195 protein-coding genes, 7 pseudogenes and 1 riboswitch (2 of these 203 cut by a window edge) are annotated in these 230,686 nt (G+C 62.3%); of the genes and pseudogenes, 96 read left to right on the forward strand and 106 right to left on the reverse strand.

The window, feature by feature from the left end; all coding sequences use genetic code 11:
- Positions 1-344, reverse strand: the 5' portion of a protein-coding gene (locus M1D88_RS17520) for a TetR/AcrR family transcriptional regulator (RefSeq protein WP_458112012.1). 325 nt of this gene lie to the left of the window's left edge; 344 of the gene's 669 nt are visible here — the first part of the coding sequence; its start codon is at positions 342-344; its stop codon lies beyond the left edge, outside the window.
- A gap of 46 nt (positions 345-390) precedes the next feature.
- On the opposite strand from M1D88_RS17520, the gene M1D88_RS17525 reads away from it, so the two are divergent.
- Positions 391-1,257, forward strand: coding sequence for an alpha/beta fold hydrolase (locus tag M1D88_RS17525; protein WP_458112013.1), 867 nt, complete (start codon positions 391-393; stop codon positions 1,255-1,257).
- 10 nt (positions 1,258-1,267) lie between these two features.
- On the opposite strand, the gene M1D88_RS17530 is transcribed toward M1D88_RS17525, so the two are convergent.
- Positions 1,268-2,149, reverse strand: a complete 882-nt coding sequence (locus M1D88_RS17530; protein WP_458112014.1) for a response regulator transcription factor — start codon at positions 2,147-2,149, stop codon at positions 1,268-1,270.
- Positions 2,150-2,707: 558 nt separating this feature from the next.
- Here M1D88_RS17530 and M1D88_RS17535 point away from each other — a divergent pair.
- A complete protein-coding gene (locus M1D88_RS17535; RefSeq protein WP_458112015.1) occupies positions 2,708-3,733 on the forward strand; it encodes a hypothetical protein in 1,026 nt (341 codons plus the stop codon).
- A gap of 13 nt (positions 3,734-3,746) precedes the next feature.
- On the opposite strand, the gene M1D88_RS17540 is transcribed toward M1D88_RS17535, so the two are convergent.
- Complete coding sequence (locus tag M1D88_RS17540; RefSeq protein ID WP_458112016.1) at positions 3,747-3,914, reverse strand: hypothetical protein; 168 nt, start codon at positions 3,912-3,914, stop codon at positions 3,747-3,749.
- Positions 3,915-3,922: 8 nt separating this feature from the next.
- Positions 3,923-4,963, reverse strand: coding sequence for a glycosyltransferase family 2 protein (locus M1D88_RS17545; RefSeq protein ID WP_458112017.1), 1,041 nt, complete (start codon positions 4,961-4,963; stop codon positions 3,923-3,925).
- 419 nt (positions 4,964-5,382) lie between these two features.
- Here M1D88_RS17545 and M1D88_RS17550 point away from each other — a divergent pair, with 419 nt between their 5' ends.
- From M1D88_RS17550 to M1D88_RS17565, 4 genes and pseudogenes are all read left to right on the forward strand, one after another.
- Positions 5,383-5,742, forward strand: coding sequence for a hypothetical protein (locus tag M1D88_RS17550; RefSeq protein WP_458112018.1), 360 nt, complete (start codon positions 5,383-5,385; stop codon positions 5,740-5,742).
- A 58-nt stretch (positions 5,743-5,800) separates the two neighbouring features.
- A pseudogene (locus M1D88_RS17555) lies at positions 5,801-7,280 on the forward strand (DUF222 domain-containing protein); the annotation flags it as partial.
- A gap of 236 nt (positions 7,281-7,516) precedes the next feature.
- The gene (locus M1D88_RS17560) at positions 7,517-7,750 is read left to right on the forward strand and encodes a hypothetical protein (protein WP_458112019.1); all 234 of its coding nucleotides are present in this window, start codon (positions 7,517-7,519) and stop codon (positions 7,748-7,750) included.
- A gap of 406 nt (positions 7,751-8,156) precedes the next feature.
- On the forward strand, positions 8,157-8,432 hold the full coding sequence (locus M1D88_RS17565; RefSeq protein ID WP_458112020.1) for a hypothetical protein: 276 nt from the start codon (positions 8,157-8,159) through the stop codon (positions 8,430-8,432).
- A 75-nt stretch (positions 8,433-8,507) separates the two neighbouring features.
- Here M1D88_RS17565 and M1D88_RS17570 read toward each other — a convergent pair whose 3' ends face one another.
- Positions 8,508-9,869, reverse strand: a complete 1,362-nt coding sequence (locus M1D88_RS17570; RefSeq protein ID WP_458112021.1) for an Nramp family divalent metal transporter — start codon at positions 9,867-9,869, stop codon at positions 8,508-8,510.
- A 198-nt stretch (positions 9,870-10,067) separates the two neighbouring features.
- On the opposite strand from M1D88_RS17570, the gene M1D88_RS17575 reads away from it, so the two are divergent.
- Genes M1D88_RS17575 through M1D88_RS17585 form a run of 3 tightly spaced genes read left to right on the forward strand, consistent with a single transcriptional unit; the run spans position 10,068 to position 13,214 of the window.
- Positions 10,068-10,736 carry a response regulator transcription factor gene (locus tag M1D88_RS17575; protein ID WP_458112022.1) on the forward strand — a complete coding sequence of 223 codons (669 nt, stop codon included), beginning with the start codon at positions 10,068-10,070 and terminating at the stop codon, positions 10,734-10,736.
- Entirely contained in the window at positions 10,733-12,160 is a 1,428-nt protein-coding gene (locus M1D88_RS17580; protein ID WP_458112023.1) for a HAMP domain-containing sensor histidine kinase, read from the forward strand. The genes M1D88_RS17575 and M1D88_RS17580 overlap by 4 nt, the downstream gene beginning before the upstream one ends.
- Positions 12,153-13,214 carry a TAXI family TRAP transporter solute-binding subunit gene (locus M1D88_RS17585; protein WP_458112024.1) on the forward strand — a complete coding sequence of 354 codons (1,062 nt, stop codon included), beginning with the start codon at positions 12,153-12,155 and terminating at the stop codon, positions 13,212-13,214. The genes M1D88_RS17580 and M1D88_RS17585 overlap by 8 nt, the downstream gene beginning before the upstream one ends.
- A 21-nt stretch (positions 13,215-13,235) precedes the next feature.
- Here M1D88_RS17585 and M1D88_RS17590 read toward each other — a convergent pair.
- Positions 13,236-13,573, reverse strand: a pseudogene (locus tag M1D88_RS17590) (SDR family NAD(P)-dependent oxidoreductase); the annotation flags it as partial.
- Between the two features lie 16 nt (positions 13,574-13,589).
- On the opposite strand from M1D88_RS17590, the gene M1D88_RS17595 reads away from it, so the two are divergent.
- From M1D88_RS17595 to M1D88_RS17605, 3 genes are all read left to right on the forward strand, one after another.
- On the forward strand, positions 13,590-13,748 hold the full coding sequence (locus tag M1D88_RS17595) for a hypothetical protein (protein WP_458114621.1): 159 nt from the start codon (positions 13,590-13,592) through the stop codon (positions 13,746-13,748).
- Between the two features lie 77 nt (positions 13,749-13,825).
- On the forward strand, positions 13,826-16,192 hold the full coding sequence (locus tag M1D88_RS17600) for a beta-galactosidase (protein WP_458112025.1): 2,367 nt from the start codon (positions 13,826-13,828) through the stop codon (positions 16,190-16,192).
- A gap of 136 nt (positions 16,193-16,328) precedes the next feature.
- Positions 16,329-16,868, forward strand: coding sequence for a DinB family protein (locus M1D88_RS17605; protein WP_458112026.1), 540 nt, complete (start codon positions 16,329-16,331; stop codon positions 16,866-16,868).
- Between the two features lie 21 nt (positions 16,869-16,889).
- Here M1D88_RS17605 and M1D88_RS17610 read toward each other — a convergent pair whose 3' ends face one another.
- The 7 genes from M1D88_RS17610 to M1D88_RS17640 all read right to left on the reverse strand — a co-directional run bounded on the left by M1D88_RS17610 (position 16,890) and on the right by M1D88_RS17640 (position 24,353).
- On the reverse strand, positions 16,890-18,365 hold the full coding sequence (locus M1D88_RS17610) for an aromatic amino acid lyase (RefSeq protein ID WP_458112027.1): 1,476 nt from the start codon (positions 18,363-18,365) through the stop codon (positions 16,890-16,892).
- Between the two features lie 94 nt (positions 18,366-18,459).
- Positions 18,460-20,163: a urocanate hydratase gene (gene hutU / locus M1D88_RS17615; protein WP_458112028.1), complete on the reverse strand. Its 1,704-nt coding sequence runs from the start codon at positions 20,161-20,163 to the stop codon at positions 18,460-18,462.
- Between the two features lie 26 nt (positions 20,164-20,189).
- The gene (locus M1D88_RS17620) at positions 20,190-21,104 is read right to left on the reverse strand and encodes an ABC transporter substrate-binding protein (protein WP_458112029.1); all 915 of its coding nucleotides are present in this window, start codon (positions 21,102-21,104) and stop codon (positions 20,190-20,192) included.
- A 93-nt stretch (positions 21,105-21,197) separates the two neighbouring features.
- Positions 21,198-21,920, reverse strand: a complete 723-nt coding sequence (locus M1D88_RS17625) for an ABC transporter permease (RefSeq protein ID WP_458112030.1) — start codon at positions 21,918-21,920, stop codon at positions 21,198-21,200.
- Positions 21,917-22,567 carry an ABC transporter permease gene (locus tag M1D88_RS17630; protein ID WP_458112031.1) on the reverse strand — a complete coding sequence of 217 codons (651 nt, stop codon included), beginning with the start codon at positions 22,565-22,567 and terminating at the stop codon, positions 21,917-21,919. The genes M1D88_RS17625 and M1D88_RS17630 overlap by 4 nt, the downstream gene beginning before the upstream one ends.
- Positions 22,564-23,670: an ABC transporter ATP-binding protein gene (locus M1D88_RS17635; protein WP_458112032.1), complete on the reverse strand. Its 1,107-nt coding sequence runs from the start codon at positions 23,668-23,670 to the stop codon at positions 22,564-22,566. The genes M1D88_RS17630 and M1D88_RS17635 overlap by 4 nt, the downstream gene beginning before the upstream one ends.
- Complete coding sequence (locus M1D88_RS17640) at positions 23,667-24,353, reverse strand: IclR family transcriptional regulator (RefSeq protein ID WP_458112033.1); 687 nt, start codon at positions 24,351-24,353, stop codon at positions 23,667-23,669. The genes M1D88_RS17635 and M1D88_RS17640 overlap by 4 nt, the downstream gene beginning before the upstream one ends.
- 272 nt (positions 24,354-24,625) lie before the next feature.
- On the opposite strand from M1D88_RS17640, the gene M1D88_RS17645 reads away from it, so the two are divergent.
- Both M1D88_RS17645 and M1D88_RS17650 read left to right on the forward strand, forming a co-directional pair.
- The gene (locus tag M1D88_RS17645) at positions 24,626-25,825 is read left to right on the forward strand and encodes an allantoate amidohydrolase (RefSeq protein ID WP_458112034.1); all 1,200 of its coding nucleotides are present in this window, start codon (positions 24,626-24,628) and stop codon (positions 25,823-25,825) included.
- Entirely contained in the window at positions 25,822-27,171 is a 1,350-nt protein-coding gene (locus M1D88_RS17650; protein ID WP_458112035.1) for a formimidoylglutamate deiminase, read from the forward strand. The genes M1D88_RS17645 and M1D88_RS17650 overlap by 4 nt, the downstream gene beginning before the upstream one ends.
- 270 nt (positions 27,172-27,441) lie before the next feature.
- Here M1D88_RS17650 and M1D88_RS17655 read toward each other — a convergent pair whose 3' ends face one another.
- The 4 genes from M1D88_RS17655 to mhpA form a co-directional block, all read right to left on the reverse strand.
- Positions 27,442-27,840: a cupin domain-containing protein gene (locus tag M1D88_RS17655; RefSeq protein WP_458112036.1), complete on the reverse strand. Its 399-nt coding sequence runs from the start codon at positions 27,838-27,840 to the stop codon at positions 27,442-27,444.
- Positions 27,841-28,244: 404 nt separating this feature from the next.
- On the reverse strand, positions 28,245-29,042 hold the full coding sequence (locus M1D88_RS17660) for an IclR family transcriptional regulator (protein WP_458112037.1): 798 nt from the start codon (positions 29,040-29,042) through the stop codon (positions 28,245-28,247).
- A gap of 152 nt (positions 29,043-29,194) precedes the next feature.
- The gene (locus tag M1D88_RS17665) at positions 29,195-30,541 is read right to left on the reverse strand and encodes an MFS transporter (protein ID WP_458112038.1); all 1,347 of its coding nucleotides are present in this window, start codon (positions 30,539-30,541) and stop codon (positions 29,195-29,197) included.
- A 3-nt stretch (positions 30,542-30,544) separates the two neighbouring features.
- Positions 30,545-32,086 (reverse strand): bifunctional 3-(3-hydroxy-phenyl)propionate/3-hydroxycinnamic acid hydroxylase MhpA, encoded by a 1,542-nt coding sequence (mhpA, locus tag M1D88_RS17670; protein WP_458112039.1) that lies wholly within the window; start codon positions 32,084-32,086, stop codon positions 30,545-30,547.
- A gap of 124 nt (positions 32,087-32,210) precedes the next feature.
- Here mhpA and M1D88_RS17675 point away from each other — a divergent pair, with 124 nt between their 5' ends.
- The 4 genes from M1D88_RS17675 to M1D88_RS17690 are packed head-to-tail and all read left to right on the forward strand — an operon-like array spanning position 32,211 to position 35,939.
- Complete coding sequence (locus M1D88_RS17675) at positions 32,211-33,233, forward strand: amidohydrolase family protein (RefSeq protein WP_458112040.1); 1,023 nt, start codon at positions 32,211-32,213, stop codon at positions 33,231-33,233.
- A complete protein-coding gene (locus M1D88_RS17680; RefSeq protein WP_458112041.1) occupies positions 33,233-34,330 on the forward strand; it encodes a maleylacetate reductase in 1,098 nt (365 codons plus the stop codon). The genes M1D88_RS17675 and M1D88_RS17680 overlap by 1 nt, the downstream gene beginning before the upstream one ends.
- Positions 34,323-35,249 carry a dioxygenase family protein gene (locus M1D88_RS17685; protein ID WP_458112042.1) on the forward strand — a complete coding sequence of 309 codons (927 nt, stop codon included), beginning with the start codon at positions 34,323-34,325 and terminating at the stop codon, positions 35,247-35,249. Before M1D88_RS17680 ends, M1D88_RS17685 begins: the two co-directional genes overlap by 8 nt.
- A 9-nt stretch (positions 35,250-35,258) precedes the next feature.
- On the forward strand, positions 35,259-35,939 hold the full coding sequence (locus M1D88_RS17690) for a substrate-binding domain-containing protein (RefSeq protein WP_458112043.1): 681 nt from the start codon (positions 35,259-35,261) through the stop codon (positions 35,937-35,939).
- Here the strand turns inward: M1D88_RS17690 and M1D88_RS17695 are convergent.
- The 3 genes from M1D88_RS17695 to M1D88_RS17705 all read right to left on the reverse strand — a co-directional run bounded on the left by M1D88_RS17695 (position 35,905) and on the right by M1D88_RS17705 (position 39,153).
- Positions 35,905-36,774: an alpha/beta hydrolase gene (locus tag M1D88_RS17695; RefSeq protein WP_458112044.1), complete on the reverse strand. Its 870-nt coding sequence runs from the start codon at positions 36,772-36,774 to the stop codon at positions 35,905-35,907. The genes M1D88_RS17690 and M1D88_RS17695 overlap by 35 nt on opposite strands.
- Before the next feature lie 166 nt (positions 36,775-36,940).
- A complete protein-coding gene (locus tag M1D88_RS17700) occupies positions 36,941-37,741 on the reverse strand; it encodes an alpha/beta fold hydrolase (RefSeq protein ID WP_458112045.1) in 801 nt (266 codons plus the stop codon).
- Between the two features lie 44 nt (positions 37,742-37,785).
- Positions 37,786-39,153, reverse strand: a complete 1,368-nt coding sequence (locus M1D88_RS17705; RefSeq protein WP_458112046.1) for an MFS transporter — start codon at positions 39,151-39,153, stop codon at positions 37,786-37,788.
- A 158-nt stretch (positions 39,154-39,311) separates the two neighbouring features.
- On the opposite strand from M1D88_RS17705, the gene M1D88_RS17710 reads away from it, so the two are divergent.
- The 21 genes from M1D88_RS17710 to M1D88_RS17810 all read left to right on the forward strand — a co-directional run bounded on the left by M1D88_RS17710 (position 39,312) and on the right by M1D88_RS17810 (position 67,913).
- Positions 39,312-40,145, forward strand: a complete 834-nt coding sequence (locus M1D88_RS17710; protein WP_458112047.1) for a PaaX family transcriptional regulator — start codon at positions 39,312-39,314, stop codon at positions 40,143-40,145.
- Between the two features lie 77 nt (positions 40,146-40,222).
- Positions 40,223-41,818, forward strand: coding sequence for an FAD-dependent monooxygenase (locus tag M1D88_RS17715; protein WP_458112048.1), 1,596 nt, complete (start codon positions 40,223-40,225; stop codon positions 41,816-41,818).
- The gene (locus M1D88_RS17720; RefSeq protein WP_458112049.1) at positions 41,811-43,898 is read left to right on the forward strand and encodes an acetate--CoA ligase family protein; all 2,088 of its coding nucleotides are present in this window, start codon (positions 41,811-41,813) and stop codon (positions 43,896-43,898) included. The genes M1D88_RS17715 and M1D88_RS17720 overlap by 8 nt, the downstream gene beginning before the upstream one ends.
- A complete protein-coding gene (locus M1D88_RS17725; RefSeq protein ID WP_458112050.1) occupies positions 43,895-45,571 on the forward strand; it encodes a (2,3-dihydroxybenzoyl)adenylate synthase in 1,677 nt (558 codons plus the stop codon). Before M1D88_RS17720 ends, M1D88_RS17725 begins: the two co-directional genes overlap by 4 nt.
- Positions 45,572-45,590: 19 nt before the next feature.
- Positions 45,591-46,688, forward strand: coding sequence for a cupin domain-containing protein (locus M1D88_RS17730; protein WP_458112051.1), 1,098 nt, complete (start codon positions 45,591-45,593; stop codon positions 46,686-46,688).
- Complete coding sequence (locus M1D88_RS17735; RefSeq protein ID WP_458112052.1) at positions 46,685-47,539, forward strand: fumarylacetoacetate hydrolase family protein; 855 nt, start codon at positions 46,685-46,687, stop codon at positions 47,537-47,539. The genes M1D88_RS17730 and M1D88_RS17735 overlap by 4 nt, the downstream gene beginning before the upstream one ends.
- Positions 47,540-47,549: 10 nt before the next feature.
- A complete protein-coding gene (locus tag M1D88_RS17740; protein WP_458112053.1) occupies positions 47,550-48,224 on the forward strand; it encodes a maleylpyruvate isomerase family mycothiol-dependent enzyme in 675 nt (224 codons plus the stop codon).
- Positions 48,225-48,446: 222 nt separating this feature from the next.
- Positions 48,447-50,606: an amylo-alpha-1,6-glucosidase gene (locus M1D88_RS17745; RefSeq protein WP_458112054.1), complete on the forward strand. Its 2,160-nt coding sequence runs from the start codon at positions 48,447-48,449 to the stop codon at positions 50,604-50,606.
- 264 nt (positions 50,607-50,870) lie between these two features.
- Entirely contained in the window at positions 50,871-54,350 is a 3,480-nt protein-coding gene (locus M1D88_RS17750) for a putative Ig domain-containing protein (protein ID WP_458112055.1), read from the forward strand.
- A gap of 253 nt (positions 54,351-54,603) precedes the next feature.
- Positions 54,604-55,950, forward strand: a complete 1,347-nt coding sequence (locus M1D88_RS17755) for a sugar ABC transporter substrate-binding protein (RefSeq protein ID WP_458112056.1) — start codon at positions 54,604-54,606, stop codon at positions 55,948-55,950.
- A complete protein-coding gene (locus tag M1D88_RS17760; protein ID WP_458112057.1) occupies positions 55,947-56,888 on the forward strand; it encodes a carbohydrate ABC transporter permease in 942 nt (313 codons plus the stop codon). Before M1D88_RS17755 ends, M1D88_RS17760 begins: the two co-directional genes overlap by 4 nt.
- Positions 56,885-57,751: a carbohydrate ABC transporter permease gene (locus tag M1D88_RS17765; protein WP_309108284.1), complete on the forward strand. Its 867-nt coding sequence runs from the start codon at positions 56,885-56,887 to the stop codon at positions 57,749-57,751. The genes M1D88_RS17760 and M1D88_RS17765 overlap by 4 nt, the downstream gene beginning before the upstream one ends.
- Before the next feature lie 36 nt (positions 57,752-57,787).
- On the forward strand, positions 57,788-59,059 hold the full coding sequence (locus tag M1D88_RS17770; RefSeq protein WP_458112058.1) for an enolase C-terminal domain-like protein: 1,272 nt from the start codon (positions 57,788-57,790) through the stop codon (positions 59,057-59,059).
- 29 nt (positions 59,060-59,088) lie between these two features.
- Positions 59,089-59,907, forward strand: a complete 819-nt coding sequence (locus M1D88_RS17775; RefSeq protein ID WP_458112059.1) for an NAD-dependent epimerase/dehydratase family protein — start codon at positions 59,089-59,091, stop codon at positions 59,905-59,907.
- A gap of 63 nt (positions 59,908-59,970) precedes the next feature.
- The gene (locus M1D88_RS17780) at positions 59,971-60,420 is read left to right on the forward strand and encodes a universal stress protein (protein ID WP_458112060.1); all 450 of its coding nucleotides are present in this window, start codon (positions 59,971-59,973) and stop codon (positions 60,418-60,420) included.
- A gap of 6 nt (positions 60,421-60,426) precedes the next feature.
- On the forward strand, positions 60,427-61,500 hold the full coding sequence (locus tag M1D88_RS17785) for a lactonase family protein (protein WP_458112061.1): 1,074 nt from the start codon (positions 60,427-60,429) through the stop codon (positions 61,498-61,500).
- Positions 61,501-61,518: 18 nt separating this feature from the next.
- On the forward strand, positions 61,519-62,394 hold the full coding sequence (locus M1D88_RS17790) for a LysR family transcriptional regulator (RefSeq protein ID WP_458112062.1): 876 nt from the start codon (positions 61,519-61,521) through the stop codon (positions 62,392-62,394).
- Between the two features lie 121 nt (positions 62,395-62,515).
- On the forward strand, positions 62,516-63,430 hold the full coding sequence (gene kdgD, locus M1D88_RS17795; protein ID WP_458112063.1) for a 5-dehydro-4-deoxyglucarate dehydratase: 915 nt from the start codon (positions 62,516-62,518) through the stop codon (positions 63,428-63,430).
- 45 nt (positions 63,431-63,475) lie between these two features.
- Complete coding sequence (locus M1D88_RS17800; RefSeq protein WP_458112064.1) at positions 63,476-65,077, forward strand: aldehyde dehydrogenase (NADP(+)); 1,602 nt, start codon at positions 63,476-63,478, stop codon at positions 65,075-65,077.
- Between the two features lie 156 nt (positions 65,078-65,233).
- Positions 65,234-67,333 carry a penicillin acylase family protein gene (locus M1D88_RS17805; RefSeq protein ID WP_458112065.1) on the forward strand — a complete coding sequence of 700 codons (2,100 nt, stop codon included), beginning with the start codon at positions 65,234-65,236 and terminating at the stop codon, positions 67,331-67,333.
- Positions 67,320-67,913, forward strand: a complete 594-nt coding sequence (locus M1D88_RS17810) for a GNAT family N-acetyltransferase (protein WP_458112066.1) — start codon at positions 67,320-67,322, stop codon at positions 67,911-67,913. Before M1D88_RS17805 ends, M1D88_RS17810 begins: the two co-directional genes overlap by 14 nt.
- A 134-nt stretch (positions 67,914-68,047) precedes the next feature.
- On the opposite strand, the gene M1D88_RS17815 is transcribed toward M1D88_RS17810, so the two are convergent.
- The 10 genes from M1D88_RS17815 to M1D88_RS17860 form a co-directional block, all read right to left on the reverse strand.
- Positions 68,048-68,737: a DNA alkylation repair protein gene (locus tag M1D88_RS17815; protein WP_458112067.1), complete on the reverse strand. Its 690-nt coding sequence runs from the start codon at positions 68,735-68,737 to the stop codon at positions 68,048-68,050.
- A 127-nt stretch (positions 68,738-68,864) separates the two neighbouring features.
- On the reverse strand, positions 68,865-69,362 hold the full coding sequence (locus M1D88_RS17820) for an SRPBCC family protein (protein WP_458112068.1): 498 nt from the start codon (positions 69,360-69,362) through the stop codon (positions 68,865-68,867).
- Positions 69,363-69,376: 14 nt separating this feature from the next.
- Positions 69,377-69,709 (reverse strand): ArsR/SmtB family transcription factor, encoded by a 333-nt coding sequence (locus tag M1D88_RS17825; protein ID WP_458112069.1) that lies wholly within the window; start codon positions 69,707-69,709, stop codon positions 69,377-69,379.
- 45 nt (positions 69,710-69,754) lie between these two features.
- Positions 69,755-69,970 (reverse strand): hypothetical protein, encoded by a 216-nt coding sequence (locus tag M1D88_RS17830; RefSeq protein ID WP_247040783.1) that lies wholly within the window; start codon positions 69,968-69,970, stop codon positions 69,755-69,757.
- A gap of 327 nt (positions 69,971-70,297) precedes the next feature.
- The gene (locus tag M1D88_RS17835) at positions 70,298-72,415 is read right to left on the reverse strand and encodes a glycoside hydrolase family 32 protein (protein ID WP_458112070.1); all 2,118 of its coding nucleotides are present in this window, start codon (positions 72,413-72,415) and stop codon (positions 70,298-70,300) included.
- A 48-nt stretch (positions 72,416-72,463) separates the two neighbouring features.
- A complete protein-coding gene (locus M1D88_RS17840) occupies positions 72,464-74,008 on the reverse strand; it encodes a glycoside hydrolase family 32 protein (protein ID WP_458112071.1) in 1,545 nt (514 codons plus the stop codon).
- A 6-nt stretch (positions 74,009-74,014) separates the two neighbouring features.
- The gene (locus M1D88_RS17845; RefSeq protein WP_458114565.1) at positions 74,015-74,857 is read right to left on the reverse strand and encodes a carbohydrate ABC transporter permease; all 843 of its coding nucleotides are present in this window, start codon (positions 74,855-74,857) and stop codon (positions 74,015-74,017) included.
- 76 nt (positions 74,858-74,933) lie between these two features.
- Positions 74,934-75,887, reverse strand: coding sequence for a carbohydrate ABC transporter permease (locus M1D88_RS17850; protein WP_458112072.1), 954 nt, complete (start codon positions 75,885-75,887; stop codon positions 74,934-74,936).
- Between the two features lie 97 nt (positions 75,888-75,984).
- Entirely contained in the window at positions 75,985-77,283 is a 1,299-nt protein-coding gene (locus M1D88_RS17855) for a sugar ABC transporter substrate-binding protein (RefSeq protein ID WP_458112073.1), read from the reverse strand.
- A gap of 151 nt (positions 77,284-77,434) precedes the next feature.
- Complete coding sequence (locus M1D88_RS17860; protein WP_458112074.1) at positions 77,435-78,457, reverse strand: LacI family DNA-binding transcriptional regulator; 1,023 nt, start codon at positions 78,455-78,457, stop codon at positions 77,435-77,437.
- Between the two features lie 527 nt (positions 78,458-78,984).
- Here M1D88_RS17860 and M1D88_RS17865 point away from each other — a divergent pair.
- The 5 genes from M1D88_RS17865 (at position 78,985) to M1D88_RS17885 (ending at position 85,600) form a co-directional block, all read left to right on the forward strand.
- Positions 78,985-80,580, forward strand: coding sequence for a glycoside hydrolase family 68 protein (locus M1D88_RS17865; protein WP_458112075.1), 1,596 nt, complete (start codon positions 78,985-78,987; stop codon positions 80,578-80,580).
- Between the two features lie 115 nt (positions 80,581-80,695).
- Positions 80,696-82,666, forward strand: coding sequence for a glycoside hydrolase family 32 protein (locus M1D88_RS17870; RefSeq protein ID WP_458112076.1), 1,971 nt, complete (start codon positions 80,696-80,698; stop codon positions 82,664-82,666).
- Between the two features lie 224 nt (positions 82,667-82,890).
- On the forward strand, positions 82,891-83,622 hold the full coding sequence (locus tag M1D88_RS17875; RefSeq protein WP_458112077.1) for a FadR/GntR family transcriptional regulator: 732 nt from the start codon (positions 82,891-82,893) through the stop codon (positions 83,620-83,622).
- A 95-nt stretch (positions 83,623-83,717) separates the two neighbouring features.
- Complete coding sequence (locus M1D88_RS17880; protein ID WP_458112078.1) at positions 83,718-85,133, forward strand: aspartate ammonia-lyase; 1,416 nt, start codon at positions 83,718-83,720, stop codon at positions 85,131-85,133.
- A gap of 185 nt (positions 85,134-85,318) precedes the next feature.
- The gene (locus M1D88_RS17885) at positions 85,319-85,600 is read left to right on the forward strand and encodes an ArsR family transcriptional regulator (protein ID WP_458112079.1); all 282 of its coding nucleotides are present in this window, start codon (positions 85,319-85,321) and stop codon (positions 85,598-85,600) included.
- 96 nt (positions 85,601-85,696) lie between these two features.
- Here the strand turns inward: M1D88_RS17885 and dmpG are convergent, their stop codons facing one another.
- The 7 genes from dmpG to M1D88_RS17920 form a co-directional block, all read right to left on the reverse strand.
- A complete protein-coding gene (dmpG, locus tag M1D88_RS17890) occupies positions 85,697-86,731 on the reverse strand; it encodes a 4-hydroxy-2-oxovalerate aldolase (RefSeq protein WP_458112080.1) in 1,035 nt (344 codons plus the stop codon).
- Positions 86,728-87,672 carry an acetaldehyde dehydrogenase (acetylating) gene (locus tag M1D88_RS17895; protein ID WP_458112081.1) on the reverse strand — a complete coding sequence of 315 codons (945 nt, stop codon included), beginning with the start codon at positions 87,670-87,672 and terminating at the stop codon, positions 86,728-86,730. The genes dmpG and M1D88_RS17895 overlap by 4 nt, the downstream gene beginning before the upstream one ends.
- 8 nt (positions 87,673-87,680) lie before the next feature.
- Positions 87,681-88,472 (reverse strand): 2-keto-4-pentenoate hydratase, encoded by a 792-nt coding sequence (locus tag M1D88_RS17900; RefSeq protein ID WP_458112082.1) that lies wholly within the window; start codon positions 88,470-88,472, stop codon positions 87,681-87,683.
- Positions 88,472-89,410 carry a 3-carboxyethylcatechol 2,3-dioxygenase gene (locus M1D88_RS17905; RefSeq protein ID WP_458112083.1) on the reverse strand — a complete coding sequence of 313 codons (939 nt, stop codon included), beginning with the start codon at positions 89,408-89,410 and terminating at the stop codon, positions 88,472-88,474. The genes M1D88_RS17900 and M1D88_RS17905 overlap by 1 nt, the downstream gene beginning before the upstream one ends.
- The gene (locus M1D88_RS17910) at positions 89,379-91,094 is read right to left on the reverse strand and encodes a bifunctional 3-(3-hydroxy-phenyl)propionate/3-hydroxycinnamic acid hydroxylase (protein ID WP_458112084.1); all 1,716 of its coding nucleotides are present in this window, start codon (positions 91,092-91,094) and stop codon (positions 89,379-89,381) included. The genes M1D88_RS17905 and M1D88_RS17910 overlap by 32 nt, the downstream gene beginning before the upstream one ends.
- A 39-nt stretch (positions 91,095-91,133) precedes the next feature.
- Positions 91,134-92,003 (reverse strand): alpha/beta fold hydrolase, encoded by an 870-nt coding sequence (locus tag M1D88_RS17915; protein WP_458112085.1) that lies wholly within the window; start codon positions 92,001-92,003, stop codon positions 91,134-91,136.
- A gap of 176 nt (positions 92,004-92,179) precedes the next feature.
- A complete protein-coding gene (locus M1D88_RS17920; RefSeq protein WP_458112086.1) occupies positions 92,180-92,878 on the reverse strand; it encodes an IclR family transcriptional regulator in 699 nt (232 codons plus the stop codon).
- 226 nt (positions 92,879-93,104) lie between these two features.
- On the opposite strand from M1D88_RS17920, the gene M1D88_RS17925 reads away from it, so the two are divergent.
- From M1D88_RS17925 to M1D88_RS17960, 8 genes are all read left to right on the forward strand, one after another.
- Entirely contained in the window at positions 93,105-94,559 is a 1,455-nt protein-coding gene (locus tag M1D88_RS17925; protein ID WP_458112087.1) for an MFS transporter, read from the forward strand.
- 27 nt (positions 94,560-94,586) lie between these two features.
- A complete protein-coding gene (locus M1D88_RS17930; protein WP_458112088.1) occupies positions 94,587-95,621 on the forward strand; it encodes an MBL fold metallo-hydrolase in 1,035 nt (344 codons plus the stop codon).
- A complete protein-coding gene (locus M1D88_RS17935) occupies positions 95,618-95,899 on the forward strand; it encodes a hypothetical protein (RefSeq protein WP_458112089.1) in 282 nt (93 codons plus the stop codon). The genes M1D88_RS17930 and M1D88_RS17935 overlap by 4 nt, the downstream gene beginning before the upstream one ends.
- Before the next feature lie 304 nt (positions 95,900-96,203).
- Positions 96,204-96,416, forward strand: a complete 213-nt coding sequence (locus tag M1D88_RS17940; protein ID WP_458112090.1) for a hypothetical protein — start codon at positions 96,204-96,206, stop codon at positions 96,414-96,416.
- Between the two features lie 342 nt (positions 96,417-96,758).
- A complete protein-coding gene (locus tag M1D88_RS17945) occupies positions 96,759-98,099 on the forward strand; it encodes a cytochrome P450 (RefSeq protein ID WP_458112091.1) in 1,341 nt (446 codons plus the stop codon).
- Positions 98,100-98,256: 157 nt separating this feature from the next.
- Positions 98,257-98,631 (forward strand): hypothetical protein, encoded by a 375-nt coding sequence (locus M1D88_RS17950; protein ID WP_458112092.1) that lies wholly within the window; start codon positions 98,257-98,259, stop codon positions 98,629-98,631.
- A 95-nt stretch (positions 98,632-98,726) separates the two neighbouring features.
- A complete protein-coding gene (locus M1D88_RS17955; protein ID WP_458112093.1) occupies positions 98,727-99,401 on the forward strand; it encodes a DUF6766 family protein in 675 nt (224 codons plus the stop codon).
- Between the two features lie 140 nt (positions 99,402-99,541).
- Positions 99,542-100,288 (forward strand): ANTAR domain-containing protein, encoded by a 747-nt coding sequence (locus M1D88_RS17960; protein ID WP_458112094.1) that lies wholly within the window; start codon positions 99,542-99,544, stop codon positions 100,286-100,288.
- Between the two features lie 72 nt (positions 100,289-100,360).
- Here the strand turns inward: M1D88_RS17960 and M1D88_RS17965 are convergent, their stop codons facing one another.
- Positions 100,361-101,401, reverse strand: coding sequence for an NAD(P)-dependent alcohol dehydrogenase (locus tag M1D88_RS17965; protein WP_458112095.1), 1,041 nt, complete (start codon positions 101,399-101,401; stop codon positions 100,361-100,363).
- A gap of 135 nt (positions 101,402-101,536) precedes the next feature.
- On the opposite strand from M1D88_RS17965, the gene M1D88_RS17970 reads away from it, so the two are divergent.
- From M1D88_RS17970 to M1D88_RS17980, 3 genes are all read left to right on the forward strand, one after another.
- Complete coding sequence (locus M1D88_RS17970; RefSeq protein ID WP_458112096.1) at positions 101,537-102,436, forward strand: helix-turn-helix domain-containing protein; 900 nt, start codon at positions 101,537-101,539, stop codon at positions 102,434-102,436.
- 121 nt (positions 102,437-102,557) lie between these two features.
- The gene (locus M1D88_RS17975) at positions 102,558-102,950 is read left to right on the forward strand and encodes a YciI family protein (protein ID WP_458112097.1); all 393 of its coding nucleotides are present in this window, start codon (positions 102,558-102,560) and stop codon (positions 102,948-102,950) included.
- Between the two features lie 126 nt (positions 102,951-103,076).
- A complete protein-coding gene (locus tag M1D88_RS17980; protein WP_458112098.1) occupies positions 103,077-104,111 on the forward strand; it encodes a TRAP transporter substrate-binding protein in 1,035 nt (344 codons plus the stop codon).
- A 67-nt stretch (positions 104,112-104,178) separates the two neighbouring features.
- Here the strand turns inward: M1D88_RS17980 and M1D88_RS17985 are convergent, their stop codons facing one another.
- Both M1D88_RS17985 and M1D88_RS17990 read right to left on the reverse strand, forming a co-directional pair.
- On the reverse strand, positions 104,179-105,282 hold the full coding sequence (locus M1D88_RS17985; protein ID WP_458112099.1) for a phenylacetaldoxime dehydratase family protein: 1,104 nt from the start codon (positions 105,280-105,282) through the stop codon (positions 104,179-104,181).
- A 32-nt stretch (positions 105,283-105,314) separates the two neighbouring features.
- The gene (locus M1D88_RS17990) at positions 105,315-106,433 is read right to left on the reverse strand and encodes a carbon-nitrogen hydrolase family protein (RefSeq protein WP_458112100.1); all 1,119 of its coding nucleotides are present in this window, start codon (positions 106,431-106,433) and stop codon (positions 105,315-105,317) included.
- Positions 106,434-106,620: 187 nt separating this feature from the next.
- On the opposite strand from M1D88_RS17990, the gene M1D88_RS17995 reads away from it, so the two are divergent.
- From M1D88_RS17995 to M1D88_RS18005, 3 genes and pseudogenes are all read left to right on the forward strand, one after another.
- Positions 106,621-107,556: an AraC-like ligand-binding domain-containing protein gene (locus M1D88_RS17995; protein ID WP_458112101.1), complete on the forward strand. Its 936-nt coding sequence runs from the start codon at positions 106,621-106,623 to the stop codon at positions 107,554-107,556.
- Between the two features lie 248 nt (positions 107,557-107,804).
- A complete protein-coding gene (locus M1D88_RS18000; protein ID WP_458112102.1) occupies positions 107,805-108,548 on the forward strand; it encodes an ANTAR domain-containing protein in 744 nt (247 codons plus the stop codon).
- A gap of 372 nt (positions 108,549-108,920) precedes the next feature.
- Positions 108,921-110,585: pseudogene (locus M1D88_RS18005) on the forward strand (DUF222 domain-containing protein); the annotation flags it as partial.
- Between the two features lie 329 nt (positions 110,586-110,914).
- Here the strand turns inward: M1D88_RS18005 and M1D88_RS18010 are convergent.
- On the reverse strand, positions 110,915-111,325 hold the full coding sequence (locus tag M1D88_RS18010; protein WP_458112103.1) for a VOC family protein: 411 nt from the start codon (positions 111,323-111,325) through the stop codon (positions 110,915-110,917).
- A gap of 175 nt (positions 111,326-111,500) precedes the next feature.
- Between M1D88_RS18010 and M1D88_RS18015 the strand changes: the two genes are divergently transcribed.
- The 4 genes from M1D88_RS18015 (at position 111,501) to M1D88_RS18030 (ending at position 117,388) form a co-directional block, all read left to right on the forward strand.
- The gene (locus M1D88_RS18015; protein ID WP_458112104.1) at positions 111,501-112,733 is read left to right on the forward strand and encodes an NYN domain-containing protein; all 1,233 of its coding nucleotides are present in this window, start codon (positions 111,501-111,503) and stop codon (positions 112,731-112,733) included.
- A 684-nt stretch (positions 112,734-113,417) separates the two neighbouring features.
- Positions 113,418-113,885 carry a matrixin family metalloprotease gene (locus tag M1D88_RS18020; RefSeq protein ID WP_458112105.1) on the forward strand — a complete coding sequence of 156 codons (468 nt, stop codon included), beginning with the start codon at positions 113,418-113,420 and terminating at the stop codon, positions 113,883-113,885.
- Positions 113,886-114,164: 279 nt separating this feature from the next.
- Positions 114,165-115,508 (forward strand): pectate lyase family protein, encoded by a 1,344-nt coding sequence (locus M1D88_RS18025; RefSeq protein WP_458112106.1) that lies wholly within the window; start codon positions 114,165-114,167, stop codon positions 115,506-115,508.
- Positions 115,508-117,388, forward strand: a complete 1,881-nt coding sequence (locus tag M1D88_RS18030; protein WP_458112107.1) for a pectinesterase family protein — start codon at positions 115,508-115,510, stop codon at positions 117,386-117,388. Before M1D88_RS18025 ends, M1D88_RS18030 begins: the two co-directional genes overlap by 1 nt.
- 112 nt (positions 117,389-117,500) lie before the next feature.
- On the opposite strand, the gene M1D88_RS18035 is transcribed toward M1D88_RS18030, so the two are convergent.
- The 5 genes from M1D88_RS18035 to M1D88_RS18055 all read right to left on the reverse strand — a co-directional run bounded on the left by M1D88_RS18035 (position 117,501) and on the right by M1D88_RS18055 (position 122,263).
- Positions 117,501-118,532 (reverse strand): hypothetical protein, encoded by a 1,032-nt coding sequence (locus M1D88_RS18035; RefSeq protein ID WP_458112108.1) that lies wholly within the window; start codon positions 118,530-118,532, stop codon positions 117,501-117,503.
- A gap of 30 nt (positions 118,533-118,562) precedes the next feature.
- Complete coding sequence (locus M1D88_RS18040; RefSeq protein WP_458112109.1) at positions 118,563-119,429, reverse strand: phosphatidylinositol-specific phospholipase C/glycerophosphodiester phosphodiesterase family protein; 867 nt, start codon at positions 119,427-119,429, stop codon at positions 118,563-118,565.
- 238 nt (positions 119,430-119,667) lie between these two features.
- A complete protein-coding gene (locus M1D88_RS18045; protein ID WP_458112110.1) occupies positions 119,668-120,501 on the reverse strand; it encodes a GPP34 family phosphoprotein in 834 nt (277 codons plus the stop codon).
- 53 nt (positions 120,502-120,554) lie between these two features.
- Positions 120,555-120,692: a methionine/alanine import family NSS transporter small subunit gene (locus tag M1D88_RS18050; RefSeq protein ID WP_258804356.1), complete on the reverse strand. Its 138-nt coding sequence runs from the start codon at positions 120,690-120,692 to the stop codon at positions 120,555-120,557.
- Positions 120,689-122,263: a sodium-dependent transporter gene (locus M1D88_RS18055; protein WP_458112111.1), complete on the reverse strand. Its 1,575-nt coding sequence runs from the start codon at positions 122,261-122,263 to the stop codon at positions 120,689-120,691. The genes M1D88_RS18050 and M1D88_RS18055 overlap by 4 nt, the downstream gene beginning before the upstream one ends.
- 194 nt (positions 122,264-122,457) lie before the next feature.
- On the opposite strand from M1D88_RS18055, the pseudogene M1D88_RS18060 reads away from it, so the two are divergent.
- Positions 122,458-122,565: pseudogene (locus tag M1D88_RS18060) on the forward strand (helix-turn-helix domain-containing protein); the annotation flags it as partial.
- Between the two features lie 172 nt (positions 122,566-122,737).
- On the opposite strand, the gene M1D88_RS18065 reads toward M1D88_RS18060, so the two are convergent.
- Complete coding sequence (locus M1D88_RS18065) at positions 122,738-123,211, reverse strand: SRPBCC family protein (RefSeq protein ID WP_458112112.1); 474 nt, start codon at positions 123,209-123,211, stop codon at positions 122,738-122,740.
- 232 nt (positions 123,212-123,443) lie between these two features.
- On the opposite strand from M1D88_RS18065, the gene M1D88_RS18070 reads away from it, so the two are divergent.
- The 5 genes from M1D88_RS18070 (at position 123,444) to M1D88_RS18090 (ending at position 131,585) form a co-directional block, all read left to right on the forward strand.
- Entirely contained in the window at positions 123,444-125,066 is a 1,623-nt protein-coding gene (locus tag M1D88_RS18070; RefSeq protein ID WP_458112113.1) for a phospholipase D family protein, read from the forward strand.
- A gap of 127 nt (positions 125,067-125,193) precedes the next feature.
- On the forward strand, positions 125,194-126,843 hold the full coding sequence (locus M1D88_RS18075) for a LuxR C-terminal-related transcriptional regulator (RefSeq protein WP_458112114.1): 1,650 nt from the start codon (positions 125,194-125,196) through the stop codon (positions 126,841-126,843).
- A 670-nt stretch (positions 126,844-127,513) separates the two neighbouring features.
- Positions 127,514-127,888, forward strand: coding sequence for a cupin domain-containing protein (locus tag M1D88_RS18080; protein ID WP_458112115.1), 375 nt, complete (start codon positions 127,514-127,516; stop codon positions 127,886-127,888).
- A gap of 152 nt (positions 127,889-128,040) precedes the next feature.
- Positions 128,041-128,595 carry a hypothetical protein gene (locus M1D88_RS18085; RefSeq protein ID WP_458112116.1) on the forward strand — a complete coding sequence of 185 codons (555 nt, stop codon included), beginning with the start codon at positions 128,041-128,043 and terminating at the stop codon, positions 128,593-128,595.
- On the forward strand, positions 128,592-131,585 hold the full coding sequence (locus tag M1D88_RS18090) for an ATP-binding cassette domain-containing protein (protein ID WP_458112117.1): 2,994 nt from the start codon (positions 128,592-128,594) through the stop codon (positions 131,583-131,585). The genes M1D88_RS18085 and M1D88_RS18090 overlap by 4 nt, the downstream gene beginning before the upstream one ends.
- A 90-nt stretch (positions 131,586-131,675) precedes the next feature.
- Here the strand turns inward: M1D88_RS18090 and M1D88_RS18095 are convergent, their stop codons facing one another.
- Entirely contained in the window at positions 131,676-132,431 is a 756-nt protein-coding gene (locus M1D88_RS18095; protein WP_458112118.1) for a class I SAM-dependent methyltransferase, read from the reverse strand.
- A gap of 213 nt (positions 132,432-132,644) precedes the next feature.
- Between M1D88_RS18095 and M1D88_RS18100 the strand changes: the two genes are divergently transcribed.
- Positions 132,645-133,325 (forward strand): hypothetical protein, encoded by a 681-nt coding sequence (locus M1D88_RS18100; protein WP_458112119.1) that lies wholly within the window; start codon positions 132,645-132,647, stop codon positions 133,323-133,325.
- A gap of 24 nt (positions 133,326-133,349) precedes the next feature.
- Here M1D88_RS18100 and M1D88_RS18105 read toward each other — a convergent pair whose 3' ends face one another.
- The 3 genes from M1D88_RS18105 to M1D88_RS18115 form a co-directional block, all read right to left on the reverse strand.
- Positions 133,350-133,781, reverse strand: coding sequence for a hypothetical protein (locus tag M1D88_RS18105; protein ID WP_458112120.1), 432 nt, complete (start codon positions 133,779-133,781; stop codon positions 133,350-133,352).
- Positions 133,782-133,969: 188 nt separating this feature from the next.
- Positions 133,970-137,620, reverse strand: coding sequence for a methionine synthase (gene metH / locus M1D88_RS18110; RefSeq protein ID WP_458112121.1), 3,651 nt, complete (start codon positions 137,618-137,620; stop codon positions 133,970-133,972).
- A gap of 278 nt (positions 137,621-137,898) precedes the next feature.
- A complete protein-coding gene (locus tag M1D88_RS18115; RefSeq protein ID WP_458112122.1) occupies positions 137,899-138,057 on the reverse strand; it encodes a hypothetical protein in 159 nt (52 codons plus the stop codon).
- A 331-nt stretch (positions 138,058-138,388) separates the two neighbouring features.
- On the opposite strand from M1D88_RS18115, the gene M1D88_RS18120 reads away from it, so the two are divergent.
- Positions 138,389-140,197, forward strand: a complete 1,809-nt coding sequence (locus tag M1D88_RS18120) for an ATP-dependent nuclease (protein ID WP_458112123.1) — start codon at positions 138,389-138,391, stop codon at positions 140,195-140,197.
- A 288-nt stretch (positions 140,198-140,485) separates the two neighbouring features.
- Positions 140,486-142,030 carry an ATP-dependent nuclease gene (locus M1D88_RS18125; RefSeq protein ID WP_458114566.1) on the forward strand — a complete coding sequence of 515 codons (1,545 nt, stop codon included), beginning with the start codon at positions 140,486-140,488 and terminating at the stop codon, positions 142,028-142,030.
- A 545-nt stretch (positions 142,031-142,575) separates the two neighbouring features.
- Here M1D88_RS18125 and M1D88_RS18130 read toward each other — a convergent pair.
- From M1D88_RS18130 to pdxS, 9 genes and pseudogenes are all read right to left on the reverse strand, one after another.
- Positions 142,576-143,130 (reverse strand): hypothetical protein, encoded by a 555-nt coding sequence (locus M1D88_RS18130; protein WP_458112124.1) that lies wholly within the window; start codon positions 143,128-143,130, stop codon positions 142,576-142,578.
- 98 nt (positions 143,131-143,228) lie between these two features.
- On the reverse strand, positions 143,229-144,347 hold the full coding sequence (locus M1D88_RS18135; protein WP_458112125.1) for a DUF4062 domain-containing protein: 1,119 nt from the start codon (positions 144,345-144,347) through the stop codon (positions 143,229-143,231).
- An 856-nt stretch (positions 144,348-145,203) separates the two neighbouring features.
- Positions 145,204-146,796, reverse strand: coding sequence for an RNA-directed DNA polymerase (locus M1D88_RS18140; protein ID WP_458112126.1), 1,593 nt, complete (start codon positions 146,794-146,796; stop codon positions 145,204-145,206).
- 206 nt (positions 146,797-147,002) lie between these two features.
- A pseudogene (locus M1D88_RS18145) lies at positions 147,003-147,583 on the reverse strand (ABC transporter ATP-binding protein); the annotation flags it as partial.
- A 374-nt stretch (positions 147,584-147,957) separates the two neighbouring features.
- Positions 147,958-149,430 (reverse strand): Re/Si-specific NAD(P)(+) transhydrogenase subunit beta, encoded by a 1,473-nt coding sequence (pntB, locus tag M1D88_RS18150; RefSeq protein WP_458112127.1) that lies wholly within the window; start codon positions 149,428-149,430, stop codon positions 147,958-147,960.
- A complete protein-coding gene (locus M1D88_RS18155; RefSeq protein WP_458112128.1) occupies positions 149,427-150,986 on the reverse strand; it encodes a Re/Si-specific NAD(P)(+) transhydrogenase subunit alpha in 1,560 nt (519 codons plus the stop codon). The genes pntB and M1D88_RS18155 overlap by 4 nt, the downstream gene beginning before the upstream one ends.
- Before the next feature lie 158 nt (positions 150,987-151,144).
- Complete coding sequence (locus M1D88_RS18160; protein WP_458114567.1) at positions 151,145-152,104, reverse strand: 2-hydroxyacid dehydrogenase; 960 nt, start codon at positions 152,102-152,104, stop codon at positions 151,145-151,147.
- A complete protein-coding gene (locus M1D88_RS18165) occupies positions 152,101-153,300 on the reverse strand; it encodes a pyridoxal phosphate-dependent aminotransferase (RefSeq protein WP_458112129.1) in 1,200 nt (399 codons plus the stop codon). Before M1D88_RS18165 ends, M1D88_RS18160 begins: the two co-directional genes overlap by 4 nt.
- A gap of 85 nt (positions 153,301-153,385) precedes the next feature.
- Positions 153,386-154,300, reverse strand: a complete 915-nt coding sequence (gene pdxS / locus M1D88_RS18170; RefSeq protein ID WP_458112130.1) for a pyridoxal 5'-phosphate synthase lyase subunit PdxS — start codon at positions 154,298-154,300, stop codon at positions 153,386-153,388.
- Positions 154,301-154,808: 508 nt separating this feature from the next.
- Between pdxS and katG the strand changes: the two genes are divergently transcribed.
- On the forward strand, positions 154,809-157,103 hold the full coding sequence (gene katG, locus M1D88_RS18175; RefSeq protein WP_458112131.1) for a catalase/peroxidase HPI: 2,295 nt from the start codon (positions 154,809-154,811) through the stop codon (positions 157,101-157,103).
- 55 nt (positions 157,104-157,158) lie between these two features.
- On the opposite strand, the gene M1D88_RS18180 is transcribed toward katG, so the two are convergent.
- Positions 157,159-159,147: an ABC transporter ATP-binding protein gene (locus tag M1D88_RS18180; protein ID WP_458112132.1), complete on the reverse strand. Its 1,989-nt coding sequence runs from the start codon at positions 159,145-159,147 to the stop codon at positions 157,159-157,161.
- Positions 159,144-160,892: an ABC transporter ATP-binding protein gene (locus tag M1D88_RS18185; protein WP_458112133.1), complete on the reverse strand. Its 1,749-nt coding sequence runs from the start codon at positions 160,890-160,892 to the stop codon at positions 159,144-159,146. Before M1D88_RS18185 ends, M1D88_RS18180 begins: the two co-directional genes overlap by 4 nt.
- Positions 160,893-161,301: 409 nt before the next feature.
- Between M1D88_RS18185 and M1D88_RS18190 the strand changes: the two are divergent.
- Positions 161,302-162,355 (forward strand): annotated as a pseudogene (locus M1D88_RS18190) (IS110 family RNA-guided transposase).
- A 134-nt stretch (positions 162,356-162,489) separates the two neighbouring features.
- On the opposite strand, the gene M1D88_RS18195 reads toward M1D88_RS18190, so the two are convergent.
- Together M1D88_RS18195 and M1D88_RS18200 are read right to left on the reverse strand one after the other, a co-directional pair.
- Positions 162,490-162,930 (reverse strand): hypothetical protein, encoded by a 441-nt coding sequence (locus M1D88_RS18195; RefSeq protein WP_458112134.1) that lies wholly within the window; start codon positions 162,928-162,930, stop codon positions 162,490-162,492.
- A gap of 103 nt (positions 162,931-163,033) precedes the next feature.
- Positions 163,034-167,500 (reverse strand): DUF7507 domain-containing protein, encoded by a 4,467-nt coding sequence (locus tag M1D88_RS18200; RefSeq protein WP_458112135.1) that lies wholly within the window; start codon positions 167,498-167,500, stop codon positions 163,034-163,036.
- Between the two features lie 605 nt (positions 167,501-168,105).
- Here M1D88_RS18200 and M1D88_RS18205 point away from each other — a divergent pair.
- Positions 168,106-168,396, forward strand: a complete 291-nt coding sequence (locus M1D88_RS18205) for a hypothetical protein (protein WP_458112136.1) — start codon at positions 168,106-168,108, stop codon at positions 168,394-168,396.
- Positions 168,397-168,467: 71 nt separating this feature from the next.
- Here the strand turns inward: M1D88_RS18205 and M1D88_RS18210 are convergent, their stop codons facing one another.
- Positions 168,468-168,812: a hypothetical protein gene (locus M1D88_RS18210; protein WP_458112137.1), complete on the reverse strand. Its 345-nt coding sequence runs from the start codon at positions 168,810-168,812 to the stop codon at positions 168,468-168,470.
- Between the two features lie 51 nt (positions 168,813-168,863).
- Positions 168,864-169,475, reverse strand: a complete 612-nt coding sequence (locus M1D88_RS18215; RefSeq protein WP_458112138.1) for a glyoxalase — start codon at positions 169,473-169,475, stop codon at positions 168,864-168,866.
- Between the two features lie 289 nt (positions 169,476-169,764).
- Between M1D88_RS18215 and M1D88_RS18220 the strand changes: the two genes are divergently transcribed.
- From M1D88_RS18220 to M1D88_RS18230, 3 genes are all read left to right on the forward strand, one after another.
- Positions 169,765-170,364 carry a hypothetical protein gene (locus M1D88_RS18220; protein ID WP_458112139.1) on the forward strand — a complete coding sequence of 200 codons (600 nt, stop codon included), beginning with the start codon at positions 169,765-169,767 and terminating at the stop codon, positions 170,362-170,364.
- A 2-nt stretch (positions 170,365-170,366) separates the two neighbouring features.
- The gene (locus M1D88_RS18225; RefSeq protein ID WP_458112140.1) at positions 170,367-170,885 is read left to right on the forward strand and encodes a hypothetical protein; all 519 of its coding nucleotides are present in this window, start codon (positions 170,367-170,369) and stop codon (positions 170,883-170,885) included.
- Between the two features lie 162 nt (positions 170,886-171,047).
- Entirely contained in the window at positions 171,048-175,193 is a 4,146-nt protein-coding gene (locus M1D88_RS18230; RefSeq protein WP_458112141.1) for a beta-L-arabinofuranosidase domain-containing protein, read from the forward strand.
- 77 nt (positions 175,194-175,270) lie between these two features.
- Here the strand turns inward: M1D88_RS18230 and M1D88_RS18235 are convergent, their stop codons facing one another.
- From M1D88_RS18235 to M1D88_RS18245, 3 genes are all read right to left on the reverse strand, one after another.
- Complete coding sequence (locus M1D88_RS18235) at positions 175,271-175,963, reverse strand: haloacid dehalogenase type II (protein ID WP_458112142.1); 693 nt, start codon at positions 175,961-175,963, stop codon at positions 175,271-175,273.
- Positions 175,964-176,165: 202 nt separating this feature from the next.
- Entirely contained in the window at positions 176,166-177,086 is a 921-nt protein-coding gene (locus M1D88_RS18240) for a 2-hydroxyacid dehydrogenase (RefSeq protein ID WP_458112143.1), read from the reverse strand.
- 82 nt (positions 177,087-177,168) lie between these two features.
- Complete coding sequence (locus M1D88_RS18245) at positions 177,169-177,903, reverse strand: alpha/beta fold hydrolase (protein WP_458112144.1); 735 nt, start codon at positions 177,901-177,903, stop codon at positions 177,169-177,171.
- A gap of 255 nt (positions 177,904-178,158) precedes the next feature.
- On the opposite strand from M1D88_RS18245, the gene M1D88_RS18250 reads away from it, so the two are divergent.
- The gene (locus M1D88_RS18250; protein WP_458112145.1) at positions 178,159-179,607 is read left to right on the forward strand and encodes a rhodanese-like domain-containing protein; all 1,449 of its coding nucleotides are present in this window, start codon (positions 178,159-178,161) and stop codon (positions 179,605-179,607) included.
- A 4-nt stretch (positions 179,608-179,611) separates the two neighbouring features.
- Here M1D88_RS18250 and M1D88_RS18255 read toward each other — a convergent pair whose 3' ends face one another.
- From M1D88_RS18255 to M1D88_RS18300, 10 genes are all read right to left on the reverse strand, one after another.
- Positions 179,612-179,932 (reverse strand): GYD domain-containing protein, encoded by a 321-nt coding sequence (locus M1D88_RS18255; protein WP_458112146.1) that lies wholly within the window; start codon positions 179,930-179,932, stop codon positions 179,612-179,614.
- A 184-nt stretch (positions 179,933-180,116) separates the two neighbouring features.
- Positions 180,117-180,281 carry a hypothetical protein gene (locus M1D88_RS18260; protein ID WP_458112147.1) on the reverse strand — a complete coding sequence of 55 codons (165 nt, stop codon included), beginning with the start codon at positions 180,279-180,281 and terminating at the stop codon, positions 180,117-180,119.
- Between the two features lie 45 nt (positions 180,282-180,326).
- Positions 180,327-181,991: a PA domain-containing protein gene (locus M1D88_RS18265; protein ID WP_458112148.1), complete on the reverse strand. Its 1,665-nt coding sequence runs from the start codon at positions 181,989-181,991 to the stop codon at positions 180,327-180,329.
- A gap of 173 nt (positions 181,992-182,164) precedes the next feature.
- On the reverse strand, positions 182,165-182,680 hold the full coding sequence (locus tag M1D88_RS18270; protein WP_458112149.1) for an OsmC family protein: 516 nt from the start codon (positions 182,678-182,680) through the stop codon (positions 182,165-182,167).
- 78 nt (positions 182,681-182,758) lie between these two features.
- Complete coding sequence (locus M1D88_RS18275; protein WP_458112150.1) at positions 182,759-183,694, reverse strand: sugar kinase; 936 nt, start codon at positions 183,692-183,694, stop codon at positions 182,759-182,761.
- Between the two features lie 2 nt (positions 183,695-183,696).
- Positions 183,697-184,335 (reverse strand): bifunctional 4-hydroxy-2-oxoglutarate aldolase/2-dehydro-3-deoxy-phosphogluconate aldolase, encoded by a 639-nt coding sequence (locus tag M1D88_RS18280; RefSeq protein WP_458112151.1) that lies wholly within the window; start codon positions 184,333-184,335, stop codon positions 183,697-183,699.
- Positions 184,336-184,366: 31 nt separating this feature from the next.
- Positions 184,367-185,422, reverse strand: a complete 1,056-nt coding sequence (locus tag M1D88_RS18285; RefSeq protein ID WP_458112152.1) for a Gfo/Idh/MocA family protein — start codon at positions 185,420-185,422, stop codon at positions 184,367-184,369.
- Entirely contained in the window at positions 185,406-186,497 is a 1,092-nt protein-coding gene (locus tag M1D88_RS18290) for a Gfo/Idh/MocA family protein (RefSeq protein WP_458112153.1), read from the reverse strand. The genes M1D88_RS18285 and M1D88_RS18290 overlap by 17 nt, the downstream gene beginning before the upstream one ends.
- Positions 186,494-186,895, reverse strand: coding sequence for a hypothetical protein (locus M1D88_RS18295; protein WP_458112154.1), 402 nt, complete (start codon positions 186,893-186,895; stop codon positions 186,494-186,496). The genes M1D88_RS18290 and M1D88_RS18295 overlap by 4 nt, the downstream gene beginning before the upstream one ends.
- Entirely contained in the window at positions 186,892-187,791 is a 900-nt protein-coding gene (locus M1D88_RS18300) for an SMP-30/gluconolactonase/LRE family protein (protein ID WP_458112155.1), read from the reverse strand. Before M1D88_RS18300 ends, M1D88_RS18295 begins: the two co-directional genes overlap by 4 nt.
- 70 nt (positions 187,792-187,861) lie before the next feature.
- Between M1D88_RS18300 and M1D88_RS18305 the strand changes: the two genes are divergently transcribed.
- Positions 187,862-188,602 (forward strand): GntR family transcriptional regulator, encoded by a 741-nt coding sequence (locus M1D88_RS18305; RefSeq protein ID WP_458114568.1) that lies wholly within the window; start codon positions 187,862-187,864, stop codon positions 188,600-188,602.
- A gap of 67 nt (positions 188,603-188,669) precedes the next feature.
- Here M1D88_RS18305 and M1D88_RS18310 read toward each other — a convergent pair whose 3' ends face one another.
- The 5 genes from M1D88_RS18310 to M1D88_RS18330 all read right to left on the reverse strand — a co-directional run bounded on the left by M1D88_RS18310 (position 188,670) and on the right by M1D88_RS18330 (position 192,935).
- Positions 188,670-189,587: an MBL fold metallo-hydrolase gene (locus M1D88_RS18310; protein WP_458112156.1), complete on the reverse strand. Its 918-nt coding sequence runs from the start codon at positions 189,585-189,587 to the stop codon at positions 188,670-188,672.
- A complete protein-coding gene (locus M1D88_RS18315) occupies positions 189,584-190,432 on the reverse strand; it encodes an ABC transporter permease (protein ID WP_458112157.1) in 849 nt (282 codons plus the stop codon). Before M1D88_RS18315 ends, M1D88_RS18310 begins: the two co-directional genes overlap by 4 nt.
- Before the next feature lie 26 nt (positions 190,433-190,458).
- On the reverse strand, positions 190,459-191,274 hold the full coding sequence (locus M1D88_RS18320; protein ID WP_458112158.1) for an ABC transporter ATP-binding protein: 816 nt from the start codon (positions 191,272-191,274) through the stop codon (positions 190,459-190,461).
- A 5-nt stretch (positions 191,275-191,279) separates the two neighbouring features.
- Positions 191,280-192,290 carry an ABC transporter substrate-binding protein gene (locus tag M1D88_RS18325; RefSeq protein ID WP_458112159.1) on the reverse strand — a complete coding sequence of 337 codons (1,011 nt, stop codon included), beginning with the start codon at positions 192,288-192,290 and terminating at the stop codon, positions 191,280-191,282.
- A gap of 237 nt (positions 192,291-192,527) precedes the next feature.
- Positions 192,528-192,935: a winged helix-turn-helix transcriptional regulator gene (locus tag M1D88_RS18330; protein WP_458112160.1), complete on the reverse strand. Its 408-nt coding sequence runs from the start codon at positions 192,933-192,935 to the stop codon at positions 192,528-192,530.
- Between the two features lie 201 nt (positions 192,936-193,136).
- On the opposite strand from M1D88_RS18330, the gene M1D88_RS18335 reads away from it, so the two are divergent.
- Complete coding sequence (locus M1D88_RS18335; RefSeq protein WP_458112161.1) at positions 193,137-193,814, forward strand: FMN-dependent NADH-azoreductase; 678 nt, start codon at positions 193,137-193,139, stop codon at positions 193,812-193,814.
- An 89-nt stretch (positions 193,815-193,903) separates the two neighbouring features.
- On the opposite strand, the gene M1D88_RS18340 is transcribed toward M1D88_RS18335, so the two are convergent.
- Positions 193,904-194,119 carry a hypothetical protein gene (locus M1D88_RS18340; RefSeq protein WP_458112162.1) on the reverse strand — a complete coding sequence of 72 codons (216 nt, stop codon included), beginning with the start codon at positions 194,117-194,119 and terminating at the stop codon, positions 193,904-193,906.
- Between the two features lie 413 nt (positions 194,120-194,532).
- Here M1D88_RS18340 and M1D88_RS18345 point away from each other — a divergent pair, with 413 nt between their 5' ends.
- Positions 194,533-195,747, forward strand: a complete 1,215-nt coding sequence (locus M1D88_RS18345) for an aminotransferase class I/II-fold pyridoxal phosphate-dependent enzyme (RefSeq protein WP_458112163.1) — start codon at positions 194,533-194,535, stop codon at positions 195,745-195,747.
- Between the two features lie 79 nt (positions 195,748-195,826).
- On the opposite strand, the gene M1D88_RS18350 is transcribed toward M1D88_RS18345, so the two are convergent.
- Positions 195,827-196,786 (reverse strand): arsenic resistance protein, encoded by a 960-nt coding sequence (locus M1D88_RS18350; protein ID WP_458114569.1) that lies wholly within the window; start codon positions 196,784-196,786, stop codon positions 195,827-195,829.
- Positions 196,787-197,037: 251 nt separating this feature from the next.
- Positions 197,038-197,209: riboswitch (cyclic di-AMP (ydaO/yuaA leader) on the forward strand.
- A gap of 4 nt (positions 197,210-197,213) precedes the next feature.
- Here M1D88_RS18350 and M1D88_RS18355 point away from each other — a divergent pair.
- Positions 197,214-198,002, forward strand: a complete 789-nt coding sequence (locus M1D88_RS18355) for a M23 family metallopeptidase (protein ID WP_458112164.1) — start codon at positions 197,214-197,216, stop codon at positions 198,000-198,002.
- A gap of 31 nt (positions 198,003-198,033) precedes the next feature.
- Here M1D88_RS18355 and M1D88_RS18360 read toward each other — a convergent pair.
- The 3 genes and pseudogenes from M1D88_RS18360 to M1D88_RS18370 form a co-directional block, all read right to left on the reverse strand.
- Positions 198,034-198,186: pseudogene (locus tag M1D88_RS18360) on the reverse strand (four-helix bundle copper-binding protein); the annotation flags it as partial.
- Between the two features lie 31 nt (positions 198,187-198,217).
- The gene (locus M1D88_RS18365; protein ID WP_458112165.1) at positions 198,218-199,102 is read right to left on the reverse strand and encodes a F510_1955 family glycosylhydrolase; all 885 of its coding nucleotides are present in this window, start codon (positions 199,100-199,102) and stop codon (positions 198,218-198,220) included.
- 64 nt (positions 199,103-199,166) lie between these two features.
- Positions 199,167-199,514, reverse strand: a complete 348-nt coding sequence (locus M1D88_RS18370) for a heavy-metal-associated domain-containing protein (protein WP_458112166.1) — start codon at positions 199,512-199,514, stop codon at positions 199,167-199,169.
- A 273-nt stretch (positions 199,515-199,787) separates the two neighbouring features.
- Here M1D88_RS18370 and M1D88_RS18375 point away from each other — a divergent pair, with 273 nt between their 5' ends.
- The gene (locus tag M1D88_RS18375) at positions 199,788-199,973 is read left to right on the forward strand and encodes a hypothetical protein (RefSeq protein WP_458112167.1); all 186 of its coding nucleotides are present in this window, start codon (positions 199,788-199,790) and stop codon (positions 199,971-199,973) included.
- A gap of 10 nt (positions 199,974-199,983) precedes the next feature.
- Here M1D88_RS18375 and M1D88_RS18380 read toward each other — a convergent pair whose 3' ends face one another.
- The 3 genes from M1D88_RS18380 to M1D88_RS18390 form a co-directional block, all read right to left on the reverse strand.
- Complete coding sequence (locus M1D88_RS18380) at positions 199,984-200,478, reverse strand: universal stress protein (protein ID WP_458112168.1); 495 nt, start codon at positions 200,476-200,478, stop codon at positions 199,984-199,986.
- 150 nt (positions 200,479-200,628) lie between these two features.
- Entirely contained in the window at positions 200,629-201,087 is a 459-nt protein-coding gene (locus M1D88_RS18385; protein WP_458112169.1) for an arsenate-mycothiol transferase ArsC, read from the reverse strand.
- Between the two features lie 77 nt (positions 201,088-201,164).
- A complete protein-coding gene (locus M1D88_RS18390; protein ID WP_458112170.1) occupies positions 201,165-202,538 on the reverse strand; it encodes an FAD-dependent oxidoreductase in 1,374 nt (457 codons plus the stop codon).
- Between the two features lie 120 nt (positions 202,539-202,658).
- Between M1D88_RS18390 and M1D88_RS18395 the strand changes: the two genes are divergently transcribed.
- The gene (locus M1D88_RS18395) at positions 202,659-203,009 is read left to right on the forward strand and encodes an ArsR/SmtB family transcription factor (RefSeq protein WP_458112171.1); all 351 of its coding nucleotides are present in this window, start codon (positions 202,659-202,661) and stop codon (positions 203,007-203,009) included.
- 46 nt (positions 203,010-203,055) lie between these two features.
- Here the strand turns inward: M1D88_RS18395 and M1D88_RS18400 are convergent, their stop codons facing one another.
- Positions 203,056-203,907 (reverse strand): LysR family transcriptional regulator, encoded by an 852-nt coding sequence (locus tag M1D88_RS18400; protein WP_458112172.1) that lies wholly within the window; start codon positions 203,905-203,907, stop codon positions 203,056-203,058.
- A gap of 83 nt (positions 203,908-203,990) precedes the next feature.
- Here M1D88_RS18400 and M1D88_RS18405 point away from each other — a divergent pair, with 83 nt between their 5' ends.
- Positions 203,991-204,854 carry an EamA family transporter gene (locus M1D88_RS18405; RefSeq protein ID WP_458112173.1) on the forward strand — a complete coding sequence of 288 codons (864 nt, stop codon included), beginning with the start codon at positions 203,991-203,993 and terminating at the stop codon, positions 204,852-204,854.
- A 4-nt stretch (positions 204,855-204,858) separates the two neighbouring features.
- Here the strand turns inward: M1D88_RS18405 and M1D88_RS18410 are convergent, their stop codons facing one another.
- Together M1D88_RS18410 and M1D88_RS18415 are read right to left on the reverse strand one after the other, a co-directional pair.
- Positions 204,859-205,959, reverse strand: a complete 1,101-nt coding sequence (locus tag M1D88_RS18410) for a winged helix DNA-binding domain-containing protein (protein WP_458112174.1) — start codon at positions 205,957-205,959, stop codon at positions 204,859-204,861.
- Positions 205,960-206,088: 129 nt separating this feature from the next.
- A complete protein-coding gene (locus M1D88_RS18415; protein ID WP_458112175.1) occupies positions 206,089-207,525 on the reverse strand; it encodes a cation:dicarboxylate symporter family transporter in 1,437 nt (478 codons plus the stop codon).
- A 199-nt stretch (positions 207,526-207,724) separates the two neighbouring features.
- On the opposite strand from M1D88_RS18415, the gene allB reads away from it, so the two are divergent.
- The 3 genes from allB (at position 207,725) to M1D88_RS18430 (ending at position 213,118) form a co-directional block, all read left to right on the forward strand.
- Positions 207,725-209,068, forward strand: a complete 1,344-nt coding sequence (gene allB / locus M1D88_RS18420) for an allantoinase AllB (protein ID WP_458112176.1) — start codon at positions 207,725-207,727, stop codon at positions 209,066-209,068.
- Between the two features lie 128 nt (positions 209,069-209,196).
- Positions 209,197-209,676 (forward strand): thioredoxin-dependent thiol peroxidase, encoded by a 480-nt coding sequence (gene bcp / locus M1D88_RS18425; RefSeq protein WP_458112177.1) that lies wholly within the window; start codon positions 209,197-209,199, stop codon positions 209,674-209,676.
- Positions 209,677-210,364: 688 nt separating this feature from the next.
- Positions 210,365-213,118 (forward strand): hypothetical protein, encoded by a 2,754-nt coding sequence (locus M1D88_RS18430; RefSeq protein ID WP_458112178.1) that lies wholly within the window; start codon positions 210,365-210,367, stop codon positions 213,116-213,118.
- Positions 213,119-213,146: 28 nt separating this feature from the next.
- Here M1D88_RS18430 and M1D88_RS18435 read toward each other — a convergent pair whose 3' ends face one another.
- From M1D88_RS18435 to M1D88_RS18475, 9 genes are all read right to left on the reverse strand, one after another.
- On the reverse strand, positions 213,147-213,503 hold the full coding sequence (locus M1D88_RS18435) for a sugar-binding domain-containing protein (RefSeq protein ID WP_458112179.1): 357 nt from the start codon (positions 213,501-213,503) through the stop codon (positions 213,147-213,149).
- A 239-nt stretch (positions 213,504-213,742) separates the two neighbouring features.
- Positions 213,743-214,270: a gluconokinase gene (locus M1D88_RS18440; RefSeq protein WP_458112180.1), complete on the reverse strand. Its 528-nt coding sequence runs from the start codon at positions 214,268-214,270 to the stop codon at positions 213,743-213,745.
- On the reverse strand, positions 214,267-215,388 hold the full coding sequence (locus M1D88_RS18445) for an L-idonate 5-dehydrogenase (protein WP_458112181.1): 1,122 nt from the start codon (positions 215,386-215,388) through the stop codon (positions 214,267-214,269). Before M1D88_RS18445 ends, M1D88_RS18440 begins: the two co-directional genes overlap by 4 nt.
- Positions 215,388-216,158 carry an SDR family oxidoreductase gene (locus M1D88_RS18450; RefSeq protein WP_458112182.1) on the reverse strand — a complete coding sequence of 257 codons (771 nt, stop codon included), beginning with the start codon at positions 216,156-216,158 and terminating at the stop codon, positions 215,388-215,390. The genes M1D88_RS18445 and M1D88_RS18450 overlap by 1 nt, the downstream gene beginning before the upstream one ends.
- Positions 216,155-217,129 carry an NAD(P)-dependent oxidoreductase gene (locus M1D88_RS18455; RefSeq protein ID WP_458114570.1) on the reverse strand — a complete coding sequence of 325 codons (975 nt, stop codon included), beginning with the start codon at positions 217,127-217,129 and terminating at the stop codon, positions 216,155-216,157. Before M1D88_RS18455 ends, M1D88_RS18450 begins: the two co-directional genes overlap by 4 nt.
- 175 nt (positions 217,130-217,304) lie before the next feature.
- Positions 217,305-218,453 carry a substrate-binding domain-containing protein gene (locus tag M1D88_RS18460; RefSeq protein ID WP_458112183.1) on the reverse strand — a complete coding sequence of 383 codons (1,149 nt, stop codon included), beginning with the start codon at positions 218,451-218,453 and terminating at the stop codon, positions 217,305-217,307.
- A 56-nt stretch (positions 218,454-218,509) separates the two neighbouring features.
- Positions 218,510-219,640, reverse strand: coding sequence for an ABC transporter permease (locus tag M1D88_RS18465; RefSeq protein ID WP_458112184.1), 1,131 nt, complete (start codon positions 219,638-219,640; stop codon positions 218,510-218,512).
- A gap of 7 nt (positions 219,641-219,647) precedes the next feature.
- The gene (locus tag M1D88_RS18470; protein WP_458112185.1) at positions 219,648-221,153 is read right to left on the reverse strand and encodes a sugar ABC transporter ATP-binding protein; all 1,506 of its coding nucleotides are present in this window, start codon (positions 221,151-221,153) and stop codon (positions 219,648-219,650) included.
- Positions 221,154-221,389: 236 nt separating this feature from the next.
- Complete coding sequence (locus tag M1D88_RS18475) at positions 221,390-222,178, reverse strand: IclR family transcriptional regulator (protein WP_458112186.1); 789 nt, start codon at positions 222,176-222,178, stop codon at positions 221,390-221,392.
- 240 nt (positions 222,179-222,418) lie between these two features.
- On the opposite strand from M1D88_RS18475, the gene M1D88_RS18480 reads away from it, so the two are divergent.
- The 5 genes from M1D88_RS18480 to M1D88_RS18500 all read left to right on the forward strand — a co-directional run bounded on the left by M1D88_RS18480 (position 222,419) and on the right by M1D88_RS18500 (position 227,220).
- A complete protein-coding gene (locus M1D88_RS18480; protein WP_458112187.1) occupies positions 222,419-223,324 on the forward strand; it encodes a cyclase family protein in 906 nt (301 codons plus the stop codon).
- Positions 223,324-224,346 carry an NAD(P)-dependent oxidoreductase gene (locus M1D88_RS18485; protein WP_458112188.1) on the forward strand — a complete coding sequence of 341 codons (1,023 nt, stop codon included), beginning with the start codon at positions 223,324-223,326 and terminating at the stop codon, positions 224,344-224,346. Before M1D88_RS18480 ends, M1D88_RS18485 begins: the two co-directional genes overlap by 1 nt.
- 19 nt (positions 224,347-224,365) lie before the next feature.
- Positions 224,366-224,602 (forward strand): hypothetical protein, encoded by a 237-nt coding sequence (locus M1D88_RS18490; RefSeq protein ID WP_458112189.1) that lies wholly within the window; start codon positions 224,366-224,368, stop codon positions 224,600-224,602.
- A gap of 42 nt (positions 224,603-224,644) precedes the next feature.
- Positions 224,645-225,382 carry a fumarylacetoacetate hydrolase family protein gene (locus M1D88_RS18495; RefSeq protein ID WP_458112190.1) on the forward strand — a complete coding sequence of 246 codons (738 nt, stop codon included), beginning with the start codon at positions 224,645-224,647 and terminating at the stop codon, positions 225,380-225,382.
- A 125-nt stretch (positions 225,383-225,507) separates the two neighbouring features.
- On the forward strand, positions 225,508-227,220 hold the full coding sequence (locus M1D88_RS18500) for an AbfB domain-containing protein (protein ID WP_458112191.1): 1,713 nt from the start codon (positions 225,508-225,510) through the stop codon (positions 227,218-227,220).
- A gap of 63 nt (positions 227,221-227,283) precedes the next feature.
- On the opposite strand, the gene M1D88_RS18505 is transcribed toward M1D88_RS18500, so the two are convergent.
- A complete protein-coding gene (locus M1D88_RS18505) occupies positions 227,284-227,457 on the reverse strand; it encodes a hypothetical protein (protein ID WP_458112192.1) in 174 nt (57 codons plus the stop codon).
- Here M1D88_RS18505 and M1D88_RS18510 point away from each other — a divergent pair.
- The gene (locus M1D88_RS18510) at positions 227,457-227,585 is read left to right on the forward strand and encodes a hypothetical protein (protein ID WP_458112193.1); all 129 of its coding nucleotides are present in this window, start codon (positions 227,457-227,459) and stop codon (positions 227,583-227,585) included. The two genes, M1D88_RS18505 and M1D88_RS18510, sit on opposite strands and share 1 nt — an antisense overlap.
- Here M1D88_RS18510 and M1D88_RS18515 read toward each other — a convergent pair.
- Complete coding sequence (locus M1D88_RS18515; RefSeq protein WP_458112194.1) at positions 227,582-228,007, reverse strand: Hsp20/alpha crystallin family protein; 426 nt, start codon at positions 228,005-228,007, stop codon at positions 227,582-227,584. The genes M1D88_RS18510 and M1D88_RS18515 overlap by 4 nt on opposite strands.
- Before the next feature lie 579 nt (positions 228,008-228,586).
- Between M1D88_RS18515 and M1D88_RS18520 the strand changes: the two genes are divergently transcribed.
- Positions 228,587-229,531 (forward strand): ATP-binding cassette domain-containing protein, encoded by a 945-nt coding sequence (locus tag M1D88_RS18520; RefSeq protein ID WP_458112195.1) that lies wholly within the window; start codon positions 228,587-228,589, stop codon positions 229,529-229,531.
- Positions 229,531-230,686 carry the 5' portion of an ABC transporter permease gene (locus tag M1D88_RS18525; RefSeq protein ID WP_458112196.1) on the forward strand. The gene runs 464 nt beyond the window's last position, so the window shows 1,156 of its 1,620 coding nt (coding positions 1-1,156); its start codon is at positions 229,531-229,533; its stop codon lies beyond the right edge, outside the window. Before M1D88_RS18520 ends, M1D88_RS18525 begins: the two co-directional genes overlap by 1 nt.

Here is a 230,686-nt window from a genome sequence, read left to right on the forward strand (position 1 = left end):
AAACATCCACCCGCGAAAACGCGGCCCTCTGAGTAGTCCAGCCACAGCTCAACAAGGCCGATGAGCCTCCGGAGTCCGCGTGGACGGGCGAGCGCCGGAGAGATGACCTTCTCGATGAATACCCCGCGCGCGGCTTCAATCGTCGCGAGCTGCAGATCCAGCTTCGATCCAAACAGCGTTGCCACGTTGCTTTTGCTGACGCCAAGCTCGCTTGCCAGTCCGCCGATTGTGAGCCCATCAAGTCCGCTCAACGATGCCTGGTCGACGGCTAGCCGCAGAATGGCGCGCCGGGACTCATCGCCGCGCTGACGGCGGCCATCGGGTGCTACGGCTGTGTTTGACATTCGATCCTCTAGACAGTACGAACGGTCGTGTGTATATATTAGCACTATGACGACGCAGACGCCCTCTCTTCCGCCAGTGATGCATGCACTTCGCCTGCTCGAGTCTGTCGCCCCGCCGCTCGCGGCTGAAACTGCCTACAGCCTTTGGGTACGGCCAGGAAAGCGTAAGCCCGTGCATGAAACGGAGCGATACGTTATGGAGCACGCCAGAAGATCCACCATCCGTATGCGGGGCCGGCGCGTGGCTGTCTATCGCTGGGGAACCGGGTCCCGAGCAGTGCTGCTGGTCCACGGCTGGCAAAGCCGTGCCGCTGCCTTTGCTCCCCTCGTGCGGGAGCTACGCGCGGCGGGACGGACGATCGTGGCCTTTGATGCCCCTGCGCACGGCGAATCCAGCGGCCTGCGAACCGATGTCCGCGACTACGCGGGCATCATTGCCGAGCTTGGCCGCCAGCACGACGGGTTCGAGGCGATCGTTGCGCACTCGTTCGGGACGCCGAGCGCCGCCCTCGCCATTCGGGGAGGTGTGCGCGTAGGACGGCTCGTAACGGTGAACGGTGCGGCCGACTTCGAGTATCTTTTGCAGAGCTTCGCACACAAGCTCGGGCTTAGCCGCTCAAGTGTGCTCGCGGTTCGACGCCGTACGGAACGCCGGCTGTTCCCTGGCAGTACCGATATTTGGACGAGTCTCTCGGCCACGGCGCCGCTCCCCGTCGAAGTTCCGTGGCTCGTGCTCCATGACGACGCCGATACGATGATCGGGCTGGACCAGGCGCACGCCCTGCTCGCTGCCCACGCATTCACAACCCTGGTGGTCACACATGGGCTGGGGCACAACGGGCCGCTGCGGGATGACGCCGTGCTGGACCGGATCAGCACTTTCCTTTCACCGGCCCTGCACGCCCAGCGCTAGGTGTACTCACCTAGGGAGCCAGCCGGTAACCCACTCCGCGGACTGTTTCCACCCATTTGGGCGCCTTGGGGTCATCACCGAGGCGATTCCGCAGATTCCCCATGTGCACCTCGACGACGCGCTCCTCGGCGGTGCTGACGTAGGAACCCGAGCCGTAGGGATCGTTGCGGAGCCTCCGGACCAGTTCCTCTTTGCTCTGGACACGGCGCCCGTTTTCCATAAGCACCAGGAGCAGATTGAACTGAGTGCGAGTCAGGTCCACCTTCTTGCCATCAATCGTTGCCGTCCGCGTGCCCTCGTTAACAGTCAGCCCGCGGTGCTCCAGGTCGCGGAACTCATCCGCCTCCCCCGTCCCAAAGGAATGTCCGACGGCGGGGAGCCTCACTTCGGACTGCATGACGGCGGGCAGTGCCCCTGCGTGTTGCAACACCGGTTGCAACAGGGCAGGTTCGGGCATCGCAGGTTCCGTTGATTGGCGCTCCATCGAAGCGGGTTCCATGACGGCCGGTTCCATGATTGACCACCGTGGCCGCCGGAGCATCGCCGCAATCCGTGCCCGAAGCTCGCGGGGACGGAATGGCTTGGTGAGGTAGTCGTCAGCGCCGGCGCCAAACCCCATCAGTGCATCGGCTTCGTCCACTCTTCCCGTCACCATAATGAGGTAGGCGTAGCTGAATGTCCGGATGCGCCGTGACGCCTCGATCCCGTCGAAGTCGGGAAGGCTCAGGTCCATGGTGACCAGAACCGGGTTGTGCTTCCGGACCGCTTCCACGCCTTCCGTTCCCGATGAAGTTGTATGGACGGTAAATCCGGATTGCCGGAGGATGTCCCTCAGCGACTCCCGAATGTCGTCGTCGTCCTCTACAACCACAGCAACGCCGCGATTCACCACTTTGCTCCCAGCCTTTGATCCAACAATCCCTAATAATGTCTGGTCTCAGAGTCCAGGGCGCATGAATGAACGCACGAGAATGTGACCCAGATAAATAAGCCTGTGTGCTGCACCGTGCTGCGCCGTCGGGCGCTTCATCCTTTGTCGCTGCAAAGATCGCTACGGGATTGGCATTCCATTATCGGGATCGCTGGGGTGCAGAAATGAGCCTACACACGATAATTGATTTCTTGTCCGTTCTAGTTTAATCTTGAGTAGTTCTTGAGTTAAGGCTGAATCTTGTGCAAACTTTTGAGCGAAATTACCGGTCTCAACTTATCCATCTGCTATTGCGTTTAGCGACTGCGTTGATTGATGATCATCTTGTGCTCGCTGGGGGCACGAGGCTGCTCGAGGGGAGCGCCAACGCAATAGGGGGCGTGCATGTCGTCTTTTTTTAGGTCCCGTTTGTCCGGTCTCAGGTCTTCGCGGGTGGTCAGACCCTTGGCAGTGGTTCTGGTTTCCGGCCTCACTATGCTTACCGTTGTGAGTTCTTCCCAAGCGGCAGATACAACTCCGATGTCATCAGATCCTGGGCCGGCAGGAAGCTTCGCCTGGAAGGGCTTCAACTGGGAGAAGAGATTCTGGGGTGGCGCCCCGCAGTACAACAAGCTGTTCAGTGCAAATAATGTCAGCAATCCCGACGCTAACGGCCACATCACCATGAGCCTGACGAATCCCACTGGTGGGGACCCCGTAGGCGCAGAATTCCAGTCCACACGCCAGGGCTTCGGCTACGGAACGTACAGCACCACCGTGGAAAAGAACGTGAGCCTTCTCCAAAAGGAAGTCGTGTGGGGGTGCCTGTTTACTTACGATCCTCTTGCTGCGCCGGGCTACAACGAGATTGACCTTTGTGAGGCTTCTGCCTGGGGAGGCGGAGCAAGCTATGGCGAATCCTGGCCCGTAACCCAAGCCCATGGCTACTGGTTCGACGCGAGCAAGCCCCCCGGTCAGGGGAACAACACCGTAGTTTTTAATACCACCAGCGATCCCATCCTCACCCACAAAATGGTTTGGGAGCCTGGCAAGCTGACCTTCGAGACCTATGCCGGTCAAGGGTATACAGGGCCGTTGTTGAAACGGACCATTCTGCAGGGAACCACGGTTCCCAAGCCCGCCAAGGAACAAATCCACTTCAACCTGTGGGTAACTGGCGGCGGCGGAGGCGATCCTGCCCGCATCAAACCGGAGTCGGTGATCATTCGGGACTTCTCGTTCACACCTGCAGCGGTGGCACCTGCTCCGGTCTCGGCCATCAAGCTGAGTGCAGTCAACGCAAAGGTCAAAGGCGTCAACAACACCACCGTCCGTTGGACAGGGGCCGCAGGAACCACCGTCACGCTGCTCGTGAACGGAGTCCGGAATAGCGTGCCCAACACCGGCAGCTACGTCAACAAGTTCAAGGGAAGCGCCACTATCAGTTATCAGCTTTGCGATTCGGCCGGATGCTCAAATACCGTGAGCATCCGAACGCATGAGGAATTGGTATACAAGCAACTGCCCGGGGCTAAGCGCTTTGGGGCCACCCCGGGCAGTTCCTGAGGTACTTTGCTGATTAGACCTCAGACTTGGCTTTCACAGGAACAATCCGCTTGATTGCCGCACCCAGGGCGACCAAGGCAAAGGCTGCCAAACCAAGCCAGAGGATATCCCCGGCGCCAGTCAATGCCAGTGTTCCGGCCCCTACTCCTGCTGCCGCGGGGGCCGCTACGTTGTTATACATAGATCTCTCTACCAAGCTTTCTTGTTGTTCAGGGCTGCATCTAAATAGGCCTTCGAGTGGACCACCTGCAAAAACAGGTCGATCACCAGTTCGTACATCGTTGCGGCCGCAAGCATGTATTTCCATCCCCTGAGCCGCACTGTTACTACACGTTCGATCACGAAGACACCGGTCACGGCGAGCCAGAAGGGGTGCAGGTGCAACCCGGATCCCGTGCCCAGTGCAAACGCGATCGTGCCAAAGTAAATAAGGGTCACCAGGACACCGGTCATTGCTAAGAGCTGCCGTCCCCAATACGGCCGCGTGACTCTGGTCCAGCCGTACTGGACACAGTTCTCCACAGCTCCACGCTTCCACCGAAGCCGTTGTCCCCACAGTTGCCGCCAGGAAGGCATGATCTCCGTGACCAGGGTGCAGTCCGCCGGTGACTTGATCCTGTAACCAAGTGTCAGCAACGCGAAGGAGAGCTCATTGTCCTCGGTCAGCACGGTGGTGTCGTACACCCCACCCCAGCCATTCCCCGGAGGGAGGGTTCCTTCCAGCCGCGCCTCCACAACGTGTTCAAGGGTCAGCACCCGGAACAGCGCCGCTGTGCCGGTGACAACGAGGCATTTCCCATTGAGCCGCTTAACATCCCTCGCATACCTGGCGTACTCGTTGCGCTGCAGGTGACCTACAAACCCACCGCCGGTTGCTCCGCTGAACACCCCACCCACAGCGCCGAGAAACGGGTCGGCGAACAGGTGGCCGACGGCCCTTTCAATGAAGTCAGGGGAGAGCTGTGAGTCCGCGTCCTGCACCAGGATAAGATCATCCGATGCCAAGCCAGGAAGGACGCCTGCAAGCGCGAAGTTTAGGGCACCGGCTTTCTTGTCTGTGTTGCCCACAGTCCTGATCACTTCTGCTCCATGAGCCAAGGCAATCGCCTCTGTGTCGTCAGTGCAGTTGTCTGCTATAACAATTACCCGGTGAGGGACGCAGGTCTGGCCTGTTAGGGATTTAATGGTCTCCCCGATTCCCGCGGCCTCGTTGTGCGCCGGAACCAGCACGGTAATAATCGAATTACCGGCTGGCCGATAGCGCCCGCCCCTAAGCATCAAATGCAGGGATCGCGGCCTTCACGCATAATTCAACATGACAATTTGCCCCAGCACGCATGAATCCATCCCTATAGGTCTTTTTGGCCACACATTTCGCCTGATTCTTACAGCGAAAACTCAAATCTTATGAAGCAAATTGGCAAAATGAGATCATCTTCTACCAAACTAATTGAGCTAAATTTACGCAATTTATACGCAAGATATTGACCTCGGAAAGTTCCGACGTCGTCCGCTTGGGTTTGTTGGACAGGAGCCCATGCGCCCGGAGGCAAAAGCGCTTCTCGGGCGGGGATGCGGTGGCACGACTTTCGGGGCTACGGTGTGCTTGGGGATGAGTTCCGTTTGGTAGCTAGACCAAAGGATGAGCAATGGGTGATGTGTGGCTCCGCACCATCAGCAATGGCTTGGTTCGGGCAGATAAGGTCACTGAAATTGGTTGTTCCCGTGGGTCCCTCCACGAGGAAATCGGATATTCAGTGAAAGTAGTCGCGGGTGGCAAGGCCCACCCCCTCATCGATGACAGCGACCTTGAGGGAACCATGGCCGAGAGAATGGAGCACGCACGCCAGATGCTCGACGCCTTACTCAAGGCCATGGACGCAGCAGGCAACGGCGGCTACTCCACGGTCATCAGCCACGAACCTGCCAGCGGTCGTTGGAGGCTTACGCCGTCGTCCGAGCTTGCCCCGGGGGTTGAAGTGCCCGGCGTCGAGGTGCCTGGAACGTAGGCGTTGACGCCCCGGCTAAATTGTCGGTGGTCGCTGAAAGACTCTTTTCATGGGGGATATGCAGGGGTCGACGGCGGTACTCGCTTTGGCGGGCAGCGGCACGTCCACGGGGGACGTGCCTGTGGGCGATGTGTCTGTGGGCGTCGCGTCTGTGGGTGCTGTGAAAGTGGGCGCCGTGCTGTTGGCCCTGGCACGGGTGCGTCCCTGCGGTAACAGCGTGGGCATGATTGAACAGTTGCGGGAGCTGGAGGACCTGAAATCCGCCGCAGCCGCACTGCAGGCCCGCATCGCCGTGGCGTTCGACGCCGACCAGCGCCGCACCCAGCGGGAGGCCGGGGTGCCTGCTGCCGAACTGGGCAATGGCGTGGCCGCGCAGATCGCCCTGGCCCGGCGCGAGTCCCCCGCCCGCGGCGGCCGGCTCCTCGGCCTGGCCAAAGCCCTCGCCACCGAAATGCCCCACACCCTCACCGCCCTGCAGACCGGACAGCTCAACGAATGGCGCGCCAACCTCCTGGCCAGGGAAACAGCCTGCCTCACCGCCCAGGACAGGTGCGCGGTCGATGAAGAACTCGCCGCAGACACCGGAGCGCTCTCCGGGCTCGGGGACCGGGCCCTCATCGCCGCGGCCCGCACCGCCGCCTACCGGATCGATCCCCGCTCCCTGGTCACCCGCGCCGCGAACGCCCACACCGACCGGCACGTCAGCCTCCGCCCGGCCCCGGACACCATGACCTACCTCACCGCCCTGCTCCCCGTCACCGCAGGCGTCGCCGTCCACGCCGCCCTCACCCGCCACGCCGACACCCTCACCACCACCAACACCTGCACCGGCGGGGAGACCGGCTCGGATACCCGGTCCCGCGGGCAGATCATGGCCGACACCCTCGTCGAACGGATCACCGGAACCCCCGGCGGGATCACCGGCATCGAAATCCAACTCGTCATGACCGACCGCACCCTCCTCCAAAGCCACAGCGAACCCGCACGCCTGCCCGGCTACGGCATCGTCCCCGCCCACTGGGCCCGCACCACCATCCACCCCACACACCTGCAGCCCACGGACCCCGGGCACACGGGGCCCAGCCAAAACGCTCTCAACTCCACGAACAAAACGCTCAACCCCACGGACCCCGGGCAAGCTCTCGAGGCCACTCCCGACACCGTCCCCAACACAAACAAGCCCCTGAACGTCTGGCTCCGCCGGCTCTACACCGCCCCCGGCACCGGCGACCTGATCGCCATGGACTCCCGCGCCCGGCTCTTCCCACCCAGGCTCCGCCGCTTCATCCAGGCCCGCGACCACACCTGCCGCACCCCCTACTGCAGACGCACCCATCCGCCACGTAGACCACATCATCCCCTGGCACCAAAACGGCACCACCACCACAACCAACGGCCAAGGCCTCTGCGAAGCCTGCAACCACACCAAAGAAACCACCGGCTGGACCACCCACACCCACCCCGGCCCACGACACACCACCGAACTCCACACCCCCACCGGCCACACCTACCACTCCACCGCCCCACCCCTCCCCGGCACACCACTCCCCGGCACAGCGTTACCCAGTGCTCCCCAACACGCTGCTCCCCAACGCGCGGCCCACCGGCAACGACGCGATCTCCTCCACCGCGCCAAGACGCGGAAGCGTGCCCGCAAAAAAAGAGCCGGAGGCAGCTTAGGCGGTGTGAAATCCTTATCCCGAGTGCCATTGATGAGACTGGACGCAATCAGACCGGGCGGGATAACGCAGGACGGATCGAACAGGGAGGACTCATGGCTGATCGTCCAGAAGGGGAGCGCGTAAAAAACTGGTCAGGAACAGCCGCTCCGTATTCGAGGAGCTTCGCACGTCCGTGCGCCGGAACCGTCACGCCACTGCTCGATGCGGTAGGGGAAGCCATCGGCGGTCTCGGCGGCAGGGGCTTGCTGGATGTGGGCTGCGGTACGGGAACCCTTGCGGCCCGCGCTTCCGTCCTGGGCGCACGAGTCACTGCCATCGAACCCTGACCCGGGTTTCGTGGTGAACCATGTAGAGGATCCACGCTCAGCTGTCGCTGATCTCACGCGGGTCTGCGCTTCTGGCGGGGCAGTGGGGGTTACGATCTGGCCCTCAGGTTCGTCCCCTATGCACGCCCTCTGGGCTGAGGTCATCAGTGCCAGCGGGGCGCTTACACCGCCCCCGGAACATCTGCCGGCTGACAAGGACTTCGAGCGGACAGGAGACGGACTCACTCCTACCCGCCGAGGCCTTGACGGCTGTTGGCATCCGCGAGGCATTTACAGGACAACGGGAGCGGAGCTACATTAATGCTCCGGCCGCAGGCCAGAGTCGAGTCTGCCCTGCGGTGATCGGGACCTGCAAGAAACCAGCTACTAGGCTGTGCGGCTGGGGTGCAGCCGGTAAGGAACAACCATGAGCCCCACTCCAAAACAGCCTGTGACCGATGACAGCATCAAGGTGCGCCAGGTCAGCCATTACCAGTTCACGTGGATAGCCGGAGACGCCGGAAAACGTGGCACGTGGACGCTCCAGCTGGTGCTGGACGCCGGGGCCTGGGAGGAATTCCTGACGATCGAAGCCGACGACGCCGACAACCTTCAGGATCTCCTGTCCACTGCCCATACTGTTTTCTACGACGTCAGCCGCCAGACCCTCATGTTTGGCACCACGAAAGTGGGCCATCACTAGCCTTTGAAACGCAAAGAGTACGACGGCGGGCGCTTCTGCCGTCGTACTCTGCGTTTAATATGGGCAGCTACCCCGCTAACCGCCGAAGATCGGCGAAAGGGAGGTCCAAAGCTGGCGGATCCCCAGGATGACGAACAGCAGGGCACAGATCCCCAGCGCGATATTCGTGTGCAGCTTGTTGGCCCAAACCTTTGGGATCCTCTTGCCATTGAGTAGGCCCAGCAGGGTCAGCGCGAGGAACGGCATGAACAGTGCACCCAGTGCGCCGTACGCAAGGATCAGGCCGATGGGCTGGCCCAGCGCGAAGAGAATCATGGGTGGGAACGTCAGCCACAGGATATAGAACTTGAAGTACTTTCCACCCACCCGGGTATCCGGATGGCCTGATTCCTTACCCCGCATGTTGCCCCAGAAGTCAGCAAACATCAGGGAGACACCGTTCCAGACGCCAATGATTGAGGAGAAGGAAGCCGCCCAGAAACCGATCAGGAACCCTGCCCCCACGGTATCGCCGTATTCTGCCTTCAGAACATCGTAGAGGTCCAGCAGGCCTTCGTCGCTCGCGCTGAGCGAAACACCAGCAGAGCGGACAACCTCGGCACCCACAATGAGCATCGCAATCACGAAGATACCGGTCATGACGTAGGCCATCGAGTTGTCGATTCGCATGACTTTCATCCACTTGGGGGTGTACCAGCCCTTCTCCCGCAGCCAGTATCCGTACGCGGCAAGGGTGATAGTGCCGCCGACGCCACCGGCCAACGCCAGCGTGTAGAAAACGGCATCCTTTGCCTCCGGGATCATGGGAATCAGGCCGGTGAGCATCTCGGGAATGTTCGGCGCCGCAATGATGGCCAGGCCCACGACACTGATGAACATGAGGCCCACCAAAGCGGCGGTGATCTTCTCGAAGGTGGCGTACTTACCCCACCACACCATGGCAAAACCGGCCAGGCCCATCAGGATGGCCCACGCCCATAGCGGCAGGATGGGGAACACTGCTGCCAGAGGCAGGGCAGCGGAGGACATGGCTGTTGCTCCGTATACGAAGCCCCAGATCATGATGTAGGGACCGAAGTACCATGTAGTCCATTTGCCGAGGGAGCGCCATCCCTCGAAAATCGTTTTTCCGGTTGCCAGAGTGTAGCGGCCTGCTCCTTCTACAAGGATGATTTTCAGGACCACGCCAACGATGACTGCCCAGAATAGCCCGTATCCGAAGCGGGAACCGGCCACGAGAGTGGCCACCATGTCAGCCGCACCCACGCCGGTGGCGGCCACAACCAGCCCAGGGCCGATGATGCGCCATTTGGCAGGGCGTCCGCCGTCGTCATCAATGCGGTCCGCGTGGCTGACAAGGCCGGACGGGCGCTGCTGGTCAGCAGTAATCAGCGGCTTTCCCGATGGGTTGGTGCTGTCCATGGCATCGTTGCTCATGGTTCCTCCTCGACGTTGAATGTCCCCGGAAAGATGAGGACACCAGCCAAGCTATGCGTGACGGGGAGCACTTCCAAGGTAAATTCCACTTTCCTAACACTTCCTTAGGTAATGCCGGCTCCGGACTTAGGTAATGGGGGCAGGTTCCACCTACGATGTGGTCTGCAGGTGCTCACCCAGCTGAAAGAGACCCAGGCAATGGAACTGCTCATCGTCGAGGACGACGACGCCATGGCGTCTGCGCTCGAAGCAGCCGTGGTCTCAGCCGGGCACAAGGCAACCAGGGTTTCCCGTGGAACAGATGCTCTGCTGGCCCACCGGAACTTCGACGTCATCCTCTTGGACCTGGGACTGCCGGACCTTGACGGACTCGACGTCCTTCGGAAGCTCCGCCAGGTGACCCGGTGCCCCATTCTGATCCTTACCGCCCGGGACGATGAGCGGAGCGTGGTTTTGGGCCTTCGGCTCGGCGCCGATGACTACCTGGTCAAACCGGTGAAGCTCGTGGAGCTGCTGGCCAGAATCGAAGCTGTCACCAGACGGGCGGCGTGGACGAAAGACACGCCGAGCCGCACTCTTGTGGTAGGAGAGCTCGACGTCGACCTCGACCGCCGCGTCGCCGCCGTCGGACCTCGTGTACTGGCCTTGACCGCAACCGAGTTCGACCTCCTGGCACTGCTGGTCCAGCATGCGGGATCGGTAGTCACCCGGGAGCAGATCCTTGACGTCCTTTGGGGCGATGCTTTTATGGCGTCCTCCCGTAGCCTTGACGTCCATCTGACGGGCTTGCGGGCGAAGCTGGACCTGCCCGGTTTCATCATCAATGTTCGCGGTGTGGGGTACCGGATCGAAGCGGAACGGGCATGAGGTTGCGGGTGCTCAGTGTCCTGAGCCTACTGTCCTTGGTTATGGTGATCGTCGTGTCCTACGCCCTGGTGACGTCTGCCAGCAGGGAGCTGACGCAAGAACTCCAGATCAACAGGGTATCGTCGCTCAACCGCTTCGCCCAGCTTGCCTCCGATACAGCCCTGGACGGCGACTTCACTAAGCTCCAGAGGGAGATGGACCGGTATTCCGAGCTCTACGATGAGGGCATCATCATCCGGCTCCAGGACAAGACGCTGCGGTCCGGAGACTTGGATGAGGACCGCCTGGATGTCCGCAACGCGATATCCCGCGCAAGCCTGAACCTGACCGACACAACCCTGCCACCCCTGCTTCCCCTTGAAAGCGGCTCCGAGGTGATCTCAAGATCGTTCGGCAGCGCGAACCAGGTCCTCGGTGAAGCTGTCCTCGAAGTGAATCAGGACGCCGCAAGGCAGAAGCTGCGCGAGCGCTGGCTTGGCATCGGACTCGGAGCAGCAGGCTTGGAGGCTATCCTTCTCCTCCTGGCCAGCAGGGTAACCGGCTGGGTACTGCGCCCGATTCATCGCCTGAACACCGCGGTGGGAGAACTTGCGGCCACGGGGAGGACCAGCCAGCTCCCGGAAGACGGCCCCCCGGAGCTGCGGGAACTGAGCCACTCCTTCACCACTATGGCGGAGACGGTCACGGAAAGCATCGAGTCCCAGCGCAAGCTCATTGCCGACACCTCGCATCAGTTGCGCAACCCGGTGGGAGCCCTGAGGCTGCGGATCGATCTGCTCGAGCTCGAATTGCGGAACAGCACCGAAAAGTCAGCGGTGACGGGAGTCGTCGACGAGCTGGAACGCGTGGAAGAAATCCTCGACGGCGTCCTGAAGCTCGCAGCAGCCGAACACCGGGCTTCCGTGGGGGTAGCCAGGAGCACCATCGGGCAGGCCGTCCCCCAGCCCGAAACTGTCATTGATCCGTGGGTGGTGCTGCAGGAGGAAGTCGAACGGGCAGGCCCTGCGGCTCGGCGGGCCGGATGCCCGTTAATTCTCGAGACTCCGGAGAGATCGGTTGAGCTTACGTGCAACGCCACGGAATTGGCGGAAATGGTGGGCGAGCTTCTGAACAACGCGATCAAGTATGCCCCCGGCGCAAAGATCATGGCAGGCATCCGCCTGCTCCCCCGGAAGCTGGTCATCGAGATCGCCGACGACGGCCCAGGCCTTTCGCAAGATGAAAGGACCGCTTCGCTCGGCCGGTTCTGGCGCTCCCCCCAACACCGGCATTTGCGCGGTAACGGACTGGGCATGGCTATCGTGTCCCGGCTTGCCGGCGCCAACGGCGGGAGCCTGAGACTGACGCAAGGGGATCCACGTGGTTTGGTCGCCCGCCTGGAATTTCCCCACACGACTCCAACGGACGGGTCAGCCCATGCGTAACCTCGCGGGCAGCCACCTCCGGCAGGCCAATGTGCAACTACCGCGGCGTAAAGTGCTCCGGACCGCGGTGGCCTTCGGGCTTGCCGGGCTGATCCTTCCGGCTCTGGGCGCCTGCAGTCCTGAGGAGATACCGGAAAATCTGACGGTGGCGGGCGGTGAGCCCGGCGGCTTCTACCTTGAATTTTCCACCTTGCTTGCCGAATCGCTGCAGCGCCACGGTGTTGCCCATAATGCCATCCCTATGACCACTGGAGGCAGTCTCGAAAACATCGCCCGGCTGATTGCCGGAGAGGCGCACTTTGCCGTCGCGCTAGCCGATGCGGCAGTAGAGCAAGCGTCCTCAGAAGCAGGGAACACGAACACAGGTAACGGGAATCCAGGGCGGATAGTGGCCCTCGGAAAGGTCTACGAGAACTACGTCCACTGCGTGGTGCGGCGGGACAGCGGCATCCTCAGCCTGATGGATCTCGCAGGCAAGACGGCAGCCATCGGTGCGAGGGGATCCGGAACGTCCTTCACCGCCCACCGGATTATCCAGGCAGCGGGGCTGGGCGGACCGTCCGGTGGCTCTTCCTCAAACAACCCTCGACCCCACGAGCCCGTAAAGGAGCTGACCTTGGGCCTCAACGCAGGACTGGCCGCCCTCCGGGACGGTTCGGTCGACGCCATGCTGTGGTCAGGTGGAGTACCCACTGCAGCCATTACCGCGGCAAACGGAGAACTCGGCCTCCGGTTCCTTGACCTCTCAGACCTCATCCCGGCCATGCGCGCCGAATTCGGTGCCTTTTACGACCGGGTCCTCATCCCGGAAGGCAGTTATGAAGGGACTCCTGCGGTAGGGACCCTCGGCGTGGCGAACCTGCTCCTCTGCAGGCGTGATCTGGATGACCAGACGGTGACGAAGACTGTGGAGCTGCTGGTTGGTCATGCTCAGGAACTGATTCCCAGATCCAGTCTTGGTGTGCAGTTCCTCAGCACGGAAACACTGATCAATACTGCAGGGGTGCCACTTCATCCTGCTGCCGCTGCGAGCTACCGGCGGCTGCACGGCTGAGTCCGGTTCCCTTCCCGGCAAAGCCAGCTGGGACCCGAAGGACGCCTGGATGTTGGTGATGGTCGGTCCGGGCGCAACAGCATTGAAGCGCAGGCCCTTGGGCCCTACATCACGGCGGAGTTCTTGGTGAGGCAAACCACGGCGTGCTTTGAGGCCGTGTAGGTCGCCCCGGCCGCGGAGCCCCTGAGTCCGGCCTCGGAGGCAACGTTAACCACTGAACCTGTTCCCGCTTCAAGCATCAGCGGCACGACGGCGCGGGTCAGGCGCAGGACGGACGTTACGTTGATGTTGAAGACTCTTTCCCGCATCGCGTCGTCCACCTCGTGGATGGGGGCGAAGTTATCCATGATTCCGGCAAGCGTGAATACTGGTGGGATGAACGACGACGACCTCCTGACCGCTGCTCCCCGCACTACCGGACGGCCAGTGACCATCGATCCCGACGCCGTCGCATGGATTGCCCTGCAGCTGTTCTCGCCGGGCTGCGGAACGCGATCATTGCTGCGGCGGCTGTCCTCCCGGACCTCTCGGTGACGCCGGGGGCGTCTCCGCCTGATCGCCGAACACCCCGAGTTGGCAAGCCGGGGATGAACCTCAAAGGAGATTGATCTATGGCCGCTTTGATGTCGCCAAGTGCAGACAGGTCCCTTCATGTCTCGCACAAACCTTGGGATTCGCCGCTCATGTCACCGGCAATGAGCAACACGGTGGACCAGCATGAACGGTACCGGCTGACCAACCGCTTCATTGAAGTCCTGCAACGGCCCTGCATCCCCGTCTCGGGGGAAATCCACTTCAGCCGGCTCCCCCGGTCGCGCTGGGAGGAGCGTCTCAGGCTAATGAAGGCCGGCGGCGTCACCGTCGTCGCCTGTTACGTCTTTTGGATCCACCACGAACAGCACGAGGGCGAGGTGGGTTTCGAGGGAAACCTGGATGTCACCGCCTTCGTGCGACTGTGTAAATTGATCGGGCTGGACGTCGTCCTGCGCATCGGCCCCTGGTGCCACGGCGAAGTCCGGAACGGCGGGTTCCCGGACTGGCTGCAGGCCGCCAAGGTCAGGCATCGCACCAATGATCCTGCCTACCTTCAGCTCGTGGCACGCTGGTTCAGCCAGCTCGGCACCCACCTCAATGGCGTCATGGGACCGTCGGGCAACGTCATCGGCATCCAGATTGAGAACGAACTGTATACCGAACCGCAACACATCACCGAGCTCAAGAAGCTGGCCCGGATGGCAGGCCTGAACGCGCCGATCTGGACAGCGACAGCGTGGGGCGGGGCCGACCTCCCCCATGACGAGGTCCTGCCGCTGTTCGGCGGATACGGCGACGGCTTCTGGGTGGAGGCGGACTCCCCCTGGGACCCCACGTTCCGGGAACACTTCTTCTTCAGCCATGTCTGGGACGATCCCGGGATCGGGGCCGACCTGCGTGTACACCTTGGCTCAAGTGATACAGGTGCGGACCCTGCCAAGCCCCGGATCCCCTCTCCCTTGTACCCGGCCGCCACCTGCGAGCTTGCCGGGGGGATGGCCACGGCCTACCAACGCAGACCATGGCCACAGGCACTGGACGTTGCCGCCGTTGCCCACAACAAGATCGGCAACGGCTCGGCCTGGCAGGGCTACTACATGTTTGCCGGCGGGGCCAACCCGGCCGACAACCTCCAGGAGTCCCATGCCACCGGCTATCCCAACGATCTGCCGCGCTTCGACTACGATTTCCACGCCCCGATCGGCGCCTCCGGCAGGCTCAGCGCAAGCTTTGCCGAACTCAGGAAGCAGCACGCCTTTCTCTCAGCCTTCGGGGACCGCCTTGCCCGGATGCCTTCCACCTTGCCGGATACGCTGCCGGAGGGGATCGACGATACTTCCACATTGCGCTGGGCCCTGCGCAGCGACGGCCACTCCGGTTTCGTGTTCATTACCTGGCATCAGCCCCACATCCCGCTGACTCCCCATGCCGGCGCGCGCTTCGAGGTCGCCTTGGATGCCGGCTCAGTGACTTTCCCGAGCCGGCCTGTCACCGTTCCTCCCGGCACGATTGCGCACTGGCCCCTGAACCTGGAAGTCGGCGGGGTGACCCTCGAATGGGCCACGGCCTCGCCGCTTACAATCCTCGGCCCGGACACCTCGCCGACCCTGGTACTCGCTGCCGAAGCAGGAATTCCAGTGGAACTTCGTCTGCCGGAGGGTACGTCGCTCGGCGGCCCTGTCGATGGCTCGGCCAGCAATACGTCTGTTATCGACGGCAACGTCCTTGCCAGCGGATCGGTTGTGCTCGAGGCCAGCTCGGCGGACGCTGCGCTCAACATCCTGGTCCTGTCCCCTGAATCCGCCAATCAGGCTTGGATTGTGGATACCGCTGCTGGAAGGGAACTTCTCCTCTCGGAAGAACCTGTGTGGGTCGCGGCCAGCGGACAGCTTGCCGGCCGGTCCGCCGGTGTTCCTGACGTCCGGCGCTACAACCCGGCGTCGGCCTCCTTTGAAGCCGTCCCGGTGGAAGGTGCTTTGTCCGCTCCCCCGGTACTGCGTCCCGCCGTCGAACTCCTCCGTCCTTCCCAACCGGTACCGGACACGTTCGGCTCTTCGGCCGGGCGTGCCTCTGCCCCGTCCCAGGAAACCATCGATGCCCTCTCTATGTCCTACAAGGTTGGAGTGCCTGCTGAGATCTTTTCGGGTGGGGAGCATGCCGAGCTGGAGATCGCCTGGGCCGGAGACATCGCGCAGTTGCGCGTTGACGGCGTCCCGGTCGCGGACAGGTACTGGGATGGCTCGCCCTGGGTCCTGGAAATTCACGACGCCGGGATCACGCCCGCGTCCGACGTCACCCTCCAGATCCTTCCGCTCTCGAAGGCGGCGAGGGTGGGGCTGCCCCGGGAAGCAGAACGACGACGGGATTCTGTCCCGGGAGATCTCGCCGCGCTGGATTCCGTGCAGTTGATCCCCTGGAGCAGTTGGGATGAGAAAGTCAGCTAGGGCGCGGTCGTGACCTTCTTTCAAGCTGAACTGGCCCCTGGAGCGGAGACTCGCCGTGTCGTGACCATGTTTTGAGGCAAACAAGGTCACGACGGCGGGTCGGCTTCCACCCTCATTGCCGATAGGCTCACCAACCATGACTGACATTGACGAACAAGGCCGCCCCGAACCTCCTCTTGCAGGCGACGAGGCCGGTACCCTCCTGGGGTTCCTCGACTTCCAGCGCGCCACCCTGGCTTGGAAGTGCTCCGGGCTGGACTCCGCCGGCCTTAGCGCTACTGTGGCGCCATCCTCACTGACACTCGGCGGTCTTTTGAAGCACCTGGCCTATGTCGAGGACAGCTGGTTCTCCGAATCGCTGTTCGGGCGGGACCCGCAGCCGCCCTGGGACACTGTGGACTGGAAGGCGGACCGGGACTGGGAATGGCATTCGGCCGGCGCGGACTCTCCCGAGCATCTCCGCATTCTGTGGCAGGACGCCGTCGACCGCTCCCGCTCCCTGACTACCGAGGCGCTGGCCGACGGCGGGCTGAACCGGTTGGCCAGCCGCGCCAGGCGGGACGGCACAAGACCGAGCTTGCGGTGGATCCTGGTTCACATGATCGAGGAGTACTCCCGGCACAACGGCCACGCCGATTTCCTCCGCGAATCAATAGACGGGCTGACCGGGGAATAGCCTGGCGGCACTACGCTGTCCTTACGCGCCGAGATCACGGAGGACGATATTGGTGGCCGCATCGAGGTCTTTCCGGAGATCCCGATCGACAATGTTGCTATCCAAATCCAGACCTGCGGCCATCATCTCTTTGAGTCGCGGGCTACTGAAATTGTCTATCCGATGCCCTTGGAGCCGGATCGCTCGAATGGCGCAGAGGAGCTCAATCCCTAGGACTGTCGGAAGGGCCTGCACAGTAGATTCCAGCTGTTCAACGGCCACGCTAGCGAAGCTGGCATCCTCCTCGGCACCAAGGGAAAGAACCACAGTCTGCAGACTTGCCGGATGCGAATTGGCTCGAATGCGGCCAACCGCTGCCGCAGCAACATACTCGAGGGCCATGACGCCTGATTGTCCTGCGTCGTCCGCAGCCAAAAACCGGTTCAGGTCCGTGTGGGCGGGATCGCAGAGAAGGTTGATCCGGCGCAGGTTGGTGGCGCAGGCGGATCCCACCGCAATCTGAAGAGTATCGATCCGCCGGGCCAAATTGGTCATTTGAAACAGGCCATGGTGGGACACGTTACTGGCTCCATCGGTCTGCCATCCGTGGACCATGGGATTTTCATGTCCGGCCACGACCAGACGGGCGAGAAGCTCTCTGAGCGACGAGAGCTCTTCCAATTGCGACCCGAACACCTGGGGCAGGGTTCTAAGACAGTAAGGATCCTGAATCCGTGCAGGAGCACCGCGCCCCTCAACGAGTAATCGCAGGGTGTTGGCGGCGACTGCGACTGCTTTGGTGTCTGCCGCTGCCGCGACGGCTGGGCTGAAAGCCTCGGCGTTTCCGGATAGCGCAATAAAGGACAACGCGCTGATGGTGACAGCGTTGTGCAGCAGACGCTCCAGCCTCTGATGCGACAAGGCAGCGCGCGCAATAGTGAGTGCGTTGGAACTGATGAAGGGAAGCGCGTCACCCGAATCCCAAACGTCCAGCCTGGTGCGGAGCCGGCCGTCTCCCATTGGGGGTCGCTCCCCCAACAAAGTCAAGGCCGTTCCGGCCAGGGCGGGCAGGTCCGCCGTGCCGATGCCGCCGAACTCGCGAACCTCTGGGAGCGTGTCGTCATTCAGGAGTCGCACGAGAGCCTGGGCTATCGCCGGATCGATTCCCGAGGCCCCCGCGGCCAGCTGTGACAACCTGACCACCAGCATGGCCCGGACAATCTCCGGACCCAAGGCTTCACCTGCGTCCGCGGCGTGGCTTCGCAGTAGGTTGATCCCGTGCCGAGTCTGCTGCCCTCCCGCCAGGTTCTCCGGTTCCAAAGCTATTGAACGGTTCGCACCTACGCCCGTCGACCTCCCATACACTGGCCGTCTGGCCGCAGTTTCCCTGGCCGCCCGCCGAGAAAATTCCATCCGCTGTATTGCATCTGGGGTCAGATGGACTTCCACTCCCCCCGCAGCGACTGAGGCTATATCAGCCAGGGCAAGAGTGGCACCGTCGATTTCCAGGAGGGACATGATTCCTTCTTTTTGGGATCGATTGCTGCGTAGGTGCCTTTTGGTGGGTCTAAACGGCGGTTACGGAGCAATCGATATGGGGTGTGGGCCCTGGTTAGCGGGTTTCTGGGGCCTCTGCCATTGGGAGGCGGACGCCGCGTTCTTTGGCGACGTCGAGGGCGCGATCGTAGCCGGCGTCGGCGTGGCGGATGACGCCCATGCCGGGGTCGTTGGTGAGGAGCCGTTCGAGCTTTTGGGCTGCGAGGTCGGTGCCGTCCGCCACGGAGACCTGCCCGGCGTGGATGGACCGGCCGATCCCCACACCGCCGCCGTGGTGCAGCGAGACCCAGGTGGCCCCGGAGGCGGTGTTGAGCAGCGCGTTGAGCATGGGCCAGTCCGCGATCGCGTCCGAACCGTCAGCCATTGCCTCGGTCTCCCGGTACGGGGAAGCCACCGAGCCGGAATCCAGGTGGTCACGGCCGATCACGATGGGGGCCTTGACCTTGCCGTCCCTGACGAGCTGGTTGAACAGCAGGCCTGCCTTGGCCCGGTCCCCGTAACCGAGCCAGCAGATCCGCGCCGGGAGGCCTTCGAACTCGACCCGTTCCTGCGCGGCGTCGATCCAGCGGTGCAGGTGCTTGTTCTCCGGAAAGAGTTCCTTGATGGCCTCATCGGTGACCCGGATGTCCTCGGGATCGCCGGAAAGCGCCACCCAGCGGAACGGGCCCAGGCCCTCGCAGAACAACGGCCGGATATACGCCGGAACGAAGCCGGGGAACTCGAACGCCCTGGCGTAGCCGCCCTTGCGGGCCTCATCCCGGATCGAGTTGCCGTAATCAAAGACCTCCGCCCCCGCGTCCTGGAACTCCACCATAGCCTGCACATGCCTGGCCATCGAGGCCTGGGCCTTCTTCGTGAACCCCTCCGGATCCGCCCCGGCCTCACGGTGCCACTCCGCCACGGAGATGCCCTCCGGGAGGTAGGACAGCGGATCATGCGCGGAAGTCTGGTCCGTGACAATGTCCACCGTCAGTTCGCCCGCATTGTGCCGGCGCAGGATCTCCGGGAACACCTCCGCGGCGTTCCCCACATACCCCACCGACCAGCCCCGCCGCTCCTCCTTGGCCGCCAGGACTTTGGCAATCGCGGCGTCCAGGTCCGTTTCCACCTCGTCCAGGTACCGCTTGCCCGCACGGCGGCGCAACCGGGTCTCGTCGACGTCCACTATCAGGCACGCGCCCTCATTCAGCGTCACCGCCAGAGGCTGGGCCCCGCCCATTCCGCCGCACCCCCCGGTCAACGTCAACGTGCCCGCGAGCGTGCCGTCCTCGTCCCCGGTCAGCTTCCGGGCGATCGCAGCGAACGTCTCAAACGTGCCCTGCAGAATGCCCTGCGTGCCAATATAAATCCACGAACCCGCCGTCATCTGCCCGTACATCATCAGACCCTCGGCCTCAAGCCGGCGGAACTCGGGCCAGTTCGCCCAATCCCCCACCAGGTTCGAATTCGCCAGCAGCACCCGCGGCGCCCACTCATTCGTACGGAACACACCAACAGGCTTACCCGACTGGACCAGCAGCGTCTCATCCGCCTCCATGGTCTCCAACGTGCGGGTGATCGCGTCGAATGCTGCCCAGGACCGGACGGCCCGGCCCGTACCGCCATAAACCACCAGATCATCAGGACGCTCAGCCACCTCGGGATCCAGATTGTTCATCAGCATCCGCAACGGAGCTTCAGTCTGCCAGGACTTAGCAGTCAACACGGTGCCGCGGGCAGCTTTGACCGGGCGGGCACCGGTAGTGAAATCGGCGGTCATAGATGTCTCCTTCAGTAACTTCTTGCCTAGACCAGGTTCTTCGATTTCAGCCACTCCTTGGCGATCTCACCCATGTCCTCGAACTTTGCCACCCGCCCGTTCATCTCAATGAGGTCTTCGGTGGTGAGGGCGGCGGAGACCTTGTTCAGCACGTCCTTAACGGTGTCCGTGGTCTTCTTTTCGTTGATAATCGGAACGATGTTCTCCGAAAGGAAGAGGTTCTTATCGTCTTCCAGGGCTACAAGGTTGTTGGCTGTCAGGGCGGGATCGGTGCTGAAGAGGTCGGCAACCTGGATCTGGCCTGAAATCAGGGCGTTGAGCGTCAGTGGACCACCGGCGTCGAGCGCTGAAAATTCCTTGAATTCCAGGCCGTAGACGGACTTCAGGCCGGCAACACCGTTAATTCGCGTCTTCCATTCCGGCGGACCGCCGAGCACGAGCTCCTTGGCAACCGGCTGGAGATCCCCAATGGTCTTGAGCGAGTACTTGTCAGCAGTTTCCTTCTTCACCGACAAGACGTCCTTGTCCTCCGCCTCGGAGGCCTCAAGCATTATCAATCCGGCGGGGACCTTGGTGACGAGTTCCTTGGCGACGTCCTCAGAGGAGGATGCCTTGGTTTCTGCATCGAGGTACTGCAGCAGTGCCCCACCGTATTCCGGCATCAGGTCGATCGAACCGTCCTTCAGAGCGGGGATGGTGACTTCACGGCTGCCGATGCTGGACTTTTCCTGGACCTGGACGTTCTGCGCCTTCAGGGCTTCGGCATAGATCTTGGCGATCAGCTGGCTCTCGGGGAAGTCAGCGGACCCGACGATGATGCTGGATCCGGCATCTGCCGGAGCCTGGTTGGTGGAGCTGCTGAGTGGGTCGCCGCCCCCGCAGGCGCTCAGAGTGAGGGCTGCTGCGGCAGCCAATGTCAATCCGGTCAGGTACTTTTTCATGGAAATCTCCTAATTTAGGGCAGGCTGTGGCCAGGAAAATACGTCAGCGAAACGAGGAAGAGGAAGAGAGAGGCCCCTTGAAGGCCGGACTTGTCAGGCGGCGGCCGGGATCACCGGGGCGTCGGACACGCTGGTTACAGTCTTGAGAGTGCGGCGGGTCAGTCCGGGTGAGACAACGCGCCGCGTGATGAAAGCAAGCAGTTGGTCGAAGAACAGGGCAAGCAAGGCCACCAGAACGGCACCGGCCACCATTTGGCTGAAGTCGTTCTGGGCTTTGCCGTCGATCAGCAGCCGTCCAAGTCCTCCGAGCGAAATGTAGGCGGCGATGGTGGCGGTGGAAATGATCTGGAGCAGCGCGCTGCGCACCCCGGACAACATCAGCGGAAGGGAACAGGGAAGCTGGACATCGGTCAGGATTTTCATCCTGCGGAACCCCATGCCCCTGGCAGCGTCAACGGCGGCGGAGTCAACAGCCCGCACACCGGCGTAAGTGTTGGTCAGGATGGGAGGGACAGCCAGCAGGACCAGCACGATCAGGCTGGGCACAACGTAGCCCATCTTGGACGGAAAGGCCGGCGAGATCAGCAGAACCAACAGAATCAGCAGGCCCACGCTGGGAAGCGCACGCAGTGCATTCGCGAGGCCGGCGATCATGAAGACGCCTTTGCCAGTGACTCCGATGTAGATGCCGAGGGGAATGGCCAGCGCGGCGGCAATGGCCAGCGCGATGAGGGAGTAAAGGAGGTGTTCGCCGATCAGGGTTGGAATTCCGTCGGCGCCGGTCCAGTGTGCAGGGTCAAACAGGTAGTTCATCATGATGCCGCCACCTTGGGAGTCCACGGTGTCAGCCACCGGTTGAGCAGGATAATGAGCCCGTCAAGAATCATTGCGAGGACGACGCACAGAACGATGCCGGCAATGATAGGAGTGAAAAACCGCAGCTGGAATCCCTGGGTGAAGAGGGATCCGAGCTGCGGAATCCCCAGCAGCGCAGCAACGGACACGAGGCTGACGTTGGAGACAGCCGCCACTCGAAGGCCCGCGCAGATGACAGGAACGCTGACCGGAAGCTCCACTTTCAGGAAGCTCTGGTAACCGCGATAGCCCATGGCTTTCGCCGCTTGGACCGTGTCTTCCGGGACGGAGTCGAGGGCATCGGCCACTACACGGACCAGGAGTGCCACGGTGTAGATGGTCAGCGCAGCAATGATGTTGATGGGATCCAGGATCTTGCTTCCCAGGACGAGCGGCAGCAGGACGAACAATGCCAGCGACGGCACGGTATACAGGAGCCCGGCCAGTCCCACCAGGAACGGATAGACCGAACGCTGGCGGCGTGCCCACCATCCAAGCGGGAGCGCTATGAGCAGTCCCAGAATCAGCGGCGTTACTGCCAGCAGGACGTGCCAGCCGAAAAGGAACACAATGTTGTCCGATTGGCGGCCAAGCCATTCAAAGTTCATCGCGCCGTCTCCAGATGCGGTTCCGCCTCGATCGCCTTGATGACGTCAGTGGCCGTCACGGTTCCCAGCAGTTCGCCGGCAGGGCCGACGACGACGCCGCGACGGCTGGGCGAGGACAGCGCCGCATCCAGCAACTGACGCATATTCCCTGACGAAGAGGCTGACGTCCCGCTCAGGTTGAGGTGCTCGTGCCGTACTTCAGCGGTGATCCGTTCGACCTGTGCCCACCCAAGTGGTTTCCGGCCGTCGTCGACGACCAGGACCCAGGCCCCGGAGGCTTTGATTCGTGCCTCCTCGACGGGGGCACCGAGCTGGACGACAGGCTCATCGCGAATGTCCACGGCGCCCGCAGAATCGGTGAATCCCAGGGAGCGATAACCCCGGTCGCGGCCAACAAAGTCGGCAACAAAGTCATCCGCTGGCGCCGTCAGCAGTTCAGCGGGCGCGGCCATCTGGGCCAGGTGCCCACCGACACGCATCACCGCCACCTGGTCGCCGAGCTTGAGGGCTTCGTCGATGTCGTGGGTGACCATAATGATCGTCTTGCCGATCTCCCGTTGCAGCCTCAGGAATTCGTCCTGCAGCTGCGCCCGGACTACAGGGTCCACGGCGCTGAAGGGTTCATCCATCAACATGAACGCAGGATCCGCAGCCAGGGCACGGGCAACGCCGACCCTCTGCTGCTGCCCGCCGGACAGCTGCCAAGGATAACGCTTTGCAAAACTGGCTGGCAAGCCGACCCGCTCCATAAGCTCAAGCGCGCGGATCTTGGCCTTCTTCGGGCTCTCCCCAAGCAGCAGCGGCATGGTGGCGACGTTATCCACAATGGTGCGGTGCGGGAACAAGCCCGCGTGCTGGATAACGTAGCCGATCCTTCGGCGGAGCAGGGCCGGGTCCATGCCGGAGGTGGGCTGGTCATCGAGATAGATGGTGCCGCTGGTCGGCTCAATAAGGCGATTAATCATCCGCAGGGAAGTGGTCTTGCCACAGCCTGAGGGACCAACCAGAATGGTCAGCTTGCCTGTAGGGGCTTCGAGATTCAACCCGTCGACGGCGAGCGTACCGTCCGGATACGCCTTGGTGACATTTTCAAATTTGATCATTTTGCTTCCATGCTTTCCTGGGGCATTTCATGGTCTCCGGAGGGCGGTGTGAGGATGTTGCTCGCGACCTCCACCAGTTCCTCTCCGATGTGCAAAGCCTTCTTTTCGTTCAGCCGGTAACTGGGCACCACGATGCTCATCGCGGCCACCGTCCGACCACCCATTACGACGGGTGCGGCCACGGCCGTTACATCGTCCTCAACGCCGCTTCGAACAACTGCGAAGCCCCGGTCAGGCTGGCGCCCCGTGAGGATCTGCCCCGCAGCCGAGCCTTCAAGCGGGATGCTTCTTCCGACCCAGCTGGCGTGTCGGACGGAGTGCGTGCCTTCGACGATGGCTATGTAGATGCCGGTATCGCCAGGTCCGGGAATGCTGAGGTAACAGGATTCGCCGGTCTTGGCTACAAGCCCTTTCATCGCGGGGGTACACAGTGACACCAGGGATTCGTGGCCCAGGGCCAAAGCCCCGAGCTGGATCACGCTGGCGCCAGGGCGGAAGTTTCCGCTTTCGTCCCTGGATACGAACCCACTGGCTTCGAGGGTGCGCAGAAGGCGAAGTGCCGTGCTGGCTGACAGGTCTGCGACGCGCGCTGCGTCACTCAGGCTGAGGGCACCGTCTGTGCATACTGCGCTTAGCAGGGCAAGTGCCCTTTCAACCGTCCGGGTGGAGGAATCTGCTCCCACTGCATGCCTGCTCTCAAGTGGCCTGAATCACCTTGTCTGCCATTTAGTAAAAACCAACTTTCACTCAATGGCAATAGGAAGTTCTTAAGTTACGGCGTTTTCCTTCAATCCCGAACGAAAGCCCCACTCAGGAAAACAGCATGTTTCCGAGCTGTAAAAACTTCCAGAAACTCTCACCAACCCTTGCTACCTAATGGAATCTGGTTTTTACTTGGTGGCAAGTACTGTGCTCGGGACTCCTCTCCTGATCGCTTTCAAGCCGGAGGTTCAATGTGAAAACAGTCAGTCAGCTTCTTGAGTCCATAGGGGACGTGGGCCGAGACCCCGTCCGGGGAGGCTACTCCCGTCCTGTTTACTCGACCGCTGAGCTCGACTTACGGTCCTGGTTTATCGAACAGGCACAAGAGCGGGGCCTGGACGTTGAAACGGATCGCAACGGAATCATCTGGGCGTGGTGGGGAGAACCGCAAAAGGGTGCCCTGGTGACAGGCAGCCATCTTGATTCCGTCCCTGGCGGCGGAGCGTTCGACGGTCCGCTCGGAGTCGCCTCCGCCCTGGCTGCCGTCGATATTCTCAAGTCGCGGGGAACACCTCTCCGCCGTTCGCTTGCCGTTACGGTCTTTCCCGAAGAGGAAGGATCCCGATTCGGCGTGGCATGCCTTGGATCGCGGCTCCTCACCGGGGCCATCGATGTGAATAAAGCCCTGAACCTGCGCGACGGCGACGGCAATACGTTTGCCGACATTACGCGGGCAAACGGCTTGGATCCCCGCCACCTGGGCTCTGATCCGAAAGCCTTGGAACAGATAGGAGATTTCGTCGAACTCCACGTGGAACAGGGCATCGGGCTGGGATCAACGGGTCCGGCGATGGCAATCGGCAGTTCAGTGCTTGGCCACGGCCGCTGGAGGCTGACCGTCAGCGGCCAGGGGAACCACGCCGGGACCACTCTGATGGCCGACCGGGCTGATCCGATGATTGCTGCAGCGCAGATCATCCTCTCCGTCCGGAAGATTGCCGCATCGCGACCCGATGCGCGTGCCACAGTGGGCCGTCTCATACCCCTCCCCGGCGGCACAAATGTGATCGCCTCCAGGGTCGAGATGTGGCTGGACGCCAGGCATCCCGACGATGCCGTAACCGCAGGTCTGATCGAAGCCATCTACGGCTCGGCTCGGGAGATGGCAGCAGGCGAGGGCTGTTCAGTGACTCTAACCGAGGAGTCATACAGCAACACCGTGCATTTCGACGCCGGCCTGACGGAACGGATAAGCCGCATCCTTCCGGCGGCTCCAGTATTGGCGACGGGAGCAGGGCACGACGCCGGAGTGTTGGCAGGCCATGTGCCCTCAGCAATGTTGTTCGTGCGCAACCCGAGCGGAATATCGCATTCGCCTGAGGAGCACGTTTCGGACGAGGACGCCAATGATGGCGCGACAGCCCTTGCTGACGTTCTGGAGGGGCTGCTGTGAGCGGCTACTGGTGCGAGTCAGCCCTCGTGGCTGGCAGGGACGGTTCCCCGTCAATCAGAGAAAGCGTGCGGTTGGAGATACAGGGCGGTGTCATTTCAAGGATGGCGTCCGGCACCAGTCCCAAGGAGGGCGACCGCGTTCTCAGCGGAGTAGTTTTCCCTGCCGCCGCCAATGCCCACTCCCACGCCTTTCACAGGATCCTTCGTGGCCGCACCCATGATGGGCGCGGGGATTTTTGGGTGTGGCGCGAGCACATGTACAAGAGCGCCGGTGAGCTCACGCCTCAGTCCTACGAACAACTGGCCACCGCAGTTTTTACGGAAATGGTGGTGGCCGGTTTTAGCAGTGTTGCTGAATTCCACTACGTGCACCACCAGCCCGACGGAAGACCCTATCAGCAGGCCCACGCCATGGAACTGGCATTGGCCAGGGCAGCCGGCGCAGCGGGGATCCGGCTGACGTTGTTGGACACTCTGTACTTGGCGGGAGGAATCAACACACCCCTTAGCTCAGACCAGGCCAGGTTCGGGGATGCCAATGCCCAGGCCTGGCTGGACAGACTCGCCTCACTTAGGACGGCAATTGCGCGGGAATTTGACCCCAGGATGGTGGCGGTAGGGGCTGCCTTGCATTCGGTCCGCGGGGTTCCCGAGGACGCCCTCAAGACCGTGGCCGAACAACTGCCTGCCGATCTCCCACTGCATATTCACCTCAGTGAACAGGAGGCCGAAAACCGGGCTTGCCTACAGGAGTACGGTGTGACCCCTACCGGGCTGCTGGCACGCCATGGGTTGCTCTCGCGGCGGCTCTCGGTTGTCCATGCCACCCATCTGACACAGGAAGACGTTGGACTGCTCGGTGCGGCCCATGCGACGGTCGTGATGTGTCCGAGTACTGAAGCCGACCTGGCCGACGGAATCGGCCCGGCCCGCGCCTTGTCCGACGCCGGGGCCGTCGTAGCGCTGGGTACCGACCAGCATGCCGTCATCGACCCTTGGGTCGAGATGCGCCTGTTGGAAAGCGGGGAACGCCTGGACTCCGGCGAGCGCGGACGTTTCTCGCCTGACGAACTCCGGTATGCCGCCACGCAAGGGGCAGCAGCTTCGATGGCTACGCCGATAGCTCCGGCTGCCCTGACCGTCGGAGCCGTTTGCGATTTGATGGCCGTTGATCCGGATTCCGTACGCACCGCCGGATCCATGCCGCTGCAATTGGCGTTCAGCGCCACTGCAAGTGACGTGACGGACGTCGTTATTAACGGGGAACTGGTGGCCTCCCGGGGAATCCACCAGAACCTGGGCGATCCTGGACAACTTCTTACAGCGGCTTTAAAGGAGTTCAGCTGAGCTGAAGCCGGTCTCTTCAGCCCTATGCCGTCAGGTCGCTTCTGCCGCGCTCCGCACTCGGTGCTGCAGCACTTTCCCGATCACCAAGGCGGGGCGGACTCGGTGACCATCGCGCCGGTCGTTGTCGGCGCAGCGACAACGGTTTCCACGGGGTGATAAGAAAGTCATGCCGGGCTTAGGTCGTTAGCAGGCAGTGTATTTCAGGCAGTATGCAGGGGCGCTCCGCCGGGTTTCCGGTCGAGCGCCTGGTGCGTTCCGTGCTTTGCCGTATCAGATCCTGGCGTGAACCCCATGGCTGGTCGGCCGGCCGAACGATGCTGCCCCCAGGAATTCGACGGCGACAAACGGCTCTGAGCCCACCACCCACTCATCATGTCCCGGCGGCAAAGTGTAGGTGTCGTTAGCACGTATCGTGGACCGAACGCCGTCCGCCGTTTCAACCTCCAATACTCCGGACACGCAGAAGCCCAGATGATTGTGCTGGCAGAAGTCGGTCTCTTCCAAGGGTTTCATGCTCTCAGACCAGCGCCAGCCTGGCTCGAGAATCAGCCGAACCACCGAGAAGTCATCCACCGTGACCAGATCAAACTCCGCCTTATCGGGACACCGTTTCTTGTCCGGGGCATCGAAGGATTTAACTGCGAGGGCTGTAACAACAGTCACGGACATCGGAGACCACCTGGAGACGAAGGTTATGGGCGCTTAGGGGCGGCACCAAGCTGATGGGATACCGGCCGACGCCCCCATTTTCGAGGGTCAAAACGGCCGGGTAATGTGTGGCGCTGTCCCCCGCAGCGCACCTGCGCTCAACAGATCCTTGCTGACGTATTTCAAAGGTAGACCTCCGCCGCCGGAAGTCAATGGGCGCTGGAAATCCGAGGCGTGCTGACGCCGTTTGAAGCCCTACTGGGAATCCGGTCTCCTGCCACCGAATACGGCCAAATCGCGGGAAACCTACGTAGTCGCCGGAAGCTTCCGGCTACTCCGGCACGTCTCCGGCGACTCCGACCGCGGGGGCAGACGGCGGGCGCTGGCGGCGGGGGCGCCAGCTAGACCGTCAGCGGGCGCACGCGTCAGGAGGCCTTGTCGGAGGAGACGCCCAGCTCGTTGGAGACGGTCCGCGTGGTTTCCAGCAGCGCTGCCGTCACCTTTTCCAATTCAGCTTTGTCCACGTCTTCGGCCGGGAAGACCACGGTGATGGCCAAAGGCAAGGAGTCGACTGAAGAAAAGACGGGAGCGGCTACCGAGGAAACACCCGGGATAATCCCGCCCGAGGTCACCGCGTAGCCTGCCTGGAGAACATCCTGGCGCTTCCGGTTGATGTCTGCTTCCGAGTACGCCTCGGCGCTCAGACGAGCCCGGTCGCCGGCCAACACAGCGGCGGACATGGATTCCGGCAAGTAGGCGAGGAAGATCAGTCCGCCCGAGGAGGTCAACATCGGAAGCTTGGCGCCCACCCGAACGTTGAAGGGCAGTGCGTGCGATCCGTAGTCCCAGCGGACCACGACCGGTCCGTCTTCGCCCCAGACTGAAAGGTTGACGGAGTGCCCGCAGGCGTCGCGAAGCCTCATGGCGTAGTCCGAGGCCACGGAGACTTCATTGGTCCGGCGCAGCGACTCGGCGCCTAACCGCCGCATGGCAGGGCCGAAGTCATACCTGCCTGTCTTCGGTGATTGGGAGGCAAGTCCGGAGCGAACCAGGCTGACCAGGTAGCGGTGGGCCTTGTTGGGCTGGAAGCCGCTGCGCTCGGCAATTTCGGAGAGCGGCATCGGTCCCCCGCCGTCCTCGAGGGCGAGCAGTATGCGCATCGCCAACTCAACGGATTGGATACCTTGGCGCTCCGCGGCCGATTCCTGCTCCGACTCGCTCAAATCAGCTCACTCCCCTGTCTTTCCCAAAACTGTTTGTTCCCAAAAACTGTTGGTTCCCGGAACAGCCAAAAACACCCGCCGCACCCCGGCCTGCTTGCGGCAGGTTCGGGGTGCGGCCAGTGTACTTGGTCTCTGCGGGCTCTGTTCCCTGCCTAAACCTCGGCGGCTGGTATTTTGAGTGACACCGGTGCGGGCTCAGGAACGGAAATCGCCTTCACTTTGACCTTCGGCACCAGGATCGATGCAAAGGCTCCGACCACTGCCGGGATGGCGAAGGCGTAGAAGTTCCATTCCACGGAGAGTCCGGAAGTCATGACCCAGGCGCCCAATGATGGTCCCACGATGGCACCAACGCGGCCGAAGGACAGTGCCCAGGCCAATCCGCTGCCCCGGATGTCGTCCGGGTAGCGGGTCAGGATGAATCCGTTTACCAGAATCTGCGAGCCGATGAAGCCCACACCACTGAGGAACATAAAGATAAACAGCACGACGACGTTGGGGTTCACGCTCATGACGAGCAGGCTGACAGCTCCGGTCAGGAAGGCGACGACCACCACCGGCTTGGCGCCGATGCGGTCGGCAATCCGGCCGCCGATGATGACTCCTACAGCGACGCCTATCCACATGGCGGCGGTCTGCAGCAGTGCCGAACCCAGGGAATAGCCGTTGGCCTGCATCATGGTCGGAAGCCAAGCCGTGATGCCGAAGACCAGCAGCAAGCCACAGAACGTCATCACCCAGAAGAGCAGCGTGGCACCAGCGATCCCCGGAGCAAACAGCGGGCCGATTCCGGCAAGGTGCCGTCTTCCTGCCACTGTGAGTACCGGTGTTGGCAGGCCCATGGACTTGCTGAGATGGTGTGCCTCGGCAACCTTGCCGGTCCGGAGCAGGTGGACCGGAGGAACCGGCAGCAGTTTCCACGCGAACGGCAGGATAACCAGGGCCGGAATAACACCGATGATGTACAGCCAACGGAATGAGGTGGCAGGGAGCAGTGCCGCGCCAAGCAGGGGAGCGGCCAGACCGCCGGCTGCATAGCCGGCCATAACGATTCCGGTGTTGCGGTTACGGTGTTCCGGGACGGAAAGGTCTGCCACATAAGCCAACAGCGTGGGGAGGACGATGCCAAGCCCGAGGCCAACGAACGCCCGGCCGATGCCGAAAAGTGCCACATTCTGAGCCGCGGCCGAGATCACCATGCCTGCAGAGAAAACAACGCAGCTTGTCAGGATCAGCCGAAGGGCTCCGATCCTGCGCATCAAGGCACCCGCGAGGGCGGCGCCGATCAGCATTCCGGCTCCCACGACTGAGCCCAGAACACCGGCTGATCCCTTATCGATCGCCAGCGACTTGTCCGCGAGCAGGGCGGGAACGGAGACGCCATAAACGGCGAGGTCGTAGCCCTCGAGCATGGCGATAACAAAGGCGACGGCCAGCAGGACGCGCTCGGTAATGGTGCGGACGTCCCCGGGCCCGGCATTCTTATGGATTGTGGACATGGCTTACACTCCTACTGATGCTGCCGTGCTGCTCACCGTTGAGCAGGCTTTTTGGTATTCGTGGATGAGGGATTCGTACTCGCTGGCTGTGCGTGCGGCGCCAAACACATAAAAATCAGGACGGACCAGGACAGCGCCGCAATCGTTGTCCCTGAACCAGCTCAGGTAGGTGCCGTTGACGTCGGCAAAGGAACCACTGACGTCGCCGCTGGCAGGATCAATAACGACGACGTCCCCGGACGGGGTTGCCGTGGACAGGGCTGCCTCCGCATACCAGTTTGCGTCGCACAGGAGACGGAATCCGTAGCCGAAGACTTCGTCGAACAGGGCGGAGGCGCTGTCAGTCCGGACCTCGTCCTGCATGAAAAGCCGTCCGTTGGCGGGATGGTCGGTGGTTGCAATGAACCCCGGCCCCAGCCCCGGAAATCTCAGTTTCTCCGGCTTCATATTGTTCCGGCGGTTTTCCAGGAGCTGGTTGTCACGCTGCCGGGCCTTTTCAGGATCACGCATGGTCTGGACCTTGCCGAGCTCGATACCCTTGTGGACAACTGCCGCAACATGGGGCTCGCGCTCGGTCTGGTAGCTGTCAAGAACAGTGTCCTCGGCCCTGCCCGTAAGTACAAGATCGAGTTTAAACGCGAGGTTCTGGGCGTCCCGGATTCCGGAGCACATCCCTTGTCCGAGGAACGGCGGCATCTGGTGGGCAGCATCTCCTGCCAGGAGAATCCGCCCCTGCCGCCACGACCCGGCAATGAGGGACCGGAAGGTGTAGGTGGCCACGCGGATGAGTTCTGCCTGATCCGGTGACAGGTAGTTCGCCACCCGGTCCCACACCTTCTCCGGATCCCGCTCCACCAGGAAGGCCTCTTCAGAATCGAGCATGAAGCTGAAGCGGTGGTGGGAGGGGCCCAGCGAAATGACGGACTGGGGCTGCCGCGGGTCGCAGACCTGGCGTGCGTGCGGCAGCTCCACCTCACCGGTGAGCCGGAAATCGCACACCAGCCACGGTTCGGAAAAGCCGAAGTCTTCCAGCTCTGAACCGAGCCATCCGCGCGTGAAGCCGTTCCCGCCGTCGCACGCCACCACATAGCTGGCGGCAACAACGCCGTCCGGGCAGTTCACCTCCACACCGTCTGCGGTTTCGACGTAGCCGTCAACCGGTGAGTTGAACCGCACCGTGACGTTGGGCAGTGACTGGCAAAGACGGTCCAGGGCGTCCTCGAGCTCAGGCTGGTACATCATGTACCACTCCGCCCACCCGGAGGCCCCCTTGAGTGCGAACTCGTGTTCAATGAGCAGTTCCCCGGAGGCATTGCGCCACTCATAGTTGCGCTGGGCGTTGACCTTGGGGAGCAGTTCCTGCGCGATTCCCAAGCGGGCGAAGGTCCGCATGGTTTCGTCATCGAATATTGCGGCACGGGGCAGGTTGTAGAGCCCTGAGTATCTTTCCAGCACCACCACCTTGTGTCCGGCCTGGCCCAGCAGCGCTGCCGTGGCCATTCCAACCGGGCCGTACCCCACGACGGCAACATCAAATTTTTCCATCGTCATCCTCAAATTCCCTGGAGCGGACCACTCCTGTGATCCTTGACACAGTGCCAGAGTAGGATTCATTATTAGTGAAGTCAATGCATATTAGTGAATTGATTTGCGGCCAAAGGAGATCGTTATGAAGAAGATTGCCCTCGAAGAACACTTCGTCACTCCGGACCTTGTCGGGTACGGAACCAGCACCAGTTCCATTGCCCAGCCCCAGGCGTGGGCCGATGCCTCGAGGCGCCTTCTCGACTTCACGGAAGAGCGCCTTCCTGAAATGGACCTCCACGGAATCGACATGGAAGTCCTTTCCCTGAACTCCCCCGGCATCCAGGCGGAGAAGGACCCCGCAACCGCTGTTGCCAAGACGAAAACGGTCAACGACTTCCTCGCCGGGGTGATGGCGGAGCGGCCCACGCGCTTCTCGGGCTTCGCCGCTCTTCCCCTGCAGGACCCCCAGGCAGCAGCCAGGGAACTCGAGCGTGCTGTCACTGAACTTGGCATGAAAGGCGCGCTGGTCAACGCCCACACCAACGGCATGTACCTCGATGACTCCAAGCTCCGTGTCGTGTGGGAAATGGCCGAAGGACTTGATGTGCCGCTGTATCTGCACCCGGCCAACGGCGTGGACACCGCCGACGTGCTGAGCGGGCATCCGGAACTGGTTGGTCCCATGTGGAGCTGGGGGATAGACACTTCAACCCACGCCCTCAGGCTGATTTTCGGCGGGGTATTTGACGACTTCCCCAACGCCAAGCTGCTGCTGGGACACATGGGCGAAGGCCTGCCGTATGTCCTGTGGCGGCTGGACTCCAGGTGGGACTTCCACAACCACCACGGCATCGAGCTCGCCAAGGGCAAGCCCTCCGAATATCTTCGGGACAACCTCTACATCACCACCAGCGGCGTGTGTTCTCCCGCTCCACTGCTGTGCGCAATGCTTGCTGTGGGCGCGGACCACATTCTCTTCGGAACCGACTACCCCTTCGAGACCATCGAGGACGCGGCGAAGTTCCTGGACAACGCACCCATCAGTGAATCGGATCGCGAGAAGATCAGTTTCCGGAATGCCGAGAAGCTTTTGCGGCTGGGCAACAGTGCTGATACGGCAGCTGCCCTGGTTTCAGCCGGAGCCGTGACTCTGGGAACCAGGTAATGACACTGACTTTTGAGCATGTGACCCTGGGACAGCGCGTCCGCTTCGGCACGGGGAAGGCTGCGCAAAACCTCAGCGCCGAAGTGGATCGACTCGGGGCAACCCGTGTCATGGTGATTGCCAGCGAATTCGAAGCCCCCATCGCGGAGAGAGTGAGCGCAGGCGTCGACGTCGCCCTTTATTACAGCGATGTAGCACCGCATGTGCCCATCGATAAGGCAGAGAAGGCCCGCGCCGCCGCACTCGAGCACGGAATCGATCTGCTCGTGTGTGTTGGCGGCGGTTCCACCACCGGGCTGGCCAAGGCGGTCGCCATGACCACGAAGCTTCCGATCATCGCTGTGCCGACGACGTACGCCGGCTCGGAAGCGACCAACGTCTGGGGTCTGACGGAAGCGTCCCGGAAGGCGACGGGGGTGGACAACAATGTCCTTCCCGGAACGGTGATTTACGACGCCGAACTGACCTTTTCGCTGCCGCCCCGGCTCTCGGTCGCCTCTGGTCTGAACGCCGTGGCGCACTGCATCGATTCCATGTGGGCTCCCCGGGCCGATCCTATTAATCAGGCGCTAGGGGCTGAAGGCATTCGTGCGCTTGCCAGCGGGCTGCCCCGGATCAAGGACAATCCCCAGGACCTTCCCGGCCGGGAGCAGGCACTTTATGGCGCCTATCTGTCAGCGGTGGCCTTCGCCTCGGCCGGTTCGGGAATGCACCATAAGATCTGCCACGTCCTCGGAGGGGCCTACAACATGCCGCATGCGGAGACCCACGCCACGGTCCTGCCGTATGTCCTCGCGTTCAACGCACCATCTGCGCCAGATGCGGAGCGCCGGATTGCCGCGGCGTTGGGAGCTGACGACGCCGTCACCGGACTCAACGCTCTCCGTTCCACTCTGGACGCGCCCACTGCGCTGAAGGAACATGGCCTCCTGGAGGCGAACATCCCTCAAGCCGTAGAGCTGATCCTGCCCGCGATCCCTGCCGGAAACCCTCGCCCTGTTACCGCAGCTAACCTCGAGGAACTCCTCCGCGCCGCCTACTTTGGAACCACCCCGGCCTCTGATCCAATCAGAAACAAGGAAGCCAGCCATGTCTGAGACAACTCAAAGCAGCCAGTATCTTCGTCCGCAGGAAGTCACTGCGGAGCAGGCCGACGTCGAGCAATCCCTCGTGGACACCGTCGTCGCATCTTTCGACAAGACCCAAGACCCACGCCTCAAGCAGCTCATGCAGTCCCTGACCCGGCATCTGCATGCCTTCATCCGTGACGTGCGCCTGACTGAGGAGGAATGGAACGCCGGCATTGCTTTCCTGACAGCCGCTGGCCACATCACGGACGATAACCGGCAGGAATTCATCCTGCTTTCGGATGTCCTCGGCGCCTCCATGCAGACCATCGCCATCAACAACCAGACCCACAAGAGCGCCACCGAGGCCACGGTTTTCGGACCTTTTTTCGTCACTGATGCCCCTGAAATCCCCATCGGCGGGGACATCGCCGGAGAAGCGGCGGGGCAGCCCTGCTGGGTTGAAGGAACAGTCACCGACACCGAGGGGCGCGCCGTACCTGGAGCACGGATCGAGGTCTGGGAAGCGGACGAAGACGGTTTTTACGACGTCCAGTACAGCGACCACCGGGTTGCCGGACGCGCCCACCTGTATTCGGACGATGAGGGCAAGTACGCGTTCTGGGGCCTCACTCCGACTCCTTATCCGATTCCCCATGATGGACCCGTCGGCAAGATGCTTGAAGCAACCGGCCGTTCCCCTGTCCGCGCCTCCCATCTGCATTTCATGGTCACAGCAAAGGGGCTGCGGACCCTGGTGACGCACATCTTTGTGGAGGGAGATCCGCAGATCGACATCGGCGACAGCGTCTTCGGCGTCAAGGAATCCCTGATCAAGAGGTTCGAGCTCCAGGCACCGGGCACCCCCACTCCCGACAGCAGGGACCTGCCTGGCCGCGACTGGGCCCGCACACGGTTCGACATCGTCCTGGCCCCGGCTGAGGTCTGAGCAAGTGCCATGCAGCTAAGCCGCGGATTGTCCCTGTTCTGCGCCATCGCCTTGCGAAAAGCCGTTGAAGAGCGCCTCCTTGAATTCAGGCAAGTGTCAGGGCAGTCGGTGGAAGCCCACTATGCTCCGACGAACGTCCTCCTGCAGGAAATCGACGACGGCGCCCGCCCGGATGTCATCATCGGCGTCACCTCAGCCGTGGAGCGGTTGGGAGCAACGGGGCTCCTGGATGCCACGACGCTGGCGCCGTTCGCAAAGTCGGGCATCGGAGTCGCGGTTCCTCCCGGGACCGATCCTCCGGACGTTTCCACCGTGAAGTCGCTCACCGCTGCCCTGATGGCGGCGCGTTCCGTAGCCTACTCACGGTACGGGCCCAGCGGCGTCTACTTTGCCCGGTTATTGAGGGAGCTGGGCATCTCGGAACGGGTGAACCAAACGGCGGCCGTAGTGGATCAGGGGTTTACCGCCTTGGCGCTGCTTGACGGGCGATCGGACCTGGCCGTGCAGCAATTGAGCGAGCTTCAGGCCGTTCCGGGAGTCAGGATTGCCGGACCGCTTCCGGACCCGGTTCAACACCACACCCATTTCTCCATCGCCATGGACGCTAGCGCGTTGGGCCCTGCATCAGCAGAGGGTGGCCCCGCCGCCGAGCTTTTTACCTTCCTGACGGCAGGGGCAGCTGCGATTTAGCAACCGGAACAGTCGCTGCCAGACTCGCGGTAAAGAAGGATCCTGCGGTGCGCATGAACCTGTCCTCCATGTCCCGGCGGACGAAGTGGGATGCGCCCTCGAAGACCTTGACGCTGGCGCCGGCTGCCTGCGCAATCCGCTGGTGTTCGTCGGTGATCCCGGTTCGAACTGTTCCCGTGACGATCAGAACCGGGACGCCGGAGTCGGTCAGGGCAGCGACCAGGTCCGGCCATGGCGTTGTGGGAATGACGTTGCCGTTAAGGACGAGGCGGGGATCGCAATCCTCCTGCGCCTGGGAACTCCGGAGAATCTCAGCCGCGCTCCAATTTGGCCATTCGCGCTTCCTGATGCCCCTGCGCTCGGTAGCGGTTCTTGACTGGACGTCAACGAGGTGGGCGTGAGCGCTTTCGGCCACACTACGCTCCTGGAAGGGCGTGACGGGAAGCCGCCAGAAGGGATCCTCAAGCAGCACGCTCGCCGGAACAAATGTGCCTTGCTGTAGAGCGGCCGCTGCGACAGCTGCTGCCACAGCCCCTCCGGCGGAATGCCCATAATACAGTGTGGGGAGGCTCTCCAGCAGTTGAAGCTCCGGGGTGCTGAAGGTTTCGAGCACGTCCTGCACCATGACGTCTCCCGGATGCCTCTGCAGATGGTCATCTGACCAGCGGGGGGAGCTTCCGTGTCCGCGGAGGTCGAAGGCAAGGACCGCCCAACCAGAGGAAACCCAGTCCGGAAAGGAGGCCTCCAGGCACGCCGCCGACTCCACTAAGCCATGGATGGCAACGACGACGGCCGTGGGCGCCGCCTCCGGCAAGGTCAAGCGATACGACAACACTTTTTATCCTCCCTGAAACTCTCCCCTTGAGCTCTGCCTCAAAGTCTTCACCAGGGAAAACGCTATCCGCCTTTGCCAGTTCCGTCGACAGGGTATTAACTCGACAGGGTATTAAAAGGAACACGCGGACGACGGCGGGATCTCCCGCCGTCGTCCGCGTGCAGTATTACTTACGCAGGAAGACTGCGATCGCTTCAGCAGTTCCCGCCGGATCCATCACGTGGACAAAGTGGTTCTGCCCGGGAAATACGGTCTCCGTTACGTTCGGCAGCTTTTGCCCGAGGTGCCGTGAAGCGCCCACCAGGTGGGACGGGCTCACCTCGCCAACGAGCAGCAGCGTCTGGACGCTGAGCGCGCCGTACTGCTCGATGAGAGCCGCAGTCAGATCGATCTCGCTCAGTTCGCGTGTCCAGGTGGGGCTGAGCTCGACCATGCCCGCCCATAGTGCGGATGCCGCCAGGCCTTCGGTTTCTTCGGATGAGATCCTCAGGAAGTGCTCGGCAGCGATGCGCATCGCCTTGTCCCCGTCTCCGGATTCCACCGCAGCTGCATAGTCGGGCAAAGCAGCGCCGGCCGTCGGGGCATCGATGGGCAGCGGCGGCTCGTAGAGCACCAGCGAGGAGACTGCCGCTCCCGTCCGAACCGCCTCCAGGGTGCAGATCGCCCCGTAGGAATGCCCCAGCAGTGCGGCACCCTCACCGGCGACGCCGAGCATGGCATTGATGTCATCTGATTCAGTGGTCAGTGAGTAGTCCTCGGCGTCGGCGCTGAGCCCTCGGCCACGGCGGTCCATGATGTAGACCGTGTGCGCCTGGGCCAGATGCTCGGCCACACCCAGCCATTGCTCGCCGGTGGAGATGCTGCCGTGGACCAGAACGATGGGGCTTCCCGATCCGAGCTTCCGGTACCCGATTGAGGTGCCGTCTGCGGACTCTACGGTGTGGGTGGAGATGAGCTGGGCTTGCAAGGTGGCTCCTTAGCTTGTCTGCTGATGAGTTTGACGGACCGGGGTCAGTGGATGAAGAGGTCGTTGGAAGTCGCAGTGGCCGCCGTCGTCGTGCCGGTCCCCTCTGTGGAACTTGTGGCTTCGGGCGCGAGCCGGGGTACGGACAAAACTGCGACAACGCCAATGGCTGCTGCGATAGCCCAGACGGAGAAGTTGATGAAGTTGCCCAGGGAAGCCGCCACCAGGACGCCGCCGCCCGAAATGGCCAGCACGGCGCCGATCCGCCCAATGCCCAGCGTGATTCCAAGGGCAGTGGCGCGGGTTGCTCCTGAGAAGTAGGTTGCCACGAAGCCGTTGACCAGGATCTGGGCGCCCACTGAACCGAAGCCCACCACGGCAACCAGAAGGTACATGGCAGGAAGCGGCATGATCCCGGTTCCCATGAGCACCAGGGCAATTCCGGAGCTGGCGAACGACGTCGCCGTGACAGGCCGGGGGCCGAAGCGGTCCGCGAGCCGGGAGGACACCAACACGCCAACCACGGCGCCGATGTTGACCGTCAGAAGGAAGGTAAGGGACGAGGCAAGCGAATACTTGGCAATAACCATGAGCTGCGGCAGCCAGGTATTCAGCCCGTAGACCAGCGTTTGGCCGCAGATCCCGGCGAGGCAGAAGAGGACCATGGCACCGAGCAGGCGCCCGGACAGAAGGGTGCGGAACCTGCCGGTTTCAGGGGCATCAGATTTCACCCGGACTGGCGGAAGCGGCTCCAGCCCGTAGTCGGCCACGAGTTGTTCAGCGCGCACGCGCTCTCCCTTGGCCGCGAGGTACGCGGGAGACTCCGGGAGGAATTTGAAGAGCAAGGGAACGACGGTGATGAGCGGAATGCCGCCGAGCGCCAGCATGCCTTGGAATCCCAGCGTGGGAAGGAAGGCGAGGGAGAGCAGCGCGGCGAGGATGCCGCCCACTGCATACCCGGAGAACATCAGCGCGTTGTTGAAGTTGCGGCGGTTCAGCTTGGAGAACTCGACGGTCAACGCGATGGCCGTGGGAATAACACCGCCCAGGCCGAGGCCTGCCAGGAAGCGGAACAGGCCGAACAGCTCGGGGGTTGGTGCCCATGCCGTCAGAAGCATCAGCAGTGAGAAGGATGCAATGGACACCATCATGATCTTTCGGCGGCCGATCACATCCGTCAGGTATCCAATGAGGATCGCGCCGATGAACATCCCGGCGAGGGCGTAGCTGCCGATTGCGCCGGTCTGTACGGGCGTGAGGCCCCACGGCTCGTAGGCCAGGAGCTTGGGAACGATTGCCCCGTAGACCACGAGGTCATAGCCGTCGAAGACGATGGCGAGGAAGCAGAGGAAGATGACGAGGGCGGCCGATTTACGTGGACGGACCGAGGGGGATGCCGGCGAAGGGAAAGCCATGGGGACTCCAGGTGATATACACGACGTTGTGGGTGTTCCAGAGATAGGGGCGGTCTACTTGTGACCTGACCCACAACTGAATGTAACATAAAGATGTTGTTCGTCAACAGAGTTGTTACACATCCTTCACCCGGACAGCACACAATTTGAGGAGTCTTATGCAGTGGAAGCCCAGAGCCCTGATCCTGGATCTCTTCGGTGACTACCTCCGCTATGCGGGGAGCGAGGTGCGGCTTGCTGACATAACGGAGCTCCTGGCGGTATTCGACGTCGAGCCCCCAACGGTTCGCGTCAACCTTTCCCGCCTCCGCAAGGAGGGCTGGTTCACCACCCGGCGGGTCGGCAGGGAGACGGTTTACTCCCTCACCCCGCACATGCTGGAGATCCTCAATGAAGGCCGGGAAAGAATCTTCCGCCACCGCGAGGAGAGCTGGCAGGGCCGTTGGACCATGGTGATTTACCAGGTCCCCGAGTCCGAGCGCGCCGTCCGTGAGCAACTCCGGAAGCGGCTGGCCTGGCACGGATTCGGGCAATTGTCTCCGTCCACCTGGCTGGCACCACATGACTTGTTCGATGACGTCCGCGGGCTCGCCGCGGAGTATCCCCTGGCAAAGATCGATGTGCTGTGGTGCGGAACCGGCGACCTTGAGCAGGACAGGGATATTGCAGGGCGATGCTGGGATCTGGAACACCTTGGTTCGGATTACCGCGAGTTCATCCGCAGTTACAACCATCTCGACAACGAGTCAGTGAATGCGCAGAAGGACGGGCAGACAGCTCTCATTGAGCGCATGCAGGTAATCGGCGACTTCCGGAGGTTTCCCTTCCGCGACCCAGTCCTTCCCCGCGAGCTGCAGCCGGCCGATTGGCCGAGCGGTGAGGCTTATGCCCTCTTCGGCGCCATTCACCGGCAGCTTGGACCGGCGGCCACTGACTTTGTTTCAGGGGTCATCGGACAGCCGGTTGAGCAAGGTCGGGAGATCCTCATGTAACAACACGTTGACGTTGCCCAGATTTTCGTTACATAATGATCAGGACAGCTCTTTTTCAATACCTTGAGGTGAAATCAATGGCGATTCGCGTGGCTTGCATCGGCGGTGGTCCCGGCGGCCTGTTCTTTACGGCGTTGCTGAAGCAGAGAATGCCTGAGGCCGAAGTTGTTCTTTTTGAGCGCAACCAGGCTTCAGATGCCTTCGGCTTCGGCGTCGTTTTCTCGGACGCCACCCTTCGTCGGATCAATGAGGCGGACTCCGTGCTCAGGGACGGCCTGAAGAACTTCGGCAAGCACTGGGACAGCATCGAGGTGTGGCTCAAAGGCGAGCGGACCTCCTTTGGCGGCAACGGGATGGCGGCCATCCATCGCAAGACCATTTTGAGGCTCCTTCAGGAGCGGGCCGCCCAGGTGGGCGTGGACATGCGTTTCGGACAGGTGGCACCCCGCCTCGAGGACCTTGGTGATTTTGATCTGATAGTCGGCGCAGACGGTGCAAACTCCCAGACCCGCGAACAGCTGGGGGAAGCCCTGGGCCACACTGCCGAGACGGCAACGGCAAAGTTCATCTGGTTCGGAACCACCAATCTGTTCAACGGATTGACGTTCATCCACCGTCGCAGCGAGCATGGCAACTTTGCCGCGCACGCCTACCCGATAAGCGACGAGCTCAGCACCTTCATCGTCGAAACGGACCAGGAAACGTGGCGGAAGGCCGGTCTGGACGAGTTCGACGTCAGCCAGCCTCCCGGGCCATCCGACGAAAAAACACAACGCTACCTGGAGAAGCTCTTCGCCGAAGACATCCAAGGGCAGCCGCTGGTGTCCAACAACTCCCGCTGGGCCAACTTCCGCACCCGGCAAACGAAGACATGGCATAAGGGCAACGTCGTCCTCCTCGGCGACGCGGTACACACAGCCCATTTTTCTGTCGGTTCCGGAACCAAGATGGCCATGGAGGATGCGGTGGTCCTGGCCCGCGAAGTGGCCGCCCACGCCGACAACATCGAGCTTGCCCTGACGAACTACGAGGCAGAACGCCAGCCCGACGTCGCCAAGATCCAGAATTCCGCACGGCCCAGCCTGAGCTGGTGGGAACACTTTGGGCGCTACCACCAGGCCTTCGAACCCCTGCAGTTCACCTTCCACTTCTTCTCGCGAAGCATCGACATCGACAAGATCCGGCAGCGTGACCCGGAGCTGGTAAACGCCACAGAGAAGGAATGGCGCGGCATTCACCGCGCCGATCCGCTGGACACGCCCTTGCAGGCAGGCCCGGTAGCGTTCGAGGGCCGCCTGCTGCGCCTGACGAAGAACGGTGACGAAGTCCGCCTCCACTCCGGCGCACAGGAGCTCCCCCTGACGGAGGTGCCCGAAGAAGCAACGGGATCAACAGGTCTGCTCCTTACGGCTCCTGACACCGAAGACGGGCTCAACGAAGCGTTCGAAAAATTGGCGTCCAAACCCTCCTACGTCGTCATCGCCGGAGGCAGCCCCCTTACGCGCGCCCTGCTTTCAGAGGAGGCAAGGCTCGCCCGGGGCATTCCAAGCATCGTGGTGAACAATCAGGCCGACCTCGCAGCCGCCACCACGCTGGTTCTCTCAGGCCGCGCCGACGCCGTAGCCATCAACGAAGCTTCCACCATCAATGAAGAGAAGGCTTCCCATGCATAATCTTTCTGCGCTCTTCGAACCCGCCGGAATCGTCGTCGTCGGCGCCTCCGCAAGCCCCGGAAAACTGGGGGCAGCAATGGCACAGTCCTTGGCCTCCTTTTCCTCGCCCGTCGAGCTGGTCAACAGCCGCAACCCCGATGGCACCATGCACTCCTCAGTTGAAGCGGCCGTTGCCGCATCACTGGCCCCCTTGGACCTGGCCGTCCTGTGTGTTCCCGCTTCGGTGACCGGTCAGGCCCTCCGGGACTGTGCCGCCAGCGGAGTGAAGGCAGCGCTGGTCTGCGCCGGCGGATTCTCCGAAGCAGGGGAATCCGGCGCCGTCTTTGAGCGTCAGGTGGTCGAGGCAGTCATGGACACAGGCATTCGGCTGCTGGGCCCCAACACGTCCGGTTTTTTCGTACCGCACCGTTCCCTCCGGGCCAGCTTTGTCCCCGGTGTGGCCGAACTCAGCCAGGGCTCCGTGGCGGTGGTTGCCGCCAGCGGCGGAGTGAACCACGTCCTGGCCTTCCAGCTGGAAAAGGCGGGGGTAGGCGTGAGCCTTGGCATTGGGATCGGGGCCGGCATCGACATCAGCGCCCCCGAAGTACTTGATTATCTGGTGACCCACGAACAAACCAAGGTAGTGGCCCTGCACCTCGAAAATGTTGCGGATGGCCCTGCCCTGCTGGACGCCGTCCGAAAACTGACCGCGTCCAAACCATTGGTCGCCTTGGTGGTGGGCCGCAACGATGTTTCGGAGTTTGCACAGTCCCACACCGGTGCCCTGGCAACCTCCTGGCGGACCACCAGGTCCGCGCTGAAGCAGGCCGGCGCGGTCCTGGTAGATGATGAAGTACAACTGGTTGAGGCTGTCGCAGCATTGACCGGCCAGAGGCTCAAACCCTCTGCCAATCCGGGCGTTGGCCTGATCACCGGACAGGCAGGACCCGGCCTCCTGATCGCCGACGCCCTTCACAGTGCCGGCGTTTCCGTGCCACGGCTGTCGGCCTCGAGCCAGGAAACCATTGCGGGGTTGCTTCCTCCGCTGACGTTCCAGGCGAACCCCGTGGATACGGGCAGGCCGGGCCCCAGCTATGACAGGATTGTTGCCGCCGTGGCCTCGGATCCGTCAGTGGATCTGCTGGCCGTCTACGGACTGACCGAACCTATCGCCGACCTTCCGGCGTCGATCGCGGAATCAGGGGCGGCCGGTTCGCTGCCCATCCTCGTCGGCGTGGACGGACCGGACAGTGATGTGGAGCGGTCACGAAAGTCCGCCCAGGATCTGGGGCTGCCGCTGCTTTCGGGTCCGACGTCGTTGGCTCGCGGTCTTGTAGCGCTGGTGGACGACGCCCGGGCCCAGTTCGAGAGGACGGCCCAATTCGAGCGGGACCAGCCTGCCGCTCACACTGGGACCCGCAACGCCGGCGTCGAGGGACTGGATGCGCAGGGACTGGACATCGCCGGTCCTTGGGATGAAATCCGCTCGAAGGAGCTTCTTGACGCCCTGGGGATCAGCACCCCGCCGAGAAAGCGCTGCCCTGACAGGACAGCCGCCCATGAGGCACTGGCCGGCCTTGGCTCACCGGTGGCAGTCAAGCTGGTGGACGCCGAGATCCTGCATAAAACGGATATGGGCGGTGTCCACCTGGGCATCACTTCGCCGGCTTCCCTCGACGCTGCACTCGACTCGCTCCAGTTCGTGGGCGCCAAGGAATTCCTTGTTGAAACCATGGCCTCCCCGGGCGTAGACCTTGTACTAGGTGCCCGCCGCGACCCTGTGTTCGGTCCCATCATGGTCCTGGGTCTGGGGGGAACTGCTGCAGAGGTGCTGGCCGACGTCGCCATCCGGACAGTGCCGCTAAATGAACGAACCGCCGCTGCAATGGCTGATGAACTCCAGGCCCGGGAACTGCTGAATGGCTTCCGAAACGGCCCGGTGCTCGATCGGTCAGAGCTGGCAGGCATTGTGGTCAGGCTCGGCAATGCGCTGCTGGCCAACGACGCCATCGCCGAAATTGAAATCAATCCCCTGCGCCTGACCGCTGATGGTCTCGTTGCCCTTGACGCCGTCGTCATTACTGAGGAGAAAGCAAAATGACCAGCCATACCCGTGAAGGAGCGGTCCCCTGGCCCCCGGAAGACGCAGCCATGTATCGCGCGAGAGGTTACTGGGAAGACAGGCCCCTCGGCGCTTACGTTCTGGACACCGCTGACAGCTTCCCGGATCAAGTTGCCTTGGTCGATGGAGATGTCCGCATGACCTACCGGGAACTCGTCGACCGGATGGACGCTGCTGCAGGGCGGCTGCTGGACCTTGGCCTGCGCAAGGACGACCGGATCCTTGTCCAGCTTCCCAACTGCTGGCAGTTCACCGTACTGACGCTGGCCTGCTTCAGGAGCGGAATTGTGCCGGTAATGGCGCTCCCGGCGCACAGGCAGTTTGAGCTCAGCTACCTTGCTGAGCTGTCCGAGTCCCGTGCCATCGCCGTGCGCGACTCCATCAAGGACTTCAGCCATCAGGACCTTGCCAACCACATCGCCCACGTGACACCCAGCCTGACGCAGGTACTGGTCTCAGGACAGGTCAACGCAGGGAACGTCGATCTTGACGCGCTGCTCGCCCCTGCCACGGACCCAGCCGCAGCTCGGATCCAGCTGGACTCCATTGCCCCGGCAGGCGAGGACCCGGCCTGCTTCCTGCTCTCCGGCGGGACCACCGGCCTGCCCAAGCTGATTACGCGCACTCACAATGACTACGCCTACAACATCAAAGCCACCTCCCTTGTCTCCAATGTGACGTCCGAAACTGTTTATCTGGGCACCCTGCCGGTCAGCCACAACTTCCCGCTGGCTTGCCCGGGCATCCTCGGCGTCCTGTTCGCAGGCGGCCGGCTCGTGATGCTCCCGAGCCCCGAACCGGGCAAGGCATTCGCCACGATCAAAAAAGAAGGCGTGACACTGTCCGCCGCCGTGCCTGCAGTGGCTCAGCGGTGGATTGAATACCAGCAGGAGCACGACGGCGACCAGCTGGAAACGCTGGAAGTCCTGCAGGTTGGCGGTTCACGGCTGGCAGACGAGATCGCCCGAAAGGTCAAGCCGGTGCTTGGCGCCACCTTGCAGCAGGTGTTCGGCATGGCCGAAGGGCTGATCAACATGACGCGGCTGGACGATCCCGACGACGTGATCTGCATGACGCAGGGCCGCCCGGTCTCGGAGGCGGACGAAATCCGAATTGTTGACGAGGCAGGAAATGACCTGCCGGATGGCGTCCCCGGGGCCATCCTCACCCGCGGTCCCTACACTCCCCGCGGTTACTACAAGGCAGCAGAGCACAACCTCCGGGCCTTCACCCCCGACGGCTGGTACGGCAGCGGCGACATCGTGGAACGCCGCCCGGACGGCAACCTTATTGTCCAGGGCAGGGACAAGGACATGATCAACCGCGGCGGGGAAAAGATCTCCGCCGAAGAAATTGAAAGCCTCGTGTACAGGCTCGACGCCGTTACGCTCGCCGCAGCTGTCAGCATGCCTGATCCCCTGCTGGGCGAAAAACTCTGCCTCTTCGTCACGCTCAAACCGGGCGCTGAACTCACGCTGGCCGACGTCCAGGACAGCCTGCGGCGCACGGGCGTTGCCGCCTTCAAGATTCCCGAGAAGCTGGTGGTGGTGGACGAAATCCCCACCACCAAGGTCGGCAAAATCAACAAAAAGCAGCTGCGCGAGGACGTTGCCCACCTGCTGCAGGCATCCACTTCCACAACGCATCCCTGATTGATAAGGAGAGGCCACTATGAGCGAGAACCAGATGATTGCGCCGGCACCCACCGCTGAGGAGCAGGAGCAACTGGATCAGCTGTACAAGGATTTCAACCGGGAGAACCTCATCCCGCTGTGGACCGAGATCGGCGACCTCATGCCGATGACCCCCAAACCGCAGGCCGTGCCGCATGTCTGGAGATGGAATTCCCTCCTGCCGCTGGCGGAACGCTCGGGAGATCTCGTGCCGGTAGGACGAGGCGGCGAGCGGCGGGCCATCGCGCTGGCCAACCCAGGCCTGGGCGGACGTCCCTACGCCACGCCCACCCTCTGGGCCGCTATCCAGTATCTGGGCGGCCACGAGACTGCTCCTGAGCACCGGCATTCCCAGAATGCGTTCCGCTTTGTGGTGGAAGGCGAAGGAGTATGGACGGTGGTCAACGGCGACCCCGTCCGGATGTCCCGCGGAGATTTCCTGCTGACACCGGGCTGGAACTTCCACGGCCACCACAACGAGACTGACAAGCCTATGGCGTGGATTGACGGGCTGGATATCCCGTTCGTCCACTACACGGACAGTGCGTTCTTCGAGTTTGGCAGCGAGCGCGTCACTGATGAGTCCACGCCCAACGTCTCACGCTCCGAGCGCCTTTGGGCCAATCCGGGCCTCCGCCCGCTCTCCGGTCTGCAGAACACCGTGAACTCCCCCATCAGTGCCTACCGCTGGGAATACACCGACCGGGCCCTCACGGAACAGCTTCTGCTCGAAGACGAAGGTCAACCGGCCACAGTGTCCCAAGGACATGCCGCCGTCCGCTACACCAACCCCACCACCGGCGGGGACGTTATGCCCACCATCCGCGCTGAGTTCCACAGGCTCCGTGCTGGTGCGTCAACGCCCGCAACCCGCGAAGTCGGTTCCAGCATCTATCAGGTCTTCGAAGGCCGCGGCTCGATCGTGCTGAACGGAGAGACCACTCACCTCCAAAAGGGGGACCTCGCCGTCGTGCCTTCATGGGTGGCCTGCTCGCTGCAAGCGGAAACCCAGTTCGACCTCTTCAAATTCGGCGACCAGCCCATCATTGAGCGCCTGAACCTCAACCGCACTTACATCGAAGGAACCGACCAGTGAGACTTGCCACGCTCCGCACCAGCACCAGCACCAGCACTAACAACAGCACGGTGGCTGCCCGCCAGGACGACGGCAAGTTCACTGTCATCCCCGGGTACGCCGACGTCGGCGAACTGCTCGCCAACCCTGAGTGGCGAACAATCGCTGAAGCGGCCACCGGCACAGAAGCGCTCGACGGCGCCAGCCTCGCCTCCGTGATCACGAAGCCGGGCAAGATCATCTGCGTTGGCCTGAACTACCGTACCCACATCCAGGAGATGGGCCGTGACCTGCCCGAGTACCCCACGCTGTTCTCCAAATTCGCCGAAACGCTGATCGGCCCGAACGACGATATCGAGCTCCCGGAGCAGGACGACGCGATCGACTGGGAAGCCGAACTCGCCGTCATTATCGGGAAAAGCGGCCGGCACATCGCTGAATCGGACGCCGCAGACCACATCGCCGGTTACTCCATTTGCAACGACGTCTCCATGCGCACGTGGCAGTTCAGGACCAAGGAATGGCTGCAGGGCAAAAACTGGGAAAACAGCACTCCACTGGGCCCCGTCCTGGTAACCACCGACGAGTGGACGCCGGGCGGAACCATCAGCACCCGCGTGGACAACGAACTGATGCAGGAGGCTTCCACCGGGGATCTTGTGCACGGCCCGGAGTTCCTCGTCTCCTACATCTCCACGATGATCACGCTGAACCCAGGGGACGTCATCATCACGGGCACCCCGGGCGGTGTGGGCCATGCACGCCAGCCGCAGCGGTACCTCAGCCACGGCCAGGTCCTCGAAACCAGCATCGAAGGGATCGGAACGCTGCGCAACAGGGCAGTGGCAGTCTCCGGTTCTGCCACGGCCTAAGGGGAAAATCTTGGTAGCACGGCATGACCTGACCCAGGACCCCTTACTGCAGGCGCAGCTGCTGACGGCGCGACGGGGAACGGCATTTTTTGCGCGCAAGCTCAATGAGCTCCGCGACGCCGACCTCGACGCGCCGTCCCTGCTGCCTGGCTGGACGCGGCGCCACGTCGTCTCGCACGTCAGCTACAACGCCCGGGCACTTTCCCGGCTGGTCGAATGGGCCAACACCGGCATTGAGACGCCCATGTATTCCTCCCCGGAGGAACGCAACAAGGAAATAGATTTCGGTGCCACCCTCAGCCCCACGGCCCTTCGAAACCTCTTTGACCACTCAGCCATCCACCTTAATGTTGAGTGGCGGGACACCGCTTCCGAAGCGTGGAACCACGAGGTTCGGACGGCCCAGGGGCGGACGGTACCGGCATCCGAAACAGTGTGGATGCGCACCCGCGAGGTCTGGGTCCACGCGGTGGACCTGGACAACGGCGCAACCTTTGACCAGATCCCCGATGACGTCCTGGAAGGGCTCATCCAGGACATCACCGGAAGCTGGCAAAAACGGGGCGAGGAAACCCCAGTCCCCGACGGAACCCTGGCCGAAATCGCGGCGTGGGCAACAGGGCGCGGCGCACGAGGAGTCGCCTCCCGGAAACAACCCGAGCAGCCAGCCCCCCGCTGGATGTAGAGCAGGCTCTGTTCCTCGCAGGACCGGGATCTCCGGCAGGACCGGCCCTACGCCGCTTGGCCGGCCCGGGCGAGGGCCGTACGTGAGGGCCAGGGCCGTCCAAGCGGCAGGGCCGTCCGCGCGGGTGCGGGGCTGGCCAGGTAGCGCCGTATAGCAAGCGCCCTGCGATCGGCGTAGATTCGGCTCAGTTTATGGTGTGGTCTTTTTCATAAGGAGCCTGAGATGGCCGGATGGAATGCCGACAACGCAGCCGGGAGCACCGGGCAGGGAGCCGTCACGCTGGTGGCAGGATCTTCCTTCTGCATATCGCTCCCGAACGGGGATATCTTCCCCCACCATCCTCACGGCGTTTTCTACCAGGACACCAGGATCCTGTCGCGATGGGCCCTCACTGTGAACGGACAACCGCTTGAGCCGCTCGGGGCGTGGACGTCTTCTCCGTTCCAGGGCGTGTATGTCGGGAGGGCAACGCGCTCCGACGGCCGTGCAGACAGCCCCCTGACCGTAGAACGGAAACGTGAGCTTGGCGCCGGTTTTGTGGAGGACATCACTGTTTACAACTATTCCGTTGAGCCGGCACCCTGTGAGGTTGCTCTGTCCGTGGAGGCGGATTTCTCTGATCTATTCGAGGTCAAAGACGGCCGGTTCCTTCGCCGCTGGGAACAGACCCGTCGGGCCAGGGCGGGCTCTGTGACCATCGAAGCAACCTGGCAGGGATCACGGAACGGAATCGTCGTACGCGTGCGGGACTCCGAGGTCACTGCCGACGGTCTCGTCGTAAACATGGTGGTCCCGGCACACGGAAAGTGGACGGTCCGAGCCACCGTACTGCCCCTGTCAGCGGAAACGGATGTGGACGCCGGCGTTCCCACCGTCTCCCTGTCAGCGGATCTCATCTCCGCGCAGGAGCGGCGCCAGAAGGCCTGGGAAGAGCGCGTTCCGCTTCCCCGCACGGGAAATCCATCCATCGAACGAAGCCTCGTGCGCAGTCACGACGACATCGGCGCCCTGCGCATCGTGGACCCTCTTCATCCGGACCGTACGGTGGTGGCCGCAGGGGCACCGTGGTTCATGGCGTTGTTTGGACGGGACGCGCTGCTGGCCTCCTGCATGGTCCTGCCCGTCGATGCAACGCTGGCCCTGGGCACGCTGCAAACCCTGGCCGACCGGCAGGGGTCGAAAGTGGATCTGCTGACCGAAGAGCAACCGGGACGGATCCTGCACGAGGTGAGGCTCGACGTCGGAACGGGCCTTGCCCTGGGCGGCAGGTCGGTCTACTACGGCACGGCTGACGCAACTCCCCTGTTTGTCACGCTCCTCGGGGAAGCCAGCCGGTGGGGACTTCCCGCTGAAGACATCGCCGCGCTGCTGCCCAACGCCGACCGTGCGCTGGACTGGATCCGGGACTACGGCGACCTCGACGGCGACGGCTTCGTTGAGTACGAACGGCTCAGCGACCAAGGCCTCATCAACCAGGGCTGGAAGGACTCGTGGGACGGAATCAATTTTGCCGACGGCCGGATCGCGGAGGCCCCTATCGCCTTGTGCGAGGTGCAGGGCTATGTCTACAGCGCTTACGTCGCCAGGGCGTGGATGGCCTACGAGGCAGGCGACGATGCGCTTGCCATCGATCTCCGGGAACGTGCCGAGCGGCTGAAGGCACAGTTCAATGATCAGTTCTGGCTCCCGGACCGCGGGTACTACGCCATCGCACTGGACCGTGACAAACGACCCGTCGATGCCTGCGCCTCCAACATGGGCCACTGCCTGTGGTCGGGAATTGTGGACGAGGACAAGGCACCTCTTGTCGCCCGGCGTCTCATGTCCCCGGAAATGTTCAGCGGCTGGGGCGTACGAACCCTCGCCACGGACATGGGAGCCTACAACCCGGTCAGCTACCACAACGGCTCAGTGTGGCCTCATGACAACGCCCTCATTGTTGCCGGCATGATGAGGTACGGCCTGGTGAAGGAAGCGCAGCGGCTCTCCTCGGCGCTGATGGAGGCCGCAGAATTCACCGAGAACCGGCTTCCCGAGCTGTTTTGCGGGTTCAGCCGGGCCGATTACCCGGAGCCTTTGCCGTACCCGACGGCATGCTCCCCCCAGGCCTGGGCATCGGCGACGCCGGTGATGCTCGTCCGGAGCCTCCTGCGATACGAACCACACGTCTCCCGGGGTGAGCTGTGGTTGGACCCGGCCCTCCCGGAAGGTTGGGGAAGCCTGCACACAACCAATCTGCCGATTGGAGAGTCGAGGGTTACGCTCGATGTTTCCGGCTCGCGCGTGGCCGTTTCGGGACTACCCGAGGGCATGGTGCATCGAAGGGGAACCCGCCCACCGCTGACCGACTTGGTGGACCTCAGCGGGCTGCGCAGGACCTGACAGCGGAAGGCAGCTCCTTCCCCTGGCCCTTCCTCCGACAAAGCAGATGCCGACGACGGCGGGACCTCCCGCCGTCGTCGACTGGCGTTAAAAGTCATAACGAAGGTTCCTTTTCCGCGAAACACTAGTGTTTTCAGGATAACGATTGCCTGAGCCGTGCATCACAGCTAAGCTTCCGGATAGCGCTTGCCATCCCTGTCCTTCCCGATGGCGCACATCACCACCCCAACTAAACAGGAATCACCAATCGATCCAGGAGGACCGATGAAACATCCTTCAACGATGAGGCGATGGGCCCGCACGCTCGGGCTTGCCGCGGCACTTTCCCTCGTAGCCCCGGCAGCCGGCTTTCCCGCACCGGGCGGTACTGCTCCTGCGACGGCGGACACCGGCCAGGACGTGACCATCACTGAAACAGTGGGCGCGAATGGCTTCGTCCATCCGGGCATCGGCGTGAGTGCTGACAGCCTGCGCAACGCCAGGAGCATGGTCAAGGCAGGCACCGAACCGTGGAAGACCTACTACGACGCCATGGCCGAGACGCCCTTCGCGGCGAAGAATTTCCGTTCCTCCAACGGCAGCACTGTCATCGATCAGCCAGCCAGCACCGCCTTCAACTCCCAAGGTATCCAGAGCAGACTTATCCGTGACGCCTTCGGCGCCTACACCCAGGCCACTCTCTACGTCATCACCGGCGACCCCGTGTACCGGGAAAACGGAATGCGGCTCATCCGCATCTGGAGCAACATGGACCCGGCCAAGTACGCGTACTACCCCGACGCCCACATCCACTCCGGCGTGCCGCTCTACCGGATGGTTGCGGCGGCCGAGATCTTCCGTTCCACCAGCGTCCCCGAGGGATACACGGCCTATGACCTGAACTGGCACGAGCAGGACACCGCCAAGCTGAGCGCCAACCTCATCGGGCCCATGACGGAAACGTTCCTGCACACAAACTGGCGTTACCTGAACCAGCACGGATACCCGCTCACCGGGGCCATAGCCGGGTACATCTTCACTGAGAACCGTCAGCGGTATACCGAGGCAGTGGAGTGGTACACCGTCAATGCGAACACCTCCCGTCCCGAGCAGAACGGATCGCTCGCAGCCCTCTTCCCGCTCATCTCCAAGGATGATCCCCTCAACCCCTACGGCTACTCCTTTGTCCAGCACCAGGAAATGGGCCGCGACCAGGCCCACGCTTGGGACGGCATCAACATCCAAGGTGCACTGGCCCGTTTCCTCACCGTCCAGGGCACCAAGATCGACCCCGCGGCTGGCACGGTTTCCACTGCCTCCAATGCTGTCTCGCCGTACAAGTTCCTCGGCGACCGCCTCCTCAAGGCCGCGAATGCCTTCACCGGGTACATGCTCGGGTATGAAACGCCGTGGATCGACACCACCGGCGGGCCGGGCAGTCTCTCTGAGGCCTACCGCGGCCGTATGTTCAACCCGATCGACGAGCTCTACCACGTTTACAAATACGACCTGGGCGTGGACGTCGAAAAGGAAGCTCCGTACGTCGCCGAACTTCACGTCAAAGCGGACGGGCCCAAGTTCTACTGGGGCACAGGCGCGTACAACTCCTGGGAAAGCAACCCTGATTACAGTCCCGAGTACTGGCTCTCCCTTCCGGCTGAGATCGCTGGCCAGACCCGCCCCGTCGCTACTGATGCCAAGATCCAGTTCGAGACCCGCAGCTCCGCCACGGACGGGAAGAAGCTCAAGGTCAGGACCGAGGACGGCCGCACGTTCGTGCACGTCGGTGCAGCAGATAAAGGCCGCACAATTGCCGCCCGTACGCTCATGTACGTCAGCCGCACCGGCTACAGCCCGGTCGGTGTCCAGTTCAGGAGCAACGGGCCCGCAACCCTCGCCATCGGGAACGACCCCGCTAAGCGGCTGGAAGTACCTCTTCCAGATACTCAGGGCCAGTGGCGCAATGTGACCTATGACGTGGACGTGGAGAAGCTGAACGGCGTAAGCCTGGGCGGCGAAAACCTGGCCTACTTTACGGTCATCGGAGCGGATGGCACAGAGGTGGACTTCGATTACGTCAACCTCGAAGCCAAGACGCAACTGACCGTGCCGCAGTTCCCGGCAGACACTGCAACGCCCATTATCGGAGTGTCGGGCGCCGCGCTTTCCCGCTCGCTGGCGGCAACGGATGCCGGAGGAGAGTCGCTGCAATACTCGACCATGGGTCTGCCCGCCGGCGCCCGGATCGACGCCACAACCGGTCAGCTTCTCTGGACTCCGGCCGCTGACGCAGTCGGCGAACACACCTTCAAGGTAACGGCCGACGACGGCACTTCCGTCGCGACGCGTTCCGCCACAGTGGTCATCGCCCCCACCCGGCAGGCCGCCTTCGATGCCGCCCTGACAGGGTTCGATCCGAACGCGGTTTACGAGACGCCATCCTTCGCATCCTTCGAGACAGTGAGGAATGAGGTCCGGACGGCAATGGAAACAGCCGACGACGCCGGTTACCTTGAGCAGCTTGTCCGTCTGCAGAAAGCTGTGAAGGAGCTCAGGCTGCTGACTCCCAGGCTGGCAGACGACAAATCAATCGATTACCGCGGGCTCGTCACCACAAACCCGACGGGCGTCCAGCCGAGGAACCTCGTGGACGGAAGCTTCCATTCCACCACCGGAGACCTGCGGGCACCTTTCACGCTTGACTTCGGCCAGGGCTTCCAGGTTTCCGCCGATGCATTTGGCCTCCAGGCCAGGTACAACTTCGCCAACCGTTCCCAGGGCGCCAACGTGTACGGCTCCCGTGACGGACGGACGTGGACGCTGCTGACGCAGCGGGAGACCACCAACACTACCGCCATCGACTTCGCGATGGAGACGATCCCGGCGCGCGCCGAGGTGGCAGGGCAGACGTTCCGCTACCTGAAGGTCCAGGTGGACCACCCGGGTGTGCCAACTGACCCCGCCTACCCGGGGATCTCATCCTTCGGCGAGTTCCGCATCCACGGCGAACGTCATGAGATGGCCACCGCAATTTCCTCGCTGTCCATGGCAACGTCCAACGCGGACAAGGGTCTGGCCACAAACGGCGACACCGTAACACTGGCCGCCGTTGCCACCGAACCACTGTCCGGGCTGAACGTCGTCGTCGAAGGAGCAGCCGCCACTGCCACGTCCGCTGATGGGATCAACTGGAAGGCCACCGCAGTGTTGCCTGCCGACGTCGAATACGGCCGGGATGTGCAGTTCAGCCTGGAGTACCGGACGGTCTCCGGTAAGGTCGGCACCACGCTCACAGCCACAACCGACGGCAGCCGTCTTGCCTTGTGGAATACGGCGATCCAGCGGGTTCCGGTGGCTCAGGCCTGGGTGGACGCTTCAACCCGCGCATGGCCAGGAACGGGCACCACGCAGGAGAATGCGTGGAAGATGTTCGACAGGAACACGAACACCTACACGGACACGACGACGGCGAACGGCTGGGTCACGGTGCGGCCCACCGACGCCGCCACACGCATCGTCACCAACATCGTCCGGGTCTTCCCCCGCGCGAGCCACATCAGCCGGGGCAACGGCACCGTCATCCAGGGATCCAACGACGGCGGTGCAACGTGGACGACGTTCCTCACCATTAACGGCATGACCGCCGCCAACTGGTACACGTTCCCGCTCCCCCAGCGCGCAGACTACGCTCAGGCCAGGGTGCTCGACGAGCACGGTGGCAACGTGAACCTTGCCGAAGTGGAGTTGCTGAACAAGGCGGGCTAAGCCCTCCCGCAAACCCCATTTGGCCATACTCGGGGCCGCATTCTGGTGATCAGAATGCGGCCCCTTGTCGTTGTGCTCAGGGCTGGAGGCCCGATGTATTGATGCCGTAAAGGTATCAGTCGATGCAATATCGGGCTTAGACAGACATTGCCGGGATGTCTACTGTCGGAGGCAGGTAAGAACTGTGCCGGTCCTCACATCACCGGGTGATGGTCCCCCTCTATTCGCCAAACATCTATGGACAAGGAAGCTCATGATGAAATCGAAAATCTCCGTCGCGCTCAGCGTTGGGATGCTCGCAGTGGCAGCACTCGCGGGTTGTTCGCAGGGAGGTGCCGCTCAAGGCAGTTCCGTCCAGCAGAACGACGAAAAGTCGCAGACCCTGGAGATCTGGCAGCGGAAGGCACCCGGAAGTCCTTCAGATAAGGTCGGCCAGGAGGTAGCCAAGGCGTTCAGCGATGCTACCGGCGTTCAGGTTGAATTCACCTCGATCCTGGAGGACTTCGAAATCAAACTTCAACAGCGCGCTTCACAGGGAGATCTGCCCGACGTTGTCATCAACGACACCGCACAACTCGGAAACATGAAAACCCAGGGCCTGCTCCGCGAGATCGATCCCGCCAGCATAGAGGGCTCGGACAAGATCAAGCCGAGGGCCTGGGAAGGTGCAAAGGCGGCAGACGGTAAGTTCTACGGCGTACCGCATACGGCCCAAACAGTTGCTTTGTTCAATCGAGCGGACTGGCGCAAGAATGTTGGCGCTGAAGTCCCGACGAACTGGGATGAACTGGTCAAGCTGTGGGAGTCCTACTCCACAGGGGACCCCACAGGTACCGGAAAAGACGTTGCAGGCCTGGGCGTCCCGGGATCCACGAAGCGTGGCTACATCTCATGGAACACTTCCTCCTTCTTTTGGTCCGGCGGCGGAGAGTACTTCAAAGAGAATGGCAACGGAAAGTTCACCTCGGAAGTCGCAAGCGACGGATCTGTAGCGGCCGCAAAGTGGATCCGCGGACTGGTGTGCGAACACGACGTTCTCCAGCCCGGAGTGGGCAGCCAGGACACCACCAACGTCAAAGAGCTGTTCCAGACGGGCGCCGTCGGGTCCTACCTCGTGGCGCCCTACGAACTGGCCAGTTTCGATCTGAAACCGGGCAAGGACGTAGTGGAGGTCTTCGCCCCGCCAGCAGGCCCGGCTGGTCTCACCACTCTGGCAGAAGGTAACAACGTTTATCTGATGGCCGGCAGCGCAAATGAGTCGGCACAGGAAAAGTTTGCCGAATGGGCAGTCTCTGCCGAAGGTCAGACGGTTGCAATGGCTGGCGACAGGGAAGGCAACCTGGTCCGCGTACCCGTCAACTCCGATGTGGATATGTCGAAGGTTCGAGCGGACTCCCGCTGGCAGATGTTTGAAAAGCTGTACGAGGAGAATGGACGCTACGTTCCCGCCGTTCCCAACTGGGCTCCGTTCCTTAACGCCTCAGCGGAGACCCTCAACACGCTCATCAGCGACTGCAGCCTGGACGTTGCTGAGCAAATGAACAAACTGGACGAGAAGTTCACTGCTGAGCTTGAAGCTCAGGGGGCGCTGGCGGAATGAGCAATTCTGCGCTCATCGAGAAGTCTCGAGAATCTGAGCGATTGCCCAGCGGACCAGCCAAGCGGCGTTCCGGCCGTAGGAATGGGGCCTTCTGGGTCCCGTGGGCATTCCTCGCTCCCGCGCTTGTTCTGTTCCTGATGTTCAAGTTCATCCCCATGGGGGAAGCCGTGATGACGAGCTTCCAAAACGTCCGGCCGTTCCTCGGCAACCAGTGGGTTGGCCTTCAGAACTACAACGCATTGGTATCCAGCGATGATTTCCAGGGCGCGGTCTGGCATACGCTGCTGCTCGGTGTGGGACAAACCGCTGGTTCCTTGCTGCTGGGCTTCGTCCTGGCCCTTCTCCTGGAAGGACAGGCAAAGCGGCTGTGGTTCGTAAGATCAGCCGCGTTCCTCCCAGTAGTCGCACCGATGGCCGTCATCGCCGAAGTCTGGCGCATCATCTATCACCCCACAGGCGATGGCATAGCCAACCAGGTTCTTTCCTGGATCGCTCTGGAACCCTCGCAGTGGATCAACTCGCCCGACTCATCCCTCGTTTCTGTGATGCTCGTTGGAATTTGGCGGGGTGCGCCTTACGACATGATCATCATCGTCGCCGGTCTGGTCAGTGTGGACAAATCCCTCTATGAAGCGAGCGCGCTCGACGGTGCGGGCCCGCTCCGCCGGATACTCTACGTAACGCTGCCGGCGCTCAGGCCCGTGATAGCCATCCTCCTGACCCTGGCGGCCATCCGCGGCATGCGGGTATTCACCGAGGTGTTCCTGCTGACAAACGGCGGACCAAACGGCTCCTCTGAGGTGGTCATGACCCTGATCTACAAACTTGGCTTCGAACGCAATCAACTCGGAATCGCTGCAGCAGGCTCGGTTCTTCTCTTTGCGGCCACCGTCGCGTTGACCCTACTGATCCAGCTCTCCCGCAGGAGGAAAGCATGAGCACCAGTTTCGATTCAGCCTTGGGCCTGGGAACCAACAACAAACCCTGGATCAAGGCAACCAACTACTTCCTCTGGGCGCTGATCATCGTCGTCTTCGCCGGGCCTTTGATCGCCATTATCGTGGGCGCCTTTTCCACGAACCGCGACCCTTCACAATTGAGCTTGATACCTCAGCAACCGAGCTTGGAGAATTTCTCCACAGCCCTGGACCGCAGCGTCATGCTCTATCTGGGAAATTCGCTCATCGTGGTGGGCATCGGCCTCCTGTTCCAAATGCTGGTCTCGGTTTTTGCTGCGTATGCCCTGGCCCGCAAGAAATTCAGGGGACGCGGAATTGCCATGCTGCTGGTTCTGGCAACATTGATGCTGCCCGAGGAGATTCTCGCGATCCCCCTCTCACGGGTCCTCTCCGATGTTCCATTCATTGGCGTCAACCTCATCAACACCCTCGCCGGGATGATCGTCCCTGTCATCGCCTGGGGATTCTCCATATTGGTGATGACGGAGTTCATGAAGGAAGTGCCGATGGAACTCGAGGAGGCGGCAAGGATTGACGGAGCAGGCGAATTGCGCACTTTCTTCTCTGTCATCCTTCCCACCTGCACACCCGCTCTCGGCGTGATCGGTGTCTTTGGCTTCACCATGATCTGGGACCAATACCTTCTGCCCCTGATCGTCGCCTCCGATTCGAACATGTTCACCCTTCCCCTCGCGCTGCGGAGCCTCAGGGCGGATCCGGAGGTAGGGCTCGGAGTTGTCCTTGTAGGAGCCACCCTGGCTCTTCTGCCCTCCGTCATAGCCTTCCTCTGCTTCCAGAAGTCCTTTATGCGCGGGCTGGCCTCGGGCGCGGTCAAAGGCTAGAACGCAACCCATATCTACGATTGGACCTACATCTACATGAGCCGACACAAGATCAATCATGTTGCCATCACTCCCGTCGCTTTCACCGATCCCCCCTTGCTCAACGCCGTAGGAGTGCACGAGCCACTGGCTTTGCGGGCAATCGTTGAAGTCCACACTGCTTCCGGGCTCATCGGCTTGGGGGAAACGTACGGCGACGCCGGCCATCTGGAACTGTTGACAAAGGCAGCAGAAGCCGTCAAAGGTGCCTCGCCATTCGACGTCGGACGGCTTTGGAGCGTCATTAGTGGCGTTCTTAACGGGACCACCGGGGGCTCCCGGACAGGTTTGATGGGCCCTGAAACGTCCGGGAAGACCATTGGCAGCGTAGTGGCGCCCTTCGACTCGGCCTTTTATGACCTTCAGGGCCAAATCCTTGGGGAACCTGTGTGGCAGGTACTCGGCGGGAAACATCGCGACAAGGTCGACTTCAGCGCCTATCTCTTCTACAAGTGGGCAACGCATCCCGGCGCCGAAGAGGATGGTTGGGGTCAGGCCCTGGACCCGGCGGGCATTGTGCGCCAGGCGCAAAAGATGGTCGATGAGTACGGTTTCAAGTCCCTGAAGCTCAAAGGTGGTGTTTTCGCACCGGAGCAGGAAGCCGAAGCTATCGAGGCACTGCGGAGCGCTTTTCCCTCGTTGCCCCTGAGAGTGGATCCGAACGGCGCCTGGTCGGTCGAGACGTCCGTGCGCATTGGCAAGCGGCTCGGCGAAGCCCTTGAGTACTACGAGGACCCCACCATGGGGCTTGAAGGAATGGCAGAGGTGGCCCGCCGGACAGGTATTCCGATGGCAACCAATATGTGCGTGGTGGAAACCGGCCATATTCCGGAAGCAGTCCGGCTCAACGCCGTCCAGGTGATCCTGATCGATCAGCACTACTGGGGAGGGTTCCGGCCATCCCTGAACCTCGCGGCACTCTGCAAGATTTTCGGTATTGGTGTGTCGATGCACTCGAACAGCCATCTTGGAATCAGCCTCGCGGGAATGGTTCATCTTGGTGCCGCCACCGAGAATCTGACCTACGCCCTTGACACTCACTGGCCATGGAAGGACCCGTCCGAAGATATCGTCAGCACAGCGGATTTCCAGTTCGCTGACGGCGCGATTCGTGTACCGGATAAGCCTGGCCTTGGGATAGAGCTTGACCGCGAAGCCTTGGGCAGGCTGCACGAGAAATATCTGTCTTCGAGCATCCGTACCAGAAACGATACCGGCTACATGCAGTCGATTGAACCCGACTACGAGTACGTGGCTCCCCGCTGGTAAGGCGACAAACACATGATGGAAGTGAAGTCTTGAACGTCACGACGGGTTCGACGGTGCTCATCACCGGATCCTCGGGCCGAATGGGGACAGCATTGAGTGCGGACCTGGCCTCGAAGGGCTTCAATCTTCGACTCCTTGATCTGCGGCCGCACCCGGATCCGCCAGAAGGCGCCGTTGAATATCTGGGCAGCTTGGAGGAACCCGGCCGGATTGAGGCCGCTGTTGACGGAGTGGATGCTGTGATTCACCTGGCAGCCTTGCCCAATGAAGACACGTGGGCCGAGACGGTGTCCCAGACGGTCAACAACACTGAATTGTTGCTTCGGAGCTGCGCCTCGGCTGGTGTCAGCAAGATCCTGCTTGCCTCAAGCCATCACGTAGCCGGTTTTTATGGCAAGGCGGAAACGCTTCCTGCCGACGTATTGCCGCGGCCTGACACCTACTACGGAGTGGCCAAGGCCACAGTCGAGGCCATGGGCTCCCTGTACCACCACAGATTCGGAATGGACGTGCTGGCCCTGAGGATCGGCTCGTGTTTTCCAGAGCCTCATGCTCCGAGGTCCATGCCCATTTGGTTGTCGCCGCGGGACATGACCGGCATCGTCCTTGCCTGGCTCTCATTGTCCGGATCCACTTTCCGGGTGGCCTGGGGGGTTTCCAACAACTCCAGGGGGTTCCTGTCGACGAAACCCCTACTGGACCTGGGATACAGCCCAAAGGACAACTCGGAAGACTTCCTTGCGCAGCTCACAGAAAAATTTGGATCGGCTGCCTTCTCGGAAGCCCAATACGACAACCTTGGAGGTCCGTTTTGTACCGCACCACTGGGACAAAAGATGGAGGGATAAGGGCATGACCAGCCATCCCGGATCTTATTCTCACACTTCCGCGATTCCAGTTAAGGACAGACCTTGAGCATTATCGTCGGCATCGACCGTACGCCTGCCGGCCAGGCATCCCTGGCCGCCGCCATCGAGGCGACCAAACCGATGAAGAAGAAGCTGTTCATCGTCCCCGTTGCCCGCGAGGGGACGATCTTGGATCCTGCTTCAGCCGCGGAGCTGCTCGAAGAGTCGAAGCTGCAAGCGTCTGCCGCTGGCGTAGACGCTTCAGTCCTCGCGACCACTGCTGGGAAAGACCCGGTGGATGAGTTTCTTAGGCTGGCTGCGGACGTGGATGCATCACTGATTGTCATCGCGATGCGGCAACGCTTCGAGGTTGGGCGCTTTATCCTCAGCAATAATGCCTTACGGATCATGCTGCAGGCAGACCGTCCTGTGCTCGCAGTTAAGTCTGCCCTACCCCCGATGCGATCCGGTGATGAGGCTTTACAGGATCTGAAGCAGATCCGGGCCCGGTAGCCCGCCGTGGCTCATTTCGCCGTCTACGTTGCCTGCTGGCAAGGCCAAAAAATCGACGTCCTGCTGCTTGATTCGACATCAGGTAGCCTGGCTCCTTTGTCAGGGTTCTCGACCGCCGCACCGGTTCATTGCCTTGCCCTGAATCCGGCGAAGGGAATTCTCTACGCCGCGCTTGCAACCACTCCGCCGTCGGTGGAATCACTGACCATCACTTCCGGCGGTTCCCTCGAGCACTCAGCAACGGCCGGTTCTGTTGCCCGCCTGGCTTATCTCAGCCTGGATCAAAGAAGCCGATACCTTCTTGGCGCTTCCTACGAGGGAAGTTTTGTGTCAGCCGCACGCTTTGACTCCAGCGGCAGGGCCTTGGATGCGCCGAGCAGCATCAGCAGCCCGGGCCGCAACGCGCATACGGCGCTTACGAGCCCCGACGGACGATTCGTCTACGCGACCTCGCTGGGGGATGACCGGGTTGTGTGGTGGGCTCTGGATGATGAAGGACGTCTCTCCCGGCAAAGGTCTGTTAGCTGCCCACCCGGGAGCGGCCCCCGCCATATCCGCTTTTCGCCCGACGGAGCAGTGCTTTATGTGCTCCATGAATTCTCGGGCACCGTAACAAGCTACTCACGGGACACGCTCACCGGGGCGCTCACGGAAACGGACCAGGTTTCAACCGTTGGCCCAGAGTTGGACCTGGTACCGGGGGCCATCCGGAACGGCACCGGACCTGCCCCGAAAGCAAACGCCATTTGGAGCGCTGAACTTCAAATAACCCCGGATGGACGATTTTTATATGCCACCGAACGAACCAGCAGTACCATCTCAGTGTTGGCCCATCACGCCCGCAAGCGGTCCTTAACACTCCTGGCAACTGTGAAAACAGAGGAGCAACCGCGCGGGATGGCCATCGACCCGACCGGAAACTTCTTACTTGTCTGCGGAGAACTCTCAAACAGGCTCTCCGTTTACCGTATTAACCGGGATACCGGATTTCTGACGTGGGAATCCGGCCTGAAATGTTCAGCTGGCCCTAGGTGGATAGAGTTCTTTCCGTACCGGGAAGCCCCAGACAACCCGGAATGAAGAGTGCGGAAAGGTCCCATGTTTACCATCGAGCAATTGGCCGGCTTCGTGGCTGTTGCCGAGGAGCTCCACTTCGGCAGGGCTGCAGAGCGGCTCAACATGACCCAGCCTCCTTTAAGCCGTCAGATCCAAAAGCTGGAGAAGACGGTAGGCGTGGAACTTCTCACCCGAAACAACCGGAAGGTCGAACTGACTTCGGCCGGCGCAGGCTTTCTCGAAGATGCGCGCCGCCTGCTGACCCTCGTCCAACGGGCCCCACTGGCTGCCCAGCGAGTCGCTGCCGGTCACACCGGGCTCCTGCGGATCGGCTTTACGGCTGCCAGCAGTTTCAGCATTCTTGGGCCGTTGCTTGAGGAGATAGCGGAAACGATCCCTGAGGTGGACATCGATTTGCGCGAAATGGTCACCGGGGAACAGCTGGCGGGGCTGGAAAGTGGCGAGCTCGACCTGGGAATCGGACGGCCACCCTTCGACAAAGATCTGTTTGATTCGCGGCTGCTTTACCGGGAAGGCCTGGTCCTGGCGGTTCCTGACGGCCATCGACTGGCCCAGCTGCACACAGACATCAGCCCGACAGACTTCAAAGATGAACCCATCATTATGCATTCGCCCACTGAGGCGAGGTACTTCTACGACCTCGTGGTCAAGATGCTCCCCCTGCACCACGGCAACGTGGTTCACACGGTCAGCCAGATCCTGACCATGGTCTGTCTCGTCGCTGCCAAGAGGGGCGTGGCCTTTGTCCCACAGTCCACGGCGCTCCTGGGGGTGGCCGGAGTACAGTTCCTACCTCTGGAAAGTCAGCAGGCAGACCCTGTTGAACTCCACGCCATCTGGTCGCGCAGCAGCACCAATCCCGCGCTTACCCGGCTGCTGGCATCTCTGTCCATGTAAGAGCAGCGATACCCATAATGCATCATGAGATACAAAAAATGACTTAGACAGGCATTGCTGGCCTCAATAGGCTGAGGGAAACCAAGCGCCGCATCAGCGGGCGGACCCGGAGGACTTTATTGTGGCCAACTACTCGCACCAGGAACTTGCAAACACCCTCAAGGAGGGGCTGCTTTCCTTTCCGGTGACATCCTTCGACGCGGAGTTGCAGTTCGATGAGGAGAACTACCGCAAGCACCTCGCATGGCAGGCCAGCTTCCCGGTGGCCGGGTTATTTGCGGCAGGCGGAACCGGGGAAGGCTTCTCCCTCACTCCCGCCGAGTCTGAACACGTGGTCCGCACCGCCGTCGAGGAAGTGGGGAACATGGTTCCCGTCCTGGCATCGGCCGGCGGGTCCACCGCACAAGCTATTGAAAATGCCAGGGCCGCCGAGGCCGCCGGGGCTGACGGCCTCCTTCTCCTGCCGCCGTACCTGACGGAGGCAGACCAGGAAGGCCTGCTTCACCACGTCAGCGCCATCTGCAGCGCCACGTCCCTCGGCGTCATCATCTATAACCGGGCCAACGCCATCTACAAAGACACCACCGTCGCGGCCCTCGCGGACAAGCACGAAAACCTGATTGGCTTCAAAGACGGTGTCGGTGACCTTGAGCATGATGCCAGGGTCTATGCGAAGCTCGGCGACCGCCTCTTCTATCTGGGCGGGCTCCCCACCGCTGAGACTTTCGCCCTTCCGCTGCTCCAGCTCGGCATGAGCACCTACTCCAGCGCCATGTACAACTTCGTCCCGCAGTTCGCCCTGGACTTCTACCAGGACGTCCGCAACCAGGACCGCACGGCCGTGAATCAGAAGCTGAATGAATTCGTCATCCCCTACCTGGATATCCGTGACCGGGTCAAAGGATACTCAGTCTCGATCGTCAAAGGCGGCCTCGAGGCCATTGGCCGTTCGGCCGGCGGAGTCCGCCCGCCGCTGCAGAACCTTGCCGAGCAGGACCTGGCCGACCTCACTGCACTCATCGCCACTCTCTCCTGATCATCGCCGTCTCCTGACCTTCACTGTTTCCGAGGAGGAAGCCCCATGACGCTCACTGGACATTCACTTATCGCCGGGCAGCACGTCGCCGGCAAGGGCACAACAGCCTTTGGCTACAATCCCGCCACTAATGCGCAGCTCGAACCCGCCTACTCACTGCTCACGGAGGAGCAGCTTAAGGCTGCCACAAACGCAGCCGCGGAGGCCTACCCATCATTCAGCATCCTCGACCCTGAGACCCATGCCGGCTTTCTTGAGGCCATCGCGGGCAATATCGAGGCCATCGGGGATGAGCTGATCATCCGCGCCGGCCAAGAGACGGGTCTGCCGGCAGCCCGGCTGCAAGGTGAGCGTTCCCGCACCATCGGCCAGTTGCGGCTCTTCGCCGATGTTGTCCGGCAGGGCGACTTCCGCGGCGTACGGATCGATCCCGCCTTGCCTGACCGTTCTCCGCTCCCCCGTGCCGACATCCGCCAGCGCCAGATCCCGCTGGGACCGGTGGCGGTCTTCGGCGCCAGCAACTTCCCGCTGGCCTTTTCGACGGCGGGAGGAGACACCGCTTCTGCCCTTGCGGCGGGCTGCCCGGTTGTCTTCAAAGCACACAACGCCCACCCCGGAACAAGCGAGCTCGTCGGCCAGGCCATCGCAAAAGCCGTCAGGGACCATGGGCTGCACCCAGGAGTGTTCTCCCTCATTTACGGCCCCGGCAGCAGCATCGGCCAGGCCCTCGTAGCGGACCCCGCCATCAAGGCCGTCGGCTTCACGGGGTCGCAGCAGGCCGGCATCTCCCTGATGCAGACTGCCGCTGCGCGTCCAGAGCCCATCCCGGTCTATGCCGAGATGTCCTCGCTCAACCCGGTCTTCGTATTTCCGGGCGCCCTCAACGGCTCCGCGGCACACATCGACGCACTGGCACAGCAGTACGTCACAGCCGTCACAGGAAGTTCAGGACAACTCTGCACCTCCCCCGGCCTGCTGTTCGCCCCCTCTGGTGAGGCAGGCGATAACCTTGCTGCCGCCGTGGGACGTGCCGTGTCTGCCCAGGCGGGCCAGACGATGCTCACTGAAGGGATCGCCGCTTCGTGGAACTCAGGCGCCGCGGCGCTCGGGTCTGCGGACCATGTGGCCGTCGTGGGACACGGCACCGAGGGCGGCACGAAAAATGCCCCGGCGCCGACCATCTTTGGCACGGATATCTCCAGCTTCGTGTCCAACCACATGTTGCACGCGGAGATATTTGGTGCCGCCAGCCTGGTGATTCGCTACAAGACCGCCCAGGAACTGATCGAGGCCACCAACAGGATGGAAGGGCAGCTCACCGCCTCCTTGCAGCTCACCGAAGAGGACTACCCGGCAGCCTCCCGCCTGCTACCGGCCCTTGAACAGAAGGTGGGCAGGATCATCGTCAACGGCTGGCCAACCGGCGTGGAAGTCGGCCACGCCATGGTCCATGGCGGCCCGTTCCCCGCGACCTCCGATCCAAGGACAACCTCCGTGGGGACCCTGGCCATCAACCGCTTCCTCCGCCCGGTCGCATACCAGAACCTGCCCCAGGAGCTGCTGCCGGCGCCGCTGCAGGACTCGAATCCCTGGCAGCTGAACCGCCGGATCGACGGCAGAGTGGAATCCGGGCAGGTCTTCGCCTAGGCGGATCAGCCGGTGCCTTGGGGCCTTTGTTACCGGCAAATTTTGGGAACGCTGAATCAGCACCCTATTCTGTGGTTAGCCAAGCCTTACCTAACGACTGTCCGGAGAATCACGTGCCTGCTGCCCCTGGCCGCCACCTGCCCTGTTGCCTTGCCGATGACGTCTGAGACGTACCGGGACCCGTGGGGAATCCCCCATCTTCGCGCCGGCAGTCCGAACAAACTGGCCTTTCTCCAGGGGTCCAATGCGGCCGCGGACCGCTCGTGGCAGATCGAGATGGAGCGTTGGCGCTCGGAGGGCAGGACTGCTGAGCACCTTGGAGTGGACGGCCTTCACTGGGACCGGTTTGCGCGGCGAGTACGGCTCGATGACACTGCCCGGCGCTGCTTTGAAAACCTGGATGCTGACACGCAGCGCTGGTGCACAGCCTATGTGGACGGGGTCAACGATGCCTTGAAATCCGGCCGTCGTCATGCGGCAGAGTTTGCCGCCACGGGCACAGCACCTGCTTTCTGGGAACCGTGGACACCGCTGGGGGTCTTCCTGGTTCATCACATCCTTTTCGGCACCTTCCCGAACAAGCTGTGGCGCGCTCACGTCGCCGAAACGATCGGTGCCGAGGCCGTGGACATTTTCAGCATCGAAGCCCCGGTGTGGGCCGGCAGCAACGCCTGGGCTACAACCGGCAACCTGACCGAATCTGGATCTCCGCTCATTGCCGGGGACCCGCACCGCCTGATGGAACTGCCCGGCGTGTACCAGCAGGTGCGCTTGGCGTGCCCGGAGTTCGACGTCGTCGGACTTGCCTTTCCGGGCGTTCCCGGCATGCCCCACTTCGGGCACACCGGAAGCGTGGCCTGGGCGGTCACGAATGCCATGGCTGATTATCAGGACCTGTACAGCGAGCAGCTGAAGCACGAGGGCAGCCAACTCCTGGCCCTCGGGCCGGAAGGCTGGAGCCCGGTCCGCGCTCATCATGAGGAAGTGATCAGAGTCCGCGATTCTGAGCGGGAAACAGTGGAAGTGATTGAAACCGACCGTGGACCGGTCATCTCCGGCGGGCCCGACGGCGGGGCGCTGAGCCTCCGTACGCCCTCCCGGGCAGCCGAAACGCTGGGCTTCGAGGCCCTCCTCCCCCTCCTGCTGAGCCGTTCCGTGGACGATGTGGAGGCAGCCCTGGAAAGCTGGGTGGAACCCGTCAACTGTGTCCTGGCCGCTGATTCCAGCGGGGCTGTGCTCCAACTCGTTGCAGGGAAAGTCCCGGCACGGAGCCGGGACAACCGCGTCCGTCCGGTTCCGGCGTCGTCGTCCGAACACCAGTGGGCCGGAGCGTGGGAGAAGCTCCCCCGCTCCTCGGTGGCCGCGTTGGCTGTGCATGCCAATGACCGGGACGCCGGGGGTGGTGACAGGCTGGGGCTGGAATTCGCCCCGGCCCACCGTGCGCAGCGGATCCGGCAACTTCTGGTGGATCACCGAACAAAACCGGGCGGGGGCGGTTTAACCACGGCTACTATGCAGCGGATCCACATGGACTCTCAACTCGGTTCCTGGCCTGCCTTTCGCGGGCTGCTGCTGAGCCTCACTCCGCTGTCAGACACCGGCCGCGAATTCCGCGAGCGCCTTGTCGATTGGGACGGGCTCATGGACGGGGACAGTACGGAGGCCGGGGCCTTTGCGGCATGGCGGTCGGCCCTGGTCCGCGCGCTGGGGAGCGCCCCGGAGTTGCTTCCGCTCACGGCTGCCAACAGCCACTCTCCGCTGTTCGCGCCATGGCTGGATCCGGAGGCCCGCATCGGTTTCGCCCTCGAAACGCTCCTTGCAAAGGGGCCCGGATTCGGCGTCGACGTCGAACTTGCTGCGCGGCAGGCTCTCGAAGAAGTTGCCGCAGCCGCTCCGTCTGAAACCTGGGGAGCCAGCCACACAGTCCTTCCTCTCCATGCACTGGCGGACCACGGCTCGGCCGCTGCAGCGGCGCCCACGGTCCCCGTCACCCGGTTGTCCGGCGACACCGGCTGCGTCCTCTCCACTGAAAGCCTCCCGGGAGTTACCGACAGGTCGTTCCGCGGGCCGGTGGCCCGTTATGTCTGGGACCTTCAGAATCGCTCCAACAGCCGTTGGATCGTGCCGTTTGGTGCCTCAGGCCGTCCCGAAGACCCGCATTTCGCCAGCCAGCTGCCTCTGTGGGCTGCTGGGGAACTCATCCCCGTCGTCACTGACTGGGAGCAGCTGACCAAGGAGACCCATGACCCGCGCTGACACAGGCCTCCCGCTTTCTGCCAGGGGTTCAGTCTACGAAGAGAGCCTCCCTGGGCTGGGCCGTCTGCGGCTCCTTCCCCTCATCCCGGAAACAGACGCCGATCTGGTCCACAGCTGGGTGAGGGAAGAACGTGCCCGTTTCTGGGGCATGCGGAACCTGAGCAGGGATGAGCTGCGCGACATCTATCTGTTTCTGGACAGCCTGAAAACCCATCATGCCTACCTCATATCCGTGGAGGAGCAAGCTGTGGGGCTGTTCCAGACCTATGAGCCGCTTGAGGATCCGGTCGGCGAGGTTTATGAGGCCCGATCCGCCGATACCGGCCTGCACCTCCTGCTGGCTCCTGCCGAGCGACCGGTCCCCAACTTCACGCCCACCCTCATCGGGGGCCTGATCCGTTTCCTGCTCTCCGATCCCACCAAGGACAGGGTGGTGGCGGAACCCGATGCCCGGAACGCCAAGATCATCCAAAGGCTGCAGGGATGTGGTTTCGAGCCCGGCCCCAAGGTGCAGCTCGCCGAAAAGGAAGCCCAGCTCGTATTCCTGACCAGGGACAGATTCGAGTCCCGGACCGCCTAACACGAGGCGCCGACGCCGGGATCGCCGGAAACTTGCCTGGTCGCCGTAAGCTTCCGGCGACCCCGCAGTTTTCCGGCGACTTCGGTGCGAGGACCAGCCACGACCAGCGTTCAGGGCCGCGGAGCTAGAGCGGCTCACAGATTCTTCAGCGCTTCCCGGCGGGACAACGGGCTGAGGTCTTCGCCATGCTCTGCAACGAAAGCCCGCACCCACTCCGGATCCGTCTTGGCGTATTCACGCAGTGCCCAGCCGATGGCCTTCCGGATAAAGAACTCCGTGTCCGCCAGGTTCGCTTTAATGACCTCGCGCAGCAGCCCGGTGTCTGTTTGGGCTTTTGCCTTCAGCTGGGCAGTGATGGAGGCACGCCTGATCCAGAAATCCGTGTCCCGGCTCCAGTTGCGGAGCAGCGCTGTCATCGTGGGACGGTGGGCCTGGAGCAGCCCGCCGATCCGCTCAGACACACCGTCAACGAAGTCCCACGACGCTCCGGTCCTGATGATTTCCTCGTACACCGGGAGCATCAGCGGTTGATGCCGAGCCAGCCTTAGACCGGTGAGATCGATCGCGGCATAATGCTCTTCCCGGAAGGTTGCGGTGCGCCAGAGTTCCAACACAGTCTCCCTCAACTGCTCCAGAGATACGAACGGATGAGCGGCTGCCGCGGCAGTCGTTAGCCGCCGCACCTCGGGAACCCTGACGCCGAGGGACGGGATGGACGATTTCATGTAGGCCTGCGCCCCGGCGGCGCGTGCCGGGTCGCAACGCTCCGCCAGCCCCAGACGGATTGCGGCAAGGAGCTCAGTGTTAAGGGCTGGATTCACCATGCAGCCACTCTAGTCAGCTGTGTACGCCAGACCGCCTTGCAACCGAGACAAAGGGAAGCGGACGACGGCCGGAAGTCCCGCCGTCGTCCGCTTCCTTCTGCTGTTGTGAGGGTAGGTAAATGCCTGGTCAGGTGCGGGCGTGTTCGGAGAGGATGGCGTCGATCTGGCTGACTGCCTCCTTCATTCCTTCCTCCATGCCCATCTCGACCATCTTCTCCATCTGCTCTTCGGACTCGAACGCGGAAGAGACGGTCATCCGGGTGCGGCCACCGATGTCCTCCAGATTGACGGTGGCGTGGGTAGTTCCCATCGCGTCGACCGGGGCACCGTCGTCGTCGGCGAATCCGTCGTCAAACGCAAGACGCTTGGGGGCCTGGATGGAGGTGAACTGCCACCAGCCACGGGCTTTCTCCCCGTCTGGACCGGTCATGAAGTAGGCGGCCTTTCCACCGGGCTGGAAGTCGAACTGTTCGAACGTGGCAGGCCAGGTGGGTGGACCCCACCAGCGCTCAAGCTGCCGCGGGTCTTCCCAGATCTGCCAGACGCGATCGACGCCGGCGTCGAACTCTGCGATCAGGGTGAAGTTCAACCCCTCGAGGTTCTTCGTGGAACTGATAACGGTCATTGCGGAATCCTTTCCTATCCTTCAGCGAGAATGTCTGCGATCCGGTCGGCACGCTGCCGCCAAATCGCCTCATATTCATCGAGCAGCCGACGGGCTTTCTGCAAGCCTTCACGATTGCCGCGCACGATCTGCTCCCTTCCGCGCTTCTCCTTGGTGACCAGGGAAGCCCGCTCCAAAACCGCCACGTGCTTCTGGACGGCGGCAAAACTCATGGCGTAGAGGGCAGCAAGACCGGAGACCGAGTACTCCCCCAGCGTCACCCGGCGGACGATGTCCCGCCGGGTGCCATCTGCGAGCGCCTGGAACAAGCGATCGACTTCGTCTTCACTCATCTGATCTACAACCATTTGGTTGTAGGATATGCCGGTGGCTGCGGGGTGTCAATGGGCCTTTTACTCGCGCCGTTCCTGGGTCAGTCCATAGGGAACGTCACGGCTGACGGCCACCGTGTAGCTGGTGTGGCTGTGCCTGGTGACCAGGATGCCATGGCGGCTTTCCTTCATGGCGTGTTCGCGGGCGATCTCGACGGCAGTGTTCAGGTCGTTTTCAACGGTGTGGGGATCATGGGCAGTAATCTCCAGGACGATGTCCGAATGGCGCTTGATCATGGGGGTTCTCTTTCTCAACACGGAGAGTCGGGCGCTCGATGGCCACAGGCTTCCGGATCCGGGCATAGCCGGGGAGGCGGAAGCGGTGGTTCCAGAAGGATTGCCCGGCATTCTCCGAATGCGTTTGCTGAAGGCATTTCTCCGAATGGGGCGGCCGGCCGAATTATCAGGCGGGCTGGATCGGCGGAAGCTTTTCTTCCTGCGGATCTGTAGCCAGTGTGGATGATGAGCAGCCAAGGAGCAATACGCAACCTGCAACAGTGAGGTTAAGAATGTGTAAACGCCTGGTACCGACGTCTCTCTAACACCGGTACCAGTGAGGGTTTCTCAGTCGCTGAGCATGACCTGGTCCACCATCACATGGCCCCACTCACCGGTGGCGTCGTCGAGAATCTGGAACCGGGCCGTTTGGCCGGCAAGGTCTTGAACGTCCCACGAGACATGGCGCAGTGAACCGGAATTCTCCCCCGTTGCCGTCCGCACAGGCCGCCCGTTCACCAGCAGCTGCACCGAGGTCGCGGGCTCCAGGCCCAGGGGATGGTTGCCGCCCCCGAGCTGGAAGTGCAGGAAGTTCCGGTCAATCAGGAACTCAGGCGAGGTGATGCTGCCGGTGGCGGGATCGCCGGGGCCCACGAACGTGTCCGCGATCTTCGCCCCCACCCGTCCTGATGCCGACGTCGAGGACGGACCGGCTGTTGCGAAATCGCCGCTGGTGGTCCACCCGTCTCCCCAGGATGATCCCTCGAAGTCAGCAATCAGCCGGGCCGGCCGCTGCACCAGGTTCTCGAACTCAGTGACCGCGACGTTCGTGAAGCTGGCGGCCCCACCGCTGGAGTAGAGGTTGATACGGTCGTCGCCCGGGTTTGCAAAGACCTGGCTTGAATGAACGTAGCGGCCATCATCCACAAAGACCTCTATGGTGGTGCGGTCCACCAGGATCCTCAGGTGCACCTTGTTGATGGTTGGATCAAATGGCGCCCTGCTTTCCAGCTTGGTCCCGGAGCTGTCCGGGTTCCCGGTGTAGGCACGGTTGAGATAGCTGAAGTTATCAAATATTCCGACGTCGGCATGTCTCGTTCCGTCCACAGAGGCCCGCAGCTGCAGGCCGATGTTCTGAGCCTCATTCCACGACACATCCGCTTCAAGCTGGTACGACTCACCGCGGTAAGGAAGGGCCAGGTTCCCGTTAACCGTGAAGTCTCCGAGGTTCGTCACCGTGGTGGCATGATCAGCCAGTGCAGGGGTGGGCTGGGACACCAGGCTGTAGCCCGTCCCAAATTTCTTGAGCTTGATCTGGCGCACGATGGAATCAGTACCGTTGAAGCCGTCGGCCGTCCAGGTCGGCGTGGTGTGGGCGTAATGCCAGTTGTTCATCCATCCCAAGGCGAAGCGCTGCTCCGAGGGATTCGCGGGATCCTCCCACGTGACAGCGCCGTACCAGTCGAAGCCGTGGTCCAGCCACTGCGGGGTTGAGGCATCAGGGGTGAAGGACGTGCCGTTGAAGCTTCCCGTCCAGTAGGCAAAGGTGTTCGGGGCCCCGGTCAGGTAGCCGTTTGCGCTCAGGCCCATCACCCACTTTTCAGTACCGTCATCAGCGCGGATCTTGAACAGATCCGGACATTCGAGCATCCCGAGGTTCGGTTCGACGAACTCCGAGACACGCGTCCAGTCCTTCAGGTTGGGTGAGGTGTAGAAGCTGATCTTGTTCCCCTCCGCGATGAGCGCAACCCAGCGGGAGGCCTCAGGATCCCAGATGACCTTCGGGTCCCGGAAGTCGGTGCGCCCGCCGTTGGGGATCACCGGGGTCTCTCCGTAAGCATGGAAGTTGCGCCCGCCGTCCTGGGAGTACCAGAGGAACTGTGCCTGCGGGCCGGTGGAGTTCGCGATCTGCTGACGCGTGGGGTGGTCCATCTGGGTGGCCAGCATGATGACGGCGCCGGCCCCGAAACCGGCCGTGTTTGCTGTGTCGACCACTGCCGAGCCGGACCAAAGATCGTGGTTGGCGTTCGTTTTCTTCTGCGCCGCGACGCCCTGGTCCTGGAAGGCCACGTTGTCCGCCGTCGTCGCCAGCCGCCATGCTGTACCGATCTCGGTGTCATAGTCCGCGTTGTACAGGTAGTAGTAGTGGAACTTGCCGTCTATAAAGACCGGGCGCTGTGGATCGTTCTTCCAGTGATCGGGAACAGTGAAGTGATAGGTGTCCCGGTAGCTTGGTTCGCCCGCCCCCTCCGTAGCAGGAGCCTCAACAGTAGGAGCCAACGAAGCCGCAACGGGGGCAGCTGTTGCAGAAGGGACGGAAGATCCAAGGACCCACACCCCCGCCGCCACCAGCCCAACCGTCACCCCCAGCGCGGCCAACCTCCCCGAAAAGCTGCGGCCCGCCCGCCTCCAGCCGGTTACCCCGCCAGCGGCCCCCCAATAACGTCGCCGTACTCCAGTCACCATTGACTCCTACTGTTGTTTTGTTGTCCCGAAGCGGGACTGCTTAGGCGGTCAACGCACGACGGCGAGACTCACCAGGGTTCCGCCGTCGCCTTCTGCGAACAGGCCGACGGCGGTGCTTGAGTTGGCTGGAAACACCAGATCGGTGATGGTGGCCAAACCGTCCTGCGCGAAGACCTCCACCGAGCAGCGGTCCACGAAGATCCGGAGCTTTAACCGGCCGTTCTCCAAGGGCACACTGACCCGCTCCACAGAAGGGAACGTAGCGTCGAAGTCCACGTTGCCCGATTCGGTCCGGTCCAGGCTGAGCTCCCCGGTTGCGGAGTTGTAGGCCAGGATAGTGCGCTCAGCAGAGCTCAATTCCCCAATGTTCAATTCCCCGGGGCTCAATCCGGTATCGGCCCGGAGCACAAGACCCACTTTGTCGGCTGGGCCGGGCTCGAACTCGGCATCAATCCGAAGCACATCGCCGTGAGCCTCAGCGGGAAGCCAGGTCACCCCTTCCGTCAACGTCTCCCGCCCAAGGGCGAACAGTTCCACGCCGGGCTCCAACAGGAATGGATCCACCGCCTCCTGTACCAGGACCGGGCGTCCGCCGCGGGTGACAAGCCTGACTTCGCGGGCCAGCGACATCGCACTCCGCCAGCCGTCCGTGGGGGTTGAAGCGGCGTACTGCCAGTTGTTCATCCAGCCGATCATGAGCCGGCGCCCGTCCGGCACATTGCTGAAGGACACGGCCGCGTAGTAGTCCCGGCCCCAGTCGAGCCAGCCGTAATCAGCCATCCTGCTCTTGTCAGGCTGCAGGCCTTCGGTGACGGTCGTTTCGGAACTGAACGTCACGCCGTCGAACGTTCCAATGAAATACTGCCCGCCGGAGCCGCCGGCGACGCCGCCAGGGCTGAGGTTGACCACGAGAACCCACCGGGTATCTGAGACGTCCCCGTCAACCGGCAGTTCAAACAGGTCCGGGCACTCCCAGATTCCTTCGGTGGCATTGGCCGGGCCGAAGGTGCTCAGGTGCTCCCACGATTTCAGGTCCGCTGACTTGTAGAGCAGCACTTCGCGGTGGAGGGCCTCGACGGCGACCATCACCCAGTAGCCGCCGGCGTCGCCGTCGTACCAAAACACCTTAGGGTCACGGAAGTCCGCGGACGCCCGGTCAAGCACCGGATTCCCGGCGTACTTGGTCCAGGTGGCGCCGTCGTCAGTGCTGTAAGCGAGGGACTGGGCCTGACGGCCCGCAAGCGGTGAGGTCCCCACATAGGCGCTGGTATAGATCGCCACCAGCGGAGGAACTCCCCCGGCGCCGAAGCCGCTGGTGTTGTGAACATCCAGCACCGCCGAACCGGAGAAGATGCCCTCCTGGTCATCACAAGGGATGGCCACAGCGTGCTCTGTCCACTGGTTCAGGTCCGCGGAGGTGGCATGGCCCCAGGACATATTGCCCCAGTCATCGCCGAACGGGTTGTGCTGGTAGAAGAGGTGGTAGGTGCCGTTTGAGTAGATGAGTCCGTTGGGGTCATTGAGCCAGTTGCGCTCTGCTGAATAGTGCCATTTGGGCCGGTACTGGGAGTCGAGTCCGGTGGTTGTTTTCATGAAGGTTTAGCCCTTGACGCCGCTGGAGGCGATGCTGTTGATGAAGGAGCGCTGGAACGCGATGAACAGGATGACCACGGGAACCGTGATGAGTGAGGCGTACGCCATGACTTCGCCCCAGGAGACGTTCAGCTGGAAGAAGTACTGGATGCCGATCATGACCGGGCGGAGCTCCTCAGACTGGACCACCATGAGCGGCCACAGGTAGGAGTTCCAAGCGGGCAGGAAGGTCAGGATGGCCACCGTGGCGGTGGCGGGCCCGGCCAGGGGCATCACCACCTGGCGGTAGATCTTGAACCAGCCGGCGCCGTCGATCCTTGCTGCCTCATCCAGTTCCTTCGGGATGGACTCGAAGTACTGGTGGTAGAGGTAGATGGAGAACGCGTTAGCGATGAACGGAATGATCTGGACCTGATACGTGTCCAGCCATCCCTTGGAGAACTCGAGGCTGAAACCGTTGAGCTCGAAGTAAGGCAACTGGTTGACCCACCACACGAGCGGCAGCGCCAGGGTCTGGAAGGGCACGATCAGGGTGGCGAGGATCGCGGTGAACACGATGCGCTTGCCGCGGACCTCCATGCGGGACAGGGCGAAGGCGCAGAGGCTGTTGATGAAAATGCCCAGCACCACGGTGATGGCAGAGATGCCGATGGAGTTCATCAGGAATCGGGCTGCCGGGACCCGGTCAAACACGGCTCCGTAGTTGTCGAAGGAGATGTTGCCGATGGGCAGGAATGCGGCGACGGAGGACATGTCGCCGAAGATCTGCTGGTCCGGTTTGAGCGAGGACACCAGCATGAACACGATTGGAAAGGCTGCAACGACGGCGAACAGGATTCGCACAGCCATGGTGCCGGCGCTGCTGAGGGTTTTGGAAGCGAGAGCCTTGGTGCTGAGGCTCTTGGAGGTGAGAGTCGCTTTCACGTCAGTCCTTCTCTCGGGTCAGGTAGCGCTGGACAGCGGAGATCAGCAGCACCAGGACGAAGAATACGAGCGAGATGGCTGACGCGTAGGAGGTTTCCTGCTGCTTGAAGCCGGAGCGTACCGCCTCGTAAATGATGGTGGTGGTGGAATCGAGGGGCCCGCCCTGGGTCATGACGCTGACTTGGTCGAAGAGCCCGAGGGCCTGGATGGTGATGGTCACCAGGATCAGGGTGCGGGTGTGCTTGAGGCCCGGCCAGGTTACGTAGCGGAACTGGTGCCAGCGGCTCGCGCCGTCCAGCTGGGCCGCCTCATAGAGTTCGCCGGAGATGCTTTGCAGGCCTGCGAGCCAGATGATCATGTGGAACCCGGCCGCCTGCCAGATGGACAGGATAATAATGGCCGGCATGGAGGTTGCAGGATCATTGAGCCAGTCCGGGCCTTGGATGAGGCCGAAGCTGAAATTGGACAGCAGCTCGTTTATCAGGCCGTCCTTGCGGTACATAAACAGCCACAGCAGGGACACCACCACCATGGACGTGACCACGGGAAGGAAGTAGAGCGTGCGGAAAAAGTTCACGCCACGGAACTTCTTGTTGATCAGCAGAGCCATCGCCAGGGCCAGTCCGGACTGGACAGGCACCACTACAACGGCGAAGTAGCTGACATTCAACAGTGAGCGCCAGAACGTGGGGTCCGTGAACAGGCGGGCGAAGTTGTCCGTGCCCACGAACTCAACAGGCCGTGGTGAAACGAGCCGGGCATTGGTGAACGCCAGACCGAATCCCATGATCGCCGGGAGGAACACGAAGGCGAGCAGGAGAGTCGCTGCCGGGGCGATCATTGCCCAGCCGCTGAACTGTTCACGGAGGTGGCGGCGACGGCGGGGTTTGCCGGGGGCAGCGGTGGTTGGCACTTCCGGGCTGGAAGGGGCTGCGGGAAGCTGGGTGGTTGTCATGGGATTCTCCGTTGACAGTGATGTTGGGGCGCAGGGCCTTGGGGTACGACGACGGCGGCAGTTGCGTACCGTCGTCGTCGTACCGTTTGGCAGCTGACTAGTTCTTGTAGCCGCCGTTGGATTTGATGTTGGCGTCGATCGCCTTGACGGCCTTGTCCAGCGCCGTCTTTGCGTCGGCACCAGCCAGGATGTCCTGGACAGCCTTGCCGTATTCGGTGGCAATGAACGGGTAAGCCGGGGTTTCAGGACGCATCACCGCGTACTCGCGGGAGAAGTCCATGAAGATCCGGCTGGCGCCGCCCTCGGCATACTCGGGGAGCATCGCTGCGGCTTCCTCGGTGGCGGGGATGGTGCCGGTGGCCTTGGCTACGGCAGCGATGTTTTCGGCCTTGAGGGAGTAGGAGAGGTAGTCCATGGCTGCCTCAGAGTTGGCGCAGCCGCTGGTTACGCCCCACTGCCAGGAGCCGCCGCCAACCTTTGGCCCCTTCCCCAGGTCAACCGTCGGCATGACTACGAGGTCATCTTTTACCGCTGTCATGGCCGTATCTGCAGCCCAGGAGCCGGTGTAGACAATTGCGCTCTTGTTGTTCAGGAAGTCCTGAACGGAGTCCTTGCCGCTCTTGGTGGCCATGAAGCCCTGGTCAGCCAACCCGCGGAACCACTTGGCCCATTCGATGGCCTCGTCACCGTTGAGGGCACCATCTGCGGTCTCGAACCCTTCGCGGTTGACCAGGTCCCCGCCGAAGGACTGCAGGAACGGCGAGTAGGCGTAGGGCAGCCATTCCCCGGTACCGGCAGTGCCCATGTCCAGCGGGTGCTCCCACTTGCCGAGGGCCTTGAGCTTGGTCAGCGCTTCCTGGAATTCGTCCTTGGTCCACGGTTTCTCGACTGTGGCGACGCGGACACCTGCCGCGGCGAGGTCGGACTTGCGGGCGAGCATCGCCAGGGAGACATCGTAGGTTCCCACCGCGTAGGTTTCGCCCTCCCACTTGGCAACCGTGCTAGGCAGGTTTTTGGAAAGGTCCGCATCAAGCTTCAACGGTGAAAGGTACTTGGCCCAGGCCCAGTTGGGTACGTTCGGGCCGTCGATGTCCACAATGCAGGGAAGATTCCCGGATGCTGCAGCCGAGACTACGGAGTCGTTGTAGGAGTCCTGCGGGAACGCCTGGACCTTGATCTTCGCCTTGGCATTAGGGCTCTTGTTATAGGAATCCACAACGCCCTCGACGGCTGCGAGCTCTTCCGGGTTGCCTGCGTTATGAGTCCACATCGTGATCTCGTTGGAGCCCTCGGAGGAGGATGACGCGCTGCCTTTGCCGCAGGCGCCAAGGGTACCGACGAGGGCCGCCGCAGCTACACTGGTGGCCAGGATCCGGGTGAATCGCTTGTTCATCATGGTGAATCTTTCTGCTGATTTGTGCGTGGAGGATTGCCCCGGGTCTGTGGGGGACGCGGCCGGTGCAACGGCTGCGTCCCTTTCTGCCTCCCCGGGGGTGAAGCTGTTTTTGCTGTGCTGTTTGTGTTGTGCGTGTTTGAGCGGCTAACGGCTAACCTGGCGGCGGGCCGAGCGACCCCCGCTCAATCAGGGGGCAGTCCAGTTGCGTCTGGACCGCGGGGTTACCGGGGTTCTCAATATCGTCCAAGATCCGGTTGACCGCCCAACGGCCCATTTCGTAGTGGGGAAGGGCGACTGTAGTGAGCCCCGGCCACAGTGCGTCCGCAATGATTTCGAGGTTGTCGATCCCAATAATGGAAACGTCCTCGGGTATGCGAAGCCCCAAAGCCAAAGCCGCTTGGTAAGCGCCCATGGCAACCCTGTCGTTGAAGCAGAACAGTGCAGTAGGACGATCTTTCTGGCCGAGAAGCTCAAAAGCAGCGTCACGGCCTCCCTGGGTGTGTGCCGTTCCAATGACATAGGTGCTGGGATCATGCTCCAGCCCGTGCCGCCGCAAAGCGTTAAGGAAGCCCTCCCGCCGGCCGTGCGTGGCGGGAATGTCGTCCCTGTTGTTGATCATCCCGATCCGGGTGTGGCCGGCGTGGATAAGTGCTTCAACAGCTGTCTCGGCTGCGCCCACCTCATCCGGAACAACAGAGGAAATGGATGTATCCTCAGTGACTGCATCCAGGAGAACGATGGGAAGCCCGGCCAGTTGAGTGGGGACCTGTGCACTTTGGTGGTACATCCTGGCGTACAGTACGCCATCCACCTGGTGTTGCTGAAGCATGCTGATTTCACGTGATTCCAGCTCGCTGTCAAAGCCCGAGTTGACCACCATCACCACATAGCCACGTTCGTAGGCGGCATCCTGAGCCCCGCGGATCATGGCACCGGCAAACGGTGTTGTGGTGATTTCATCACTTACCAGGCCAAGGATCTGGGAGCGTTGATTCCGCAATCCGCTGGCCAGCCTGTTCGGGGCGTAGCCAAGGTCTTTGGCCACTTCCCGGATATGTTGCTGTGTTGCCGCCTTGACCCGGAAGCTGGTGGCGTCATTAAGGGCATGGGACACAGTGGTCACTGAGACCCCGGCAGCTTTCGCCACCTCACGGATTCCCACCTTCGTCGTCATTGACTTCCTTTGCAAAACGTTTTGTATTTCGTGTGAGCCACGCTACACAAAACGTTTTGCATTTGTCAACGAATACTTTTCGGTGTCCTCACAAGCACTCGGCAGCAGGCCCGTCGTGAAGCCGCGAAAACATCACGCAGGGGGTCCCTGTGACCAAGCCGACAACTGGCCTTGGATCCATAGGCTAGCGCTTTTAATCTTGTGAATATTTCGACATATTTGACCTTTCCACCCATTTTGTGCAACGCGCGTAAAGAAGAAAGGCGCAAGCGCTTACACTTCTCGTCGGAATCGCCCAGAAACCCGATGTAAAGAGGTTTGAAAGCGATTGAGAAGCGTGCTTAGGGTGTTGACAGGCGCAGCACAGGTAACCCCAAGCGGCCTATGGCAAGGGCCGAAAGACCCTTCTCTCCCAAAACAAAGGCGTCCCTGCGGCAGCTCTTTAGTCCTGGGGCACTGGAGTTTTGAAACCGGGCATCCGCCCATCTTCCACGAAAACTGTCTCAAACTCCGCGAGAAGAGAATTCATGAATAAGCATCCCCAACCGCCGCGAATGCAGCTTTGGCGCCCCGCCGCACTGGCGCTGGCCGCAGCCGTAGCTGCCTCCACGTTCTTGGCAGTGCCGTCGGCACAGGCCAATGAACCGGCAGATCCGCCCGTCGCAGAGCAGATGCCGGCTCCTACTCCCGGTTTCCCGCTCCCCACCGAGCACACGCAAGAGGCGCATGATCCGGCGTCGGACTTCACCTCGAAGTGGACCCGCGCAGACGCCAAGCAGATAATGGCGCAAAGCGACCCCAATGTGGCTCCGGGCGAGAACTCGATGAGCCCTGCCGTCACCATGCCGGAGATCCCTGAAGATTTCCCCACCATGAACGAGGACGTCTGGGTGTGGGACACGTGGTCCCTGACGGACGAAAACGCTAACCAGATCAGCTACAAGGGCTGGGATGTCATCTTCTCGCTCGTGGCGGACCGGCACGCCGGCTACGGCTTCGACCAGCGCCACTGGAACGCCCGCATCGGGTACTTCTTCCGCAAGACCAACGCTGATCCGGCCAAGGACAAGTGGAACTACGGCGGACACATTTTTGCTGACGGTGCGTCCATCGGCAACACCGAGTGGTCCGGCTCAACCCGCCTGATGCAGGGCAACCACGTGAACGTCTTCTACACGGCCACCACGTTCTACGACGTGGCCGAGCGCAACGCCGGAGGCGGCGGAATCGCTCCCGATGCAGCCATCGCGAAGGCGCTGGGCAACATCCACGCCGACAAGAACGGCGTCACCTTTGACGGTTTCAAGCACACCAAGCTGCTGGAGCCGGACGGCAAGATGTACCAGAACAAGGCCCAGAACCCGGGCTTTGCTTTCCGTGATCCCTACACCTTCGAGGACCCGGCTCACCCCGGCAAGACCTACATGGTGTTCGAAGGCAACACCGGCGGTACCCGAGGCGAATACGAGTGCAAGGAAGAGGACCTGGGCTACAAGCCTGGCGATCCCCACGCTGAGAACGTGAATGAGGTCAACAGCTCCGGCGCCTACTACCAGACGGCGAATGTTGGTTTGGCTGTAGCTGACAACAAGGACCTCACCAAGTGGTCGTTCCTGCCTCCCATCCTGTCTGCCAACTGCGTCAATGACCAGACTGAGCGTCCGCAGATCTTCATCCAGAATGAAGGTGGCAAGAACAAGTACTACCTCTTCACCATCAGCCACCAGTTCACCTACGCAGCAGGCATGCGCGGTCCCGACGGCGTCTACGGCTTTGTGGGCGACGGCATCCGGTCCGACTACCAGCCGCTGAACAACAGCGGCCTGGCACTGGGCTCACCGACTGACCTGAACCTGCCGTCAGAATCACCGGAAAATCCGACTCCCCAGCAGAACGGCCGCCAGTTCCAGGCCTATTCGCACTATGTGCAGCCCGGTGGCCTGGTGCAGTCGTTCATCGATAACGTGAACGGTGTCAGGGGCGGCTCGCTGTCTCCGACCGTAAAGATCAACTTCCGCAACGGAATCTCGGAAGTTGACCGTTCCTTTGGCCAGAATGGCCTCGGCCCGTACGGTTACCTTCCTACCAACGTCAAGGTTGGCGGAGAAGGCCTGTACAAGTAAGGCACAACAGCCGGGTTGCGGTCCATTGACGCAAACCGCTAACAAGTAATGAGCGGGGGCGCCGGAAACGGGGTCCCCGCTCCTTTTGCCGGTATCCGGTCCTAGCTGAACGGCCATGATGTCCGAAAAATTCAAACTCACGCCGCTCTCAGGCAAACGGAACCTCTGGATTGCAGTTGCAGCGGCTGCCATTGCCCTGGTGGTCGCAGTGGTGGCCTTCATCGTGAGCGTTCAGAAACCAGACGACGCCGAGAGCCGGGCAGAGACCGCCCTCGACTCCGTTGCCACCGCGCAGGCGGATTTCAAGAGCTCCCGGGGAACCTATGGCTCGTACTGGTTGTCGGGCGGTGACCGCACCCTCGAGTCAGGACAACCCCTCCAGGCCGCCGGAGTGGAGGATCTCCGCAGCATCAATTGCGCAGACGGCTGGGTGGCAGCTGCCCGGATCGGCAGCGACGTCTTCCTTCGATCCAGCCTTGACAAGTCAATGGAAACTGCAGGAGTCGGGGAGGTGCGGCGCCCGGACTGTATTACCTCTGTTGCCGTGGATGCCATGCTCACTGACCTTGGCAGAATCGACCGGTCGCCGGCCCCGGGAACGAAACCCGAGCGGCCTGCCGGATCCTCGCAGTACCGCCCGAGCTACCACATCACTCCGGAGCGGAACTGGATGAATGATCCCCAGCGCCCCTTTTTCCTCAATGGGCTCTGGCACTACTACTACCTCTACAACGCCGACCATCCCCAGGGCAACGGAACGGAGTGGTACCACCTCACCAGCAAAGACCTGGTGACGTGGAAGGACGAGGGCGTTGCCATCCACAAGTACAAAAACGGACTGGGCGACATCGAAACAGGCAGCGCCGTGGTGGACTACGAGAACACCGCCGGCTTCGGAAAAGACGCCGTCATCTCAGTGCTGACACAGCAGGACAAGGGCGTCCAGCGGCAGTCGCTTTTCTATTCGACCGACGGCGGGTTCACGTTTTCCTCGTACGAAGGAAACCCGGTGATGGAAAACCCCGGAGCTGAACACTGGCGCGACCCCAAGATTGTCCGTGATGAAGCAAACGGACAGTGGCTGATGATCCTGGCCGAGGGCCACAAGCTGGGCATGTACACCTCGAAGGATCTCAAGAGCTGGCGTTACGCCTCCGGTTTCGAGCGGTCCGGACTGGGCATCCTTGAATGCCCTGATCTTTTCCAACTGGACGTCGACGGCGACCCCGCCAAGCGAACGTGGGTCTTGGCAGCGAGCGCCAACGGATCCGAAGAAGGAAGAACCACGGGCGTCGCCTACTGGACCGGGAGCTGGGACGGAACAAAGTTCACCCCTGCGGATGAGAAGCATCAGTGGCTGGACGCCGGCTCCGACTTTTACGCCGCGGTTACTTGGGATGATCCCAGGCTTACCGACGGCCAGCGGATGCAGTCCAGGCAGGCTTTGGGCTGGGTGAACAACTGGGACTACGCCCGGAAACTTCCCACTGAGGACTGGCAAGGAGGCATGGACTCCATCATGCGGGACATCAGGCTGAAGACCGTGGACGGCAAGCCGGCTCTGGTCTCAACGCCCTCCAAAACCCTGGCCCGCCTCGAAGGGCAATCGTCGTCGTCGGGCCCGGAGACCATCACCCCGGAAGGAACTGCCGGACTTCCCTCCCCGCAGGGCGGCGCCTACCGGCTGGATCTGACCATTGAACGCGCAACTAAAGCGGGCGACGGCGGCAGCGACGGATCGGAGGCCCTCCTGCAGTTTGCGAGCGATGAAGCAATATTCGCCACGGTGGGCTACAACTTCCACGACGGGGCCGCGTTCGTCACGCGCGAGCAGCCCGCTGATGGTGACCTTGGCCCGCTGTTTACACAAAGACGCACCGCCTCCGCTCCAGCCAGGAACGGCAGCGTGGACCTGACCGTATTCGTAGACCACTCCTCGATTGAAGTGTTCGTCCACGGCGGGGAACAGACCCTCACGTCACTGGTCTTCCCCAGGTCAGAGGAGCAGGACATCAAGCTGGTGACCGGCGGAGGAAACCTCACGCTGAAAGGGCTTACCCATACCCCGTTGTCGTCTACGCGCTGAGCAAAGCACGGTCACGAAAGAAGCGGGATCAGGCGCTCCGTTTTCCGGAGCTGGGACGGGCCTCGTCCACGTGCGCTGGGAGCAGGCAGGGCACGACGTCGAACCCCGCCTCGCGTATTGCCGCCATGCTAGCCAAAGTCCACCATGAGGTTTGTGACGTAAGCCACTTCCCCATATTTAGGTACCCCTTTGACAGGAGGCTGTGGGGGTGCCATAGTCGAGGCATGGAGAACCTGTTGGACAGCTGGACAGCTGGACAAGACCGTGTGGTCCGCGTTGGTGCGGCTGAAGCGGTTTTTGCGTCACTTCGGGGTGCCATCGAAGGCGGGAAGATCCCTGTCGGGACCCGCTTGGACTCAGAAGCTTCGCTCGCCAAGCAATACGGCGTGAGCCGCACTATGGTCAGGGAAGCCCTCCGCTCCTGCACCGCCCTGGGATTGACTGCCACGCATACGGGCAAGGGAACCTTTGTCATCGCCGACAAGGTTGCCACGGACCTTAAGCTCGGTAAGTACTCGGCCAGTGCCCTGGTGGAGGCCCGGCCACATGTGGAAGTGCCTGCCGCAGGACTCGCCGCCCAGCGCCGCAGCAATGAAGATCTTGAAGCCCTTCGGGAAATCCTCCGGGAAATGTCGGAAGCTGATGATCTCCATCAGTGGGTCCTCCTGAACACCGAGTTCCACGTGACCATCGCCCGCTGCAGCGGCAACGGCGTCTTCGAATCATTCCTCTCGGACATCTGTGACGCGATGGCTAACCAGTCAAACACGCTCAACCTCGTGGCTGACCGCCGCAAGGAGTCAGGTGACGAGCACGCGCGCATTTTCGATGCGATCGAGCGCGGGTCGGCAGAGGAAGCCTCGCAGGCCATGAGAATGCACTTGCACGGTGTCGAATGCGCCCTCGGCACCATCATCCCAGGGAGCGAAAACTCCCGGGCCAACCAAATGGCCTGACTTTGCGTTCCGGGCTGGCCCCAGCTCATACCTGAACTTTTGTCTTACCTGCACTTTTGTCCAAACCCGTCAATGAAGCCCTGTGAGGAACCCCCGTGACCATTCTCGAAAACAACCCTGACGTCCGTTCCGAGCATGACCTGCTCGGGGACCGGGATGTTCCCGCGAAAGCGTACTGGGGTGTCCACACGCTGCGGGCAGTGGAGAACTTCCCCATCACGGGCCAGCCGCTCTCCTCGAACATGTACCTGGTCCGGGGCCTGGCCGCCGTCAAGCTCGCCGCGGCCCGCACCAACCTTGAACTCGGACTCCTGGACCCCGAACGCGCCGCCGCGATCGAACAGGCCTGCACCGACGTCATGAACGGGATGCTCAGCGAAGAGTTCGTGGTGGACGTTATCCAGGGCGGCGCCGGTACCTCCTCGAACATGAACGCCAACGAGGTCATCGCCAACAGGGCGCTTGAAATCCTCGGCCACCCCAAGGGCGAGTACCGGCACCTGCACCCCAACGATCATGTGAACCTCTCCCAGTCCACCAACGACGTCTACCCCACCGCCGTGAAACTGGGCACCATCCTGGCCGTGAAGGAACTCCTCGCCGCCCTCGAAGAACTCGAAGGGGCGTTCGCCGAAAAGGCCCTGGAATTCCGCACCGTGGTCAAAATGGGCCGCACCCAGCTCCAGGATGCCGTGCCCATGACCCTGGGCCAGGAATTCGGCACCTACGCCGTGACCATCGGCGAAGACCGGCTCCGCCTGGCCGAAGCCGACCTGCTCATCCATGAAATCAACCTCGGTGCCACCGCCATCGGCACCGGCTTGAACGCACCTCCCGGCTACGCCGCAGCCGCCTGCCGGCACCTGGCCGAAATCACCGGGCTGCCGCTGATTACCGCCCCGGACCTGATCGAAGCCACCCAGGATGTCGGCGCGTTCGTGCACCTTTCCGGCGTCCTCAAGCGCGTCGCCGTGAAACTCTCCAAAACGTGCAACGATCTGCGCCTGCTTTCCTCCGGCCCCCGTGCTGGCCTTGGCGAAATCAACCTCCCGGCCGTGCAGTCCGGGTCCTCCATCATGCCCGGCAAGATCAACCCGGTGATCCCGGAAGTCGTCAGCCAGGTCGCCTACGAAGTGATTGGCAACGACGTCACCATCACCATGGCCGCCGAGGCCGGCCAGCTCCAACTCAACGCCTTTGAACCCATCATTGTTCACAGCCTCCACAAGAGCATCTCCCACCTCGAAGCAGCCTGCCGCACCCTCACCGCCCGCTGCGTGCGCGGCATCACCGCCAACATCGAACACCTCCGGTTGACCGTGGAACAGTCAATCGGCCTGGTCACAGCGCTCAACCCCCACCTGGGTTACGCCACGGCCACTGCAATCGCCCGGGAAGCCCTCGCCACCGGCAAGGGTGTAGCGGAGCTTGTCCTTGAACACGGGTTGCTCACTGAAGCGCAGCTCGAAGAACTGCTCAGCCCGCAACGCCTGGCAAACCTCAGCAAGTAGTCCCCACCGGCGAGGGTTCCAAGTCAGGAACCCCGGCCGTCGTTAGTTAGTTTGATCCACCTAACATCCACCACCTCTGCCCGCCTTTGGGGAAGGGGTTACACGGACGCGCCCAATTCCGTCCGAAGACAGAAAGCGGCCCTCAACGACGAGGACCGTTCCAGCACCTATGAAAGGCCATGGAAATGACTGTTGATGTTCAACTTCGCCGCCCGATCGTCGCTTCACACGAAAGCCGTACAAAAACCGAACGAAGCAGGCCAATCAAATCGCAGATCATCGACTACCTGGCAACGCATGGCGCCAGCAAAGTATCCGATATCAGCAACGCCATTGCCTGCTCGCGCGACTGCGTCCGGTACCACCTGGCAGCGCTCGAGACCGCTTCGATTGTCCGCTCTAACATCTCCCCGGAAACGAGGGGCAGGTTCACGCCGTTCTACGCGCTGGCCCCTCAGCGGGGCTAGCCGACGGCGGACGACGGCGGAACCTCCCGCCGTCGTCCGCCTTCGTTTCCCGCCGTCCCAAATTCCTGCTGTCCAAATTCCCGCTGGCTAGTCATATCAGGCGGCTACGCGGGCCCCTGAGGCGAGCTGAACGGCGACGTCAACGATCATGTCTTCCTGTCCTCCGACATAGCCGGCCTTTCCTATTTGTTCGAGGATCTGCCACGCGGGGACGCCGTAGCGTGCGGAGGCACGTTCGGCGTGGATGAGGAATGACGAGTAGACGCCGGCGTAGCCCTGCATGATGGATGCCCGGTCCATGACGGGCATGCGGGTGATGATGGGTTTGACGGTGTCTTCGGCCGCGGCCATGACGCCATGGACATCGACTCCCGTGCGGATGTCGAGGCGTTCGAAGGCGGCAGCAAGGACTTCGGTAGGTGAATTGCCTGCTCCGGCGCCGAGGGCCAGGAGGGTGCCGTCGATCTGCTTCGCGCCGGCGCGTGCTGCGTAGACGGAGTTCGCCACGCCGAAGCTGAGGTTCTGGTGACCGTGGAAGCCCACCTGGGCGTCATTCCCGAGTTCGGCGACAAGGGCAGAGACTCGATCTGAGACACCTTCCAAGATGAGGGCACCGGCGGAGTCCACCACGTACACACACTCGCAGCCGGCGTCGGCCATGATCCGTGCCTGTTCTGCGAGCTTTTCCGGGGTTGCACGGTGGGAGAGCATCAGGAATCCGACCGTTTCCATGCCGAGTTTCCGGGCATGCTGGAAGTGCTGGATGGAGACGTCGGCCTCGGTGCTGTGAGTGGCGATCCGGGCCACGGAGGCTCCGGCGTCGTGGGCCTGGTTCAGGTCATGGATGGTGCCGAGCCCGGGCAGCATCAGCACGGCGATTTTGGCATTCCTGGCTTCGTCCACTGCGGCGCGCACGAGATCCAGCTCAGGAGTCAGCGAGAATCCGTAGTTGAAGCTGGAACCACCCAGACCGTCGCCATGGGTGACCTCGATGACCTCGACTTTGGCATCATCGAGAGCACGGACAATTGATCGGACGTGCGCTTCGGTGAACTTATGGCTCATGGCGTGAGAGCCGTCGCGCAGGGTGGTGTCGGTCAGCCGGACGCTCAGATCGGTGATAGCGGTCATGACTGTGCTCCTACAGGTGTTGAATTGATGGCGGCATCCATGCGCTCGGCCAGCAGGTCCGCGGTCCGGGTTGCTGCAGCGGTGATGATGTCCAGATTCCCGGCGTATTCGGGCAGGTAATCGGCCGCACCTTTGACCTGCACCCACACGCCTACACGGCCGTGGCCGTTCCAGTCCTCACGGGCGGAATCGAACTGCGGTTCCACGCGCAGCGAGTATCCGGGGACGTAATCCTGGATCCGGGCGACGGCGTCGTCGATCGCGGCGACGATCCTGTCCCGCAGTTCCCCAGGCTCGGCGGCGTCTGCTGGGATTGCGGCGTAGATGGTGTTGCGCATGATCATGGGCGGTTCCACCGGGTTGATGATGATAATGGCCTTGCCCCGCTTGGCGCCACCAACTTGCTCAAGGGCTTTGGCGGTGGTCTCGGTGAACTCGTCCACGTTGGCGCGGGTTCCCGGACCGGCGGACTTGGAGGCAATGGATGCCACGATCTCGGCATAGTCCACCGGCACCACGGAAGAGACAGCGGCGACGATGGGGGTGGTGGCCTGCCCGGCGCAGGTGATCATGTTGACGTTCAGGACATCCTCGAGGGAGCTCAGGTTCACCACCGGGCACAAGTAGGGCCCGACGGCGGCCGGCGTCAGGTCGATCGCGTGGATGCGTGCGGCCTTGTACTTGGGTGCGTTGGCTTCGTGGGCCTTGGCCGAGGTGCATTCGAAAACGAAGTCCGGCAACTCGTCTTGGGCCAAGAGCCAGTCGACGCCCTCAGCTGAGGTGGTCACACCGAGCCGGGCGGCCCTGGCCAGCCCGTCCGAGGCGGGGTCTACGCCGATCATGTATTTGACTTCGAGGTTCTTGCTGCGACGCATAATTTTGAACATCAGGTCCGTGCCGATGTTGCCCGAGCCGACGATCGCGGCGGTTTTCTTGGCCATGGTAGTCCTTAGTCTGTGAAGTGGATAATCAGTGAGCCGAGCGATCCGAAGTCAGCCACCGCAGTGCTTCCGGCGGTGACGGGCTCGGCTTTGGTGAAGGATCCCGGAAGGATCAGCTGGCCCGCTTCCAGTGCGACACCCTGTTCGCCGAGCACGTTGGCAAGCCAGGCCAGCGGCGCCACGGGATTTCCCATAACATCTGCACCTGTTCCGGAGCCCGAAACCTTGCCGTCTATAACCAGTGAGCAGGTGACGTTGAGCAAGTCAGAAGGATCGACGTCGAGCGCGGTTGTGCCGACGGCGATGGCTCCGCAGGAGGCGTTGTCAGCGACCGTGTCCACGAGCTTGATGTCCCAGTCAGTGATGCGCGAATCAATGATCTCGATCGCCGGATAGACGGCGCCAACGGCGGCCGCCGCCTGTTCCAGCGTCACTCCGGGTCCCTGCAGCGTTTCCTTCAGCACAAACCCGAATTCTGGCTCGACCTTGGGCTGGATGAACGCCGTGGCCGGGATGCTTGCGCCGTCGTAATGAACCATGTCCTCGAAGAAGAACCCGAAGTCCGGTGAGTCAACGCCCAGCTGCTTCTGCATGGCCAGCGACGTCAGGCCCACCTTGCGGCCGGCCAGGGACCTGCCCGTCGCGGTATGCCAATCCAGCTGCGCGGTCTGGACGTAGTACGCGTCCTCGAGGGTCATGCCTTCAAGCCTGTCGCGCAGCGGCGCCACTGGAATGAGACATTTCGTGGCTGCCAGCAGTTCAGCGGCGAGCCTGTCCATCACTTGGGAACGGGCCTCCATCACTTCACCACCGCGGTGGTGACGCCGAAGCCGGCGATGAACTCAGGGATCGGGCGGTAGTACTCCGAGGTGACGGTGTACTCGCCAGCCGCCTGGAGCGCGTTGTACGCGGCTACCCAGGTGCGGACTTCGTGGGACGAGTTTCCGGCCGACGCGGCCATCCCGGCTGCGGTCCAGGTGTCCAGTTTTTCCAGCTCGCCTGAGGACAGAATCTCCAGGAAATCGCGGTCCCATTCCGGGTTAAGATCCATGATGTCGGCCTCGCCCCTGGCGAAGGCCGCGGCGGTGTCGATCACCCGCTGCTGGCGGGCGTTGCGGGCTGCCGCTGTGGGGTGGCGGCCGTTGAGCAGCATGGCTTTTTGCTCTGGGGTGGCCGTTGCGATCTGCGGAACGGGCGGGTCGTGGGACAGGCCGCCGGAACCGAGCAGAAGGACCCGCTTGTCGAGCGTCTTCAGGTAGTTCCCGACGGAGGTACCCAGCTGCCGTACCCGGCGCATGGAAGCGAAGGGCGGCGCCACGGCATTCACGAAGATTGGAATCACGGGCTTCGCGGCGATGGATCCGAACAGCACTTCAAGCGGCTGGACGGCGCCGTGGTCGATCTCCATCTTGAGCGAGATTGCTGTGTCGATGTCGGCGTCGATGATGGCCTGGGCCAGATCCTTGGCGATCCCGGTGGGCACGTCCAGCGGGCCTTCCTCGCTTCCGTAGTCCCCTACTCCCATGGCTTCGTAGCCGACGCAGAACGGAGGCATGAGTTCATAGAAGAACCCGTTGTAGTGGTCCGGCGCGAAGGAAACCACCAGTTCAGGATCGAATTCCTCAACGAACTTCCGGGCGACGGCGAAGGCCGAGTCAACGTCCTTCTGGATTTCCTCCGGCGGGTTGGTTACCTCCAGCAGGGGGCTATGCGACATGCAAACGAGTGCGAGCGTCATTGCTTGCTCCTTCCTTGTAAGACATTGCGGCGAGTATGGCGTTGAGGGTTTTGGACGCTTCCTGGGCGAGGCAGGCGCCGGCAACGAAGCGGTCGGGACGGACGAAGACCACCGGGGTGGGCCGGTCATCGAACCATTTCTTGAGCCGTCCGCTGGTATCGCCGGCCACGACGATGTCAGCGGGACACCGGTCTTCGGACCAGCGGCGCTGGCTTTCGGGGACCAGGCACACCAGCTGGGCCCCGAGCTCCTTGAGCCTAGCGAGATCTTCGGCTGTGAAGACCTCTTTCGGATTGTTGCCCCACACCAGTACCGTCCACCATTTGCCGGCCACCTCGTCCAGCAGGACGTTCGACTGATCCCGTGTGCTGACGCGCGGCTGCGGGAACTGGACGCCCACCGGGGAAACCTTGGAAGTGGCGGTCAGGTTCGGAATGAGCCCGCTGCTAAGTCTGGCGACGGCGGATCCCGGCGTATGGCTCGTGGGATCCACCACCACGCCTCGTGTGTAGCGCGGCATGGGCTTGAACTTCATGTCGGCGAAGTAGGACTTCACCCGGGGAAAGAGGTTCAGGCCTGCGGCAATGGCGTCACGGGAAGCGACGATCGCCGGGTGGGTGACCTTGATGACGTTGCCCAGGGTGAGTGACAGGTCGATCATCGCTTTGGCGTGATCCCGGCGTTCGACGTCGTACGTCTCCAGCAGGTCATCACTTGCCTGGCCGCGGAGGATGGTGGCGAGTTTCCAGGCAAGGTTGGTGGCATCGCGGACACCGGAGTTCCAGCCCTGGCCCATCCAGACGGGCATGAGGTGGGCGGCATCGCCGGCGATGAGGACTTTGCCCCGGCGGAACGAGCTGGCGATGCGGGCATGGTGCGTGTAAACGCGGCGGCGGATGAAATCCAGGCCGGCGGGATTCGGCACGTGGGCAGCGAGGAGACTGTTCACGAAGTCGGGGTCGGTGACCATGGCGTCGGTTTCGTCGTCGAACAGCATGAATTCCCAGCGCCGGATGGCGTGTGGAAGTCCGATGGAAACGTAGGGGCGCTTTGGATCCGCACCGAGGAATACGTTGGGTGTGCCGAGGGGATCATTATTGACATCGACTACGAGCCACCGGGTGGAAGGCGACTTTCCGTCGAACAGGACTCCCATCCACAGCCTGGTGGCAGAGCGTCCGCCTTCGCAGCCCACCACGTACTTCGCGTGGATCTGCTGCAGCTCCGCGCTGCCGTCGGCATGCTTGACGTTGATGGTGGCCAGAACACCGGTGTCAGTTTCCCTCAGCGAGAGGACCTCGTGGTTGAACCTGACATCTACGGTTGCGTGCCGGGCAAGGCCTTCCAGCATTGCCTGATCCACAAGCGGCTGAATGAAGGCGTTCTTGCGGGGCCAGCCGAATTCATCGGTAGTGGGCGCGTTGTGCGTAAGGATTCTGCCCTTGCCGTTGACGAGCCGCATGATGTGCTGGGGCGTGGTGTGCGGCAGGACAGTGTCCGTGAGTCCCGCCGTCTGGACGGAGCGCAGGGACTCGTCATCGATGCCAACGCCGCGGGGATAGTCGATCAGTTCGGGCAGCGCCTCCAGCAGGGTCACATTCTGTCCGTAGGTGCCCAGCAGGTTGGTGAGCATCAGGCCGACTGGGCCGGCGCCGATCACCAGTACCTCTGTATCAAACTCCATGGTGGTTCCTTATTTCTATTGGTATGGCGGAGACCTGCATCAGCGGGCAAGCATGAAGTCCAGGAATATCCGGTTGAAGGTTGCCGGGTCCTCGTATTGGGGCCAGTGGCCGCAGTTTTCCATCACGGCGAGTTCACCGTTGGGAATGAGTCCGGCAATACGGCGGCCCTCATCGACCGGTCCGGAGGGATCCTTGGTGGTCCAGAGGACCAGTGCAGGCGCCTTGATCTGGCCGAGGGCCTCATCGGTGAGCATGTTGCGTTTGCGGGTCTCGGGGTCCTGCAGTGCCATATTTGCTTCGCAGGCCTTGAGCCAGTCCGGTTGCTGGAAGATGGCCTGACGGGTCCGGATGAGGTCGTCGGTAACCATGGCAGGATCGGCCATCAACCACTCAAGCCTGGTCTTCACACGCTCCCAGGACGGATCCTTGGCCGCCTCCATGGAAAGGGTGTAGAGCCGTTCCATGACCACAGGGTTGGCCATGGTGCCTCCCATGGTGTTCAGGAGGATCCGCTCCACCTTCTCCGGATGCTCTATGGCAAACCGGGCTGCCACCCATCCACCCAGGGATTCGCCAGTGAGATAAGCCTTTTCCGCGCCGACGGCATCCAGGAACGCGAGGAGCTGGTCGATGTAGTGCTTGATTTCCAAAGGGTGTTCAGGCTTGGAGCTGTAACCGTGGCCTATGAAGTCGATGGCCCAAACGTTGAAATGCTCAGCCATCGCCTGCAGATTGCGGACATAGGCTTCCGCGTGGCCAGTGATGCCGTGCATGGCAATCAACGTGGGCTGGGATGGATCACCGGCGTGAAGGTACCTCGTACGGTAAGGCCCTGCCTGGATGAAACCCTGGCTGAACTCGACCTGCGCCAGGTCTGACCAGACGCTCGTGGATGAATGTTCCGTCATATCTTCCTCCTTGAAGTGTGTATTTATCGCACTCACACAAGCTATAAATGCAACAACCTGATCAGTATCAGAGCACACCCGGAGGATGCATGTCAATGGGAGGGGCCGAAGTCAGGCGGGAAGAGACAGCGGCTCAAGGCCGCTATTGGAGCCAACTCAATTGGAGCAGGTGCAGCTCAGGCGAGTCGGCTGGCAATGCGGGCGGCCGCTTCAATCAGCACGGGAATCGCGGACTCTGCCAACTCACGGCGCGTTGTGATGAGGTTTATGCAGGCAGCGCTCTCCCAGGACTCCCCCTGGATTGGGGCTGCAAGGCCAAACATATTCGGCTCAACCTCGCCGTACGTCAGCGAATATCCTTGTGACCGCGCCTCGCGGACAGCCTCCGAGTCGTGCTCGGCGGGAGGGCGGCAGGAGCTGATTGCGTGACCGGCGGCTCCACGGTTCAGGGGATGGCGGCTTCCTTCGCTGAACGAAATCCGGTAGGTCACGTTCCGTGGCTCGACGACGGCCAGCGCCACCGCTTCTCCACCCTCCTTCACAAGGAGGGCCACTGTTTGTTGCAGCTGTTCTGCCACTTCAGTCAGGACCGGGAGGGCTGCTGCGCGCATCGCAGAATGGGCCGCCCCTGCAAGCGCGAGGAGGCCAGATGCGCCGCGGTACTTGTTATCCTCGCCGCGCCGGATCAGGCCGCTGTCACTGAGCGTATTCAGGATGCGGTAGGCGATGGTCCGATGCACCCCCAGCTCATCGGCAACATCCTGGATGGCCATCCCCTGTTGCGAGCCGGCGATGGTCTTCAAAACTGAAATCCCCCTCGCGAGGGTCTGGGACCCGGCTGTGCGCGAGGCGGGGCCTGTTGGTTCTTCAGTCACGGTGACCATCCTAGTGATCTTTTTCAGGCCAGCCCGGCCATCGGGGGCCAACACCCAGGCAACCCGACGATGTCCGCTTGACAGCTCGAGGTGAGGGGCGTCACCATGGTAACTATAACGCTCAGCGTTGACCGTTATTTACACACTTGCTCCTACCGCGAAGCAAAGCAGCTAGCGAAGCAAAGACTTTCCACTCAACTTCTTTTCAATTCGAAGGCAGACTCCTATGACCAGTGGTCCCAACGCCGTCACCCCCAAGACGGCACTCACCCCGGAGACGGCACACCGAAAGCAAATGCGGAGAGTACTTTTCTCCAGTTACCTGGGCAGCGTCGTCGAGTTCTACGACTTTCTTTTGTACGGGATCGCCGCCAGTTTGGTTTTCGGCCAGATTTTCTTCGCGAATATGCCCCCGGTGATTGCCACGATCGCGTCCTTTGGCACCTTGGCGGTCGGATACCTTTCGCGCCCGCTCGGCGGCATTATCTTTGGCCACTTCGGCGACAAAGTTGGACGCAAATCCATGCTGATCATCACCATGACCCTTATGGGCGTGGCCAGCACCATGATCGGCCTGCTGCCAACCTACGACCAGATCGGTGCGCTCGCTCCCCTGTTGCTCATTTTCCTGCGGCTTCTGCAGGGCTTGGCGGTGGGTGGCGAATGGGGCGGCGCCGCGCTTATGTCCCTGGAGCACGCCAAGACGGAACGCCGCGGATTTGCTGCCAGCGTCACCCACATGGGCGGACCCTCAGGTGCACTTTTAGCCACCCTGATAATGACCGGCTTTTCCACGCTCCCGAAGGAAGACTTCCTCACCTGGGGTTGGCGTGTCCCGTTCCTGTTCAGCGCGGTACTGCTCCTTGTTGGCTTGTTCGTGCGTCTGAAAGTAACCGAAAGCCCGCTCTTTGCCGCAGCCCAGGCTGCAGCCCGGGAGGCCAAGCAACTGGAACCGAAGAAGGCCCCATCCCCGCTGCTGCTGGTTCTCCGTCGCTACCCCAGGAACGTGGCGCTCGCTGCCCTCGGCGGTTCGGCTGCCTTTGTTTTCCAGGGGCTGCTCGCCACCTTCGCAATCACGCTGGCCGTTCAGGCGGGTGTCCCGCAGACGACGGTACTGCTAATGCACGCGGTGGCAACGTTCCTCCACATCTTCACCATCCCGCTCTTCGCCATTCTGTCCGATCGGGTGGGCCGCCGGCCCGTTATGGTCTCAGGTGCGATTGCCGGGGCGGTCCTGGCCTTCCCGATCTTCCAGATGCTGGCTTCCGGAGACATCGCCCTTGTACTGATCGCCTTCCTTATCGGCAACCCCTTGATCCAGGCTTCAATGTACGGGCCCATGGCAGCCTTTATCAGCGAGATGTTTGGCACCGGAGCGCGCTACACCGGCGCTTCCCTTGGCTACCAGCTGGCCGCAACGTTGGGCGCAGGCCTCGCGCCGCTCAGCGCCGCCAGTCTGATGGCAATGGGAGGCGGCAATCCCATCTTCATCTCCGTTATGGTCGCGGTGGTCTGTGTCATCAGTGCCCTGGCCATCTTCTTCACCAGGGAGTCCTACCGGACAAATCTTGAACCGTCCGCGGCTGAGGCGCATCAGCCTGAAGCCAAACAATCTGTTGCCGAACAGCATGAGGCAGAACCGGCCAAAGCAGAATCTGCTCAGGCAGCGGTGGTGAAATGATGGAAGTCCTCTTTCAGGAAGCCAACGATGGTTACTGACCTGAATCCTCGCGTGGTGACGCTGGGCACGGCAGGAGGCCCGATGTGGTGGACTGGGGAAGGTGCCGGCCTCCGTTCCGGGATAGCCACCGCTGTACTGGTCGGTGACCAGGCCTACCTGGTGGACTGCGGGCATGGTGTTGGGCAGCAACTGATGCGGGCAGGGATTCCGATTCCTTCCATCAAAGGCATCTTCCTGACGCACCTGCATTCAGACCACACCGTTGATCTGGGCTCTCTGGCAATATTCGGCATGTACGATCTGTCCAAGGGCCACCGCATCAAAATTCTGGGGCCCGGGGACCGCGGAATGCTCCCGGAAGCTTCAGGCAGGGCAGTGAAGGCGCCCGAACCGCTGTTCCCCTCACTGCCTACGCCCGGCACTGTCTCGCTGTTTGAATCAATTCTTCAGGGCTATGCCACAGACCTGAACGACAGGATTTTTGACACCCTGCGGCCCTCACCCTACGAGTTCTTCGACGTCGAAGACATCCGTGTGCCGGCCGGCGTCGGATATCACCCGAACGCCAACCCGACACCGGACATGGAGCCCTTCGAGATCTACGCGGACGAGGTGGTGACAGTAACGGCGATCCTGGTCCGGCATGCTCCCGTCGCTCCGGCGTTCGCCTTCCGGTTCGACACCACCGAAGGTTCCGTGACAATTTCCGGAGATACGGGCCCATGCAGGAACGTCGTACGCCTGGCCGCCGGAACGGATCTGCTCCTGCATGAAGCCATTGACGTTGACTGGATTTACCGGGACCGCCCGGGAGTTCCTGCGGACTCGGTCCAGGCTGCGATCGACCATCACAACAACGCCCACACCTCAGTTGCGGACTGCGTCCAGATCGCCACAGAATCGGGCGCAAAAGCGCTGGGGCTCCACCATCTGGTACCAGGGGCCAGCCCACGGGAGACGTGGCTCCGGGGAGCCAAGGATTTCGACGGCGTGTACCTGGTTCCCGATGACTTGGACGAGATTTCCTTTGCGCGGAATGCCGCAGGGCTTCGGTCGCTATGACGGCGTACCGGCACAACAAGTGGAGCCAGCTGACCGGCGCCTATGTTGAGGTTCGCCAAAACTATGAGGCCTTCCGCGCAGGGTTCGTCGATGACGTCATGCCCGACTCAAGCGCACTCTGGCTCGCCGCGGATCCAACCCACGGCCGGGTACTCATCGAAGCCTCCGAGGGGTACACGGTGTGGGTGGAGCCGCGTGAACTCGAGGGCAAAAACAGCTATCGGATGACTGCAGCCGCTCTCCGTCAACAGCCAGGATGGCGGGAGTGGGCTGGCTGAACTGAAGATGGTTTCGCTCTGCGCCAGCGCCTGATTGGGGGTCGCTGGCGAGAAGGAGGCGGACGACGGCGGCACCTCCCACCGTCGTCCTCCCGTGCTTTGTGGCTTTGAACGTAGAACTTCGACACGGACGTGGAGTTGCTCACATTCGTGACGAATAATTTGCAACCGCCGCTGGCCACCGTGAACCATAAATGAGGGATCCGTTCCCGAAACACCCAAACCAGCATTCCTCACCGACGAGGATGCGGCCTCTGCAATGACGACTTGGGGCCGTCAGCTGTATGAATGGAAGTACTGAATAATGACGTTCGATACCACCGACTCCGTGACGCTGAAGATCTGGGACCGGTCAGCCATTGACCACACTCTCGAATCGGTCGTAAGAGACCTTTCACCGCGCGCCACCGCTGCAAAATGCGGCATCGCCGTGACCCGCAGCGGACCCAACACTTTCACCGTGAGCCTGAGCCGTAAGGTTCCGCACGGCGCCACCTTCGAGGGAGTCACCCGCTAGAAACAGACGTAAGCGGACGACGGCGGGACCTCCCGCCGTCGTCCGCTTTCGTTTAAGCGCCCAGCACTTGCCCCTCGTCAGGGCTCGAAGTGCGTTGTCCCAGCACTGGCACCCATCTCAGCGATCAGATCCTGCAGACGCTCGAGATCGTCCATCTCTACCGGCGTATCCATCGTGCCAATCTATGGGACCTTCACCCAGGCCTCCGCGAGCCTGTGGATGAACTCCGCATAACTGGTTGCGCACCATAGCTATGCTGAAGTCAGCACCCGTTTCGGGCAGCCGGCCGGGGGCAGTGAATAGCAGATAACCGCGGCATCGGCGAGGACGGCAGGTACGGAAATGACAACTGACAATGGACTTCCCCGGGCTACGGTCCTTGAAACAGTGGCTTTCCTGGCTGAGGTATTTGTGCCGACCGTAGCCAAGGGCCCCATCATCCGGCGCCCCCGAGCGGTGGCCATGGCCGAACTCCTGCAGCTCGATTCCCGCGCAGTTCGCAGGATGCAAAAACTCGACGACAAGCACCGTACCGGGCCGCTGCTCCTGCGGCTGCCTATCAGAAACCAGGCCTTGATATTGCGGCCTGCTGACCTGAGGTACGTACTGAACCACTCGCCGGAACCCTTCTCTCCGGCCAGCAGTGAAAAACGGGCAGCCCTCGCTCACTTCGAACCACGCAATGTGCTTATATCCAGAGGAACAGAGCGAACCGCCAGACGTGCTCTCCAGGAACAGGCCCTGGACTCCCACAGCCACGTCCACCGGCTGGCTGACTCCTTACTTCCCATCGTCAGGCAGGAAGCGGATCAACTCCTCGAGCATGTTGGGGAGAAGGGTGAACTGAACTGGGATGTTTTCATCGAATCCTGGTACCGCATGGTCCGCCGCGCAATTTTCGGGGATGCGGCCCGCGACGATCACGAGCTCACGGATATGATTGCCCGCCTCCGCAAGGATGCCAACTGGGCATTCCTGAAACCAAAGCGCAGGAAAGTCCGGGACCAATTCCTGAAAAGGGTCCAGCACAGGCTGGAAACGTCTGAACCCGGCAGTCTCGCCTACATAATGCGGGGCATGGAGGCACATTCCGATGCTGCTCCGGTCGATCAGATCCCGCAGTGGCTGTTTGCTTTCGAACCGGCGGGGATGGCCACGTTCAGGGCGCTGGCGCTCCTCGTCACACACGGTGAGAAGTGTGCTCGTGCCCAGCAGGAAATTCAGGAGGATTCTTCGGGCAGGCAGCACCTGCCCTACCTTCGCGCGTGCGTCCTTGAGTCGTTGCGGCTATGGCCCACCACCCCGATGATCCTGCGCCAGACCACCAGGGAGGTCGTGTGGGACGACGGGATCATGCCTGAGGAAACCGGTGTCCTGATCTTCGCTCCCTTTTTCCACCGGGATGACCGCCACCTCCCCCAGGCCCACTCGTTTCTTCCCGACGTCTGGCTCACCAGGAATCCCGATGATGCAGACTGGCCCTTGGTCCCCTTCAGCGACGGGCCGGCCTTCTGCCCCGGAAGGCAACTGGTGCTCCTGCTTACCAGCGCTATGCTTTCGTATCTGCTAGAGAAAACGCAGTTCAGGCTGGCATCGTCCCAGCACCTGTCCCCCAGCGAACCCCTGCCCGGCACGCTGAACCATTTCTCCCTCCGGTTCACCACCAAACCAACAGCCCTCTGACCACTGCCGACGACGGCGAGTATCGCCGTCGTGAGGAAAAAGTCTTTTTCTGGGTACTTCTCCGATAAGAACAGGTGCTGCCGCTAGGTCAGGAGGATGTGTGAGAGAGCTGTTATGGGTTGAGCCATCACAGAGAATGTCACGATGCAGGCGAACGATGGGCGCAGTCCTGGTTCTGGCCTTGTTGTCTCTGCTGGGCTGCGCTCCCACGGCAAACGGGGCCGCGGAGGCAGCACAGACATTCCACGAGGAATTCAGCTCAGGGGATGTCTCTGCTGCCTGCTCGATGTTGGGGCAGGAGGCCCTGGAGAAGGCTGGCGGTGAATCCGAGTGTGAGGAACAACTGGAATCCCTGCAATTGCAGGATTCAGGGGCGCCCCTGCGGACTGAGGTCTTCGGGCGTGAGGCCATGGTGGAGTTCGAGGATGACGTTGTCTTCCTGGTTGCCTCAGGGACCGGCTGGAGGATTTCCGGGGCGGGTTGTACATCGCAAGGAGAATCCCCGTACAAGTGCGAAGTAGGAGGCAAGTGAGTATGCGTTGGAGTTTTGCGCTGTACCTGATCCTGATCCTTGGTGGGCTGGCTTACCTGGCCGTCGTCGGACTTGTGCACGGATAGGGGAAGAACGTGAAAACAGCTATCAGAAACAACGGCTTGAGCCTCTTCTTCGGAGTGATCTTCCTGCTGGCCCTGCTCGGACAAGGTCTTTCCGGTCATGCACTGTTCAACGAGGAACAGATCACCCACGGGCTCGAGGAAATCAGCCTCGCCCAATACCTGACCTCATCGAGCTTTGCGGTGGATGTCTCGGAGAACTGGCAATCCGAGTACCTGCAGTTCCTGCTGTACATCATGGCCACCATCTGGCTGGTCCAAAAAGGATCGCCCGAATCAAAAGAACTGGACCAGACCGGCCCTGAATCAGATGAGGAACAGCTCATTGGCGAGCACAGCAACGAAAAGTCACCGGCCTGGGCCAGGATCAATGGCTGGCGCCAAGTACTCTTCGCGAACTCACTCGGCCTGACCATGGGCGTGATTTTCGTCCTGTCCTGGCTGGTCCAGTCCCTTACCGGGAACAGCGCCTACAACGAAGAACAGCTGGCCAACTTCCAGGACCCCGTTCCCTGGAGCGAATACATTGCCTCTCCGGAATTCTGGAACAGAACCCTGCAGAACTGGCAGTCCGAATTCCTTGCCGTGGGGTCCATGGTGGTGCTCTCGATATATCTTCGCCAACGCGGCTCACCCGAATCCAAACCCGTCGGAGCGGCCCACGACGATACCGCCTCAACCGGCTGAGGACGGACCGTGTACCGGAAGGAACGAATCTTGGCGGTGTACGCTGGAGTCACGTTCGCAGTGAGCGGCCCTCTTTTCCTGCCGCCGTCCAAACTTCGGCTGGAACAGGAAAAACCTACTCTGGAGATCGAGGACCGCCCATGGTCGCTGAACTTGGCCAGGACCCGCAAAACGCGGTCGCCTCCCACCTGCAGGACCTTGTCCTTGACGCTGCAGACGTTCACGACTTCCTTCAGGAACTCGTCACTTTCTCCGCATCAATGCTCTCGGCCCGGGGAAAGCAAATCCTGTGCGGTATCACTGTGGCCCGCCGCAAGAAACCTGTGACCGTTGTAAGCAACGATCCAAAGGCTCTGGCGATGGACGAGCTGCAGTACGGCTTTGGCGATGGCCCTTGCCTTTCAGCCATGCGTACCACCACCACGATGCACGTTCCCGATGTGCTGGGGGAACACCGCTGGCCTGAATACATCTCGGCTGTTTCCGCGCACGGTATTGGCTCCATCCTTGGGCTCCCGCTGCCCCTCGAGAGAGGAGCCACTGCGGCATTGAACCTCTATTCGCCCTTACAGCACGGGTTCACAGGCGAAGACATTGCGGGAGCTGAATCCTTCGCCGAGCAGACAGCGAAAACCCTGCGCCTGGAGCTCCGGCTAGCCCAGATGAGTGATGCGAAGAACGACATGGCCGAGGCAATGAAATCAAGGACAACAATCGACATGGCCATCGGGGCCATCATGGCGCAGAACCGCTGCAGCCAGGATGCCGCCCTGCAGATCCTCATGAGGGCGTCCAACTCCCGCAACGTCAAACTCCGAGATGTTGCAGCCAGTGTTATTGCCTCTATCACCGACAACACTCAGGTGAGAACCCACTTTGACGAATGACCGGTCCCCGGCTCAGTCGCTTTCCCTCATCAATGAAACTATTAGGGCACAGGGATTTCCTGTGCCCTGTGCCTAGAGGGTCGCTGTGTCGATGACAAACCGGTACCGCACATCGGAAGCCAGGACGCGCTCATAGGCGTCATTGATTTTGCTTGCCGGAATGACTTCGACCTCTGAGCCCAGTCCGTGCTCAGCGCAGAAGTTGAGCATTTCCTGGGTTTCAGGGATGCCGCCGATCATGGATCCGGCGAAGGACCGGCGTCCCATGATCAGTGAAAAGACATTTACTGGCAGCGGTTCGGCCGGGGCGCCCACGTTCACCAGAGCGCCGTCGAGGGTCAGCAACTGCAGGTAGGCGCTGATGTCGATCGAGGCGCTGACGGTGTTGATGATCAGGTCGAAGGTGCCGGCCAGATCCTTGAAGGTGTTTTCATCGCTGGTGGCGAAGTACTGGTCGGCACCCAGGCGGAGGCCGTCTTCCTGCTTTTTCATGGACTGGGAGAGCACGGTGACCTCGGCACCCATGGCGTGGGCGAGCTTGACGGCCATGTGCCCGAGTCCGCCGAGGCCGACGACGGCCACTTTCTTGCCGGGACCGGCGCCCCAGTGACGCAGCGGCGAGTACGTGGTGATGCCCGCGCACAGCAAAGGAGCCGCGACGTCGAGCTCCAGGCCCTCGGGAATGGTGACGACAAAGTCTTCGGTCACCACGACGTGGCTGGAGTAGCCGCCCTGCGTGACGGTGCCATCACGGTCAACGGCGCCATAGGTGCCGATCATCCCGTTGAGGCAGTACTGCTCCTCGCCTTTTACGCAGTTAACGCATTCCCGGCAGGAGTTGACCATGCAGCCGACTCCGACGCGGTCGCCAACGGCGTGCTTGGTGACTTCGGTGCCCACCTTGGTGACGACTCCGGCAATCTCGTGGCCGGGGACCAGCGGGTACTGCTGCGGGCCCCAGTCACCCCGGACGGTGTGAATGTCGGAATGACAGATCCCCGCGTACTTGATTTCGATCAGCACGTCGTGAGGCCCGACGTCGCGGCGTTCGATAGTGGTGGCGGCCAGGTCTCCGGTGGCAGACGGTGCGGCGTAAGCGTTGGCGGTAGGCATAGTTCTCCTTCTGGACGGCTTGCTTGATTTCTTCATCAATCTCACCCCGAAGCGGACGGAGGAAGAAGGCTGTGTTCATAGGGGGTATAAGCTCTCCCCCTATAAGGGACTTGAACCGGGGCTATCGTTGGATTCATGGACAACCTAACGGGCAACCGCGCCGATATCCGGGACTTCCTGGCAAGCCGGCGGGCCAAGCTCCAGCCGGAGCAGGTAGGCCTGCCGGCCGGCAACAGGCGGCGCGTGCCCGGACTGCGCCGTGAAGAGGTAGCGGTTCTCGCCGGCGTGAGCCCGGAATGGTATTCACGGCTGGAGAAGGGCAACATCAGCGGCGTGTCCGACGACGTCCTCCTGGCTGTTTCCCGGGCCCTGCAACTGAGCGATGAGGAGTGCCAGTACCTTTTTGAGCTGGCACGGGCCGCCCGGCCCGTGCGCCCCGCACCCTCCCGCCGCAAGGAGGCTGGAGTGGCGGCTCCCGTCCAGTGGCTGCTCGATTCCATCACCATGTCGGCCGCGTTCGTCGTCAACGGCTGCCTCGACGTCGTGGCCAGCAACCCCTTGGCCCGTGCGCTTCACGCCCCGATGTTCGCCGGCGAGACCACCAGCGAGCACGGCCACGCCAACTTCGCACGCTTCCACTTCCTGGAAGCAGCTTCCCGGGAGTTCTATGTTGACTGGGAGGCGGGCGCGGCCGCCACAGCCGCACTGCTACGCGCTGAAGCCGGGCGAGCCCCAAACGACCGGGGTCTGCGAGCACTCGTGGGGGAATTGTCCACGCTGAGCCCGGAGTTCCGTACGCTGTGGGCCTCCCACGACATCCGGTTCCGCCATGAGGGAATCAAACGGCTGCGGCACCCCGTGGTGGGGGAACTTGAACTCACCTACCAGTCCCTGACCCTGCCGATTTTCCCGCGATCCGTCCATACGCTCAGCGTCTACACGGCGGAGCCCGGAACAACCCACGAAGAGAGCATAAAACTGCTTGCGAGCTGGGCGGCCCCGGGGGTGGCGGAAGCAGCAGAGTCCGGCAGCTGACCGATTGTTCACAAAGCAGGCTCTGGCCACAAAGTAGTCTCGGGAATGTCGATCTCACCACCGCGGCCTCGACCTCCATGTGTCAGGGCCATACGGCCACGTCGCAGAAAGGGTCAGACTCATGAAGTTCGTCATTCTCATCCACTCCAATCCCCAGCCCTGGGGACATCCCACCGGTGACTATGTCGCCGAAAATCTGGCTCTCCTGAAGGAACAGCGCGAGCAGATGAACAACGACTTCGACGCGCTGCTTGCGGAGATGGAAGCCAAGGGGGAACTGCTTGGCGGCGAGGCGCTGGCCGACCCGGCAACGTCGAGGCTGTACCGGTGGCAGTCGGGCAAGGCAGTCGCTACCGATGGGCCGTACGCGGAATCCAAGGAGCAGTTCGCCGGGTTCTTCATGATCGACGTCGCCACCCGCGAGCGGGCCGAGGAGCTCGCCGCCCGCTTCTCCGGGCCAGGGGAGACCATCGAGCTGCGTCCGGCGATGTGGCCCGGGGGCGACGATCGGTGATGGCTGGGACGTAGTAGGGCATCGACGTTGACGACGACGGCGGGACCTCCCGCCGTCGTCGAGGGGTAACGCTATGGACGCTGCCGGATGACGGTGCCAGAGTGAAGTGACGGTGAGTGATCAGCAATGAAGCAGCGGGCAAAGCGTTGGGCGGGACTCCTGGCGTTGGGGATAGAGGAAGACCCCACCGTGCTCCGCCTGGGCACTTCGGACGCTGGGCAGGGCCCCGCCAGCGAGCAGATCGAGGAATTTGCGCGCCAGGTGGAGACCCGTTCCGGCGGGAAACTCCTTATCGAGCCCGTGTGGCGCGCCGGAGGGCAGGAACTCTGGGACCGTGACCAGGCGGTGGCGCGAAGTGTCGTGTCGGGAGAGCTCGCCATGGCTCTGGTCCCGTCCCGGACCTGGGATTCGGAGGGAGTATTGAGTCTCCGCGCGTTGTCGGCGCCGTTCCTGGTGATGTCTTCCGGTGTTCTCAAGGAAGCTGTGAAGCCGGAACTCGCGGATGGAATGCTCGCAGGGCTCGACGAAGTGGGGCTCAGGGGTCTGGCACTCATCCCGGAGGGCCATCAGGTGCTTTTTTCATTCAGGACTCCCATCCTGACGCCTTCAGACGCTGAAGGAATGGTCATCAGGGCCACCCGGTCCACAACTGCCTATAAAGCGCTGGCGGCACTCGGGGCGGTACCGGAAGAAGTGCAGGAACTTCAGTTCGCCGATCAGGATGACCCGGGGCAGGTGGGTGCGGCGGAGTCGTCCTTCGCATACGCGGCTCAGCTACGGTCCGCCCGCAGCACAACAGCACTTCCTATCGCAACCGGGAACGTCGTCCTATCCTCGAGGGCCAACACCCTTGTCATCAACATGAAGGCACAGGATGAGCTGAGTGAGGAGCATCGGCAGCTACTGTCTATGGCTGCCGCCGCAGCCCGGAATCGGGCCTCGGACCTGCTGCCAGCCCTCTCGGAGGAAGCGCGAACCTACTGCCAGAACGGCGGCACAGTCGTGACGGCTTCGGACGAGCAGGTGGATGCCTTCCGCCGTGCCGTGGCTCCTGTCTACGCCGAGCTGGAACAAGACCCTCAGACCAGGGACCTCATTGCAAGGCTTCGCGATCTGGCCATCAGGTCGCCGGCGGAGCCTGCAGTGGAACCGTGCGGGTAGCGGACGACGGCGGGAGGTCCCCGCCGTCGTCGATCTCCCCTCCCGAGTGGACATGTCTGTCCGGGGTTTACGCCGTGTTGACTGCTACCGTCCTGCCGGCGCCGAGCATGCCTGTGGTGGCGTGACAGTTGTTGTATTCGTAGTACTGCCGGTTCCGTGGAACCACAGCCACTTCATGGCTCAGCCGGAGTTTGGCACCAGCGTTTGTCTGGAGGAATTTCATGGCCGCCCTGAAAATGGCCACGTGGGTGGGGTGGGATTCCGCCCACTCCTCCATGTCCGCCAGGCTGTGCCAGAAGCTCAAGCCGAAGCTCTGCTCGAGGAGTCTGCCCTCGCCGTCGCTGCTGGTCATGTATCTGTTCGCGTAGCAGCCGATCGAAGCGCCGTCAGACGTCAGGAAGTCCATTCCTGCTTTCAGCTGGGGCTCCACCTTGCCGAAATAGGACGCCCGCTCTGCCGCCTCGCAGAGGCTCCAATCTTGGCCGGAGCGGATGATGGCAAGGTTTTCATGGGGTTCAACCCGGACGATTCTGGGGTTCTCAGAGTTCTTTGGGTTCCCGGGAACGGAGCTCTCTGGGATATTGTTCTCTGCGACGAACGGGGTGCCGATTGGATCGAGGTCCTCAGTCTGCGATATGGGGAGCCGGTCACGCATGCTTCCCCAGTACCCGTGTTCCTGGATTTCCCCGCTGTATCCTCCGGCGGCGACCCGGGCTGCCCCTTCCGGGAATGTGTTGGACGAGTACAGGGTCTCAAACCCGCTGGGTTCCGGAGTGACTGTTTCGATCCAGCGGCCGTGGTGTTCCATCTCCAACCCGGCGCCTATCAGTTCATCGCGGTGCTTACCGAACCAACGCCCATAGGTATTGGCGTCGTCCCAGTAGGCGATGATGACTTTGTTGTCGAATCCTCGTTCGTCCGTGTGAACGGCGTACTCACGGGACACGGGCCCATCTTCCTGCCCGCACAGCTCCCACATTCCCGCGGAAGCTTCCCTTGCCTCCGTAGACAGCGGCTGCTGGCTTTGGACGCCGAAGAAGGCACAGACAAGGCTGCTGACCCCTTCCGCGAACCGCACCGAGTAGGACGGGTAGGGCGGTGTGTACTCATCGCCCACTCCTTTGCTCCGCGTCCGTTCGACGGTGAGGTGTAACGGGATCGAAGACTCCATGGCCGGCTCCTCCCCATCCCTGTCGAGGGGCATTAGAGTTCCGCCATTGCCGGCAGGGTCGGCTCCACGACGTCCCGGTGCTCTGGAACGGGCGCGGTATCCTGCCTGGTCTCCGGCTGGGCGAACTCCGGTTTCGCGCTCCCGGTTTGTGCGGACTCCGGTTTTGCGCTCCCGGTTTGTGCGGACTCCGTCTTAGGAGCGTTGTCGACGACGGCACGTCGCGGTGACCTGTTGAGAACCAGTTGCGTGACATCGGGACGTGAGTAGTGGCCGGCGGGATCGGCAACAGCCTTTGCCACTGATATCAGGCCCAGATCGATCTCGCCGTAGACAAGACCTTCCTCGCCTGTCGGGAGGGACTCGTGGAGCTGCTGGCCATCGGGCCCGAAGATGCGGGCGTACCCGCCACCGGTCTTGAGGAGCGCCTTCTGCAGGTCCGTGGTGCACATTTCGTCCACCATCTCCTGGGACACGATGGCGCACGGAGCAACGACGAAACAAGAACCTTCCACGGCGTAAATCCGGGAGGCCGAGGTGTTGACCTCAGGGCCGAGGGCGTACGCCCCACCTTCATAGAGGGAAAAGCTCGGCCAGGCGGCAACGTGGACCTGCTCGTTCTGGGCGTACAGGGAGTACTTGGATAGCGGCTGCAGGTGCTCCCAGCAGCAGAGTCCGCCGAGGCGCCCCAGCCTTGTGTCCCAGACGCCAAGATCGCTGCCGTCGCCTTCCCCGAAAATGGTGCGTTCGACGTGGGTCGGCTTGAGCTTGCGTCGCTGCGAGATCGTCTGCCCGTCACTGTCAATGAACCACTGGGCGATGTACAGGCTACCGCCGCTTCGTTCGCTGAGGCCCATGCTGACCATGATGTTGTTTTCCTTGGCCGCCTTCGAGATCCGCTCGGCTTGAGGGGTGCCGTACTCAAGGGAATTATCGAAATAGCGCTGGGTGAACTGCGGCAGCCACATGGCAGGGGCGTTGAGCCAGGCGTACCACGGGTAGCCCGGGAGCCAGGTTTCGGGGAAGGCGATCAGCTCCGCGCCGTTCCTTGCGGCCTCCGCTATCAGGGCGATGGATTTGTCGATGGTCTTGTCCAGATCCAGGAATACAGGTGCTGCCTGGACGGCTGCTGCTTTGAACTGGGGGTGATTCATGGCCTATTCCTATCGTGCGTGATCGGGATCACAAATGTGGATGTGTGCTCCACACTAGGGCCGTACTTTCCGGGAGTCTTGATCAGAAATCGCAGGACGATTGACTGTGAGTGTCACCTTTCCAGCGCTGGCGTTTTCCCTGGAATCACCCCCTCCAGCCTGCGGAACTGCGCCGGTATCATTAGGCATGGCCAAGGTTGTTAGCACAGCGGGGGTGTCTGCCCGGAATCGTGTTTCGTTTTGGACTGAAACCGTTTCTGATACTTTCGTCGACCTCGAATGCAGGTCCAGTGGCGGCCACGAATCAATCGACGGAGAACTGGCGGTCCAGTCTCTGGCGTCGCTGGATTTAGCCCGGGTCCGTGCCTCCGCACAATCCGTCCACCGCACACCTGCAGGGATCGCGGCTTCCTCGGACAACTATTATCTGGTGGGCGTCCAGACCAAGGGCTCATGCCTGGTGACTCAGGGCGGGCGTTCGGCTGCGATCGAGAACGGCGCGTTTTCGCTCTACGACACCACCCGGCCGTATTCGCTCCTTCTGACCGACAACTTCGAGCAACTCGTGATCCGGCTTCCGAGAACTGCCCTGGAACGGCACCTGCCAGAAGCCGAGAGACTCACGGCCCTCGGAGTCAACCCGGATCCAGGTGCTGCCCGCCTGCTGGTGAGTACGGTGAAGTTCTTGGCGAGCGAAATCGATGTGTTGGCCCCCGACGTTGCCTTGTCCGTGTCTCAGGGCGTGGAGCATCTGATTGTCGCCGGCTTGGGTGGCCTTGCCGGAAGTATCCCCGATGCGGACCGGTTCTCCCGACGCAAGCTTGTGCAAAACCATATCCTGGAGAACCTGCGCTACGAGTCCTTGAGCATCAGGTCCATCGCAGACCAGCTCCACTTATCTCCGAGCAGCATCCACCGCGCCTTCGCCGCGGACGGCGAGACAGTGATGGGCTGGGTATGGCAGCAACGCCTGGACCGGATACGCGAGGCCTTGCTGAGCGGAAAACATGAAGGCACCTTGACGGATTTGTCCGTGGCCTGGGGATTCTCAGACTCAGCGCACTTCAGCAGGGCATTCCGCCAGCGGTACGGCCATGCGCCCTCTGAGTTGCTCCGGCGCTGAGCGTGCCGCTCCGCGGCGGTGACCGAGTTGCCGCGGCGGTGACAGCGATGCCGGTGAGGATTGCAGGGGTTCACGCCTGACCCAGCAGATCTTTGCCTTTCTACCGCCGCTGCCTGACCATTCATCCGAGCACGTAGAAGAGGCGTGTTGGACTGGGCGGGCGTAGACTTAGTGTCCGTCGAGCAAACGGCGCAAAATCCTATACCGTGCCACTCGAGGTACTTGTGGCATGCAGGAACGAGGCCGCCATGGCTCAGCAATCCAAACCTCTGCACACAAATACCATCGCCGAGCACCTCCAGGACCTTGTGCTTCAATGCGGTGACGTGGAGGAACTCCTCAACGAACTGGCCGCGTTCTCTGCCGCCCGCCTTTCAACCCGTTCCGAGGTTTTGTGTGGTGTCACGCTGCTGCGTCACAGGAAGGCAACTACGGTCGCCATCAGTGACGTTCGCGTCCTTCCCTTGGACGAGATGCAGTATGGCTTCGGCGACGGGCCCTGCATGACAGCGATCCGGGAACTGGCCACCATCCATGTTCCCAACCTCCATGATGAAAACCGCTGGCCCGGTTACACCGCCGCCGCGTGGGCACAGGGCATCGGTTCCATCCTGTCCGTGCCCCTCCCCCTTGAAGGGGAAGCGAATGCGGCGTTGAACATTTACTCAACGCGGACCCATGCCTTCAGCGGCGCAGAGATTGAAGCCGCGGAAACTTATGCCGGCCAGGCATCCAAGGCCCTTCGCCTTGCTGTCCGGGTTGCACAGCTCACCGATGACAAGAAGAATCTGACGGCGGCTATGGAGTCTCGGACCGCCATTGACGTGGCAATCGGAGCCATCATGGCTCAGAACCGGTGCAGCCAGGAAGCGGCGTTCAGGATCCTCAAAATCGCTTCCAGCACCCGCAACGTCAAACTCCGGGAAGTCGCAACATCCATCGTCGCCTCCGTGTCCAAGGATCCCAACATCTTCACCCACTTCGAAAACTGACCGGCACTTCGCTTGCATTGCGGGCTCTGCCCGCTGATTTCTGCCGCACCCGGTGATTTGGCACCGGTGAGTGCCGCATTGGGTGATGCGGCACCGGGTGATGCGGCACCGGTGGACGCCGCACTGGTTCATGAGGCCGACTGATTCTGCTCGCGGGGTTCTGCTCGACTGATTCTGCCCGACGACGGCGGGAGGTTCCGCCGTCGTCGTCTTGCGTTTGTGGGTCCTCCTCTACCCGCGAACTCCTCATCCGAGTGCTTCCGGCGCGCGAGTCTTCGGCCATGGATTTGGGATGCAGTTTGGGGCAAGCCGATTCAGTAACGAGGATCCCACCACCGCAAAAATGTCAGACCCAGCTGAGATGCTTTTTCTATGGAAGGCACGGGGGCTTGGACTAGGACCGGGGAGGCTTTAGAGTCCCCGGGCGGGCTCGAGGCTGCCGGGGCTCTGGCTGCTGTTGCGTCGTCCGTTGCTGTTCTTGGGCGGATCATTGGACCGGGTTTCCGTGGCGGAGCTGATGGCCCTGATGGTGATTACGGCCAGGACTCCGATCCCTTGCGGCGCCAGCTCGATGCCTGCCTGGACGCTTTGGCCGAGGTTGCCCGGTTCGAAGCCAAGGCTGCGGCGCTGAAGGTACACCTGGTGGGCAAGTACGTCGAGGCTGCGGAGGCCCTCGCCTCCCCTGCTGTTACCGCCCAGGACGCGACCGTGCAGGAAATGTCCACCATTGCAGAGCTCGCCTGCGTCCTCACAGTGAGCGAGCGTACCGCCGCGGCGCTCCTGGACCAGTCCCGGCACCTGACCACCGGGCTGCCGCTCACCCTCACGGCACTCCAGAGCGGGTCGATTTCGTGGCAGCACGCCCGCATCATGTGTGATGAAACCGGCAACCTGGACCCGGCCGGGACTGCCGCCTTGGAAACACACTTCCTAGATCCTGACTCACCTGACGCTGCGCGGGGATGCCACATCGGTGAGCTGGTCCCGTCCCGGTTCCGCGCCAAAGCCCGCACCTGGCGCGAACGCCAGCACCCTGACAGCATTGAACTCCGCCACCGCAAGAGCGCCCTGGACCGGCGGCTGGAATACACTCCGGACCAGGACGGCATGGCATGGCTCGCGGCCTACCTGCCTGCCGCGACCGCCGCCGGGATCTGGGCCCGGACCACCACCGCCGCCAGAGCAATCCAAGGTCCCACCGAGCGCCGGACCCTCACCCAACTCCGCGCCGACATCGCCGCCACCTGGCTCCTGAGCAACACAGGGGCCAACGGCGATACCTGCCGCCCGGGCGATACAGACCTTTCGGAACATCATGGTTCCCGCATGGTTCATGCCGCGGTTGACGGCATCACGGATGGCGGCATGACAGAGGCGGGCATGCCAGATGCGATGACCGACCGCTACGGCGGCGGCATGGTCGGCACCGGTTTAGGCATGAGTGTCGGCGGCGGCGGTTTCGGCATGGGTGGGCGGCGGCCCGGTGGGCGTTCCCTCTCCCCGGGCCCAGGTGCTGGTCACCGTCCCCGTCCTCTCACTCCTTGGCGCCACCGACGAACCGGCAATGCTGGACGGATACGGTCCTATACCGGCGTCAATGGCCCGGGAACTCGTCGCCGACGGGGCCGAATCCTTCCACCGCGTCCTGATCGATCCCCGCGACGGGGCACCGCTGGAAATCGGCCGCACCAGTTACCGGATCCCCAAATCCATGCGTCAATGGCTGCGTCTGCGCGATGCCAAGTGCCCCTTCCCCGGCTGCCACAACCACTCCCTCGACAACGAAGCCGATCACCTCCTGGCCTGGGCCGACGGCGGCACCACCGGCATCACCAACCTTGGCCAACCCTGCCGGAAACACCACCACCTCAAACACAGCACCTCTTGGACGCCATCCCAGGCCACCGCAAACCAAACACCCGGCTGGACCGCGCCCTCAGGCAGGCAGTACTCCAGCGAACAACAAGACTGGCAACCACCCACCTGGCCCGATCACATCGGCCTACCCGCGCCCAACCCGGATTTCGATCTGAATCATAATCTGGCTCAGGATCAGGATCTAGCTATGCCCATGGACCTTGATCCGGATCAGGATCTCCCCATGCCAGTGGACCCATTCCCGGAATGGTTCCTCCTGCAACCGGCGTAGTTCCGGCGTGCAAAAGTGCGGGCCACCTGAATCACCGGTATGACTCGGATGAGGAGCCATGCGCCCAACACGGCCAGCGCACTAATCCAGGTTGTTCTCCGCCGTTTCCGGCCAGCACCTTTGCACTTTAAATGCTAAGAGGATCGGCCTGTACTCGGCCAGCGCAAGGCAGGAACACAACCACCTGGATTCGGGCAGTTGAGGACCTCAAACAGCCTTACGACTTCCTGGGGTGGGCGATGAGCGTTGGGGTTCCGTGGTCATCGGCGAGGGAGGCTTGGTAGTCCACCTCAGACTGAAGAATGCAGAACAGGTTCCCGCCCGGGTCCGCCATAACCACCCATCCCTCGTCGCCCCCCTGCCCGATATCTGCAAGCGTAGCTCCGAGCACAAGCGCGCGCTCGACACAGGCTGACTGATCCTCCGGGCGGAGGTCGAGGTGGATTGCGCCCTGCTCCAAGGCGTACTCAGACGGCTGGATAAGAAGTGTTGGCCCGTCGTCCCCGACGAGTTTCACTGAGTTGCTGTGATTCGGAGCAACCCGATAGCAAAGGAGTTCGCGCCAGAACCGAGCGACCTCCATGGGCCTGTGGGTCTTCAAGGTGACCGTGGCGATGGCTGCAAACATGAGGCAAATCTTCCGCATCCAAGCCCAATGCGCCAGTCGGTCCGCTGTGTCAGGCTTCGCACACCCGGGGCGGCACGCCGTCGGGCGTGCCGGGCGTGTAGGGCGGTGCCGGCATGCTGGGCGTGTCTGGCGTGAGCACCTTACAGCCGGTGGACCTTGATGGCACACTGGGTCAATGAACGAGGCGCCCTTACCCTCCCGACGGCCCGGCATTCGTGCCGCGATGTTCGTTGATTTCGATAACGTTTACACGGGGCTGCAGGCTCTGGACCCCTTTGCGGCGAAGCGGTTTGCCGAAGACCCCAAGCATTGGGCAGACGCCTTGTCAGGCGGAGGGGCCGGCGAGGACGCCAGGCGCTTCCTGATCCGTAACTGCTACTTGAACCCGGTGATCTACTCGAAGTACCGGACATACTGGACCCGCGCCGGTTTTCGCGTGATCGACTGCCCGTCGCTGACGCAGCGGGGAAAGAGCAGTACGGACATCAACCTCGTCCTTGACGCGATGGACGCACTGTCCGGCAAAGTTGGGATCGAAGAGTTCTTCATCGCCTCGGCCGACGCCGACTTCACTTCATTGATCCAGCGGTTCCGAGCTGCTGACCGGATGACCACAGTCATCGCGGCCGGCGCTGTGGCCTTCGCGTACCGGGAAATGGCGGACCATGTGGTGGAGTCACACGACTTCGTCGCGATCCTTAACGGCACAACGACGGAACCGATTCATGCGGTTGCGTCAGGGAAGCAGCAGCACAGCCCGGCAGCAGCCAAAGCCGAGATCAGGTCTGTTTCACCCGCTGTCCGGGACGTCCTGAATTTTGTTCGCACCGCTGCCGGCCCGGTTGTAGGCGCGATGGTGGCCCACCGAGCACTCGCGTCAGATCCCTCCCTGAAGACAGACTGGGGCGGATACGGAAGATTTGGATCCTGGGTGGCGCAGATAGGCCAAGGCGTCGAATACGCCCCGGTGCAAGGCGGCTGGGTCTGGGACGCCAAGAGGTTTTCGAGCGAGGATCTTCCGTCCGTCGAGCCGCAGCCCGGTATCGAGGAACAGGTCGCACGTGTGACAGACGTGCCGGCGCTTTCCGCCGCTCAGTTCCGGGAGATGTTCCGGGCAATGGCAATCAGGCTTGGCGATCAACCGCTCACCCGAACCGAACTTTCCCGGATGGTGAGGGACGATTGCGTCAACAGCGGTCAGCCGGTTTCGCGCAACGCCGTGAACTTTGTCCTTCAAGGCCTGGCCTACGCCAATTTCCCGCTCTCTGATGAGGCAACGGCAGAAAGTCTGGCCGCAGCTTGGACAACCAACGTGGAAGAACTCTGCCGGGTAGCCCTGCTGGAGTTCGACACCTCCGAGAAGCTGGCCGTACGGCGTTGGGCTAGCGGCGGCTTACTGGAAAGCTGACAACAGGTGGCGGACGACGGCGGGAGGTTCCCGCCGTCGTCCGTAACCCTGTTTAAAGACTAGGGGCGCCCATAGCAGCGGCGTAGCCGGGCCAGTATGCTGAGCGGACCATCGCCTGCGATGGGTGGGGGGACACAGGGGGCGCTGGTGGTATCAGGTTTCAACAGCAGGGATTCTTCGCGCATGCCTTCCCGAGCGGGTGACATCCCGGGCGTCCGACGTTCGCCGAGCGGGCGTGTACCGCAGTGGGCCATTGAAGAGGCGCTCGGCAAACTTCAAGATCCCGAGCCGTGGCGTGCCGCGCCGGCCCCGACGGCGGGAGAGAAGCGCGGCAATCGCAGGACGAAGCCAGGACCCCCTGGCAAGTGGCGGTCGAGGGCCGCCATCGTGCTGGTCCTGGCGCTCCTCGTGGGACTCTTCTTCATACCATCGTTGTTCGAACGGTACGTCCTGCCAGAGGCGCTGCCACACCTGCCCGGCTCTGCGGTTCCTCCACCGGGATATGAAGCCGCCTCATCTCCTCTCGGCCTCCCTCCGGTCAGCAATGGATCAACCGCCTACGTCCTTCATGAGTCACCCGACCCTGGCCAGCCCTTTGTGGCTTACGACCCGTGCCGTCCGGTGCACTACGTTGTCCGGCCAGACTTGGCGCCCCCGGGGACGGATCAGCTTATTCGGGAGGCCGTGTCTGCCGTTTCCGCCGCAACCGGGCTGCAGTTCGTGTACGACGGGCCGACGTCCGAAGCACCAACAAAAGATCGCGAGGCGTACCAGCCTGACCGCTACGGCAAAAAATGGGCACCCATCCTGATTGCCTGGTCAACGCCGGAAAATGCACCTGACCTGGCGGGAAGGGTCGCAGGGTTCGGCGGCAGCAGCTCAATCCAAGTTCCGGGCAAACCCTATGTCTACGTCACCGGCCAAGTGCAGCTCGACGCGCCAGACCTGGCTGAAACTCTGACCTTTCCCAACGGACCCGCTCTGGTTCGGGCCATCATCATGCACGAGCTGGCGCACGTGGTGGGGCTGGACCATGTGAACGACCCCACGCAGCTGATGTACGAGGAGAACAGCGGGCAGGTGGACTTCGGTGCCGGAGACAGGGCTGGTCTGGCGCTGTTGGGAACCGGCAAGTGTGTCCCCGATGTATGACCGGCTGCTGAATATCAGTAAGACGGTGACCGCTTAGGTTCTTGAGGCTAAAGGAAGCCGACGACGGTGCCTCCCGCCGTCGTCGTCCGCTGTGTTGTGCCGGGGAACCGCCGCCCGGGGCGGCTTTTAACCAAAGTCACTATTGCCGAGAAACCGTTTTCTGAGTAGTCTCCTTCTCAGCGCTCCCAGTGACCGTCGTCATAGTTGCCGCCGGACCGGAGCGCAGTTCATTCCAATGACGGAAGAGAGAACATGCGAAAACGCAGTAGGTACTTACCCATGTCCGCAGCCATAGCCGTGGCGGGCGCGCTGATCATTTCGGCGCCCGCAGGAGCATCCCCCAACCCGCTGTCCGATCCCGCAGCCCAGACCGCCCGAACCCCGTTGGAGCGCCAGGTTCTCCCCCAGGGAAACGGCTGGGCATCGGAAGGAACGGGAACCACCGGAGGCGCAGCGGCAGAGGACAGCAATATCTACGACGTCTCCACCAAGGCAGAACTGCTGGCCGCTTTCGCAGCAGCCGGGACCCAAGCGAAGATTGTCCGGGTCCACGGAACCATCGACGCGAATACAGCACCGGACGGTTCACCGCTGACCTGCGAAAACTATGCCGAAGGCACCGGCTACAGCCTGGAGCAGTACCTTCACGACTTCGATCCGGCAAGCTACGGCCGCAGCCAGAAGCCTGCGGGCCCGTTGGAGGATGCGCGCCGCATGGCTGCCGCAAAGCAGGCGAAGTCCATCCGTTGGGACATTCCCAGCAACACCACCATCGTCGGCGCCACGCCGGAGAGCAGCATTACCGGTGCGGCACTGCGGATCAACGGGGCGACCAACGTGATCGTGCGCAACCTGAGCGTGCGGGATGCCGCCGACTGCTTCCCCTCCTGGGACCCGACCGACGGCGCCGAGGGCAACTGGAACAGTGAGTATGACCTGCTTCAGGTCATCAACAAGGCCACGCACGTCTGGATCGACCACTCCGAATTTACCGACGCCCCCAACCTGGACAGCTCCCAGCCCCTCTACTTCGGCCGCCACTACCAGGTGCATGACGGCGCCGTCGACGTCACCAACGGCTCGGACCTGGTGACCATGTCCTTCAACCGCTTCTCGGACCACGACAAGCTGCTCCTGATCGGCTCCACGGATTCCCTCACCCGCGGGGACCCCGGCAAGCTGCGCGTCACCATCCACCACAACGTCTTCGAAAACGTCGGCCAGCGCGCCCCGCGCGTCCGTTTCGGCCAGGTGGACGTGTACAACAACCACTTCAGGGTCACCGAGGACAGCACCATCCCCTACGGCTACACCCTGGGCGCCGGATTCGATTCCCACCTCTACGCCGAGGCGAATGCCTTCACGCTTCCTGCCGAAATCAACGCCGCGAACATCATCGGGCGATTCAAGGGAACGGCCATCACTACCATCGCGAACGCAGTCAACGGCGAGATCACGGACCTTCGCGCCGAGTACAACGCTGCCGCCGCGCCCGCTGACCAACTGGCCGAGGACGAATCCTGGACGCCCACCCTCCGCACCCACGTCCATCCCGCCCAAGCCGTACCGGCACTCCTCCAGAACTCCACCGGCCCCATCTTCACGGCGGGAGGGAACGGCTGATGGGCGCCTTTCTGCCGAACCGTCGCAGCGTCCTGGCGTCCCTGGCACTAACCGCAGGAACAGTGGCCCTCTCGGGAACGGCCATCGCGAACGCATTCACCCAGAGGGCCGCGGATCCCACGAAATCCCGCACCAAACCGGTGATCTTCGTCGTCGGGGACTCGACGTCGTCGGCATACCAGCAGTCCGAACGCCCCCGCGCCGGCTGGGGACAGGCGCTGCCGCTCCTGCTAGGGCCGCAGGCAACGGTGTTCGACTACGCATGGTCCGGCGCCTCCTCCAAGAGTTTTGCCGATGCCGGACTGCTGGACCGGGTGCTGGCCCTGATGCTGCCGGGCGACTATCTGCTGATCTCCTTCGGTCACAACGACGCGAAAGTGGCGGATCCTGCCCGGGGAACGCTCCCTGACTCAACGTTCAAGGAGTACCTGAGCCGGTACGTCGACGGCGCCAGAGCGCGCGGAGGCAAGCCCGTCCTCGTCACGCCGGTGGAACGCCGACGCTTTGATTCCTTCGGAAATGCCAAGGATTCCCACGGCGCGTATCCCCAGGCTGTACGGGAACTCGCTGCTGCGTCCGGAACTCCGCTAGTGGACCTGACGGCTTCCTCGAAGGAGTTGTGGCAACAGCTGGGGCCGGAAGGAACCAAGCAGCACTTCCTGTTCCTGGCACCCGGCGAGCACCCGCAGTATCCGCAGGGTTCCGAGGACAACACGCATTTCCAGGCCGCCGGGGCCCTCGCGGTGGCCCGATTGGTGGCGCGCGAGCTGCAGTCCAAGGAGATCGTCCCGCCGGGCTACTTCCTGAATATCGACGCCGGCACGGACCCTCTGTTGGGGATGTACTGGCCCGCTGAGCGCCCCATCGATGTCCCGGTAACGCTCGACGTCGGACCGGGCAGGACGTTCGCGACCGTACAGTCCGCCGTCGACTCTGTTCCGTCCAACAGCCTCAAGCGGACCGTGATCAGGATCCAGCCCGGAATTTATCGCGAAGCTGTCCGGGTGCCGAGCAACAAGCCCCGGATTTCCTTCATCGGGCAGGGCAGCAGGCCGGAGGACGTGGTGCTCGTCTACAACAACGCCTCTGGCACGCCCAAGCCGGACGGCAGCGGGAACTTCGGCACCTCGGGCAGCGCATCAGTTCGGATTGACGGGCCGGACTTCGTGGCCCGGAACCTAACGTTCAGCAACGATTTCGACGAGGCCGCCAACATGGGGATCAAGGACCGGCAGGCCGTCGCGCTGCACATCACAGGTGACCGTTCGGTGCTGTCCAACGTTAGATGCCTGGGCAACCAGGACACCCTGCTGGTCAACTCGCCGAGAGCGGGCGTGCAATCCCGCTTCTACTTCGACAGCTGCTATGTGGAGGGGGACGTGGACTTCATCTTCGGCCGCGGAACCGCTGTCTTCAGCGGTTGCGAGATCAAGTCCCTGGACCGCGGCTCGACGACGAACAACGGCTACGTGACGGCCGGGAGCCTGGATCTGTCCATCAAGTACGGCTACCTCTTTGACCAGTGCAGACTTGTCTCAGATGCTGCCGCGAACAGCGTCCATCTGGGCAGGCCGTGGCACGCGGGCGGTGATCCGAGGGCCGTGGCCCAGGTACTGGTCCGGGATTCCTGGCTCGGCGTCCACATTTCCGGCACGCCCTGGACGGACATGAGCGGCTTCTCGTGGCGGGAGGCACGGTTCCACGAGCACAACAACCGTGGCCCCGGAGCGCAGGTGACCGCCGACCGGCCACAGTTGCCCGCGGCTGAGGCAGGCGACTTCACGGTCAGGACCTACCTGCAGGGCACCGACGGCTGGGCACCCCAGCTCGCCGGCTCGACCGCGGACTGCAGCGTGGTGCCGGCGGGGGTCGGGGCTTAGGTTCTGAGGCGCGAGGTCAGCGGCTGCCGTGGTGAACCGCTGCGGTGAGCTGCTGCGGTGGGGAACGGACGACGGCGGGAAGCTCCCGCCGTCGTCCGCTTCCGTTTGGTACTTACTGGCTGAAGGGGACCTTCTCCCAGCTCAGGACATCTCCGCCGGCGCTGCTGTTGCCGGACACGCTGAACCTGACGTAGTTGGTGGCGTTCGCGGAGCCGTCCACAGTGATGCGGTGCAGGTCGTCCGCGGCGGGCTGGCCGTAGACATCCAGCCACGGGGACCCCTCCGCCAGCGGCTGGTTCTCGGCAAAGACGTGGCTGTCGCCGTTGATGAGATAGACCGGGCGGTCGAAGCGGTTGGTCTCCTCAATAATGGCCGCAACGATCTCGCGGAAACCGGAGACTAATTCCGGGTTGGCGGAGGCCGCGTTAAGGAGGAAAGGATCGAACATATCGGCCTGAGTCATGAGGACAACGGCTCGGTCGTTGCGGCGCTCGGCGTCAGTAAACGTGCCGCGGATCTGGTCCAGCACAGCATCCGTCCGGTGCTCAACTTCAGCCAACTGCTCGGGCGTGGGTGATGTTTCACCCAGTCCGCTCCACGGCAGGAGGGAATTGTTGCTGCCCTGGATGTTCACCACGGAGAATGCCACGCGGTTCTGGGTGAAGCTGACATTTTCCGGAAGCCCGAGATTGTCCTGGGCCTTAACCGGCATGGTCGCGCCCAAGGTCTTGCCAGGCTCGTCGAAGAAGACTTCCCGCAGCTTGTCCAGCCGTTCCAGCGGGTTGTAGGCGCCGTTGTTGGGGCGGTGGCAGTCCACCCACTCGTTGTCGCCCGGGGTGAAAACCAGCGGGTGCTCAAAGGTGTCGAACTGTGAGCGGATGTTGGCGAAGTACTCGTCTGAGCAAACCGAGGAGCCGTTCTTGATGTCGCCCACGTGGGTGACGAACTTCAGCGCGCTGTCGGCGTTGATGTCCTTTATGCGGGACGGGAACTTTGCGATCTCGGCGTCACCGTAGGGCATGTCGCCGATGACGCCGAAGGTGAAGGCGTCGCTGGTGTCGTCGGCGGCGGCGGGCTGGGACGCAAGGAGGCCGAACGCAAGGACGGCTGCCGCCGTCGTCGTTTTGATGGTCTTTGAGGGCATGGGGATGTACCTGTCTCTGCTGGGATGGGCTTAGGCCGTACGGGCGGTGAGGAACTGCTGCAGCGCCTCGAGGTCATCGGTGTTGATGTGGTCCACTCCGGCGTCGAAGAGTTCATTCCAGACGGCTTCGCGGGCGGCGCCGGACATATCCGGGGTGGCCCAGAACCGGACGCGGTAGCCGTTGGCGTGAGCCTCCGCCACGTACGCGTGCAGCTTGGTGCGCTCCGCTTCCGGCATGGGTCCGACGCCCTGCCAGGTGAAGAGCCTGGTCCAGTTGTCGCTGACCAGCGGCATCAGGGCGGCGGGCTTGCCTGAGGTGAGGTCAGCGGAGCGGCCGTCATAGAAGCTGAACCGCTTTTCCTGTGCCTGCATTGTGGCCAGCGGGCGGTTTCCGCTGATGACCGCGGTGACCGGTCCGGTCTTGGTGGTGCCGTTGGTGTAGCGGCTCATGATGTCGCGGTGCTCCGCGAGTTCCTGCTCGATGGCGGCGTACGTAGCCTCGTCTTCGCTCTTGATGTCGATCAGTAGCTGCAGGCTGCCGTCCCACTTCGGGTAGACGCTGTGGCCCTGGTTGCTCCGGACCAGGTCCTGGAGCGGGTCGAGGTAGAGGCTTTCGAGCGTGACGCCGGGCTGGACGTCCTCCAGGTCGTGGGCCACAAGCAGCTCGCCGTCCACCAGCCACACGTCCGCCTCCACACTGGTGAAGCCGTGTTCCAGCGCGTCGAACAGCGGGCGGTCATGCTCATAGTCGTTGTGCGCATGCGCCTGGGCCAGTGGCTGGCCGACGACGACGCTTGCTGGCGCGTGGGCAGCGGAAGGAATCAGCGCCGATGGGGCGGCGATTCCGGTCAAGGAGGTGAGGGCTACAAAGGTTGTGACGGCGCTTTTCAGGAACACGGGGTTCTCCTCGGAACAGCTGGGTCGATTCAGTTCCCACGCGATGGGGGCGCTGCGGGGGTGCTTGAAAAGACTTCCTGCTGTGGAAGAACAGCCATGGCTCCAACGGTTTCGGGACGGTGAACGGGAGGCGTCGTTTGCGGACGGCAGGATGCCTGACCGCGAGCAGCGGACGACGGCGGGAGCCCCGCCGTCGTCCGGTCGTCATTTCGGTGGGCTACTCGCAGCAACGCAGGAGTCACAAGGCTGGGGCTTCTTGCTCCGCCAGCCTGATCATACGAAGTTCATCCTCCACCGCACGGGCCGGCCAATAGTCCTTCGCCAGCTCATCTGCCCAGATTCTGTCTGCTTCCGGGAAAAGCTTGTGGAGCAGTCCGGCCGCCTGAAGCAGAGCGATGAGTGCGATAGTCCTGTCATCCGGCGCCGTTGCAGCAGGCTTGGCCGGATCAGGCGCCGTGGCGTCGGGCTTGGCCAGATCAGGCGTCGTGGCAGCAGGCTTGGTCGGATCAGGCGTCGTGGCGTCGGAAGCCCCCGCGTCAGCCGTTCCCTCATCAGTGGCAGCTTTATCGGTGGCGGTTTTATCAGTGGCCTTGGAATCAGACACCCGGGCCTCGGTGGGCGCGCTGAGTGCCGCTTTGATCTTTTTCAGGATTGCCGCTTCCGGGGAATGGTCCTTTTCCGGGTACCGCACGGTCCGGAACAGGCCCAGGTGCTTTTCGCCGGCTTGTTCCACGATGCCCAGTGACGCCATTCCCTCATAGACACGCTGCACTTCAGCGCGGTTCTCCAGCATTGAAACCCACCGCTTGGGCGTATGGGGCCGCGATTTGTGGCGGATGAGATCCAGCTCCCGTTGTAAGTCGGTTGTGGGGGTGGTGCCGGTAGCCCTGACGTGCTTCCCCTGCAGTTCGATCGCACCAATCTGTTCCAGCTCGGCCAGAATTGCCCCTGCCAAGGTAGTCCTGAGCGCAAATACAGGCACTTCAGGTTTGCCGTCTTGGTCGTTTGTGGCCAGAAGGAGGAAGGCCTGGGGGAGGTTCAGTTCCACTGCTTTAGGTGTTTCAGCGTCCATACGACCATGGTGCGCTCGACTGCTGGCCCGCACAATGAGGATTTACGATCGCGTCAGAGCTCCCGCGCCGGTTCTTCGGGCAGCGCCCCCTCATCCTCCGGGTGCCGCTTAAGGTTAAGCAACGCCAGCGCCAGGCCGCCCCACACCGTAAGTATGGCGATGATCATCATGGTGATCGCGATGGGTGTCACAGTGCCGTCTCCTTTGCTTCTTCCTCCACCACGGAGTCGTATTCCGGATCGTGATGAGCCTTGGACCTGCTGCTCCAGGGGATGAATGTCAATGCCAGCGCAAGGACCAGCAGGCCCCCGGCCATGCCCCAGCCAAACAGGCCCACGAACCAGGCGGGATAACCCTCGTAGGTGGTGGAGATCTTGCTGATGAATTCGCTGGACACCATATAGACCAGGGCCAGCGGCACAACGCCAGCCACCAGCACCATCCAGGACCGGCGCATCTTGATGGTCGAGATCCGGTTCAGATGGGCGGACAGCAGTGGAAGCTTTCGCAAGAACCACGCGATGACCACTACGGTCACCAGCGCCCCCAGCGTAATACCGAAGCTGTTAACGAACGCATCGGAGGTATCCAGCAGGTACAGGCCTGTAGCCGTCGGGAAGAGTGCCAGCGAGACAACAGCCACCAGGCCGCTGACTACGATGGAGGCCTTGATCCGGCCCCATTCGAGTTTGTCCTGCACTGCGGCAACGATGACTTCCAGTACAGAGATCAGCGATGTTACTCCTGCGAACACCAGGGATCCGAAGAACAGTACGCCCATGAATGCCCCGAACGGAGCTTGGGAGACGATGGTGGGGAAGGCCACGAAAGCCAAACCGATCCCCTGCGTCACCACATCATTCACTCCCGCACCCGCGGCCTGCGCCATAAACCCAAGAGCGGCGAAAACACCGATCCCGGCCAGGATCTCGAACCCGGAATTGGCAAAGGCAACCACCATGCCGGAACCCGTGAGATCGGTCCTGCGCTTCAGGTAGGAGGAGTAAGTCACCATGATGCCGTAGCCCACCGATAGCGAAAAGAAGATGTGCCCATAGGCTGCAGCCCAAACGCCCGGGTCAGCCAGCGCCGCCCAGTCGGGGGTAAAGAAGGCGTTGAGGCCTTCTGCCGCGCCGGGAAGGAACAGCGACTGGAGCACCAGCAGGAGGAACATCACCACCAGCAGCGGGAGCAGGATGGAGTTCGCACGTGAGATGCCCTTCCGGATTCCCGCGACCATGATGATGATGACCGCCACCCAGATCAGCAGCAGCGGGAAGAACACGGACGGGACATAAGTGAATCCGATACCCGGCGCTTCGGCAACTTGGAGGAAATTCCGGAAGAAGTAGCCCTCGGCGTCGTCGCCCCACGCCTCCGTGAAGGAGAAGATGGTGTACATCAGGGACCATGCAATGATCACCGCGTAATAGGCTGCGATGACGAAACAGACAAGTACCTGCCACCACCCCAGTGGTTCCGCGGCCCGGTGGAGCCGCCGGTAGGCCAGCGGCGGCGACGCGCGGAATTTGTGGCCCACGGCGTAGTCCAGGAACAGCAGCGGGATACCCGCCGTCAGCAACGCCACAAGGTACGGGATCAGGAAGGCCCCGCCGCCGTTGTCATAGGCGATGTACGGGAAGCGCCAGATGTTGCCCAGGCCTACTGCCGAGCCGATGGCCGAAAGAATGAAGAGCCTGCGTGAGGAGAACGTCTCGCGTCTTACAGGTGCCGATGCGTTGCGTGAGGATATGCTGCTCATTCCGTCACGCCCCAGATTGTCGGGTGCGTTTGTGTCGTGCTGCGGTAGGCACGGCACGTTTCTGGCCGGTTCATGGGGGACTCGCTCTCAGGTGAAGGTGGACGTCCGTTTCACTGGCTATCTGGGGACTTTACTGCGTATTCTTCGCCCCGCGGAAGCCCTCATCCAAACCGCTAGCCCGAGGGCCCACCACAATGAAGGATGTCGATTCGCGCAGGCTGCGCGTTCTTCTTGCGGTTGCCCGTACGGGCGGGGTTCTTGCCGCGGCTGACGAGCTCGGAATTACGGCCTCGGCCGGCTCCGTCAGTCACGTCGCACGCCTTCTACGGGAAATCGGCTGGGGGCGTTCGGACGCGCTCGGCATCCTGAACGGCAGTTAAGCCTGTCGAAACCCAGGCTCAACGCCACCTAATGATTTAGGGATATTCTGCCTCGGCGACCCGCCTGACTAGGGAACCCTTATCGCTGGCACTTCTAGAACTGCCCGGTGGGGCCGCTGTCTTTGACTTCACCGCGCCAGCCGCCGGTTTCGGTGCCGCGCGATTCAATGAAGTCCTTGAACTTCCGCATGTCGGCTTTTACCTGCATCTCGTCGATCTTCAGTGCCGCGCCAGCCTTTTCAGTGACGGATTCCGGCGCCCATTCGAAATGGACTTTGACCCTCGTGTGGTTGGCATCCAGGGGCGTAAACCTGATGATGCCGGCATGGGACTTGCCGTCGGTGCTGCGCCAGGCGATCCGGTCGTCAGGCTCCTGGTCAACTATTTCAGTATCGAATTCCCGCTGGACACCACCCACCTTGGTAACCCAGTGGTTGGTGGTGTTGGTCAGTTGGGTTACAGACTCCACACCGGACATGAACTGCGGAAAGGATTCGAACTGGGTCCACTGGTTGTACGCGGTCCGCACCGGTACTGCGACATCAACAGTCTCTTCAACGTGTTCCATCTGATTCCTCCTGTCATGACGGGCGGCCGCAACGACGGACCGGCAGCACGTGCCCTTCTGCAAGTCAGGCAGCCGCCACCTCTGCACGATAAGCCCGGCGGCTGCCCGTGTCCAGACCTTCGGAATCCCCAAGACGTCGACCGTTACCCGATGACATTGCTCACCACAGTCGTAGGCTATTGAGTAGGCCGGAGCGCCTAATGACCGGCTCGGGTCACGAAGGGAACGACGGGTGAACAGTGATGCTGGTTACTGGTTCTTGAGTGGCGATGAGTGGGGCAATGCAGCCACCGACGTGCACACCGGCGGTGCGGGATCGCCGTCCTGGTCGGAGGGCAATCTCGTGCGGCCCCTGATTCACGGGGTGACCTACTTCGCCCGACTGCATGAGGAGCTGTCGGCTCTTCAGGCGGGAGACCGAGTGTGGTTCACTGACTGGCGTGGCGACGCCGACGAGCGGCTTACGGCGGCTGGGCCGACGATCGGCGAATTGCTGGCGCGGTTAGCCCGAGCGGGGGTGGAAGTGCGCGGCCTGGTCTGGAGATCCCACGGAGAGCGTGTGTCTGCCCCCATGAGCAACCGGTCCAACGAGCTCCTCAGCCGCCAGATCAACGACGCCGGCGGAGAGGTGCTGTTGGATCAGCGGGTGCGCCTCTTCGGCTGCCATCACCAGAAGCTGTTCGTCATCCGCAGTGACAGTGACCCCTCGAGGGACGTTGCGTTCGTTGGGGGAATCGACCTTTCCCACAGCCGCCGGGACGACGCCGATCATGCGGGAGACCCGCAGGCGGTAGACATGGATCCGCGGTACGGGAAACAACCTCCGTGGCACGATGCCGCCCTCGAACTGCGCGGCCCTGTTGTGGCAGATGTGCTGGAGTTGTTCGCGGAAAGGTGGAATGACCCCCATCCCCTGGACCATCGCACACCGTACCGGATGCTGCTGCAACGGTTGGCGGATATGCCCCGGCACCCCGAACCCCTCCCGGAGACAGCGCCGCCGCCACCACCGGCTGGTCCTCACGCTGTGCAGCTGCTGCGCACCTACGGCGTGAAGCGTCCGCCGTTCCCATTCGCACCCGAGGGTGAGCGGAGCGTTGCCCGGGCCTACACGAAAGCTTTCGCCCTGGCCCGCTCTTTGATTTACATCGAGGACCAGTACCTGTGGTCGGCTGAGGTGGCAGCCGGAATCGCCGCGGCCCTCGAACAGAACCCCGGGTTGAACGTGATCGCAGTGGTACCCCGCTACCCGGACTCCGATGGTCCGCTCGGTGGGCCACCCAAGCGACTGGGGCAACTGCGCGCCATCGAAACGATAAGCCGCGCTGCACCCGACAGATTCGGCGTGTTCAATCTGGAGAACACAGCCGGGACTCCGATCTATGTTCATGCCAAGATCTGCATCATCGACGACACCTGGTTCACGTGCGGGTCGGACAACTTCAACCGCCGGTCCTGGACTACGGATAGTGAACTTACCTGCGCGGTCATCGACACCAGTGCCGACGACACCACTGCAGGCAAGCAGGAAGCGGCCGACACGGGTCCCACCGCCTCCCGTCCTTTGACCCAAAGGCTCCGGCTCCAACTCTGGGCCGAACACCTGGGCCTCGACCAGGGTGACCCCCGGCTCCACGCTCCAGAGGACGGCCTCGGCCTTTGGAATGCCGCCGCCGACGCTCTGGACGATTGGCACAAAACCGGCCGCCGCTCGCCCCGGCCCAAGGGACAGGTGCGCCACCACAGTACAGAACCGGTTTCGCGCCTTCAGCGCCTCTGGGCGGGTCCTGCAAACCGGTTTCTGGTGGACCCGGACGGCCGCCCCCGCAAAATCCGCGGCACAACTCAGTTCTAGGCAAGCAACCCAGTTCTAGGCAGGGACAAAGATTTCACGGCGAGCGTACAGCTGGCAGGGGGTGAGGCACCGAATTCCGCGACTGAGGGGGCTATGAGTGCAACGCCGCTGAGCGCAGAATGAATTCATGGTGGATGCCGCAGTGTCTGAGGGTCTTGAGGAGGGTGAGCGCCTTCTCTCGTCTACCGAGTGGGCGGCTGCGGCTTCGGCGTTTGAATCCGTGCTGGCCATCGATGACGAACCGGCGGCACATGATGGCTTGGGACGTGCATTGTGGTGGCTTCGCGATGTTGACCGGGCCATTGCTGAGCGCACGGCGGCTTACGCCGGTTTTCGCAGCCTCGGACAGGATGCGCGTGCCTTCCGGGCGGCAGTGTGGTTGGCGCGTGAGTATGCGGAGGTAATGGGCAGGGAGCCGGTCAGCCGCGGCTGGTTTGCCCGTGCCGAGAGTCTTGCATCCCGGCTGCCCGACGGTGCCGAGGTCGGTTGGTTGGCCGTCACTCGGGGCCTATTGCGGGCCGACCCGGCAATGGCGCGGGAGGACGCCGGGGCGGCGCTGAGAGTTGCGCGCAGCTTGGGGGATCCGGATCTTGAGGCGACGGCCCTGGCGCTCCTCGGACTTGGGACCATCGCGGCCGGTGACGTCGCGGACGGGATGACGCTCGTTGACGAGGCGATGGTGGTCGTTACCGCGGGGGAACTTCACGACAAGATGGTTTTCGGCGATGTGTGCTGCATGGTCACGCGGGCCAGCGAAGAGGCCTGTGATGCCTCCCGGTTGAGCCAATGGAACAAGATCGTCCTGCGTTTCATGCAACGCACGGGCCACCTTACGCTGCTCCAATTTTGCGGTACCTGCTGCGCTGAGATTTTCCTGGCCGCCGGTGACATCGCAAGCGCCGAGGGCTGGCTCACCAAGACACTGCACGAACTGGATCAGGCCGGCCACCGCGCACGTTGCGTACACCCGGCAGCCAAATTGGCTGAATTGCGCCTGCTTCAGGGCCGCGTGGAGGATGCAAGCCGGCTGCTCGCGGGCTTCGAAGATCGCCCCGATGCATTGCTCGCGACGGCGGCAATCCGCTTAGCTGCCGGTGACACAGCCGTGGCGGCCGCATTGTTGCATCGCCGCATCCATCACGTCGTCGGCGGCCTTCTGGCCGTCCCGTTGCTCGCGCTGCTTGCCGAGGTCCAGATGGCACAAGGCGACGCTGGCCAAGCATTGGAAACGGCCAAGCGTCTTGACGAGGTTGCTGGCGAAACTCATTGGCCGAGGGCAATCGGGGCGTCGCACCTTACGGCCGGCCGCGTCGCAGCCTATGTTGGGAACATTGCCGCGGCCCAGGAGCGGCTCGACTCAGCCATCGCCGTCTTCGGTGAACTCAGCATGCCGCTCGAGGCCGCCCGTGCACGGCTGTCACTGGCCGAAGCCCTGCGCGAATTGGACCGCGAGGTCGCCGTACACGAGGCAGGTGTGGCCCTGGCAGTGTTCGACGAGGCGGGTGCCGCAGGCATGGCTGACAAGGCTGCGGCGCTTCTACGCGTACTGGGTGGCCCCGCTCGGACGGGCCCCAAGGCTTTTGGCTTACTCTCACGGCGCGAACGCGAGGTGCTCGAGCTGCTCGCCGAAGCCAAGACAAACGCCGAAATCGGGGACCGCCTGTTCATCAGCGCCAAGACCGTCGAACACCATGTGAGCAACATCCTCGCCAAGCTGCATTTGCGCAGCCGCGTCCAAGCCGCAGGGTTCACCCTGCGCGGCTCCCGCCCTGAATAAGGCGATAAATAGGGGGTAACCCCCATCCTTTCCTCCCGCCGTCGACGCATCCTTGGAGTGTCAGAGAGTCACCACGGCAGGAGGCGCGGAATGAAGCAGCAACGAACAGCCGGCAACGTCCTCACACAGGAAGTGGCGGTCACTGTCCGTGAGCACTCCAGGGCCCCTGCATACGTAGTCTTCGATGTCCTCACCAATTTGCCTGGACACTCCAGTGGGGAGGAGCCGAGGCATCCACGCTTCTGTCTATGGCTGCTCCGGAGGGACAAGCATCCGCCGGAACCGAGTTCACCTCCACGGCTGAGGACCGAATGTGCCGAATCCGAAACTCGTCTGTGGTAACGGAAGCCGTTCGGCCGTTGAGGTTTGAGCAGGTCGCCGAGTCCGCCTTGGTGTCAAAGAAGGATGGGACGACGGCGGACTGGGTCCTGGTGCACCGCTACGAAATCGAGACGGACGGAAACCAGAGCAACGTCACCTACACGTGCCGGCTGGTCCGAGCGACTGGGCTGCCTGGCCTATTGGCAATGTTCGGGATCCCTGTCCTGCGATCAATCGCCTCGGTTGAATGGGCTCGGGCAAGTAGAGCCGGACTGCGGCGCCTCATGGCGGCAGCGGAAAGCGCAGTGCAGGATGATCCTGCGCCAACAAAAAAGGAAGGAACAAGACGATGGCAAAGCTAACGATTGACGATCAAACCGCCCGCGTCGAGCGCATGACAGGCTACGAGGGCCGTTACCGGGAGGAAGACGGATACACGATCGCCTTCGAAAAGTTCGAAGACGGAGGCGACTTCACTCCGTTTTATAAGGGCCTGCCGGATGACCGGTGCCAAAGCCACCACTGGGGGTACGTTGTGAAGGGCCGGCTCATCATGCACATGCCTGCCGGAGACGAGATCATAGAAGCAGGAGAGGCGTATTACACGCCTCCGGGACATACCGATGAGCTTGATCCCGGGACGGTTCTGGTGGAGTTCAGCCCGACGGAGGAACTGGCACGGACTTTGGCAGTAGTGTCGCAGAACCTTGAGGAAGCGGGCTAAACCGTCAGCGGCAGCGCTCCCGGCCAGCATTGACTGTACGCTCTGGCCGGGAGTTCGGTAATCTGCACGGCATGACATACCCATGCGGCGCGCCAGCGTCACACAAGGCGACCGCATCCGGATCCTGACAGGCAAAGCCCTACCCTTAACACGTGTCTTTCACTAACATTCGTACCGCCGCCGCGAGCTCCCTCGCCGCCGCAGGTCTCCTGCTTGCTCTCGCCGCCTGTTCAGCACCGGCCGCCTCCCAGTCAACTACCTCCACACCGGCTTCCCCGGCAGCCACAACCAGCGCCGCCGCCGGACCCTGCACCGGCGTGAAGGTTATCGTCGACTCCGGCTCCCTGAAGCAAGCCGCCGCCGATACATCCGTCTGCGTGCCCGTGGACGGGCCGACTCTCGCTTCCGAGGTGCTCGACGAGGCAAAGGTGAAAACAGAGGGCACCACCGAATATCCCAAGGAACTGGTGTGCCGCGTTAACGGTGTGCCCGCCAAAGACTTCGACATCGTCCACAAGGGCGGAACGTACAAGGAAGAATGCGGAAAGATGCCCGCCGCGTTCGCCTACTGGGCTCTCTGGGTTAAGCCTGCCACCGGTGACTGGGCCTACGCCCAGGAAGGCCTCACCACCCTGAAGGTGAGCCCGGGCGAGAGCCTGGAACTGCTGTTCACGGTCGACGGCGCACCGGCCACCCCCTCGGCATGATCTTTCGACCCGCGCCGTTACGGGCAGCGGCGGTTCTCGCCGTCGTCTTCATCGCGGCGCGGGTCATCTACCGCATCCTCTTCAACGGAGCGGACACCGGCGAGCCGGTTCTGCTCAACCTGGCGCCGGTGCCGCTGCCTGCCCCCTACGCCCATGTGGTCCTTCTGGGTCCAGTCACGGCGCCTGGGCTGTGGGCCGCGGTCCTGTCCGCCCTGCCGATTGCCGGGATAATCCTCGCTTTCGGCATCCTCAACGCCTGGGTCGACATAGCCCGCGGCTTCGTGCGCCTGGCCCGCGGCGGCCCCGTGCAGGGCATTGCCCGAATGCTTGTGGTGGCTTGGGCGGCGCTCCCAGCGCTTTCCGACGCCGTCACCTCCGTGCGCCTGGCCTTTCGGCTGCGGGGCGAACGCTTCGGGGCACGCGCCCTCATTCCCGTGCTCGAGCGCACCCTTGAGCACGCCAGCCGGGTTGCAGCGGCCCTGGAGCTACGCGGTTTCGGGAGCCGGGCAAACCACCAACCCACGCGAGGTATCGAAGCCCCGGTTCTCGTCCGGGACGCTCAATTCCGCATAGGTGACGCGCAGGTACACGTCACTGAATTCACGCCGTCGAGCGGGTCAATTACGGTCATTACCGGGCCGACCGGCTCCGGCAAGTCCACCATTCTGCGAGGTATAGCCGGCCTCCTCTCCCACGTTGACGGCGGAGAAATCTCCGGCACCGTGAGCGTCGCCGGAGCGGACCGCGCCACCACACCGCCGCGCGATACCGCCCGCTTCATCGGCGTCGTCTTGCAGAATCCCCGCGCCGCCTTCGCCAGTACCCGGGTCCGGGACGAAATCGCCCTCGCGCTTGAGTTGCGCGGCATGGCATCCGGTAGCGTCAAGGCCCGCGTGCTGGAGGTCGCCGAGAATATCGGGGTTTCGGCGCTGCTGGACCGGAATGCCAGTACCCTCTCGGCTGGTGAGGCAACGCTTGTAGCCATCGCCGCAGCAGTGGTGGACCAACCCGCCCTGCTCCTGGTGGATGAGCCCCTGGCCGACCTTGACACCTCAGCACGCCGCCACGTCATCGCCGTACTCGACGCCCTCGCCCGCGATGCCGGTGTCTGCGTCATCGTGGCGGAGCACCGGGCGGAGCCGCTGGTCCCCGTTGCCGACTCGTGGTGGACTATCGACGACGCCGCCCTGGTTCCGGGTGCCGCGCCCTCCCCGCCGTCGCATGCTGTTGATGCCCGCCCGACGTTTACACAGCCAGCCGGGCGCGTGCCCGTACTGACTGCCACAAAGCTCGCGGTGCACCGCAAGGGCAACCCGCTCGTGCGCATGGCATCCCTGACGCTGAACCGCGGCGAAGTGGTTGCTCTGGTAGGGCCCAACGGTGCCGGGAAGTCGTCACTTCTTGTGGCGCTAGCGCTGGGTGAAGGCACTGGTAGTAACGGCAAGGCCGGTAAAGGCAAGGGCGGTGAGGGAACGCTCGACGGCGGAACGGTCGACGGCGGCCGGGTCGCCCTCGTCCCGGACGCCTCGGACGACCTCTTCACTCGGGACACCGTCGCCGGAGAGCTGCGCGCAGCCGACAGGCGCCAGGCGCGGGCTGCCCGTCAGGCTGCGCGTACGGCCGGCCGTCAAGCAGGGTGGTGGCAATGGCTCCGGGGCCGCTCAAACGGGCATCACGCAGACGGGCATCATTCAGGCAGTGACGGGCCTTCCTCGATGCCAGCTGCATCACGCTTGGCCCGTTTGCGCGGAGACGTCAGTATTCCTATTGGCCACGAGCATCCCCGGGACCTCTCCGCAGGAGAGCGGAGGATCCTGGCCATCGCGCTGCAGACCATGGACGACCCCCAAGTACTCCTGATCGATGAGCCAACCCGCGGACTCGATCCTGCTGCGCGCGAAGCAGTTTCCGGGGCGTTGCGGGCGGCAGCGGACGCTGGCACGGCGGTCCTGATCGCCACGCACGACCACGACTTTGCCCACGGCCTGGGCGCCCGGATCCTCCCGATGAGTGACGGCGTCGCGCCTTCTACTGCAGCAGAAGCGGCCCCGGCTGATGCCGCCACAGCACAAGTCTTAGCCACAGCACAACCCTTCTCGCCGCCACGCATCGCAGTGCCACGGCCCGCTGGCGAGGCAACCGACTCCCAAAACACGCAAAGAAAGCGCCACATCCGCCTGCCGCGGGGTGTCGAACTCGCAGTTCTCGTAGCTGCAAACATCCTGGCCCTCGCGGCATTCTGCTGGCCTTTGCTCGCCGCGGCGCTTCCGGAGGATGCAGCCGCGGCCCTCCCCTACGCGGCGCTGGCTATTGCGCCGATCGCCGTCGTTGCCATTGTTGTGTCCCTCGACGGCTCGGTCCGCTCCGCCCACACCGTGGCGTTGCTCGGCGTCCTGGCCGCCGTCGGCTCGGCAATACGCGTGGCGAGTACCGGCGTCGGGGGTGTGGAGGCAGTGTTTATCCTGCTGATCCTGGCTGGCAGGGCCTTCGGACCCCGTTTCGGTCTGCTCCTTGGTGCGGCCACCATCGCAGTCTCAAGTGCCTTGTGGAGTGGCATCGGGCCCTGGACGCCGTTCCAGATCTTCGCCTGTGCGTGGGTAGGCGCCGGGGCCGGCCTGCTCCCCCGCAAGGTGCGCGGCAACGCTGAACTGTGGATGCTGTGCGCATACGGCATCGTTGCGTCGTACCTGTTTGGCCTGCTAACCAACCTGTGGTTCTGGCCGTTCGCGGTGGACGCCGGCACCGGCATCTCCTACGTGCCCGGCGCGCCGCTGGCAACCAACCTCAGCAGCTTCCTGCTCTACTCGCTGGTGACGTCTACGGCGGGCTGGGACACCCTGCGTGCCATCACCACAATCGTCGGAATCGCCGTCGTAGGGAGGGCCATTCTTGCCGCTTTCAGGCGGGTGAAGCCGGTCTCCAACACGGGCAGGAAAGCCACAATGGCTCACTCCGCTAAGGCCAAAGACGGGCTTCAGCTTAGGGTCTGAGGAAACCTGGGCCTGAACCCGCACCGATGAGAGGGCGCAAGCGTCCTGCGAGCAACCGCGCGGACCGGCCAGGGACTGAGAGCCCGGTGTCTATACCTTGCTCGCGACCACCAGGTAGTTCTCGGCCTCAAGATCGAACGTGCTCACTTCCGTCCGGAGTCCTGCCCGGTGCAGCTCGGCTTCGAGTTCCTCGTACCGGTAGGGCCAGCAGGACAGCAGTTCCGAGCGGACAAGGACCGGCCCAGTCGCATCAAGTTGGGCGATCGCAATCTCGATGTGGTGCTCATCCTCCCAATGCGGCGCAATCTCCCAGCGGTAGACCACGACGGCATCGCGACCGTTGCGGCGGACGAGTCGGTCCCTGATGTCCAGCCGGGAACCTCTGGCCCTCACGAGTTCCCAAGTGCGGGATGTGAGCACCAAGCGCCCGCCAGGGCGCAGAAGCCGTGACATCGACTCCAGAGCAGCACCCCTGCCTGTCGCGCCCGCGGCATGGTGAAGCGAGTTGCCAACGCAGAACACCATGTCGAACGTGTCGTCCTCGAAATGGTCGGGCAACTCTTCCCATTTCGCCCTCACGGCCCTGACGGAGGCCCCGAACTCCTCAGACAACTCTGCAGTCCGGCGAATCATCGCTTCGCTGGCGTCAGTTGCGACAACCTGGATGCCACGACCGGCGAGGCCAACCGCCAACTGTCCCGTTCCGCACGAACAGTCGAGGACGTGAGCGTTCGACGGCAGGAGACTGAGGACGTCATCGAATGACGCAGCGAACTCGGCGGGAGGCAACTTTGCATCCGAGATGAGCCATTCGTACACCTCGGCAAGCACGTCATATTCCGCCACAACCACTACCCCCGTTACACAGCAGACTCACGGCGGGACGTCAGTCCATCAGCGGAGCAAGCCGGGCACCAATAGTTTTCGCAAGGATAGCCCGTCCGCACATGCCGTGGATAGCCCGGCTGAATCATCCCGCAGGACGAGTCCGGACGCCGCTGGTCTGGCTAGGCTAGTCAGCGTTGGCTGAACGGGGCCGGCCGAATTGGGGGAGCGTCAATGAAAATGCTTGGCAGGAAAATCACGACGGCGGCTGCCTTGCTTGCGCTGGCGGCGGGAGTGTCGGGATGCAGCCTTTTTCCTTCTCCACCGCCGCCGTTGCCGCCCAGCCCCACATCACTGGTGGACGCAAACTGCCCCTTCCTGGACGAAGAGGAAATCGTACCGGTTCGGATTCCCCTGGGAACTCCCAAGGAAGCCATCGGCGGCGTTCTCAACACATACAGCGCCTGGTTGAACGCCGGCTCTGAAACCATGACTTCGTGGGCATCCCGTGGATCCGTAACTGAAAAATGCGTGGCGCAGCTTGCGGCCCGGAATGCCGAGGCCTATGCCGCCACGGTTTTCACCTCGCACTCTGACGTTGCCTGGCAGCAGTATTTCGGGACGGTGGAGGCCATGAATGCCCGGAACCTGTGGAGCGTTGCGAAGGCCGAGCCGGGCCAGGGCGGCCGGGGAACCTTCGAGCTGCTCCAGGAGATTGACTCCAGTGCCACGGACAATGGAACGTTCCTGAAGTTCGACGCCGTCTATAGGCCTCGTCCGGCCAGCAGGACCGCAGACGGAGGTTCCTGGGAGGGCTGGGAAACCCCCACCCGCTGGTATGTGGAGCTGGTGCCGGCAGGCGATTTCCTGGTAATCAACTACATCGAGCAGACCCCTTTACCCACCCAGCCATGAATTTCTGTCACAAGACTCGCGAAGCTACTCAAGGCCATAGATCGAGATCCACTCGCTCCTGCCCGGGATAGGGCTCTTGCCCTGGCTGGTCATCCAGTCGAAGACCGTGTTCAGGATCAGGTCCAGCCGCTCGATCGTGACCGCCGCGTCCCTCTTCGAAAGTGCCTTGAACTCCACTTCGTCCGCCGTCACCGGCAGCAGCGGGCTGCCGTCCCTGTACAACTGTGCCCAGTACGCTTTCACTAGGTCGAAGAATTCCGGATCCGCTTCCGTCACCGGTGACTTCAGCAAATCCAGAATCGGCGTCCCGTCGTGAAGCTGCTCAAAGTTCTCCACCAGGGTGATCAGGTACGGCGCCCCGTAGTGCGGGTCCTGCCACTCCTCGAGATCGTTCTTACGCGCGCGCCCCGACAAAGTTCGCGCATTTGGAACCGCTCCTCCGGGTTCAATCCCCACTCAGAGGCATATTCACCGCCGACACACATTGACTTCCCCCTGCAGGTTCACTGCTTTGAACGCCGATAATTGACGTTCCTTCAACCCGGCGCTCACGCTTGCCTTCTGCGCCTTGGGAGGCGCGGTACCAGGCTTGGAATGAATATGCGCATGTGAAGGCAATCAGGCGGCGGTTTCAGACCCGCGCGTCACACCTTGAAGTACTTCGCCTCCGGGTGGTGGAACACGAACGCGTCGGTGGACTGTTCGGGGTGCAGCATCAGCTCATCACTGAGGATCACGCCCATCCGCTCGGGTTTCAGCAGCTCCGTCACCTTGCGGCGGTCTTCCATGTCGGGGCACGCGGGGTATCCGAGCGAGAAGCGCGCACCGCGGTAGTCGAGCTTGAAGTACCCTGCCTTGTCCTTGGGCTCCTCGGCTGCGAACCCCAGCTCGGTGCGTATACGTGCATGCCAGAACTCCGCCAGCGCTTCGGTGAGCTGCATGACCAGGCCGTTGAGCTCGTAGTAGTCACGGTACTGATTCGCAGCGAACATCTTGGACGTGAACTCCTCAATCGCTGAACCGGCGGTAACCAGCTGGACCGGAAGCACGTCGATCTGGCCTGATTCGCGTGACCGCACGAAGTCGGCAAGGCACAGGTGCCGGTCCCGGCGCTGGCGCGGGAAGTCGAAACGCAGACGCTCGGTGCCGATCGGACCACCTGAACCGCCGTCGGGGGCGAGCAGTCCCGCGGTGCCGAGGACGCCGTCGTGATCCTCTCCGTGGTGCAGCACCACCACCTGTTCCCCTTCGGAGACCACCGGGAAATAGCCGTAGGCGACGGACGCATCAAGCATGCCCTCGGCGAGGATGCGGTCCAGCCAGTACCGCAGGCGCGGCCGGCCCTCGAGCTCCACCAGTTCCTCATAGGAGGCGCCGTCATCGCCGCGGCCGGGCTTGAGCCCCCACTGCCCCATGAACGTGGCGCGCTCGTCGAGCAACGCCGCGTAGTCGTGCAGCGCAACACCGCGCACGATGCGGGTGCCCCAGAACGGCGGCGTCGGAACGAGGTTGTCGGAGACGACGTCGGAACGCCCCGGCATCGCTTCCGGCTCCGTCACCGTGAACTTCGCGCCTCCTTTATGGATCCGCTTTTTTAGCGGCGGAAGGCCGACGTCGTCCGGGGACTCGCCGCGGGCAACGCGGACCAGCGGTTCCATGAGTGAGAGGCCCTCGAAGGCATCCTTGGCGTAGCGCACTACGCCGTCAAACTGCTCGGCCAGGTCCTGCTCCACGTAGGCGCGGGTCAGGGCTGCACCGCCGAGGATGATGGGCCACTTCTTCGCCAGGCCACGGGACTGCAGCTCCGCGAGGTTTTCCTTCATCACCACGGTGGACTTCACCAGCAGGCCGGACATGCCGATCACGTCGGCGTTGTGCTCCTCCGCTGCGGCCATGATCTCGGCGATCCCCTGCTTGATGCCGATGTTGATGACGTTATAGCCGTTGTTGGTGAGGATGATGTCCACCAGGTTCTTGCCGATATCGTGCACGTCCCCGCGCACAGTGGCGATCACCATGGTGCCCTTGCCCGACGAATCCGACTTCTCCATGTGAGGCTCAAGCAGGGCCACGGCGTTCTTCATCACCTCGGCGGACTGCAGCACGAACGGCAGCTGCATCTCGCCGGCGCCGAAGCGCTCGCCGACCACCTTCATGCCCTCGAGCAGGTTGTCGTTGATGATGCCGAGCGGGGTCAGTCCCTCCGAGCGAGCCAGGTCGAGGTCCGCTTCAAGGCCCTTGCCCTCGCCGTCGATGATACGCCGCTCCAAGCGCGCACCGGTGGGCAGCGCCGCAAGTTCCGCAGCGCGCTGGTCCTTGAGTGCTGCGGTGTCGACGCCGGCGAACAGGTCCAGCATGATGGCCAGGGGGTCGTAGGTGGTGTTGCCGTCGGCGTCGTATTCGCGGCGGTCATAGACGAGGTCCAGTGCCACCTTGCGCTGCTCCTCCGGCAGTGACGCGAGCGGCACGATCTTGGCGGCGTCGATGATGCCGCTGGACAGGCCCGCCTGTACTGCCTCGTGCAGGAACACCGAGTTCAGGACCATGCGCGCTGCCGGGTTCAGGCCGAAGGACACGTTGGAGACGCCGAGTGTGGTGTTGATGCCGGGGTACTTCGTGGTGATCTGGCGGATGGCCTCTATGGTTTCGATGCCGTCCCGGCGGGTCTCTTCCTGGCCGGTGGCGACCGGGAAGGTCAGGGCATCGACGATGATGTCTTCGACGCGCATCCCCCATTCGCCCACAAGGGCGTCAACGAGGCGGGAGGCGATGGCCACCTTGCCCTCGGTGGTGCGTGCCTGGCCTTGCTCGTCGATGGTCAGTGCGATCACGGCGGTACCGTGTTCCTTGACGAGCGGCATGATGCGCGCGAAGCGGCTGTTGGGGCCGTCGCCGTCCTCATAGTTGACTGAGTTGACCACCGGGCGCCCGCCGATGAGTTCGAGCCCGGCCTGAAGTACGGCCGGTTCGGTGGAGTCCATCACCAGCGGAAGCGTGGAGGCCGACGCGAAACGGGACACGATCTCCTTCATGTCGGCCACGCCGTCGCGCCCCACATAGTCAATGCACACGTCGAGCAGGTGCGCGCCAACCCGGACCTGCTCGCGGGCAATGTCGACGCAATCGTCCCAGCGCTCTTCGAGCATCGCCTGCCGGAACGCCTTCGAACCGTTGGCGTTGGTGCGCTCACCGATGGCGAGGTAGGACAACTCCTGGTCGAAATTCACGTGGTGGTAGAGGGAAGCGATGCCGGCTTCCCGCTCGGTGGGAACGCGGGCACCGTCGGCGGCCCGCCCACCGCTGGCGACCGAGGCGCCGTTGCGGAAGGGAGCAAGACGTTCGACGACGGCGGCCATGTGCTCCGGCGTCGTACCGCAGCATCCGCCCACCAGACCGATGCCGAATTCGCGCACGAACTGCTCGTGCGCGGTGGCGAGTTCGCTGGGTGACAGCGGATAGTGCGCGCCGTTGGGACCAAGCACCGGCAGGCCTGCGTTGGGCATGCAGGCGATGGCGACGGAGGACTGCTTGGACAGGTGGCGCAGGTGCTCGCTCATCTCGTCCGGCCCGGTGGCACAGTTCAGGCCGATGGCGTCGACGCCGAGCGGCTCGAGCGCGGTGAGCGCGGCGCCGATCTCGGAGCCCATGAGCATGGTTCCGGTGGTCTCGACGGTCACTTCGACGAAGATGGGGAGCCTGATGCCGCGGGTGACGATGGCCTGCTTGCAGCCGTTGACTGCGGCTTTGGTCTGCAGGAGGTCCTGGCTGGTTTCGATGAGGAAGGCGTCCGCTCCCCCGTCGATGAGGCCCTCGGCCTGGAGGGCGAAGGTCTGCTTGAGGTAGTCGTAGCTGGTGTGCCCGAGGCTGGGGAGCTTGGTGCCAGGTCCCATCGAGCCGAGGACCCAGCGCATGCGTCCGTCTGTTTTTTCTGCCGCTTCGGCTCTTTCCCGGGCGATTTTCGCGCCTTTGCGGGCGAGCTCTTCGATGCGGTCGTCGATGCCGTAGTCGGAGAGGTTGGACCAGTTGGCGCCGAAGGTGTTGGTTTCCACGGCGTCGATGCCTGTGGCGAAGTAGGCGTCGTGGATGTCCGCGAGGACGTCCGGCCGGGTGTGGTTGAGGATCTCGTTGCAGCCTTCCAGCCCCAGGAAGTCGTCCTCGAGCGAGAGTTCCCGGCCCTGCAGCATGGTGCCCATGGCGCCGTCGGCAATGACGACCCGGTGGTTCACGGCATCCAGGAGCTCCTGTGAACGGACGGGACGCGGGACAGTGTCTATATCAAGCGCAAAACGAGGCATCTAAACAGATTACGGGTGCGGCCGGAAATGTTGCTTCGTATTTCTGTGTACTACGGGGGCGGGTGGGGGATTCCCAGGACCTCTCATGTATTCAGGTGCAGACGGCAACCCGAATATCGTGGGACAGTCGAATAAGGACGGCCGGGAACCGCCCAAGCACAAATAGATCGCTGGACCGCGCAAAAACTTTCAAGTCCAGGAACTTGGCGCAGGTTATCGGTGACCCTACCGATGACCTCAGTCCCTAAGGTCTCATCTGCTGTCGTTGCAGAATAGATTTACCGGCAGACCCTGTCCGCGGCACTGGCGGATCTGGAACGCAGGGAGGCGCCAGGACGGCTGCCGCCGTCGCTGTGCTCAAGGGTCTGGGAAGGCATGAGGGTGATCCTGTTGCCGCTGGGAAACGTGGAATAGAACGTGCGAGCGGAAGTAACCACAACAGCGCCTTGAAGTCGGCGTTGTTGATGGGTTTACGCCGGGTCGACGAGTTCGCTTTTGCACGGCTTCGCGTGCTGTACCCTCCTGGACCAGAAGCGGATGCGGTGGCCGTTAGCTTGCGCGAAAAGTTGCTCCAGTTGCGGCTGAACGGGGAATGAGTTCGGCGGGCTATTCGGAGTTGAAGCCGCTGCGGAGCGGGGTCTCGAAGCTGAACGCCCCAGGTATTCGATGCCCACCAGGGCAAATTTCTGCCAAGATGGTTCTGAAGCAACTGCACCAAGGGGATGGCCCAAGCAGGTATCGCCGATGCAACCGAAACTAGGTGACAGCTTGACGCAGAACTGGCATGAACGCTTTGCAGCTGCATTTCCCGACTATTCGCACCTCTCGGGGGGATATCCGGCGGATTTCGACTTTGCAATCGACAGCATAAATCTGGTCGGCGGCCAATCGATTCCACTGCAGCGGGCCGGCGTAACCGCCATTGTCGGCGCAAACAACGCTGGCAAGTCAACTGTTCTCCGGGAGGTTTGGGAGAAAATCGCACATACCCCCGGTTATGCAGAGCAGCCGCGCGTTGCCGTGAATTCGCTGGAATTGCATGGCCCCGGCAGTCAGGCAGACGTCATTTCATGGCTTGGTCAAAACGCGAGCTTCGTAGTTCAAGGTACGACCGCTGGCTTTCTGAGAGCACAAACGGGTATCCAGCACCCAGGTACTCTGGTTCAGACTTGGCAGAAGCCCCTTAGAGAACTTGGCTCCCTCGCGAGTTCGCTCGTCTTTTATGGCAACGCCCAAGGTCGCTTCGGAATCGGTGGTGCCGCCGAGATGCGCGAATCCGTTGGAGATCCACCACAACATCCGATCCACTACCTACAGGACTCAAGACTGCTGCTTGACAAAGTGAGCGCCGTTTCTCGAGATGTGTTCGGGTCCCCTTTAACGCTCGATGCCCTTGGCCGCACCATTCGTCTCCGCGTCGGCGAGATGGCCATGAAAGCACCCCGAATTAACGATGTTCCCGTCGAATATCGTGAGCGGATGGCCAGCCTCCGGCCGCTAGACGACCAAGGCGACGGCATGCGAAGTCTGATGGGGCAACTACTGCCGATCGTGACTGCGGCATATAAGGTCGTCATCATCGACGAACCTGAGGCATTTTTGCACCCCCCTCAAGCCCACGCTCTGGGCGCTGAATTGGGGCGATTGGCGGTGAAAACAGGCCTTCAAATACTGGTGGCGACACACGACAGGAGCTTTCTAACCGGGCTTCTGGACTCCGGTGTAGACGTTTCGGTTGTCCGATTAACCAGGGGCGACGGAGCGACCAAAGCAAGTCGGCTCGATTCGACCCAGCTGAAGGCGCTTTGGACCGACCCCGTCCTGAAGTACACGAATGTGTTGGACGGACTATTCCACCGGCTTGTGGTCGTTGCGGAGGCGGAGGGTGACTGTGCCTACCTTTCGGCTGCTATTGATTGTGACAAGCGCGAAGAGGGCCCCCTACCTAGAAGCGAGATCTTGTTCGTTCCAACCGGCGGAAAGGACGGGATGGCTAAAGTATCCGCCGCGCTAAACGCTGTCAGGGTGCCGGTCGTAGCTGCCCCCGACCTCGACATGCTCTCAGATCAAAATAAGCTTCAGGTCCTGGTCAACTCTGTAGGCGGAGCTTGGACGGACGAAATGACAAAACTTTGGAAGTTGGCGACAGCCGACCTCAATGCACCACGCGAACCTGCCAAAGTCAGCCACGTGCTGGACGCTATTGTGTCCGCTCTCGAGGGTAAGCGAGAATCGCAGTTCTCGTCTGACGATAAGGAACTTGTACTCGCCCAACTCCGAACACAGGGCTCGCCATGGGCTTCCGTTAAGCAGCACGGGATGTCGGCTTTCAGGGGCTCTGCCCGTAAGGCAGCCGGCAATCTCATCAGCCTATTAGACGAGGCAGGCGTTGTCTTGGTCAAGGAGGGAGAGCTCGAGCGTCTCGCACCTGAGGTTGGGGTACGGAAGGGCCCGGGATGGTTACAAGCTGCACTTTCAGACGGAGAGCAATGCAACGATTCGACTCAAGCCCACATCAGCCGCATCCTGCTCGCTGGAAGCTTGAAACTAGGTCATGAAATCACCACGCCAATTTGACCTTGCCACTGTTCTTGTACACCGATGCAATCATGCCTAGATCGGACACTGTACCGGGAAATTTCAGTTCCTATAAAAGCTCCAGCTGCAAAATACTTAGAGACGAGGCGCCTGATCCCCCTCCGTGCCCTCCTGGGCGCTAGGGTTGCTTCCATGCGGATCACAGGCGTGCGCGTTAAGAATTTTAGAACTGTAGGTACACAGGAGCAATTCCTTGACTTGGGCAAGACCCTTACAATAGTTGGACCGAATAACAGCGGTAAGACTAACCTTCTTCAGTCGGTTCAGATGTTATTCACTGGATATGACAATGAGCACTCATACTCCGTGCTGGATGACTCACCCCGAGGAAAGGGAGCCCGAACTAGCATCGTCGGGTACTTCGACGGAGAACCCAACGGAGCAGACGCTAGCTTTTACGCAGATCTCGACCGGCTCTACACTATGTATGGCTTGCAGCGTCCCGGCCCAACCGTAGCTCTTTATCTAACATTCTCACCATCTGGAACACCAACTTACAACTTTTTCCCGAACCAGAAACGGCCCAGCGATGGAACCACCCAGTCCAACATCAGCCGCCTTCAAAAGCAGCTAGTTGTCGATCTCCTGGGAAAGTTCCGGTGCCATTTTATTCCGTCGGAGAAGAGCATGCGCGAGCTTGTTGACGACGTCCTGACTCCCTTCGTGCGAGGTGTGGTGGTCGGGGTGGTCGAGCCTTTGCTAGGAAAAATCCAGTCTGAGCTGGATGCCGTATCGAAGAACATCACCACCGCCTTGGCCAACAGCGGAATAGTTGGCCTTTCCGCGTCCTTTGGATTTCAAGGGGGAACAATAGAGAACATGCTAAGCAGCTTTGACTTCTACCTCAGCGACCCTTACAAGACACCGCTTTCGAGGAAGGGCCAGGGAACCCAGAGTCTCGCATTTATGGCGGCTCTGCACTGGGTAACGGAAAAGGAGTTGGAATCTGAGAAGAGGCCCATCTGGCTCATAGAAGAACCTGAATCATTCTTGCACCCGGAACTTTCTCACAGCGCCACCCAACTACTCGATTCACTGGGCGAATCCGCAACCGTTGCTATGACCAGTCATTCCATGGCTTTCGTACCGCACGATCCCAAGCGAGTAGTCGGCACCCAGCTAGATTCTGACGGCAGCACGGCTCTTCTCACTTTTAACTCCCATGAAAAAGCTACGGCTACCTTGCGTAAGGGCCTAGGACTCCGTTTTGCAGATTACTTTTCACTCGGCACTTCAACCGTGCTGACCGAAGGTCAGTCGGATTCCGAGTACTTGAGATGGTTCCTTGAGCTAAGCAGCGATTGGGAGAACTGCGAGTGGCCCCGACTTCGCGCTGCAACCATTAGCGATCGCGGGGGCGCATCGCATCTGGCAGGCTTCATTCGCTCCAATTATGAGATTCTTCGAAAAGAACAGCCCACAGTCAGCCTATTTGATGGCGACGAGGCCGGCGTGAAGGCAGTAAGCGACTTATCTGGTTATTTCAACAATGTCGGTATCCCATTCAACTCCAACCGGGAGTATGTGTACGTTCGAGCAGGGTTTGCAATAGAGGGTCTCTTTCCTGATATCTGGGTTTCAGAGCACTACGCTTCTAGTCCCGGTCATTTCAACGACTTCCAACAGGACGCTGGCGGCTTGTTGGTAAAATTCCGGCTGAAGGACGGGTCCAAGACGGCCTTCGGGAATGCCCTGAAGTCTCGAGCTCAGGAAGCCAGCGATACCGACTGGGCCACAAGGTGGAGCACTGTGTGCAGTGCGCTCGATCAAGCGCTGGTGATTCAACAGACGACGATTGAGACCACCGCCTAGATAGGGAGCCCGGCTATAGATTTAGGTGAGCAACGCGGACACCCAATTAGTTCCCGTTACCACTTGCGTATGACCTCTGCGCTGGAAGTGCACCTTTTCCCGTTTACCCTGAAGTTCTGTTCGACTAGCGCGTCCGTGATCTCTTTCAGGTGCTCGTCCCGGACAGCCCATCCGGAAAACGTCAAATCGTCCGCATATCTCGAATAATTTAGCCCACATTCGGTAGCGAATACCTCCAATATGGCATCCGTGGACGGTGTTGATGTTGACGATTTCTCAGGCATGCACGTCGTAAGTGTGCAAGATCAGAAATATTGGTGTTGCTCTTCAGTTCCATCGAAGGATGGCTACAGTCGAGACCTATCGAGAAGGACCAACAAGTCAGTCCTGCTGTCAGGGCGAACTGCAAGGCTTGCATCGTCCTCGAATGCTTCGGCAGATAACGGAACTGCATGATCGGGACATTCCTGCTGATTCAAGTCAGGATAGTAGCGCGTAATCTTGCCGTTCGGAACTTATCCCAAACTCCTACTCGGCATGCGCGCCTAGGCGATTTCCGCGACGCCTGCAACTCCGTTTCTGCCTCGAGCGGTAAGCAGATCAGATCGAAGAGAGTCAAAGAGCCGGGCGGTACTTCCGTCGCACTGAGAGGAATAGCGTGGCATGCCAACTACAAGAGGAGGGATACCCTCGAAGGTGGCCGTAAAGGATATGTAGTCCGGTTCTTCCTCGTCCGACACGTCGAAATACTCCACATGATGCATCGTTAAACTCTGGATCGCTGAACGCGGAACAATTTTCACGTCCCCCTTATAGGGGTATGGAGGGTAGCTGTTCGGGTCTACCGTCTGCAGATCGCCTGAGATTATGAACTGGGGTGTAACGATGGTGGCGGCGTACCGCAGCAATCCGGCGCCACGTTCGCCCTCTACGTTGGATTTGCAAAATTCAACTTCGTCATCCCCTGTCGCACGCGCCAGTCGAGCCTCCAACCATGCGGCCGCTTTCTCTGAGGTCGTGAATGGATCTCTGGGCCAGTCGTAGTTGTGTGCACAGAGATGCTCGTGAATTGCTCGTATTCGTTCAGATGACGGTGTCATAAAACCTCCAAGGATCCTGGCGCTGACCAGTGCCAGGGATAAAAAGAAGGCTACGTCGGGACTGAAATCTGGAGCCCCAGGTGTTCCTTCAGGGTGCGTCAGGCAGACATTTGAAATACTCGAATCAATGACCGGGCGTGCGTTGATGCGACTTCGCCGGCTCCCCGATCGAGCGCTGCGCGACTTACCGTCTCATCAGGTTCCAGATGCAGCGGGGTGCTGCCCAGGCGCATACTAACGCTGTTTCGGGGTCCGCGTCCTAGCTCCCCTACACCGACCATCGATGTCGATGATATCCCCACGCCTATGGCAAACCTGTCCGCCCCTGTCACGTCAGTCTGGCCGGCGAGGCGCAGCGCTCCCTCGATACTCTTCGATAGATCATTGGCCTCCAAGATTGATCCCATCCTGTCCCCTGGAAGCCTGAAAGACACAATTATCCCGCCAGACTTACGGACTATCACTGCTGCTAGGGATCCGTCGTGGGTCTCATGGAAGCCTCCTCTCCGCGGGGGCTCAGAAGAACGAACAACGACGGAATCTTCGAGGTGGTCTACATCCAGTCCCTGCGCAGCAGTAACTAATCCCGCACTTCTGATATGTCTCGGCAGACCCGTCCCGACCTGCTCCAGGAGTCGGGAGGAGACAGGTTTACCGTGGATCGGAACCATATGAATTTCCAGAAGAGAACGTTCTGAGGATGAAAACTGATTCCTGAGGGTCTCGTCTCCAAGCCAACGAATATCAACGGGTTCCGTTAGTGGTTGGAAATCCAGCGATTGGGGCGCGGCTTCAAGTTCGCGGATCGATGCTACGACGGCTTGCTGTAGCTCCGATATGTCGGAGAATGCCTTATAGAACCGACCTGATCCGTAGTCGCCAAGGCTTCCTTCGAACTTTTGCTGCTCTACGTCGAAAGAGCTCCCGCTCTTACGGAACACGTATCGGGGGAGTCCTGCTCGTTGTGCCGCTACCCACTCGTCATGTGTCGCGGACTGCCCGGTCTCCGGAAACACCGTCCCGTAGTGCGGCCCGAGTATCAGCAGGTAGGCATCACTGGACTCCACACCGCTTATGCAGGCTTCTCTGCTGGGAAGAGTTTGCGCGGAGAAGTCCTCGAAGCGAACAGGTTCGTGGCCGAGCGCCTTGATCAGACCTGGCAGTGCGTCCCGCTCTAGTTCCAAGCCACGCCGAACGCTGCTTATAAAGATCCTCATTGAATCATTGTGCTTTATCGCGCAGAATTTTTTGAAATTTGAAGTAGCAGAATGCGAGCTTGCATTAGCGCGGGACTACTGGACAGGATGTCATCCCTAAATGTCGGAGACTCAACGTACATTAGCTATGACAGCTATGAACTACCAGTCACGAGGGGAGGCATCATGGGCCAGCCATACATGGTGAGAACCAGGCTACGTTGTGGTCGCTGCGGGAACGAAATAGGAATATGTGCCCGAGTTGGCAGGGGCGTCCCTGACTTTTTGCGATGCCAGCACGACAGTCATGGCGGAGTCCAGAAAGATGGAAATGGCGAACTCGCATGTGAAAGCTGCGGCTGCCCTTGGCGTCTCACTGCAGCCGATTTGAGCAACAGACTCGAAGATGCCCTCTCCTCAAATATGGGTGAGTGGAAACGACAAGGTGCCGTGGTGCTTCGATGCGGATAACCCCAATTCGATCACCGTCAGGTTCCGCCCAAGCATGGTGGCACTCCCCGATTCAACCTCGTTCCCTCGTCGCCTGCAGACGGGATGAGGTGGCTCGACCATGACCTAACACTCCACTCGTGCATGGGAGCGGAGGTTCTCTATGACGGGCTCGAAGTCAGGAAAGGCCTTCGAATACTTCCTGCTTTAGGTCGCTGACGTTCCAGGAGCTTTATTGATCTTCCGCAGTACATAAGTTTTCCTTCGAAATTATGGAAGCCCTCGCTCGGGCGGCGGCTGTACGACTTGGCGAACTTACCCCGGGAATGGTTCAGGGCACGGGTAATGCCCTGGCCGCAAAGGATCCCGCTAGCCATGGCTAGGCAGGGGCCTGATCATGCCGAAAGGTTCGTCGCCCCTAACTGAATCACCCCATGTCGTCCATGGCGGGTGGAGTCTTTTGGACGTGGTCAAAATCGATAGGCGTTCCGGGCAGCTTCCATCTGTTGTCGTCAAGATATTTGAGAGTCAGCTGATTACGGCGATCGCGGTTCAAAATGCTCTCAACGGTATTTCTATCTGCGTTGGCCGCTACCATCCCGAGGGCGAAGAGACGAAGTAGCTGTGGATCCGCGATCTGATCCGCTCGGGCACTCACGGTGCTGCGAACATAGTTGGGGTCCGCAAGCGAGAGCCTTTGTATGGCTACGGCTACCTTTTGAACGTTGGAAGTCTCGCTCAGCCATTGCCTCAACACCTTCAAAACCGCATCAGGCAAATCGTCTGCAGCAAAAGCGAGGGCATACTGTGCCGTCACCCAATCAAGTTTGCCCCAGTTTGATTTCTCAAATTTCGGAAACCAGGATTCGAGGCCAGTCGAAACCCCTGGATATGTACGGGCCCCTGCGAAGTAACGACTCAACGCGTCTGCGAGATGCGGGAAGTAATGCGCATTTTCGATCCATTCCCCGACATTCTCAAACAGGAAGTTGTCTCGTAAAGAACGCAACACTGCCCTCCCCACAGTTCTCGGTACTGCCAGCGGTGAATCCAACAGCTTTCGCTCGAGTGCGACCAGCTCACTTGGGTCCGATTCAAAAGCGAACTCTGGTTCGGAGTCGTACTCTGCTGCCCGCATTGCCACAACCTCAGGGACTCGGATACTACGAATAGCCTCCAATTTAAATCGATCGAGACCTTCCCTGTGTGTTGAAAGGTGTGTTTTCGCCGCATTTATTTCGAGACCAGCTTGCCGGGCCTTGGCCTGTATCCTCTGGCTGAGGGCGTACAGCTCATCCTCGCTACCTTCAACACTGATGTCGTCCATCCAGCGCCTGGCTGAGAACACAAGTTTGTTTCTTAGTGCCGTCGATATTTCGTCGTCGATCGGACCAACGGCTACCTGGGCGAGGAATGCAGACGCAGAACTCCTCTGAGGTAACCCGCTGCGGGACATCATGCCGTTGTGTGTTCGCAGCACCTCAGAAATCAAACCTACGGACGCGTTCCGGCCAAAGGAATTGCTCAAGGTACTGATCAAAGTCTCTACGTTTATCGATGAGAAGAAGGAAGTAATGTCTGTCTGGAGCGAGTAGGAATTTTCCGCAACATCATCTACGCTGCGCCCGTAGGCCGACCATTCCTCAGATGAGGGCGGGATTTCGCCGTCTCGTTGTCGCCATCCGAACACCCAGTCCGGCAGGTCTTTGTGCAAAGTTCCGACTAACCCGCCAGTCGCAGCACTATAAACCAGCCTGCTCCTTGGATCTTGAACAACGGCTGGCCTGGTGCCAAGCCTCGACTTCGGAACATCCAGAGGATGGAAGTGGGGCGGCTCCGAGAACTTGAAGGCTACACCAGACCCTCCGGGGACTATTCCGAAATGTAGCTCAATGTCTAAAGTCTTGACAAACTGCTCGGAAAATTCGGGCCAACCCCACGGGTCCCGATACCAGTCGCCATATTTCTCGCCGTTGACAACCTTTGCTCCGTGTTGGAGGTCGATCCCCCACTTAGCCATGTTGGTGGTCCTTTTATATCGGCACGTATCCCGTACTCGTACCTTCAGAATAATACCCACTGGGGCGTAGTGTGGTAACTGCCATTTGCAAATGGTATGAGGATATGCTTCTCTGCCGCAGCGGACAGCGCCTTCCCTCACTCCGGCAATACTCATATTTCCGCGAGACTAGCTAGGGGTACCAAGCCATCCGCAGTAGAAGCCCGCTAAACCTCCGCCACCGGCGCCGCGTACTGCGCCTCGTACAGCCGCGCATACGCCCCGCCCAAAGCCAAGAGCTCAGCATGCGTCCCCTGCTCCACAATCTGCCCGGCCTCCATCACCAGGATGAGGTCGGCGTCGCGGATCGTGGACAAACGGTGCGCAATCACAAAAGAAGTCCGGTCGGACCTCAAAGCACTCATCGCCTTCTGCACCAGCACCTCGGTCCGCGTATCCACTGAAGATGTCGCCTCGTCCAGGATCAGCACCGACGGCCGGGACAGGAACGCCCGGGCAATCGTCAGCAACTGCTTCTCCCCCGCTGACACATTCGAACCCTCATCGTCGAGCACGGTGTCGTAACCCTCGGGCAAGGACCGGACGAACCTGTCCACATACGTCGCTTGCGCCGCCTCCAGGATCTCCGCCTCCGAAGCCTCCGGCCGGCCGTACGCGATGTTGTCCCGCATGGTCCCGCCGAACAGCCACGTATCCTGCAGCACCATCCCCATCCGCTAGCGCAGCTCGTGCCGCGTCATCGAGGTGACATCCCGCCGTCGAACGCTACCCGCCCCGCACCAATCTCGATCAGCGACCGCCCACGCTGACACGCCTCCGGAAGCACTGGCGTGTTCGCCAAGTAGCTTGCCGCGTTATGCATCCCCCGGATACGCCAGCAGTTCGTGCCGGTGGTGGAGCAGGTACTCGTGCCGGTAGTGAAGGCCAATCCAGGGTGCGGCGTCGAAGGCGTCAATATTAGGAAATTCCCGCGCGGCAGAATTCCCGCTTGTTTGTGGCGGGGCGGACGAAAAGGATCGAACCGCGCCTTGGCGAATGCGGTTGTGGGGCGCTCGATCTCGGGGCATGGTTTTGTCCTCATCTCCCTTGGGGGTCGGATGATCGTACGTACGCCTCCAGCGCGGGAGGATGAACCGCAGGAAGCCCATGACGTGCTTTCTATCAGAACGCTTTGAGGATGTCTTCGACGCGGGTTTTGGCGTCGCCGAAGAGCATTTGGGAGTTGTCGCGGAAGAACAGTGGGTTTTGGACGCCGGCATAGCCTGCGGCCATGGAGCGTTTGAACACAATGACGTTTTCGGCTTCCCATACCCGCAGGACAGGCATCCCGGCGATGGGGCTGCCCGGGTCTTCCGCGGCGGAGGGGTTGACGGTGTCGTTAGCGCCGATGACGAGGACCACGGAGGTGTCGCCGAGGTCTTCGTTGATTTCGTCCATTTCCAGGACGATGTCGTAGGGGACTTTGGCTTCCGCGAGGAGCACGTTCATGTGCCCTGGCAGGCGCCCGGCCACCGGGTGGATGCCGAACCTGACATTCACACCCTTCTCCCGGAGCTGGTGGGCGAGTTCGGCGACGGGGTATTGGGCCTGTGCCACGGCCATGCCATAGCCGGGGGTGATGACGACGCTGGAGGCGTTGGTCAGCATTTCAGCGGTGGCCTGGGCGGTGATTTCGCGGTGCTCGCCGTGCTCTGCGTCCGCCGCGGCCGGGGCGGCGATGCCGAAGCCGCCGGCAATCACGGAGATGAAGGACCGGTTCATGGCCTTGCACATGATGTAGGACAGGTAGGCGCCCGAGGAGCCCACCAAGGCACCGGTGATGATGAGCAGGTCATTGTTCAGCAGGAAGCCTGCGGCAGCGGCTGCCCAGCCGGAGTAGCTGTTGAGCATGGACACGACCACGGGCATGTCGCCTCCGCCGATGGAGGCCACCAGGTGCCAGCCGAGCCCGAGGGCGAGGAGGGTGACGACGATGAGGAGCCAGAGCTGGGAGTCATTGACGTACCAGATGGTCAGGGCGATGAAGGCGGCGAGGGCGCCAAGGTTGATCGCGTTCTTGCCCGGCAGCATCAGGGGTGAGGATTTCATCCGGGCGGAGAGTTTCAGGAACGCCACGATCGAGCCAGTGAAGGTCACTGCGCCGATGAACACGCCGATGAACACCTCGGCGTGGTGGATCGCTGTCAGGTCCGGGGATAGGTCCGGGGCTTCGAGGTGCCCGTTCCAGCCGACCAGGACCGCGGCGAGACCAACGAAGCTGTGCAGCAGGGCGATCAGTTCGGGCATGCCGGTCATTTCGACTACGCGGGCGCGCCAGAGCCCGATGGCGCCGCCGACTATCACCGCGGCGACGAGCAGGCCCATGCCGGTGAGGCCTGCGCCGGTGCCCCAGGCGTCCTGCAGGGTCAGCCAGATCGTCGCGGCCAGGGCGATGATCATCCCGGTGATGCCGTAGATGACCCCGGCACGGGCTTTCTCGTGCTTGCTCAGCCCGGCGAGGCTGAGGATGAACAGCAGGGCCGCAACGACGTAGGCCGCCCCCGCGATGGAGTCGGCGGTCAACGGACCGGAGACGGTGTCAGACACGGTAAGGCTCCTCGATAGAGTTCCTGCTGCTTCGGTGGCCGCGCTCATGAACGTGCCTTCCCGGCCGAGAACATGGCGAGCATGCGCCGGGTGACGGCGAAGCCGCCGAAAATGTTAATGCTGGCCAGCAGGACTGCGACGGCGGCGAGGATCTGCATGACGATGTTGTCCGAGGTGACCTGCAGGAGGGCACCGACGACGATGATCCCCGAGATCGCGTTCGTGACGGACATCAGCGGGGTGTGCAGGGCGTGGTGGACTTTCCCGATGACGTAGAAGCCGACCACGATGGAGAGCATCAGGACCGTAAAGTGCTGGGGCAGCGGCGCCGGGGCGACCGCGTTGATCCCGAACAGCACCGCGATCCCTGCGGCAAACAGCCCGGCCTTACCGGCAGGGCCGAAGCCGGTCTTTTTCGCCGCCTTATCGGCAGCCCGCTCCTCGGCGCGTTTGGTTTCGGTCTGAATCGGGGCCGCTGAGACCTGGACCGGTGGCGGGGGCCAGGTCTTCTCCCCGTCGCGTACCACCGTCACGGAGCGCTGCACGACGTCGTCGAAATCGATCCGCAGCTGACCGTCTTTGTCCGGGGTCAGGAGCTTGAGCAGGTTCACCATGTTCGTCCCGTACAGCTGGGACGCCTGGGCCGGGAGCCGGGCCGGAAGATCCGTATAGCCCAGGATCACCACCCCGTTGTCCGCCACGATGCGTTCACCGGCGACGGAACCTTCAACGTTCCCGCCCTGGCCCGCTGCCATATCCACGATCACGCTGCCCGACTTCATGCTGGCCACGTCTTCGGCGGTGAGTAGCTTCGGCGCCGGGCGCCCCGGGATCAGGGCAGTGGTGATGATGATATCCACATCCGCTGCCTGCTCGGAGTAAATTTCCGCGGCCCGGGCGTTGTACGCCTCGGACGTCGCCTTCGCGTATCCGTCGGAAGACTTCATCTCTTCGGCGACCTCGACTTTGAGGTACGTCCCGCCGATGGACTTCACCTGGTCGGCGACTTCCGGCCGCGGGTCCGTTGCCCGGACAATCGCGCCCAGGCTGGACGCCGCGCCGATCGCCGCCAGCCCGGCGACGCCGGCGCCTGCGACGAGGACCTTCGCTGGCGGGACCTTGCCCGCGGCAGTCACCTGACCGGTAAAGAACCGGCCGAATTCGTGAGCGGCCTCAATGACCGCCCGGTACCCGGCAATGTTCGCCATCGAACTGAGCACATCCATCGACTGCGCCCGCGAGATTCGCGGCACCGCATCCAATGCCAGCGCCGTGATCGGACGCGAGGCCAGAGCCTCCACCAACTCAGGCCGCAAACCAGGGCTCAACGACCCGATCAACGTGGCCCCCTCGGTAAGACGGACAATCTCATCCTCAGTGGGCGGATTGATCCGCAACACCACCTCGCTGCCCCACGCCTCATCGGCGCCCACAATCAGGGCACCCGCTTCGGCATAAGCCTCGTCACGGAACGACGCGGACTCCCCCGCACCCTTCTCGACCACAACCTCGTAGCCCAACCCCAGCAGCTGCTTCACGGTGACAGGCGTCGCCGCCACCCTCGTCTCACGACCCAACTCGGCCACAATGCCAATACGTGTCACTATTTTCTTCTCTCTAAGATGTACTGCCCGGTCAATGCTGCCGCCGGGACACGGCCGCGGGGACGACGTCGGAAGCCGAGTAGTCCCGGGTCCCATGCCTTTGGGACCCGGGCTCGTACTCGGCCGGGTTGTCGTCCCGTTCGTGGCGCCAGTCGCCTCTAGTTGATCGGTGCGGGCGGTCGTTCGTCGCTGAGCACGGCGAGGGCGTTGTCGGCGGCGAGCATTGCCATTGCGGTTCGGGTCTCCACAGTGGCGGAACCGAGGTGCGGCACGAGCACCACGTTGTCGAGCTCGAGCAACCCCGGGTGCACGGTGGGCTCGTTTTCAAAAACGTCCAGACCGGCGCCTGCGATCTGCCCGTCGCGAAGGGCAGAGGCGAGGGCTGCTTCGTCGACGATCGGTCCGCGCGCAGTGTTCACGAGGTACGCCGAATCCTTCATCGCAGCGAGTTGTTCAGCGCCGATCAGGTGGTGGGTGGCAGGCCCGTAGGGGCAGTGCAGGGAGACGACGTCGGAGATGGCCAGCAGCTCGTCGAGCTCAACCTGGCGGGCGCCCAGCTCGGCTGCGATCCCGGGGTCGATCTCGCTGCGTGACTGGTAGACGATTTCCATGCCGAAGGCCTTGGCCCGGCGCGCGGTCGCCTGCCCGATGCCGCCCATGCCCACGACGCCGAGGGTCTTGCCTTGCAGGCTGCTGCCCAGCAGGAAGAACATGCCCCACTTCCAGGCCTGGCCGGAGCGGATGAGCCGTTCCCCCTCTCCGAGCCGGCGGGTTGCCATGAGGATGAGGCCAAGCGCGATGTCGGCTGTGGCCTCCGTGAGCACGCCGGGGGTATTGGCGGCCACGATGCCCCGTTCGGTGCAGGCCGGCACGTCGATGTTGTCATAGCCGACGGCGACGTTCGCGACCACTTTGAGCTGCGGTCCCGCGGCGTCGAGCAGTTCCGCGTCGATGCGTTCGGTGAGCAGGCTCACCACTGCATCGGCGCCGGCTACCCGGCGCAGGAGCTCATCGCGGCCGATCGACTCCGGACCCTGCCAGGCATCGACGTCGTGTTCGGCGCGCAGCTTCTCGAGTGCGGTTTCGGGGATACGTCCCGTGACGACGACCCGGCTCATGCGGTCTCGATCCACTCGCGCAGGCGTCCGAGGCCGTCGCGGATGTCTGGCACTTCGATGCCCGAATAGGCGAGCCGGATGTACTGCCGCTCCTCGCCGGGCAGGCGTCGGCCGAAGTGCTCGCGTGTGCAGAAGGAGACGCCGGTCTTGTACAGGGCGTCAGTGGCGAAGTCGCCGACTGCCGTGTAGCCCATGCGCTGCATCACCTCGGTGACGTCGGGGAACAGGTAGAACGTCGACTTCGGCACGGCGACATGCATGCCGGGGATGTCGTTCACGATTTCGCATGCAGCATCCCGACGCTTCTGGAGGACGTCCAGCATCTGCTGAACGGGTTCCTGGGTGCCACGGAGCGCTTCGATGCCGGCCCACTGCACGTAGTGCGTGGTGCACGACTCATCGTTGGTGTTGAGCGTACTGAGAACCTTGGCGATCTCGAGCGGGGCAACGGCGCAGCCCAGGCGGGATCCGGTCATGGCGAACTTCTTGCTGAATGTGTAGAGGATGACGGTACGCTCTGCCATTCCTGGAATCGATGCGACCGAGCTCGAAACCCCCTCATAGCGCGTCTCGAAGTAGGCCTCGTCGGAGAGCACCCAGAGGTCGTGCTCTATTGCGAGCTGTGCGACGGCCTCACGCTCGGCCGCAGTCGACTCGGCTGAAATGGGGTTCTGCAGGTCGTTGTAGATGATTGCGACCGTGTTCGGCGTGATCGAAGAGCGGATCTGCTCGAGGTCGATGGCGAAGCCCTGGCTCGTGGGCAGGTAGCGGTAAGGCACGGCCGTGCCACCAAGGTACTCGATCTGCGATTCGTAGATCGGGAAGCCCGGGTTTGGGTAGAGCACTTCCTGGCCGGGGTTCATGACCGCCTGCAGGAACTTCGTGATAACGGGTTTGCCGCCCGTCATCACCACGACGTTGTCAGGGGAGAACTCGATGCCCCGGCGGGCCCCGATATCTTCGGCCAGGGCCTCGCGCAACTGCGGGATGCCTGGGCCAGGGCAATAGCCCGTGTAGCCGTCGCCGATGGCCCGGTTCATTGCTTCGACAATATGGGGGGCCGTCGGGATGTTGATGTCGCCGAGATGGAAGGGGTACACGAGGTTCCCCTTCGCCTTCCAGGCGGCGGCGGCTTGGGCGACGCTAAAGGCAGTTTCAGTGCCCAGACGTTCGAGCCGGTTCGCGAGCTCCTGCATGGTGTTCTACTCCTCATTGAGCTTGTGATCGATCTTCTGCGGTAATAGTTGCTACTTCTGCGTCGTGGCGGCGGTTTTAGTTGCTTTACCAGCCGCGCTCGGCGAGGCGGTGCGGCTGCGGGATTTCGTCCACGTTGATGCCGACCATGGCTTCGCCCAGGCCGCGGGAGGCCTTGGCGATGACGTCGGGGTCGTCGTAATAGGCAGTGGCTCTGACGACGGCGGCGGCACGCTGGGCCGGGTTGCCGGACTTGAAGATACCGGAACCGACGAACACGCCGTCGGCGCCGAGCTGCATCATCATCGCGGCATCCGCCGGAGTGGCGATGCCGCCGGCGGTGAACAGCACCACGGGAAGCTTTCCGGTGGTCGCGATTTCCTTGACCAGCTCATACGGGGCCTGCAGTTCCTTGGCGGCCACATACAGCTCATCCTCAGGCAGCGAGGAGAGCCGGCGAAGCTCGGCCCGGATCTTGCGCATGTGGCCGGTGGCGTTGGAGACGTCGCCGGTGCCGGCCTCGCCCTTGGACCGGATCATCGCAGCACCCTCATTGATGCGGCGCAGTGCCTCACCCAGGTTGGTGGCACCGCACACGAACGGAACCGTGAAGTTCCATTTGTCGATGTGGTTGGTGTAGTCGGCCGGGGTCAGGACCTCGGACTCATCGATGTAGTCCACGCCGAGGGACTGCAGGATCTGCGCCTCGACGAAGTGGCCGATGCGGGCCTTGGCCATGACCGGCACGGACACCGCTTCGATGATCTTGTCGATCATGTCAGGATCGGACATGCGGGACACGCCGCCCTGGGCACGGATATCGGCCGGAACGCGTTCGAGCGCCATAACTGCAACGGCACCGGCGTCTTCGGCGATGCGGGCCTGTTCGACGTTGACGACGTCCATGATGACACCGCCTTTGAGCATCTCAGCCATGCCGCGCTTGACACGGCTGCTGCCCGTAACGGCGATGTGCTCGTACGGGAGTCGTTTCACGGTCATTTCTTTCTCCGATTGGACAGGCTGGTCTCTTTGTCGAGGGATACCTTGTGGCTTCCGTCGCCGTGCAGGGCAAGGCGGGCGGCGTTGATGGCTTTGACGGACCACACCGTCCTTATGACTTCTTCGGGTCCAAGTTGCGCCAGAGGTAATCCGCGGCACGGATCGCACGACCGGTCTCTGCGAGCGAGCGGGTCAGAACGTCGACCATCGTTTCCCCCTAGCTGTTGCCTAATATCCTGTTGATATATTAGTTGCTGCGACTCAAGTATGCTACCGACACTCGAGGGTGTCAACAGGTTTTCGGCTGGAGGTGCATGAGATGTGGACCTGCTCCGTTCGCTAATCGACGGAGGTGGGGCCGTCGCCGCGGAGTTCTCGCGGACTCACGTCATTGGCTTCAAGCATGCCGTGGAACGGGATCCCCTGCACAGGCTGTCTATGGTCAAATGGGAAGGTTGTACCGGCTGCCCGAGTCCGACCACGGCCTCGGTCGAATGGAAGGAAGCACATGACCGATCACCAGGAACATCCCCCGGTCCCCACTCCCGGAAGCGCCCAAGGCCTTGACAGCAAGGTTGGGGGTGGATGCCCGGTGGACCATAACAGCATGACCTCGCACGGCAGCGAGAGTGAGAACCCGGCGATCGACTCGCCGCAGCCCAAGGGGCACCGGCCCCGGACCACCGCGGACTGGTGGCCGAACCAGCTGGACCTCTCCGTCCTACACGCCAACCATCCCAAGGGCAACCCGCTCGGCTCCACGTACAGCTACCGCGAGGAGTTCCAGAAGCTCGACGTCGAGGCACTCAAGCGGGACATCACCCAGGTCCTGACCACCTCCCAGGACTGGTGGCCCGCGGACTTCGGCCACTACGGCGGCCTCATGATCCGTCTGAGCTGGCATGCGGCCGGCACGTATCGTGTCCATGACGGCCGCGGCGGGGCCGGGGACGGCAGCCAGCGGTTCGCGCCGCTCAACAGCTGGCCGGACAATGCGAACCTGGACAAGGCCCGGCGGTTGCTGTGGCCGGTGAAGCAGAAGTACGGCCAGAAGCTTTCCTGGGCCGACCTGCTGGTCCTCGCCGGAAACGTGGCACTCGAGTCCATGGGCTTCAAGACCTTCGGCTTCGCTTTCGGCCGCGAGGACGTGTGGGAGCCCGAGGAGATTTTCTGGGGGCCGGAGGACGCATGGCTCGGCGATGAGCGCTACATCGGTGAAGGCCAGATGTCGGAGGGCGTGGGTTCCACTGAGATGGGCCTGATCTACGTCAACCCGGAGGGGCCGATGGGCAATCCGGATCCCAAACTCGCGGCAGCATTCATCCGCGAGACGTTCAAGCGCATGGCGATGAACGACGAAGAAACGTTCGCGCTGATCGCTGGCGGGCACACCTTCGGCAAGACCCACGGCGCCGGCGACGCCGATGCGCACGTCGGCCCCGAGCCGGAGGCCGCGAACCTGGAGGAGCAGGGCCTCGGCTGGATCAGCACGTACGGCAGCGGCAAGGGGCCAGACACCATCACCTCCGGCCTCGAAGTCACCTGGACGGACCGGCCCACCCAGTGGAGCAGCCGCTTCCTGGAGATCCTGTTCGAAAACGAGTGGGAGCTTGTCAAGAGCCCGGCGGGCGCGCACCAGTGGGTTGCCAAGGATGCCCCGGAGATCATCCCGGACGCGCATGACCCGGAGAAGAAGCACCGGCCCACCATGCTGACAACAGACCTGTCACTGCGCTTCGATCCGGTCTATGAGGAGATCGGGCGGCGCTTCCTGGAGAACCCCGATGAGTTCCAGCTCGCCTTCGCCAAGGCTTGGTACAAGCTGCTGCACCGCGACATGGGACCTGTGGGCCCGCACATGCTGGGGCCGTGGGTCCCGGAGGCCCAACTCTGGCAGGACCCCGTTCCCGCAGTGGACCACGAGCTGATCGGCGAGGATGACATCGCCTCGCTCAAGGCCCAGCTGCTGGACTCCGGCCTCTCTGTCTCGCAGCTCGCCGGTACTGCATGGGCAGCCGCGTCCACCTTCCGTAAGACCGACAGGCGCGGCGGCGCCAACGGTGCGCGGATCCGGCTGGAGCCCCAGCGGAGCTGGGAGATCAACGAAATCGAGCAGCTTTCGACGGCGGTGCAGTCGCTTGAGACGGTGCAGCAGCAGTTCAACTCCCCCCAGACCAACGGCAAGAAGGTCTCACTGGCAGACCTGATCGTCCTCGGCGGCTGCGCGGCGGTGGAGAAAGCCGCGAGCGACGCCGGTTTCGCCGTCACCGTGCCGTTCCGGCCCGGCCGGACTGATGCCGCGCAGGACCAGACCGACGTCGAGTCCTTCCAGTACCTGAAGCCGCGGGCGGACGGGTTCCGCAACTATCTGCGCCCCGGGGAGAAACTCCAGCCGGAGACCCTGCTGGTGGACAAGGCGTACCTTTTGGACCTTTCCGCGCCGGAGATGACGGTGCTCGTGGGCGGCATGCGCGCGTTGGGGACGAACGTCGGCGGTTCCACCCACGGTGTCCTCACCGACCGGCCCCAGGTGCTGACGAACGACTTCTTCGTCAACCTGCTCTCCCCGGGTACCAAGTGGAAGGCGTCGGAGGGCGAGGAGAACGTCTACGAGATCAGCGACGCCGCCACCGGGGAGCTGAAATGGACGGCCACGCCCGTGGACCTGGTCTTCGGTTCAAACTCCCAGCTCCGGGCACTGGCCGAGGTCTACGCGAGCGAGGACGGCCGGGAGAAGTTCGTGAACGACTTCGTGGCCGCCTGGGTGAAGGTCATGGAGCTGGACCGCTTCGACCTGCGCTGACGGATGCGTCCGGGCCGGCTGTTCTTGCAGCCGGCCCGGGGCACGAACAATCACTTCACACCTCCGCCACAGGAGCCGCGAACTGGGCCTCGTACAACCGCGCGTATGCCCCGTCCGCAGCCAGCAACTCAGCGTGCGTCCCCTGCTCCACGATCTGCCCGGCCTCCATCACCAGGATCAGGTCGGCATCGCGGATCGTTGAGAGCCGGTGCGCAATCACAAACGAAGTCCGGTCGGACCTCAACGCACTCATCGCCTTCTGCACCAGCACCTCTGTGCGTGTGTCCACGGAAGATGTCGCCTCATCCAGGATCAGCACCGACGGCCGGGACAGGAACGCCCGGGCAATCGTCAGCAACTGCTTCTCCCCCGCCGACACGTTCGATCCCTCGTCATCCAAAACGGTGTCGTAACCCTCCGGCAGGGACCGAACAAACCTGTCCACATACGTCGCCTGCGCAGCCTCCAGGATCTCCGCCTCCGAAGCCTCCGGCCGGCCATACGCAATGTTGTCCCGAATCGTCCCGCCGAACAGCCACGTATCCTGCAGCACCATCCCCATCCGCGAGCGCAGCTCGTGCCGCGTCATCGAGGTGACGTCCACGCCGTCGAGCGTTATCCGCCCCGCATCAATCTCATAGAACCGCATCATCAGGTTCACCAGCGTCGTCTTGCCCGCCCCGGTCGGGCCCACAATCGCCACCGTCTGCCCCGGCTCAGCCACCAACGAAAGCGAAGAGATCAGCGGCTTCTCCGGCGAATAGGAGAAGGACACATCCTCAAACACGAGCCGGCCTCGCTTGCCATCCGGCGTCGCAGCCTCAGCAGGATCAGGCGATTGCTCGTCCTCATCCAAGAGCGAGAACACCCGCTCGGCCGAGGCAACCCCGGACTGCAGCAGGTTGGCCATCGACCCCAGCTGCGCGAGCGGCATGGTGAACTGCCGCGAGTACTGGATGAACGCCTGCACATCGCCCAGCTGCATCGCCCCGGACGCCACCTGCAGCCCGCCCACCACGGCAATCCCCACATACACAAGGTTCCCGATGAACGTCATGGCCGGCATGATGAGCCCGCTGATGAACTGCGCTCCGAAGCTCGCCTGGTACAGCTCCACGTTCTTCTGCCGGAACCGCTCATCCACCTCGCGCTGCCGCCCGAACACCTTCACCAGCGCATGCCCGGTGTACGTCTCCTCGATCTGCCCGTTCAGTTCGCCCGTGTTCTTCCACTGCGCCACGAACAGCTTCTGCGAACGCTTGGCAATGAGCGCCGTGATCCCCAGCGTCAGCGGCACCGTCACCAGCGCAATCACCGCGAGCGTCGGCGAAAGCAACACCATCATCACCAGCACGCCCACCACCGTCAGCAGGGACGTGACCACCTGGCTGATCGACTGCTGCAGGCTTTGGGAGATATTGTCGACGTCGTTGGTCACCCGGCTGAGCAGCTCACCACGCTGGATGGAATCGAAGTACCGCAGCGGGAGGCGGTGGATCTTCGCCTCGATCTGCTCCCGCAGCCGGTACACCGTCCGCTGCACGACGCCGTTGAGGATGTACGCCTGCGCCCAGCCGAACGCCGAGGCCAGCACATACAGCGCCATTGCCCACAGCAGCACGGTGGCCAGCGCCTGGAAATCAATCCCGACGCCGGGAGTCAGCGGCATCGCGCTGAGCATGTCGGCCTGCTGGTTCTGGCCGGACGCACGCGATCCGGCGATGACGTCCATCTTGCTGGCGCCTGCGGGAAGGTCCTTGGAGACGACGCCGGCGAAGATCAGGTTGGTGCCCTCGCCCAGCAGCCTCGGCCCAATCACTGAGAACGCGACGCCGACGACGGACAGCACCAGAACCAGCACCAGCCACAGCCGCTCCGGGCGCAGCGTCCCCAGCAGGCGCTTGGCCGACGGCAGGAAGTTCATCGGCTTCTCTGCAGGGATATTCATTCCAGCGAAGGGTCCGCCGCGGCCTGGTCCTCCCGCAGGGCGCGGCACCCGGGTCGGGCTGGAGGCAGCCGCCGTCGGCGTTCCGGCGCCGCTCATGCCGCATCCTCCACTGCCAGCTGCGAGTTCACAATTTCCTGGTACGTCTCCGACGTCTCCAGCAGCTCGTCGTGCGTTCCCTGCCCGACGATCCTGCCGCCGTCGAGCACCAGGATCTGGTCCGCGTCGACGATGCTGGAGACCCGCTGGGCGATGATCACCAGGGTGGCGCCGGACGTGTTGTGCTTGAGCGCCTGCCGGAGCCGGGCGTCGGTGGCGGTGTCCAGCGAGGAGAACGAGTCGTCAAAAATGTAGAGCTCCGGCCGCTTCACCAGTGCCCGGGCGATGGCGAGCCGCTGCCGCTGGCCGCCCGATACGTTGGTGCCGCCCTGCGAGATGTCCGCGTCCAGGCCGCCTTCCATCCCCTGGACGAAGTCCTGCGCCTGGGCGGTAGTGAGTGCCTGCCAGAGTTCGTCCTCGGTGGCGTCGGGCTTTCCATACAGCAGGTTGCTCCGCACGGTTCCGGAGAACAGGTAGGGCTTTTGTGGGACCAGGCCGATGTGGCCCCACAGCAGGTCGGGGTGCAGCTCGCGGACGTCGACGCCGTCGATCCACACAGACCCACTCGTCGCGTCGAAGAGCCGGGGCATGAGGTTCACCAGGGTGGTCTTGCCGGCGCCGGTACTGCCGATGATCGCCGTCGTCTGCCCGCTCCTGGCAGTGAAACTGATGCCGCTCAGGACCGGCTGCTCGGCACCCGGGTAGGCGAATCCGACGTCGCGCATTTCCAACTCACCGTGTCCCCGCCCATCCAGAGAAACAGCAAAGCCGACCGGGTTCAGCGGCGGCCGCACACTCGATTCCGTCGTCAGCACCTCCCCGATCCGGTCCGCGGACACTGCGGCGCGCGGGATCATGGCCGCCATAAACGTGGCCATCATGACGGACATCAGGATCTGCATGAGGTAGCTGAGGAAGGCGATCAGCGTGCCCACCTGCATGGAGCCGTCGTCGATCCGGAACGCGCCGAACCAGATCACGGCCACGCTGGAGACGTTCAGGACCAGCATCACCACGGGGAACATGAGTGCCATGAGGCGTCCGGCGTGCAGGGCGGTATCGGTGACGTCGTCGTTGGCCCGGGCGAAGCGGGCGTTCTCGATGTCCTCCCGCACGAAGGCGCGGACCACGCGGATGCCGGTGAGCTGTTCGCGCAGGACCCGGTTAACGGCGTCGATCCTGACCTGCATCCTGCGGAACAGCGGAATCATCCGGGTGACAATCAGGCCCACGCCGATCAGCAGCACGGGGACGCTCACCGCGATCAGCCAGGACAGCTGCACGTCCTGCCGGACGGCCATGATCACGCCACCGATGCTGAGCATGGGCGCCGTGACCATCAGGGTGGCCGACATGAGCACCAGCTGCTGGACCTGCTGGACGTCGTTGGTGGAGCGGGTAATGAGGCTCGGTGCCCCGAAACGCGTGACCTCCCGCTCGGAGAACTCCCCCACCCTGGTGAAGATCACCCCGCGGAGATCCCGCCCAACGCCCATGGCTGCCTTCGCCCCGAAGTACACGGCCGTCACCGCGCAGACGATCTGCAGCAGCGTAATCAGCAGCATCACGGTGCCCATCGACAGGATGTAGTTGATGTCCCCCTTCGCCACGCCCCGGTCGATGATGTCGGCATTCAGGGTGGGCAGGTACAGAGATGCGATGGACTGCGCCAGCTGGAAGACGACGACGGCGAACAGCAGCCGCCGATGAGGCTTCAGGTATTCAACGAGCAACTTCCAGAGCATGCACGGCACCAACTCACGCGAAGAGATTCGGAGTTCAGTTTACGACCGGATTACTGAGGGAGAGCTGGGGTTTCGCGGTGAGCAGAGGTGATGCTGGAGCGATCCTACAGTTATGTATCGGCATCCCATGGGACTGTGAGTCTATTCATGGTCACCCTGTGGGTGGCTGGCAGGCTGGTGTTGGAACTGGCTTGAGCGTGACTCACCCATGGAATTGCCTCCGACGTTGTACCTCGGGGTGCGCTCTCTTGGATATGTCCGCTCAGCGCCAGTCCAGCATCGGTTCTGTCTACTTCGCTGGCCTGATCAGAAGCTTGCCCACCCGGTCCTGGGTGTGGCCCAACACAGTCGTGCCACGTCGTAACCCACCATCGATGCGTTCATCCAGTGATCCAGAAAAGAGGTAAAGATGTCCATAGTGGCAGAGCAGTTCGACTTCGTTGCCGGTATCGACACGATCGACACGCACGCCAGAACCCATACTCTTGCCATCATCTGCACAACCACCGGCGAAGAAATCGCCTCCCGAGACCTTTCCGGCGACGACGGCAGGAACCAACCGGGCCCTGTCGTGGATTTCACGCAGAACCGACGGCTGTCCAGGATCAGTCCTGCTGTCGATGGAGGGCACTGGATCCTATGGAGCCAAGTTCCGGCAGCAGGCAGCAGCGGCACGTTATCGGGTGGCTGAAGCACCGTTTCCCGAACGCCGGATAGGGCGCTTCAGAGGGAAGTCCGACGCGATAGATGCACCCAGGGCTGCCCGTGCGACAACAGGGCTGCCGATTGAGAAACTCAGGGAACCTCGGGCAGGCGAACAACACATGGCGCTGCGCGTGCTGACGGTCGCGCGCGATTCCATCGCGCGACAACGGACAGCGTCCATAAATTCTTTGACCGCGCTACTAAGAGTGATTGAACTGGGCATTGATGCGCGCAAACCCTTGACCGGCAAGCAGATTTCATTGGTTGCAGGCTGGAGAGAGCGCGAAGAAGACGTTGGTCTCCGAATGGGGCGCCGTGAAAGCGTGAGGCTGGCAAAACAGATCGTCGCTCCGCACAAGGAACTGGAGGAAAACCGAAGGGAATTGGACAAATCAGTCCAATCCGCCCACCCCGCCCTTCTGGAACTTCAAGGCATAGGTCCAGTCAACGCTGCAATCATCCTCACAGCCTGGTCACACTCAGGGCGGCTCCGCTCTGAAGCCGCGTTCGCCGCCCTGGCAGGAACCTGTCCCGTACCAGCCTCTTCAGGCAACACTGCAAGACATCGACTGAACCGGGGTGGTGACAGGCAACTGAACAAGGCACTCCACACAGCCGCGTTGGTACGCATGAACTATGACCAGGACACGAAAGACTACGTCGCCAAACGCACCAATCAAGGACGCACCAAGAAAGAGATCATCCGTAGCCTCAAGAGATATATCACCCGGCAGGTTTACCGAACACTCACGGCATGAACCTTCAAATCCCGGGAAAGGGTCCTTGACCAGTCTGACCTCTCTACCCCTCCTGGAACGGCAACAGGTGCCCCACGAGATGGTGGGTCACCTGTTGCCTGTTCTCTTTTATTAAGTTGCGGGTCGACGGGTGGTCAGCCGGCTGGGAGGACGGTTGATCCCAGGACACATTTGACGTCGGTGGTGAGTTTGCCGAGTTTGGATTTCAGGCTCCAGTCGATGGCTTGGCCGGTCGGGGCGTCGTCGATGGTTTTTGTTTCCTTGGCCAGGACTGAGGACGTTTTCGGATCCACCCAACTGACGGAAACTTCGATGGTTCCTTCGACGTTCTCTGGCAGCGTTACGGTGCCTGCGGCGGTGACGTCGCCTTCTTTGGTGTCGCAGGAGGTCATGGTGGTGTTCTTGATGATGCCTGTTCCGGGGTTGGAGGGTTTCTGCTCGCCTTTGGCTTCCTGGGTGGTGACAGCACCAGCGGAGGGGGAGGCAGGTGCCGGGACGGCCTGGGGCGAGCTGCACGCAGCAAGGGCCAGGCCGAGAAGGACAACGGGGGTTACTTTGGCAATCATTCGTTTCATGGGAGACGTGTTTCCGCTTCGGTAGTGACTGAGGCAAGGGCGAGGGGAGACGGGGTTGGGCCCGTAGGATCAGTTTCTTGATCCTACGGGCCCAACCTTTTATCTAGTGGCTGTGGTGCCTTCTCTTGACGCCGAGGAGGAAGATCCCTCCACCGAGCAGAAGCAGGAGACCCATCGGCAAACCGATGAGCCAGGCTCCGGTGTAGGCGAGGCTTCCGGAGTCCGCCAGAGGAGCGGGCGGAACGGTCGCCGGCGGTGTTGCCGGTACTGTCACCACCGGTACAGGTGGCAGTTCAACGATAGCTACCGCCGCGCGAGGCGGCCGAGACCGAATGCCGCCCGCAGTCTCACCGGCGGCCAGAGCGCTGTTGATGACCTGTCCGGCGTCGATGTCTGCCTGGGTGATCGCGTAGGTTGCTGTTGCGGTCACGGTCTGGCCTGGCAGGAGGGTTCCTGCGGTTCCCGGCCAGGTGTAGACCAGCGGGGACAGGCCCTGCAGTTGGTCTTCGACGCTCACCGTGGTCAGGGTCACGTTTCCGGTGTTCTGGGACGTGAATGAGTAGGTGATGATGTCACCGACCTGTGCCGGGTTCCCAACAGCTGAGTAGTCAGCTGTCTTGGTAATGGACTGAGCAGGTTCCGGGTTCTCCGGGACCTGAACGGTGTCGGTTGCCGTGACGGCCGGGCCGGTCGGCGGGGTGCTGGTGACGGTCGCGGTGTTGCTCACGGTGCCTGCATCAACATCAGCCTGCGACACCACATACGTAGCGGTCGCCGTGACACTCTGGCCGGGCAAGAGGGTTCCTGCGGTTCCGGGCCAGGTGTAGACCAGCGGGGACAGACCGGCCATCGCGTCGTTGATCGCCACTCCCGTGAGGGTCACGTTACCGGTGTTGACCGAGACTAACGTGTAAGCGATCGTCTCACCAGCAACCAGTTCCGCCTTGTCTGCTGACTTCTCCAAACTGATTCCGGGTGTCCTGTCCAGGAGGGTGTCCGTGGGGGATTCGGGTGTTTCGTTTTCGTTCCCGGCCGGATCGGTGCCCTTGGCCAGAGCGGTGTTGGCGATGTGTCCGGCGTCGATGTCTGCCTGGGTGATCGCGTAGGTCGCTGTTGCCGTGACGGTCTGGCCGGGCAGGAGGGTTCCTGCGGTTCCGGGCCAGGTGTAGGTCAGGGGTGAGAGTCCGGCGAGCTGGTCCTCGATGAGAACACCTGTCAGGGTCACGTTCCCGGTGTTCTGGGAGGTGAAGTTGTAGGTGATTGTCTGCCCGGCGACGGCCGGGTTGGTGACGGCTGAGGAATCAGCTGTCTTGACCAGGGTCTGGCCCGGTGCCGGGGGCAGCGGGGTGTCGGTCGGTGACGGGGGTGTTTCACGTTCGGTCCCTGTCGGGTCGGCGCCCTTGGCCAGAGCGGTGTTGGCGATGTGTCCGGCGTCGATGTCTGCCTGGGTGATCGCGTAGGTCGCTGTTGCCGTGACCGTCTGGCCGGGCAGGAGGGTTCCTGCGGTTCCGGGCCAGGTGTAGGTCAGGGGTGAGAGCCCGGCGAGCTGGTCCTCGATCACAACACCTGTCAGCGTCACGTTCCCGGTGTTCTGGGAGGTGAAGGTGTAGGTGATTGTCTGCCCGGCCACGGCCGGGCTGGTCACGGCTGAGGAATCAGCTGTCTTGACCAGGGTCTGTCCCGGTGCCGGGGGCAAGGCGTCCGCGCAGGCGTCGGCTGCACCGTTGCCCCGGTCGCTGGTAAGCGTCGCGGTGTTGAGGAAACCGGTTCCGGATTCGCCTGCATCCATCGTGCAGTCTGACGCTGGGGTGGACAGTTCCGGGGGGACCGTTGCGATGACGGTGACCCGGTATACGTGCGTAACCGGTGTGCCGTCGGATGATCCTTCGGATACGACATTTTCAGCGATCAGGGAGGTAGAGATACCGTTCCAGCCCGTGTTCGTTGCGATGTTGCCCGGGGACGTGTTAGTCGCCGTTGCTGATTTCACGGTGATCCCTGCACCGAAGTGCAGGGAGTCGTCGAGGTCGTATTCTGCGTTGCCCGGTCCTGCGTTAGTGACAGTGATGTCGTAATTGATGGTGGTAGTACCGTCAGCGTTGGCTGCCGGTGTCCCGACAACAGCCTTGGTGATGCTCACTGCCGCGGGCTCCGCACAAGCGGAATCGATCTCATCTTCTGCACCCTGCTGGGAGACAGTTGCTGTGTTGAGGAACCCTGTTCCGGTTTCGCCGGCCTCAAGCTCGCAGTTGGCAGCGGCCGGCGTAGTAGCGGTCCCGGCCGGAAGTGTTGTCCGGACGGCGACGACGTAGGAATGGGTGCTTCCGCCGAAGATCTCTGCATCAGTGACCAGGGTGGTGTCCGAGGCGCCGTTCCAGGTCAGGGACGGGTCAGGGGCGCCGCTTGACGGGTCAGCGCTGGCAACGGCGGAAATGACCGTGATGCCCGCGCCGTAGGCCAGTGCATCGGTCAGGGTGTAGGAGGTGGCTCCGTCGCCCGTGGCTGTTTCGGTGATGCGGTAGTTGATGAACCAGTCACCTGTGGCTGCATCCTGGCTCGGGACTCCGATGACATCCTTGGTCTGGGTGACGACGGGCCTGGTCGGTGAGGCGCAGTCAACGGCAGAGACAGTATCGCCGGCTGCCCCCGTAGCGGCAGCTTCGTTGCGGAAGCCGGTGCCTGTTTCGCCCGCCCCGAGCGTGCAATCCCCGGCCTCAATGGAGGAGGTGCCCGGTGCGTTGACGGTTACGGCCACGGTGTAGGTGTGCGTGGCGCTGGCAGCGATGGGAACCAGCGGATCAGCTCCGCCGGCTGGCGCTATGCGCTGGTCGGTGGCGCCATCGAAGGCAGCGTTCGTGGTGATCCCGGCGGGGGCCGTGTTGGTGGTGACCGGTGCGCTGACGACGGTGTAACCGGCGCCGAACTGGAACTGATCGGTGAGGGAGTACTCAGACGGGACCGATGCCAGGTTGGTCACGCCGATTTCATAGTTGACCAGCCAGTTGCCCTGGCCCTGGTAAGTGGTGCCGGTGACGGTCTTGTCGATCGCCACGTTACCGCGCGCAGCCACGGAAACATCTACAAGGGCGTTGATCGGGCGGTAGGTCCAGTCATTGATGTGACGGGTGTCGCCCCAGGAACCGTTGATGCCATCGTTCGCGTTCGAGCCAACACAGTTCGCCCAGGCATGGACGCCACCGGTGGAATCGATCCCGGCTGTCCCGTCCGGTACGGGGGTAGTGGAGCAGCGATTGCCCTCCCCGACCAGGGGGGTGTCGTTCCAGTAGAGGGTGGAGTTGCCGGCGCTGGGGCCGCGCTGGGCGATGACTTCGATTCCACCGGCGCGTATTTCAACATCGGTATTTACGAAGTGGATTTCGCCGGTGCGGTCCGCGAGGGCGCGGAAAGAAATGGGCTGCGTTGAGGGAATCAGCTCACCCAGACCGTTGAGGCCGTCAAAGGCGAACGTGTTGGCGCCACCGGCGCTGTAGTAAGGGATGTTCCGGTCAACGGCATCGGTGAAGTCACCGTCGTTGTTCGCATCGACCAGGATGTTCATGTTGCCGACGAAGTTGGTGGAGGTGAACTGCAAAGAACCGCTCTGGTCGGTGTTGTTGGCAGGGGCGAAGGTTCCCGCTCCGATGGTCGGCTCGACCACAGGGGGCAGGATCCAGTCGCTCGCTCCGTCCCATCTCGTGGCTGATACGGGAAGGTCAGCGCTGGGGGCGGCGAAGAAAATCTTGTACGGATCGCCACATTCCCCCGGGCTGGCCGTGGTGTAGGGGTCCGCGAGCGGACCGCTCTGCTGTCCGCTTTCGTAGACGGCTTCGCAGGTGCCAGGCTCACGGAGACCCGTGCGATCTGCTACGAACACGGAGTCAACGCCGTTGTAGTCCCGGTAGGTGGATTTGTACTGGTCCCCGAATTCGCTCTGGTACCAGAGCGAAAATGAGAAGGTCCCTGCAGGGGTAACCGCGCCGTACTGTTCGGTCCAAACCCGGCCGGGAACCGGAGTTCCGGCATCCTTGACGGAGATGTCCCAACTTACAGTTGCGCCACCTCCACTACCGGGGCTGTCATAGGTGACGGACCAGATGCCGCTTGTGGCAACCGCCAAGTTGTCCCAGTCGCACGCAGTGCCGGCAGGAGACGTCGCCGTAATGAGGGAGCAGGTCAGTGGCGCCGCTCCAGGCCGTTGGATCGTGACCACAGCGCTTCCCGAGCCAGCGCGGTGTGCAATGACCGTGAAATTAACATCAACAGTTTCCCCGGCCTCAGCGTAAACACTAAATGCGTGGTCGAAGCGCATCAGCAGTCCCGCGGGATTCGACTCGGCAAGAGCCGGAGCGATTGGACCGGCCATAAGGCCGGTAACGGCCACAGCAGTGGCGGCAATGGATGAAAGAGCCCTCCTGAAGCTCCTGGCAGGCCGGCGGTCCGCCACCGGGATGTGGCTGTCCAGGGTTGCCCGCCTTGACTGACGGTGGGACGGACCTGACCTGCCGGCCAGGCTCCTGACGCGGGAGAGTAGCGATTGCCCGTTCCCCCTGGATTCTGAATGAGACCTCATGAAGTTTTTCCTTCCAGCAGTTCTGGAGCGTAACTCTCGAAGCACCGCCCGCCCCCAAAAAAAAGCTATTGCTTTGGGTATAACCTCCCTCGACCCGGATCGTGACGTAGCACAACTTCCTTGCGGCAAGCTTCAGGTAATCTCCTCATTTACCGAGACGGCTTGGGCGTAGAGACTGAAGGAAGCAGCGGGGCCTCCACGTTACTGCGGAGGGTTTGGGCCCGGTTGCTGGCATATACGACCCGCATGGGTGTGCAGCCGTGGGACGGGCGGCACCGACTGAGGTCTCACGCTCCCGGTGCCGCCCGCACCGTCCGGTTTGCGGTACGTCTCCATCCGCGCGCGGGTATGCAGGCCCATCCGGCGCCAGGGGGAGGCCTCCGGACGGGGTAGGGAAATCTCCCGCCTGTCCACTGTTTAACGGCGGAATCCCCGATTCGTGACGCCACTCGCCGCTCCGTTGCGGAGCTCCAATCCCCATCACAGTCAGTCCAGAGTCACTTGACGGATATAGAAGCATCTGTGAGTTATGCAGCCAAGCGAGATGAGCAACTTCGGCATTCCATGCCCCCGCTCTTACCTTGCCTCATCTCATAATTGAGGGCATGGAAGACGAAGAACTAAACAGAGCGCTGAAAGCCAACAGCGCAGCTTGGCGTCGGTACATTTCCGTCAAAACAATCCCTCGCGTGGAACCGAAACTCCACCCGGAAGTGCAAGCCGCCATCAATAAACTGCAAACTGAAGCGGAGCGCGCCGTGCGTGACCCGGGCGGACCGCTCAGCAACTATAGCGACGCACTGGCCGCCTGGGCGGCCGCCAACCATCCCGAAATCGATTCGTCCGAAATGTCTAGGCATGTCACCCACAAACTAGTCCTCGATCACTACTGGTAGACGGCGATTGCTCGAACGCTCCATGCACAGACCGCCAATTGTCCTTATAGAAGCATCCGAGGTATCCAGTCCTACCGCATCAACCCCGTACCTTTGCTGGATTGTCTGGCGGATGCGCTTGTCGGCTGCTGAGGCAGCATCAGAGTCATTCTCCAAGTAGAGGAAACACTGAAAACCTGTAGGACGTCGCGTTCGCTGGCCTGAATCCACCAGTTCGGATCGTCGGTTTCTTTCAACCATTCCAGTACATCTGCCCGGGTACGCTCGTGTTGGTCCTGCACCCCGGAATTGTTTTTGAATTGCTCTAACCGACGGGCAGTCCCCCAGGCCATCAGCTCCCCGAATTGGCCAGCAAGCCGAAGACTCTCCAGAAAGCCATCACTCATCTTGAGGTCGGCTTTGGTTTCGTCATCCATGGACAGAGCCTAATGCGTGAGCGGTGGCGTGTCCCGTTCAGCCGGCAGGGCTCACATAGACACTGGCTCCCAGGCGAAACCATCGGGGTCAGTGAACGGGCCGGCGTCGCTGCTGATCGCGATGCAGTGCGATCCGGCGCCGTCGGGAGAGACACCGGCATCCTTGGCGAGGGCGCGGCGTCCATAAAGCCCCAGCTGGACCGGACTCGATGGCATGGCGAACTCCACGTACTTGCCGAAGCTCTTCCCGACGGCGAGGCCCCGGTCCACGTAGAACTTCTTGGTGGCGCCAACGTCAGTGGCCGCCATCAGCAGCACGATCTTGTCGACCTCCCGGGTGGCCGGACCGGTGTCCTTCTTTGCCGATGTCGCGACCTTCCAGATAGCGCCATCGGGAGCCTGGACAACGCCGCCATAGCCCCACAGCGACTTACTGACGGGCTTCAACGTGGTCGCTCCAGCCTCGACGGCGGAGTCAATCAGGCTGCTGACTGTGGACGGCTGCGACACGATGAGCGACAACGTGTACCCGCGGAAGCCGGTAGTGCTGGCGTCTGATGCACGGACGCGCACCCGCTCGCCCAATCCGAAGGCGGCGTCGTAGAAGGCGGTGGCGGCTGCGGGGTCAGTTACTTCGAGGGTGACCGATTCAATGGAGGTCATGACAGGTCCTTTGTTGAGTGTTCGGGTGATGCTTTTGACTCTAGGCACCGGCCTCCCCTGGCTGCTTCTCCAAAACTGCTCGCTCCGAGGATGCCCCCTTCGGGTCTAAAGCCCACACATCCAAACCCGCAGGTCATTAGCCCTATGACAATCAGCCCCGGAACATCTATCCTCTTGACATGAGCGTTGGGGTCACGTTCTGGCGAGCGGAATCACGCCAGCGTGAGCGGGATTTGACAGACCGGCAGGGATTCCCACCGGCGTCGCCATGGCTTGCGGGCGGTGACTCATGAATACTAAAAACGATCCGGCACCGGACAGCTACGCCGCCTTCCTGGCAAGGTTGGACGCTGCCACCGCGAACCTGACCACCAGGGCCGCCTCCTTGGACAATGCGCTCAAGGCAGTCTCGTTGCTTGTGGGACCGTACACAGAGGCACTCCGTAAATGGGAACGACGCCGGAGACACGTAGGCGAGCAGCTGGCCTTGCATTTTGGCTCGCAGTCAGCCACCCCTTCCGGTTCGCCACAGACGTACGCTTCGCCACAGACATACGCTGCCCTGAGCGAGCTCCACGACACCGCGCAGAAGATGGAGTCAATGCTCCGTGCCCGCATCCTGCACCTGACCGAAAAGTTGGCGGTCATGCAAGGACGCCGCGAGGAAATCGATAAGTCGCTCCTGGAGCTTGAGGTCAGCAGGGCCAAGCTGCACTCGTCCCGAATGCTGTCGCAAGACCGCGACAACCTCAGCAGGGCCTTTTCCGAACTCGCGGGCCCAACCCGCACCGCCGTCGTCGTCTCCGATCTGGGGCTCCACAGCGATGTCAAGGAAGCACGCCAGGCAGTCATCCTGGCTGAAGCGCTAATGGAAGTGAAGGGGTACTGAACATGAAGAACCTAGCGCTCAATCAGCCGGGCAAGGGCACTGTCACGCTGGTGCGTTGGCAGAAGAAACCAGATCCCGTTATCAGGTTCATCCTGCTCAGTATCTTGGGTTTGATCCTGGGGCTGTTTCTGATGATGTTCATGCCCTTCCTTCAGAGTTTCGGGGCAATTGCCTTGTTTACCCTGCTGTTCGCGGCCATTTTCACGGCTCCCACGGTTTCGGACCGGAGGAATTTCATGACAGGACTCACCAAGAGGGTCAACGACACCATCGTCGAGGTGACGGGCACTCCCGGTGATCAGCTCTCAGTCAGGCAATTCCAGCAACTGGTCAAGAGCGGCGAGCACGTCCCGCTCCTGGTCAACGGGGTACCGGGCTTGAATCTGCATGTGGAACGGGCTTCACTCCTGGAGCTGAGCGGACCCGAGAGATGGCGCGCAGTCTTCACAGTCATCCCTCCGGAGAACGGGACCGACAGCTTTGACCGCCTGCTTTCGGCGGCTATTCAAGGCGCAAGGTAGTCAGAAGACGGCAGATTTCCGTAATTTACCCACGTTGTAGAAGCCTCTTGTGCGGCACAACTGTGAACGCTAACATGAGCTATCCACCGCTGGCTTTCGCATCCCCTTGCGACGCTCCCCATCGTTCAGCAGGTGGTTCTTCTCAAGGGAGAGAGACCAAGAGTGGCTCTAATACAACGCTCGATCGCGGCCACAAGCGTGATCATGCTCGCGGCAGGACTCGTTTCAATGGCTACGCCTGCCTTCTCGGCAACAACGTCGCTGGATGACAGGAAGGTGCTGGAACTGCCGTTCGACGGAAACCTGGCCGATGTCAGCCCGAAGGCCAACACACCAACGATGCAGAAGGGCAGTGCAGGCTACGGCACCGGCCTTTCCGGCCAGGCCTTCAACTTCAATGGCTCCAACGCCGTGAACCTCGGCACAGCCGCCCACCTGCAGCCTGCCGACCTGAGCGTTTCGTTCTGGTTCAAGCCCAACGTGGCGATGGCCGGCGAGCAGGTTTTCACCTGGAACAAGCAGGCCTACAACTCCGACGGGTGGTACCTGACCTCGGAGAGCAACACCACGCCGCTGGCCCTCTCCATCGGCCCCTCCACCGGCCAGCCCTACAAGGTCGCAATCGACGCACCGCGCGCCACCTTCTTCCCCACCGACCAGTGGACCCACATCGTGGCTACCTACGACAAAGCCACCAAGAACGTTGCTATCTACCGCAACGGCGTCCGCCAGTCTGCCATCGTAAAATTCCCGGTAGCGGGCACCGCCACTGGTGTCCTTGGCTCCGAAAGCACCACCACCAAGACCCTCGGCTACAACGGCCCGCTCTACAACGGCGCGCACCTTAACGGGTTGATGGATGATTACACCGTTTACGACGGCGTCGCCTCCACCACCGACGTCGTCGCCCTCACCAAGGCACACAACCCCACTTTCGACGCCGGCTCGGTTGCACAGTCAGACCTCGATGCCGTCACGGTCCCGCCCAGCGCGAGCACCAATTTCACCGTCCCACTTGAGGGTTCCAAGGGAACCACCATCAGCTGGGCGTCATCCAACTCTGCCGTCATCGCTATCAGCGGTGGCGCAGCAACCGTCACCCCGCCAAGCAGCTCACCCGTCACAGTGACTCTCACGGCAACAGGCACCTATGGAGGAAGTAACCCCGTGACTAAAACATTCAACGTGGAGGTACTCCCGGAGGGCCTCGAATCCTCGGTCTACCTGCTCGAGGCGGGCCTCACCGACGTCACCGTCGAGGATCCCTACCTGGTCAACGGCAACCAGAAAACCATCAACTACCTGCTCAGCCTGGACCCGGAGAAGTTCCTCTTCTCCTTCTACAAGCAGGCAGGACTGACACCAACGACAGCGGCCGGTTACGGCGGCTGGGAGCGCGAGACCGGCACCCGGTTCCAGGGCCACTTCTTCGGCCACTACATCTCAGCGCTGTCCCAGGCGTACGCCACCACCACCGACCCGACCACGAAGTCCGCTTTGCTCGCGAAGCTGACTGCCGCCGTCGACGGTTTGAAGCGGTGCCAGGACGCCTACGCGGCCAAGGACCCTGCCAATGCCGGTTTTGTCTCGCCATTCCCCGTGACGTATCTGCCCTCAGGGGCAGACGGCTTGCTGGTTCCCTTCTACAACCTGCACAAAGTTGTGGCCGGTCTGCTCGAAGCCCACGACAACGCCCCGGCCAACGTCTCAGCCACCGCCCTGTCCGTTGCTGACGGGTTCGGTACCTGGATCACCAACTGGGCTGGACGGCAGGCCAACCCGGCAGCACTGCTCGGCACCGAATACGGCGGCATGAACGAAGCCCTCTACGAGCTGTACAGCATCACTGAAAAGCCGGCGCACAAGCGGGCCGCCGAGTACTTCGATGAAGTCACGCTGTTCCAGAAGCTCGCCGCCGGCCAGGACGTCCTCAACGGCCTCCACGCGAACACCACCATCCCCAAGCTCATCGGGGCGCTCAAGCGCTACACCGTGTTTACGGACAATCCGCGCCTCTACGCCACACTGACGGACGCCGAGAAATCCAACCTGGCCATGTACCGCACGGCCGCCGAGAACTTCTGGCCCATTGTGCATGACCACCACACCTACGCCAACGGCGGGAACAGCCAGTCCGAGCATTTCCACGCCCCCGATACCCTTCACCAGTACGCAACCAGCGGCCAGACCACGGGCTATGGCGAAAACTCAACCTCAGAGGGCTGCAACGAGTACAACATGCTCAAGCTCTCCCGCGCGCTGTTCCAGGTGACGAAGGACGTGAAGTACGCGGACTACTACGAACACGCGTTCATCAACTCCGTCCTGCCGGTACAGAACCCCGAGACGGGCATGGTCACCTACTTCCAGCCGATGGCTGCCGGCTATGCCAAGATCTTCGGCCACGAACAGGACGAGTTCTGGTGCGATCACGGCACCGGCATCGAATCCTTCACCAAGCTCGGTGACTCGATCTACTTCGAAGACACAAGCTCGGTCTACGTCAATCAGTTCCGCACATCCGTTCTCCGCTCGGCTGGCCGCAACCTGAAGCTGACGCAGACGGCGGATGTGCCCAACAAGGAGACCGTCACCCTGCAGGTTGCCGGACTCGACGGCGGCGCCGTCGTCGACGGAACAAGCATCCGCCTGCGGATCCCGTCCTGGGTCAATGGAACACCGATCCTCAGCATCAACGGCGTGGCCACCGACATCGCACCGCTCACCTCCGCGGGCTACGTCGTGGTCCCGGTTGCCGCAGGAGACGCGATTTCCTACACCCTCCCAGCCAAGGTCACCGTCGACGACGAAACCGAGAACGCCAACTGGGTCGCCTTCAAGTACGGCCCGGTGCTGCTTGCAACCGAGCTGAACCGGAACAACGTTAACGCCGCCTACACCGCCGGCGTCCTCGTCCGGATGAGCACCGCAGACAAAACGGTCAACTCGAACGTCGTCGTCGAGGATGCCGTGGCCTGGAAGGCGGGCATCGAGAACAACCTCGTGCGCAACGAAGACGGCCTGAACGCAAACGGTGTGGAAACCATGCGGTTCTCACTGAAGAACGTCGATACGGCGTCGGCCGCCTTGACTTTCGAACCGTATTACAGCCTCTACAACGCGCGCTACGCCATCTACATGACCCTCGTCCAGCCCGATTCCGCCGAAGCGCAGGACCTGATCCGGCGGGAGAAGGAGCAGTTGCGGATCGACGAGACAACCATTGACTCGCTGACGTCGTTCGATAACAACAACAGTGAGGCGGACAAGAACTACAAGTACAACAAGTCCGCTGTAGGCACCCATCTGGGGCAGCCGTACCGGGACGGGCAGCGGGCCACCGACGCCTACTTCCAGTACGACATGATCGTTGACCCCATACTCGAGAAGAACTACCTCGGCGTCCGCTACTTCGGGGGCGATAACGGCAGGACCTTCGACGTTTACCTCAACAATGTCCTGCTCAAGCACGAGACGATCACCAACGCCAACGGGGCCAGCAGCTGGTACCTCCAGTACGACCAGATCCCGCAGGCTGTCCTGGACGGCATTGCGGCCAAGGACAGCTACAAGCGAGACCAGAACGGCAACTACGTGCTGGATGCCAACGGCGCGAAGATCCCCGTGGTCACCGTCCGGTTCCAGGGCAACGGGATCAGTTTCGTGGGCGGTGTCTACGGCGTTTACACGACGACGACCAACACCTTCAACACCAACGCTGAGCTCAAGGCACTCACCTCCGACACCGGTGTGCTGAGCCCGGCGCTGGCGTCCGGCGTTCACTCGTACACCCTGACGGTGCCGAGGGACGCCACGAGTGTGGTGCTCGACGCCGATCCTGCAGTCCCAAGCGGGCTGGTAACTATCGGCGACATCCTGATCGACGACACGAAACCGCGCACCGTCCCGGTGAACGCCGGTACGGAACCGACGAACATCGTGCTGACGTCCTACGCGCAGGATCACGTGACGAAGGTGAGCTACCAGATTGCCATCGTCCGTGCAGAGCCGAAACCTGCCCTGGCCCTGACCGCGACGGCGACTACCCAATGCGTGAAGGGCAAAGTGGTCCTCACGGTCGAGGCGCGGAATGACGAGGCTGTTCCGATGGCAGTGACCCTGACCTCGGCTTATGGCGGGAAGTCCGTGAAGGCGCTCAAGCCCGGTAAGACGATCGTGCAGACCTTCCCGACCCGAACGGCGTCGGTCCCGGCCGGAGTTGTGAAGGTGGAAGCGCAGGCGACAGTGGGTGGGAAGTTGGTCACCTACACTGCCGACGTTGCTTACACCGAGCGGGCCTGCGGATAGCCCTATATAGGATCGGAAACCCTTAATAAGCCGGGGAGGCCCGCGCTCGATGTGAGCGCGGGCCTCCCCTTGGGCTACTAGGCAGCGGGACGCGGCAGGCCGAAGAGGACGGGGAGCTCGGCGATGTCGGTGATCCGCTCGTAGCCGAGCCAGTGCTCGTCCTGCTCGAAGCCGCGGTCCATGTACACCTTGTTCTTGATGCCCAGGATAGCCGCAGTGCGCAGGTCGTACATCGGGCTCGCGGAGACGTGCACGATCTCATCCGGTGTCACACCAAGCTTGTCGAACATGTACTCAAACGCACCGAGCCGCGGCTTGTAGGTGCCCATTTCCTCGGCGCTGATGATGTGTGCGAAGGGGGCCTTGAGGTTCGCTGCGAGGAGCGCGGCATCCGCGGTGTCGCTATTGGTAATGATGACCAGCGGGATTTCCTCGGCCAGGCGGTTCAGTGCCTCGGTGACACCCGGGTACGGCCCCCAGGTGGTGACGATCTCGTAGACGGCCTGGGCATCGGCTTCACGGTATTCGATGCCGAGCCTGCGCGAGGCGCGTTCCATGGAGTTGGCGACGATCTCGCGGAACGGCTTGTATTCGCCCATGCACTCATCGACGCGGTATGCCTTGCAGGCCTGCAGGTACTCATCGGCGAGCGCGGCCGGCAGCCGGTCGCCCAGGACCTCGCGCAGCGCGTCGCTGATAGCGAACTTGATCAGCGTTCCGTTCATGTCGAACGTCACGAACTTCGGCTTGGTTTCGAATTCGAATGCCATTAGTTTCTCCATGGGGCTGGGTCGTCGATTGTCGACGAGATGCTGGAAAGAAGGTTGGTCGTTAAGATTCTGTGGAAGTGTTCGGAGTTGCGCTGCTTTTTGATTCCCTTTGAATCTAAATGACGACGCAGTGAATTGTCAACAGTTTTATTGAGACTTGTTCTCAAAGGTAGCCGGCCCTACGCTCCGGCTACCGTTCGGGTCAGCCGCCCAGCACCACGTTGACCGGCGGCTCCCCTGCGAGCATGAGGTCGATCTGACGCTGCAGCAGCCGGCCCATGCGTGGACGCATCGCGGAACTGGCCCCGCCAACATGGGGAGTGATGATCACTCCAGGAGTGCTCCAGAGCGGATGGTCTGCGGGCAGCGGCTCCGGGTCCGTAACGTCCAGCGCTGCGCGGATCCGTCCGCTCCCGGTGTGGCGGACAAGTGCCTCCGTGTCCGCAACGGGGCCGCGTGCGACGTTGACCACCAGCGCGCCGTCGGGCATTGCGGCAAGGAAATCGTCGTTGATGAGGTGCCGGGTGGCATCGCTGAGGGGAACCCCCACCACCACGATGTCGTGATCCGGCAGCAGGGCGGGCAGCTCCTCGATGCCGTGGACGACGCCGGTCCCGTCAATCCGCTCTTTGCTGGCTACCCTGGTGACGGTGGTTTCGAAGGGCAGAAGCCGCTGTTCAATGGCCTTGCCCACGCCTCCGTAGCCCACGATAAGGACGCGGCGATCGGCGAGGCTGGCGGTAGGCTTCGTTTCCCATCTGCCCTGCTGCTGGTTCAGAAAGTGACGGGGAAGCTCCCGCTGGCTGGCCAGGATCAAGGCCAAAACCAGTTCGGCGGTGGATGTCTCATGCACTCCGGCGGCGTTCGCGAAAACCCGTCCGGGCGGCAGGGTATCCGCGACGCCGTCGTACCCGATCGACTGGCTCTGGACCAGCCCGGTTTCCACGCCGTCAAGATTGCGCAGGACGCCGGGGCCGCGCATGTACGGCGGCACCACGATGTCGATTTTCGGCTGCGGGGGTTCGGCCACCATGTCCCATTCCAGCACCGTGACGTCCGGATGCGGCTTGAGGTACTGACGAAGTGCCGAATCGGGCAGGCTCACGCTGATCTTCCGGGTCATGGGACTCCTCTGACTTGTCTCTCTCACAGGGTTTGGCTTTCTCCATGCCAGCCTAGTGGAGCAGCTGACACATGAGCAGCCGTCAGCTGAGGATCCGGGCCACCGCTGCCCCGAACGCTTCAGGTTGTTCGAGCATCATCATGTGGCCCACCCCGGGGAGCACGGTGCTGGAGGCCGCGGCGGCAACTGCCCACTCCGGGACTGCCCATTCCGAGGCCGAGTGCTCCCCCGCGAGCAGATGGACGGGGATGCGCCCGAACACATATTGCAGCATCTTGTCGTAGTCCGGTTTCCCGGTGGTCTCAACGATGGCTCGGGCGGAGGACCAGACGGTGCTCCACGGCTGGTAGGCCAAGGCTTCGTCAGCGCGCTCCACCAGCATTGGAGTGGGTTCGATTCCGCAGCCGGCCAGCCAGGCATCAGCGCTGGAGAGGGAAGCCTGGATTGCCGTCTCAGCTTGGTCAGCCGGCATGGCCGCCAGGGCACCGGACCAGAAGGCGTCTGCCAGGGAGAAGTTCCCCTCCACTGTAACGATGGAGGCGACTCTCTCCGGATAGCGGGCCGCCAGCGTGAAGGCATACACAGCGCCGACAGAGTGGGCGATCAGGTGGACTGGTTCTTGGCCGCCGACCGCTTCAACATGCTCGTACAGCGCCACCACTTGGGATTCAGCGGAAATCTCAAACGCTCCACCGGTTCCGTACCCGTTCAGGTGAGGGGCCGACGTCGGGCGCGGCTGAAGTGCACGAAGAGCGGCAGGCTCGGAAAAGGGGCCGATAAGGCCATGAACGAAGACGGCAGCACCGGAGGAAGTCATGGTTTACAGTCTGACACCAACGTGGTTCAGATCGTTGTCAGACAACCCATACATGGGTACCAGTTTCCAAGTGGCGGCAAGTAACATACGGCTGAAAAAGGCGTACGAATTACTCGTGCCTTCGGGGGTCCGGGCAGGGTTCAATGGGATTCCAAGCCGGCGACGATCGAGTCTGATGAGACCAGGACTCGCCCCCAGACGTCGCCGGCTTGGACATTCCCTCCACGGGGAATAATGGTGTCAAAGGAGCACACCATGTTGATCGAGCGCATCTACGACGACGACCTCGCGCAAGCCAGCTATCTCATCGGCTGCGAGCGCAGCAAGGAAGCGATCGTCGTCGACCCACGCCGGGACATTCCCGTTTACCAGTCGGTCGCCTCGGCCCATGGCATGAAGATCGTGGCCGTCACCGAAACCCACATCCACGCCGATTTCCTCTCCGGAACCCGTGAGCTCGCCGCCGCTACGGGCGCCGGCGGCTACCTCTCCGGGGAGGGCGGACCAGACTGGCAGTACCAGTTCGACGGCGAACGGCTGTACGACGGTGGCAAGGTCACCATCGGTAGCGTCACCCTCCAGGCCCTCCATACTCCAGGCCACACTCCAGAGCATCTGTCCTTCCTGGTGACCGACGGCGCTTTCAGTGACCAGCCCGGCTACCTGCTCTCCGGCGACTTCGTCTTCTCAGGCGATATTGGACGGCCCGACCTGCTGGAGGAAACTTCAGGTCCGGGTACCGGCGGGCTTGAGCCCGCCGGTACCCAAGCGGCTGGAACCGATGTTGTTGGGGCGAGGCAGATGTTCGCCAGCCTCCGGGACAGGTTCCTGACCCTGCCGGACTACATCCAGGTCCATCCAGGCCACGGGGCCGGCAGCGCCTGCGGCAAGGCCATCGGATCTGTCCCTTCCTCCACAGTGGGCTATGAACGGCTCTATGCCTGGTGGGGCCGGTACTTGGCCAACAACGACGAGGAAGGCTTCATTAAGGAGCTCCTTGAGGGCCAGCCCGATGCCCCCACCTACTTCGGCCGGATGAAACGGCAGAACCTGCAGGGCGCGGCGATCCTGGGCGAGCGCACTCCCTTGGAGGAGTTCGAGACAGAAACAGTCGCCAAACAACTTGCCGCCGATGCCGTGACCTTCGTGGATACCCGTCACCATGCCAAGGTTCACAACGGCACAGTGGCAAACGCGCTCAATATCCCGGCCGGAAAGAACCTGGCCACCTATGCGGCTTGGGCCATCGACCCTGAACGGGATCCACGTCCCCTCGTGCTCCTCGCCAGCGGCCCGGAACAGGCAGAGGAAATACGGGATCACCTGGTACGCGTTGGCATCGACTCGATCGCCGGCTACGTCACCGCGCTTGAAGGCCTGCCCCTAAGCACCCCCCGGCTGATCCGGCCCGAAAACCTGCCAGCACTGAAGCCCGCCATGCTGCTGGATGTCAGGACGAAAGGCGAACATGCGGATGGGCACATTCCCGGATCCAAACACCTGCACGGCGGCCGCGTGCTGTGGAACCTGGATCAGCTGCCCCGGGATGGGACCCTCGTGGCCTACTGCCGGAGCGGTGCCCGGAGTTCTGTGGCAGCCAGCATGCTGCGCCGCGAGGGTTACGACGTCGTCGAGCTTGAGGGCAGCTATCAGGCGTGGGCAGCCCTGCAGGCTGCGGCCAGCGCCCGCCAGGCAGACACCTAGCGTCCTATTGCCCCGGCGGCCGGTATGTCGGCGTCTTCTTGGCCGCTTCGTCAATATCCTCAGGTGTCATAAGCGGCTTCAGTCGCACTTTTACGGCGCCGGACGAATTGACCACGAGCGACAGGGCAGCGGCGTCGGCGTTGTCCGGTACCTCAAGAACACCTACGACGTCGATCTCCCCGAAAGCGAAGTACATGCATTCGAGCGAGCCACCAAGCGAATTGAGGGCGTCGACCAGCGCATCACGGCGCTTCGATCCACCTTCCCGCATGAGGCCCTTGAGCCCGTCGCCCACATAGTTGCCTTCGAAAAGATACTTGCCCATGGTCTTTCCTGTCCTTGATACCCAGGACGCTGCTTCGACGGTGGCGGACACTCACTGAGGGAAGGTCCTGGAGATGGTCCCTGTTTCAGGGTTGTGCGCACATCATAGGCCTGCCGCCACGCCCAAGAAAGAGTCCCGCCCGGAAATCTCCGGGCGGGACTCTGTCTGGATGCTTCCGGCTCGCCTACTCTCCCGTGTAGCGGAAGATGTAGAGCCCGGAGTCACGGTCGCTTGCTGCTACATATTCGACCCCGTTGCTTTCGAACACTTCAACGCCCCAGAAGTTGCTGCCTCCTTCATCGATGAAGCTGCCCGTCTCGACCAGCTTGTTATCCACAATCTTGGTCACGCGGAACCCGCCGGAATAGTACGAGAAGTAGGCGAGGTCGTTCCGCTAGTGCGAGGTGGCCACCTCATGAACCGAGAGGTCACCGAAGCCTTCCGCGTAGGCCGGATCGTGGGCTTCCGGAATGGCGTAGGTGTCCAGCTCGGTCATCTTGCCGGCCGAGTTGTCGAAGAGGTGCACGTAGCCCCAGCCGTCGAAGAACGCCCGGATGTTGATGAGGTCGCCAACCTCGCCCAGGCTGACGCCCGGAAGCAGGGTAGCCGTACCTGCGAGACACGCTGCATTGTCGAAGCCGGCCTCTTTGTCGAAGAATCCGAGGCCGGTCTGGCGGTCTACGGAGAAGGTGGGGGTGCTGCCTTCGACGCTGATGCCGATCTGGCCGCAGCCATCAAATCCTTCCCTGTTGACGATCACAATGCCCTCATAACCACCGGCAGCCTCAATGCTCGCCACCTTCTCGGTGAAGGTGCAAACACCACGGGAGACCACAGCGATCTGCTGACCGCTCGGCGTGGTTCCGGCGGCCGGAACAGCGGGATCGCCCGGGCAGGCCTGACCCACGTACACGGCGTCACCGCTCAGGGACTCACCTTCGTGCAGATGGGGCGTGGAGTCGCCCTGGGAAACCTGGAACGCCGCGGCCGAATCATCGGTGGTGCCCTCGCTGCCGTGGGGCGAGAAGTCCTCGTCCGCGCCGATCATGAACTTGTTGTCGAGGGTGAACTCGCCTTGGTGTCCGTTGCCTTCCGGCTTCTCGGCAAGTCCCGCGGATTCAAGGAGCTCAGGGTCCGGATTGGTGAAGTCGGTGTCGCCGATGTAGGCAGGGTTGTGTACGTCGGACATGTCAACCGTTACGTAGCCGGCGTCCCAGTAGGACAGCAGCATGACCTGCTTCCCGCCGATCTCCTTCACGATGATGTCGTGCAGGAAGATCTCAGTCAGGTTCGCCTGCCCGTTCTGCAGGATCTGCGGGAAAGTCTCATCCAGATCATATTCTGCTGTGAGGAACGGTTTCTTCGGGTTGGTGATGTCCATGATGTCGACGTCGGTGCCCTCCTCGTTGTCCACGATGGCGGCGTACGCCTTGTCCCCTGCATCCCAGGCGAAGACGCTGTGGATCTCATTGGCGGCCTTCTTTCCCTGACCGCTGGCCACTGAATCGCCCACACCCTCAGCGAGCGGTGTGGGGTGTTCGGGATTGGTCACGTCGTAGAGATTCATCCCGCCGAAGCCGGCTTTGTCCTTGCATTTCTCGTTGTTACTGACCAGCACGTCGCCGGTAAAGGCGGGCGTGTCGATGTGGACAGTCTGGATACCCTCACCCGGGTAGCTGCCCTCCTTGGCCTGGATGAAGGCCACTTCCTTCGTGTTGGCAGGATCCTTGATATCCACTACATGTACGCCGTTGTACTTGCATTCGACAGAGCCCCAAGCAGCAAGGTAGGCGTATCCGTTGAATACGCCTACGTCTGCAATCTTCTCAGGGACCACATTTTTAAGTTTGAGTTTGGAGACCAGTTCTACGTTCGATTGTGTTGCGGGAAGGTGCCCTTCATCGCCGCCATGCTGGTGGACGTCGCGCGCGCCGTCGTCGACGGCTATTGCCCCATCGTCGGCTTCCGGATGCGCTGAGGCAATGGTTGTTGGTGCGAGAATCAGCGCGGCCGCTGAAATCAGGGTTACGGCCGCACGGATAGAGGGGGACTTGGCCATGACACTCCTAGGGTTTTGAGCTCATTGGGAAGTGATGCAACGGGTACCGGGACTGTACTACCGGATGCAGCCCGAAGGGAATATCCAATCGAAGGGCAATTCGGTTTCTTGTCGGTTCCGGGCATTCCAAAGCTCAGCGTCACAGCCGTGACGGCAATCGAAAAACGCGGCGATCAGCCTATTTGAATGTCGTGTTCAACCGGGATAGAACGCACAACTGCGTCTTCCATCGGCGAATGCTCCAGACTCCACATCACGATCTCCCGGACAGTGTCGTCGTCTGCGTCATCAGAGGCAACCCTGATGGAGACCCGGACTCCAAGCGGGCCTGGAGGGACGCCGTCGTCCATTCCCAAAAGGCCGCGATCATCGGATTCGCTGTCCACGCTGACTTCCAGCCGCGAGAGATTCGCACCGCGGGCCGCCGCCCGCATCGCTATCAGGGTGGCTGTGCACGATGCGTTCGCGGCGCGGAAGAGCCAGCCGGGCGACGGCGCCGAGGCGGTTCCGCCGACGCCGGTCACCATGTCGGTGGAAACGGAAGCGCCGTTAGGGCCCTCCACCCGGACGCGAAGGCCGTCTTCCACGACGGCGATGGCCATGGAGTCGCGGTAGCGTGCCTCGTCCGGGTGCGAGGCAAGATAGTCCTTCGCTGAGCTGATCGCTTCGGAAATTCGTGACTGACCCATCTCTACCGCCTCTTTGCCCGTACCCGCTGGTGATCCAATGCTGGACCTTTTGGTAGCGGGTCACAAGGGTGAGTTAGTTCAGCGGGTGCTGGCCGCAAGATGAGCCTTGCTTTCCTCGAGGCTGGGAAGTTTTCCGGCGCCTCCGGGTGTTGAGAGCGACAGTGAGGCCGCGGCGCAGGCCAGGCGAACGAGGGAAGGCGATAGTGCTTCGCGGCTTAGGCCGGCGGCCAAGGTACCGGCGAACACGTCGCCTGCCCCCGTGGCATCCACAATGCCGGCTGGCGGAACGGGTTCGATCTCGCTGAAGGCGGCTCCGTCGTACAGCAGAGCACCCTTGGCGCCCTTTGTGACAACGGCTGCTTTCGCCCCCAGTTCAATGCACCGTTCCGCAACAAGGTGCGGATCCCCGGTACCGAAAAGCACCTCGCTTTCGGCCGGCGCGGAAGGAATCATCACGTCGACGTGCGGCGCGATCCGGGCCAGCTTCTCCCGAGCATCCTCAGCACTGGTCAGCCGGCTCCTGAAGTTCGGGTCATAAACCACACGCGCCCCTTCCCTGCCGGCCCACTCGGCGGCGACCAGGACCGTCCGGCTGCACGATTCGGACAGCGCCATGGTGATGCCGCTGAGCAGAACTACATGGGCGCGCTCCAGGCCGACGCCGTCGAGATCAGTGGGCTGCATGTGGGAAGCCGCAGACCCTGTCCGGAGGTAAACGAACTCGCGGTCTCCCTCGGGAGCGGCACCGAGGACGTACGCGCCTGTATGGGCGTCGTCCCGCCTCACGAAAGCGGTGTTAATGCCCAGGAGCTCGAGCCGTTCAAGCAGCCGATCGCTGAGCTCATCACTCCCCAGGCGGGTCACGAGGGATGTGTTCGCCCCGGCCGCGGCAGCAGCCGCTGCTGAGTTCAGCGCATCCCCCGAAAAGGACAGGTTGAACTCCGTTGCTTCCCGCAGGGATTTCAGGGCGAGGAACTCGATCAGCGGCTCGCCGATCACAAGGACATCTGTCATTTCTACACCTTCATTCTGGACTCGAGCCAGGCAGCAACCGCGCCGGGATCCTTTTCGAGCGTGCGGACCAGCTCGCTCCCAATGCCGACGGCGGTGGCTCCGGCCGCCAGCCAGTCGTCAGCCGTTCCGAGGCTGATGCCGCCCGTGGGAACAACCACCGCTCCCTTCAAAACTGTGAGCAGGGAGGCAAGATACTTCGGGTCCACGGCATGTGCCGGAAAGAGCTTGGCGATTCCCTTGGACGCAGACTGTGCGATCTCCGTCGGAGAAAGGCCGCCCTCAATGAGCGGGATCCGGAGTTGATCCGCTGCCGCGCGGACCTCCGGGGCCTGGATGGGCGTCACCAGGAAGGAGGCCCCGACGTCGGCCGCCTGTTGTGCCTCTTCCGCTGTCCGTACAGTTCCGAGGCCGACGATGACTCCCCGGATGCCGGCCAGATGCCCGACGGCGGCCGGCCAGCCGGGGGTAGTGGCGGTGCATTCAATGGTGCTGACCCCGGCCTCAACCAGGGTCATGGCATGGCTGATGGCCTGGTCACTGCTCTCGGTGCGCAGTACGGGAAGGAGCGGAGCAAGGGCCCAGGCGTCGAGGAGGAACCGGAACTGTTCCAAACGGCCGCCGTACGCTGAAGTGTCGCTCATTGTTCTCACCTGTTCTTCACGGACTTGCTTCTTACTGACGTTCGGCGCCCATAGGCCGGTGGCTGCCGTGATTTGAGTTCAGGCCAACGAGCATGCGGGTGCCGCCGGCTGCCGCCGAAGCGTACATGGCCTCGACGCATGTCAGGGTCCGCAGCTGGTCCTCGCATGATGTGAGCGGCGTTTCCTTGTTGACTACACAGTCCACAAAATGCTGGATTTCTTCCACGAACCCCATGCTTTTAGGCGAGGGTTCCATCGAAACAACCTTTCCTGGATCCGAAAGCTCCAAGGACCCTTTCAGCACGTCAAAGGTCATGGTGCCCTCGCTGGTGAAGATCTCCATGGACAGCCGCCGGGGTCCGAAGTGGCGCGAGCGCCCGGTAAACGTGAAACTCCCGGTCTGGCCCGAGACGAACTCGACGGCGGCAACCATGTCCAGGTCGAAGCGCATCTGGCCGGCACTGCCTTGGGCTATCACCGAAACGGCGCTGATCTCGCCCAGCAGATGCCGTGCCAGGGCAACCGAGTGGATGCCCGCGTTCAGGAGGTACCCGCCTCCGGATCCTTCCGGGTCCCTCAACCAGTCGGGTTGCTCCGGGTGAATGTCCTCGCAAAACAGGGCACTGTGGTGGTTGGCCTGCAGGAGGAACGGTTCGCCGAATTTTCCTTCCTCCAGAATCTGCTTCGCCGCCCGCGCCACACTCGAGAACGGCCAGTTCTCGGCCACCATGACGGTCCTGTCCGCCCGTCTCTCAGCCTGAAGGATGTTTTCGGAGGCAGCCAGCCCAACGGCCAACGGTTTCTCCACCAGAACGTGAACCCCCTGTTCAAGAGCCCGCAGCACTGCCGGCTCATGAAGCCGCGGTGGAAGGCAGATGTCCACTGCGTCCACGTTGGGAAGGGCTTCGGACATGTCAGTAGCCCAGTGGGAGATGCCCCACTGGCGTGCCACACTCTCCGCGAGTTCCGGATCCCGGTCAACCACCCAGGTAATTTCGCCGCCTTTGCAGGCCTCCCAGGCGGGCAGGTGGGAGGAACGCGCAATCAGTCCGCTTCCGATGAGCGCCACCCTAAGGTCGCTTTTCATAGTTGATCCCCTTTTCGTCCCAGCCGAATTGAATGGACGTTCCTGTGCGTGCGGATTCATAAGCGGCAAGGACCATCGCAAGGCTCGAACGGCCGTCGTCGAGCACGCTGGGGAAATCCTCTTTCGTGAGCAGGCAGCGGATGAATTCGTTGGCTACGGCCTCGTGGACGGCCGGAAAGCTGTGACGTGTTGTCAGGTGTTCCCAGCGCTTCAGCGGTTCGCGCTGGACGGTGACCGAAGCCTCAACGAGTTTTTCGCACCTGGTTGACGCGAGATCCGTGTAGTACTCAAAAATGGTTCCGCGGTCACCGAAGATTTGGGTTGTCACTCCCCCGGCCAGATCCGTCCAGCTGCTTTGAAGTGTGGCGATCGCTCCGCTCTGCAGACGGAAAATGGCGGCGATAACGTCCTCGACCGGAGACTCCAGGATGTGGGATGACATCACCGCCGTGACGGACGCAGGTTCACCAAAAATCCAGCGCAGCCAGTCGCAGGAGTGGATCAGTTCGTCCAGTCCGGCTCCGCCACCCGAAATCACGGGATCATAAAACCATCCGCCGGAGTCGTCGGGCCAACCCGTGGTGCCGAAGTAATGGCTGTGCCGTTTGGAGATGGAGGAGATTCGGCCAAGTTCGCCGCGTGCAACGATGCCCCTGACTTCTTGGTTTGCCGGGTCCAGGCGCATTTGGAAGCCCTGCATAAACCGCACACCGGCCGTGGCCACCGCCTCAGCCGCAGCATCGGCCTCCTTCAAGGACGTGGCGATTGGCTTTTCGCACAGGATGTCCAGGCCTTCCCCGGCCGCCAGTTCGATGTGTTCGCGGTGAAAAGCGTGTTCGGACGTGATCGCCACAGCATCGAGTTCATAGCCCGTCAGGAACTGCAGCAGATCGGGTACGTATCGGCAGCCGTTGTCTTGCGCAACGGGTCCGCCGCGCCCCGGCTCCTGGTCGTAAATCGCCACCAGCTCACAGTCTGGGTTGGCTGCGAACGCGGAAGCCCACATGGGACCGTGGGCGTGCCCGACGCCGAGCACCCCTACCCGCAGCGGGCCGTCGAGGGTTGGGCCGTTCACGGCGCGCCCCTTGAGCCGCTGCTTGGGATTGAATCGGTGCTTGGGCTTGAACTGCTGCTTCGGACTGAGCTGCTGCTGGCAAGGACATTCCAACCGCGGTGGAATTTGTAATCCACAAGGACTTCGAGGTCCGCCCAGACCCGCTTATGGTCCTCGCTCACTTCCCAACGTGAACGCAGGTTTTCGTCCGCAAACTGGATGACTATTTCCAGACGGGTCTCAGCGGCAGCGGCGCCGATTTCCTCCCGGGCGGAGTCGGAGTACGTTTCCAGCAGTACCGCATCTTCGAAACCCGGCTGCCGCTCCAGTGCTGGGACATACGCGGCCAGGAACCACTCGCGGATCTTCTCCATCTGGCCGGGTAGCGGTTCGAATGAAATGTCCAGCCTGATGCTCATTGGATCTGTCCTTCCAAGGGAATCGCCAGGGAATCGGCCATGTTCTGCCAAAGAACCGTTGAACCGGCGGCAATCAGCAGCTCGTTTCCCTTGTTGCCGCCGAATGCGAAGTTCACCGGAATTTCCGGCGTGCGAAGCTGGCCGATAGCGCCGCCGTCGGGGTCAAAGATCCAGATCCCGCCCGATCCGGTGCACCAGACGTTGCCGTGCCTGTCACATTTCATGCCGTCTGGGACTCCCTTTTCGTCCGAGGGCGGAGTTGCGAACTGCTCAGCGTCGCCGATGGACCAGTCATCCCCTATCCGGTACCGCCTGATCAGGCCTCTCTCGGAGTCGTTGACGTACAGCGTCCGCTCATCGGGTGAGAGACAGAGCCCGTTCGGTTCGGAAAAGTCCCGGTCAATAAGCCGGAGGTTCCCATCCCGAAGAAGATAGACGCCTTGAAAATCGAGTTCCTGCTCCCGCTCCACGCCGAAGTCCGCCCCCAGCCCGTAACGGGGATCAGAAAACAGGATGGTCCCGTCCGAAGCACACACCGCGTCGTTGGGACTGTTCAGACGCCGGCCGTTGAACGATTCCGCAAGCACCGAAATGGTGCCGTCACTCTCCTGCCGCACCACCCGGGACGTCGCATGTTCACAGGTCACCACCCGGCCTTCGGGATCAAGAGTGTTGCCGTTCGCCTTGTTGCTCGGTTGCCGCCATGGTGACGGGAGGTCTTGAGGTTGCCAAGACCACATGGTTGACTTTGTGATGTCGCTAAAGAGCCAGGTTTCCTTCTTGCCCAGCCAGACCGGCCCTTCCGTGAAACCGAAGCTATCCCCTACCACCAGTGCAGGGCCAGCAGTCTCGATGGACGCTGCGCCCTTCCAATCCAATGTGTAACTTAGATTCATGGTTCGATCCTTTCGGGACATAGTCTGACTAAGATTGGACGTATAGAACTGAGGAGATGTTGTGGCAAAGATGCGAATCGAGCAGACCCTCGAGGTCCTGCGGTCCCGGATCCATGATGCCGCGGCCCGCAGCGATCTTCGCCTGCCTCCGGAGGTTGAACTGGCCGGCGAACTGGGCGTAGGCCGGTCCACCCTCCGTGAAGCCCTTGCCCTTCTCGAAGCAGAAGGCGTAGTGCACCGCGCCCGGTCGCGAGGAACCTTCATCCGGCCCAGCGCCCTGCAGTATGAGAAGGAAGTCCTCAGCTACCCCGTGGACCTCATCCTGTCGTTCGCCGACTACCTGACCGCTCACAGCATTCCCTTCACCATCGAAAACTTCTCGTTCGGGCGTGAAACCCTTCCGGAGAACAACGGGACTCAGACCGACTTCGCCGGCCAGGAGGTCTACCGGACCTGGCGCGTCTTCCGGGTGCGCAACCATCCCGCCGCCTACCTCGAACACGTCGTGCCGGTCGCTTTCGGGAACCAGCCGGTGCAGCCTTCGTTGCTCCTGCAAGGCGTTACTGCGCTCTTCGACGCACTGACTGACGTGCAACTGGAGAGCATTGACAATTCCATCGGCGCCGAACTTGCCGACGAACGCCTCAGCGGCCTCCTCGATGTGGAACCCCGTTCAGCGCTAGTGGTTATGAATGCCCGGCTCTTTGGCATGGATTCTGCCCTCCTTGGCACTGGCCGCCTGGTGTTCCGTCCCGATATCCTCACGCTGTCCGTCAGGGCCTCGTCACGGATCAACATCAAGGCCCGTTAGGATCAGGGGCCGTTGGGGCGCCGGTTTAGTGCGCCCCTAACGCTGCGCTTCGCCCGTGACGCTGTCCTCAGAAGATCCGCATCAGGTCGCTTCCAACGGTGATCGGCCCCTTGTATGTCCTGGCTATGGGGGTCCGCCACATCTCGTCGGGCAGATGACCGGGTATGAGATGGGTGAGGACCAGATGCTTCGCCCTTGCAGCGGAAGCCACCTCGCCAAGCTGATGCACGGTGGTGTGATAGGCAGGGAAGCCGAACCCCGGGTAGAGCGCTTCATGGACAAGGACGTCCACATCCTCGCAATACCGGATCAGGTTCGGCGAGGGTGCTGTGTCACCTGAAATTGCAGCCGAGCCGTTTTCCCAGTCGAAGCGGTAGCCGAACGCCTGGTCAACTGGATCGTGTTCCACCCGGAAACTGACAGCACTCCATCCCTCACCCGTCAGCATCGTCCCGTCGTCGACTTCCAGAACGCGCGGATCCAAAGTCTCCGGTGCGATACCGAAGGTGCGGCGTGTTCTGATGTCGTAGTCGTAGGCGGCCAGCAGGCGATTGACAAAGGCAGCGGTCCCGGGTGGACCCACGATGAGCGGGCAGCTCCTTCGAGTGCGGTCCACCCACGGTGCAAGAACCAGCCAGGCAAGCTCAGCGTTGTGATCCAAATGATGATGTGTAATCAGGATGTGGGTCAGGTCTGAGGGATCAACACCAAGCCTGACGAGCCTTTCGGTGGCGCCCGCACCGCAGTCCACCAGGATCTTCTCGGAGCCCATGTCCACGTAGGTCGAGGGTCCGGCCCGCGTGGGCAGGATCTTCGGTGTGCCTGTGCCGATAAGCCAGCCACGCGGCGTCGTCGTAATGCCTTCCGCCTGCCTGAACCCGGACTCCTGGAGACGGGGTCCGTCAACGAGCTGGACCGTAATCAGCGGCTCATTGAGCAGGTAGGCCCCCAGAAGCGATTCGTCATTTGTCACCGTGCTGTTCATAGCTGCACCTGGTAACGGTAGACGACCTTCCTCAGCAAAAGACGGAAGACCATATCAGCAACCAACCCCATCAGCCCGAGGGCCACGATGCCGACAAACACCTCGTCAGTCCGGGCAAAGAGCCGTGAGTTCCAGATCAGGTACCCCACACCGCTCTCTGCGGCAACAAATTCTGCCGCCACCACCGTCATGAAGCAGGTTCCCAGCGCTACCCGGAGGCCCGTGATGACGCTGGGGATCGTTGCCGGTACCACGACACTCGTCAGTAGCTGCCGGGGGGACGCCCCCAGCATTGCTGCTGCTTCCAGTTTTTCCTTGTCAACCGACATGGACCCCGTCATGGTGCTGAGGAAGACGATGAACAAGGCGGCATAGAAAATCAGGCCGATCTTTGATGCTTCCCCAAGCCCCAGCCAGATGAGCGCCAGGGTCAGGAAGGCGATAGGGGGAATGAAGCGGAAGAAGTCCACAAAGGGTTCCACCATGGTGCGCACGATCCGTATCCTGCCCGCCATGATTCCAAGGGGCACGGCTACAAGTGCTCCCAGGACCCACCCGCTGATCACGCGCATGAAGGAGATGCCAATATCACCGAGCAAAGTCCCTGCAGCCAGGAGCCGGATGGCAGCTTCGAACACCACTTGCGGGCCGGGCAGGAACAAAGGTGACATTTGGAGCGACACGAGATACCAGACAAGCACTGCGCCCAACAGAACCAGCACCGTTGTTACCGGCTTAGGAAGGGGTCTCCGTACACGACCAGGGATACCCTCTGCGGGGCTAAGGCCCGCGGGAGCGGTTGATTTCACTGTGGAATCAGTCGATTGAGACTGTGGCAGGGTCATGATTTCCTCCCATAATGTCCCGGGCCCTAGACGGCCGCGGTCCTGTCGCTAACGGTGGCGTCGGCGACATCGTCGTTGTTGGGGTTGTCGAGTTCACTCGTCAACTCGTTGTAGAGGCCGATGAAGCTTTCATTCATGCGGTCACGCGGCCTGCTGAACGGGTTGTTGCGGGTGCTCGCTATGCCTGCTGCGGGACCATGCGTCATGGTAATAATCCGGTCACTCAGCCAGATGGCTTCGCTCACGTCATGGGTGACGAAAAGCGCCGTCTGTCCTGTGGATTGCCAGATGTTGATCAACTCATGCTGCAGCAATGAGCGGGTGTGGGCGTCCAGGGCTCCGAATGGCTCATCCATCAGGAGCACGTTCGGCTGGTTCACCAGCACCCTGGCTATTTGCACGCGCTGTTTCATACCACCGGAGATTTCCCTGGGGTACTTCTTTTGGTGTGCCTGTAACCCCACCAGTTCCATGTACTGATCCACGAGTCCATCACGCCGCTTCCGGTCCAGGCCCTGGACCTTGGGACCGTATTCGATGTTCTGGCGGACAGTCAGCCAGGGAAACAGTGCGATGTCGGATTGAAAAACGACACCGCGGTTGGCATCAGGACCGCCAGCCGCTTTTCCGTCTATCAGGATCTGCCCTGCGGTGGGCTTGGAAAATCCGGCAATCATGTGAAGGAGGGTCGATTTACCGCAACCGCTGGGGCCAAGGAGGCAAACAAACTCCCCTGCCGCAATGGTGATCGATATGTCCTTCACCGCTGTGTAGTCTGAACCCGACCTGGACCGCCGGGGGAATGACTTTGTGACATTCCGGCACTCAATCGATGAGCTCATGGCTGTTATTTCCTTAGTGTGACGGCGCTTGAATCCACTGCTTCGAGGTAGCTGGGATCGAAGATCGCATCGGTCTCAGGGGCCTTGTCCACGTAACCGTTCTCGGCCATCCAGGTTGCGACTTCGCGGAGGGCCGTCTTGCTCTCCTCGTCCAGGTAGACATCCCAACGGATCTCGCCCTCACTCCACCACTTCTGAAGCGTGCCGGCCTCCACGCCGATTCGCTTGCTGGCAATCTCGGCAGCGGCCTTCGGGTCAGCCTCGATGAAGGCATTCGCATCCTTCAGAGCAGCGATGACCTTTTGGACCGTCTCTCGGTTAGCCTCAGCCCACTTACGGTCGAACTGCAGGTAATTCCGCACAATGGTGACGTCACCGATGGTCGGCTCCAGGAAATGAACCTGGTCGCCCATTTCAGTGAATGCCCTCGAGACGATGGGTTCTTCATTGACGAAGCCGTCAATGTTGCCGCGGGCGAGCGTGGCGATCTGCTCTGCACCCGGAACGTCCACCAGGGTCACGCTCTTGGGATCAACCTGGTGCTTTTCGAGGTACCGCTGCAACGCGTAATCGTTGATTCCGCCTTTTTGAACGCCGATCTTGCGGCCGGAGAGGTCTTCCGGACGGTTGATATCGTTCTTGACAACCAACCGCAGTTCTTCGCCTGTGAACCACAGGGCCGGTACTACGATGTCTGCGCCCTTGGACAGATTGGATACAAGGGGCATCTCGACTGTGCCGCCTGCGTGGACTTGCCCTGCAAGCATGGCCTGGGTGCCTACAACGCCGTTATCGAATGTTTTGAGTGTGGCCGCCAGACCATGATCCTCGAAGAATCCCCGCTCGAGCGCCACGTCCCAAGGGGCGTAGCCGGCATTGGCCGCAACCGGCAGGACCACCGGGGTCATCTGCTGTCCGGCCGTTGGGCCACCGTTTGAGCAACCGGTAACAAAAGCCAGTAGCGCTCCCACCAGGAGTGCAAAGATGACTTTTGCTTTGCGTGCAACGGTATGCATTTGAACCTCCTCGTTCACGGGTCGCTGTATTGCGAACCAATTTAACGGTAAAGTCTTACTAAGTCCTAAGTCAAGAGACCAAGGAAGGACAGGGCCTAGTACTGTCAAGGGATTCCTAGGTCTGACGTACTCTTTCGAGCGCTACTTATCCACAGCCGAATCGACCCCGCCAGGGCGCGGTTTTAGTCTCGCAGCGGGGTGGCGCGGGGTCTGGCTGAGTCCGAACTAGAGGTGCCGCTACTCCAGGTTGAGGTGGCGGCGGTCGTGTTCCATGCGGGCATGCGAAACATCATCCATGTTCGCTTCGGCCCAGTCCTTCATCCGGTGAACGACGCTGAGCAGGGAGTGGCCCAGAGGGGTCAGTTCATAGTCGGTCCGCACCGGAACCGAGGCCGTGACGAGGCGGGATACGAGTCCGTCACGCTCCAGCGAGCGGAGCGTTGAGGTGAGCATCTTCTGACTAGCACCGGGGATGAGCCTGCGGAGCTGGCTGTGGCGCAATTGTCCGTCTGCAAGTGCCAGCATCACCAGGGTGACCCACTTACTGCTGATCGCCTCAAGCAGTTGGCGCGCAGGGCACTGTCCCAGGCCGCTGTTGAATTCGGCTTGTGCTTCCTGCCGCTTTTGTTCCGCCGTGAGAGTCATTGCCCCAAACTTTACTCTGCTGGTTCTTCGGTACCGCGCCGCCAGCCTACTACTTCCATGGGAGGGCACCCCAAAGGCCAGAGGAGGGAACGTGAAAGTTCCGTAGGCACATCAAAGTGCGTTCTTACCCGCGGTCCGCACCGCAGCAAGGATGGTTGAGGGCCGATTCGGCCCATTCTTTCCACCACCGAAAGGTAAACCGTGCCTACGATCCTGCACATCAACGCCTCACCCCGCGAGACCCACAGTGACTCCCTCCGCCTTGCCCGCCATGCCCTCGATGCCATCCAGGCAGCCGCTGAGGAGCGCTTTGAGGTTGAGACACTGAACGTGTTCGACGACGGCGCCCTGCCGGACTTCGGGCGCACTGCTGCGGCAGCAAAGATGGCTGTCTTCTCGGGCCAGGATCAGACCGCTGAGCAAATCAGCGCATGGGAAGCTGCACGTGCTGTCTTCGACCAGTTCGCCGACGCCGACGCTTACGTTTTCAACATCCCGATGTGGAACGCCGGTGTTCCGTACGCGTTGAAACAGTGGATCGACATCGTTACCCAGCCGGGCTGGAGCTTCGGTTTTGATCCCGAAAGTGGCTACAAAGGCCTCATGGAGGGCAAGCAGGCCCTCGCCATCCACACCAGCGGCGTGTACCGGCCGGGGGTGGCGCCGGCATTCGGCCAGGACTTCAGCAGCACCTTCTTTGCCGACTGGCTGAACTTCATCGGCATCGACGACGCCACCCACGTGCGCTTTGCACCCACGGTCCTCAACATGGATGTGGACGGCAGCCGGCGGACCGCAGAAGCTGAAATTGCCGACGTCGCCAGCGGGTTTGCTGCCCGTCTCACCTCAGCCGGGATCCTGCAGCTGGTCAACGACTAAGCCGGGTTGCGGCTATGCCCGGACGGCACACTAACTGCTGATTATTGCTTTCCGTACTTGCGATGCGCTGAATTGGTCGACGAGTGCTCTTACGCGTGGGCCGCGAGTCTCCACAGCGTCAGCACCAGGGACAAGCGGACACGTCCGGCGGCCGGGCGGATGTCGAAACCCAACGCGGTCGAGTATTCAGCTGCCCGTGTCTGGACACTGGAGTGGTGGAGGCCGATCTCTTCGGCGACAGTTCGCAGGCTGGTGTTTTCCGCGATGGAGTCCAGCAGCGCGAGGGCCTTCGGCTGGGATGTCACGACTCCGGGGTCATAGCCAGGCCAACACCCGCCGTCGACCCGGGCTGTGTATTCTGGGCGTCCGTCTCTGTTGTGGAGAAGCGGAGCACTACTGCCCGGCGGGAAGCGGCCACCGGGCTGGTGCTTGACCGGGCCGCGTTGTGACGTGATTCAGCCTAGGCATTTCGTTCAGCGATTCTAACCGCCAGCAGAGCTCAAAGGGGTTCCCGCGAACCGCCATCTGGCGGTCAGCGGCGCGGAACCGCCGCCGTCGTAATCTCCTTTGGGGACACCTGGCTTTTGCCTTTGCCAAGGGCCTTTACATCAACTTTGCTGAAGTCGAGAATGGGTCCCAGCACGGCCTCCACTGGCTCAGCAGCGCGCTGTCCACCCGACTGCCGCCACATCAGGCTGCCATACACAGGAGTGCAGACATGAACGATCCCACGTCAACAGCCCAGGACATTGCCGCGGTATCTGCCCGCGCTGCTCAATTGGCATCGATCCCCTCCTTCCGCCGGGTTGAGGCCTATATCAAGGAATATGGCTCGCGCGGGCACGGGCAGGCGCCGGGCTGCGACTTCACTTTCGGGAATCCGCACCAGATGCCAGCCGACCGCTACGTCAATACCCTCCGGGACGCTCTGACGCCTCAGAATGATCAGTGGTTCGCGTACCAAACCAATGGCGAGGCCGCCCGGGAAGCAGCGGCGGAGTCACTGCAGCGGCTGCTGGATGTGCCTTTCCGGCCGGACGACATCTACCTCACGACGGGTGGCTTCGCCGCGATCGCGTTGGCGCTCAAGACGGTGGCCGATCCGGGCGACGAAGTCATCTACAGCCTGCCGCCCTGGTTCCTGTATGAGCCTCTGGTCCTTGAAGCCGGGCTGGTACCGGTGAAAGTCAAGATCAACACCACCACGTTCGACCTTGACCTCGACGCCATCGAGGCAGCCATTACGGAACGGACGCGGGTTGTGATCGTCAATTCGCCCAACAATCCGACCGGGCGGGTGTACCGGCCCGAACTGCTGCTCCGGTTGGCGGAACTACTGGAAGCCGCCTCGGTGAGGATCGGAAGGCGGATCTACCTCATCTCAGACGAGCCCTACAACCGGATTGTGTTCGACGGTTTGCGCTTCCACAGCCCCGTGGAATTCTATGCGCACACGCTGCTGGCCTACTCCTATGGCAAGACCCACCTCTCCCCGGGTCAACGGGTGGGTTATCTGGCTCTTCCGCCCACCATGCCGCACCGGGAAGAGATGGCCCCGGCCATCACCAGCCTGCAGGTGGCGATGGGCTGGGTGTACCCCAATGCCCTGCTGCAGCACGCGCTTCCTGAGCTGGAGAAGTTCTCCATTTCTATTGATCAACTGCAGCGCCGCCGGGACCGACTGGTTGATGAACTTGGTGGGATGGGTTACCGCATCTGGCGTCCGGAAGGCACGTTCTACCTCTATGTCCCCTCCCCTATTCCTGACGACGAGGCCTTCACCGCATCACTTGCCCGCAGGGACGTCTTCGTTTTGCCGGGCGTGCTGTTCGAGACGCCGGGCTTCTTCCGGATCTCCCTCACTGCCAACGAGGACATGATCGAGCGCAGCCTGCCGGCGTTCGAAGCGGCGATGAAAGAAGTCCGCCAGTGAGTCCGCTTAGCGGTGGTTCCGCTACCGGTGGTTGCGCTTGAGGCACCGGCTCCTGATCTTGCTGCCAGGTGTAGAAGGCTCAAGTGAGCTGTTGGCGTTTAATTTCAGGGACGATGAGCGGCAGTAGCCGGACGTAGAGGACCATTCCGATGAGTTCGACAAGAGTCTGGGTCACCACGACGAGCGCTGCCAGGGCCAACGGGCCAGGCAAAGCCAGTGCCAGCGGAAGAATCACCAGGGAATTCCGGGTGGCCCCGCTAAAAAGCACGGCACGCGTGGCCGGAACGTCGAGGTGCGCCTGCTTGGCCACAAGGAGGCCCAGGGGCACCATAGCGATCAGGAAAGCGGCATACAGCGGGACAACGGCCAGCAGGGCGCCCAGCTCCTGCCGCACTCCCACAACCTGGGAGCCGACAACGACCGCCAGGGTTGCCATCATCAGAGGGACCATCAGGGCCTGCATCACTGCCATGATCGCCCGGCCCAGTGACGCCCGCCGGGCCAGGGCCTGCGTCAGTGCGGCCAGGGCCAAGGGAAACAGGATGAGCCCCACCAGCGCCTGAACGAAGGGTGCAGGATCTATTGCTGACGCTATCCCCGGGCCAACGAAAACCATCAGGTACAGCGGCAACAGGAGCATCTGCACCAGCATCAGCACCGGCGCCGCGGCCAGGAGACGATCGCTGGCCCCGCCTGCCAGACCGGTGAACACAATGACGTAGTCGACGCAGGGTGTCAGCAGGACCAGGAGGACACCGACCAACAGCGCCTGCTCTCCCGCGATGAAACGGGTGAGGGCAAACACCACCACGGGCACAACAGCGAAATTCAGTATCAGCACCGCTGACATGAACCGCAGATCGCGTGTGGCCGTACCAATCGAGGCAAGCGGGATCCCGAGAAATGTGGCGAAGAGCAGCAGGCCAAGGACGGGATTGATTGCATGCTCCAGCACCCCGGCCGAGTCAGGAGCCAATGATCCAGCTCCTCCGCCGACGATGATCGCGGCCAGATACAACCCGACCTGGCGCCTTTCCATCGCTGCGACAAGAGTTCCGATCTTCACGCAGCCAATCGTAGGCCAAGCAACCATTAAGGCATCTCGGTATTCATGGTGGGTGGAGCGACGTCGGCACCCGGAGCCGCTGCATCCTACCCTGCAGCAAGACGAAACGTGACCTTATTCTGATAACGGATTTGTAACGCATCGTTTTTCTTGCTTACATAGAGGGACCACATACCTTCGTTGGGTATGCGTGTGACCGCCTCGCCAAACCCCGCCGGCGGTCCATGAAACTTTTACTTCCCTTGGCGGGGGCGGAAAACCCACTGATGATGCCTTTGCGCGTCTTGGGGTGAAGCCTGGCCCAGTAGCTGCACGCCTCGAGGCGTCCGGCAGGGCAGGCCGGACAGTCCACTCGTCCGAATCCGACAGCTAATTTCGCCGGCGCAGAGAGGACTTACTTTTGCCTTCCCAAGATAAACACGGCCAACGCCATGCCCTTTTTGCCTCCACGTCCGCCAAGGGCAGCCACCGGGCGGCCTCATCCTCCGCTCCGACCCTGCGGGATCGCGGCCGAAAGTTGGGAATTGCGGCGGTGGTAACGGGGATGTTCGCATTAACCGCCCTTTCCAATGCCCACGCCCAGCCCAGCCTGCTATCGGCGGCACAGGACCTCGCGGCCGGGACAGTGCTCTCCCCCGCTACCCAGCCGGCGGTGGCTGCAGATGCCGGATCAGCACTGGCTTTTGACCGCCCCCAGGTGAGCTCCGTCCCTGCACCGCAAGCTGAACCAGCACCGGCACCTGAACCAGCACCGGCACCTGCACCCGCTCCTGTTCAGGCAGCGGCTGCTGCCCCTTCACCAACCCTGCGGGCTCCCCTGGCCTCGATGAGCGTGACTTCTCCGTTCGGCTTCCGTGTCAATCCCCTGACCGGGGCGCTCGACGAAATGCATACAGGCATGGACCTGTCCGGAGAGTGTTCAACCCCTGTTCTGGCGGCAGCTGCGGGAACAGTGACGGAGGCCGGGTGGAGTCCGTACGGCGGCGGAAACCGGATCGTCGTCGAGCACGGCAACGGACTGAAGACCACGTACAACCACCTGGACAGAATCGGCGTTTCCGTTGGGCAGACCCTGACGCAGGGCGGACAGATTGCTGGCGTCGGAACAACCGGCAACTCCACTGGCTGCCATCTGCACTTCGAGGTCATGCTCAACGACCAGACAGTCGATCCCGCCACCTACATGTAGCGGAGATACCAATCGGATCGGCCTCGTAGCGTCAGGCCAGGGACGTCAAAAGGTCTGTGCAGGCCGCTTCACATCGGCAAGCCTCAGCACAGATTCTGCAGTGCTCGTGCATCCCGGCGTGCTTTTCGCACTCCTCGTCACTAACACCGCTTGCTATCCGGCAGGATTCGAGCAGCGCCCGAGTAGCTGCGATCACCTCCTACTTTTCGTGCCCTTCAGGGAGAGACGGCAGGCCTGAATGTGCTCCCGCCGTCCGTGGACACCAGGATCCCCCCATCAATGGCTGCCCAGATCCCGGGATTTCCGTCTGAACCTTTGACGGCGGCTATCGCCAGGACTTGGCCGTCAATCCGGCCTTTTCTCGTCCAGGTCGCGCCAGCATCAGCTGAGTAGTGAACCGTCCCGTCAGGTTCGACGCCGACGGCCTCCGTTGAGTGGGCAAAGGCGGCGTACTGGATCAGCGGGGAAGACTCGTTCAGCATCCAGGTTGTGCCGCCGTCGATGGAGCGCTGTATGCCCGAAGTCGTGGTGGCCAGAACAATGTCACTTTCGGGGTGCCCAGCCAAGGCGGCCGGGACGAAGCCCTGGGCCAGTGTTGTCCAGGTCTTGCCGTCGGGGCTGGTGCGCAGTTCCCCATCAAAGGCAACGATTCCGGATTTGGTGGTGGTAAGCGCATGGAAGTCCGATTCCCCTTGGCGGGACAGCTGTTCCCAGCTTCTGCCTCCGTCGCTGGATTTGATCAGCCCGAGGGGGTTGGGCATGGCAGAGCCTGGACCCGGGTGGCCAGAGGCGTAGAAGACGCCCTCGCCCTGGCCGGCTGTGAAGCCCATCAGGTCATTGGTGGCACCGATTTTCGTGGCCGGTTCCTTTGTCACATCGAACAGCCCGTCGTGGGTCGCGAGAAGAACCTGGCCACTGGCACCGCTGACGCTCAACCCATGGATGTGTGCACTGGGCAGGGCGCTGTCCGCATCACGGGCTGATGACACCCCCGGGGACTGTTCAGCGGCCGGTGTGCAGGCAGCCAATGCCAGCACCATTGCGACGGCGCCAGCCTTCAGGGCTGCGGAGCGGGAAAGCTTTGTGGGCGTGACAGGCATGGAACTCCAGTGAAGTCTGAGGCGGCGAGCGGAGCAGATTCTGCCCCGGCTCCGGAGGGAGCATTTACCTGCTAAAGCTGTATCCGGCTGCCGTAACGGCATCGCGGAGCGCGGCTTCATCGGCAGTTCCCGATACCGTCAGATGAGACACACCATCCGGCACCAGATCAACTGTCGCAGAATCGACGCCGGGCACGGCTGCGACAGCTTTCTCGACAGTTTCGACGCAGTGTCCGCAGTCCAGGCCTTCCACGTTGTAGGTCTGCCCCGACCCAGAGTGCTGGTGGTTGGCATGCTCGTGGTGGTGGTGACCCTTTTCTTGGTGATGGTCGTGCTCGTGGTGCTCGCCGCCGTCGAGCTGGTGATCTCCATGCTCGTGGTGGTGACGGTTTTGAGACTCAATTCCGGACATGCCAGTTCCTAACGCCAAGAGGTATTTGGGTGTTGGGGTTGAACGGCTGTAAAGGCAGAGTCAACGCTCCCCGCCGGGACAAACCACTTCACTGACAACACCATCAATATACCCCCGCGGGGTATATTGATCAAGGGGAGCCGGCGTCGCATCGGGGCCCATGATGATGGGATGGACTCCGCTTAGATGCTGGCCGGACCAGCAGTTGGTTCCCCTTATCACCTTGAGGTGGGGCAAGTAAGGTGTCGCCTATTCCTGACGATGGGGGCGCTTGTGGAGCATAAGGGGCATCACCGCTGGCGGGACCGCTGGGACGTTGACGCGTCGAGCGGTCTGGTGGACCTCAACTCACACCTTGCAATTCTCGACGAACACTCGGCCAAGCAGGAGAACCCGGTCATCCAGGAGAATCCGATAGACGCGATAAAGCCCACACGGCGCGGGGCAGACACAAACTGAGTGCACCGGTTCAGCACTCTCGAACCTTTGCTATTCCATAACCGGGACAATGAGGACGGGTCTGTTCTGGCTGCGGGTCAGCGCAGCTGAAACCGATCCCTCCAGAATCCTTTCCATCAGCGCGGATTCCAGGTTTGGCTGCCCCGAGGATGAGCAACGAGGCGTCAGTGCTTTCTGCTAGACGTCCGAGTGCTTTGGCAACGTCCCCGTTCAGTACCCGGAAGGACCATCTCTCCCCCGGATTACCAAGAACTAATTCAAGCCTCCGCAACATTTGCCCCGACGGGAAATCTGACTCTTCATTGATCACGGGATCGAGTGACAATGCTGTGCGTTGGCCGTCCCCCTCCCACTCGGTGAGGTAGCTGGCAGGATCCACGAAGGCACAGACCAGGTGCTGCCCCAGGTCGTCGGCAAGGCCAGCCGCGGTGCGGACCAGTTGTTCGGAGAACTTCCAGTGGACGCCGAGGACGATCGGGCCTTCCGGCCATTCCTCAGCCGCCATGAGCCAAGGCGGTGACGGTTGTCAGCGGCGCGGGCAGCGCGTAGTAAAGGATGCCCCAACTGGTGGTCTGGGTGATGCACAGCGCGGCGAGTCCGCCCGCGGGGCACCTTCCGCTGCCAGTGTCCGCCTTACTGCCAGGGCAGGCATCTGCTAGTCCTTGGCCAGCTCCACATACAGCTTTTGGACGCGGGCCTTGATATCGTCCCTGACCAGCCGCATGCGTTCCATTCCTTCGATACCCCGTGTGGAGGGTTCGTCCGTTTCCCACACTTCGAATCGCTTCCCCTCACGGGGCTCCAGCTTTGCCTCGCTGCCAAGAATGACGACGACGTCGGCAGCGTCCAGGACCTCATCGGTGACCGGCTTGGGATGCTCGCCTGCGATGTCAATGCCGAGCTCGGCCAGGGACTCCACGGACTGCGGATTCAGGGATTGGCCTGGCTTGGTGCCGGCAGAATGGACTGTGACGGTCCCTTGGGCAAGCTGATTCATGAGCCCGGCGGCAAGCTGCGATTTGCCGCCGTTCTTGCTGCAGACGAACAGGACACTCGGGGTCTTGCTGTGTGGCCCGCTGAACGGCTCACTGAATGTATTGGTGTTATCGGTCATGCCTTGATTCTTCCTTGCCTTGATGTGTTCCAACGGAGGCTGTTTCAGGTGGATCGGCCCGCGGATGGATACTCGGGTTACTGGTCCCCGACGCGGCCATGGGAGAGGCCTGTGGGGAAGCCTACGAGCACAGGCTCGGAAGTGCCGCAGCAGACCGGCTCGGTCTCCTCGAGTGTCATGTCCGGCGCGTCGCAACTGGTCCCGGCACCACTGGAGCAGACGCCGGTTTCCGGAAGTTCCAACTGCACTGTGTCTGCGGCTTTCCAGTCCCCGGCAAGGGCAGCGACGACTGAGCGGACCTGTTCGTACCCGGTGGCCAGCAGGAACGTGGGCGCACGCCCGTAGGACTTCATGCCCACAATGTAGAAGTCCTTCTCCGGATGAGCCAGGAGCCGGGCGCCGTGCGGGGGAACGGTGCCGCAGGAGTGGAACTCGGGGTCGATGAGCGGCCCGAGTTCCAGGGGTGCCTCGACGGCAGGGTCCAGGTTTAGCCGGAGTTCCCGGAGGATCTTCAGGTCAGGGCGGAAACCGGTGCAAGGAACGACGACGTCAGCTTCGATGGCGTGGCCATCCAGAGCGGTGACCGTCACGCCGTCGTCGGAATCCTTCAGAGCCGCGATTCCGAATCCGGTGCTCAGTTCGATGGTTCCGGCCTCCACGAGGCGGCGGAGCCGGGAACCGAGCTGGCCGCGTGCCGGAAGTCCGTCTGCGTCACCGCCGCCGTAGACCTTCTCTGCGGAGGCGCCGCGCACAGCCCACAGGATCCGGGTGCGCGGTTCTTCTTTCGCAAGGTCGGCGAGGTTGATCAGGGTGTTCGCCGCCGAGTGGCCGGCCCCGACCACCAGCACGCGGCGCCCGGCAAAGGTTGATCGGTCCCGGCCCAGAACGTCCGGAAGAGGAGAAGAAATCCGGGACGCAACCGCTTCTTCGCCGATGCCGGACAGCCCTGACGTTCCCAGCGGGTTGCGGGTGGACCAGGTACCGGACGCGTCGATCACGCTGGCGACCTGGTAGTCAGTGGTCCCGCCGCCGTGGTGCTCCACCCGGACGATGAAAGGTGTGGTGTCCCGGTTCCGGGTGTGGGTCTTGTCCATGCCCTGCCGGGTGACCGCTGTGACACGCGCACCGGTCTTCAGGCGTGAAGCGATCTCGGGAAGGGCCGCCAGCGGTGCCAGATATCCGTCGACGAGATCCCCGCCATAGGGGAGGGCTGTGGGGCGAGGGGATTCCCAGCCGGAGGCTTCAAGGAGACGGACGGCTGCGGCGTCGAGATTAAACCGCCAGGGTGAGAACAGCCGTATGTGGCGCCACTGTGCGATGGCAGCACCAGCGGAGGCTCCCGCTTCGAGGATCATCGGTTCCAGACCACGCTCCAGCAGGTGCGCTGCGGCGGCAAGGCCAACCGGACCGGCGCCGATGACGGCAACGGGAAGGGTCTTCGATGACTCCATGATGTCCTCTTTCTGATCTCGGCGGCTGGCCGAAGGATAAGGGAGCTAAATTGACAGATGTCGATATGGAAGTATCACCGGACATATCGACGGATGTCAATCTACGTGCATAATTGGTCTATGAACTCTCTGCGAACTCTCGAGGTGACGGCGTCGGACACCTGCTGCGAGCCTTCAGGCGAAATGATTCTGAACGCGGAGGACGCCCAGCAGAGGGCATTGGCCTTCAAGGCGCTTGCTGATCCGAACCGGCTGCGCCTGCTTTCGATCGTCAAGGCCGGCAGTGAGGGCGGAACATGCGTCTGCGACCTTACGGAGCCTTTGGACCTGGGACAGCCCACCGTCTCCCATCACCTGAAGATCCTGGTCGACGCCGGATTGCTGCACCGGGAAAAGCGCGGCACATGGGCGTACTACTCGCTGGTGCCGGGCGCGCTTGAGCAAACGGCGGGCCTCCTGGCAACCCTTTGACCCGACGCTGGACCCCTAATGAAGCAGCTGCACCTCAACGGCGCACTCAGGAATAGAGGCCCGCGAGGATTTCGATGACTTCCTTACGCGCGGCGGGCGGGTCAGCTTTGGACCAGGCAGCATAGACGGGAACCGGAGCTGCGTCACGAACCGGACGGTAGACAAGACCACGGCGCCGGTATTGATGGGCAGTCGATTCCGGGGTCACACCCCGGGCTTTGCCGCTTCCGATCACCGTAAGCCAATCGTCTACATCCTCCGTGACCACCGTCCGGGCGGGCTGTTCCCCTTCGGGCCATAGATCCAGCCTCGTGCTTCCGGTACGCACGTCGATAGCCAGCGGCGCCCTGCTGACCTGTGCCAAGGTAACGCTCCGCTTTCCGGCCAGAGGATCCTCCGCCGCCATGGCACAATAGCGTTTCTCGACACCGATGAGAACGAGAGCGAAGGCGGCTGTATCAGGCACACGCCGCAGGATCGCAAAATCGCTTGTTCCTTCTGCCAGCCCCGCGGTTGGAGCGTTTATCCTGGTGAGGCGGAGTTCGGTGTGCGGGAAGGCAGCGGCCCATCTGCGCTGAAATTCAGGAGTGTGCCTTCCCAAAGCAGCCCACGCATACCCGATCCGGACTGTACTTCCACCGGATAGCGCCTCCTGCTGGAGGTCCGCCAGAATGGAGAGGGCCCGGCGCGCCGGACGCATGGCCCGCTCCCCTGCGGGGGTCAGTTCGACACTGCGGGTGGTCCGGTGAAGCAGCCGAACACCCAGGCAAGCCTCCAGGGCAGCGACATTCCGGGACACCGCCGCTTGGGAAATTCCCAGCTCGATGGCGGCATCGGTGAAACTCCCTGCTTGGGCTACTGCTATCAGGGAACGCAGGTGTCGCAGTTCCAGGTTCATGGTCCAGTATATTCATGCGCTGGACGCATAACTCCCCATTTTATGCATTATGTGAATATTGGTTTCTGTCCCAAACTCCCTTCATGAGTAAAAACGAGACCGCAAGCCAGGGGCGTGCAGCCGGGGCCGCGATACTTGTGGCCAGCGCCTTGTCAACGCAATTGGGTGCAGCCAGCGGTTCGCTCGCATTTCCGGTCATTGGTTCGATGGGTGTGGTCGCCGTACGGCAGCTCATCGCTGCCGCGGTACTCTTGCCAATCGTGAGGCCACGGGTCTGGACTCTGACGCGGCACCAGTGGTGGCCCGTTCTTCTGCTCGCGGCCGTCTTCTCGACGATGAATCTCTCCCTGTACGCGGCGGTAGAACGAATCGGCCTTGGTCTGGCCGTGACCCTAGAATTCCTTGGGCCCCTGGCCATCGCCCTGCTTTCCTGCAGGACCAAAGGCGGCGCAGCGTGCGCAGCCATCGCGGGAGCCGGAGTCGTGGCCATCACGCAGCCCGAGGCCTCCACTGACTATCTGGGGGTAGGGCTGGCTCTCACGGCCGCTTGCAGCTGGGCCGCTTATATAGTGCTCAACCAAACCGTCGGCGCACGCATACCAGGGATCCACGGCACCGCAACCGCAACAGGGGTCTCCGCCGTGTTGTTCCTCCCGGTCGGCATCACGATCTTCCTGACCCACCGCCCGGATGCCTTTACTATCCTTTGCGCGGTTGGTGCCGGGGTGCTGGCGTCGGTGGTGCCGTATGTTGCGGACCTCATCACTTTACGGCGGGTCCGCGCAAACCTGTTCGGAATCCTCATGAGCATCAACCCGGTCTTTGCGGCATTCATAGGAGCGGTTGCACTCCATGAAGCGCTCGGAGTCATCGAGTGGGCAGGCATAATCCTCATCGTTGCCGCAAACGCATCCGCACTGTTGGGGCGTGGCAGCGACCGGCCCTAACGACTTACTCTGGGGTGACTGAGGGGGCCAATTGCAGTTTGACCGTGGCCTCCATTTCCAGGAAGCGTCCGAAGCGGTGGACCGCCTGGTCAAGCGCTTCTTCCTCCCGCCTGGTAAGGGCTAGGAAGAGCGTCGCTTCCACGACCGCCGAACGTCCATTTATGGTTCTTTTCCAGCTGCCCACAGTGCGGCCGTCGATCACAATGGCCCGGTCCAGGAACAGCCCGGGCCGCGACGGCTCGTGAGCGAGCACGACGCGCAGGTCCTGGTAGGCGACCACGGTTTCATCGAACATCGAGATGAGGAATGCCCCTGTAAGCCTCGGCGAAACCACACCAGCAGCAGGCACTGAATACCAGCTGCTCCCATCCTCATCATTGATGCACTCGAGCTGTCCGTTGAGGCGTTGGAGAGCTGCCTTGGTATCGGCAACAGTGAAGCTCGACCAGGTGGTGAAGTCCCTTACCGTGGCTGGACCGTGGCTCCGGAAGTAGCGCAGTGCGAGCTCGTCCAGCGCTGACTCACGCGACCGGTCATCCAGCGCGGTCACCGGCACACGATCATCGACCAGGGCATAAGTGTGCTGTTTGCCGCGACGCGGGCCGCTGCAGATGAGCTCTTCGAGCTCCGCGTACATAAGGAAGTAGGCAAGCTGAGGACCGCTTGTCTCGATGCCGTCCTGCGCCAGGCGTTCCACCAGTTCCCGCCGGGTCAGGGGACCATCGCCGGCGAGAGTCCGGGCGAAGACTTCGTGGGACCGAATGAGCAGCTCAGGGCTGGCGCCAAACTTGCCGTACCAGTGGCGGTTGAGCGCGTGAACACGCGGACGGCTCAACCTCAGCATCCAGCGCAGATCCTCGCGGGCAACGAAATGCCAGGTGGGCCGCAGCAGGTGTGTCCTGATGATGTCACCCCGGGCGAAGGCGGCCTCTACGTCGGCATCCGTGCAACCGTTCGTACGTTCGGCCAAAGACCACTTGGCCTCGGCGAACTCCTGCGCCTGCACGGCCCCGAGCCAGCGGACCGCCTCCGCCGCATCGGAGAAGGGCTCCCCCGCCAAACGCTGATTCACCAGTCGCTGGCGCACAGTGCTGAGGGGATCCATCAGACTGCCCTACTTGCGGAGAGGTTTCCAGGCCATTGAGCCAGGGCACTAAAGTCAAGCTTCATCTTGAGGATCCTCAGGCAGCCGGAATATTGGCGCCAGAGTAGCAGAGAAGCTAAGTCAGGATCCCTATTTCAATAGGGCCACCTCCGGCACAGCACCGTCCGCCGATCCATTTACTCCGGCGGCAGAAGAGGATTTCTTGCCTGCTTGAACCGCGTCCTCAGCCGCCTCTTCAACCGCACGATCTTCCGCAGAGGGATTGGTTTGGAACGCCGCCAGCATGGCTTCGCGGTCGAACTGCCCCTCCCACTTAGCCACCACAAACGTCGCAACGCAGTTCCCCAAAAGGTTGACCACCACGCGCATCGAATCCATCAGGCGGTCAGCCCCAAGCAGGAGTGCGACACCTGCCACCGGGAAGATGCCAAGCGCGCCGGCCGTTGCCGAGAGCGCCAGGAACGCCGATCCCGGGACGCCGGCCATGCCCTTGGACGTGAGCATAAGGATTCCCAGGGCCGCAAGCTGCTGGCCGAGATCCAGGTTGTGGCCGAATGCCTGGGCCAGGAACAGCAGGGAAATTGAAAGGTAGAGCGCGGCGCCGTCGAGGTTGAACGAGTAACCGGTGGGAACCACCAGTCCTGTGGTGGCGCGTGAACAGCCGGCGTTGGTCAGCTTGGTCATGATGCGCGGCAGCACTGATTCAGTGGACGCAGTGCCGAGGGCCAGCAGGAACTCCTCGCGGGAGTACTTAATGAATTGCCACAGCGGCACCCGCGGGTAGACCCACGCGACGACGAAAAGTAGTCCGATGAAGATGATGGCGGCCCCGTAGCAGGCAGCGATGAGCAGCGCGTAGGTGCTCAGGGAGCCCAGGCCGTACTGCCCGATGATGAATGCCATGGCTCCGAACGCCCCGATCGGCGCAACCCGCATGACCCAGCCCATGATTTTGAAGAAAAGCTCCAGCACTGTTTCCAGGAGGCTGACCACGGGCATGCACCGCTCCCTGCCAACCACCACGATCGCTGCGCCGAAGAACACAGAGAAGCACAGCACCTGGAGGAGGCTGTTGGAGGCGAAGGCGCCCACAACGCTGGTGGGAATGATGCCCAGGATGAACTGCCCGGCGTCGCTGGGCGGGGCAGCGGATGTTTTGGCGTTCAGTGCGTCCTGGGACAACGTGGCCGGATCAATGTTCAGCCCGGCCCCAGGCTGGACTATGTTGGCCACGATCAGGCCGAACACCAGCGCGAACAGCGTGGCACCGGTGAAATACACCAGGGCCTTCACACCAACCCGGCCCACTGCCTTGACGTCGCCCACCGCCGAGATGCCTGTGACGATCACGAGGAAAATCAGCGGGGCAATGATCATCTTGATGAGCTGGATAAACCCGTCACCCAACGGGCGCAGAGTGGAACCGAGGTTTGGCCAGAAGTGCCCGATCACGATGCCCAGGAGTACTGCGATGAGGAGCTGGAGGAACAGGGACTTATAGAGCGGTTTCTTCGCCGGAACCGTGGTGTCCCTAGTCAGGGTCTCCGCAGTGAGTGGGATTTTCATCGAGGCCGCCAATCGTTGTGGGGGCGGCATTCGGGAACGCCGCTGTGGTCATAAGTCACGCTAGGCTCCGGGTGTTTCCACGACGCTACGGCGGCGGGACGGAACTGTTTAACTGCTGTTTAACTGCAGTGGCCCGCTTTGACCTGGCCCCAAAGCAGGGTAGACACGTGGGTAGAAGGCCAGCCTGAAGGAGACCTGCGTGACTGATGAGACCTTTGACCTGGTGATCCGTGGCCAACTCGTACTGACCCCCGACGGAACAGCGCCGCGGGAAGTAGGCGTCCGCGCTGGAAAGATCATGGCTGTCGAGCCGCTGGGGTATGGCTTGGCCGGCGCTGAAATGGTGGAGCTGTCCGAAGATGAAACCCTTATCCCAGGCCTTGTGGACACCCACGTCCACGTCAATGAACCGGGCCGTACGGAGTGGGAGGGTTTCGCCTCTGCCACCCGCGCCGCAGCGGCAGGCGGCGTGACCACCATCATCGACATGCCGCTCAACAGCATTCCTCCCACCACCACGGCTGAGGCTCTGAAACTCAAACGCGAAGCCGCCGCAGACCAGGCCTTTGTGGACGTGGGGTTCTGGGGAGGAGCCATCCCCGGCAACAAGGCTGACCTGCGGCCGCTGCATGCCGAGGGTGTCTTCGGCTTCAAGTGTTTCCTGCTGTACTCCGGGGTGGACGAATTCCCTCAGCTGGGTGCGGACGAGATGGAAGAGGACATGGCCGAGCTCAAGTCCTTCGATTCGGTCATGATCGTCCACGCTGAAGACCCCCACACCATCGACGAGGCACCCGGCGCCGAGGGCACCAGCTACTCCGGCTTCCTGGCCTCCCGCCCCCGCGCTGCCGAGAACCGGGCCATCACCGAGGTGATCGAACGGGCCCGCCGGACCGGCGCCCGCGCGCACATACTTCACCTGTCGTCGTCGGACGCGCTGCCCCTGATTGCCGCCGCAAAGCGCGACGGCGTCCGCCTCACCGCCGAGACATGCCCCCACTACCTCACGCTCACTGCCGAGGAAATTCCCGACGGCGCCACCGCCTTCAAGTGCTGCCCGCCCATCCGGGAGGCCTCCAACCGTGAACGCCTCTGGGACGGCCTGCTGGACGGAACCATCGACTTCATCGCCTCGGACCACTCCCCCAGCACCCTTGACCTGAAGGACCTGGAACACGGAGACTTCGCGGTGGCCTGGGGCGGGGTGTCCTCGCTTCAGCTGGGCCTGTCCCTCATCTGGACCGAAGCGCGGCGGCGAGCCATCCCGTTGGAACAGGTGATTTCCTGGATGGCTGCAAAGCCTGCGGAACTTGTCATGCTGCGGGATAAGGGGCAGATCGCAGCGGGTCGCGACGCCGATTTCGCCGTCTTCGCCCCGGACGAACGGTTCGTCGTGGACGCCTCCAGACTGAAGCACAAGAACCCCATCACCCCCTACGACGGGCGGGAGCTTTCCGGTGTAATCCGCCGGACCTACCTGCGCGGCAACCTTGTGGACTTCAGGAGTCCTCGGGGCCGGTTGATCCGCCGGGGCGGCGTCTGACAAGAGCGGTTTTGGAATGGCTGTAACGGGCCTGAGGAATACTGCATGTGACGGCGGAGTTGATCTCAGAGACGACCACCGGTTTCACTTATTATGATTGATTCCAAGTAATCTCCTTAAGGACCACTATGAGCCCGAACCTGATCAACAAGCTGCAGCCCGGATCGCAGGCCCCTGATTTCAGCCTGCTCGACGCTGACGGCAACAAGATCTCGCTGTCGGATTACCACGGCAAAAACGTGATCGTTTACTTCTACCCCGAAGCTGCGACCCCTGGCTGCACTACCGAGGCCTGCGATTTCCGCGACAATCTTGCGTCCTTCAAGGGCTCCGGTTACGAGGTGCTGGGGGTGTCTCCGGACGCCCCCGAAAAGCTCTCCCGCTTCACGGGCGATTTCTCCCTGACGTTCCCCCTGCTGGCTGACGAGGACCACTCCGTGGCCTTGGCCTACGGCGCGTGGGGAGAGAAGCTGATCGACGGCGAGGTCCGCGAGGGTATCGTCCGCTCCACAGTTGTGCTGGACCCCGAGGGCAAAGTGAAGTTGGCCGAGTACCAGGTCAAGGCCCAGGGCCACGTTGAGAAGCTGAGGGCCGAGCTGGGCATCTGACCCGGACCCTCCATCACATCCTGCAGGAAAAACCCGGACCCTCCACCACATCCTGCAGGAATAACCCGGACCCTCCATCACATCTCGCAAGGCCGGCACCGCATACATTGTGTGGTGCCGGCTGCTTTTAATGGGTCTCCTTAGCCAGCGGGCGGCAGCGAAGTGCTCGGCGCTGCCTGCGGCGAAAAGGCCGCCGACCACTGCTATGGCGGTGACGCCACCGGCAAGGACCTTAGTGCGTGTGTTGACTGAAGAACGGGACATAACTTCTCCTCATAGATCGTCTGTTTATTGGCTGGTTTGGGTCGATGAAAAAAGCGGGCTTCCAGCGATGATTCGGTGCGCCCGGCGAGGGGAACTCCATTTGAGTCCCCTTGCTCACTGGCCCAACATTGAACTCACTCACGTTCCGCTGATTTTGCAGTGGACAAACCAGCGACCATGTTCTTTGATCCGGACACGCTCCCGCTGCACCTCACGTTCGCCGGGACGCGCACGTCCTTGCCGCCATGCCACCACTTAATCCTCCTAAAAACTACCTGCCCCAGCTCCCACGAGGACGGAATTACTACGTGTTCTCCTCGGTTGGTCGCGGAGTGAATACTTCTCATACTCAATGCTGGCTCCGGCTACGCCAGGCGGACCTGGAGAAGGATGTCCAGCAATAGGGGCTACGAGAGCAGGAAACGTGCAGCGACAGCGGACCACGGCGCAGGCAGACTTTCCCTACGAGCGCACAGGCACGGCTCCGCCCTGGATGGTTGTTTGGGGATCAGTCGTTGCCGCGGCCTTATGTGCCGGATTCTTGGCGCTGATTCCGCTATCACAGGCTGCCGCTGTTCAGCCCGGGACCCAGAATGTGGTGGTCAGCGCGAACGCCAAGCGGGGAACTCCGCACGTACTGGATGGCTACGTGGCCGGCTTCGCCCAGGTGGGCGATCTGACGGTGGCCACCGGAAACTTCACCAGGGTCCGCAACGATTCCAGTACCACCGAAATAGCGCGGACAAACATTTTCGCGTTCAACAGCGCCAACAGCATCACCGATCTGAATGTGGCGCTCACTGGCGAGATTATGGATGTACTGGCCGTGGGTGACGGCGTGCATGTCTGGATCGCAGGTTCCTTCAATTCAGTCAACGGTGTGACGGCCCGCGGCCTCGCCAAGATCAATGTCTTCACAGGCCAGCAGGACACGTCATTTGCGCCTCCTGCCTTTGACGGCCGCGTGAACCAGATGCGCCTGCGGAACGGGCTGCTGTACCTCGCCGGCCGCTTCATGAATGCAGGGCCAACTGCCCGGTCACTTTTCGCTGCAGTGAACCCGAGCACCGGTGCCCTGGCGCCGAACGTCAGCCTGGACATTAGTGTTCCCAGGCAAGGTGCGCTGCAGATGTCCCGCATGGACATCACCCCTGACGGGAGACGCATGGTGGGCATCGGCAACTTCACCATGGCCAATGGCCAGTCCCGCAAACAGATCCTGATGGCAGACCTCACTACCTCTCCCACATCACTCGCCAACTGGTCCACCGAGGGCTATGCCCCCGCATGCAGCCTGGCGTTTGACAGCTATATGAGGGATGTCGATATCTCACCTGACGGGAAGTATTTCGTCATCGTCACCACCGGCGGGTACTACGCCAACACCCTCTGTGACACCGCGGCCAGGTTTGAGATAGGGGCCGGCGGTTCGGACGTAAAACCCACGTGGGTTGACTACACCGGCGGCGATACCCTGACCCGCGTTGCCGTCACCCAAACCACCGTTTACCTCGGCGGGCATCAGCGCTGGCTCAACAATCCTTTCGCCGGGGGTAGCGCGGGCCCCGGGGCAGTGGAGCGGATGGGGCTTGCCGCCGTCGACGTCCGGAACGGCCTGCCCCTCGCGTGGAACCCCGGCCGCACCCGCGGCTATGGCGTCTACAGCTTTGTGGCCACCGACACCGGCCTTTGGATCGGCAGTGACACCGACCGCATCTCGAATTTCCAGTATCACGGCCGCTTGGCATTTATGCCGGTCCAAGGCGGTACGCCGCTGCTCCCTGATTACCCGGGCGAACTCCCCGGAACGGTCTTCCTGGCCGGCGCGGCAACCGACGACAACGGCACCGCATTGCCCCCGACCTCCCTCATCCAGAGGAGCTTCAGCGGCACAGCCGTGACGGCTTCCTCAGTGATGGCGACCAGCCAGCCCTTCGGCTCAATGCGCGGCACGTTCATGATTGACAACAAGCTGTACAGCGGCCGGACTGACGGAACGTTCCGCGTCCAGACATTCGACGGAACCACCTTCGGCACGGCGTCCGTCATCGATCAACGCGGCCTGACGGATTTCCCGGCCAACGTCACCAAGATCACCGGAATGTTCTACGACACCGCGGCCTCACGGATGTACTACACCCTCAGCGGCGATTCCCGACTCTACTACCGGCACTTCAGCACGGAGATCAACGTCATCGGCGCAGAGCAATTCGTGGCGCCGAGCAATGCAAGCAGTCCTGCCTGGTCGACCACCAGGTCGCTGATGCTGGACGGCGCGAATCTCTATGTTGCAGATTCCACGGGCGTGCTCAAGCGCTGGGCATGGAACGCCAAAACAGCAGTCGCCGGCGGTACACCTGCCACAATCTCCGGCCCGACAGTAGATGGGAAGAGCTGGGCTGCCACCCAGGCGTTCCTTTACTCGGGGGGCGAACTTGACCAGCCGCCGGTGGCACCCCCCACCCCCACCCCCACCCCCACCCCCACGCCAGAGCTCTGGCCGCTGTTCAAGTCTGCCTATGACCCCACCATCTATGAACTCGTGAACGTAACCCCTGTCCCGCTGAGCTACGAAAAGTGGACGAGCGCCTACAAGCAGCAGCCGCCCACGCTGGTCCCGACGGACTTCGTAAAGTACCCGTGGTCCCCTTCCATCTACATGGTGATGTTCTTCCCGGGCGGGGAAAACGCATGGCTCTGGAAGCGACTGTCATACCAGCAATGGCTGAGCGCCGGCCAGCCCTCCCCACGCATCGCAGGGTGGATCAAGGGAAGCTACTACTACCAGTGGCGCACCTCGTCTGAAATCTTCGTCAAGGGCGAAGACGGGGTGACCCACAAACTCACCTATCCCGAATGGCAAGCTTCCGGGCTGCGTCCCTTCGAACACCGGTCCGCTGAAGGGTTCCTGAAGCTGACCTGGGCACCGGAAATCGCCCGGATGTCCAACGTCACCAACGGAGCCGGCCGCCCTCTTGGGTATGCTGAGTGGCAAGCCGAAGCCTTCCCGACACCCGCAGCTGTGCAGAGGATCCAGGGAGACCAGTTCTACAAGGACTACGGGTCCCCCACCGTCTACTACGCGGGCCCTGGCATGAACCGTGCCGTGAGCTTCGCCGAATGGCAGGCCGCCGGATCACCCACTCCAACGGTCCGCAACGCACCCGCTCGCGGTTGAGGAATCGGGCGGCCTGAGTCTCTGCCTGCTAGGCCTGGGGCCAGGTCACCAAGTCAGCAGCGGTGGCATGATCTGTGACCAGTTCGGAGATCATGCCACCGCTGCTGGCAGCGGCAATGGGAGCTATCTTGTGCCGGCCGACGGCGACGGCGATCCGTTGGGGGATCTGACGCAGTTCAGCAAACCCGATTCCGAGCATCGCAGGGGTATCCTCGACATCACATTGCGGACCCAGGTGCAGGGAATCCTGGACCAGCTCCGAATGCAGTGCCGCGTCCCTGGCGGTGCCGGACTTGTAGACAAAAGCTGCCGGAAGCGGCCGGATAACAGCACCCAGACGACCAGCGATCAGCTGCGCCGTGTTCGGTCCGCTGCCCTCCCCCACTCGGGCTGCGTCCCCCGATCTCGCTCCGGCCGTGCCGCAACGTAGCCAAGCCTGCTCGAAGTCCCGTACAGCGCGCGGGGTTTGTTTGTGGCCACCACGCACCGGCGCAGCCCGGTCCGCCGTCGTAATTCCGTTTCCAGTTCCCTGACCCGGTCCACTGGAGGGCCAACCGGAACTGGACAACGCCCCGTACGCGCGCCTCCGCCAGACGGCCCACCGCCAAGCTCAGCCCGCCGGTGTCAGCGCGGCGGAGCGGCCGAGGATAAATCCAGGGTGTTCCGGATCAGCTCCACGGCCTCCTCCACCGTCAGTTCGGCCGGAACCCTGAGGTGGGCTTCGTCGGCCTGGGGCGGTTCCAGCGTGGCGAGCTGGGAAGCCAGAAGCGTTGCGGGCATAAACTCGTGCTCCCGCGTTTCAAGCCTGCGGGCGATGATTTCCGCTGCGCCGTCGATGTAGATCAGGAGCAGATCCGGCACCTGGCTCCGCAGCAGGTCGCGGTAGGAGCGTTTGAGCGCCGAGCAGGCGACAACACTCGGATTGCCCTCGCTGACTCCCGCAGCAATGGTCGCCGCCACCACGTTCAGCCAGGGAATCCTGTCCTCATCGGTGAGCGGGGTGCCTGCGGCCATCAGTGCCTTGTTGGATGCGGGATGGAGGTCGTCCGCATCGATAAAGGGGATCCCCAGGCTTTGCCCAAGGGCTTGTCCCAGTACGCTTTTGCCGCTGCCGGAAACGCCCATAACCACCATAGGACGGATGGCAGTCACGAGGCCGCCTCGCCGGCTGAGGATCCCGGCGCGAAACTCAGCAGCACCTTGCCCGACTCGGCGGAATTCTTTGCCGTTTCGAACGCTGCAAGGCCTTGCTCCAGCGGGAAGACGTGGGTGATGACGGGGTCCACGAACAGGGACCCGTCGGCCAGCGCGGCAATGACGTCGTCGATCTCGTCATTGAACCTGAACGATCCCAGCAGTTCAAGCTCCCGTGTGATGGCCAGGGAAATCAGCACCGGCTGGGGCCCGGACGGCAACAGGCCAACCATCACCACTTTCCCGCCACGGACCGCGCCCTTGATGGCCGAGGCCAGGCCGTGGTGGCTGCCGGAGGATTCAATAACGACGTCGGCCTCCACGGCCGCGATCGCCTCGGCGTCTCCTGCCTCAAGCACTGCATCAGCCCCGACTGCCTGTGCGATTTCGAGGGGTTTGCGGTGCATGTCCACAGCCACGATCCGGGCTGCTCCAGCACGCTTGAGCACGGCCACTACCAGCGCTCCGATGGGGCCGCTGCCGATCACCAGGGCAGTCTTGCCTCGGACATCGCCGGCCCGCGACACGGCATGCCACGCAACGCTGGCTGGTTCCGCCAGGGACGCCGTTTTGAGATCCAGTCCGGAGGGAAGGACCCGCAGCATCCGGGAAGGCAGGTTCGCGTAGCGGCTGAATGCACCGTCCGTGTGCGGGAACCGCGCGGCGCTGCCAAGGTAGGTGCAGCCCGGTGAGAGGTTGGGCCGGTCCTCCGGGTACCTGACGACGCCGGGACCTGTGCCCGGTCCCGGCGTCGCCGGATGCACAGCAACAGCGGAGCCCTCTGCTGGACCTGTTCCGTCTGCCGCCGCGCGGACCACCACACCCACGATTTCATGCCCCAGCACCATCGGCGCTTTGAGCACCGACTCTCCGGCTGCACCATGCAGCCAGTAATGCAGGTCCGAGCCGCAGATGCCGCCATAAGCTATTTCGACGACAGCCTGATCGGGTTGTGGTGACGCGAGGGGGATATTTTCGATCCGGAGATCACCGGCGGCGTGTGCGACGACGGCGGGACCCGTTTCGGGAAGTCCGGCCAAGGGAAGGGTCGGGGTAAGTCCGGTGGAAGTATTCATCAGACCACCACCGTCATTCCGCCATCGATGAAAATGGTCTGGCCGTTGACGAAGTTGGACCCATCCGATGCCAGCCACACCGCCGGGCCGGCGAGGTCCTGCACGGTGCCCCAGCGGCGGGCCGGAGTCCTGCCCAGGATCCAGGAGTTGAACTGTTCATCGTCCACCAGGTTCTGGGTCATCTCCGTGTGGATGTAGCCCGGCGCGATGCCGTTGATCTGAAGCCCTGCAGCCGCCCACTCAGCCGTCATGGCGCGGGTGAGGTTCCGCAGCCCGCCCTTGGCCGCGATGTACGGGGCGATGGTGGGGCGCGCCAGATCGGTCTGAACTGAACAGATGTTGATGATCTTGCCGTGGCCCCGCGGGATCATAAAGCGCGCAGCTTCACGGCCCACGAGGAAGGCGCTGGTGAGGTCCGTGGTGAGAACCCGCTCCCAGTCCTTGACGTTGAGGTCGAGCATGGCCACGCGGTGCTGGATCCCGGCGTTGTTGACCAGGATTTCGAGCGGGCCCACGTTCACTTCCACCCAGGCCACGCCGCGTGCCGCTTCTGTATCCTTCGTCACGTCGAAAGCGCAGCTGTGGATCCGGCCCGGGGCAAAATCGGCAGCCATGGCGGCTTCGGCTGCCTTGAGCCGCTCCTCGTTGATACCGTTCAGCACAACGGTAGCGCCGGCGTCGGCCAGTGCACGGGCAAGTGCGTTGCCGATCCCCCGGCTTGATCCCGTCACCAGGGCAGTGCGCCCGGTCAAGTCAAAAAGTGAACTCATGGTGTTGTCTCCTGAACAGTATCGATAACGTCCGCAGTGCTGGCAGTGGTAGTTCCGGCAGTGGTAGTTCCGGCTGTGCTGGTTCCGGCACTGTTGGTTCCGGCTGTGCTGGTGCCAGAGGCAGCGCTGAGATTTGCAATAGTCTGCCGTACCACGGCCAGATCAAGGTCGCCCAGGCCTTGCGCCTTGAGCTTTGCGTAGAGTTCGACGCCGGCGGACGCCATCGGTACGGCGGCGTTCACGGCGGCGGCACTCTCCAGCACAAACGACAGGTCCTTGTGCATGAACTTGGCCGGTCCCGTGGGTGCGTAGTCCTTGGCTGCAAGCCGGGGGCCGACGAAATCCAGGACGCGGCTCGCGGCCAGCCCTCCCGACAGCACCTCGAAGAGCGCTCCGACGTCCATGCCCGAGCGTTCCGCGAGTTCGGCAGCCTCGGCGAGCGCCGCCGTCGTGGTTCCCACAATCAACTGGTTGCATGCCTTTGCGAGGGAACCGGCCCCGAGTTCGCCGAGCCGCCTCACAGTGGTTCCCATTGCCTCGAAAACGGGCAGTAGCCGAGCAAAGTTTTCCTCGGAACCGCCTGCCATAATGGCCAGGTTCCCGCGTTGCGCCCCTTCTGTTCCGCCGCTTACCGGTGCATCGAGCACGGCGGCGTTCCCGGCGCTCGCTTCGGCCACAGCAAGGCCGAAGGCCTGCACGCCCACGGGCGACACGCTACTCATGACCACCACCAGCGTTCCGGGTTCAGGCGGCGCCAACCTCCATTCATCCAGGAGTCCGGACGCCGCCTCCTCGATGAAGGACAGGTCCGGAAGCATGAAGATGATCACCGGCTGGTCCCGGAGGTCCGCGACACTGGCGGCACTGGCTCCACCCAGCTGCAAGAAGTCATCGACGGCGGCTGTGGAACGGTTCCAGGCGGTGACGGTCCAGCCGGCCTTGAGGAGATTCGCGGCCATGGGGGCACCCATCAAGCCCAGCCCGACGAAGCCGGCACAGCGTGCCGTATAGGTCACCGGAGTGACCTTGCTCTTCGCCGGGCCAGAGGCCTGCGGGTTGTTATCGTAGTTCAATTTCCAACCTTGGTTCCCGGGCCGAGGCCCGTATTTGCTGTGTAACGCTTACGTTCCGGGGGCTTGCCCGGGACTACTTGCCCCAGATCTTGAGGTAGGCATCCTGGTAACCTACCGGATCCCACGCATCGGTTGCCGTGGTGTTCTCCTTGGTGGAGACGTGGATCTGCGGGACGTAGCCGCTGGCAGGCTGGTTGTTGAACGCCCTGTTCAGCTCATCCACAATCTGCCATCCCTCTGACTTCAGCGGGGACGGCACAGTGGCTGTCTGGTACTCGCCCGCCTTGATGCGCTGCAGTGCGGAGGAGTCGCCGTCGCCCGCCCCAACGTTGAAGGGAGCGCCGTCTGCCTTCACGCCGCCGGCACGCAGGGCGGCTGCCGCGTTCTCGTAGTAGACGTCATTGATGGCGACGGAGTAGGTCCAGGCTTCGTTGTGCTTGCTCAGAAGGGAGGACACTTCCTGCGGCATCCGTGCGCTTACATCGGAGAGCGGAACATTGTCGTATTCCAGGACCTTGATCCCGGAGCACGTTTCCAGTTCCTTCTTGATCATCTGCGATTTCCCCTCAGCAAAGGGGATGGAGGAGTCAGTGAAAATCACGACGCCGGCATTGCCGTTCGATTTGGCGATGACAAAGTCGGCACTGATCTTTGCAACGTCCTCAACCTTGGTGGTGATGTTGGTGAAGAGCAGCGGGTCAGTGCTGGGGCCGGGGGTGGAAAGAGCCTGCCAGGCGGCCAGCGGGATCTTGGCGGCGTTGGCCTCGGCAACCTGGGCGGCAGTGGTCTTGGGATCGAAACCGCCGATGACGATGCCGTCGGGCTTTGTGGTGAGGGCCTGGCTGAATGCGCTCTGGATCCCGGCGGGGGTTCCGAGTCCGTCGATGACCTTGACGTTCCAGCCGATGGCGGCCGCGGCTTCCTGCAGGCCCTTGGCAACTCCGGCGACGCCGGGGTTGGTCATGGACTGGGCAACGTAGACCAGTGTCTTCCCCTCGACGGCCTTGGGGCCGGTGGTGGGACCGTCCCAGGCGGCATCTGACTTGCTGGCGGTGTCTACGGCTTTCTTAGCGGATGCGACGACGTCGGTGCAGCCGCTTTCCGCCGAAGCTGCGGTTGCACCGGCGGCAGCGGATTCAGAGGAGCCGCTGGTGCAAGCGGTGAGCCCCAGGGCCATAATGGCACCGGCCGCAAGCAGCAGTCGGGGAGCAGAGTTGGACATGGTGAAGCCTTTCAGTCAGTGGGAAGTGCCTGAGATGGTTCTTGTTGAGAGGTGTGTCAGAGAGAGGTAGTCGCTGGGGCGGGTGCTGCGGAAGGAGCTGGTTTGGGCTCCGGTGCGGCGGCAGCGAGCGGGCCGGCGGGAGCCGGGGATCCGTCGTCGCCCGCTCCGGGAAGGCTGGGCGGCGGGGCGGCCACGGCACCGGCACGGAGTTTGCGGCGGGCGGAGTAACCGGCAAGGCCGACGGCGATCAGCAGGGTGACGCCGTTGAAGAGCGGAGTGACCCAGAACTGTGCGCCCAACTGGGAGATGCCGGCCAGGCCGATGGCCAGGGTGATGACCGCAACCAGGGTCCCGATCACGTTGGCCCGCCCGGGTTTGATGGCGGTTGCACCCAGCAGTGCTCCCACAAAGGCAGGCAGCAGGTAATCCATACCCACGCTGGGGTTACCGATCTGCTGCTGTGAAGCAAGGAGCACGCCGGCCACTCCAGTAACCACGGCGGAGAAGGCGAATGCGTAGATGGAGTACCGCTTGGTGGGGATGCCGATCAGCGCAGCGGCTCGGGGATTGGATCCAAGCACGTAGAAGTAGCGTCCCAGCGGCAGGCGTTCAAACAGGATCCACAGGATCACGGCGACCACCAGCAGGTACACAGCGACGATGGGGACCCCGGCGATCTTGGAATCGTAGAGGTCCTTGAAGGAAACCGGCAGTCCGCCATCGCCTGGCACAACACGTGCACCGTTAGTGATGGCTCCGGTGATGGCATACAGCACCGTTCCGGTTCCGAGGGTCGCCACGAAGGAGTCGATCTGGCCGAATTCGACCAGCAGCCCGTTGACGACACCCACCAACGCCATCACGCCGATGGCTACGAGTGCTGCCAGACCCCACGGCATGCTGCCGTCGACAATGAGCTTGAGGACGATCACGTGGGAGAGGCCCAGGCCGTAGCCGATGGACAGATCGAACTTACCGGTGGCGATGGGGATCATGGCGCCGAGTGCCAGCAGGGCCGGGATGGCCTGGTTGCTGAGGATGGCGTTGAAGTTCCGGCCCGACAGGAACGTTTGCGGCAGGATCAGGGCAAACACCGCGAACAGGACCACCAGGATGACTACGAGTCCGTAGGGCCCCAGGAGGTGGGCGGCACCGCCGCGCTGGCGGTTGGTCTTTAGCTGGTTCATGTAAGGATTACTCCGAAGTCAGAGCAGCACCGGAGGCCGCCGCGGTGAGGTTTGCAATGGACAGGTCGGCACCGGACAACTCGGCTGTGACTGTTCCCTGGACAAAAACGAGTGCCCGATGGCACACGTTGGCGACTTCTTCGAAGTCTGTGGAAATCATCAGGACGGCGAGCCCGCCCGCCAGCGACTCCTCCAGCAGGGTGTAGATGTCAGCCTTGGCGCCCACGTCCACTCCGGCGGTGGGTTCCTCGAGGATGATGAGCTTTCGCCGGGTGCTCAGCCAGCGGCCGATCATGATTTTCTGCTGGTTGCCGCCCGAAAGCGTGGCGATGGCCACCTCGGTGAGTGCCGGCCTGACCCCGTACCGTTCCACGAGTTCTCCGGCCAGCTTCCGTTCGGTCTTTGGGCTGGTCCACGTAAAGGGGTTTTTGGAGCGGATGGCGGGGTTGGGCAGGAAGTTTTCCCGAAGCGTCAACTCCGGGGCGCAGCCCTCTTCCATCCTGTTGCTGGTGACGAAGCCGACGCCGGAGTCAACAGCTTCCGACGGCGTCCGCGGCTGATAGTCCTTGGAATCGAGCTTCACACTGCCCGAGGTGATCCTGCACGCCCCGGCCAATGCCCTCCCGAGTTCCATGTGCCCTGCACCGGTCAGTCCCACCATTCCGACGACTTCGCCGGCGTGAACTGTAAAGGAGAGAGCTTGTGTCTGCGAGGTGGTCAGCTCATGTACTTCCAGCCGTTCAACGTCCTGCTGAACACCGCTTCCCGAGGTGTAGCTGACTGGCTTGCGGCCCACAATATCCACGACGAGCTCGCGCGGAGACTTCTGAGCAATGGGTCCGCTGTGGATCAGGCGGCCGTCACGCAGGACTGTGACGGTATCTGAAATGGCGAACACTTCATCGAGCCGGTGGCTGACGTACAGCAGCCCGTGGCCCTGGCTCCGCAGCTTTTCCAGCACATCGAAGAGCCGACGCGAATCTGCCGCGGGAAGACTTGCGGTGGGTTCATCCAGGACGATCACCGAGGCGTTGGAGGCCAGAGCCCGGGCGATCGCCACCAGCGACTTGTCCGCCCGGCTCAATTCCGAGACGTAGCGGTCAGGTTCCAGATGGGACGCCACTGTCTGAAGGGCCTCAGCGGCGTCGTCACGTACCTGGCGCCAGGAGATGAAACCGCCGGAACGGCCAAACCCGGTGCTCAATGCGATGTTCTCTGCAATGGTCATGGAGTCCACCAAGCCGAGGTCCTGATGGATGAAGGCCATGGTGGCGGTGGCCTCGGGGGTTCCGAGGGCGTGCCCTGCCACCGTTATGCGGCCGCTGGTGGGTGTGTAGAGCCCGGAAAGAATCTTGATGATGGTGGACTTGCCGGCCCCGTTCTGGCCGAGCAGTGCATGAATGCTGCCTGCTTCCAGGGTGAGGTTGACGTCCTTTAGAGCTGCGTTCACTCCGAACCGCTTGGACAATTCTTCAATGTGAATCAGCGGCATCGCGGGAGGGTTGAGTCCCATGTTCGCTCCTTGCAGCCCCAGTGCTGCGTAAATTTCTGGGTGGTCATCAATGACCTGCTGACCAATATCCTGTACTAAAGTCAACATATTGGTCAAGGGTGGATTGGGAGTTGGTCGCTACATGTCTTCCCCAAGGGGGCTTGGGCGAAGGGAAGGCCGGGAAATCAGGGCACGCATGCGCTAACCGCAGCAGTGAACTGTCGCAGTTGGGTATGTGCCGGAGGGATCTTGGCGGGCTAGAGGGAGTGTGAACTGAGCGGGTTGGCCAGGGCCCGGGCAATCTGCTGCAGCTCGCCCACAATGTCCTCGTGTTTCAGCTCGTCGGCGCGCGCCTTGAGGAGCGTCGCGCTGATGGCGAATTGGGCAGGTTCCCCTGGGATATCCACCACGGGGACCGAGAAGCAGACCACGCCGACAGTGGTTTCTTCGTCGTCCATGAAGTAGCCGCGGCGCCGCGATGCCTGCAGTTCGGCCAGCAGTTCCGGGACACTTGTCAACGACTTGGGGGTGAAGGCGACAAAGGACTTGCCACGGTAGCGGTCCTCCACCACGGCGTCAGGAAGCGTGGAAAGTACGGCTTTTCCGGTCGCCGTGACGTGGGCCGGATAGCGGTCGCCGATGTTTGCCGTCAGCCTGATGGGGTTGGTTCCTTCGTAGCGGGCCAGGTACAGGACGTCGGTTCCGTCCAGCAATGCGAGGCGCGCCGCCTCCCGTGAGATGAGCTTGGAGCGGCGGCAGAGCGCATAAAACTCCGAGAGTTGGTCCGCTGAGCGGAGGTAGTCCCCTGCCAGGGACAGGATTCGCCGGCCCAGTGTGAACCTGCCATCCGTGCGCCGCAGCATGCCTTCACCCTCTAAAGCCGCAACGATGTTGGCGGTGGAGGACTTGGCCAGATCCATCGACTTGGCAATCTCCGGCACGCTGACGCCCGCCTGTCCTGCCTCGGCGATGAGGTCAAGGATGGCCATGGCCCGGGTAATGGCCGGCACGGAGCTTTGTGTGCCTGCAGTAGTTTCTGTCGCCATGTTTCGCTTCCCCTAATTCAAGATATTGACTTTCGGCCAGTATATTGGCTTATCATTGCCTAGTCACCCCCTCCCATCTCCTTCGCAGGACCGGTGGCATCTCATGGCCGTCTGGCCTTCCTGTTGGAGGCAACAGACCGGATTCCAGGACGGTCCCTAAATTTCAAGGAGTACACCGTGTGCGCGGAAGACATCAGGGCAACCTCACTCTATCGAGAGCCAGCCAATAAGGGGCCAGCAGTGGATCAAGCCCGCTTCGAGGAGGTCTTCGAAGAGGTAAAGACCTGGGGCACCTACAGCGATCCGTCCGCGGGAGCCTGGCAAACGGTGGCTCCTGCCTCCGTCGTGGAAGCAGCCTCCCTGGTCCGGAGCGGGCGGGTGGTTCCGACTGCATTGCCCTGGAATACCGTTAGCGGGCCCTCCAACGCCAACCCCGCGCTCCACTACATGACGGATCTCGGTATCCGTGAGGCTCCGGAACCATCCTGCAATAAGGACTTCATCGGCGTTGACTATCACGGCAAGGCCGTCAGCCACCTGGACGCACTGAGTCACATCGCCTACAAAGGCCTGCTCTATGAAGGGCAGACCTCCAAGGACGTGGTTACCGCCACCGGAGCTGATTTCGGCTCCGTCAGTGCACTCGGCTCGCTCGTTACTCCCGCCGTGCTGTTGGATTTCACTGTCCTGTTTGACGTGCCGTGGCTTGAGCCCGGTACCGCAATCCGGGCAATCGACATTCTGGAGGCTGAAGCAAAGCTTGGAGTGAAAATCACAGCCGGCGACGCCGTCCTGATCCGCACCGGGCACTTCCGGCGTGCAAGCGAACTGGGAATCTGGGACTCCTCGGACCTGAGCGCGGGCCTTCACGTTGACTGCATGCCACTGCTGGCGGAGCGCGGAATCAGCGTACTCGGCGGCGACGGCGATTCGGACGTGCGGCCCTCCCCCACCCCTGGCATTCACTCCCCCATCCACATCCTGGCGATCACCGCCATGGGGCTGCCTCTCCTGGACAACCTCGATCTCGAAGCTCTCGGCGCGGCCTGCGCCGAGGAGGACCGCTACCGGTTCATGTTCGTGGTGGCTCCACTCAACATCCCCCGCGGCACCGGTTCGCCCGTGAACCCTTTGGCGGTCTTCTAATGAAGTTCGCCGTAGGCATTTCCCCTGATTTCCTTGACCCCTCCGGACAGAACGTCTGGGGCGACATCGGCCTCACCGGACTTGACGACGCAGGCCTGGACTGGGAGTACATGCAGGACCCGGCGGCAGCACTGACGCCGGCCCAGATGGAGCAGTACGACGCAATCCTTTACGCCGCCCCGGCCGTGACGGCGGATTCCTTCGCCGGGGTTGCCAATCCCCCGCTGATCCTGGCACGGTTCGGCGTCGGATTCGACGCCGTCGACCTCAAGGCCTGCACGGCCGCGGGAACCGTGGCAACCATTACTCCCGACGGCGCCCGCGGACCGGTTGCCACCGCCACATTGTCCATGCTGCTCTCCGTGATGCACCACACCGTGACCAAGGACCGCCTGGTCCGGGAACAGCGCTGGGATCTGCGAGAGGGGTTCATGGGGACGGGCTTGTCAGGGAAGACCATCGGCCTCCTGGGCGTCGGGAACACCGGCGGGGAACTGATCCGCCTGCTCCAGCCGTTTGGCGTCCGGTGCCTCGGATACGATCCCTTTTGCCCCCCGGAGCGTGCCGCCGCGCTCGGCGTCGAACTCATGGAGCTGGCGGACCTGGCCGAGTGTTGCGACGCACTGATTGTGATGGCAGTCCTGACCGACCAGACCCGGCACATCGTTAATGCCGCACTCCTGGAACGGATGAAACCCACCGCCGTCGTCATTAATATGGCGCGAGGTCCCATCATCAACGAGCAGGACCTTATTGCGGCGCTGGTCAGCGGCACAATTGCCGGCGCCGGGCTGGACGTCTTCGAAGAGGAGCCGGTAGCCAACGAGCTCATCGGCCTGCCGAACGTGACGCTGTCCCCTCACTGCCTGTCTTGGACGGACGAGATGTCGCTGGGAAACGGAGGCAGCTGCGTGCGCGCCATTGTCGATGTGGCCAACGGCCGAACCCCGGAGTTTGTGATCAACCGGGAAGTCCTGGAAGCGTCCGCGTTCAAGAAGCGGCTGAGCCTGCGCGCCACCTAGGACCCTGAAGGGAAGCCAAGTGAAACGTGCCATGAGTTCAGTGGACGGCAAGGACTGGGATGCCGCGGAGTTCGGGGCCAGGGAAGAATCCTGGCGGAGATCGCGGCGTGAGCACCTGACATGCCTTGCCTGCGGGGAACCAGCGTTCTTTCGCTCGGAGTCCGGTGACCGGCGCCCCACCTTCGGGGCGCGACACCGCAGCACCTGCACTTTTGTGGTGCGGGCTCCGTGGAGTGTTTTCAAGTACCTGCAATAGCCGACGACGGCGGGTTGCCGCCAATATCACCAAGGAGACTCCTTGCGCCTCGCAAGAATAAAGACGACCACCGGGCCCCAGTTTGCTGTGGAGCGCGATGGCAACTGGGATCATGTGAGCGATCTGTTCGCGGAGACCTTTAGCTTCACGGGAGGCTCGACCCCCGAGGCGGAGGCGGTTTTCCTGGCCCCCGTCCGGCCAGCCGTCGTCGTGGGCATTGCCCATAACCGGACCATCAACGATCACCCTTTGCCCATCCAGGCATGGCATAAGTCCGTGCATACGGTGGCCAACCCGATGGATGTGATTGTGGCTGCGCGGGACCGGGGCACGGTCAACATCGAAGGTGAGCTCGCCGTCGTCATTGGGAAGAGCGCAGCCTCACTCACGGCAGACAACGCCCTCGAGCATGTTCTCGGTTTTACGTGCGTCAATGACGTCACCAATGTGGACCAGGGGGCAGTGGATGAGCGGAACTTCCAAGGAAAGGCCGGCGTCAACTACACACCCCTGGGCCCCTGGATCGAAACCGAGCTACCTGATCCGGACCTGGTGGGCATCGACGTCTCCGTCAACGGGGAAATCCGCGCGAAGTCCGGCACATTCAATCTGCCCTCCTCGGTGGTGGACTGTCTGGTCTACGTCACGTCCTGGCTGACGCTGGAAGCGGGTGACGTGGTGATGACAGGTGCGCCGGGCACGGCCGTGACGGTGCAGCCGGGTGACCGTGTGGAGATCAGCCTCGGAGGACTGGGAAGCCTGAGCAACACAGTGGCATAGGGGTTCACTGAAGAAAAGACAGCCTGGCCTCTTGAACCTCCGCCCTGCACGTGTGAGTATTGCCCGAGCGGGATAACGATTTCCCGCTCCCTCGGGTCTCAGGAATTCCTAGCGAACGGAAGTCAATGACGACGAATTATCGCCACCTTCGGTCATCCCGCAGTGCGGTTTCACGCAGGTCCTTCATCACTGGTGCCTCCCTTGCTGTACCCCTTGTAGCGGCCGGTGCCGCCGGCGCCTCCTGGGCGAAGCCCAAGCCCAGCCCCACTCCGCTCGCGACAGTCTCTCTTGGACCCTCCAAGTATGCGCATCCAGGCATGGTCCACACTCTGGCTGACATCGAGGCCACGTCGTTGCGCGTGGCCGACGGTGTCCAGCCCTGGCTGGGGGGCTGGAACCGCCTGGTGGCAAACGGCCGGTCCAGTTCCGGGTGGCAGCCGCGTCCGTTGGAGACAGTCATCCGCGGTGGCGACGGCTCAAACTATGCGCAGCTCTTTCCTGACGTACATGCCGCCTATCAGAACGCCCTGCGATGGCGGGTCTCCGGCGAGGCCGCCCATGGCGCAGCTGCGGTGAGGATTCTCAACGCCTGGTCCGGGATGCTGACCACGGTCACCGGCAACGCGGACCGCTTCCTGGCCGCAGGCATCTACGGCTACCAATTCGCGAACGCGGCAGAGCTGGTTCGGGACCACCCGGACTTCGAGTTTGAGCGGTTCCGCGGCATGCTCCTCAACATTTTCCACCCGATGAATGAGGACTTCCTCACCAATCACAACGGTGCTGTGATCACCAACTACTGGGCCAACTGGGACCTATGCAACATGGCATCGATCATGGCGATCGGGATCTTCGCGGACCGCGACGATCTGGTTGACCGCGCCGTCACGTACTTCCAGAGCGGCGCGGGAAATGGCTCCCTGCCGAAGGCCGTGCCTTACGTCTACGAGGACGAGGGCCTGGCCCAGTGGCAGGAGAGCGGCCGTGACCAGGCGCATACCATCATGGGCATCGGGCTCATGGGTGCCTTCTGCGAAATGGCCTGGAACCAGGGCATCGACTGCTACGGGCACGACGACAACCGTTTCCTCAAGGCGGCCGAGTATGTTGCAAAATACAACCTCGGCAACGACGTTCCGTTCACCCCGTACACGTGGCAGTCCGGGCCCTCGACCACCGCGTCCCACGTCGGCTGGCAGACCCAGACAGTCCCCGGAGAGGGCGCGCGGGGACAGGCCCGGCCGGTTTGGGATCAGGTGCTGGGACACTACTCCGGCCGCAAGGGCCTCAGCACGCCCTGGGTCAGCCAAATCGCTGCCACCCTTCGGCCGGATAGTGGAGGCGGCGACTATGGCACAACCTCCGGAGGATACGACGCCCTCGGATTCGGCACCCTAATGCAGTACCCGGCCCAGACCGGCAGGCGTGTCTCCCGGCTGCAAAGCTTCAACGTGCCCGACCGTTATGTTCGGCACTCCGGTTCAACAGTCCGCCTCGATCCCACGACATCCCCTGTCAAGGACTCACAGTTCCGGATAGTCCCCGGGCTGGCCAGTCAGGCGGATGGTCGCATCTCGTTTGAGTCAGTCGATATGCCCGGCCACTTCCTGCGCCACTGGAACTACCAATTCAGCCTGGTCCAGAATGACGGTTCCGCTCTCTTCAAGGCAGACTCGACCTTCCTCCCGGTGGCAGGGCTGGCGCACAACTATCTGACATCGTTCCGCTCGCACAACTATCCGGACCGCTACATCAGGCACAGCAACTACGGCCTCAGCCTGACGACGATCGCGAGCGACCTCGACCGTTCCGATGCGACGTACCGGATGGTGGACTGAGCTTTCCTGCCCGGGCGAGTGGAGGGCCGGCACGGTAGCCAGCGTCGCTCCGTTGCCCAGAACTCACCTGTGCAGTCTGTGAATCAGGGAAAGGAATGGCTGAGCCAGCAGGCGCAAGAGGCCAACGATCAGGACCAGCGCAATGAAGAGCAGCAGCCCCGGGAGGAAGTAAAGGAACACCGCTATAAGAGTCGCGAGGTATCCGGCCAAGTAGCCGGCGATCGTTGCTTCGCCCATTGGACTCCCCGATCAACAGCCGTATTACCGGCAAGTGGGTGATGCTGCTGGCTCCCTTGCAGCTTCGGGTGAAGTGGTCCCCGGCCTTGTTGGCCGGGGACCACTTTGTTTCCGTTCCGGTCTACTAGGTGGCGCTTATCTGTGGCTGCTTGCCCTTGGTCTCAATTTCGATCTTGCGGGGCTTCGCCTGTTCCGCAACAGGGATCCGCACAGTCAGGACGCCGCCGTCGTAACTGGCCTTGACGTTCTCGGTGTCCAGAGTCTCGCCCAGGACCAGCTGACGGCTGAACACACCGCGGGGACGTTCGGAAGCGAACATCTCGGTGTCTTCGCTGACCGCGTCCTTGCGTTCGGCCTTGATCGTCAGGACATTGCGTTCGACGTCCAGGTCAACCGAGTCAATATCTACGCCGGGCAGATCCAGCGCGACCACAAATTCGTTCCCTTCACGCCAGGCGTCCATCGGCATGACTGCCGGGCGGGCCGCCGTGCCCAGGACCTGCTGGGCCAGCCTGTCGAACTGGCGGAACGGGTCATTGAGCATCAACATCTCATACCTCCTGTGATCCAATTTGATAGACCGGATGTATATCCGCTGATACAGATTTTATAGCACCTGGAATTCAGCGTTGCAAGAGGTTTCGGGCCCTCAAATCCGTCGCGTGGTCCTCCTGGAAGAGCCGTTGGCCCGCCCGGCAGAGAGGGCTTGTGGGCCGGGGCCGGCGGAGACTGGGGGTCGAACCTTGGTCTCAGAAGGCTCTATCGCCGCCGGCCCCAGACTTATATTCTGGGCTGCCAAGACCTGCTGGGCACGAGTAAGCCGTACCCGTTTCTGGCCGTCTCCTACGTGTTCTTTACGTGGCCGGCGTTCCCACGGCAGGCATTCAAGAACTCCTCGGACACCGTAGCCCCAGTCCCACTGGTTATCAGGATTCGGCAGAACGGGGGCTTCGCCGTCGGCGTCCTTCTCTCCGATCATCCGCGTCTCCAGGTCCCCTTCCAGAGGCCATGTACCGCTTGTATGATGAGGACCGGAGAGCCGGGAAGCCTGGTCGGCCCGCATGCGGAAACGCCTGCGGCATGCCCTGGCAACCGCCTTGGGCGTGATTGCTGCGACCAAGGAACGGCCATGCACACCGACTCGAATCCCGTCATCACCACCACGCGCCTCGTTAAGAATTTTGGGCGCACGTCCGCATTGGCAGGCCTGGACCTGTCCGTTCTGCCGGGCGAGGTCCATGGTTTCCTCGGACCCAACGGGGCAGGAAAATCCACAACGCTTCGGATTCTTTTGGGCCTGATCCGGCCAACATCGGGAATGGCCCGGGTGTTCGGCATCGATCCGTGGGCTGAGCCGGTGCGGGCCCACCGGGATGTGGCCTACGTCCCCGGGGACGTCACGCTCTGGCCGAATCTGAGCGGCGGCGAGGTCATCGACCTGCTCGCCGGGCTGCGCGGCGGCGCGAATGAAAACCTGCGTCGGGAACTCATTGACGAGTTCGATTTCGATCCACGGAAGAAGGCGCGGACTTACTCGAAAGGCAACCGGCAGAAGGCAGCCCTGATCGCGGCCTTTTCCCGCCCTGCCAGGCTCTACCTCCTCGACGAGCCGAGCTCGGGCCTGGACCCTGTCATGGACGCAGTGTTCCGCCGTCATGTCCGCCGGGTCACTTCGGACGGGGCAACCGTGCTGCTGTCCAGCCACATCCTGACCGAGGTGGAGCAGCTCTGTGACAGGGTGACCATCATACGGTCCGGGGTGGCCGTGGAATCCGGGACCCTGGCCGAACTCCGGCACCTCACCCGCACACGCTTCCGGGTCACGTCGGCAGCGAAACCTGAGGTGCTGTCCACCTGTCGGGGCATCCACGATCTCCGGATCGACGGAACAGCCATGGAATTCGACGCCGATGCAGCGGACCTTGGCTATGTCCTGGATGCTTTGGCTACTGCAGGCATAACGGGCATCACGGCCGCGCCCCCTTCCCTGGAGGAGCTGTTCATGCGCCACTACGGCGTGCAGGCAGCCGGACAGGATGCCGGGCAGGGCAGCCACAAGAGCCAGGTGCTGTGATGTCCGCCGTTCTCCGGCTGGCCCTGCTCCAGACCCGGAGGGACCGCGGGATCCTGGCTGCCTGGATCCTGGGCATCGCGGGTCTGGGCTACGCGGCCGGCACCGCCGTCACCACACAGTTTGCCGAGGACAATGAGCGGGCCGCCCTCATTTCTGTGGCCGCGGCCAGTCCGGCCTTCCTGTTCCTCCGGGGGCTTCCCGACGGTATCAGTTCCGGGGCGATCACCTTCTTCCAGGGCTATTCGTTCACAGCAGTGCTGGCGGGGTTGATGAGTGCGTTCCTGGTGGTCCGGCATACCCGCGCGGATGAGGACCAGGGCCGGTTTGAGCTGGTCGGTTCAACCCATATCGCCCGGGTGACTTCTCTTTACGCAACCCTGCTCGTCGGCACCTGCGCAAATGTGGTCCTCGCAGTGGCGGTTGCCGCCGGATTCATCGCTGCAGGCCTCCCGGTACCAGGATCATTCCTGGCGGGGACGGCTGTTGGCATGGTGGGCCTGTTCTTCATGGCGGCCGCCGCCCTGGTGGCACAGGTGATGCCCTCCGCAAGGAGCGCCAACGGCACAGCCGCGGCGCTGGTGGGTGGCGCCTACCTGGTCCGCGGCGCCGGCGACGCCCTCGGCACCGCCGACTCATCGCTGCTGCACGTCACCGCCGCCTGGCCCTCGCTGTTCTCACCCATCGGCTGGGCCCAGCGCATCCGGCCCTTCACTGAGACGGACTCGCTGCCTTTGCTGGTTATCGGAGCCGGAACAGTAGTCCTGGCGGTGGTTGCCGTGGCGCTCCGCAGCGGCAGGGACCTGGGCGCCAGCTACATCGCTCCGGATGATTCGGGCGCGGAAAGGGCGGGCGGCGGCCTGGCGTCGATGCTGGGCTTGGCGTGGCGGCTGCAGCGTGGAAGCCTGGCCAGCTGGTGCTTCATTACCGCAGCGCTGGGGGCCGTGGCGGGTGGCCTGGGCCCGGTGGTCCGCGACGCATTGGAAGGAAACCCGTCCTTGGCGGATCTGATGAGCCGGCTGATTCCGGGCGACGCCGGCCCGGTGGACCTGTTTACCACCGCCATGCTGGGCATCGCCGGGATTCTGGCCGCTGCAGCGGGCATCGAGGCTGTGCTGCGGCTTCGGGTGGAAGAGGCGGAAGGGCGGGCCGAGCTGC

The sequence above is a fragment of the Arthrobacter sp. R1-13 genome (assembly GCF_054161475.1).

What these genes read in the sequence shown, in the direction of transcription:
- M1D88_RS17525 (WP_458112013.1), top strand. Translation starts at nt 391, where the DNA reads ATGACGACGCAGACGCCCTCTCTTCCGCCAGTGATGCATGCACTTCGC.
- M1D88_RS17535 (WP_458112015.1), top strand. Translation starts at nt 2,708, where the DNA reads ATGTCATCAGATCCTGGGCCGGCAGGAAGCTTCGCCTGGAAGGGCTTC.
- M1D88_RS17540 (WP_458112016.1), bottom strand. Translation starts at nt 3,914, where the DNA reads ATGTATAACAACGTAGCGGCCCCCGCGGCAGCAGGAGTAGGGGCCGGA.
- M1D88_RS17550 (WP_458112018.1), top strand. Translation starts at nt 5,383, where the DNA reads ATGGGTGATGTGTGGCTCCGCACCATCAGCAATGGCTTGGTTCGGGCA.
- M1D88_RS17560 (WP_458112019.1), top strand. Translation starts at nt 7,517, where the DNA reads ATGGCTGATCGTCCAGAAGGGGAGCGCGTAAAAAACTGGTCAGGAACA.
- M1D88_RS17565 (WP_458112020.1), top strand. Translation starts at nt 8,157, where the DNA reads ATGAGCCCCACTCCAAAACAGCCTGTGACCGATGACAGCATCAAGGTG.
- M1D88_RS17570 (WP_458112021.1), bottom strand. Translation starts at nt 9,869, where the DNA reads ATGAGCAACGATGCCATGGACAGCACCAACCCATCGGGAAAGCCGCTG.
- M1D88_RS17575 (WP_458112022.1), top strand. Translation starts at nt 10,068, where the DNA reads ATGGAACTGCTCATCGTCGAGGACGACGACGCCATGGCGTCTGCGCTC.
- M1D88_RS17580 (WP_458112023.1), top strand. Translation starts at nt 10,733, where the DNA reads ATGAGGTTGCGGGTGCTCAGTGTCCTGAGCCTACTGTCCTTGGTTATG.
- M1D88_RS17585 (WP_458112024.1), top strand. Translation starts at nt 12,153, where the DNA reads ATGCGTAACCTCGCGGGCAGCCACCTCCGGCAGGCCAATGTGCAACTA.
- M1D88_RS17595 (WP_458114621.1), top strand. Translation starts at nt 13,590, where the DNA reads ATGAACGACGACGACCTCCTGACCGCTGCTCCCCGCACTACCGGACGG.
- M1D88_RS17600 (WP_458112025.1), top strand. Translation starts at nt 13,826, where the DNA reads ATGGCCGCTTTGATGTCGCCAAGTGCAGACAGGTCCCTTCATGTCTCG.
- M1D88_RS17605 (WP_458112026.1), top strand. Translation starts at nt 16,329, where the DNA reads ATGACTGACATTGACGAACAAGGCCGCCCCGAACCTCCTCTTGCAGGC.
- M1D88_RS17610 (WP_458112027.1), bottom strand. Translation starts at nt 18,365, where the DNA reads ATGTCCCTCCTGGAAATCGACGGTGCCACTCTTGCCCTGGCTGATATA.
- hutU (WP_458112028.1), bottom strand. Translation starts at nt 20,163, where the DNA reads ATGACCGCCGATTTCACTACCGGTGCCCGCCCGGTCAAAGCTGCCCGC.
- M1D88_RS17620 (WP_458112029.1), bottom strand. Translation starts at nt 21,104, where the DNA reads ATGAAAAAGTACCTGACCGGATTGACATTGGCTGCCGCAGCAGCCCTC.
- M1D88_RS17625 (WP_458112030.1), bottom strand. Translation starts at nt 21,920, where the DNA reads ATGATGAACTACCTGTTTGACCCTGCACACTGGACCGGCGCCGACGGA.
- M1D88_RS17630 (WP_458112031.1), bottom strand. Translation starts at nt 22,567, where the DNA reads ATGAACTTTGAATGGCTTGGCCGCCAATCGGACAACATTGTGTTCCTT.
- M1D88_RS17635 (WP_458112032.1), bottom strand. Translation starts at nt 23,670, where the DNA reads ATGATCAAATTTGAAAATGTCACCAAGGCGTATCCGGACGGTACGCTC.
- M1D88_RS17655 (WP_458112036.1), bottom strand. Translation starts at nt 27,840, where the DNA reads ATGTCCGTGACTGTTGTTACAGCCCTCGCAGTTAAATCCTTCGATGCC.
- M1D88_RS17665 (WP_458112038.1), bottom strand. Translation starts at nt 30,541, where the DNA reads ATGTCCACAATCCATAAGAATGCCGGGCCCGGGGACGTCCGCACCATT.
- mhpA (WP_458112039.1), bottom strand. Translation starts at nt 32,086, where the DNA reads ATGGAAAAATTTGATGTTGCCGTCGTGGGGTACGGCCCGGTTGGAATG.
- M1D88_RS17675 (WP_458112040.1), top strand. Translation starts at nt 32,211, where the DNA reads ATGAAGAAGATTGCCCTCGAAGAACACTTCGTCACTCCGGACCTTGTC.
- M1D88_RS17680 (WP_458112041.1), top strand. Translation starts at nt 33,233, where the DNA reads ATGACACTGACTTTTGAGCATGTGACCCTGGGACAGCGCGTCCGCTTC.
- M1D88_RS17685 (WP_458112042.1), top strand. Translation starts at nt 34,323, where the DNA reads ATGTCTGAGACAACTCAAAGCAGCCAGTATCTTCGTCCGCAGGAAGTC.
- M1D88_RS17690 (WP_458112043.1), top strand. Translation starts at nt 35,259, where the DNA reads ATGCAGCTAAGCCGCGGATTGTCCCTGTTCTGCGCCATCGCCTTGCGA.
- M1D88_RS17705 (WP_458112046.1), bottom strand. Translation starts at nt 39,153, where the DNA reads ATGGCTTTCCCTTCGCCGGCATCCCCCTCGGTCCGTCCACGTAAATCG.
- M1D88_RS17710 (WP_458112047.1), top strand. Translation starts at nt 39,312, where the DNA reads ATGCAGTGGAAGCCCAGAGCCCTGATCCTGGATCTCTTCGGTGACTAC.
- M1D88_RS17715 (WP_458112048.1), top strand. Translation starts at nt 40,223, where the DNA reads ATGGCGATTCGCGTGGCTTGCATCGGCGGTGGTCCCGGCGGCCTGTTC.
- M1D88_RS17720 (WP_458112049.1), top strand. Translation starts at nt 41,811, where the DNA reads ATGCATAATCTTTCTGCGCTCTTCGAACCCGCCGGAATCGTCGTCGTC.
- M1D88_RS17725 (WP_458112050.1), top strand. Translation starts at nt 43,895, where the DNA reads ATGACCAGCCATACCCGTGAAGGAGCGGTCCCCTGGCCCCCGGAAGAC.
- M1D88_RS17730 (WP_458112051.1), top strand. Translation starts at nt 45,591, where the DNA reads ATGAGCGAGAACCAGATGATTGCGCCGGCACCCACCGCTGAGGAGCAG.
- M1D88_RS17745 (WP_458112054.1), top strand. Translation starts at nt 48,447, where the DNA reads ATGGCCGGATGGAATGCCGACAACGCAGCCGGGAGCACCGGGCAGGGA.
- M1D88_RS17750 (WP_458112055.1), top strand. Translation starts at nt 50,871, where the DNA reads ATGAAACATCCTTCAACGATGAGGCGATGGGCCCGCACGCTCGGGCTT.
- M1D88_RS17755 (WP_458112056.1), top strand. Translation starts at nt 54,604, where the DNA reads ATGATGAAATCGAAAATCTCCGTCGCGCTCAGCGTTGGGATGCTCGCA.
- M1D88_RS17760 (WP_458112057.1), top strand. Translation starts at nt 55,947, where the DNA reads ATGAGCAATTCTGCGCTCATCGAGAAGTCTCGAGAATCTGAGCGATTG.
- M1D88_RS17765 (WP_309108284.1), top strand. Translation starts at nt 56,885, where the DNA reads ATGAGCACCAGTTTCGATTCAGCCTTGGGCCTGGGAACCAACAACAAA.
- M1D88_RS17770 (WP_458112058.1), top strand. Translation starts at nt 57,788, where the DNA reads ATGAGCCGACACAAGATCAATCATGTTGCCATCACTCCCGTCGCTTTC.
- M1D88_RS17790 (WP_458112062.1), top strand. Translation starts at nt 61,519, where the DNA reads ATGTTTACCATCGAGCAATTGGCCGGCTTCGTGGCTGTTGCCGAGGAG.
- M1D88_RS17800 (WP_458112064.1), top strand. Translation starts at nt 63,476, where the DNA reads ATGACGCTCACTGGACATTCACTTATCGCCGGGCAGCACGTCGCCGGC.
- M1D88_RS17805 (WP_458112065.1), top strand. Translation starts at nt 65,234, where the DNA reads ATGACGTCTGAGACGTACCGGGACCCGTGGGGAATCCCCCATCTTCGC.
- M1D88_RS17810 (WP_458112066.1), top strand. Translation starts at nt 67,320, where the DNA reads ATGACCCGCGCTGACACAGGCCTCCCGCTTTCTGCCAGGGGTTCAGTC.
- M1D88_RS17815 (WP_458112067.1), bottom strand. Translation starts at nt 68,737, where the DNA reads ATGGTGAATCCAGCCCTTAACACTGAGCTCCTTGCCGCAATCCGTCTG.
- M1D88_RS17820 (WP_458112068.1), bottom strand. Translation starts at nt 69,362, where the DNA reads ATGACCGTTATCAGTTCCACGAAGAACCTCGAGGGGTTGAACTTCACC.
- M1D88_RS17825 (WP_458112069.1), bottom strand. Translation starts at nt 69,709, where the DNA reads ATGGTTGTAGATCAGATGAGTGAAGACGAAGTCGATCGCTTGTTCCAG.
- M1D88_RS17830 (WP_247040783.1), bottom strand. Translation starts at nt 69,970, where the DNA reads ATGATCAAGCGCCATTCGGACATCGTCCTGGAGATTACTGCCCATGAT.
- M1D88_RS17835 (WP_458112070.1), bottom strand. Translation starts at nt 72,415, where the DNA reads ATGGTGACTGGAGTACGGCGACGTTATTGGGGGGCCGCTGGCGGGGTA.
- M1D88_RS17840 (WP_458112071.1), bottom strand. Translation starts at nt 74,008, where the DNA reads ATGAAAACAACCACCGGACTCGACTCCCAGTACCGGCCCAAATGGCAC.
- M1D88_RS17845 (WP_458114565.1), bottom strand. Translation starts at nt 74,857, where the DNA reads ATGGCTGTGCGAATCCTGTTCGCCGTCGTTGCAGCCTTTCCAATCGTG.
- M1D88_RS17850 (WP_458112072.1), bottom strand. Translation starts at nt 75,887, where the DNA reads ATGACAACCACCCAGCTTCCCGCAGCCCCTTCCAGCCCGGAAGTGCCA.
- M1D88_RS17855 (WP_458112073.1), bottom strand. Translation starts at nt 77,283, where the DNA reads ATGATGAACAAGCGATTCACCCGGATCCTGGCCACCAGTGTAGCTGCG.
- M1D88_RS17860 (WP_458112074.1), bottom strand. Translation starts at nt 78,457, where the DNA reads ATGACGACGAAGGTGGGAATCCGTGAGGTGGCGAAAGCTGCCGGGGTC.
- M1D88_RS17865 (WP_458112075.1), top strand. Translation starts at nt 78,985, where the DNA reads ATGAATAAGCATCCCCAACCGCCGCGAATGCAGCTTTGGCGCCCCGCC.
- M1D88_RS17870 (WP_458112076.1), top strand. Translation starts at nt 80,696, where the DNA reads ATGATGTCCGAAAAATTCAAACTCACGCCGCTCTCAGGCAAACGGAAC.
- M1D88_RS17875 (WP_458112077.1), top strand. Translation starts at nt 82,891, where the DNA reads ATGGAGAACCTGTTGGACAGCTGGACAGCTGGACAAGACCGTGTGGTC.
- M1D88_RS17885 (WP_458112079.1), top strand. Translation starts at nt 85,319, where the DNA reads ATGACTGTTGATGTTCAACTTCGCCGCCCGATCGTCGCTTCACACGAA.
- dmpG (WP_458112080.1), bottom strand. Translation starts at nt 86,731, where the DNA reads ATGACCGCTATCACCGATCTGAGCGTCCGGCTGACCGACACCACCCTG.
- M1D88_RS17895 (WP_458112081.1), bottom strand. Translation starts at nt 87,672, where the DNA reads ATGGCCAAGAAAACCGCCGCGATCGTCGGCTCGGGCAACATCGGCACG.
- M1D88_RS17900 (WP_458112082.1), bottom strand. Translation starts at nt 88,472, where the DNA reads ATGGAGGCCCGTTCCCAAGTGATGGACAGGCTCGCCGCTGAACTGCTG.
- M1D88_RS17905 (WP_458112083.1), bottom strand. Translation starts at nt 89,410, where the DNA reads ATGACGCTCGCACTCGTTTGCATGTCGCATAGCCCCCTGCTGGAGGTA.
- M1D88_RS17910 (WP_458112084.1), bottom strand. Translation starts at nt 91,094, where the DNA reads ATGGAGTTTGATACAGAGGTACTGGTGATCGGCGCCGGCCCAGTCGGC.
- M1D88_RS17915 (WP_458112085.1), bottom strand. Translation starts at nt 92,003, where the DNA reads ATGACGGAACATTCATCCACGAGCGTCTGGTCAGACCTGGCGCAGGTC.
- M1D88_RS17925 (WP_458112087.1), top strand. Translation starts at nt 93,105, where the DNA reads ATGACCAGTGGTCCCAACGCCGTCACCCCCAAGACGGCACTCACCCCG.
- M1D88_RS17930 (WP_458112088.1), top strand. Translation starts at nt 94,587, where the DNA reads ATGGTTACTGACCTGAATCCTCGCGTGGTGACGCTGGGCACGGCAGGA.
- M1D88_RS17935 (WP_458112089.1), top strand. Translation starts at nt 95,618, where the DNA reads ATGACGGCGTACCGGCACAACAAGTGGAGCCAGCTGACCGGCGCCTAT.
- M1D88_RS17940 (WP_458112090.1), top strand. Translation starts at nt 96,204, where the DNA reads ATGACGTTCGATACCACCGACTCCGTGACGCTGAAGATCTGGGACCGG.
- M1D88_RS17945 (WP_458112091.1), top strand. Translation starts at nt 96,759, where the DNA reads ATGACAACTGACAATGGACTTCCCCGGGCTACGGTCCTTGAAACAGTG.
- M1D88_RS17950 (WP_458112092.1), top strand. Translation starts at nt 98,257, where the DNA reads ATGGGCGCAGTCCTGGTTCTGGCCTTGTTGTCTCTGCTGGGCTGCGCT.
- M1D88_RS17960 (WP_458112094.1), top strand. Translation starts at nt 99,542, where the DNA reads ATGGTCGCTGAACTTGGCCAGGACCCGCAAAACGCGGTCGCCTCCCAC.
- M1D88_RS17965 (WP_458112095.1), bottom strand. Translation starts at nt 101,401, where the DNA reads ATGCCTACCGCCAACGCTTACGCCGCACCGTCTGCCACCGGAGACCTG.
- M1D88_RS17970 (WP_458112096.1), top strand. Translation starts at nt 101,537, where the DNA reads ATGGACAACCTAACGGGCAACCGCGCCGATATCCGGGACTTCCTGGCA.
- M1D88_RS17975 (WP_458112097.1), top strand. Translation starts at nt 102,558, where the DNA reads ATGAAGTTCGTCATTCTCATCCACTCCAATCCCCAGCCCTGGGGACAT.
- M1D88_RS17980 (WP_458112098.1), top strand. Translation starts at nt 103,077, where the DNA reads ATGAAGCAGCGGGCAAAGCGTTGGGCGGGACTCCTGGCGTTGGGGATA.
- M1D88_RS17985 (WP_458112099.1), bottom strand. Translation starts at nt 105,282, where the DNA reads ATGGAGTCTTCGATCCCGTTACACCTCACCGTCGAACGGACGCGGAGC.
- M1D88_RS17990 (WP_458112100.1), bottom strand. Translation starts at nt 106,433, where the DNA reads ATGAATCACCCCCAGTTCAAAGCAGCAGCCGTCCAGGCAGCACCTGTA.
- M1D88_RS17995 (WP_458112101.1), top strand. Translation starts at nt 106,621, where the DNA reads ATGGCCAAGGTTGTTAGCACAGCGGGGGTGTCTGCCCGGAATCGTGTT.
- M1D88_RS18000 (WP_458112102.1), top strand. Translation starts at nt 107,805, where the DNA reads ATGGCTCAGCAATCCAAACCTCTGCACACAAATACCATCGCCGAGCAC.
- M1D88_RS18010 (WP_458112103.1), bottom strand. Translation starts at nt 111,325, where the DNA reads ATGTTTGCAGCCATCGCCACGGTCACCTTGAAGACCCACAGGCCCATG.
- M1D88_RS18015 (WP_458112104.1), top strand. Translation starts at nt 111,501, where the DNA reads ATGAACGAGGCGCCCTTACCCTCCCGACGGCCCGGCATTCGTGCCGCG.
- M1D88_RS18025 (WP_458112106.1), top strand. Translation starts at nt 114,165, where the DNA reads ATGTCCGCAGCCATAGCCGTGGCGGGCGCGCTGATCATTTCGGCGCCC.
- M1D88_RS18030 (WP_458112107.1), top strand. Translation starts at nt 115,508, where the DNA reads ATGGGCGCCTTTCTGCCGAACCGTCGCAGCGTCCTGGCGTCCCTGGCA.
- M1D88_RS18035 (WP_458112108.1), bottom strand. Translation starts at nt 118,532, where the DNA reads ATGCCCTCAAAGACCATCAAAACGACGACGGCGGCAGCCGTCCTTGCG.
- M1D88_RS18045 (WP_458112110.1), bottom strand. Translation starts at nt 120,501, where the DNA reads ATGGACGCTGAAACACCTAAAGCAGTGGAACTGAACCTCCCCCAGGCC.
- M1D88_RS18055 (WP_458112111.1), bottom strand. Translation starts at nt 122,263, where the DNA reads ATGAGCAGCATATCCTCACGCAACGCATCGGCACCTGTAAGACGCGAG.
- M1D88_RS18065 (WP_458112112.1), bottom strand. Translation starts at nt 123,211, where the DNA reads ATGGAACACGTTGAAGAGACTGTTGATGTCGCAGTACCGGTGCGGACC.
- M1D88_RS18075 (WP_458112114.1), top strand. Translation starts at nt 125,194, where the DNA reads ATGGTGGATGCCGCAGTGTCTGAGGGTCTTGAGGAGGGTGAGCGCCTT.
- M1D88_RS18080 (WP_458112115.1), top strand. Translation starts at nt 127,514, where the DNA reads ATGGCAAAGCTAACGATTGACGATCAAACCGCCCGCGTCGAGCGCATG.
- M1D88_RS18090 (WP_458112117.1), top strand. Translation starts at nt 128,592, where the DNA reads ATGATCTTTCGACCCGCGCCGTTACGGGCAGCGGCGGTTCTCGCCGTC.
- M1D88_RS18100 (WP_458112119.1), top strand. Translation starts at nt 132,645, where the DNA reads ATGAAAATGCTTGGCAGGAAAATCACGACGGCGGCTGCCTTGCTTGCG.
- metH (WP_458112121.1), bottom strand. Translation starts at nt 137,620, where the DNA reads ATGCCTCGTTTTGCGCTTGATATAGACACTGTCCCGCGTCCCGTCCGT.
- M1D88_RS18125 (WP_458114566.1), top strand. Translation starts at nt 140,486, where the DNA reads ATGTTATTCACTGGATATGACAATGAGCACTCATACTCCGTGCTGGAT.
- M1D88_RS18130 (WP_458112124.1), bottom strand. Translation starts at nt 143,130, where the DNA reads ATGACACCGTCATCTGAACGAATACGAGCAATTCACGAGCATCTCTGT.
- M1D88_RS18135 (WP_458112125.1), bottom strand. Translation starts at nt 144,347, where the DNA reads ATGAGGATCTTTATAAGCAGCGTTCGGCGTGGCTTGGAACTAGAGCGG.
- M1D88_RS18140 (WP_458112126.1), bottom strand. Translation starts at nt 146,796, where the DNA reads ATGGCTAAGTGGGGGATCGACCTCCAACACGGAGCAAAGGTTGTCAAC.
- pntB (WP_458112127.1), bottom strand. Translation starts at nt 149,430, where the DNA reads ATGAGCGCGGCCACCGAAGCAGCAGGAACTCTATCGAGGAGCCTTACC.
- M1D88_RS18160 (WP_458114567.1), bottom strand. Translation starts at nt 152,104, where the DNA reads ATGAGCCGGGTCGTCGTCACGGGACGTATCCCCGAAACCGCACTCGAG.
- M1D88_RS18165 (WP_458112129.1), bottom strand. Translation starts at nt 153,300, where the DNA reads ATGCAGGAGCTCGCGAACCGGCTCGAACGTCTGGGCACTGAAACTGCC.
- pdxS (WP_458112130.1), bottom strand. Translation starts at nt 154,300, where the DNA reads ATGACCGTGAAACGACTCCCGTACGAGCACATCGCCGTTACGGGCAGC.
- katG (WP_458112131.1), top strand. Translation starts at nt 154,809, where the DNA reads ATGACCGATCACCAGGAACATCCCCCGGTCCCCACTCCCGGAAGCGCC.
- M1D88_RS18180 (WP_458112132.1), bottom strand. Translation starts at nt 159,147, where the DNA reads ATGAGCGGCGCCGGAACGCCGACGGCGGCTGCCTCCAGCCCGACCCGG.
- M1D88_RS18185 (WP_458112133.1), bottom strand. Translation starts at nt 160,892, where the DNA reads ATGCTCTGGAAGTTGCTCGTTGAATACCTGAAGCCTCATCGGCGGCTG.
- M1D88_RS18195 (WP_458112134.1), bottom strand. Translation starts at nt 162,930, where the DNA reads ATGAAACGAATGATTGCCAAAGTAACCCCCGTTGTCCTTCTCGGCCTG.
- M1D88_RS18200 (WP_458112135.1), bottom strand. Translation starts at nt 167,500, where the DNA reads ATGAGGTCTCATTCAGAATCCAGGGGGAACGGGCAATCGCTACTCTCC.
- M1D88_RS18205 (WP_458112136.1), top strand. Translation starts at nt 168,106, where the DNA reads ATGGAAGACGAAGAACTAAACAGAGCGCTGAAAGCCAACAGCGCAGCT.
- M1D88_RS18210 (WP_458112137.1), bottom strand. Translation starts at nt 168,812, where the DNA reads ATGGATGACGAAACCAAAGCCGACCTCAAGATGAGTGATGGCTTTCTG.
- M1D88_RS18215 (WP_458112138.1), bottom strand. Translation starts at nt 169,475, where the DNA reads ATGACCTCCATTGAATCGGTCACCCTCGAAGTAACTGACCCCGCAGCC.
- M1D88_RS18220 (WP_458112139.1), top strand. Translation starts at nt 169,765, where the DNA reads ATGAATACTAAAAACGATCCGGCACCGGACAGCTACGCCGCCTTCCTG.
- M1D88_RS18225 (WP_458112140.1), top strand. Translation starts at nt 170,367, where the DNA reads ATGAAGAACCTAGCGCTCAATCAGCCGGGCAAGGGCACTGTCACGCTG.
- M1D88_RS18235 (WP_458112142.1), bottom strand. Translation starts at nt 175,963, where the DNA reads ATGGCATTCGAATTCGAAACCAAGCCGAAGTTCGTGACGTTCGACATG.
- M1D88_RS18240 (WP_458112143.1), bottom strand. Translation starts at nt 177,086, where the DNA reads ATGACCCGGAAGATCAGCGTGAGCCTGCCCGATTCGGCACTTCGTCAG.
- M1D88_RS18245 (WP_458112144.1), bottom strand. Translation starts at nt 177,903, where the DNA reads ATGACTTCCTCCGGTGCTGCCGTCTTCGTTCATGGCCTTATCGGCCCC.
- M1D88_RS18250 (WP_458112145.1), top strand. Translation starts at nt 178,159, where the DNA reads ATGTTGATCGAGCGCATCTACGACGACGACCTCGCGCAAGCCAGCTAT.
- M1D88_RS18255 (WP_458112146.1), bottom strand. Translation starts at nt 179,932, where the DNA reads ATGGGCAAGTATCTTTTCGAAGGCAACTATGTGGGCGACGGGCTCAAG.
- M1D88_RS18265 (WP_458112148.1), bottom strand. Translation starts at nt 181,991, where the DNA reads ATGGCCAAGTCCCCCTCTATCCGTGCGGCCGTAACCCTGATTTCAGCG.
- M1D88_RS18270 (WP_458112149.1), bottom strand. Translation starts at nt 182,680, where the DNA reads ATGGGTCAGTCACGAATTTCCGAAGCGATCAGCTCAGCGAAGGACTAT.
- M1D88_RS18275 (WP_458112150.1), bottom strand. Translation starts at nt 183,694, where the DNA reads ATGACAGATGTCCTTGTGATCGGCGAGCCGCTGATCGAGTTCCTCGCC.
- M1D88_RS18280 (WP_458112151.1), bottom strand. Translation starts at nt 184,335, where the DNA reads ATGAGCGACACTTCAGCGTACGGCGGCCGTTTGGAACAGTTCCGGTTC.
- M1D88_RS18285 (WP_458112152.1), bottom strand. Translation starts at nt 185,422, where the DNA reads ATGAAAAGCGACCTTAGGGTGGCGCTCATCGGAAGCGGACTGATTGCG.
- M1D88_RS18295 (WP_458112154.1), bottom strand. Translation starts at nt 186,895, where the DNA reads ATGAGCATCAGGCTGGACATTTCATTCGAACCGCTACCCGGCCAGATG.
- M1D88_RS18300 (WP_458112155.1), bottom strand. Translation starts at nt 187,791, where the DNA reads ATGAATCTAAGTTACACATTGGATTGGAAGGGCGCAGCGTCCATCGAG.
- M1D88_RS18305 (WP_458114568.1), top strand. Translation starts at nt 187,862, where the DNA reads ATGCGAATCGAGCAGACCCTCGAGGTCCTGCGGTCCCGGATCCATGAT.
- M1D88_RS18310 (WP_458112156.1), bottom strand. Translation starts at nt 189,587, where the DNA reads ATGAACAGCACGGTGACAAATGACGAATCGCTTCTGGGGGCCTACCTG.
- M1D88_RS18315 (WP_458112157.1), bottom strand. Translation starts at nt 190,432, where the DNA reads ATGACCCTGCCACAGTCTCAATCGACTGATTCCACAGTGAAATCAACC.
- M1D88_RS18320 (WP_458112158.1), bottom strand. Translation starts at nt 191,274, where the DNA reads ATGAGCTCATCGATTGAGTGCCGGAATGTCACAAAGTCATTCCCCCGG.
- M1D88_RS18325 (WP_458112159.1), bottom strand. Translation starts at nt 192,290, where the DNA reads ATGCATACCGTTGCACGCAAAGCAAAAGTCATCTTTGCACTCCTGGTG.
- M1D88_RS18330 (WP_458112160.1), bottom strand. Translation starts at nt 192,935, where the DNA reads ATGACTCTCACGGCGGAACAAAAGCGGCAGGAAGCACAAGCCGAATTC.
- M1D88_RS18345 (WP_458112163.1), top strand. Translation starts at nt 194,533, where the DNA reads ATGAACGATCCCACGTCAACAGCCCAGGACATTGCCGCGGTATCTGCC.
- M1D88_RS18350 (WP_458114569.1), bottom strand. Translation starts at nt 196,786, where the DNA reads ATGGAAAGGCGCCAGGTCGGGTTGTATCTGGCCGCGATCATCGTCGGC.
- M1D88_RS18365 (WP_458112165.1), bottom strand. Translation starts at nt 199,102, where the DNA reads ATGCCTGTCACGCCCACAAAGCTTTCCCGCTCCGCAGCCCTGAAGGCT.
- M1D88_RS18370 (WP_458112166.1), bottom strand. Translation starts at nt 199,514, where the DNA reads ATGTCCGGAATTGAGTCTCAAAACCGTCACCACCACGAGCATGGAGAT.
- M1D88_RS18380 (WP_458112168.1), bottom strand. Translation starts at nt 200,478, where the DNA reads ATGGCGGCTGAGGAATGGCCGGAAGGCCCGATCGTCCTCGGCGTCCAC.
- M1D88_RS18385 (WP_458112169.1), bottom strand. Translation starts at nt 201,087, where the DNA reads ATGACCGATAACACCAATACATTCAGTGAGCCGTTCAGCGGGCCACAC.
- M1D88_RS18390 (WP_458112170.1), bottom strand. Translation starts at nt 202,538, where the DNA reads ATGGAGTCATCGAAGACCCTTCCCGTTGCCGTCATCGGCGCCGGTCCG.
- M1D88_RS18395 (WP_458112171.1), top strand. Translation starts at nt 202,659, where the DNA reads ATGAACTCTCTGCGAACTCTCGAGGTGACGGCGTCGGACACCTGCTGC.
- M1D88_RS18400 (WP_458112172.1), bottom strand. Translation starts at nt 203,907, where the DNA reads ATGAACCTGGAACTGCGACACCTGCGTTCCCTGATAGCAGTAGCCCAA.
- M1D88_RS18405 (WP_458112173.1), top strand. Translation starts at nt 203,991, where the DNA reads ATGAGTAAAAACGAGACCGCAAGCCAGGGGCGTGCAGCCGGGGCCGCG.
- M1D88_RS18410 (WP_458112174.1), bottom strand. Translation starts at nt 205,959, where the DNA reads ATGGATCCCCTCAGCACTGTGCGCCAGCGACTGGTGAATCAGCGTTTG.
- M1D88_RS18415 (WP_458112175.1), bottom strand. Translation starts at nt 207,525, where the DNA reads ATGAAAATCCCACTCACTGCGGAGACCCTGACTAGGGACACCACGGTT.
- bcp (WP_458112177.1), top strand. Translation starts at nt 209,197, where the DNA reads ATGAGCCCGAACCTGATCAACAAGCTGCAGCCCGGATCGCAGGCCCCT.
- M1D88_RS18445 (WP_458112181.1), bottom strand. Translation starts at nt 215,388, where the DNA reads ATGAATACTTCCACCGGACTTACCCCGACCCTTCCCTTGGCCGGACTT.
- M1D88_RS18450 (WP_458112182.1), bottom strand. Translation starts at nt 216,158, where the DNA reads ATGAGTTCACTTTTTGACTTGACCGGGCGCACTGCCCTGGTGACGGGA.
- M1D88_RS18455 (WP_458114570.1), bottom strand. Translation starts at nt 217,129, where the DNA reads ATGGGTGCCCCCATGGCCGCGAATCTCCTCAAGGCCGGCTGGACCGTC.
- M1D88_RS18460 (WP_458112183.1), bottom strand. Translation starts at nt 218,453, where the DNA reads ATGTCCAACTCTGCTCCCCGACTGCTGCTTGCGGCCGGTGCCATTATG.
- M1D88_RS18465 (WP_458112184.1), bottom strand. Translation starts at nt 219,640, where the DNA reads ATGAACCAGCTAAAGACCAACCGCCAGCGCGGCGGTGCCGCCCACCTC.
- M1D88_RS18470 (WP_458112185.1), bottom strand. Translation starts at nt 221,153, where the DNA reads ATGGGACTCAACCCTCCCGCGATGCCGCTGATTCACATTGAAGAATTG.
- M1D88_RS18475 (WP_458112186.1), bottom strand. Translation starts at nt 222,178, where the DNA reads ATGGCGACAGAAACTACTGCAGGCACACAAAGCTCCGTGCCGGCCATT.
- M1D88_RS18485 (WP_458112188.1), top strand. Translation starts at nt 223,324, where the DNA reads ATGAAGTTCGCCGTAGGCATTTCCCCTGATTTCCTTGACCCCTCCGGA.
- M1D88_RS18500 (WP_458112191.1), top strand. Translation starts at nt 225,508, where the DNA reads ATGACGACGAATTATCGCCACCTTCGGTCATCCCGCAGTGCGGTTTCA.
- M1D88_RS18505 (WP_458112192.1), bottom strand. Translation starts at nt 227,457, where the DNA reads ATGGGCGAAGCAACGATCGCCGGCTACTTGGCCGGATACCTCGCGACT.
- M1D88_RS18515 (WP_458112194.1), bottom strand. Translation starts at nt 228,007, where the DNA reads ATGTTGATGCTCAATGACCCGTTCCGCCAGTTCGACAGGCTGGCCCAG.
- M1D88_RS18520 (WP_458112195.1), top strand. Translation starts at nt 228,587, where the DNA reads ATGCACACCGACTCGAATCCCGTCATCACCACCACGCGCCTCGTTAAG.